General features: G+C 73.7%; 141 protein-coding genes and 2 pseudogenes (1 of these 143 cut by a window edge). 79 read left to right on the top strand and 64 right to left on the bottom strand.

Going from position 1 to position 164,208, the window contains the following annotated elements; genetic code table 11:
* Positions 1 to 814 precede the first annotated feature (814 nt).
* Entirely contained in the window at positions 815 to 1,594 is a 780-nt protein-coding gene (locus tag AC0666_RS20725; RefSeq protein WP_478708093.1) for a DeoR/GlpR family DNA-binding transcription regulator, read from the bottom strand.
* 178 nt (positions 1,595 to 1,772) lie between these two features.
* On the opposite strand from AC0666_RS20725, the gene AC0666_RS20720 reads away from it, so the two are divergent.
* From AC0666_RS20720 to AC0666_RS20700, 5 genes are all read left to right on the top strand, one after another.
* On the top strand, positions 1,773 to 2,675 hold the full coding sequence (locus AC0666_RS20720; RefSeq protein ID WP_468964591.1) for an SIS domain-containing protein: 903 nt from the start codon (positions 1,773 to 1,775) through the stop codon (positions 2,673 to 2,675).
* The gene (locus AC0666_RS20715) at positions 2,672 to 3,508 is read left to right on the top strand and encodes a class II fructose-bisphosphate aldolase (RefSeq protein WP_468964593.1); all 837 of its coding nucleotides are present in this window, start codon (positions 2,672 to 2,674) and stop codon (positions 3,506 to 3,508) included. The genes AC0666_RS20720 and AC0666_RS20715 overlap by 4 nt, the downstream gene beginning before the upstream one ends.
* Before the next feature lie 183 nt (positions 3,509 to 3,691).
* Positions 3,692 to 4,882: an acyl-CoA dehydrogenase family protein gene (locus AC0666_RS20710; RefSeq protein ID WP_468965405.1), complete on the top strand. Its 1,191-nt coding sequence runs from the start codon at positions 3,692 to 3,694 to the stop codon at positions 4,880 to 4,882.
* Positions 4,883 to 5,127: 245 nt separating this feature from the next.
* Complete coding sequence (locus AC0666_RS20705; RefSeq protein ID WP_468964595.1) at positions 5,128 to 6,312, top strand: acyltransferase family protein; 1,185 nt, start codon at positions 5,128 to 5,130, stop codon at positions 6,310 to 6,312.
* Between the two features lie 108 nt (positions 6,313 to 6,420).
* The gene (locus AC0666_RS20700) at positions 6,421 to 6,558 is read left to right on the top strand and encodes a hypothetical protein (protein WP_468964596.1); all 138 of its coding nucleotides are present in this window, start codon (positions 6,421 to 6,423) and stop codon (positions 6,556 to 6,558) included.
* A 13-nt stretch (positions 6,559 to 6,571) separates the two neighbouring features.
* Here the strand turns inward: AC0666_RS20700 and AC0666_RS20695 are convergent, their stop codons facing one another.
* Positions 6,572 to 7,036 (bottom strand): Crp/Fnr family transcriptional regulator, encoded by a 465-nt coding sequence (locus AC0666_RS20695; protein ID WP_468964598.1) that lies wholly within the window; start codon positions 7,034 to 7,036, stop codon positions 6,572 to 6,574.
* 159 nt (positions 7,037 to 7,195) lie between these two features.
* On the opposite strand from AC0666_RS20695, the gene AC0666_RS20690 reads away from it, so the two are divergent.
* The 3 genes from AC0666_RS20690 to AC0666_RS20680 are packed head-to-tail and all read left to right on the top strand — an operon-like array spanning position 7,196 to position 11,961.
* On the top strand, positions 7,196 to 8,113 hold the full coding sequence (locus AC0666_RS20690; RefSeq protein WP_478708092.1) for an oxygenase MpaB family protein: 918 nt from the start codon (positions 7,196 to 7,198) through the stop codon (positions 8,111 to 8,113).
* 33 nt (positions 8,114 to 8,146) lie between these two features.
* Complete coding sequence (locus tag AC0666_RS20685) at positions 8,147 to 10,270, top strand: serine/threonine-protein kinase (protein ID WP_478708091.1); 2,124 nt, start codon at positions 8,147 to 8,149, stop codon at positions 10,268 to 10,270.
* Positions 10,267 to 11,961: a phytoene desaturase family protein gene (locus AC0666_RS20680; protein ID WP_478708090.1), complete on the top strand. Its 1,695-nt coding sequence runs from the start codon at positions 10,267 to 10,269 to the stop codon at positions 11,959 to 11,961. Before AC0666_RS20685 ends, AC0666_RS20680 begins: the two co-directional genes overlap by 4 nt.
* 37 nt (positions 11,962 to 11,998) lie before the next feature.
* Here the strand turns inward: AC0666_RS20680 and AC0666_RS20675 are convergent, their stop codons facing one another.
* The gene (locus tag AC0666_RS20675; protein ID WP_468964604.1) at positions 11,999 to 12,445 is read right to left on the bottom strand and encodes a nitroreductase family deazaflavin-dependent oxidoreductase; all 447 of its coding nucleotides are present in this window, start codon (positions 12,443 to 12,445) and stop codon (positions 11,999 to 12,001) included.
* Between the two features lie 127 nt (positions 12,446 to 12,572).
* Between AC0666_RS20675 and AC0666_RS20670 the strand changes: the two genes are divergently transcribed.
* On the top strand, positions 12,573 to 12,950 hold the full coding sequence (locus AC0666_RS20670; RefSeq protein ID WP_468964607.1) for a VOC family protein: 378 nt from the start codon (positions 12,573 to 12,575) through the stop codon (positions 12,948 to 12,950).
* Positions 12,951 to 13,059: 109 nt separating this feature from the next.
* On the opposite strand, the gene AC0666_RS20665 is transcribed toward AC0666_RS20670, so the two are convergent.
* Positions 13,060 to 14,787, bottom strand: coding sequence for a serine hydrolase domain-containing protein (locus AC0666_RS20665; protein WP_468964608.1), 1,728 nt, complete (start codon positions 14,785 to 14,787; stop codon positions 13,060 to 13,062).
* A 937-nt stretch (positions 14,788 to 15,724) separates the two neighbouring features.
* On the opposite strand from AC0666_RS20665, the gene AC0666_RS20660 reads away from it, so the two are divergent.
* The 3 genes from AC0666_RS20660 to AC0666_RS20650 all read left to right on the top strand — a co-directional run bounded on the left by AC0666_RS20660 (position 15,725) and on the right by AC0666_RS20650 (position 19,640).
* Positions 15,725 to 16,831 (top strand): NAD(P)H-dependent flavin oxidoreductase, encoded by a 1,107-nt coding sequence (locus AC0666_RS20660; protein ID WP_478708089.1) that lies wholly within the window; start codon positions 15,725 to 15,727, stop codon positions 16,829 to 16,831.
* 11 nt (positions 16,832 to 16,842) lie between these two features.
* A complete protein-coding gene (locus tag AC0666_RS20655) occupies positions 16,843 to 18,417 on the top strand; it encodes an acyl-CoA synthetase (RefSeq protein WP_478708088.1) in 1,575 nt (524 codons plus the stop codon).
* Positions 18,418 to 18,533: 116 nt separating this feature from the next.
* Positions 18,534 to 19,640 (top strand): calcium:cation antiporter, encoded by a 1,107-nt coding sequence (locus AC0666_RS20650; RefSeq protein ID WP_468964614.1) that lies wholly within the window; start codon positions 18,534 to 18,536, stop codon positions 19,638 to 19,640.
* 95 nt (positions 19,641 to 19,735) lie between these two features.
* Here the strand turns inward: AC0666_RS20650 and AC0666_RS20645 are convergent, their stop codons facing one another.
* The 3 genes from AC0666_RS20645 to paaK form a co-directional block, all read right to left on the bottom strand.
* Positions 19,736 to 22,186 (bottom strand): penicillin acylase family protein, encoded by a 2,451-nt coding sequence (locus AC0666_RS20645; protein WP_478708087.1) that lies wholly within the window; start codon positions 22,184 to 22,186, stop codon positions 19,736 to 19,738.
* Positions 22,187 to 22,524: 338 nt separating this feature from the next.
* Positions 22,525 to 23,343 (bottom strand): YhjD/YihY/BrkB family envelope integrity protein, encoded by an 819-nt coding sequence (locus tag AC0666_RS20640; protein WP_468965407.1) that lies wholly within the window; start codon positions 23,341 to 23,343, stop codon positions 22,525 to 22,527.
* Between the two features lie 113 nt (positions 23,344 to 23,456).
* On the bottom strand, positions 23,457 to 24,758 hold the full coding sequence (gene paaK, locus AC0666_RS20635) for a phenylacetate--CoA ligase PaaK (protein WP_468964618.1): 1,302 nt from the start codon (positions 24,756 to 24,758) through the stop codon (positions 23,457 to 23,459).
* Between the two features lie 115 nt (positions 24,759 to 24,873).
* Between paaK and AC0666_RS20630 the strand changes: the two genes are divergently transcribed.
* Entirely contained in the window at positions 24,874 to 25,722 is an 849-nt protein-coding gene (locus tag AC0666_RS20630) for an alpha/beta fold hydrolase (RefSeq protein WP_468964620.1), read from the top strand.
* 123 nt (positions 25,723 to 25,845) lie between these two features.
* Positions 25,846 to 26,061 (top strand): hypothetical protein, encoded by a 216-nt coding sequence (locus AC0666_RS20625; protein WP_356851849.1) that lies wholly within the window; start codon positions 25,846 to 25,848, stop codon positions 26,059 to 26,061.
* 13 nt (positions 26,062 to 26,074) lie between these two features.
* Here AC0666_RS20625 and AC0666_RS20620 read toward each other — a convergent pair whose 3' ends face one another.
* Complete coding sequence (locus AC0666_RS20620) at positions 26,075 to 27,730, bottom strand: acyl-CoA synthetase (RefSeq protein ID WP_478708086.1); 1,656 nt, start codon at positions 27,728 to 27,730, stop codon at positions 26,075 to 26,077.
* 188 nt (positions 27,731 to 27,918) lie between these two features.
* Between AC0666_RS20620 and AC0666_RS20615 the strand changes: the two genes are divergently transcribed.
* The 9 genes from AC0666_RS20615 (at position 27,919) to AC0666_RS20575 (ending at position 37,944) form a co-directional block, all read left to right on the top strand.
* Positions 27,919 to 28,719, top strand: a complete 801-nt coding sequence (locus tag AC0666_RS20615; protein ID WP_468964624.1) for a crotonase/enoyl-CoA hydratase family protein — start codon at positions 27,919 to 27,921, stop codon at positions 28,717 to 28,719.
* Positions 28,720 to 28,829: 110 nt separating this feature from the next.
* Complete coding sequence (locus tag AC0666_RS20610; protein WP_478708085.1) at positions 28,830 to 29,792, top strand: Zn-ribbon domain-containing OB-fold protein; 963 nt, start codon at positions 28,830 to 28,832, stop codon at positions 29,790 to 29,792.
* Positions 29,792 to 30,874 (top strand): thiolase domain-containing protein, encoded by a 1,083-nt coding sequence (locus tag AC0666_RS20605; RefSeq protein WP_468964628.1) that lies wholly within the window; start codon positions 29,792 to 29,794, stop codon positions 30,872 to 30,874. The genes AC0666_RS20610 and AC0666_RS20605 overlap by 1 nt, the downstream gene beginning before the upstream one ends.
* The gene (locus AC0666_RS20600) at positions 30,871 to 32,046 is read left to right on the top strand and encodes a thiolase domain-containing protein (RefSeq protein ID WP_468964630.1); all 1,176 of its coding nucleotides are present in this window, start codon (positions 30,871 to 30,873) and stop codon (positions 32,044 to 32,046) included. The genes AC0666_RS20605 and AC0666_RS20600 overlap by 4 nt, the downstream gene beginning before the upstream one ends.
* Before the next feature lie 144 nt (positions 32,047 to 32,190).
* Positions 32,191 to 32,418: a DUF397 domain-containing protein gene (locus AC0666_RS20595; protein WP_468580420.1), complete on the top strand. Its 228-nt coding sequence runs from the start codon at positions 32,191 to 32,193 to the stop codon at positions 32,416 to 32,418.
* A gap of 169 nt (positions 32,419 to 32,587) precedes the next feature.
* A complete protein-coding gene (locus AC0666_RS20590; RefSeq protein ID WP_478708084.1) occupies positions 32,588 to 35,308 on the top strand; it encodes an ATP-binding protein in 2,721 nt (906 codons plus the stop codon).
* A complete protein-coding gene (locus AC0666_RS20585; protein WP_478708083.1) occupies positions 35,305 to 36,417 on the top strand; it encodes an ABC transporter substrate-binding protein in 1,113 nt (370 codons plus the stop codon). Before AC0666_RS20590 ends, AC0666_RS20585 begins: the two co-directional genes overlap by 4 nt.
* A 98-nt stretch (positions 36,418 to 36,515) precedes the next feature.
* Positions 36,516 to 37,334: a maleylpyruvate isomerase family mycothiol-dependent enzyme gene (locus tag AC0666_RS20580; RefSeq protein ID WP_478708082.1), complete on the top strand. Its 819-nt coding sequence runs from the start codon at positions 36,516 to 36,518 to the stop codon at positions 37,332 to 37,334.
* Between the two features lie 109 nt (positions 37,335 to 37,443).
* Complete coding sequence (locus AC0666_RS20575) at positions 37,444 to 37,944, top strand: hypothetical protein (RefSeq protein ID WP_478708081.1); 501 nt, start codon at positions 37,444 to 37,446, stop codon at positions 37,942 to 37,944.
* Between the two features lie 24 nt (positions 37,945 to 37,968).
* Here the strand turns inward: AC0666_RS20575 and kstD are convergent, their stop codons facing one another.
* Complete coding sequence (gene kstD, locus AC0666_RS20570) at positions 37,969 to 39,675, bottom strand: 3-oxosteroid 1-dehydrogenase (protein ID WP_478708103.1); 1,707 nt, start codon at positions 39,673 to 39,675, stop codon at positions 37,969 to 37,971.
* A gap of 335 nt (positions 39,676 to 40,010) precedes the next feature.
* The gene (locus AC0666_RS20565; RefSeq protein ID WP_468964637.1) at positions 40,011 to 41,135 is read right to left on the bottom strand and encodes an aminoglycoside phosphotransferase family protein; all 1,125 of its coding nucleotides are present in this window, start codon (positions 41,133 to 41,135) and stop codon (positions 40,011 to 40,013) included.
* Positions 41,136 to 41,363: 228 nt separating this feature from the next.
* Here AC0666_RS20565 and AC0666_RS20560 point away from each other — a divergent pair, with 228 nt between their 5' ends.
* The gene (locus AC0666_RS20560; protein ID WP_478708080.1) at positions 41,364 to 42,842 is read left to right on the top strand and encodes a DNA-binding protein NsdB; all 1,479 of its coding nucleotides are present in this window, start codon (positions 41,364 to 41,366) and stop codon (positions 42,840 to 42,842) included.
* A 201-nt stretch (positions 42,843 to 43,043) separates the two neighbouring features.
* Here AC0666_RS20560 and AC0666_RS20555 read toward each other — a convergent pair whose 3' ends face one another.
* Together AC0666_RS20555 and AC0666_RS20550 are read right to left on the bottom strand one after the other, a co-directional pair.
* Complete coding sequence (locus tag AC0666_RS20555; protein ID WP_468579822.1) at positions 43,044 to 44,471, bottom strand: PP2C family protein-serine/threonine phosphatase; 1,428 nt, start codon at positions 44,469 to 44,471, stop codon at positions 43,044 to 43,046.
* Between the two features lie 185 nt (positions 44,472 to 44,656).
* Positions 44,657 to 44,905: an SCO4226 family nickel-binding protein gene (locus AC0666_RS20550; protein WP_468579824.1), complete on the bottom strand. Its 249-nt coding sequence runs from the start codon at positions 44,903 to 44,905 to the stop codon at positions 44,657 to 44,659.
* Positions 44,906 to 45,224: 319 nt separating this feature from the next.
* Between AC0666_RS20550 and AC0666_RS20545 the strand changes: the two genes are divergently transcribed.
* Complete coding sequence (locus tag AC0666_RS20545) at positions 45,225 to 47,435, top strand: xanthine dehydrogenase family protein molybdopterin-binding subunit (protein WP_478708079.1); 2,211 nt, start codon at positions 45,225 to 45,227, stop codon at positions 47,433 to 47,435.
* A gap of 21 nt (positions 47,436 to 47,456) precedes the next feature.
* Positions 47,457 to 47,912, top strand: coding sequence for a (2Fe-2S)-binding protein (locus AC0666_RS20540; protein WP_468964646.1), 456 nt, complete (start codon positions 47,457 to 47,459; stop codon positions 47,910 to 47,912).
* 640 nt (positions 47,913 to 48,552) lie between these two features.
* Here the strand turns inward: AC0666_RS20540 and AC0666_RS20535 are convergent.
* Positions 48,553 to 49,794 carry a helix-turn-helix domain-containing protein gene (locus tag AC0666_RS20535; RefSeq protein ID WP_468964648.1) on the bottom strand — a complete coding sequence of 414 codons (1,242 nt, stop codon included), beginning with the start codon at positions 49,792 to 49,794 and terminating at the stop codon, positions 48,553 to 48,555.
* 151 nt (positions 49,795 to 49,945) lie between these two features.
* Here AC0666_RS20535 and AC0666_RS20530 point away from each other — a divergent pair, with 151 nt between their 5' ends.
* Positions 49,946 to 50,509 (top strand): TetR/AcrR family transcriptional regulator, encoded by a 564-nt coding sequence (locus AC0666_RS20530; RefSeq protein WP_468964650.1) that lies wholly within the window; start codon positions 49,946 to 49,948, stop codon positions 50,507 to 50,509.
* A gap of 46 nt (positions 50,510 to 50,555) precedes the next feature.
* Positions 50,556 to 51,200, top strand: coding sequence for a DUF6461 domain-containing protein (locus AC0666_RS20525; protein ID WP_478708078.1), 645 nt, complete (start codon positions 50,556 to 50,558; stop codon positions 51,198 to 51,200).
* 24 nt (positions 51,201 to 51,224) lie between these two features.
* Here the strand turns inward: AC0666_RS20525 and AC0666_RS20520 are convergent, their stop codons facing one another.
* Positions 51,225 to 52,526, bottom strand: a complete 1,302-nt coding sequence (locus tag AC0666_RS20520; RefSeq protein ID WP_468964652.1) for a M48 family metallopeptidase — start codon at positions 52,524 to 52,526, stop codon at positions 51,225 to 51,227.
* Between the two features lie 256 nt (positions 52,527 to 52,782).
* Here AC0666_RS20520 and AC0666_RS20515 point away from each other — a divergent pair, with 256 nt between their 5' ends.
* The 6 genes from AC0666_RS20515 to AC0666_RS20490 all read left to right on the top strand — a co-directional run bounded on the left by AC0666_RS20515 (position 52,783) and on the right by AC0666_RS20490 (position 59,308).
* Positions 52,783 to 53,184 (top strand): hypothetical protein, encoded by a 402-nt coding sequence (locus AC0666_RS20515; RefSeq protein ID WP_468579831.1) that lies wholly within the window; start codon positions 52,783 to 52,785, stop codon positions 53,182 to 53,184.
* Positions 53,181 to 53,975, top strand: a complete 795-nt coding sequence (locus AC0666_RS20510) for a transcriptional regulator (RefSeq protein ID WP_468579832.1) — start codon at positions 53,181 to 53,183, stop codon at positions 53,973 to 53,975. Before AC0666_RS20515 ends, AC0666_RS20510 begins: the two co-directional genes overlap by 4 nt.
* 80 nt (positions 53,976 to 54,055) lie before the next feature.
* Positions 54,056 to 54,478, top strand: coding sequence for a roadblock/LC7 domain-containing protein (locus tag AC0666_RS20505; RefSeq protein WP_468964656.1), 423 nt, complete (start codon positions 54,056 to 54,058; stop codon positions 54,476 to 54,478).
* An 80-nt stretch (positions 54,479 to 54,558) separates the two neighbouring features.
* The gene (locus AC0666_RS20500; protein WP_468964658.1) at positions 54,559 to 54,930 is read left to right on the top strand and encodes a hypothetical protein; all 372 of its coding nucleotides are present in this window, start codon (positions 54,559 to 54,561) and stop codon (positions 54,928 to 54,930) included.
* Between the two features lie 179 nt (positions 54,931 to 55,109).
* Positions 55,110 to 58,688: a bifunctional glycosyltransferase/CDP-glycerol:glycerophosphate glycerophosphotransferase gene (locus AC0666_RS20495; protein WP_468964660.1), complete on the top strand. Its 3,579-nt coding sequence runs from the start codon at positions 55,110 to 55,112 to the stop codon at positions 58,686 to 58,688.
* Positions 58,689 to 58,825: 137 nt separating this feature from the next.
* Positions 58,826 to 59,308: a VOC family protein gene (locus tag AC0666_RS20490; RefSeq protein ID WP_361719410.1), complete on the top strand. Its 483-nt coding sequence runs from the start codon at positions 58,826 to 58,828 to the stop codon at positions 59,306 to 59,308.
* Positions 59,309 to 59,348: 40 nt separating this feature from the next.
* Here AC0666_RS20490 and AC0666_RS20485 read toward each other — a convergent pair whose 3' ends face one another.
* Together AC0666_RS20485 and AC0666_RS20480 are read right to left on the bottom strand one after the other, a co-directional pair.
* Positions 59,349 to 60,077, bottom strand: a complete 729-nt coding sequence (locus tag AC0666_RS20485; RefSeq protein WP_478708077.1) for an SIR2 family NAD-dependent protein deacylase — start codon at positions 60,075 to 60,077, stop codon at positions 59,349 to 59,351.
* Positions 60,078 to 60,145: 68 nt separating this feature from the next.
* Positions 60,146 to 61,243 carry an alpha/beta hydrolase gene (locus AC0666_RS20480; RefSeq protein WP_468964664.1) on the bottom strand — a complete coding sequence of 366 codons (1,098 nt, stop codon included), beginning with the start codon at positions 61,241 to 61,243 and terminating at the stop codon, positions 60,146 to 60,148.
* Between the two features lie 207 nt (positions 61,244 to 61,450).
* Between AC0666_RS20480 and AC0666_RS20475 the strand changes: the two genes are divergently transcribed.
* Together AC0666_RS20475 and AC0666_RS20470 are read left to right on the top strand one after the other, a co-directional pair.
* The gene (locus AC0666_RS20475; RefSeq protein WP_468964666.1) at positions 61,451 to 61,915 is read left to right on the top strand and encodes a hypothetical protein; all 465 of its coding nucleotides are present in this window, start codon (positions 61,451 to 61,453) and stop codon (positions 61,913 to 61,915) included.
* Positions 61,916 to 62,040: 125 nt separating this feature from the next.
* Positions 62,041 to 62,907, top strand: a complete 867-nt coding sequence (locus AC0666_RS20470) for a GNAT family N-acetyltransferase (RefSeq protein WP_478708076.1) — start codon at positions 62,041 to 62,043, stop codon at positions 62,905 to 62,907.
* A gap of 111 nt (positions 62,908 to 63,018) precedes the next feature.
* Here AC0666_RS20470 and AC0666_RS20465 read toward each other — a convergent pair whose 3' ends face one another.
* The 3 genes from AC0666_RS20465 to AC0666_RS20455 form a co-directional block, all read right to left on the bottom strand.
* On the bottom strand, positions 63,019 to 63,462 hold the full coding sequence (locus tag AC0666_RS20465; RefSeq protein ID WP_468579843.1) for a subtilase-type protease inhibitor: 444 nt from the start codon (positions 63,460 to 63,462) through the stop codon (positions 63,019 to 63,021).
* 206 nt (positions 63,463 to 63,668) lie between these two features.
* A complete protein-coding gene (locus tag AC0666_RS20460; RefSeq protein WP_468579844.1) occupies positions 63,669 to 64,133 on the bottom strand; it encodes a Crp/Fnr family transcriptional regulator in 465 nt (154 codons plus the stop codon).
* 160 nt (positions 64,134 to 64,293) lie between these two features.
* A complete protein-coding gene (locus AC0666_RS20455; protein WP_361719389.1) occupies positions 64,294 to 64,596 on the bottom strand; it encodes a hypothetical protein in 303 nt (100 codons plus the stop codon).
* Between the two features lie 271 nt (positions 64,597 to 64,867).
* On the opposite strand from AC0666_RS20455, the gene AC0666_RS20450 reads away from it, so the two are divergent.
* Entirely contained in the window at positions 64,868 to 67,609 is a 2,742-nt protein-coding gene (locus AC0666_RS20450; RefSeq protein WP_478708075.1) for a DNRLRE domain-containing protein, read from the top strand.
* 66 nt (positions 67,610 to 67,675) lie between these two features.
* On the opposite strand, the gene AC0666_RS20445 is transcribed toward AC0666_RS20450, so the two are convergent.
* On the bottom strand, positions 67,676 to 68,128 hold the full coding sequence (locus AC0666_RS20445; RefSeq protein ID WP_478708074.1) for a DUF3224 domain-containing protein: 453 nt from the start codon (positions 68,126 to 68,128) through the stop codon (positions 67,676 to 67,678).
* A 105-nt stretch (positions 68,129 to 68,233) separates the two neighbouring features.
* Between AC0666_RS20445 and AC0666_RS20440 the strand changes: the two genes are divergently transcribed.
* Positions 68,234 to 69,295, top strand: coding sequence for a helix-turn-helix transcriptional regulator (locus AC0666_RS20440; protein ID WP_468964674.1), 1,062 nt, complete (start codon positions 68,234 to 68,236; stop codon positions 69,293 to 69,295).
* Positions 69,296 to 70,871: 1,576 nt separating this feature from the next.
* Here AC0666_RS20440 and AC0666_RS20435 read toward each other — a convergent pair.
* Together AC0666_RS20435 and AC0666_RS20430 are read right to left on the bottom strand one after the other, a co-directional pair.
* Positions 70,872 to 71,354, bottom strand: a complete 483-nt coding sequence (locus tag AC0666_RS20435; protein ID WP_478708102.1) for a GNAT family N-acetyltransferase — start codon at positions 71,352 to 71,354, stop codon at positions 70,872 to 70,874.
* A 427-nt stretch (positions 71,355 to 71,781) separates the two neighbouring features.
* Positions 71,782 to 72,240 (bottom strand): hypothetical protein, encoded by a 459-nt coding sequence (locus AC0666_RS20430; protein ID WP_468964679.1) that lies wholly within the window; start codon positions 72,238 to 72,240, stop codon positions 71,782 to 71,784.
* Positions 72,241 to 72,361: 121 nt separating this feature from the next.
* On the opposite strand from AC0666_RS20430, the gene AC0666_RS20425 reads away from it, so the two are divergent.
* On the top strand, positions 72,362 to 72,664 hold the full coding sequence (locus AC0666_RS20425) for a hypothetical protein (RefSeq protein WP_478708073.1): 303 nt from the start codon (positions 72,362 to 72,364) through the stop codon (positions 72,662 to 72,664).
* Between the two features lie 24 nt (positions 72,665 to 72,688).
* Here AC0666_RS20425 and AC0666_RS20420 read toward each other — a convergent pair whose 3' ends face one another.
* Positions 72,689 to 73,210: a hypothetical protein gene (locus AC0666_RS20420; protein ID WP_468964683.1), complete on the bottom strand. Its 522-nt coding sequence runs from the start codon at positions 73,208 to 73,210 to the stop codon at positions 72,689 to 72,691.
* A gap of 219 nt (positions 73,211 to 73,429) precedes the next feature.
* Between AC0666_RS20420 and AC0666_RS20415 the strand changes: the two genes are divergently transcribed.
* The 4 genes from AC0666_RS20415 to AC0666_RS20400 all read left to right on the top strand — a co-directional run bounded on the left by AC0666_RS20415 (position 73,430) and on the right by AC0666_RS20400 (position 77,943).
* Entirely contained in the window at positions 73,430 to 74,647 is a 1,218-nt protein-coding gene (locus AC0666_RS20415) for an MFS transporter (protein ID WP_478708072.1), read from the top strand.
* Positions 74,648 to 74,884: 237 nt separating this feature from the next.
* Positions 74,885 to 75,637, top strand: coding sequence for a peptidoglycan-binding domain-containing protein (locus AC0666_RS20410; protein WP_478708071.1), 753 nt, complete (start codon positions 74,885 to 74,887; stop codon positions 75,635 to 75,637).
* A 149-nt stretch (positions 75,638 to 75,786) separates the two neighbouring features.
* Positions 75,787 to 76,863 carry an RNA ligase (ATP) gene (locus AC0666_RS20405; protein WP_468964689.1) on the top strand — a complete coding sequence of 359 codons (1,077 nt, stop codon included), beginning with the start codon at positions 75,787 to 75,789 and terminating at the stop codon, positions 76,861 to 76,863.
* 162 nt (positions 76,864 to 77,025) lie between these two features.
* Positions 77,026 to 77,943 carry an NADP-dependent oxidoreductase gene (locus tag AC0666_RS20400; RefSeq protein WP_478708101.1) on the top strand — a complete coding sequence of 306 codons (918 nt, stop codon included), beginning with the start codon at positions 77,026 to 77,028 and terminating at the stop codon, positions 77,941 to 77,943.
* Between the two features lie 110 nt (positions 77,944 to 78,053).
* Here AC0666_RS20400 and AC0666_RS20395 read toward each other — a convergent pair whose 3' ends face one another.
* From AC0666_RS20395 to AC0666_RS20380, 4 genes are all read right to left on the bottom strand, one after another.
* Positions 78,054 to 80,951 (bottom strand): poly(A) polymerase, encoded by a 2,898-nt coding sequence (locus AC0666_RS20395; protein WP_478708070.1) that lies wholly within the window; start codon positions 80,949 to 80,951, stop codon positions 78,054 to 78,056.
* The gene (locus AC0666_RS20390; RefSeq protein WP_478708069.1) at positions 80,951 to 82,735 is read right to left on the bottom strand and encodes an RNA ligase family protein; all 1,785 of its coding nucleotides are present in this window, start codon (positions 82,733 to 82,735) and stop codon (positions 80,951 to 80,953) included. The genes AC0666_RS20395 and AC0666_RS20390 overlap by 1 nt, the downstream gene beginning before the upstream one ends.
* A 145-nt stretch (positions 82,736 to 82,880) precedes the next feature.
* Positions 82,881 to 83,534: an NAD(P)-dependent oxidoreductase gene (locus AC0666_RS20385; RefSeq protein WP_468965413.1), complete on the bottom strand. Its 654-nt coding sequence runs from the start codon at positions 83,532 to 83,534 to the stop codon at positions 82,881 to 82,883.
* A gap of 138 nt (positions 83,535 to 83,672) precedes the next feature.
* A complete protein-coding gene (locus AC0666_RS20380) occupies positions 83,673 to 84,119 on the bottom strand; it encodes a hypothetical protein (protein ID WP_468964694.1) in 447 nt (148 codons plus the stop codon).
* A 126-nt stretch (positions 84,120 to 84,245) separates the two neighbouring features.
* Here AC0666_RS20380 and AC0666_RS20375 point away from each other — a divergent pair, with 126 nt between their 5' ends.
* The 4 genes from AC0666_RS20375 (at position 84,246) to AC0666_RS20360 (ending at position 87,225) form a co-directional block, all read left to right on the top strand.
* On the top strand, positions 84,246 to 84,758 hold the full coding sequence (locus AC0666_RS20375) for an SRPBCC family protein (protein ID WP_468964696.1): 513 nt from the start codon (positions 84,246 to 84,248) through the stop codon (positions 84,756 to 84,758).
* Positions 84,759 to 84,877: 119 nt separating this feature from the next.
* Entirely contained in the window at positions 84,878 to 85,546 is a 669-nt protein-coding gene (locus AC0666_RS20370) for a GNAT family protein (protein WP_478708068.1), read from the top strand.
* A gap of 48 nt (positions 85,547 to 85,594) precedes the next feature.
* Positions 85,595 to 86,173 carry a hypothetical protein gene (locus AC0666_RS20365; RefSeq protein WP_478708067.1) on the top strand — a complete coding sequence of 193 codons (579 nt, stop codon included), beginning with the start codon at positions 85,595 to 85,597 and terminating at the stop codon, positions 86,171 to 86,173.
* Positions 86,174 to 86,277: 104 nt separating this feature from the next.
* Positions 86,278 to 87,225, top strand: coding sequence for a class I SAM-dependent methyltransferase (locus tag AC0666_RS20360; protein WP_468964699.1), 948 nt, complete (start codon positions 86,278 to 86,280; stop codon positions 87,223 to 87,225).
* Between the two features lie 137 nt (positions 87,226 to 87,362).
* Here AC0666_RS20360 and AC0666_RS20355 read toward each other — a convergent pair whose 3' ends face one another.
* Positions 87,363 to 88,862, bottom strand: a complete 1,500-nt coding sequence (locus AC0666_RS20355) for a DEAD/DEAH box helicase (protein WP_478708066.1) — start codon at positions 88,860 to 88,862, stop codon at positions 87,363 to 87,365.
* 55 nt (positions 88,863 to 88,917) lie between these two features.
* Complete coding sequence (locus AC0666_RS20350; RefSeq protein WP_468579866.1) at positions 88,918 to 89,412, bottom strand: MarR family winged helix-turn-helix transcriptional regulator; 495 nt, start codon at positions 89,410 to 89,412, stop codon at positions 88,918 to 88,920.
* A gap of 109 nt (positions 89,413 to 89,521) precedes the next feature.
* On the opposite strand from AC0666_RS20350, the gene AC0666_RS20345 reads away from it, so the two are divergent.
* Together AC0666_RS20345 and AC0666_RS20340 are read left to right on the top strand one after the other, a co-directional pair.
* Positions 89,522 to 89,890: an HGxxPAAW family protein gene (locus AC0666_RS20345; RefSeq protein WP_468964703.1), complete on the top strand. Its 369-nt coding sequence runs from the start codon at positions 89,522 to 89,524 to the stop codon at positions 89,888 to 89,890.
* A 117-nt stretch (positions 89,891 to 90,007) separates the two neighbouring features.
* A complete protein-coding gene (locus AC0666_RS20340; RefSeq protein ID WP_361719785.1) occupies positions 90,008 to 90,214 on the top strand; it encodes a cold-shock protein in 207 nt (68 codons plus the stop codon).
* Positions 90,215 to 90,268: 54 nt separating this feature from the next.
* Here the strand turns inward: AC0666_RS20340 and AC0666_RS20335 are convergent, their stop codons facing one another.
* From AC0666_RS20335 to AC0666_RS20315, 5 genes are all read right to left on the bottom strand, one after another.
* The gene (locus AC0666_RS20335) at positions 90,269 to 90,850 is read right to left on the bottom strand and encodes a TetR family transcriptional regulator (protein WP_478708065.1); all 582 of its coding nucleotides are present in this window, start codon (positions 90,848 to 90,850) and stop codon (positions 90,269 to 90,271) included.
* Positions 90,847 to 91,200 (bottom strand): DUF1304 domain-containing protein, encoded by a 354-nt coding sequence (locus AC0666_RS20330; protein WP_468964707.1) that lies wholly within the window; start codon positions 91,198 to 91,200, stop codon positions 90,847 to 90,849. Before AC0666_RS20330 ends, AC0666_RS20335 begins: the two co-directional genes overlap by 4 nt.
* A 103-nt stretch (positions 91,201 to 91,303) precedes the next feature.
* Positions 91,304 to 91,525, bottom strand: a complete 222-nt coding sequence (locus AC0666_RS20325; RefSeq protein WP_468964709.1) for a ferredoxin — start codon at positions 91,523 to 91,525, stop codon at positions 91,304 to 91,306.
* Positions 91,526 to 91,529: 4 nt separating this feature from the next.
* Positions 91,530 to 92,717 (bottom strand): cytochrome P450, encoded by a 1,188-nt coding sequence (locus tag AC0666_RS20320; RefSeq protein WP_478708064.1) that lies wholly within the window; start codon positions 92,715 to 92,717, stop codon positions 91,530 to 91,532.
* A gap of 128 nt (positions 92,718 to 92,845) precedes the next feature.
* The gene (locus AC0666_RS20315; RefSeq protein WP_468964713.1) at positions 92,846 to 93,184 is read right to left on the bottom strand and encodes a thioredoxin family protein; all 339 of its coding nucleotides are present in this window, start codon (positions 93,182 to 93,184) and stop codon (positions 92,846 to 92,848) included.
* Between the two features lie 104 nt (positions 93,185 to 93,288).
* On the opposite strand from AC0666_RS20315, the gene AC0666_RS20310 reads away from it, so the two are divergent.
* Positions 93,289 to 93,558 carry a hypothetical protein gene (locus tag AC0666_RS20310; protein ID WP_468964714.1) on the top strand — a complete coding sequence of 90 codons (270 nt, stop codon included), beginning with the start codon at positions 93,289 to 93,291 and terminating at the stop codon, positions 93,556 to 93,558.
* Positions 93,559 to 93,620: 62 nt separating this feature from the next.
* Here AC0666_RS20310 and AC0666_RS20305 read toward each other — a convergent pair whose 3' ends face one another.
* Positions 93,621 to 94,001 carry a DoxX family protein gene (locus AC0666_RS20305; RefSeq protein ID WP_478708063.1) on the bottom strand — a complete coding sequence of 127 codons (381 nt, stop codon included), beginning with the start codon at positions 93,999 to 94,001 and terminating at the stop codon, positions 93,621 to 93,623.
* A 258-nt stretch (positions 94,002 to 94,259) separates the two neighbouring features.
* On the opposite strand from AC0666_RS20305, the gene AC0666_RS20300 reads away from it, so the two are divergent.
* Together AC0666_RS20300 and AC0666_RS20295 are read left to right on the top strand one after the other, a co-directional pair.
* Positions 94,260 to 94,619, top strand: coding sequence for a YciI family protein (locus tag AC0666_RS20300; protein ID WP_468964716.1), 360 nt, complete (start codon positions 94,260 to 94,262; stop codon positions 94,617 to 94,619).
* 101 nt (positions 94,620 to 94,720) lie between these two features.
* Positions 94,721 to 95,986 (top strand): RNA polymerase sigma factor, encoded by a 1,266-nt coding sequence (locus tag AC0666_RS20295; RefSeq protein WP_478708062.1) that lies wholly within the window; start codon positions 94,721 to 94,723, stop codon positions 95,984 to 95,986.
* A 63-nt stretch (positions 95,987 to 96,049) separates the two neighbouring features.
* Here AC0666_RS20295 and AC0666_RS20290 read toward each other — a convergent pair whose 3' ends face one another.
* Complete coding sequence (locus tag AC0666_RS20290; protein WP_468964720.1) at positions 96,050 to 97,531, bottom strand: condensation domain-containing protein; 1,482 nt, start codon at positions 97,529 to 97,531, stop codon at positions 96,050 to 96,052.
* A gap of 239 nt (positions 97,532 to 97,770) precedes the next feature.
* Complete coding sequence (locus AC0666_RS20285; protein ID WP_478708061.1) at positions 97,771 to 98,655, bottom strand: LysR family transcriptional regulator; 885 nt, start codon at positions 98,653 to 98,655, stop codon at positions 97,771 to 97,773.
* A gap of 71 nt (positions 98,656 to 98,726) precedes the next feature.
* Between AC0666_RS20285 and AC0666_RS20280 the strand changes: the two genes are divergently transcribed.
* Positions 98,727 to 99,587, top strand: coding sequence for an NAD-dependent epimerase/dehydratase family protein (locus tag AC0666_RS20280; protein ID WP_468964723.1), 861 nt, complete (start codon positions 98,727 to 98,729; stop codon positions 99,585 to 99,587).
* A gap of 197 nt (positions 99,588 to 99,784) precedes the next feature.
* The gene (locus tag AC0666_RS20275; protein WP_478708060.1) at positions 99,785 to 101,548 is read left to right on the top strand and encodes an immunity 49 family protein; all 1,764 of its coding nucleotides are present in this window, start codon (positions 99,785 to 99,787) and stop codon (positions 101,546 to 101,548) included.
* Positions 101,549 to 101,584: 36 nt separating this feature from the next.
* Here AC0666_RS20275 and AC0666_RS20270 read toward each other — a convergent pair whose 3' ends face one another.
* Positions 101,585 to 102,064, bottom strand: a complete 480-nt coding sequence (locus AC0666_RS20270) for a hypothetical protein (protein ID WP_468964727.1) — start codon at positions 102,062 to 102,064, stop codon at positions 101,585 to 101,587.
* Between the two features lie 120 nt (positions 102,065 to 102,184).
* Here AC0666_RS20270 and AC0666_RS20265 point away from each other — a divergent pair, with 120 nt between their 5' ends.
* The gene (locus AC0666_RS20265) at positions 102,185 to 103,255 is read left to right on the top strand and encodes a DUF2330 domain-containing protein (protein ID WP_468964729.1); all 1,071 of its coding nucleotides are present in this window, start codon (positions 102,185 to 102,187) and stop codon (positions 103,253 to 103,255) included.
* Positions 103,256 to 103,291: 36 nt separating this feature from the next.
* Here the strand turns inward: AC0666_RS20265 and AC0666_RS20260 are convergent, their stop codons facing one another.
* A complete protein-coding gene (locus AC0666_RS20260; protein ID WP_468964731.1) occupies positions 103,292 to 104,008 on the bottom strand; it encodes a carboxylesterase family protein in 717 nt (238 codons plus the stop codon).
* On the opposite strand from AC0666_RS20260, the gene AC0666_RS20255 reads away from it, so the two are divergent.
* The 3 genes from AC0666_RS20255 (at position 103,978) to AC0666_RS20245 (ending at position 105,553) form a co-directional block, all read left to right on the top strand.
* The gene (locus tag AC0666_RS20255) at positions 103,978 to 104,364 is read left to right on the top strand and encodes a fumarylacetoacetate hydrolase family protein (RefSeq protein ID WP_468965415.1); all 387 of its coding nucleotides are present in this window, start codon (positions 103,978 to 103,980) and stop codon (positions 104,362 to 104,364) included. The two genes, AC0666_RS20260 and AC0666_RS20255, sit on opposite strands and share 31 nt — an antisense overlap.
* A gap of 90 nt (positions 104,365 to 104,454) precedes the next feature.
* On the top strand, positions 104,455 to 105,180 hold the full coding sequence (locus AC0666_RS20250) for a maleate cis-trans isomerase family protein (protein WP_478708100.1): 726 nt from the start codon (positions 104,455 to 104,457) through the stop codon (positions 105,178 to 105,180).
* A 64-nt stretch (positions 105,181 to 105,244) separates the two neighbouring features.
* Positions 105,245 to 105,553: a PaaX family transcriptional regulator C-terminal domain-containing protein gene (locus tag AC0666_RS20245; RefSeq protein WP_478708059.1), complete on the top strand. Its 309-nt coding sequence runs from the start codon at positions 105,245 to 105,247 to the stop codon at positions 105,551 to 105,553.
* 45 nt (positions 105,554 to 105,598) lie between these two features.
* On the opposite strand, the gene AC0666_RS20240 is transcribed toward AC0666_RS20245, so the two are convergent.
* From AC0666_RS20240 to AC0666_RS20210, 7 genes are all read right to left on the bottom strand, one after another.
* On the bottom strand, positions 105,599 to 106,054 hold the full coding sequence (locus AC0666_RS20240; RefSeq protein WP_468964735.1) for a hypothetical protein: 456 nt from the start codon (positions 106,052 to 106,054) through the stop codon (positions 105,599 to 105,601).
* Between the two features lie 106 nt (positions 106,055 to 106,160).
* Entirely contained in the window at positions 106,161 to 107,015 is an 855-nt protein-coding gene (locus AC0666_RS20235; RefSeq protein ID WP_478708058.1) for a DMT family transporter, read from the bottom strand.
* Positions 107,016 to 107,093: 78 nt separating this feature from the next.
* Positions 107,094 to 107,903 (bottom strand): ATP-grasp domain-containing protein, encoded by an 810-nt coding sequence (locus tag AC0666_RS20230; RefSeq protein ID WP_478708057.1) that lies wholly within the window; start codon positions 107,901 to 107,903, stop codon positions 107,094 to 107,096.
* Positions 107,900 to 108,805: an ATP-grasp domain-containing protein gene (locus AC0666_RS20225; protein ID WP_468964740.1), complete on the bottom strand. Its 906-nt coding sequence runs from the start codon at positions 108,803 to 108,805 to the stop codon at positions 107,900 to 107,902. Before AC0666_RS20225 ends, AC0666_RS20230 begins: the two co-directional genes overlap by 4 nt.
* 425 nt (positions 108,806 to 109,230) lie before the next feature.
* Positions 109,231 to 109,971, bottom strand: a complete 741-nt coding sequence (locus AC0666_RS20220; RefSeq protein ID WP_468964742.1) for an anti-sigma factor — start codon at positions 109,969 to 109,971, stop codon at positions 109,231 to 109,233.
* The gene (locus AC0666_RS20215) at positions 109,968 to 110,579 is read right to left on the bottom strand and encodes a sigma-70 family RNA polymerase sigma factor (protein WP_468579894.1); all 612 of its coding nucleotides are present in this window, start codon (positions 110,577 to 110,579) and stop codon (positions 109,968 to 109,970) included. Before AC0666_RS20215 ends, AC0666_RS20220 begins: the two co-directional genes overlap by 4 nt.
* Before the next feature lie 99 nt (positions 110,580 to 110,678).
* Entirely contained in the window at positions 110,679 to 111,674 is a 996-nt protein-coding gene (locus tag AC0666_RS20210; protein ID WP_468964744.1) for a DUF1996 domain-containing protein, read from the bottom strand.
* 215 nt (positions 111,675 to 111,889) lie between these two features.
* Here AC0666_RS20210 and AC0666_RS20205 point away from each other — a divergent pair, with 215 nt between their 5' ends.
* From AC0666_RS20205 to AC0666_RS20195, 3 genes are all read left to right on the top strand, one after another.
* Positions 111,890 to 112,636: a DUF1838 family protein gene (locus AC0666_RS20205; RefSeq protein ID WP_468964746.1), complete on the top strand. Its 747-nt coding sequence runs from the start codon at positions 111,890 to 111,892 to the stop codon at positions 112,634 to 112,636.
* 405 nt (positions 112,637 to 113,041) lie between these two features.
* Positions 113,042 to 114,814: a S8 family peptidase gene (locus tag AC0666_RS20200; protein ID WP_468965420.1), complete on the top strand. Its 1,773-nt coding sequence runs from the start codon at positions 113,042 to 113,044 to the stop codon at positions 114,812 to 114,814.
* Between the two features lie 202 nt (positions 114,815 to 115,016).
* Entirely contained in the window at positions 115,017 to 117,785 is a 2,769-nt protein-coding gene (locus AC0666_RS20195; RefSeq protein ID WP_468964748.1) for a helix-turn-helix transcriptional regulator, read from the top strand.
* 23 nt (positions 117,786 to 117,808) lie between these two features.
* Here the strand turns inward: AC0666_RS20195 and AC0666_RS20190 are convergent, their stop codons facing one another.
* The 3 genes from AC0666_RS20190 to AC0666_RS20180 form a co-directional block, all read right to left on the bottom strand.
* Positions 117,809 to 118,726 carry a glycoside hydrolase family 19 protein gene (locus AC0666_RS20190; protein ID WP_468964750.1) on the bottom strand — a complete coding sequence of 306 codons (918 nt, stop codon included), beginning with the start codon at positions 118,724 to 118,726 and terminating at the stop codon, positions 117,809 to 117,811.
* Between the two features lie 189 nt (positions 118,727 to 118,915).
* Positions 118,916 to 119,329: a rodlin gene (locus AC0666_RS20185; protein WP_468964752.1), complete on the bottom strand. Its 414-nt coding sequence runs from the start codon at positions 119,327 to 119,329 to the stop codon at positions 118,916 to 118,918.
* Positions 119,330 to 119,536: 207 nt separating this feature from the next.
* Positions 119,537 to 119,725 carry a DUF5302 domain-containing protein gene (locus tag AC0666_RS20180; protein ID WP_356853550.1) on the bottom strand — a complete coding sequence of 63 codons (189 nt, stop codon included), beginning with the start codon at positions 119,723 to 119,725 and terminating at the stop codon, positions 119,537 to 119,539.
* Between the two features lie 108 nt (positions 119,726 to 119,833).
* Here AC0666_RS20180 and AC0666_RS20175 point away from each other — a divergent pair.
* Positions 119,834 to 120,771: pseudogene (locus tag AC0666_RS20175) on the top strand (helix-turn-helix domain-containing protein).
* A gap of 184 nt (positions 120,772 to 120,955) precedes the next feature.
* Here AC0666_RS20175 and AC0666_RS20170 read toward each other — a convergent pair.
* Positions 120,956 to 121,753, bottom strand: coding sequence for a caspase family protein (locus AC0666_RS20170; protein ID WP_468964754.1), 798 nt, complete (start codon positions 121,751 to 121,753; stop codon positions 120,956 to 120,958).
* Positions 121,754 to 121,950: 197 nt separating this feature from the next.
* Between AC0666_RS20170 and AC0666_RS20165 the strand changes: the two genes are divergently transcribed.
* Genes AC0666_RS20165 through AC0666_RS20155 form a run of 3 tightly spaced genes read left to right on the top strand, consistent with a single transcriptional unit; the run spans position 121,951 to position 128,185 of the window.
* Positions 121,951 to 125,952, top strand: coding sequence for an AAA family ATPase (locus AC0666_RS20165; protein WP_478708056.1), 4,002 nt, complete (start codon positions 121,951 to 121,953; stop codon positions 125,950 to 125,952).
* Positions 125,953 to 125,958: 6 nt separating this feature from the next.
* On the top strand, positions 125,959 to 127,122 hold the full coding sequence (locus tag AC0666_RS20160) for a trypsin-like peptidase domain-containing protein (RefSeq protein ID WP_478708055.1): 1,164 nt from the start codon (positions 125,959 to 125,961) through the stop codon (positions 127,120 to 127,122).
* Position 127,123: 1 nt separating this feature from the next.
* Positions 127,124 to 128,185: a trypsin-like serine peptidase gene (locus AC0666_RS20155; RefSeq protein WP_478708054.1), complete on the top strand. Its 1,062-nt coding sequence runs from the start codon at positions 127,124 to 127,126 to the stop codon at positions 128,183 to 128,185.
* Between the two features lie 9 nt (positions 128,186 to 128,194).
* Here the strand turns inward: AC0666_RS20155 and AC0666_RS20150 are convergent, their stop codons facing one another.
* Positions 128,195 to 128,566, bottom strand: a complete 372-nt coding sequence (locus tag AC0666_RS20150; RefSeq protein ID WP_468579912.1) for a hypothetical protein — start codon at positions 128,564 to 128,566, stop codon at positions 128,195 to 128,197.
* Between the two features lie 337 nt (positions 128,567 to 128,903).
* The gene (locus AC0666_RS20145) at positions 128,904 to 129,824 is read right to left on the bottom strand and encodes a MurR/RpiR family transcriptional regulator (RefSeq protein WP_468964759.1); all 921 of its coding nucleotides are present in this window, start codon (positions 129,822 to 129,824) and stop codon (positions 128,904 to 128,906) included.
* A 228-nt stretch (positions 129,825 to 130,052) separates the two neighbouring features.
* Between AC0666_RS20145 and AC0666_RS20140 the strand changes: the two genes are divergently transcribed.
* The 3 genes from AC0666_RS20140 (at position 130,053) to AC0666_RS20130 (ending at position 135,124) form a co-directional block, all read left to right on the top strand.
* The gene (locus AC0666_RS20140) at positions 130,053 to 130,898 is read left to right on the top strand and encodes a PP2C family protein-serine/threonine phosphatase (protein ID WP_468964761.1); all 846 of its coding nucleotides are present in this window, start codon (positions 130,053 to 130,055) and stop codon (positions 130,896 to 130,898) included.
* 138 nt (positions 130,899 to 131,036) lie between these two features.
* Positions 131,037 to 132,014, top strand: a complete 978-nt coding sequence (locus AC0666_RS20135) for an MASE1 domain-containing protein (RefSeq protein ID WP_478708099.1) — start codon at positions 131,037 to 131,039, stop codon at positions 132,012 to 132,014.
* Positions 132,015 to 132,424: 410 nt separating this feature from the next.
* Positions 132,425 to 135,124, top strand: coding sequence for a DUF6493 family protein (locus tag AC0666_RS20130; RefSeq protein ID WP_478708053.1), 2,700 nt, complete (start codon positions 132,425 to 132,427; stop codon positions 135,122 to 135,124).
* 72 nt (positions 135,125 to 135,196) lie between these two features.
* On the opposite strand, the gene AC0666_RS20125 is transcribed toward AC0666_RS20130, so the two are convergent.
* Genes AC0666_RS20125 through AC0666_RS20110 form a run of 4 tightly spaced genes read right to left on the bottom strand, consistent with a single transcriptional unit; the run spans position 135,197 to position 138,891 of the window.
* The gene (locus AC0666_RS20125; protein ID WP_468579919.1) at positions 135,197 to 135,847 is read right to left on the bottom strand and encodes an RDD family protein; all 651 of its coding nucleotides are present in this window, start codon (positions 135,845 to 135,847) and stop codon (positions 135,197 to 135,199) included.
* A complete protein-coding gene (locus AC0666_RS20120) occupies positions 135,844 to 136,671 on the bottom strand; it encodes a LamG-like jellyroll fold domain-containing protein (protein WP_478708052.1) in 828 nt (275 codons plus the stop codon). Before AC0666_RS20120 ends, AC0666_RS20125 begins: the two co-directional genes overlap by 4 nt.
* The gene (locus AC0666_RS20115; RefSeq protein WP_478708051.1) at positions 136,668 to 138,362 is read right to left on the bottom strand and encodes an FG-GAP repeat domain-containing protein; all 1,695 of its coding nucleotides are present in this window, start codon (positions 138,360 to 138,362) and stop codon (positions 136,668 to 136,670) included. The genes AC0666_RS20120 and AC0666_RS20115 overlap by 4 nt, the downstream gene beginning before the upstream one ends.
* 28 nt (positions 138,363 to 138,390) lie before the next feature.
* Positions 138,391 to 138,891 (bottom strand): hypothetical protein, encoded by a 501-nt coding sequence (locus tag AC0666_RS20110; protein ID WP_468964766.1) that lies wholly within the window; start codon positions 138,889 to 138,891, stop codon positions 138,391 to 138,393.
* A 325-nt stretch (positions 138,892 to 139,216) separates the two neighbouring features.
* Here AC0666_RS20110 and AC0666_RS20105 point away from each other — a divergent pair, with 325 nt between their 5' ends.
* Entirely contained in the window at positions 139,217 to 139,465 is a 249-nt protein-coding gene (locus AC0666_RS20105) for a hypothetical protein (RefSeq protein WP_468579923.1), read from the top strand.
* An 84-nt stretch (positions 139,466 to 139,549) separates the two neighbouring features.
* Positions 139,550 to 140,242: an RraA family protein gene (locus tag AC0666_RS20100; protein WP_468964768.1), complete on the top strand. Its 693-nt coding sequence runs from the start codon at positions 139,550 to 139,552 to the stop codon at positions 140,240 to 140,242.
* 31 nt (positions 140,243 to 140,273) lie between these two features.
* On the opposite strand, the gene AC0666_RS20095 is transcribed toward AC0666_RS20100, so the two are convergent.
* The gene (locus AC0666_RS20095; RefSeq protein ID WP_468964770.1) at positions 140,274 to 141,800 is read right to left on the bottom strand and encodes an alpha/beta hydrolase; all 1,527 of its coding nucleotides are present in this window, start codon (positions 141,798 to 141,800) and stop codon (positions 140,274 to 140,276) included.
* A gap of 217 nt (positions 141,801 to 142,017) precedes the next feature.
* Here AC0666_RS20095 and AC0666_RS20090 point away from each other — a divergent pair, with 217 nt between their 5' ends.
* The 3 genes from AC0666_RS20090 (at position 142,018) to AC0666_RS20080 (ending at position 146,306) form a co-directional block, all read left to right on the top strand.
* Entirely contained in the window at positions 142,018 to 143,838 is a 1,821-nt protein-coding gene (locus AC0666_RS20090; RefSeq protein WP_468964772.1) for a hypothetical protein, read from the top strand.
* Between the two features lie 32 nt (positions 143,839 to 143,870).
* Positions 143,871 to 145,580: an AMP-binding protein gene (locus tag AC0666_RS20085; protein WP_468964774.1), complete on the top strand. Its 1,710-nt coding sequence runs from the start codon at positions 143,871 to 143,873 to the stop codon at positions 145,578 to 145,580.
* A gap of 228 nt (positions 145,581 to 145,808) precedes the next feature.
* On the top strand, positions 145,809 to 146,306 hold the full coding sequence (locus AC0666_RS20080; protein ID WP_468964776.1) for a DUF4232 domain-containing protein: 498 nt from the start codon (positions 145,809 to 145,811) through the stop codon (positions 146,304 to 146,306).
* A 75-nt stretch (positions 146,307 to 146,381) separates the two neighbouring features.
* Here the strand turns inward: AC0666_RS20080 and AC0666_RS20075 are convergent, their stop codons facing one another.
* Positions 146,382 to 146,708 carry a putative quinol monooxygenase gene (locus tag AC0666_RS20075; protein ID WP_468964777.1) on the bottom strand — a complete coding sequence of 109 codons (327 nt, stop codon included), beginning with the start codon at positions 146,706 to 146,708 and terminating at the stop codon, positions 146,382 to 146,384.
* A gap of 121 nt (positions 146,709 to 146,829) precedes the next feature.
* Between AC0666_RS20075 and AC0666_RS20070 the strand changes: the two genes are divergently transcribed.
* On the top strand, positions 146,830 to 147,738 hold the full coding sequence (locus tag AC0666_RS20070; protein ID WP_478708050.1) for an aldo/keto reductase: 909 nt from the start codon (positions 146,830 to 146,832) through the stop codon (positions 147,736 to 147,738).
* A 589-nt stretch (positions 147,739 to 148,327) separates the two neighbouring features.
* Here the strand turns inward: AC0666_RS20070 and AC0666_RS20065 are convergent.
* Positions 148,328 to 148,954 carry a hypothetical protein gene (locus AC0666_RS20065; RefSeq protein ID WP_468964781.1) on the bottom strand — a complete coding sequence of 209 codons (627 nt, stop codon included), beginning with the start codon at positions 148,952 to 148,954 and terminating at the stop codon, positions 148,328 to 148,330.
* A 135-nt stretch (positions 148,955 to 149,089) separates the two neighbouring features.
* Here AC0666_RS20065 and AC0666_RS20060 point away from each other — a divergent pair, with 135 nt between their 5' ends.
* From AC0666_RS20060 to AC0666_RS20050, 3 genes are all read left to right on the top strand, one after another.
* Positions 149,090 to 149,767 (top strand): response regulator transcription factor, encoded by a 678-nt coding sequence (locus AC0666_RS20060; RefSeq protein ID WP_478708049.1) that lies wholly within the window; start codon positions 149,090 to 149,092, stop codon positions 149,765 to 149,767.
* A 127-nt stretch (positions 149,768 to 149,894) separates the two neighbouring features.
* A complete protein-coding gene (locus tag AC0666_RS20055; protein ID WP_478708098.1) occupies positions 149,895 to 151,244 on the top strand; it encodes a sensor histidine kinase in 1,350 nt (449 codons plus the stop codon).
* Between the two features lie 270 nt (positions 151,245 to 151,514).
* The gene (locus AC0666_RS20050) at positions 151,515 to 152,237 is read left to right on the top strand and encodes a transcriptional regulator (protein WP_478708048.1); all 723 of its coding nucleotides are present in this window, start codon (positions 151,515 to 151,517) and stop codon (positions 152,235 to 152,237) included.
* Between the two features lie 117 nt (positions 152,238 to 152,354).
* Here AC0666_RS20050 and AC0666_RS20045 read toward each other — a convergent pair whose 3' ends face one another.
* The 5 genes and pseudogenes from AC0666_RS20045 to AC0666_RS20025 all read right to left on the bottom strand — a co-directional run bounded on the left by AC0666_RS20045 (position 152,355) and on the right by AC0666_RS20025 (position 160,835).
* On the bottom strand, positions 152,355 to 153,746 hold the full coding sequence (locus AC0666_RS20045; RefSeq protein ID WP_468964785.1) for a nucleobase:cation symporter-2 family protein: 1,392 nt from the start codon (positions 153,744 to 153,746) through the stop codon (positions 152,355 to 152,357).
* Between the two features lie 309 nt (positions 153,747 to 154,055).
* Positions 154,056 to 155,297, bottom strand: a complete 1,242-nt coding sequence (locus tag AC0666_RS20040; protein ID WP_468964787.1) for a serine hydrolase domain-containing protein — start codon at positions 155,295 to 155,297, stop codon at positions 154,056 to 154,058.
* A gap of 46 nt (positions 155,298 to 155,343) precedes the next feature.
* The gene (locus AC0666_RS20035) at positions 155,344 to 156,204 is read right to left on the bottom strand and encodes an NlpC/P60 family protein (protein WP_478708047.1); all 861 of its coding nucleotides are present in this window, start codon (positions 156,202 to 156,204) and stop codon (positions 155,344 to 155,346) included.
* Positions 156,205 to 156,408: 204 nt separating this feature from the next.
* Positions 156,409 to 160,161, bottom strand: a pseudogene (locus AC0666_RS20030) (nSTAND1 domain-containing NTPase); the annotation flags it as partial.
* A gap of 308 nt (positions 160,162 to 160,469) precedes the next feature.
* Positions 160,470 to 160,835 carry a hypothetical protein gene (locus tag AC0666_RS20025; protein ID WP_468579938.1) on the bottom strand — a complete coding sequence of 122 codons (366 nt, stop codon included), beginning with the start codon at positions 160,833 to 160,835 and terminating at the stop codon, positions 160,470 to 160,472.
* Between the two features lie 295 nt (positions 160,836 to 161,130).
* On the opposite strand from AC0666_RS20025, the gene AC0666_RS20020 reads away from it, so the two are divergent.
* Complete coding sequence (locus AC0666_RS20020) at positions 161,131 to 163,218, top strand: SpoIIE family protein phosphatase (RefSeq protein WP_478708046.1); 2,088 nt, start codon at positions 161,131 to 161,133, stop codon at positions 163,216 to 163,218.
* A 115-nt stretch (positions 163,219 to 163,333) separates the two neighbouring features.
* Positions 163,334 to 164,208 carry the 5' portion of an endonuclease/exonuclease/phosphatase family protein gene (locus tag AC0666_RS20015; RefSeq protein WP_468964792.1) on the top strand. The gene runs 91 nt beyond the window's last position, so only the first 875 of its 966 coding nucleotides appear in the window; the start codon lies at positions 163,334 to 163,336; the stop codon falls past the right edge of the window.

The raw sequence follows: 164,208 nt of genomic DNA, 5'->3' as shown, positions 1-164,208 counted from the left end.
CGTGGGCATCTGGAGGGCCGAAAGGGCTCAGAAGGAGCCGGATGCCAGGCTTTTCGTCATCACGCGCGCAGTCAAGGGCCCATCCATCGACCAACCGGCCGCCAAAACGGGACAAACAGGCCGCAGAGGCATGACTGGCGTCATGACCGCGTCGATGGTGCCCATTCCCAGCTCCAGACGGCGGCCGGACGCCAAACCGCGCCCCGCTGTGTAGCGATCTAAGGCGCCTCCCCCGGACGGCCGTCGGGCGCCAACGGAGACAAGCCCTATGCGATCTATGGCGGCCTATGAGCGACCCCAGACGGGCCGCGGACGCTATGCCGAGACGGGCTGTGTAGCGATCTGACGCGATGGTGGGCGGATGGCCGCCGATGCCCATCTCGTTGGCGTCGTCTGCGGCTTGACCCGGGCTGCGCTCGGATGGGGGGATCTATCGGCCCCGGATGGGGACATGGCAGCCGGGATCGGCCCGTGCATCGCTGACCTCCCCGCTCCTGGACTCTCACCTCCCGGCCATCCTTCGGGGGCTTCCCGGCAGTCTGTTGTCTTTCCGGGGCGGGCCGGGCAGTCAAGGGTGGCCGAAGGCCATCGCGAAGCGACGCGACGACGAGGAACGAGGAGGAGCGCCCTTGACGGCCCGGACCGGCACGGAAGGACAGTGGACTGACGGGACGCCCTCGGACCTCCCCTGATGCCGGGTGCGGGCATCCCGCCCCCGACGCCCCCGCCCGGCCTTCCGGCCACGCGTGCGGGCGCCGCCGACCCCGATCCCGCCCCGCCTTCCAACCCCGCCCCCCCCGGAGCTCCCACCCCCTCACACCCGCACCACCTCCACCCCCGCCGCCTCGAACGACGCCGCCACCGGGTCCGGGAGGCCCGTGTCCGTTACCAGGGTGTGGACCGATCGGGTGGGGCAGATGCGGGCGAAGGCGCGGACTCCGAGTTTGCTTGAGTCCGCCGCGATGACGACCCTGCGGGCCCGTTCGCACAGCAGGCGGTTCATCGCGGCCTCGTCCTCGTGGCGGGTTGCCGCGCCGTCGGCCGGGTCGAAGGCGTCCACGCCGACGACCGCGGTGTCCACCGTCAGCTGGCCCAGCACCTGCTGGGCCAGCGGTCCCGTGAGCTCGTATGACTGGGGGCGGGCGACACCGCCCGTCAGGACGATCTTGAACTGCGGTCTGATGACGAGCTCCCCCGCGATGTTGAGGGCGTTGGTCACCACGGTCAGTGCGGGCGAGCCCGTCGACAGGTCCGGCCGGCCGGCCAGCGCGCGGGCCACCTCCGTCGTCGTGGTGCCGCCCGTCAGGCCGATCACCTCCCCGGGCGCGATCAGCGCCGCGACCGCCTCGCTGATGCGGTGCTTCTCGGCGGCGCGCCGGGACGTGCGGTAGCGCAGCGGGAGTTCGTACGAGACCCCGTGCAGCACCGCCCCGCCGCGGGTGCGGACCAGCAGCTGCTGTTCGGCCAGTTGGTCGAGGTCGCGGCGGATGGTCGCGGCGGACACGCCGAGGGTTTCCGCCGCCGGCTCGACCTCCAGCTCACCGCGTTCCACCAGCAGATCCAGCAGCGACTGCCAGCGTTCCTTCCGGGTCATGGACCCCACGGCGTTCAACCCCCTCGGGTGCTCTCGCTTGTCCCGCTCGGCCTACCCGTCGACATTAACTGAGGGGATCGAGGCCGAAATGCTTGAAGTTGCGTGAAACTGCTCGATACTTTGCAGGAAAACGCAGCAAGCCGCACCAACACGCCCCCCGCGGGGCCAGGGAGCCGCCATGAGCCACGTCGCGCACGAGTTGGGCACGCAACCCGAGTGCTGGGAGCGGGCCGCCGAACTGGCCCCGGCGCAGCGGGCGGTGCTGCCGCAGCCGGGGGAGCGTGCCGCCTTCGTCGGGTGCGGGACCTCGTACTACATGGCCCAGGCAGCCGCGGTTCTGCGCGAGGAGGCCGGGCAGGGGGAGACGGACGCCTTCCCCGCCTCGGAGTTCCCCCGGCACCGCCGCTACGACAGGGTCGTCGCGCTGACGCGCTCCGGCACCACCACGGAGGTACTGGACCTGCTGGCCGGGCTCCGCGACTCCGGCGTGCCCACCACGGCCGTCATCGGTGACCCGGCCACCCCGGTGATGGGCCTCGCCGACGAGCTGGTCGTCCTCGACTTCGCCGACGAGCAGTCCGTCGTGCAGACGCGCTTCGCGACCACCGCCCTGACCCTGCTGCGCGCCCACCTCGGCCTGCACACGGCGGCCGTGGTGGCCGACGCCCGGACCGCACTGGCCGAGCCGCTGCCCGAACAGGCTGCGAGCTGCGGCCAGTTCACCTTCCTCGGCCGCGGCTGGAGCGTCGGGCTCGCGCACGAGGCCGCGCTGAAGATGCGGGAGGCCTCCCTGTCCTGGGCGGAGTCGTACCCGGCGATGGAGTACCGGCACGGGCCGATCAGCATCACCGGGCCGGGCACCCTCACCTGGTCGCTCGGCGAGGCCCCCGACGGGCTCGCCGAGCAGGTCCGGGCCACCGGCGGCCGCTGGGTCGCGGGCCGGCTCGACCCCCTGGCCGAACTGGTACGAGCGCAGCGGCTGGCCCTCGCGGTCGCCGCGCACCAAGAGCTGGATCCGGACCAGCCGCGCAACCTGACCCGCTCGGTGATCCTCACCGCCGGCGAGGAGGCGGTCCGATGAGCATCGTGTCCGCCGGAGCGCTCGTCGAGCGGGCGGCCGCCGACGGCCGCGCCGTCGCGGCGTTCAACATCATCACCTTGGAGCACGCCGAGGCCGTCGTGGCGGGGGCGGAACAGGCGGGCCTGCCGGTCATCCTGCAGCTGAGCGAGAACGCGGTGAAGTTCCGCGGCGGGCGGCTGCTGCCGATCTCGCGCGCCGCGGCCGCGTGCGCGGAGGCCGCCGCCGTTCCGGTCGGTCTGCACCTGGACCACGTCAAGAGCCCCGACCTGCTCCGTCAGGCTGCGGACGCCGGCTTCAGCTCGGTGATGTACGACGCCGCGCAGCTGCCGTACGCGCAGAACCTGGAGGCCACCCGCTCCGCCGCCGACTGGGCGCACGCCAACGGGCTGTGGGTGGAGGCCGAGTTGGGCGAGGTGGGCGGGAAGAACGGCGCGGCCCCGCTGGACCCGCACGCGCCGGGGGCCCGTACCGACCCCGACGAGGCGCGGCGCTTCGTCGCCGACTCCGGCGTCGACGCGCTGGCGGTGGCGATCGGCAGCAGCCACGCCATGACCAGCCGTACCGCCTCCCTCGACCACGTGCTGCTGACGCGGCTGGCCAAGGCCGTGGACGTGCCGCTGGTGCTGCACGGTTCCTCGGGGCTGCCGGACGCCGAACTGGCGGCGGCCGTGGCCGGCGGCATCCGCAAGGTCAACATCGGCACGGCGCTGAACGTGGCGATGACCGAGGCCATCCGCACGCACCTGACCCCGGCGGACCCCCGCCCGTACCTGACGGCTGCCCGTACGGCGATGGCGGCGACGGCTGCGGCGATGATCGCCGCGCTGACCTGAGCGAGCCGCTGCCGCTGCGCTGCGCTGCGCAGCGCCGGGTCGGCGGAGGACGAACCGCGCCGCCCTGTTCCGCGCGTGCGTGTCGAAACGCCGACCCGACCGGCCCTTCCCCCTTCTTGTAACAGGTTCTACTCTGTGCGCCGCTACAGCGACCGGCTGGACCGCCAGACACCCGGAGGGGCCGTGCACCTCGAATACACGCCTGAGCAGCAGCAGTTGCGCACCGAGCTGCGCGCGTACTTCGCCGACCTGGTCCCCGAGGACGTCTACGCCCGCTACGAGGACCCGGCGGCCCAGAAGCGCTTCTACCGGGAGACCATCCGCCGGCTCGGGGCGGACGGATGGCTCGGCGTCGGCTGGCCCGAGGAGTACGGCGGCCGCGGGATGTCGCCCATGGACCAGTTCATCTTCTTCGACGAGGCGGCGCAGGCCGTCGTACCGCTGCCGCTGATGGCGCTCAACACCGTCGGACCGACCATCATGCAGTTCGGCACCGACGAGCAGAAGGCGTACTTCCTTCCCCGCATCCTCGCCGGCGAGATCGACTTCGCCATCGGCTACAGCGAGCCCGACGCGGGGACGGACCTGGCCGCGCTCAGGTGCAGGGCCGTGCGCGAGGGCGACGAGGAGACCGGCACGTACGTCGTCAACGGACAGAAGATCTGGACCACCAACGGCGACACCGCCGACTGGGTCTGGCTCGCCGTCCGCACCGACCCGGACGCCCCGGCACACAAGGGCATCACCATGCTCCTGGTACCGACCTCCGACCCGGGCTACTCCTGCACCCTCATCAACACCCTCGCCTCCCACGACACCACCGCCAGCTACTACGAGAACATCCGCGTCCCCGCGAGCCGCCGCGTCGGCCGGGAGAACAGGGGCTGGCGGCTGATCACCAACCAGCTCAACCACGAGCGCGTCACCCTCGCCGCCCACGGCACCATGGCCATACGGGCCCTGCACGACGTCCAGCGCTGGGCCGCCGAGACCAAGCTGGCCGACGGCCGCCGGGTCATCGACCTGTCGTGGGTCCGCGGCCGCCTGGCCCGCACCCACGCCCGTCTCGACGCGATGAAGCTGCTCAACTGGCAGATGGTGAACGCCGTCCAGGACGGCACCCTCACCCCGCAGGACGCCTCCGCCGTCAAGGTGTACGGCTCCGAGGCGCGCCGGGACGCGTACGCCTGGCTGATGGAGGTGGTCGGCGCGGCGGGCCCCCTCAAGGACGGCTCGGCCGGCGCGGTCCTGCACGGCGAACTCGAACGCGGCTACCGCAGCGCCGTCATCTTCACCTTCGGCGGCGGCAACAACGAGATCCAGCGCGAGATCATCTCCTGGATCGGCCTGGGCATGCCCCGCGTACGCCGCTGACCGGCTGCGACGGCCGACGTGTGGGCCGGCGTTGCGTCCGTCCGGCCAGGCGTCGTGAGGTGGGGGTGGGTCGGGCGGTCCCGCGCCGTGGAAAGCGGAACGGACGGCTCGACAGGTCCGGTCGAACGGGCCGTCTGCCGGGCGCACCCGGGTGCCTGTGTGTGCAGACGGCACCGATACGATCGCAGGGCTCCATACCCCCGAAACGTAGCGGTGTCGCGGACACCCCGACTTCCAGAGGTGTCATGTCCGACAGGCTCGTCCTCGCCGGGGACCACGTCCCTGCGCCCGCCGAGGCTCCGCAGGCAGTCCCCGACGCCGTCCGGCGCCGCCGGACGGCCTGGTCGAGGGGCGGCGGAGCCGCTGGTGGGGCCACGTCTGCGCGGGCGCCGCGCATAGCCGTGCTGGACGGCCTGCGCCTGCTCGCGGCGCTGTCGGTGGTCCTGTTCCACTACCTGGCCGGCTCGGGGACGATCCCCTGGCAGCGGACCGCCATCGAGCTGTTTCCCGTGCTGCACCGGGTCGCCGGGTTCGGCTGGCTGGGTGTGGTCTTCTTCTTCATGATCAGCGGCTTCGTCATCTGCATGTCCGGCTGGGGCAAGTCGCTCCAGCAGTTCTGGCAGGGCCGGATCCTGCGCCTGTTCCCGCTCTACTGGGCGGCGGTCGTGCTCGCCTCGGCGGCCGCCCGCCTGGGTCCGCGGATCCCGGGCGAGCAGCGGGTCACCGTCGGCCAGATGTTCACCAACCTCACGATGCTGCACGAACCCCTGGGCGTGTACGGCGTGGACAACGTCTATTGGACGCTCTGGGTCGAGCTGCGCTTCTACCTGATCTTCTCGCTGGTCGTCCTGCTGGGTACCAGCCACCGCCGGGTCGCGAACTTCTGCTGGCTGTGGGCGCTGGGCTCGGTCCTGGCGCCGCGTTCGGGCATCCCGCTGCTCGACCAGCTCCTGGTCCCCTCGTGGGCACCCTTCTTCATCGCCGGGATCGCCTTCTACCTGATCCGCCGTGCGGGCCGGATCGAGGGGGAGACCCTGGGCATCCTGGCGCTGTCCTGGCTGCTGATGCAGCACCGCCTCCCGGCGATCATGGAGGGCGAGGGGCACGGCATCAACTGGAAGGTCTGCCTGGCCGCGATCACCGCCATGTACGTGGTGATGGGTCTGATCGCGCTCGGGAAGCTGGACGGGATCCAGTGGCGCTGGCTGCCGGTCGCGGGCGCGATCTCGTACCCGCTCTATCTCGTGCACCAGTCGCTGGGCGTGCGGGTGATCTGGCGGTGGAACGAGCAGTGGGGCGCATGGCCGACCCTGCTCGGGGTGGTCGCGGGCGCGGTGCTGATCGCGTGGCTGCTGCACCGCCTGGTGGAACGGCCGCTCGTCCCGCTGCTGCGCCGACTGATGGCCCCGGCCGCGCCGCCGTCCCCCTGATCCTCTGGCCTGGCCGGCGCCGGCGTGGAGGAGCCGCTCCGGGCCCCGGTTTTCCGAGGGGCGTCCGGCATGCGGGCGGGGGCACGGGCGCCCGCGGACGGTCCGCCGGTGCCCGGGGCGACGGGACCGGCCGTGCCCGTCCACGGGGACCTGCCCGCCGCGCTGTCGGCCCACCACCGGGGCGAGGGCGCGGGCCGGCAGTGGCACACCGACGACTGGCCCGGCTCCCTCACGACCCCCGCCTGACCCGGCCGCCGGCTCACCGGCCGCTACCGCTGCCGTACGGGGCGTACAGGTCGAGCAGTCGCTCCCGGGCCGCTTGCAGCCTGTGGGCGAGGACCTGCCCCACCCAGGTGGCGACCGCCGCCCTGAAGGCGGGGTCGCCGTCCATCAGCTCCCGTACGGCCTCCGCGTCGAATTCGTGGGTGCGCAGCGGGGTCGTCGCCTCCGCGCCCAAGTGCCACTGGTGCGGCCGGAACATCCACGACCAGCCGACCAGCTCACCCGGGCCGAGGTTCTCGATCACCGCCGGCTGCTTCCCGGGAACGTGCAGGTCCAGGGTGACCACGCCCGAGCGGACGATCCAGAAGCGGTCGGCCCGGCCGCCCTCGTTGAAGAGCCGGGTGCCCTCGGGGAAATTCACCTCGCTGGCGTGCTCCATCAGCCGTCCGCGGTATTCGGTGGGCAGTGCCTGGCCGATCCGGGTGGGCATCGGGTTGCGCATGGCGGCCTCCCTTCCTCGCCCTTCCAGTCTCCGTCCGGCCCGCCACCCCTGCGCCCCGCCACTGGCGCCGTCCGGGAACCGGTGGGACGCTGGCACGCGTTCCACCGAAACACGCGTTCCACCGATATCCGCGCAGTGCGGGAGGGAAGGGGCGATGCGATGACCGAAGCGGCGGGCGAAGCGAAGGGTGGGGCGAAGGGCGGAGCCGACCCCGGTCTGTACGGGCCCGGGTCCGTCGCCTGGCAGTGCCACGGCGACCCGGTCATGTGGATCGCGGGTGTCCGGGCGCTGTACCTCCAGGCGCTGCATCCGCGCGCGGTCCGCGGTGTCATGGAGAATTCGGACTTCCGCAACGACGCCTGGGGGCGGCTCCTGCGGACGGCCGATTTCGTCGGGACCATCACCTACGGGACCACCGAGGAAGCCGAGCGCGCCGGTGCCCGCGTCCGCCGGATCCACAGCACGCTGTCCGCGACCGACCCGGCCACCGGTGAGCGGTTTCCCGTCGATGATCCCGAGCTGCTGCTCTGGGTGCACTGCGCCCAGATCGACAGCTTCCTGCACGTCCTGCGCCGCTCTGGCGTGGCCCTCACGGCCGCCCAGGCCGACCGCTACGTCGACGAGAACCGGGTCAACGCCCGCCTCGTCGGCCTCGACCCCGCGCAGGTACCGGCGGACACGGCGGCCCTCGCCGCGTACTTCGACACGGTCCGGCCCGTGCTCGCCGCGGGTCCCGACGCCCGCGCCGTGGACGAGTTCCTGCGCAGTCCGCCCGTCCACCCCGCCCTTCTCGCTGGCCGAAACCTGCTGTGGCGCCCCGTCGCCGCCCTCGCGTACGGCTCCCTCCCCGCGCACGCGCACCGGCTGTACGGCAGACCCGCACCGCCCCCGGACACCGTCACCAGGAACCTGCGCCTTACCGGTACCCTGCTGCGCAGCATTCCCGCTGGTCTGCGCTGGCAGCTGCCCCCAGGTCACATCTTGAAGGCGATGCAGCGCATGGGTCCCGGGAGCCGCCCCTCGCCGTACACACTGCATACACCAGCGGCCATACTGGACCGGCCGGGGAGGGCGTAGGACGTAGCACGACAACGGGGGCGGCTTTAAGACATGGCGGAGTCCAGACTGATCCAGGGCCGGTACCGGTCGCTCGATCTGATCGGTCGCGGCGGCATGGGCGAAGTGTGGCGTGCCCGGGACGAGTCGCTCGGCCGGCAGGTCGCCGTCAAATGCCTCAAGCCGCTCGGCTCCGAGCAGGACAACCACTTCACCCAGGTCCTGCGCGAACGGTTCCGCCGTGAGGCGCGCGTCGCCGCGTCCCTCCAGCACCGGGGTGTCACCGTCGTCCACGACTTCGGCGACGACAGCGCCGCGGGCGGCCCGCTGTACCTGGTCATGGAGCTCCTGGACGGCCGCAACCTCAGCCAGCTCCTGGAGGACAACGAGGCCCGACCGCTCCCCGTGGACGTGGTCGTCGACATCGCGGAGCAGCTGGCCGCCGCCCTCGGCTACACCCACGACCAGGGCGTGGTCCACCGCGACCTCAAGCCCGCCAACATCATGCGGCTCACCGACGGCACGGTGAAGATCTGCGACTTCGGCATCGCCCGCCTCGCCCACGACATCGGCTTCACCGCCAAGCTGACCGGCGGCGGCATGGCCATGGGCACCCCGCACTACATGTCGCCCGAGCAGATCGCGGGCGGCGAGGTCGACCACCGCAGCGACCTGTACTCCCTCGGCTGTGTGCTGTACGAGATCGCCACCGGCGCCCCGCCCTTCGACCTCGGCGACTCCTGGTCGGTGCTCGTCGGACACCGCGACACCGCGCCGGTGCCGCTCCGCGAGCACCGCCCCGAGCTGCCCGAGTACGTCGAGCAGGTCGTCCTGGAGCTGCTGGCCAAGCGCCCCGAGGACCGCCCCGGCGACGCCCGCCACCTGCACCGGCGCCTGGTCGAGGCGCGGCTCGGTCCCGGCGGGCCGCTCGGGGCGCAGCCTGCCCTGCCCGCGTGGGCCCGGGGGATGACCGCGGGCCGCAAGGCCGGGATCGACGCCCGCCCCGCCAGCGGCGAATGGGCCGTCCTCACCGGCTCCTGGACCGCCGCGCGGCCCAGCGGGTCCCACCGGATCGTGCGGCCCGCCGCCGCCGAGGACCCGCGGCTGACCGCGCCGTACGGCATCGCCCGTACGCCCGGCCCCGGCGGCCCGGGCGGCGCAGGCTCCCGCGAAGGCGCGGAAGGCGCCGCGGCCCCGGCAGCCGGGGCGGGTGCCCGCCCCGAGGAGCTCACCGCAGGGCACACCCGTGCCTTCGCCCTGAGCCGGGCCGGCCGCCCCGACGAGGCGCTGGCCGCGTACGAAGCGGTCGCCGCGGGCCGCACCCGCCTGCTCGGCGCCGACCACCCCGACACCCTGGCCGCGCGCCAGGAGGCGGCGTACGAACTGGGGCGGCTCGGTCGGCACCAGGAGGCCCACGAGGTCTACCGGGCGGTGCTCGTCGCCCGCGAGCGGAGCATGGGCCCGCTGCACCCCGACACGCTGCGCTGCCGGCACAACCTGGCCTGCGCGCTCGGCGCCCTCGGCCGGTTCGAGGAGGCCCACCGCACCGCCGCCGGGGTCGCCGCCGACCGGGCGGCCGTGCTGGGCGACGAGCACCCGGACACGCTGCTGACCCGCTACGAGGCGGCGTACGCGCTGGGCCGCCTGGAGCGCTGGGAAGAGGCCCTGGAGGGATTCGCCGAGGTCGCCGCCGTCCGCGAACGGGTTCTCGGCCGCGACCATCCCGACACCCTCGCCGCCCGCTACGAGGTGGGCATCGCGCTCGGCCGCACCGGCCGCGCCGCCCAGGCCCTGGACCTGTTCCGGGGCCTGGTCCGCGACCGCACCCGCGCGTACGGGGCGCACGACCCCGAGACGCTTCGCGCCCGGCACGTCCTCGGCGTCAACCTGGGCCGCCTGGAGCGCTGGGAGGAAGCGGTGCAGGAGGCCCGGGAGGTGGGCGCGGCCCGGGCCGGCGTGCTCGGCGCCGAACACCCCGACACCCTCGTCAGCCGCCGCGAACTCGCCGCCGGGCTCGGCCGGCTGGGCCGGTGGGACGAGGCCCTGCCCGTGTACCGGGAGCTCGCCGGGATCCGGGAGCGGTCCCTCGGCGACGAGCACCCCGACACCGTCGCCGCCCACGCCGACGAGGTGTACTGCCTGGAGCGGCTCGGCCAGGTGTGCTACCAAGAGCCATGACGACCTCGCGGGGACTCGGGCAGGCCACGGTGCGGGACGATGCGGTACGCGGCCAAGGCGCCGCGCAGGACGACACCGCGTACGAGGGCGCCGCGTACGACGACGCGGTGTACGACGACGCCGTCTACGACGACGTGATCGTGGGCGGAGGACACAACGGCCTGGTGGCCGCCGCGTACCTGGCCCGGGCGGGCCGCTCGGTACTGATCCTGGAGCGGCTGGCCACCACCGGCGGCGCCGCGGTCTCCACCCGCCCCTTCGTCGGGGTGGACGCCCGGCTCTCGCGGTACTCCTACCTGGTCTCCCTGCTGCCCGCGAAGATCGTGCGCGACCTGGGCCTGCGGTTCGCGGTCCGGCGGCGCACCGTCTCCTCCTACACCCCCGTCCAACGCGGCGGCCGGCCCGGCGGGCTGCTCGTCGGCGGCGACGAGGCACGGACCCGGGAATCCTTCGCGCGGCTCACCGGCTCGGACCGTGAGTACGACAGCTGGCGCGCCTTCTACGGGGTGACGGGCCGCGTCGCCGAAAAGGTGTTCCCGACCCTGACCGAGCCACTGCCCACGCGGGACGGGCTCCGCGCCCGGATCGACGACGACGCCGCCTGGCGGATGCTGTTCGAGGAACCCCTCGGGCAGGCGGTCGAGAAGTACTTCGCCGACGACCTGGTGCGGGGCGTGGTGCTCACGGACGGGCTGATCGGCACCTTCGCGGATGCGCACGACCCCTCCCTCGTGCAGAACCGCTGCTTCCTCTACCACGTCATCGGCGGCGGCACCGGCGACTGGAACGTCCCCGTCGGCGGGATGGGCGCCCTCACCGACGCGCTGGCGGCCGCCGCGCGGCAGGCCGGGGCGCGGATCGCCACCGGGCACGAGGTGCTCCGGATCGACACCGACGGCAGGGCGCCGGCCGAGGTCACCTTCCGTACGGCGACCGGCGAGGGGCGGGTCGTCGCGCGGACCGTGCTGGTCAACGCCTCACCCCGGGCGTTGGCCGAACTCCTCGGCGAGGGGGGGCCGGTACCCGCCTCTGAGCGGCCCGAGGGGTCGCAGCTGAAGGTCAACATGCTGCTGCGCAGGCTGCCTCGGCTGCGGGACACCTCCGTGGACCCGCGCGAGGCCTTCGGCGGCACCTTCCACATCGCCGAGGGCTACGCCGAGTTGGCGCGGGCCTACGCCGAGGCGGCGGCCGGGGAGCTGCCCTCCGTACCGCCCTCGGAGATCTACTGCCACTCGCTGACGGACCCCTCGATCCTCGGGGCGGAGCTGGTGGAGCAGGGCTACCAGACGCTCACCCTCTTCGGCCTGCACACTCCGGCCCGGCTCTTCGAGAAGGGGCACGGCGGCAACACGGTGGCGCGCGAGGTGCTGCTGACCGCCACCCTTGCCCAGCTCGACGCGCACCTGGCCGAGCCGATCACCGACTGCCTGGCCTTCGACGCCGACGGCCGGCCGTGCATCGAAGCCAAGACCCCGCTCGACCTGGAGCGTGAACTGCGCCTGCCCGGCGGCCACATCTTCCACCGGGACCTGTCGTGGCCGTACGCGGGGGAGGAGCCGGGGGCCGGCGGCCGGTGGGGCGTGGAGACCCGCTACGCCAACGTCCTGCTGTGCGGCGCGGGCGCCGTGCGCGGTGGCGGTGTCAGCGGGGTCCCCGGCCACAACGCGGCGATGGCCGTGCTGGGGCACTGACCGATCCGCCTGCCGCCCCGCGCCCGCCCGCGCCCGGTCAGGTGAGGACGGGTTCGATGACGACGAGCGGGATCTCCCGGTCGGTCTTGGCCTGGTACTCGTCGTACGAGGGCCAGTGCCGCAGCATCAGCGGCCAGTACCGGGCGCGCTCCTCGGGGGTGGCCGTACGGGCCGTGCCCTGGAGGGTCTTCGGGCCGACCTGGATGCGGACGTCGGGGCGGGCGGTCAGATTGCGGTACCACAGCGGGTGCTCGGGGGCGCCGCCCTTGGACGCGACGAGGAAGTAGCGGCCCTCTTCCTCACCGTAGATGAGCGGGGTGCGCACGGGCTTGCCCGAGACCCGGCCGATGGTGGTGAGCAGCAGGGTCTGGGTTCCCCGCCAGTGGTGGCCCTCCGCTCCGTTGGTACGGGTGTACTGCCGGACGTGGTCCAGCTGCCAGCCGCCCTTGGGGTCGCTCGGGTTGTCCCAGTCGATGTCGGTCATAGGACCTGCCTGCCTTCGTGTTGAACGGTCAACGAAGTCGCCAACGAGTGGCCAACACCGCCGGGCACGCTTTTATGCCGTGGGCTGCCCGTCCGCACGCCTGCCCGGCCCGGCCTAGAATCCCGGCATGATCGCCGACCTGCAGTGCGTGGTACTGGACTGTCCCGATCCGCTGAGACTCGCCGCCTTCTACGAGGCGGTGCTGGGCGGAACCGTCAACCGGCCCGATCCGCGCTGGTCGCTCGACGAGGACTGGGCGACGCTGCACACGCCGTCCGGGCTCGTCCTGGCCTTCCAGCGGGTGGCCGACCACCGGCCGCCGCGCTGGCCGGATCCCGCCCACCCGCAGCAGTTCCACCTGGACTTCGGCGTCCCGGACCTGGACCGGGCGCAGGAGGAGGTGCTGGGCCACGGGGCGACGGTGCTCGACGCGGCCTCGGAGGGCCGCGGCTGGCGGGTCTATGCGGACCCGGCAGGCCACCCCTTCTGCCTGGTCCGCCAGTAGGGGCCGTCGTCGCCCGGCGGGGCGGGGGCGCTGCTCGCAGGCAGCCCGCCGGGGCGGGGCTCCGTCCGGTCCGCGCCGAGGGGCCCGGTGGCGAGGGCGCTGGTTGCGGTCAGTCCGCCGACCTGGTCCAGCCGACGGCCTCGATACGGGCCGCGTCGGCGGGGCGGTCCTCCGCGAAGAGGAGGCGCGCCGGCTCCGACACGCGCACGACGTCCACGTACACGCCGCGGCCCACGTACCGGCCGGTCGCGGTGTGCCGGAAGCGGAGCCGGACCTCCCGGCCCGCCCATGCGGAGAGCGGCGCTTCCAGGCGGTGCCAGATGCGGCCGGACCAGCCGCCCGCGCAGCCCTGGGGCCACTGTTCGGGGGAGCCGCCCGTGGTCCGCCGGGTGCTGAACGGCAGGGGCTGCCAGGTCCGCCCGTCGGCGGAGGCCTCCAGGTGGAAGGCGCCTTCGCCGGGCACGGTGTCCCACCAGACGGCGCAGCGCAGCCGGGCGGCGGCCGTGGCCGGGGTGAGCGGCGGCAGGGTGAGGGTGCCGCAGCCGCCGGTCTCCATGCCGGAGAACCAGGCAGGCCCCCCGTGCCTCGTCCGGACCGGGACGGCGCGGGCGAAGCGGTTGCCGACGGCGACGCGCGGTGCGCTGCCGGCCCGCCAGGTGCGCACGGGGTGGACGGAGTTGCCGAGCAGGATCAGGAAGGAGTCGGTGGACGGGTCCAGGACCAGGGAGGTGCCGGTGAAACCGGTGTGGCCGGCGGAGTGCGGGGTGGCCATGGCGCCCATGTACCAGTGCTGGTAGAGCTCGAATCCGAGGCCGTGGTCGTCGCCGGGGAAGGCGGTGTTGTAGTCGGTGAAGAGCAGCTCGACGGAGGCGGGGCGCAGGATGCGCTTGCCGGCGTAGACGCCGCCGTCGAGGAGGGTGCGGGCCAGGATGGCCAGGTCCCAGGCCGTGCCGAAGATGCCGGCGTGGCCGGCGACGCCGCCGAGGGCGTACGCGTTCTCGTCGTGGACCTCGCCCCACACCAGCCCGCGGTCCAGGCCGGACCAGGGCGGCCGTTGCACCTCGGTGGCGGCGGTGACCCGGCGCCAGGAGAGCGGCGGGTTGTAGCGAGTGCGGTGCATCCCGAGTGGAGCGGTGATCTCGTCGTGGAGCAGGGCATCCAGAGGGTGACTGGTGATCCGTTCCACGAGCAGTTGCAACGCGATGAGGTTGAGGTCGGAGTAGCGGTACACCGTCCCGGGGGTGTCCTGCGGGCGCACGGACCACAGCAGCCGCAACCGTTCCTCGCGCGTGGGCTGCTGGTAGAAGGGAGCCCAGGAGCGCAGGCCCGAGGTGTGCGTGAGCAGCTGCCGAGCCGTGATCAGCTCCTTCCCGCCGCCGGTGAACTCCGGCAGGTACCGCTCGACCGGAGCCTCCAGTTCCAGCTGTCCGCGCTCCATCAGCTGCACGGCGAGCAGCGAGGTGAACAGTTTGGTGAGGGAGGCCAGGTCGAAGACGGTGTCCTCGGCCATGGCGATCCGCTCCGCCGCGGGGAACTCGCGCACCCGGTCGGTGCGTCCGTCGTAGTCCGCGTACCGGACGGCCTCTCCCACGGCGCGGTGCAGGGCGACGGTGCGGCCCCGGCCGGCCAGGACCACGGCCCCCGCGTAGTAGGGGTGTTCGGGGGAGGGGCCGAGGAAGCGGCGGGCCTCGTCGACGACGCCGTCCAGGTGCTTCTCCAGCAGCCCGGCCTGCCGGGCGGAGCCGTACCGCAGCCGCAGCCCTTGCAAGGCGCGCCGCTCAGCGGGGTTCCCGGCGGCTCCGGCGCCCCCGGGCACGGCGGCCTGCAACAGCAGCACCCCGCCCAACGCCAACACCCCGACCCCCAGCCTCCGCCTACTCACCCCGCCCCCGGTGTCGGTCCCGCTCTCGGCCCCAGCCCCAGCCGCGGTCCCGGTGCCATTCGCGTTCCCGGCCCGGGTCCAGTTCCCGGCCCCGTTCCCGCTGCTGCCGCTGGCGCCCGGCTCGTCGGCGCTGCTTGTGGCGTGGTGGTGCACTCGGCGCTCGACCCCGCCCACCGGCCCCGCCGCGACCCCGCCCGCGGGAGATGGGTGTTCGGCGTGGCCCTTCCGTCCTGCCGTGCCGCTGCCGCGGCCGTCGCCGCCTGACCGGCGGTCCTGCTCTGCATGCGTACGCGGTGTGGTGCGGGCGGGAGCGGGGTGGTCGGTGCCCGCGTCCGCTCCCGGCGCATCGCCGCCCGCCCGGTGTTCGGCGTGGGCCTTCCCTGCCGGTGTGGCGGTTTCGGGGCCGTCGCCGCCTGACCGGCGGTCCTGCTCTGCATGCGTGCGCGGTGTGGTGCGGCCGGGAGCGGGGTGGTCGGTGCCCGCGTCCGCTCCCGGCGCATCGCCGCCCGCCCGGTGTTCGGCGTGGGCCTTCCCTCCCGGTGTGGCGGTTTCGGGGCCGTCGCCGCCTGACCGGCGGTCCTGGTCCGCGGGCGGGCGTGGTGCGGCCGTGCCGGCGGTGGGGTGTTCCGTGCCGCCGTTCCCGGGCGCAGCCTCCGGTGCGGCCGAGGCCGGGGTGGAGGGGGCCTTGCGCCGGCCCGGTCGCGCCTTCGGCGCCTGCGCGCCGCCGTCCCCCGAGTGCTCCTCCATCGCCGGCCTCCTGTCCGCCGTATCGGCCTCTCGAAGTATCTGCCCGGCCGGGCGGCGCGCTCCGCACCGACGGGCCCGTAAAGAATCTGACGCAGCATCAGAAAATCTCTTCCCTCGGCCGCCGCCCTGCGGCATGCTGCCGCCCATGGAGACGGAGCTGAGCAAGAAACTCGGGGTCGAGCACGCCATCTTCGGCTTCACGCCCTTCCCGGCGGTCGCGGCGGCCATCACCCGCGCGGGCGGATTCGGCGTGCTCGGCGCGGTCCGCTACACCGCCCCCGACGACCTGCGGCGCGACCTCGACTGGATGCAGGACAACACGGACGGCAAGCCCTACGGCCTCGATGTCGTCATGCCGGCCAAGAAGGCCGTGGACGGCATCGGCGAAGCCGACATCGAGGCGATGATCCCGGCCGGCCACCGCGCTTTCGTCCGCGACACCCTCGCCAAGCACCACGTCCCCGAGCTCGCCGAGGGGGAGGCCTCCGGCTGGCGGATCACCGGCTGGATGGAGCAGGTCGCCCGCAACCAGCTCGACGTCGCCTTCGACTACCCCGTCAAACTCCTGGCGAACGCCCTCGGTTCCCCGCCCGCCGACGTCATCGCGCGCGCCCACGGCCACGGGGTCCTCGTCGCCGCCCTCGCCGGAAGCGCCAAGCACGCCCGCCGCCACGCCGAGGCCGGCATCGACATCGTCGTCGCCCAGGGCTACGAGGCCGGCGGCCACACCGGCGACATCGCCACCATGGTCCTCGTGCCCGAGATCGCCGAGGCCGTCGCCCCGCTCCCCGTCCTCGCCGCCGGAGGCATCGGCAGCGGCGAGCAGATCGCCGCCGGGCTCGCCCTCGGCGCCCAGGGCGTCTGGCTCGGTTCCCTCTGGCTCACCACCACCGAGGCCGACCTGCACTCCCGCGCCCTCACCGAGAAGCTGCTCGCGGCCGGTTCCGGCGACACCGTCCGCTCCCGCGCCCTCACCGGCAAGCCCGCACGCCAGCTCCGCACCGAATGGACCGACGCCTGGGACGACCCGGCCGGCCCCGGCGCCCTCCCCATGCCGCTGCAGGGCCTGCTGGTCGCCGAGGCCGTCTCACGCATCCAGAAGTACGAGGTCACGCCGCTGCTGGGTACGCCCGTCGGCCAGGTCGTCGGCCGGATGAACACCGAACGCAGCGTCCAGGCCGTCTTCGACGACCTCACCCGCGGCTTCGAGCGCGCCATCGACCGCATCAACCGCATCGCCGGCCGAGCCTGAGGAGCGTGCAGATGAGCATGCAGACGAGCGAGCAGACGACGGGCCGCCCCAACGGATTCTGGGCCCAGGCCACCGCCGACCCCGAACGCACCGTACTCCTCACCCCGGAGGGTGAGGAATGGAGCGCCGGCCGCCTCCACGCGGCCGTCAACCAGCTCGTCCACGGCCTGCGCGCCGCGGGCCTGGAGCGGGGCGACGCCTTCGCCGTCGTCCTGCCCAACGGCGTCGAGTTCTTCACCGCCTACCTGGCCGCCTCCCAGGCCGGCTTCTACCTCGTACCGGTCAACCACCACCTCGTCGGCCCGGAGATCGCCTGGATCGTCTCCGACTCCGGGGCCAAGGTCCTCATCGCCCACGAGCGGTTCGCCGGCGCGGCGGCCGCAGCCGCCGACGAGGCGCGCCTGCCCGCGAGCCACCGGTACGCGGTCGGGGCGGTGGCCGGTTTCCGCCCGTACGCGGAACTGCTCGACGGGCAGCCCGCCGCGCCCCCGGAACACCGCACCCTCGGCTGGGTCATGAACTACACCTCGGGCACCACGGGCCGCCCCCGCGGAATCCGCCGCCCGCTGCCCGGCAAGCTGCCGGAAGAGACGTACCTCGGCGGTTTCCTCGGGATCTTCGGCATCCGGCCCTTCGACGGGAACGTCCACCTCGTGTGCTCGCCGCTCTACCACACCGCGGTCCTCCAATTCGCGGGCGCCGCCCTGCACATCGGGCACCCGCTCGTCGTGATGGACCGGTGGACCCCGCAGGAGATGCTGCGGCTCATCGACACCCGCGCCTGCACGCACACGCACATGGTCCCGACCCAGTTCCACCGGCTGCTCGCGCTCCCGCAGGAGACGAAGGACGCGTACGACGTCTCCTCCATGCGCCACGCGATCCACGGGGCCGCGCCCTGCCCCGAACACGTCAAGCGGGCGATGATCGACTGGTGGGGCACCTGCGTCGAGGAGTACTACGCGGCCAGCGAGGGCGGCGGCGCGTTCGCCACCGCGGAGGACTGGCTGAAGAAGCCCGGTACGGTCGGCAAGGCCTGGCCGATCAGCGAACTGGCGGTCTTCGACGACGACGGCAACCGGCTGCCGCCCGGCGAACTCGGCACCGTCTACCTGAAGATGAACACCGGCGGCTTCAGCTACCACAAGGACGAGGACAAGACGCGGAAGAACCGCATCGGCGACTTCTTCACCGTGGGAGACCTGGGTCTGCTGGACGAAGAGGGTTACCTCTTCCTCCGCGACCGCAAGATCGACATGATCATCTCGGGCGGCGTGAACATCTACCCCGCCGAGATCGAATCCGCTCTGCTCACCCACCCGGCGGTCGCCGACGCCGCCGCCTTCGGGATACCGCACGCCGACTGGGGCGAGGAGGTCAAGGCCGTCATCGAACCGGCCGAGGGCTTCGAGGCGGGGGACGCGCTCGCAGCCGAGATCCTGCACCACTGTGAGCGGCAATTGGCCGGGTTCAAACGCCCGAAATCGGTCGACTTCATCGAGACGATGCCCCGCGATCCCAACGGGAAGCTGTACAAGCGTCGACTGCGCGACCCGTACTGGGAGGGACGCGAACGCGCGATGTGAGCGCAGGGCGCAGCCGCACAGGGCCGCGGGCCGCCCGGGAGCCGTGAGAAGGGCCGCAGCAGTGCGTCGGGGGCCCTGCGCCGCACCGGGGGGACGAATCTGGCAAGTTGGCCGATATGAGTACGGCTACCCGCAGATTCCCCTTGTCCGACTGGACCGTGGCGGTCCCCGTGCTGGCGCTGGTCGCCCTCGTCCTCAGCTGGGGACGCGAGCTGCCCGGGCCCGCGGTGGCGCTCGTCGCGCTGTGCCTGGCGGGGGCCGTCCTGGCGGCCGTCCACCATGCCGAGGTCGTCGCCCACCGGGTGGGCGAGCCCTTCGGCTCCCTCGTCCTCGCCGTGGCCGTCACCGTCATCGAAGTGGCCCTCATCGTCACCCTGATGGCGGACGGCGGAGGCAAGACCGCCTCCCTCGCCCGGGACACGGTCTTCGCCGCCGTCATGATCACCTGCAACGGCATCGTCGGCCTGTCCCTGCTCGTGGGCGCGCTGCGCAACCGGGTCGCCGTCTTCAACGCCGAGGGCTCCGGTGCGGCCCTGGCGACCGTTGCGACCCTGGCCGTCCTCAGCCTCGTCCTGCCGACCTTCACCACCACCAAGCCCGGCCCCGAGTTCTCGCCGGCCCAGCTGACCTTCGCCGCCGTCGCCTCGCTCGCCCTGTACGGCCTGTTCGTCGCCGTCCAGACGGTCCGGCACCGGGACTACTTCCTGCCGGTGGGCAGCGAGGTGTCCGCCGCCTCCGGTGACGGTGACCACGCCGATCCGCCCAGCTCCCGCGCCACCCTGGTCAGCCTCGGCCTGCTGCTGGCCGCCCTCGTCGCCGTGGTGGGCAACGCCAAGGCCGTGTCCCCGACCATCGAGGCGGGCGTCGCCCGCGCGGGCCTGCCCCAGGCCGTCGTCGGTGTGATCATCGCCCTGCTCGTGCTGGCCCCGGAGACCCTGGCCGCCGTCCGGGCGGCCCGCCGGGACCGGGTCCAGACCAGCCTCAACCTGGCCTACGGCTCTTCCATCGCGAGCATCGGCCTGACCATCCCGGCCATCGCACTGGCCTCGGTCTGGCTCTCCGGGCCGCTGCTGCTCGGCCTCGGGCCGATCCACACGGTGCTGCTCGCGCTGACCGTCGTGGTCAGCGCGCTCACCATCGTCCCGGGCCGGGCCACCCTCCTCCAGGGCGGCGTCCACCTCGTCCTGCTGTCCGCGTACCTGTTCCTCGCCGTCAGCCCGTGAGTCCGTGAGTCCGTGAGTCCGCGAGTCGCCCCGCCGGTGCGGTGCCGGTTCGGTCCCGGCGCGGTCCTGTACGAGGGGACCGCGCCGGCCCCGGTTCAGCGACGCTCGCGCGGCCACACCACCTTCAGCTGCGGTGAGGCGAGGACGTCCCGCTCGCAGAACCGCGAGGTCACCCACCGCTCCCCGGACAGCAGCCGGGTCTGATCGGCGGAGTGGGGCGAGAGGGGGTTCGAGGACTGGCCGTACGTCAGCAACGTGCGCGCCACCGGGCAGTGGCCGCCGTCCCAGCCGACCGCCTGGATGTGGCTGGAGCCGTGCACGACCTCCGGGTAGCCTCCGGCGGCCGCGTCCCACGGCGCCTCGATCTTGTTCCAGACGCCCAGCGCCTCGGTGCCGCCCGACACCGGCAGCCGCTGCCCGCCGCGCACCACGAACTGGTGCGCGCCCAGCGGGGCGTCCAGTGCGATGCCCGCCGCCGCCAGTTCGGAGACCGTGTCCGCGAGGGCCCGGCCGATCCCGGGCGCGGCCGGGTTGAGCGCACGCGGCGTGCGGACGGGGTCGGCGGCCGAGAACGGCACCAGCCACAGGTCCTTGGCTGCCGTGCCCGCCGTGACCCTGCGCCAGAAGCGGTCGAAGAGGAGCGCGCCCCGGCTGCCGGTGTCGGCCGTGCGGTCCCAGCCGGCCAGCACGGCGCAGGCCGCCGTGACGTCCACCGTCCTGCCGTCGCTCGCCGTCGCCGTGCCGCCGGGCAGCGCGGCGCAGGCCTTGGCCGCGTCGGGCGCCGCCAGGTCACCGGCCGGGACGCGGTTGGCGAACTGCTGCGCCTGCAGGTCGGCGACGGTCAGCCGGCCCCGCGCGGCCATCGCCGCCACGTCCTCGACCGCTCCGCGCGTGCGCAGCGACCGCGGTGTGCCGAGGGTGCCCCAGATCCGCTCGTAGCCGGTCAGCGGCCGGTCCGCGTTGGCCAGCCAGGCGCTGTCGTTGGAGTTCTCGGCGTACGGGGCGTCGCGCAGGGTCGGTGCCTTCCCGGGGCCGAAGACGCCCGGCTGCACCGCGTCGGGGTCCGAGCCGATCGCGCAGTCGCCGCGCGCGCCGTCGAGGACGGCGAGCCCCGACGCCGGGTACGTGGCCCGTCCGAGCGGGGTGGAGCAGCGGGCGGCGAGCTCGTCGGTGATCCGGGGGAGCACCTGGGACTGGGTGAACAGGGTGGCGCCCGCGGAGTCCGCGGCGATCGTGTTGACCCAGGGCAGGCCCTGGGTACGCCTGAGGGCGTCCTGGATCCCGGCGACCGAACGGGCCTTGCCCAGGGCGAGGGCGGTGTCGAAGCCGCGCAGGTTCGCCGCGTTCGGGTCGTTCAGGGCGTAGGCGGTGGCCGTGCTCCAGGGCAGCGGCAGACCGGGGCCGAGGCCGGTGATGACCGGGCCGTAGCGGGTCCACCACTGGGTGCGGGTGACGCGCCGGCCGCCCGCCACCTGGACGGTGACCTGCCGTTCGGCCATCCGTTCCGGCTTCCCGTCGACCAGGTAGGTGGTCGGGTCGGTCGGGTCCAGGGTGAGCTGGTGCAGGTTGACGGGCGTGCCGGTGGCGACCGTGTGGCTCCAGGCGACCTTCTCGTTGAAGCCGATGTTCACCACGGCGGTGCCGAGCAGGGAGCCGCCCGAGACGTTCAGCTCGCCGGGTATCGTCTGCTGCGACTGCCAGAACCGGCGACCGCCCTGCCAGGGGTAGTGCGGGTTCCCGAGGAGCAGGCCGCGGCCGCTCGCGGTGGTGGACCCGGCGAAGGCCACCGCGTTGGAGCCCATGTCGTAGCGGCCGGTGTCGAAGAAGGCCCGCGCGGCCTCGGCGGCGGCCGCCGGATCGATCCCCGCCGCGTCGGGCGCTGTCGCCGTCGTACGGGCTCCGGTGCCGGGCGGCTGCGCTGCGGTTATCCCGTCGATGCCGCGGCCCTGGCCGCCGAGCACCGAGATCGCGAAGCCGCGGGAGGCCACGTCGAGGGCGGTGACGGGGCGGACCCAGGCGGCGCCCTTGCAGGCGGGATCGGTGATCTTGTTCTGGGCGAGCCAGGCGTTGTATCCGGCTGCCCAGCCGCGCATCAGCTCCTTCAGGTCCGTGCCGGGGCCGGCCGGGGCGGGGGTGGCGAGCAGCTTCTCGACGGTGCCGGACTGGCGGACGCCCGTGAAGTACAGGTCGCTGGAGAGGTTCTTGGCGGCGGAGGAGAGGGACCCGTCGGGCACCGCGTCGGCGCCGAACCAGCGCGAGCGCTCACCGGCGACGGTGACGAACCCGTCGGCCAGGACGCACACCTGGTCGGCGGCCTGGGCCCAGCCGGTGCCGAAGCCGAGGTTCGCGTAGTCCTTGGCCACTATGTGGGGTATGCCGTACTCGGTGTAGCGGATCACGGCGGACAGGCCGCCGCGGGACGGCCCGCGGTCCCCGGCGCCGGCGGCGTCGGCCGCGGCGGCCTGCGGTACGGCGGCCGCGGCGGCGAGCAGGGCGGCGCCGGTGAGGGCGGCGCGGCGGAGGAGCGGGCGGGTGCGGAATGGCAAGGTTGCCTCCCAAGTGGCGTGGCACGCGGGCGGGTTGCTCCTGGAGCAGCTGGTGCGTGCGTGCCCCCACACTCATGCAGGCGCGTTGACGGTCTGTCAACATCTCGTTTGGTATCCGAGCCGCGGTCTCGACCCCGCCACAAGCAGCCTCCGGCGGGTGTCGGCCCGCCCGCGTGCACGGCTGCCCGCGGGCATGACCGGCCTTCGCTCCGGACGGCTGGACGGCTGGACGGGTGGACGGGTGGACGGGTGGGCCGCCCTGAGGCGTGCTGCCGGGTGCCACCGGGCGACACCGTGCCGTCCATCGGCCTGCGGCTGGTCTGGCGGTCCGCCCCGGCTCAGTCCCGGTCGGAGAGGAGGCCGGTGTGGCGCAGGCGACGCACGGTGAGGTGTTCGTGGATCAGGCGGCCGACGAGCGCGCCGCCGTACACCACGAAGCCGACGCCGACCAGCCAGGACTGGACGACCAGCAGGGTTCCGAACGGGCCGTACGTGACCGCGTTCGAGGCGATCAGCGGGGAGAACACCAGCTGGGAGAAGACCCGCAGCCCGAGCAGGCCGATGCTGGTGGCCACCGCCCCCGGTACCAGCGCACGCCAGCGGACCCGGCCGCCGAGCAGCAGGCGCTGGGAGCCCCAGAAGAAGAGGCAGGTGCCGAGCAGGTCGCCCGTGGTGCCGAGGGCGGTGCCGACGGCGTCGTCGGAGGGTGCGGGGATCTCGACGAGCAGCGCGAGGTAGCAGACCAGCAGGGCGAGCCACACGACGTGCCGCCACATGGTGTGCCACCGGGCGGTCGGCAGGTCCCAGACCTTCTCGTAGCCGGTCTGGACGGCCGAGCCGAAGGTGAGGCCGAAGACGGCGAGAGCGGCGAGACCGAAGGCGGTGGTCCGCTCCAGCGCCAGGTCGGCGGCGCCGAACAGCATCTCGACCCGGGCGGCCGAGGCCTCGCTCACGCCGAGGGCCTGGCCGAGCCAGCGGCCGAAGCCGGAGCCGCTGCCCGGTGCGGCGGCGGCCACGACCACCAGCAGCGGCACCAGGGTCAGGAACCCGAGCGCCGCGAATCCCATGGCCCGGTGCATCAGCTCCATCTCGCGCCCCCGGCTCCAGGCCAGCCCGGCCGAGGAGGCCTGGAGCCGGGCTTGGATCCGGCGCAGCATCGAGGTCACGGAACTGGCCTACCCGGCGGCATGCGGCGAACCGCGGCGCCACCCGGGAAATGGGCCCGAAAGGGTGGTTTCGCGGGTCCGCCCGGAAGGTGTCCCGCTGTCCGCTACTGTGCCGTCCGCAGATCCACCAGCCGCTTGATCTTGCCCACCGAGCGCTCCAGCGTCTCCGGGTCGACGACCTCGACGGCGACCGAGACGCCGATGCCCTCCTTGACCGCCCGCACCACCTCGGCGGCCGCGGCCCGCCTGCGCCCGGCATCCGCATCCCGGCGCGCTTCCACCCGTACGGTCAGGGCGTCCATCCGGCCCTCGCGGGACAGCCGCAGCTGGAAGTGGGGTGCCAGGCCGGCCGTCCGCAGCAGGATCTCCTCGATCTGCGTCGGGTAGAGGTTCACCCCGCGCACGATGATCATGTCGTCGCTGCGGCCGGTCACCTTCTCCATGCGCCGGAAGGCCGGCCGGGCGGTACCCGGCAGCAGCCGGGTCAGGTCCCGGGTGCGGTAGCGGACGACCGGCATGGCCTCCTTGGTGAGCGAGGTGAACACCAGCTCCCCCGGCTCGCCTTCCGGCAGTACCTCGCCGGTGACCGGATCGACCACCTCCGGGTAGAAGTGGTCCTCCCAGATGTGCAGGCCGTCCTTGGTCTCGACGCATTCCTGCGCCACGCCCGGGCCCATCACCTCGGACAGCCCGTAGATGTCCACCGCGTCGATGCCGAGCCGCTCCTCGATCTCCCGGCGCATCTCCTCCGTCCACGGCTCCGCACCGAATATCCCCGTCCGCAGGGAGGTGGTCCGCGGGTCCATGCCCTGGCGCTCCATCTCGTCCAGCAGGGTGAGCATGTAGGAGGGCGTCACCATGATGACCTCCGGCCGGAAGTCCTGGATCAGCCTGACCTGGCGGTCCGTCATCCCGCCCGAGGCGGGGACGACCGTGCAGCCGAGGCGCTCCGCCCCGTAGTGCGCGCCGAGGCCGCCGGTGAAGAGGCCGTACCCGTACGCGACGTGGACGATCTGGCCGGGTCTGCCGCCGGCCGCCCGGATGGACCGGGCGACCACATCGGCCCAGGTGGCCAGATCCCCGTCGGTGTACCCGACGACGGTGGGGCGGCCGGTGGTGCCGCTGGAGGCGTGGATGCGGCGCACCTCGGAGCGGGGGACGGCGAACATGCCGAAGGGGTACTGGTCGCGCAGGTCGGTCTTCGTCGTGAAGGGGAACAGCGCGAGATCGGCGAGGGACCGGCAGTCGTCGGGGTGCACCCCCGCCTCGTCGAAGGCCCGGCGGTGGAAGGGGACCCGCTCGTAGGCGCGGTGCAGCGTCTCGCGCAGCCGCTTCAGCTGGAGGGCGGCCAGCTCGTCGCGGCCCAGCCGCTCGCTGTCGTCGTGGAAACCTGCGTACGCCGTCATGCCGTCACCTCATCGTGAGCGAGCCCCGCCAACCGACCGATCATTCGGTAGATTGCCGGACCCCGGCGCCGAAATCAATGACTCGAACCAGTGATCGCATGATGGGATCGGGCCCATGCCTCTGTTCACCACGTACGACGGAACCCGACTCGCCTACCACGTCCGGGGGGAGGGCGAACCGCTCCTGTGCCTGCCCGGCGGGGCCATGCGCGCCTCCGCCTACCTGGGCGACCTCGGCGGCCTGGCCGACCGGCGCCGGCTCGTCCTGCTCGACCTGCGCGGCACCGGCGGCTCCGCGGTCCCCGCGGACGAAAGGACCTACCGGGTCGACCACCAGGTCGCCGACGTCGAGGCGCTCCGCCTCCACCTGGGTCTGGAGCGCATGGACCTGCTGGCCCACTCGGCCGGCGCCAACCTCGTCCAGCTGTACGCCGCCCGGCACCCCGAGCGGCTGCGCCGGGTGGTCCTGGTCACCCCGACCGCCTGGGCCGTGGACCTGTCGTCCACGCCCGGGCAGAAGCTGGCCGCGGCCCGGCTGCGGGCGGGCAGCGAGCCGTACGACACTGCCATCGCGGCCTACGAGCGGATCCTGGCGGGCGGGGACGCCGACGCCGACTGGGACCGGGCCGCTCCCGTCTTCTACGGGCGGTGGGACGAGCGGGCCCGGGCGAACTACGCGGCCGGCGAGCAGCAGCAAAACCAGAAGGCGGCCCTGGCCTTCGCGGGCCCCGGAGCCTTCGACCCGCCCGCCACCCGCCAGGCACTGCGGCGGCTCACGGCCGAGGTGCTGGTGCTGGCCGGAGAGCTGGACGGCAACCCGCCCCCGGCCCTGGCCGCGCAGCTCGCGGAGCTCTTCCCGCGGGGTGCGGTCGACGTGCAGCCGGGCGCGGCGCACTTCCCGTTCCTGGACGACCCGGAGTGGTTCGCGGCCCGCGTCGAGCGGTTCCTGTCCCAAGGCGCCTGAGCGCCCGGGCCTGGCCGGGCGGCCCCGGCCGGGGCCGGCCCCCCGTACACCGACGGGCGCGCGGCCGCCCGCGCGTCGGCGTACGGTCGAAGCAGATGCCCCTCGCGAAGGGAGGCGGCGGCGATGTCCGTCATCGACCCCGCGGTGTCGGTACGCCTGAGTGCCGCCGGCGCCCGGCGCCTCTACGCGCTGCTGGCGGAGACGGCCCACCTGCTGGAGCACCCCGGCCCCGTACAGCTGACCGACGAGCAGGTCGGCGCACTGGGCGGGGGCGCGGACCGTGACGAGCTCGCCACCTGGGCCCGCGCCCTCGCGGCCGACCTGCGCTCCCAGCTCTAGGGGAGTGTCCTGTCTAGGCAGTGTCCTGCCGATCAGGCCGGCCGGCCGCGTCCGCCTCCGTGGCCACCGACTTCGCCCAGCGGTAGTCCGCCTTGCCGCTGGGAGAGCGCTCGATCGCGGGCGTGACGACCAGCTGGCGGGGGATCTTGTAGCCCGCCAGCCGGCTGCGGCAGTGGGTCTGGATCTCGTCCAGCGTCGGCTCCGGCGCGCCGTCCCGGATCTGGACCACCGCCGCGACGTGGTTGCCCCAGCGCGCGTCCGGCACCCCGGCGACCAGGGCGTCGTACACGTCCGGATGGGACTTCAGCGCCTGCTCGACCTCCTCCGGGTAGACCTTCTCGCCGCCCGTGTTGATGCACTGCGAGCCGCGCCCCAGCACGGTGACGATGCCCTGTTCGTCGACGGTCGCCATGTCGCCGAGCAGCACCCACCGCTCGTCGCCCTTCCGGAAGAAGGTCTCGGCGGTCTTCACCGGGTCGTTGTAGTAGCCGAGCGGGACGTGGCCGCGCTGCGCCAGACGGCCCGGTACGCCCACCGGTACGGGCTCGTGGGTCACCGGGTCCACCACCTGGGTCCGGTCGTTGACCGCGAGGCGGAAGCCCTTCTCCGGGCCCGCGTCGTCGGTCGCCCGCCCGTTCGATCCGGACTCCGAGGAGCCGAAGTTGTTCAGCAGCATCACATGCGGCACGAGCCGCTGGAACTCGGCCCGCACCGTCTCCGACATGATCGCCCCCGATGAGGAGACGCTGAACAGCGAGGACAGGTCCGTCCCCTTCAGCGGCCCGTTCAGGGCGTCGATGAGCGGCCGCAACATCGCGTCCCCCACGAGCGACACGCTCGACACCTTCTCCTTCTCGATCGTCCGGAGGACTTCCTCGGGCGCGTACTTGCGGTGGATCACCACCCGCTGTCCGTAGTTGAAGGCGATGAACGAGGTCAGCGTCGAGGTGCCGTGCATCAGTGGGGGAGCGGGGAAGAAGGTCAGCCCGGCGCCGCGCGCCGCGACCCGCTCGGCCAGCTCCTCGGGCCGCTTCACCGGCTCGCCCGAGGGCTCGCCGCCGAACAGCCCCGCGAAGAACAGGTCCTCGGCCCGCCACATGACGCCCTTGGGCATGCCGGTCGTGCCGCCGGTGTAGATGATGAAGAGGTCGTCGGGGGAGCGGGGCGGGAAGCCGCGTTCGGGGGAGCCCGCCGCTTCGGCGGCCGCGTACGCGACCGGCGCGATCGAGGGCTCCGGTGCGCCCTCGGGGGCCGCTCCGACCCGGATCAGGTGCCGCAGCCCCGGCGTCTGCGGCAGGGCGGCCGCCACCCGCGCGGTGAACTCGCCTTCGAAGACGAGCGCGGAGAGGTCGGCGTCGTTGTAGAGGTAGACCAGCTCCTCCTCCACGTACCGGTAGTTGACGTTCACCGGGACGAGGCGGGCCTTCAGGCAGGCCAGGACGGTCTGCAGGTACTCGATCCCGTTGTAGAGGTGCAGGCCCAGGTGCTCGCCGGCCTTCAGTCCGCTGTCCAGCAGGTGGTGGGCGATGCGGTTCGCCGCCGCGTCCAGCTGCGCGTAGGTCAGACGGCGCTCGGCGCCGGTCCCGGGGTGGTCCACGTACACCAGGGCCTCGCGGTCCGGGACCACGTCGACGACCGACTCGAACAGGTCGGCAAGGTTGTACTCCACCGTTCCTCCTCACCCCCGAAAGTCCCCCGTGGCGCAGCCGCCACCGGGCCGCTCGGCGGCCATTAGAGCGCCGCCCACCCGAACTGGGAAGGGCGCAGCCCAAGAAATCTGACTGAGTGTCAGAAAACCCTTGAAGTGCACACGGCCCTCCTGCAACCTGTTCTAGGTCTTGAGACGGGAGGACGGCAATGGGTGGGACGGAACACCTGACCGTGGAGCGCCGCGGCGCCACGCTGGTGCTCACCATGAACAGGCCCGAGGCGAAGAACGCGCTCTCGCTGCCGCTGCTGGTGGGGCTCTACGACGGCTGGCTGGAGGCGGACGCCGACGACACCGTCCGCTCGGTCGTCCTGACCGGCGCGGGCGGGGACTTCTGCGCGGGGATGGACCTGAAGGCGCTGGCCGGGAAGGGCATGGCGGGCGAGCAGTACCGGGACCGCCTGAAAGCCGACCCCGACCTGCACTGGAAGGCCATGCTCCGCCACCACCGCCCGCGCAAGCCGGTGATCGCGGCGGTCGAGGGCTACTGCGTGGCCGGCGGCACCGAGATCCTCCAGGGCACGGACATCCGGGTCGCGGGTGCGGGCGCCACCTTCGGACTGTTCGAGGTCAAGCGCGGCCTCTTCCCCATCGGCGGCTCCACGGTGCGGCTGCCGCGCCAGATTCCGCTCACGCATGCGCTGGAGATGCTGTTGACCGGCCGGCCCTACTCCGCCGAGGAGGCGGCCCGGATCGGCCTGGTCGGCCAGGTCGTCCCCGACGGGACGGCGCTGGCCAAGGCCCTGGAGATCGCCGAGCAGGTCAACGCCTGCGGACCGCTGGCCGTCGAGGCGGTCAAGGCCTCCGTCTACGAGACCGCCGAGATGACCGAGACGGACGGACTGGCCGCCGAACTGGTGCGCGGATGGCCGGTCTTCGACACGGCGGACGCCAAGGAGGGCGCCCGCGCCTTCGCCGAAAAACGCCCCGCGGTCTACCGCCGGGCGTAACCGCTTCCCCCGCGGCCCCCGCGCCCCGCGGCCCCGCGCCCCGCCATCCCGCGCCCCCGTCACCCCGCCGAACCGCCCCCGAGTCCGCCCCGGAGAATCGGAGAGCCCTCATGACAGCAGCCGCGTCCCCACCAGAGGTGCTGCGCGCGCCACTCGTCGTCGAGTTTCCCTTCACCCGGTCCCTCGGGCCCGTGCAGAGCGCCTTCCTGACCGGGCTGCGCGAACGCGTCGTCCTCGGCGTCAAGGCCACCGACGGCACGGTGATGGTCCCACCCGTCGAATACGACCCCCGCACCGCCGAGGAGATCCGCGAGCTCGTCGAGGTCGCCCCCACCGGCACCGTCACCACCTGGGCGTGGAACGGCCGGCCCCGCCCCCACCAGCCCCTCGACACCCCCTTCGCCTGGGCCCTCGTACGCCTGGACGGCGCCGACACCGCGATCCTGCACGCCCTCGACGCGGCCGGACCCGAAGCCGTGTACACCGGGATGCGGGTACGGGTGCGCTGGGCCGAGGAGCGGGTCGGGGCGATCACCGACATCGCCTGCTTCGAACCGTACGAGGGCCCCGCCGAGCGCGAACCGGCCCCGCACGACGGCGTCTTCGCCGACGCCGTCACCGGGATCACCGCACCGGCGCGCCTCGACTACACCTACAGCCCCGGCCGCGCCCAGACCGCGTACATCAACGCCCTCGCCGAGCAGAAGACCGTCGGCGAACGCTGCCCCTCCTGCCACAAGGTGTACGTGCCGCCGCGCGGCGCCTGCCCCACCTGCGGGGTCGCCACCACCGACCGGGTCGAGGTCGGCCCCGCCGGCACCGTCACCACCTTCTGCATCGTGAACATCAAGGCGCGCAACCTCGACATCGAAGTCCCCTACGTCTACGCCCACATCGCCCTCGACGGCGCCGACCTGGCCTTCCACGGCCGGATCGGCGGCATCCCGTACGACCAGGTCCGCATGGGCCTGCGGGTGGAACCCGTGTGGACCGAAGGCGGGCGCTACCCCGACCACTACCGCCCCACCGGCGAGCCGGACGCGGACTACGACGCGTACAAGGAGCTCATCTGATGCCCCGACCGACGGCCCGATCGACGGCCCGGTACGCCCGCGAGGTCGCCGTCGTCGCCTTCGCGCAGAGCGACCACCTGCGGCGCACCGACGAGCTCAGCGAAGTCGAGATGGTGATGCCGGTCCTGCACCAGGTGCTGGAGCAGACCGGCCTGAAGGCCGGTGAGATCGGCTTCACCTGCTCCGGCTCCAGCGACTACCTCGCCGGCCGGGCCTTCTCCTTCACCATGACCCTGGACGGGGTGGGCGCCTGGCCGCCGATCTCCGAATCGCACGTCGAGATGGACGGCGCGTGGGCCCTGTACGAGGCCTGGGTCAAGATCCAGACCGGCGAGGCCGACACCGCGCTCGTGTACGCGTACGGGAAGACCTCGCCCGGATCCGTACGCGACGTCCTGACCCGGCAGCTCGACCCCTACTACGTGGCGCCGCTGTGGCCCGACGCGGTGGCCCTCGCCGCCCTCCAGGCCCAGGCGCTGATTGACGCCGGGCAGAGCGACGAGGACGCCCTCGCCGCCATCGGAGCCCGCAGCCGGGCCGCCGCCGGGGAGAACCCGCACGCCCAGCTCCGGGGCGCCGTCCCGCAGGGCGACTACCAGGTGCGGCCGCTGCGCACCGGCGACTGCCCGCCCATCGGCGACGGTGCGGCCGCGGTCGTCCTCGCCGCGGGGGACACGGCGCGGCGGCTGTGCGCGCGGCCCGCCTGGATCACCGGCATCGACCACCGGATCGAAGCGCACGGCCTGGGCCTGCGCGACCTCACCGACTCCCCGTCGACCCGGACGGCCGCAGAACACGCGGGCGTGTTCGACGCCCCGGTGGACACGGCCGAACTGCACGCGCCGTTCTCCTCCCAGGAGGTCGTGCTCCGCAAGGCGCTCGGGCTCGGCGAGGCCGTCACCGTCAACCCCTCCGGCGGGGCGCTGGCCGCCAACCCGGTCATGGCCGCCGGCCTGATCCGGATCGGCGAGGCCGCCGCCCGGATCCACCGCGGCGCGTCCGACCGGGCCGTCGCCCACGCCACCTCCGGCCCCTGCCTCCAGCAGAACCTGGTCGCCGTCCTGGAAGGGGACCCCGTATGAGCACGTCGGGCAAGGAACCGGTGGCCGTCGTCGGCATCGGCCAGACCAAGCACGTCGCCGCCCGCCACGACGTCTCCATCGCCGGCCTGGTCCGCGAGGCGGCCGCCCGCGCGCTCGCCGACGCCGAGCTGACCTGGGCGGACATCGACGCGGTCGTCATCGGCAAGGCCCCCGACTTCTTCGAGGGCGTGATGATGCCGGAGCTGTACCTGGCCGACGCCCTCGGCGCGGTCGGCAAGCCCATGCTGCGCGTCCACACCGCCGGCTCGGTGGGCGGCTCCACCGCACTCGTCGCCTCGAACCTGGTCGCGGCCCGCGTCCACCGCACGGTGCTCACCCTCGCCTTCGAGAAGCAGTCGGAATCCAACGCCATGTGGGGCCTGTCGCTGCCCGTCCCCTTCCAGCAGCCCCTGCTGGCGGGCGCGGGCGGCTTCTTCGCCCCGCACGTCCGGGCGTACATGCGGCGCACCGGCGCGCCCGACACGGTCGGCTCGCTGGTCGCGTACAAGGACCGCCGCAACGCGCTGAAGAACCCGTACGCCCATCTGCACGAGCACGACATCACCCTGGAGAAGGTCCAGGCCTCGCCGATGCTGTGGGACCCGGTCCGGTACTCGGAGACCTGCCCCTCCTCCGACGGGGCCTGCGCCATGGTCCTCACCGACCGGGCGGGCGCGGCCCGTTCCCCGCGGCCGCCGGCCTGGGTGCACGGCGGGGCCATGCGCAGCGAACCCACGCTGTTCGCGGGCAAGGACTTCGTCTCGCCGCAGGCGGGCAAGGACTGCGCCGCCGACGTGTACCGGCAGGCCGGGATCACCGACCCGCGCCGGGAGATCGACGCGGTGGAGATGTACGTGCCGTTCTCCTGGTACGAGCCCATGTGGCTGGAGAACCTGGGCTTCGCGCAGGAGGGCGAGGGCTGGAAGCTCACGGAAGCCGGGGTCACCGAGCTGGACGGCGACCTCCCCGTGAACCCCTCCGGCGGAGTCCTGTCCACCAATCCGATCGGCGCCTCCGGCATGATCCGCTTCGCGGAGGCGGCGCTCCAGGTCCGCGGCCAGGCGGGGGAACACCAGGTTCCCGGAGCCCGGCGCGCGCTGGGACACGCGTACGGAGGCGGCGCGCAGTTCTTCGCGATGTGGCTGGTGGGGGCGCAAGCGCCCGCCTCCTGAGGAGGGTTGACGTCCGTGCGACTCCCGGGGGGCGGGTGCCCGACCGGCCGCGGGTGACGCACCGTGGTCTGTGCGACACCCGCCGCGATGGTTAACCTGGCCCCCGGACGACGTACCGGGAGGAGCACGCACGTGGCCGAGAGCATGACTTCGCAGCCCCTGGCCGGCTGGGGCAAGCCGGACCTCGATCTCAGCGGGGCGGACTGGCAGTCCAGCAGCCGGGGGGCGGGCGACGTCCAGATCGCCTTCGTCGAGGGATTCATCGCGATGCGCAACAGCGAGCGCCCCGAGAGCCCGTCGCTGATCTTCGCGCCGGACGAGTGGCGCAGGTTCGTCCTGGACGCGCGGGGCGGAGAGTTCGACCTGACGTAGCTCCGGGCCGCAGGCGGCGTACCACCGGGCGCGGCCGCCGCTCCGGTGGCGCCGCCTCCGGGCCCGGGAGGCGTGGAGGAACCCGGTCGCGATCTTTCCCGGCAGACGGCCTCGCGCGGGCGCGCGCGGGCGTACGCTGATCGCCGAACCGGCCTGGGGGGTACCAGCCATGACGGATCGCCGGACCCGCATACGGCGCACGATGTTCGAACGCGAGGCAGAGCTCGCCACGGTGGACGAGGCCTTGGACCAGCTCACCGACGCCGGCACCGGCACCGCTTCCGGCACGGGCGGCGCGCTGCTCGCCTTCTCCGGCCCGGCCGGTCTCGGCAAGACCACCCTCCTCGCCGAAGTGCGCCGGCGCGCCCGCGCCCGCTCCTGCACCCTCCTCGCCGCCCGCGGCGGCGAACAGGAGCAGAGCCAGCCCTTCCACGTCGCCCGCCAGCTCATCCAGCCCCAGCTGGCCGGCCGCTCCGAGGAGGAACTGCGCGCCGCCCTCGGCAGCTGGTACGCCATCATCGGCCCCGCCCTCGGCCTCTGCGCCCCCGACCAGGGCGCCCCACCCGACCCCCAGGGCCTGCGGGACGGCCTCGACTGGGTCCTCACCCACCTCGCCGTGCAGCGCGCCCCCGTCGTCCTCGTCCTCGACGACGCGCACTGGGCCGACCCCGAATCCCTCTCCTGGCTCGCCGCCTTCGCCCCGCGCGCCGAACACCTCCCCCTGCTCCTCGTCGTCGCGTACCGCCCCGACGAACTGCCTCCGCACGCCGATTCCTTCCGCACGCTGCCCGGCCGTGCCGGACAGCGCCCGCTCGCACTGGCACCGCTCACGGCGGGCGCCGTCTCCACCCTCCTCCGCGAAACACTCGGCGACCACGCCGACGACGCGTTCTGCCGGGAGGCCTGGACCGTCACCACCGGCAACCCCTTCGATGCCGTCGAGCTCACCGCCAAGGTCCGCGACGAGGGCCTGGCCCCCGTCGAGGCCAGCGCACCGCTGCTGCGCGACCTCGCCGCCGCTCAGCGGGGCAGTGGCCTCGTCGCCCGCCTGCGCAGCCTCGGCCCCTCCACGGTGCGCTTCGCCTGGGCCTGCGCCGTGCTCGGCACCGCCATCCCGCAGGACCTCGCCGCGCGCGTCGCCGGACTCGGTTCCGAGGAGGCCGCCGACGCGACCGGGCGGCTCCGCGGCGCCCGCATCCTGTCCGGGCCCGCCGAGGACCCCGACGCCGGTCTGGAGTTCGTCCACCCGCTGATCGCCACCGCCCTCTACCGCGCCATCCCGGACGCACTCCGGGTCGCCCTCCACGGCCAGGCCGCCGCCGCCGTCGTCGACGCAGGGCGGGGCCCCTCCGCCGCCGCCCGCCACCTGCTGGAGACCCACCCGGAGAACGACCCCTGGGTGGTGCGCACGCTGCGCGAGGCCGCCGCCGAGAACCTGCGGGCCGGCGCCCCCGAAGCTGCCCGCCGCCAGCTCGCCCGCGCCCTGCGCGAGCCCCCCGACTTCGACCAGCGGGCCGCCGTCCTGTACGAGCTCGGCTGCGCCTCCCTGCTCACCGAACCCGCGAACACCGTCAACCACCTGCGCGCCGCGCTCGCCGAACCCTCCGACGACCCCGGGCTGCGCCAGGGCATCGTCATCCGGCTCGCCCAGGTCCTCGCCCACAGCGACCGCCTCGCCGACGCCTCGGAGTGCCTGGCGCGGGAGATCCCGAAGACCCCGGACGTACGGGCCCGCCTGCGACTGCAGTCCGAACAGTTCATGTGGGACGCCTTCAACGCCGCCGAGACCGACTCCCCGGCCCGCTCGCGGCGCCTGGCCCGACTCGCCGACCGGCTGACCGGACGCGACCTCACCGAGCGGTACGTCATCGGCCTGCGCGCCTGGGACGCCTGCCTGCGCGGAGAGCCCTTGGACGTCGTCCTGCACCACGCCGACCGCGCCCTGGACGGCGGGTTCAGCTGGGCGCACGAGGACCGGGGCTTCGAGGTGCCCGTGCTCGCCGCCCTGGTCCACATGTACGCCGACCGGCCCTGGCGGGCGGAGGAGCTGTTCGACGCGGGCACCGCCGAGTTCGAGCGGCAGGGCTGGCGCGGGGCGCACCTCTCCTTCGCGTACAGCCTGCGCGCCTACATCCGCTACCGGCGGGGGCGGCTCGCCGAGGCCGAGGAACTCGTCCGGGCCGGGCTGCGGCTCGCCGAACGCGTGGGCCGGCGCACCCCCGTCCACTGGTACGCCATAGCGATCCTCGTCGCGACCCTGCTCGCGCGGGGGCGGGTCGAGGAGGCCTGGGAGCTGGCCCGGGAGCACGACTACGGACGGCCCTTCCCGGCCGCCGTCGTCTTCCCCGACTCCCAGACCGTCTACGCCGAACTGCTCCTGGCCCGCGGGGAGCGCAAGGCCGCCGCCGTCGAGCTGGAAGAGGTGGACCGGCGGCTGACCCCGCGCGGCATCCAGAACCCGGCCTGGTGCCCCTGGCAGCTGCACCTGGCCCGCGCCGTGGCCGCGGAGGACCCGGGCCGCGCGCGGGCCCTGGCCGGCGACGCCGTCCGGCGGGCCCGGGCCTTCGGCGCGGGCTCCGCCATCGGGCAGGCCCTGAGGGTGGCGGCGGAGGTCGCGGAGCCGGAGGACCGGGAAGGACTCCTGCGGGAGGCCGTGGCCCTGCTGTCGGCATCCCCCGCCGGATACGAACTGGCCTGCGCCCTGGCGGCCTTGGGTACGGCCCTGCGGGACCGGGACCTGCTCGTTCGGGCCGTGGCGGCGGCGCGGGAGTGCGGCGCGGACGGACTGGCGGCCGAAGCGGCCGCCGCCCTGCCGGGATACGGCGCCTTGCCGCGCTGCGATCCGGGCACCCTGCAACCGAATCGCCACACGGGGGACAACCGCGTATGAACACGCCACCATCGGCCCCTGGAGCGCAGCGCACCGCCGGATCACCGGTCCGGATCGGCGCTCTCGTTCCGCTGACTCGCCCCGGCTGGGTCGAGGCAGGCCGACACCTGCTCGCCGGACTCGAACTCGCCGTGAGCGAAGTCAACGACGCCGGCGGGATCGGCGGAAGACCACTGGAGCTGGTGGTCCGGGACACCGCGGCCGATCCCCAGAGGGCCGCGGCGGCCGTGGACGAACTGGCCGGCCTGGGCGTCGCCGCCTTGGCGGGGGAGTACCACAGCGTCGTCGCTCGCGCCGCTGCCGCCAGGGCCGACGCCCTCGGCCTGCTGTTCCTCTGCTCGTCGGCGGTGCTCGACGCGCTCACCGAACAGCCGACGGAATGGGTCGCGCGCCTCGCCCCGGCGCAGTCCCGCGGCTGGCAGATCTACGCGGACTTCCTCCTCGGCGCGGGCCACCGCCGCATCGCCGTGGCAGCCGAACCGAGCGTCTACTGGGCGTCCGGCACCCGCATCCTGCGGGACCACCTCGCTCCACGCGGCGGCACCGTCATCGAACTCGACATGCGCGCGCTCGCTCCCACGGCCGTGTGCGACGCACTCGTCGACCAGCGCGCGACAGCCCTCCTGCTCCTGGTCGGGCACCCCGAACCGGCCGTGTCGATCGTCAAGTCCGTCCGTCGCGACCAGCGCCTCGCCGGCCTCTTGACGGGTGCTCCGGCAGGGCAACCGGAGTTCGCCGAGTGGGTGACGTTGCTGGGTGACGACGGCGCCGCGATCCCGTTCCTGCGCTACCTGCCCGAGCGCCTCGGCCCACTGGGCGCACGGGTCGAGACGGCCCTTCGGGAGCGGCTGGCCGAAGCGCCCTCCTTCGTCGCCTTCGAGGGCTATGACACGGTCACCGTCCTCGCCGAAGTGCTGCGCCCTCACGGCGCGGACCGGGCGCGCACGGCCGCAGCCTGGCCGCGCGTCGCAGTCGAAGGCACCCGCGGACCGATCCGGTTCTCCCGTACGCCGGGCATCAGCGTGTGGCAATGGGCGTGGACGCCGATCCAAGTCGTCGACCGGGATCCGGCGGACCCCGACCGCTTTCGGATCCTCCACGCCGGCTGAGAGACACGGTGGGCCTTCACCGTACGGGCTGCGCCGAAGGCGTTCGCCCGTAGCTCAAGACGGGAGAGCCGGCCGCAGCGGGGGGCAGTGTGGTCCCCATGGACCATGCCTCCAGGATCTCCCTTCTCCAGAATGAGGCCGCGGCCTTCGAGAAGGCCGTGCGCACCGCCCTCGACCCCGGCGGTCCGGCGCCGCTGGTGCCCTCGTGTCCCGGATGGTCGGTCTCCGACCTCGTCGGACACCTCGGGGGAGTGCACCGCTACCTCATCCGCATCCTGCGGGAACGCCTCACGCAGGCCCCGGACCCGTCCGACCTCTCCCTGTACGGCCTCCCCTCCGACCCGGCGGAACTGGCCGCCTGGCCGCTGCCCGACCGGGCGCCGAGCCTGGGGCCCGCGCCGCAGGGGCTGACGGACTGGTTCGCCGAGGGCGCGCGGGGGCTCGCGGACCTGTTCCGGGAGCTCGGGCCGGACGTGCCGGTCTGGACCTGGGCGCCGGAGCGGACCTCGGGCTTCTGGCTGCGGATGCAGACGATCGAGCTGGCCCTGCACCGCTGGGACGCCCAGTCCGTGGCCGGAGCGCCGGCCCCGCTGGACCCCGCCCTGGCCGCGGACGCCGTCGCGCAGACCTTCGAGGTGATGGCCCCGGCTCGCCGGGGCTGGCGGACGGCCCCGCCGGGCAGCGGCGAGCGGTACCGCTTCCGGCTCGTGGACGGCCCGGGTTCCTGGACGGTCGTCTTCGCCGGGGACGCGGTACGGCTGGAGCCCGACTCCACCGAGCCGGTTGACGTGGAGGCCACCGGTTCGGCCTCGGACCTGGCCCTCTTCCTCTGGGGCCGGCTCCCCGACACGGTCCTGCAGGTCACCGGCGACCCCACCCGGCTCCAGCACTACTTCACACTGGTCCCGCCCGTCTGAGGAGCGGTCCGCCCACCGGCCCCGGCGCGGCCCGGGCGGCTCGGGCGGGGCACCGCCGGGGCGGGGGCCCCGCGGCCGGAAAACCCGTCCGGCCACGTACCATGGCGGCATGTCCTTCCTCCGCCGCAACCGCGCCGCCACACCCGCCGGCCCGGACTTCGACGTCCTGGCCATGGACCCGGGGGACTGGCCGGGCAATCTCGGGGCCGGGCTGCTCCCCGCACCCGACGGCAGCTGCCAGGGCGTCTTCCTCCGCTACGACCTCTTCGGCGGACGCGGCCCCGCAATGATCATCGGCAACCTCCCCGAGGGCTCCCCGGCCCGGGACCTCGCCGAGGGCCAGGTGCCCTTCGAGGTGGCCCAGCTCCTCGACGCCCTGGAGAACGACGAGGACGTCGCGGTCACCGGCGTCGAGGACTGCCCGGTGATGCAGGGCGACAACCTCCTCATCGTCCGGAAGATCAAGCTGTCCGAGGGCCGGATCAGCTGCGTGCAGTTCGACCGCAGCGACAATGTGCTGGTCACCATCGCCAGCTGGGACCGGCCCATCACCGATGACCTGTACGCCCTCCTGAAGCCGCTCCCCGCCGAGCTCTTCCAGCAGGGCTAGCGGGCCCGCAGCCCCCCGCACGGCCTACGCGTCCGCGATGTCGTTCGCCGCCACATGGCCGAACGTCATCGCGGGGCCGATCGTCGACCCCGCCCCCGCATAGCTGTGCCCCATCACCGCCGCGCTCGCGTTGCCCGCGGCCCACAGGCCGCGGATCACCGAGCCGTCGGGCCGCAGCGCCCGCGCCCGCGCGTCCGTGACGATGCCGCCCTTGGTCCCCAGATCACCCGGCACGATTTTGAAGGCGTAGAACGGCGGGGCCCAGATCGGGGCCAGGCACGAGTTCGGCCGGACCCCCGGGTCCGTGTAGTAGTGGTCGTACGCCGTGTCCCCCCGGTGGAAATCGGGGTCGGCGCCCGCCCACGCCTGCGCGTTGAACCGGTTGAGCGTCGCCCGCAGGGCTCCGGCCGGTACGCCGATCTGGCCCGCCAGCGCGTCCCAGGTCCACGCCATTTTCGCCGCGCCCGCCTCGTACCACGCGTCGGGGAAGACGAGGGTGGGCAGGACGTCCTTGAACAGGTACTTGTTGCGGTAGTTCTGATCGACGATCAGCCAGGCGGGGATGTGCGAGCCGGGTACGCCCCGGTCCTTCTCGTACATCACGTGCACCACGTCGCTGTACGGCGCCGCCTCGTTCACGAACCGCGCCCCCGCCGCGTTCACGATCAGCCCGCCCGGCAGGGTCCGTTCGGCGAGGCAGAAGTACGGTTCGCCCGGCAGCGGGATCGACGGGCCCCACCACGCGTCCTCCATCAGGGCCAGGGCCGCCCCCGCCCGCTGCCCCGCCCGGATACCGTCGCCGGTGTTCTCCTTCGCGCCCACCGACCACTGCGTGCCGATGGGCTGCTGCTGGTACTGCGCCCGCATCTGCGCGTTGTGCTCGAAGCCGCCCGAGCCGATGACCACGCCGCGCCGGGCCCGTACGACGCCCCGTACGCCCTCCTTCTCCACCACCACCCCGGTGACCGCCCCGCCCTCCTGGACCAGGTCCACCAGCGGGCTGTTCAACCACAACGGAACGCCCGCCTGGAGCAGCCCGGCCCGCAGGCCGGCCGCCAGCGCCTGGCCCATCGTCAGCGGCTTCTGCCCGCACAGCGCGGCCTTCGTACCGCGCGCCAGGCATTCCGTGGACACGGCGAGCCCCTTGGCGTTCACCGCTGCCAGGTTCAGCCACTTGTAGTCCTGGCTGAAGACCACCATCCCGGCCGGGACGGGCATGTACGCCGGGTTCAGGCGGGCGAGTTCGGCCCCGAGCAGGTTGCCGTCGAACTGGTCGGGCTCGATGGACCGGCCGTTCGCCAGCCCGCCCGGCAGGTTCGGGTAGTAGTCGCTGTACCCGTCCATGTACCGGAAGCGCAGCGGACTGGCGGCCATGACGAAATCCAGCATCCGCGGCCCGTTCGCGAGGAACGCCGCCTGCCGGTCGGCCGGTACGTCCGGGCCGACCACCGCCGCGAGGTACGCCGCCGCCTTCTGCGGGGTGTCGGGCACCCCCGCGTTCAGGATCACCGAGTTGTTCGGCAGCCAGATCCCGGCCCCCGAGCGCGCCGCCGAACCGCCGAAGGTCGGCGCCTTCTCGACCACCAGCACGCTCAACCCCCGCTTGGCGGCGGTGAGCGCCGCGGTCATCCCGGCCGCCCCCGACCCGACCACGACCACGTCGTACTCGCCGAGCGGGGCTGCGCCGGAGGCCCGCGCGGCGGCGGAGGGCAGGACCGTCGCGGCCAGCATCCCGGCCCCCGTACCGGCGAGGACCGTCCGTCGGGAGGGCAGGCCGGCGGCGGGCGGGGCGGCGGACGGCGGGCCGGCGGACGGGTCGGAAGCAGACGGCACGGCGGAAGCAGGGCTCGCGCTCATGGGCGGTCTCCAGCGGAGTGGGAGGAGGGGACGGCGGCTCCGGCGCAACTGATGCCGGGTCAGAAAAGGTGTTAGGGGGATCATGTGATGTCAAGGCATGCGCAGGGGTGACGAGACGGCCCGGAACGCACGAAATCCCGTGGTACGCACAGCAGGTGCGTACACCACGGGATTTCCGTACGGGAGGAGCGGGCAGCGGTCCGCCGGGATCAGCGGGTTCCCACCACCGCCCGTACCGCCCTGCGGGCCATGCCGCAGTCGTCGTGCAGGCGTCGCAGCAGCAGCCGCTGCTCCTCACCGGAGGACAGGGCGCCCGCCGGCAGGGGCTGGGTCGGGGCGGCCGCCAGCATGGAGCGCTGGACCGCCGTCTCGGACATCCGGATCTCCCTGGTCAGCACCAGCATCAGGTTGACCAGGAACGCGTCCCGGGCAGCCGGGCCGGCCGCCTGGGCCAGCCGGCTGATCTGGCTGCGCGCGGCCGGCGCGTCGCCCAGCACCGTCCACAGGGTGGCGAGGTCGTAGCCGGGCAGGTACCACCCCGCGTGCTCCCAGTCGAGCAGCACCGGCCCGGCCGGGGACAGCAGAAGGTTCGACAGCAGCGCGTCGCCGTGGTTGAACTGCCGCTGCACGCCCGCCAGTTTCAGCCCGCGCAGCAGATTCTGCAGATCACCGAGATCCCGGTCGGTGAGCAGCCCCAGTTCGTGGTACCGCGCGATCCGCTGCGGGTAGTTCAGCGGATCCCCGAACAGATCGGTCGGCGGACGCCACTGGTTCACCCGGCACACCGCGCCCAGGGCCGCCCGTACGTCGGCCCGCGGCGGGGCCTCCACGGGGTGCCGCTGCAATGCCGCGACCCGGCCCGCCATCCGCTCGACCACCAGCGTGCAGTTCTCGGGATCGGCGGCGATCAGCCGCGGCACCCGGACCGGCGGGCGGTGTCGGACGAACGCCCGGTACGTCGCTATTTCGTGCCGGTACCGCTCGCGCCACTCCGGCGAGTGGTCCAGTAAAACCTTCGCGACGGCGGTCGTCCGCCCGGTCGTCCCCACGAGGAGGACCGACCGGCCGCTGCGGCGCAGCACCTGCACCGGCGCGAACTCCGGACAGATCCGCTGCACCGAGGCGAGCGCCGTGCGCAGCTGCGCACCCTGCGGCCCCGAGAGGTCGATTCTGCCACTGAGCGGCTGGGGGCCGGTCCCCGGCATCCGCCGCGCCCGTACGGCGCCCTGCACCGGTGCCGCGGGGCGGCCGGGATCGAGGTAGGGGCCGCTGCCCGCCTGGAGCGTGCGGTGCGGCCGGACCGGGGCGGACACGGAGGACGTTGATGCGTACATGGAGTTACGGATCCCTTCGTGCGCCGACGAGTTCGAACGCCGCCCCGCCCGTCCCGTACTTCACCCTGGGGAGTTCCGCCGGTGACCGGGTCGGGGAGGCGCATTCCTACCTGACACCCGGCCGTGGGTGGCGGACCATCTTGCGTGCCCTGGCGAAGCCTGGCGAATAGTCGCTGGGCATCTGACGGCGGGCTACTGTCAAGTCAGCCGAGAACCTGGGGGCTTGACGTGAGCAGAGGACCAAACACCCGCCTGAGCGACCTGTTCGGCCTGGCCGGCTGGTCGAAGGGCGAGCTGGCGAGGATGGTCAACCGGCAGGCGGCCGCCATGGGCCACCACCAGCTGGCCACCGACACCTCGCGGGTGAGGCGCTGGATCGACATGGGGGAGACCCCGCGCGAGCCGGTTCCCACCGTACTGGCAGCCCTGTTCACCGAGCGGCTCGGTCGTGTCGTGACCATCGAGGACCTCGGGTTCGTACGGCAGCGGCGCACCACCAAACGGCAGCCGGACGGGGTGAAGGAGAACCCCGACGGAATGCCCTGGGCGCCCGAACGCACAGCCGCGGTCCTCACCGAATTCACGGGAATGGACCTCATGCTCAACCGTCGCGGTCTGATGGGCGCGGGAGTCGCGCTCACTGCCGGCTCCGCCCTCAGCAAAGCCATGTACGACTGGCTGCACACCGACCCCCGCACCGCACAGGACCCAGGCTTCGGCGAATCCTTCCAGGCCGACCAGGCGAGCTACGACCGCTACGAGGCCGCCCCCATCGGCTCCGAGGAGATCGAGGCCCTGGAGCGGTCCGTCGATGTCTTCCGCGCCTGGGACGCCTCCAGGGGCGGAGGACTGCAGCGCAAGGCCGTGGTCGGCCAGCTCAACGAGGTCGGGGGCATGCTCGCGTACCGCCACCCCGACCACCTGCAGCGGCGGTTGTGGGGGGTGGCGGCCAACCTGGCGGTGCTGGCGGGCTGGATGTCCCACGACGTCGGCCTCGAACCCACCGCGCAGAAGTACTTCGTGATCGCCGCGCACGCGGCGCGGGAGGGCGGGGACCGGCCGCGCGCCGGCGAGGCGCTGTCCCGCGCCGCACGTCAGATGGTCCACCTGGGAAAGCCGAACGAGGCCCTGGACCTGATGAAGCTGGCGCAGTCCGGGTCGGGCGAGCAGACGCTGCCCCGCACCCGGGCCATGCTGCACACCATCGAGGCCTGGGCGCAGGCCGCGATGGGGAAGGGGCAGGCCATGCGCCGCACCCTGGGCGAGGCCGAGGAGCTGTTCGTGTCGGACAAGGGCGATGTGCCGCCGCCCTCATGGATGCAGCACTTCGACGAGGCCGACCTGCACGGCATGCAGGCGCTGGCCTTCCGTACGCTCGCCGACCACGACCCGACCGCCGCCCCGATCGCGCAGCGGCACGCCAGGGAGGCGCTGCGGCTGCGCTCCGGCGGCCACCAGCGCTCGCAGATCTTCGACTACATCTCCATGGCCTCGGCCTGCTTCCTCGCGGACGACCCGGAGCAGGCCGACCGCTACGCCCGCCTCGCGCTGGTGTCGATGAACGAGACCTCCTCGCACCGGACCTGGGACCGGCTGCGCGAGATGTACCGGCTCACCGGCCAGTACGCCGGGTACGGGCGCATCGAGGACCTGCGCACGGAGATCAAGCTGGCCCTGCCCAACAGCCCGGCGCCGCACAGCGTTTAGCGAAGAGGTGAAGGGACGCGGCGGCGCAGGGTCCGGTCGAGGACGGCCGAGCCGGGCGGCGCGGCCTCGTGACGGCGTTCCCGGAGCCGAAGCGGATCTCGTGGCCGAAGCGCATCTCGTGGCGGAAGCGCGTCTCGGCGTCGAGGCCGGTGCGGGAGCGGAGCCGCTCCGGCGGGCGGGGAGCGCCTCACCCGCGGCGGATCAGCCGCCGATCCGGGCCACCAGCACGCAGGCGTCGTCCTCGCGCTCGCTCTCGCCGAACTCCTCGACCACCATCCGTACGCAGTCCTGTGCCGAGCCCGCCGCCGCGAACCGCGGTGCGAGGGCGAGGAGCCGCTCGGTGCCGTCCGCCCGGCTGAACTCGATGCTGCGCGGGGTCAGCCCGTCCGTGTGCAGGACGACCACGTCGCCCGGCTCCAGCTGCTCTTCGGCCTGCTCGTACGCCGCTCCGGAGGTCGCTCCCAGCAGGACGCCCTCGGGCGGCTGCAGGGCACGGCCCGAGCCGGCGCGGAACAGCAGCGGCGCGGGGTGGCCGGCCTGAGCCCAGGACAGGACGCGGCGGGCGGGGTCGTAGCGGCAGCAGACGGCCGAGCCGAGGGCCGGCTGGACCGAGGTTTCGAGGAGTTGGTTGAGCCATCCCATCAGCGGGCCCGGTTCGATCCCGGCCATGGCCATGCCCCGCAGGGCGCCGAGCATCATGGCCATCCCGGAGGTGGCCGTCACGCCGTGGCCGGTCAGGTCGCCGACGGTCAACAGGGAGCGGCCGTCGGGGAGTTCGAGGGCGTCGTACCAGTCGCCGCCGATCAGGGCGCTGGTCGCGGAGGGGAGGTAGTGCGCCGCGACGTCGAGCGAGCCCGCGGTGCGGTGCGGGAACCGGAGGGAGCCGCGCCACGGGGGGAGCACGGCTTCCTGCAGCTCGACCGCGAGCCGGCGCTCGGTCTGGGCGATCTCCCGCCGGCGCTGGAGCGAGTCACGGGTTTCGCGTACGGCGCGCTGGCTGCGGCGCAGCTCGCTGACGTCCCGCAGGACGGCCCACATGGAAGCCGTGCAGCCGTCGGAGTCGAGCACCGGTTCGCCGCGCATGTGCAGGGTCCGGACCCGGCCGTCGGCCCGGACGATGCGGAACTCGCCGTCTATGGGCTTGCCGTCGACCAGACAGGCCGTCACCATCGCGGTCAATAACGGCTGGTCCTCGGAGAAGAGGGTGGAGCCGAGTTCGTCGAGGGGGAGCGGGCCCGCCTCGGGGGACCGGCCGAAGATCTGGAACAGCTCGTCGGACCAGGTGACTTCGTCGGTCAGCAGGTTCCACTCGGCGCTGCCGACGCGGGTTTCGTGGGCCTCGCCGCCGGTCTCGGCGGGCGGTTCCTGCGGGAGCTCGACCTGCTCGGGGGCGGGCGGCAGGCCCTCCTTGAGCTGGCCGAGGTGGGCGCCGAGGTCGTCCAGGTGGTGGACGGCGAGGTCGCACAGTGCGCGCTGCCAGCGGCCCTGGGCGTCGTCGTCGTCGACGACGGTGTCGCGGCGCACGGCGTCCACCTCGCCGCGTAGCCGCCGGGTCTGCGAGATCAGTGCGTCCACCGACCCGGGCTCGGGCGGCTGCGCGGGACGGTCCGCGAACAGGTGGGACGGCATGAGAACTCCGATACAGGCGCGGCACGGCCAAGTCTGAAAGAAGGACCGGTTACGACTGTTGCACAGCCGGCCACGGCCTGTAAGGCGTTTGGCAACATCCGTAACGGCCTTGCTTCAGGCATATGCCAAGGGCCTTCGTGCCCTCCCTCACCTGTGCGAATGTTTCCGGTCAGCCGTCCCGGCCGCTAGACCGTGATCGGCACGGCGTGGATCTCGTTCGCCGGGTGCCCCGTGCGCTCGTGGATCCTCATCACCGCGTCGGCCGAGGGCGCCTCGGACAGGCAGTAGACCGTTCCCGACTCCGGGTCGGCCCAGGCCCGCTCGAAGTGCACCTTCTCCTCGCCTTCTATGGCCAGGTCCGCGTTGTGGGCGGCCAACAGCTGGGCCTCGGTAATGCCCTTCATGCCGTGGTGGACATCCATGTACTTCGTCACCGCCGCACACCTCCTCTTTCACGGTCTTCGCGCGGACAGGTGTCCCTTCCATCGTCCGCCCGCGGCCGGAAATGCGCTGCCTCACGGGAGGATCATCGAGCGCACGGCCGAAATCCGTGCCTCAGCAGGGAGCCGGGGCCCGAACATCCCCTGCGTCGGAGTACCCCCCGAACGGAGGACCCCGTGACGGCGCGGCTGACGCCGCGGGCGCGAGTCCGGCGTCCGAGCGCTTCCCCCCACCCGTCCCGGTCGCTACGCTACGTGCCGGTAACGAGCCGGAGCCTGCCGGGCGGGCGCACGCAGGGCGGGGACACGAGACATGACCGGGCCGAGCCGCCGCACCTTCCTCACCCACCTCGTCGCCGCGCCCACGCTCGCCCTGCTCACCCGGGCCGGGGCCGACCTGCTCGCCCCGCAGAGCGCCCGGGCCGTCGTCCCGAGCCTGCCCGCGCCGGCCGATCTGGTCGATCTGGGCGACCTGTTCATCCTGGCCGGCGCCCCCACCTCCGCCCTGCTCGCGCTCGCCGTGGAGGCGGACGGCACCATCCGCTTCCGGCTGCCGCGCGAGGAGGTCGGCCAGGGCCTCACCACCGCCGTCGCCATGCTCGTCGCCGAGGAGCTCGACGCGCCGCTGGCCGCCGTCCGCGTGGAACTCGACGACGCCCGGCCCGAGCTGCTGTTCAACCAGCTCACCGGCAGCTCCAACTCCATCCGCTCGCTCTACCGGCCCGTCCGCCAGACCGCCGCCACCGCCCGGGCCCGCCTCGTCGCCGCCGCAGCCCGCCGCTGGAACCTGCCCGCCTCCTCCCTCACCACTGCCAACGGCGCCGTACGGGCCCCCGACGGACGCACCGCCGGCTACGGCGGCCTCTCCGCCGCTGCGGCCGACCCCGCCCTCGTCGTGGCCGGCGCGGTGCCCAAGAAGGCGGGGCAGCACACGCTCGTCGGCAGGCCCACCGGCCGGATCGACGCCCGCGCCATGGTCACCGGGGCCCAGCAGTACACCCTCGACCTCGACGTGCCCGGCGCGAAGCCCTGCGTGGTGCGCCGCCCGCCCTCCTTCGGCGCCGCCGTCCAGGGCGTGTCCAACCTCGCCGCCGTCCGGGCCATGCCCGGAGTGCTGCACGTCGTCACCATCCCCACCGGCGTCGCCGTCGTCGCCGAGACCTTCGGCCAGGCCCTCGAAGCCAAGGCCGCGCTCCAGGTCAGCTGGGGCCCCGGCCCCGCCGACCAGCTCTCGGACGCCCAGATCCGCACGAAGCTGCGCGCCGCCACCCCGCCGCTGCTGGTGCCGCCGCTGCTCACCCCGTACGTGGACGCCGAGTTCGACTTCGCCTTCGTCAGCCATGCACCGATGGAGACCAACTCCGCCGTGGCCGACGTACGGGAGGACCGCGCCGAGATCTGGTCCGGGCTCAAGTCCCCGATCGTGGCCCGCGAGACCATAGCCGCCGACCTCGGCCTGCCGCTCGACAAGGTCACCGTCCACGTGGTCCAGGCCGGCGGTTCCTTCGGACGCCGGCTCTTCTTCGACGCAGCCCTGGAGGCGGCGCGCGTCTCCCGGGCCTGCCGCCGCCCCGTCCGGCTGATGTGGACCCGCGTCGACGACACCCGGCACGGCCGGATGCGCCCCGCCACCCACCACAAGATCCGCGCCACCTACGCCCTCGGCGAGGTACTGACCTTCGAGCACCGGGTGGCCGCGGCCGAGACCGACTTCCGGCACGGGCTCGGCGAGATCATCACCGCCACCGCCGCGAGCCTGCCGCCCGGCATCGGCAACGCGACGCTCGCCCAGACCCTCTTCCTCACCACCGTCAAGTCCCCGTACCACTTCGGGCTGACCACCCAGGCACTCACCGAGGTGCCCACCGGCATCCCGACCGGTTCCTGGCGCTCGGTGTACTCGGCCAACACCCGGGGCGCCGAGGAGATCGTCGTCGACGAACTCGCGGCTCGGACCGGCAAGGACCCGTACCGCTTCCGGCGCACCTTCCTGAAGACGGACGCCCAGCGCGCCGTGCTCGACAAGGCGGCGACCGAGGGGGAGTGGGGGCGACCCATGCCCCCGGGCTGCGCCCAGGGCATCGCCTTCCACGAGGAGTACAAGTCCCGTACCGCCTGCCTCGTCGAGATCGACACCCGGGACCCGGACCACGTCCGGGTCACCAAGGCGGTCATCGCCGTCGACGCCGGCCTCCCCGTCAACCCGCGCGGACTGGAGGCCCAGATGATCGGCGGCCTCACCGACGCGATCTCCACCACCCTGAAGGCGGGACTGCACCTGGACAAGGGGCTGCCCCTGGAGGGCAGTTACAGCCAGTTCCACTGGGCCCGGCAGCGCGACACCCCGCGCGAGCTGCGCGTCTTCGTGCTGCCCGCCACCGGTGAGGAACCGGGGGGCGCCGGAGAGCTCGGCGTACCGGCCGCGGTCGGTGCGATCGCCAACGCCTGGGCCCGGGCCACCGGGAACAAGCCGCGCAGCTTCCCGCTCGACTTCGACGTCGACTTCACCCCCTACCCGCGATAGCCCCGGATCCAGGAGTACGCCGTGCCCTCGCACACCTTCACCGTCAACGGGCAGAGCGTCATGGTGGACGCCCCCGACGACCTGCCCCTGCTGTGGGTGCTCCGCGACCTACTCGGGATCCGCGGCCCCAAGTACGGCTGCGGAGTCGACGTGTGCAAGGCCTGCACCAGCCATCTCGACGGTGCGGACGTCCGCCCGTGCGTGGTGCCCGTCTCCGCCTGCGCCGGCCGGAGCGTCACCACGATCGAGGGGCTGGCCGACGGCGACGACCTGCACCCCGTGCAGGAGGCCTGGCTCGAACAGGACGTCTCCCAGTGCGGTTTCTGCCAGCCGGGTCAGATCATGGCGGCCGTCGCCCTGCTCCGGCGGACCCGTACGCCCACGGACGCGGACATCGACGCCATCGCCAACATCTGCCGCTGCGGCACCTACTTCCGCATCCGGGAGGCCATCCGCAGCGCGGCAGCCCGGATGTGACCAGCCCGGCGGGACACGAGCGAGGAGGGGCCCCGGCGACTCCCCCGTCGGTCCCGGGGCCGACCGCTCATCGCCGAACCCCATGCCCGCGACGCCCGGTTCGCGGGATCCGGCCTGCCCGGTGACCTCACGAGACGGGTATCACAGCGCACAGTGAACGGGGGGGTGAATGCGGCGGCGCCACGGACGAAGGGACCCCCACATTCCGTGCTCTCCCGCCGGACCGCACATCGCGGACCGGTCGAAGTCCCGGCCCGAGGACGTCCTCACCGTGCACCGGCTCGCCCGGTCCGGCGGCTCGGCGGCGCTGCTGCACTGGCTCACCGCCCGCCTCGGACACCGCGGCACCCGCCGGTCCCGAACTCGCCGTCCGGCGCGGCCGAGCTGAGCAGCCGCGGCGTGCGGTCGGCCGTCCTGCACGGCGAGGGCCGAGCGGCCCTGCTGTTCACGCTGGACGAGCGGCGCGCCCTGGCCCCCGTACTGGACCAGCCGCACCTCCCACCCGCGTGGAGGCGCTGCTGGAGCGGTCTCTGCTCCGGTCGCCCAGCGCGCACCACGACCTGTGGCTGGCCCAGCGGGCCGAGGAGCTGGCATGACGGCACCCCGACGGCACGGCGCCGGCAGCCCGGCGCGGCGCCGTTCACGCCGGGCGTCGTGGTGACCGGCGTCCCCTACCCGCCGCGACCGCCGCGGCCGAGCTGGCCGGGGGCCGGTCCGCGGCCTGCTGGACCACCGCCGCGTGCGCCAGCGCCAGCTCCACCACCTGCGAAGGATCGGACAGCGAGCGGCCGGTGAGCTGCTCCAGGCGGCGCAGCCGGTTGGAGACGGTGTTGCGGTGGCAGTACAGCCGCTGCGCGGCCTGCGTCGTCGAGCCCCCGCAGCGCAGCCAGGTGCCCAGGGTGTCCAGCAGCACCCGGCCGTCCGCCGCGGGCAGCGCCAGCACCGGTCCCAGCACCACCGTCCGCAGCCGGCCCGCCAGTTCGGCCTGGGAGGCGACCAGCGCCGCGGGCAGCCCTTCGTCCAGCAGGGCCGTGCGCGGACCGCCGGAGACGGGGGCCGTGCGCAGCGCCAGTGCGGCCAGCCAGCGCGCCCGGGCCAGCTCGCCGGGGGACTCGACCACCGGGCTCACCCCGGCCCGGGACCCGAGCGGGGCGAGCACGTCCCGTACGGAGTCCAGCGGATGGTGGCCGAGTTCCACCAGGCCGGTCTCCCCGTCGGCCCGGATCCGCCACAGCACCCGCGGGCCGGGGGCGGCCGGGTCGTGCCCCGTACGGCCACCGGTGCCGCCGCCGGCGCCCAGGACGACCACCGCGTACCGGCCGCGTTCCGCCAGCCCCAGCTGGGCCGCGGCCTCCGAGGCCGCGGGGCCGCCCGCCGCGGCGGCCCCGTCCAGCAGGACGTCCAGGAGGGCGGCGCGTCGCTCCCGGTCACGCTCGCAGCGCGCGGCCTCCGTACGGCGGTAGGCCTCGGCCACCGCGTCCGTCATCTGGTCCAGTACGTCCCACAGCGCGGCCGCGGCGGGCAGCAGCCGGGGCAGCGCCGCCGGGTCGTGCACCGTGACGGCCTCGGTCAGGGTCTGCCACAGCAGCCGCCCGCCGCGCCGGTAGGTGCGGAGCAAGGAGTCCAGCGGAAGGCCCTGTTCGGCGCGCAGCGTGCCGGTGGCCCGGGCGTCGGCGAGCTCCACCGGCAGACCCCGGTAGCTGCGCAGCAGGCCGTCGACGGACTGCCGCAGGTTGTGGTGGATCCGCTCGCGCAGCTCGGCCCGGCCGAGCAGGGCGGCGTACGCGGGGTCCTCGGCCAGCGTCCGGTCGGCCAGCCGGTCCGCCGTGACGGCGATCCGGCGGGACAGGTCCTCGCCCAGCTCCTCGATGATCCGCTCCATGACGGGCAGGGTGGCACGAGTGAGGGGGCGGTGGGGAGGGCCGGGACGGAGCGGGACCCGCCGGTTCGGCTAGCGTGGGGCGGAGCACTGCACTTGCAGTGCTCCCGCGGGACGAAGAAGAACGACCGCCCCATCCACCCCAGGGAACCGCATGCGCCAGAACCCGCAGCGCCGCGCCGCACTGCTCGACGCCGCCATCGAAGTGCTGGCCCGCGAGGGCTCGCGGGGTCTGACCCTGCGGGCCGTGGACGCGGAGGCGGGCGTACCGACGGGGACCGCGTCGAACTACTTCGCCAACCGGGCCCAGCTGCTGGTGCAGATCCTGCACCGCACCCGGGAGCGGCTGACTCCCGACCCGGCCGACCTGGCAGGGCCGCTGGACACCAAGGTGCTGCTGGGACAGCTGGTGGCCCGGATGCGCCGCGAGCGCAGCGTGCACATCGCGATGCTGGAACTGCGGCTGGAGGCCACCCGCCGCCCCGACCTCCAGGCCGAGCTCGCCGGCTTCCAGGCAGAGGAGCTGGAGGCGAACGTCTCCTGGCACCTGGAGGCGGGACTGCCCGGCGACCGGCAGGGCGTGGTGCTGCTGTACCTCGCGATGCTGGGGCTGATCGTGGACGATCTGACCGCGCCGGCGCTGCTGGAGCCGTACCCCGTGGAGGGGCTCATCGAGACGATGGTCGAGCGCCTCCTCCCGGAGCGCCCCACCCCATGACTATCGTTCCGGTGGCACAGGACCGGCACGATACGCGGGAGGGGCCGTGGAGCACGCGGACACCGGGAGCGGGACGAGGACCGGGAGCGGCGACGGCGGTATCCGGTGGCTGGCGGACTGGGACGGTTGGTACGTCGGCCTGACCTTCGCCCGCGGCATCGGCCCCGAGGAACTCGCCGTGCGGCTCGGGGCGGTCCCGGGCGTCCGTCCGGGCCCGCTCGCCGCGGGCGACGCCTGGACCATGGTCACCGAGACGACGGACGGGGACGGCGTGGCCCGGGTCGGCAGCTGGGGCGGCTGGTCCTTCGCGGTCGAACACGGCGTGCCGGCGGGCGCGGAGCGCCTCACGGAGGTGTCCCGCTCCGGCGCCGAGGCCGTCCACCTCGACCCGCAGCCCGACCGTCCGCCCAAGCAGTTCGCGTACGCCCGCGACGGTGAGCTGGTGTGCTGCTTCGGCCTCGGCGAGGAGGGCTGGCGCGGCGGTCACCGGCCCGACTTCCTGCTCCCGGAGCTGGTCCGCGCCGGGATCCTCGCCCCGGACGGCAGCTACGCGGAACCGGAGGCGGAGGAGGAGGAAGACGCCGACCGTGACCGCCGCACCCTCGCCGTCCTGGAACGCCGCTTCGGCCTGTCCCTGCCCCGCCACCTGATCGAGGACACCCCGCTCCCGGCGTTCGTGACCTGCACCTGAGGGGGCGGAGCCGGCGCAGGGGAGTCAGCCGGCGAAGTCCCGGATGACCCGGCGGGCCAGTGCGGCGCGCGCGGGGGCCAGTTCGGCCGCCACCCCCGCCGCACGTGCGTCGTCGTACACGACCTGCGCCGGGTGCGGTCCGCCCGTGGCCGCGCAGTGGCGGCGCAGATGGGTCGGCGGGTGCGTGGTGTCCACGCTGTGCCCGCGCCGCGCCCCCACCCGGCGCAGCCGCTCGTACTCGTGCTCCGGTACGGCCGCCATGTGCGCGGCGAGCCGCTCCCACAGCCCCTGCTCCGCACGGTCGCGGGCCTCGCGCCCGGCCCGGCCGCCTCCCATCTGGGCCGCCACCGACTCGCGCCGCAGCTCCGGGCCGACCGAGCCGCTGATCAGGAGCCGGTCCATCAGGCCGACCGCTGCCTCGGTCGACCCGGCCCGGGCGGCGCTCGCGTCGGCCAGGTACTCGCCCCGCTGCGACTCCCGCAGCGTCAGGTGGTCCAGCAGCACGAGCAGCCCGAACACCGCCCACCTGGGCAGGAAGGTCGCGGCGTTCACGAAGTGGTCCAGCAGGCGGTACGGCCGGACCGGCGCGAGCGCGTAGAACCAGGTGTGCAGCGCCTGCAGCGCTCCGGCCGTCACGAACCCGCGCCGGACGTCCCCGTGGGCGAAGTGCCCCAGCTCATGACCCAGCAGGGCGACCCGCTCCTGCGGCGAGAGGATCTCCCACAGGCCCAGACCCAGGTACATCACCCGCCGCTGCCGCAGGCCGTACGTGGTCACGGCCGCGTTGGCCACCGGCTCCACCACCACCGCCTCCACCCCGGCCGTGCCGACGACGCCCGCCACCTCGTCGATCAGCCCGAACAGCCGCGGCGCGTCGGCCCGGTGCAGCACCGGGGCGTCCTTCGGCAGCCGCCCGGCCCGCGGCCTCAGCACCACCGCCACCAGCAGCAGCACCGCACCGACCGCCGGCTGCACCCCGGTGGTCCAGCCCAGCACGATCAGCAGCAGTCCCGTCACCACGAGCGCCAGGGTCACCCCGTGCACCAGCAGGGCGAGCGCGACGGCCAGTACCGAGGACACGTCCCGCCGGGCGGAGCCGCTCTCGCCCCCGCCGTTCTCCATCTCGGCCGCCAGCTGCTGCCCGTACGCCTGGGAGAGTCGCCGCTGCACGGCCGCGATCCGGCCCGGGGCCGGGTCGGGCGCGCCCGGGTCCACGTTCCAGTCGCATGCCGCGCACCAGCCGACGTACCGCTCGGACACGGTGATGGCCGCCCCGCACTCGGGGCACTGGCGCCCGGTCGCCGGCGTACTGCTGGTGATGTCCATGGATTCCCCCCTCGGCCGCGGAAGAGGAAAGATCCGCAGCCGGGGAAGGATAGAGGGCGGCGGCCGGAGGCCGGGACTCCGTGATCACCATTCGTGATCAAAAGGCGAAGGGTTCCGGCCAAGGTGTCGCGCGGTTCCGTGCATGTTCCCGCGGAAAATGCCAGAAGGCCCTTCCACAGTGTGGAAGTTGAGTAAGTTCCTCCTGTCGCGCCGAACGACCGTGCACCTCGCACGTCTGACCGGGAGGGGAGCCCGCGTGCCCGGGATCGACGAATGTCTGCTCGAAGCCATGGCCCTGCCCGGGGCGCGGGGGGCCTCGCTGGTCGACTGGAGCAGCGGGCTGGCCCTCGGTACCGCCGGGGACTCGCCCGTCGGGGACCACGAGACGACCGCCGCCGAAACCGCGGAGCTGGCCCGGGCCGCCGCCGAATACGAGTCCTTCGCCCCGCAGGCCGCCGACACCGCGGGCGAGCCCCCCGGACAGCCGGTCGAGGACCTCATCCTCACCACCCGCAGCGGCTACCACGTGCTGCGCTTCGTCGAGACCAGCTTCGACAGCAGCGTCTTCCTCCACCTGTGGCTCGACCGCACCGACGGCAACCTCGCCCTCGCCCGGCACAGACTCCGCGTCCTGGCCGAGGGGCTGGTGCTCAGATGACCACGGCCCACCCGGGCGGGCCGGCCTCTGCTGCCGTCTCCCCGCTGCTCACCCGGCTCGCCGCCGAGCGGGCCACCGGCGCCCTGCTCCGTGACCGCGGCACCCTCTTCCTGGAGGACGGGCGCATCGTGCACGCGGAGAGCCCCGCCACACCGGGTCTCGACGTCCTGCTCACCGCGGGTGGCGGCCTGGCCCCCGAGCGGTGGCGCGAGGCGGTCGACCGGGCCGGTGCCCGGCGCCAGGTCGCCCGCTTCCTCGTGGACAGCGGCGGTCTCGCCGGAGGGGAGCTGGAGATCTGCCACCTCGCCGCCATCTTCGACGCCGCCTTCTTCGCGCTGTCCCCGGGCAGCGGCCCCTCGCGCTTCCGCCGCGGCGCCACCCACTGGATCGGCTCGGTCCGCTCCGTCCCGGCCGCCGCCGTCGAACGCGAGACCCGGCGCCGCCGGGAGCTCCTCGACGCCGTCTGGCCCTACCCGCTGCTGGACACCGCCCCCGTGGTGCCCCGGGCCGCCGCCCCGGGCCAGACCGCCACCGCCCGCCAGCGGCTCCTGCTGGCCCAGGCCGACGGCGTACGGACCCCCGCGGACCTCGCATGGGTGCTGGGCCGGCCGGCGTTCCACACGCTGCTCGACGTACGGCGCCTCGCGGCGGCCGGACTGGTCGAGACCCCGCACGCGCCGGCTCTGACGCCGGCTCCCGCACCACCCCTGCCCGACTGGATGACCCAGACCCAATCCCCGGACGTGGCGCTGCTCCGCCGGTTACGTGACGCACTGGAGGCAAGCCTGTGAGGCTCCCGCTGCGACCGGCTCTGCGCTCCGAGCGCGCCGACCGCCCTGAGCGAAGGCAGCCCGAAAGGAGAAAGGCCGACATGAGCACGGCGATGGTGCCCGAGGCCGAAGCCGAGATACTGGCCGAGCTCCGCCGGCTGCGGGCCCGGGTCCCCCAGCTCACCGGCGCCCTCGCCGGCAGCGCCGACGGCCTGGTGCTGGCCCAGGACAGCGCGGCCACCGAGGCCGAGGCCGTCGCTGCCCTCACCGCGGCCGCCCTCGGAGTGGCCCAGCGGCTCAGCGACAGCACCGGCCAGGGCGGGTTCCGCGAGCTGCTGGTCCGCGGCGAACACGGGTACGTCGCCACGTACGCCGCCGGGGACGCGGCCGTCCTCACCCTCATAGCGGAGCCGCGCGTCAACGTCGGCCGCCTCCACCTGGAAGCCCGCCGCTCCAGCCTGCGCATAGCCGAACTCATCGACCACACCCTCGGGCGCCGGGGCCCCACCGCTCCGACGGCCTGAGCCCCTGCCCCGTACCCCGGCGCGGATCCGCACCGGGACTCCCACAAGAGCAACAAGAGCACAAGAGAGAGGAAACCCTCATGGACAACGTGGAGCTCGCGCTCAAGGAAGCCACCACGATCGACGGCGCGATCGGCGCCGCCCTGGTGGACTACGGAAGCGGAATGGCCCTCGGCACCGTCGGCGGCGGTAAGGACCTCGATCTCGCGGTGGCGGCCGCGGGCAACACCGATGTGGTGCGCGCCAAGGTCCGCACGATGGAGATGCTGGGCCTGAAGGACGACATCGAGGACATCCTGATTACCCTCGGCGGCCAGTACCACCTGATCCGGCTGCTGAAGGGACGCGAGAGCAAGGGCTTCTTCCTCTACCTCGCGCTCGACCGCAACCGGGCCAACCTGGCGATGGCCCGGCACCAGCTCAAGAAGATCGAAGCCGCGCTCGAAGTCTGAGCCCGCATTCGAGCGGTTACCGGCGCCGAGGTGGCGGGCGGCTGAATTCTTTGCCGTCCGCCCCGGTCCGGAGGGGGCATATGTCCAGGATGGGGCGACTTTATCAGCCCGTTACCGAGTAGGATGCTGTCATCAACTGATCATCGAAAAAGCTTAAAACGCTGGAGAACCCGCCACCCATGCCCCCGCGCCTGAGCATCGTCGTCCCCGTCTACAACGTCGAGCTCTATCTCGACGAGTGCCTGGAGTCCATAGCCGCCCAGACGTTCGCCGACTTCGAGTGCATCCTCGTCGACGACGGCTCCACGGACACCAGCGCCGTCATCGCCAAAGCCTTCGCGGCGCGGGACAAGCGCTTCCGGGTCGTCATGCAGGAGAACGCCGGTCTCGGCGCCGCCCGCAACGTCGGCGCCCGGCACGCCTCCAAGGACAGCGAGTACCTGGCGTTCGTCGACAGTGACGACACCATGCCGCCCTACGCCTACGAGCGTCTGATCGCCGCCCTCGACGAGACCGGCTCGGACTTCGCCGGCGGCAACGTGAAGCGCTTCCGCTCCGTCGGCATGCAGCAGTCCTGGGGCCACCGGGCCGCCTTCGCCCGGACCCAGCTGAAGACCCACATCTCCAAGTTCCCGGCGCTGGTCACCGACCGCACCGCGTGGAACAAGGTCTACCGGCGCAGCTTCTGGGACGAGCACGGCTTCCAGTACCCGGAGGGCATCCTCTACGAGGACGCCCCCGTCAGCATCCCCGCGCACTACTTCGCCTCCAGCGTCGACATCCTCAGCGACTGCGTCTACCACTGGCGCGTCCGCGAGACCGGTGAGCGCTCCATCACCCAGCGCTCCACCGACCCGGTCTCCCTCATCGACCGCGTGACCTCCGTCCGGCTGGTCCGCGAGGCCCTCAAGGCCAAGCAGGGCGCCAAGTACGTCCGGTACCTGCGCGACTACGACTACAACGTGCTGAGCGAGGAGCTCCCGCTCATATACAAGTACGTCGGGGAGGGCGGCGCCGACTTCCGCGCCGCGTTCGTCAAGGAGGTCGGCGGGCTCATCCGGGAGATCGGCACCGGACCCTGGAACGACCTGACCGTCGCCGACCGCCTCAAGGCCTTCCTGGCCCGCGAAGGCCGCGTCGAGGACTTCATCGCCCTCCAGCACCACCAGCGCGACTACGCCTACAGCGTGCCCGTCAAGGGACTGGCCCGCCCGCAGGCCGACTACCCCTTCCTGCACGGCCGCCCGCCGGTCCCCGCCAAGATCCTCACCCTCGGCCCGCGCGAGCGCCGCGTCGTCAGCCGCCTGGAGCAGGCCGTCTGGAGCGACGGCAAGCTGCTGCTGCGCGGCTACGCCCTGCCCGGCCACCTCGGCGCGGAGAGCCGCCTGGGCTCGCGCAAGATGCTCGTCTTCCGCGAAGGCGGCAAGCGACGCCGCACCGTCGTGAGCACCCGTACGGTCGCCTCCCCGATGGCCACCGTGAACTCCCCGCACCTGGCCGTGCGCCACGCCGACTGGGCCGGCTTCACCGCCGTCGTCGACCCCGCCGTCTTCCAGTCGGGCGGCAAGTGGAACGACGGCACGTGGACCACCTCCGTCGCCGTCACCGGTGCGGGCGGCCTGCACCGCGCCCGCCTCAAGGGCGGCGAGTCCGACACCGGGCAGAACCCGCCCGCCCACTGGGTCGCCCCCGACGTCCGCATCATCCCGAACGCCAGCGGCGCCCTGACCATCCAGGTCGAGGTCGTCCGCGCCCGCGCCCTGGACGTCCGCCCGGCCGGGGACGACGCCGTCGAGCTGGTCGGCGAGCTCGCCGCCGGGATCGCCGCCGGTGCGAGCCTGCGCGCGGAGCACGTCTCCACCGGCACCGTCCTGACCTTCCCGCTGGAGACCGGCGCGCCCGTCGCCGGCCGCACCCCCTTCACCGCGCGGGTCACGCTGGCCGACCTGGCCGCCGTACCGGACGCCGAGTGCGAGCCCGGCGGATGGGCGCCCGAGCCGTGGAGCCTGTCCGTCACCGCCGCCGACGGCACCGACCACCGGCTGGCGCACGACGAGCGCGGCGGCTTCGCCGGCCTGGTCGTGCCGCTGCCCGGCGGGACCGCCGGCCGCGCCCTGTTCGCCAAGCGCGGCAACACCGGACACCTGACGCTTTCGGTGCAGCCGTCGCCGCCGCTGATCGACACCGTCGCCACCCAGGACGGCCGGGTCACCCTGACCGGCCGGTTCGTCGCCCCCACCGACGAGCCGTACGAGCTGGTCCTGCACGACGCCCACGGCACCGAGTTCAGCTACCCCGTCACCCGCGACGGCGACCGCTTCGAGGCCTCCTTCGAGCCCGTGCTCCCCGAGGCGTACGCCGGCCGCACCACGCTGCCCAAGGGCCGCTGGTGGCCCACCCTGCGGCCGGTCGCCCAGGGCGGCACCACCGCCGGCCTGCTCGGGGTCGACCGCGGCGCCCCCGTCCAGTTCGCGCCCACCGCACTGCACAAGGGGCCGCACGCCTTCACCACGGAGGGCCGCCGGATGCGCGTCGAGGCGCGCTTCTACGACCGGATGGTGCTGGTCGCCGACCCGCTGCTCAGCCCGCACGACCGCTCCCGCTACACCCAGCGCCGCACCCGCTTCGAGACCTACCCGAAGCAGCGCACCCTGCCGGTCAAGGACATGGTGGTCTACGACACCTTCCAGGGGAACGGCGCCGGCGACTCGCCCCGGGCCATCCACGAGGAGCTGGTGCGCCGCGGCGAGAAGCTGGACCACGTCTGGCTGGTGCGCGACGGCCGCGCCGAGGTGCCCCCGACCGCCCGCGCCGTGCAGCACGACAGCGTGGAGGCCTGGGACGCCCTCGCCCGCGCCCGCTACTACGTCGTGAACGACAGCGTGCCGCTGCACTTCCAGCGCCGCGCCGGCCAGGTCGTCGTACAGACCTGGCACGGCACGCCGATCAAGGAGATCGGCCACGACTTCATCCACGACTACTACACGAGCCCCGAGGTCCTGGAGGCGCTGGAGCACGACAGCGCCCAGTGGTCGCTGCTCGCCTCCCCGAGCTCGTACGCCACCCCCCTCCTCAAGCGCGCCCTCGGCTACCAGGGCGAGGTCATCGAGGCCGGCAGTCCGCGCGCGGACGCGCTCGTACGGCCCGACGCCGAGCGGATCGCTGAGGTCAGGCGGCGGCTCGGCCTGCCCGAGGGCAAGAAGGTCGTCCTCTACATGCCGACCTGGCGGGAGAACCGCGAGTCCTGGACGGGCGGCTACAAGCTCGACCTCCAGATCGACCTCGACGCCGCGCGGCGCGAGCTCGGCGAGGACCACGTCCTGCTCGTCCGCGGCCACCACCACGTGACCGAGCAGGTCCGCGACTCCGTCCGCGACGGATTCGTGGTCGACGTCTCGCGCTGGCCCGACGCCGCGGACCTGCTGCTCGTCGCCGACGTCCTGATCTCGGACTACTCGTCCGCGATCTTCGACTTCGCGCTCACCGACCGGCCGATCCTGCTCTTCACCTACGACCTGGAGCACTACCGGACCACGCTGCGCGGCTTCAACTTCGACCTGGAGGAGAAGGCCCCCGGTCCGCTGCTGGCGGACTCGGCGAGCCTGATCGAGGCCGTCCGCAACGCGGATGCCGTCGGAGCGGAGTACAAGGAGGCCCGGGCCGCCTTCCGCGCCGAGTTCTGCGACCTCGACGACGGCCGCGCCAGCGAGCGGGTCGTCGACCGGATGCTGGAGCTGGGTGCCGGGCCCGCGGTGTAGGCCGTAGGAGTGCATTCAGGCGGACATGCGGACCGGCCCCGGGCCCACCGATGAATTTCGGGCCCGGGGCCGGTCTGTATGGGTGCGGGAACGGTGCCCCACCTTCCCGCCCGCCCAGCACCCGCCCGGAGGCAGTCATGACCAGCAACGGTTTCACCACGTGCCTGTGGTTCGACGGCAACGCGGAAGCCGCCGCCGACTACTACCTGTCGGTGTTCAAGGACGGCAAGCCCGGCCGGACCGCCCGCTACCCCGAGAACGGCCCGGGCCAGGCCGGTTCGGTGATGGTCGTCGAGTTCGAGATCAACGGCCAGAAGTTCGTCGGCCTCAACGGCGGCCCCCAGTTCACCTTCAGCGAGGCGATCTCCTTCCAGATCCACTGCGAGGACGAGGCCGAGGCCGACTACTACTACGACGCACTGACCCGGGACGGCGGCGAGGAGTCCGCCTGCGGCTGGGTCAAGGACAAGTTCGGGCTGAGCTGGCAGGTCATCCCGCCGGGAGCCATCGAGCTGATCAGCGACCCCGACCCGGAGCGCGCGGCCCGGGCCTTCCGGGCCATGATGCAGATGAAGAAGCTGGACGTCGCGGAGCTCCGCCGCGCGGCGGACGCCGCCTGACGCCAGGCCCGTTCGGCCCCCGCGGCTCCAGGTTTCCGGCCTACCGGCCGGCGATCCGGGCCAGGAGGGCCGGGAGGGCGGTGCCGATGGGCTCGCGGATCAGCTCGTCGGCCAGCAGGTCGTACGGCGTCTCCTCCGCGTTCACGATGATCAGCCGGGCCCCGGCCTCGGCGGCCATCCCGGCCAGCGAGGCCGCCGGCTGCACCTGCAGGGTCGTCCCGACGGCGATGAAGACGTGCGCGTTCTTGGCCACCGCCACGGCCTGGGCCAGCACCTCCGGGTCGAGCCGCTCACCGAACATCACCGTCGCCGACTTGAGGATCCCGCCGCAGGCCAGACAGGCGGGGTCCGGCTCCCCGGCGGCGACCCGGGCCAGCGCCTCGTCCATCGCCGACCGGGCGTGACAGGCCGTGCAGACCACCGAACGGGCGGATCCGTGCAGCTCGAACACCTTGCGGGCGGGCATCCCGGCGAGCTGGTGCAGCCCGTCCACGTTCTGTGTGATCACCCGCACCGGCGTGCCCCCGCGCTCCAGCTCGGCCACGGCCAGATGCGCCGCATTCGGCCGCGCCGCGAGGGCTCCGACCTCGATGCGCATCTGCCAGGACCGGCGCCGGATCTCCGGATCGGCCATGTAGTACGCGTACGTCACGAGCTTCTCGGCATCCGGGGCGCGCCGCCACAGCCCCTGCGGCCCCCGGTAATCCGGAATCCCGGAATCGGTGGACATCCCGGCCCCACTGAACACGGCGACAAGCGGCTTCCCCATGGAGCGACCCTACGTACGGCCGTTCCCCGCGCGCGACCGCATTATCGCGGCCGCACCGTGTCAGGGCCCTATTCGGCGCCGAGGCGTCCGCTGAGCCACTCCAGCGCCGGGGGGATCTCCCTGTTCCACGTGTTGAAGCTGTGGCCGCCGTGGTCGAGCGTGATCGAGGAGACGCGGGCGGGGTCCTTGACCTTTTTGATGAACTGCTGGGTCGCCTTGTAGTTCGGCTCGCCCTGGAGCGAGCTCGTGACCAGGAACGAGGTCGGGCCCTGCGGCCGGTTGTCCAGGTGCCACAGCAGGTCGGACCGCTTCTCCTCGTCCTTGTTCCCCTGGAAGAGGTCGCCGGACTGCCCGTCGATCTCCGGCTTGTAGTCCGCCGACAGGCCCACGCCGGCCGCGTACGTCTCCGGATGCTGGAGCGCCATCTTCAAGGCGCAGTAGCCGCCTGTCGAATCGCCGATGATCCCCCAGCCGCGGGACGAGCCGCCGACGCGGTAGGTGCCGGCCATCGCCTTCGTGACGTCCGCCCCGAAGAAGGCCTCGCTCTGCGGGCCCCCGGGCACGTCGATGCACTGCGTGTTGGCCCCCGAGATGGCGGGCCGCATCATCACGAGGATCATCGGCTGCATCTTCTTCTCCCGGGCGAGGGTCCACGCCGACCTCGGGTACCGCAGCTTCTTCAACAGGTTCTCGGCCATGCCGGGGTACCCCGTCAGGACGACGGCCGCGGGGAACCTGCGCTGCTCGTTGCCCTTGTGGAAGTACTCCGGCGGCAGGTAGACGTACGCGTCGGCCGCGGCCCGGGAGCGCTCGCCGTACAGGGTGATCTTCTCGACGACTCCGGCGGTGCGCGGACTGCCGCCACCGGGCACGTCGGGGGTCTGCCGTCCGAGGACCCGCACGGCCGCCCCGCCCGGCGCCGCCACCTCCTGGCGCTTCGTACCGGCCAGGTCCGCCCAGGAGTCGTAGAGGAGGAAGCTGCGATTGGCCGTGAGCGCCACCGACGAGAAGAACAAGACCTGGACGAGGGCGAGCAGTCCGACCCGCCCCAGCACCGCCCCCCAGCCGCGCCGCGCCAGCCGCGGCCACAGCCATACCGTGGCGGCGAACGCCAGCGCCGTGCAGAGCACGACGCACGCCAGGAACAGTCCACTCGTCAAACCCATGGCCGGGTGATTCCCCCTGCAGTCTCGGCTGGACGCACGGTCCAGAGCGCCGCCGGTCGGTGCGTACCTGGCTAGAGAGCCACACGGGTAAAACCGTTCCACCGATCACGTCGAAGGGTCGTTTCTGCGGTGAATCCCGCCCTCCACCGGAGTGAGATACGCCCTCCACCCCTGCCCGTCCCCGGCCCCGGTGGTTACACATCCCGCATGAAAATCACCCCGTACAGCCTGGGGGCCCTGCTGCTGGCCCCCCTGGCGCTGCTGGCCCCCTCATCCGCCCCCGCCCACGCCGACCCCGCCCCGGCCGCCGCCCATGCCGACCCCGCCCCGGCCGCCGCCCACCACCGGCACCGACACGGCGCGGCCGAGATCAGTACCTTCCTCACCGCCTTCTACGGGGCGCACGGACCCTCCCCGCGCGACCGCGAGCAGCGGGTCTCGCAGCAGCTCAAGGAGAAGCAGGCGCACATCCCGTACGTCGACGTCCTGCTGTGCGCCCAGAACGAGCCGCAGCACATCGCGATCGGACCGGTCACCGTCGCCCAGACGGCCGGCGTCGGCTGGGCCACCGTCACCACCCTCTGGGACGAGGGCGTCACGGACACGTTCACCGCGTACGTACGCCTGGACTCCCACCCGATCGTGCTGGACGACGTGATCTGCGCGGGCTGACCTCCCGGAACGGGAACCCCGGGGAAGAGCGCCGGGTCGACGCCCGCACGCGGCGGAGGCCCGGCAACTGCACTCTTCGGCAGCACCCGGTACGCCCCCGGACCCCCTCTGGTACAACACGGGACATGACGGGATTCGAGATCACCGGCGCGAGCGCCGCCGACATGGAACTGTTCCGCGTCTGGGCCGAGGAGGAGGGCTGGAACCCGGGGGAGTCCGACCGGTTCGCCTTCGCGGTGGCCGATCCGGCGGGCTTCCTCGTCGGCCGGATCGACGGGGAACCGGTGGCCTCCCTCTCGGCCGTGCGCTACGGGGCCGGCTTCGGGTTCATCGGCTTCTACATCGTCCGGCCCGCCCTGCGCGGCCAGGGCTACGGGATGCGGCTGTGGCACGCCGGGATGAACCGGCTGGAGGGGCGGCTGGTCGGCCTGGACGGGGTCGTCGACCAGCAGGCCAACTACCGCGCGTCCGGCTTCCGCCGGGCCTGGAACAACGTCCGCCACGAGGGCGTGCCGGGGGCGGCTGCCGGTGGTGCCGAGGAGGCGGCGCTCCTGGGCGGGGCCGAGCTGGTGGACGCGGCCCGGCTGCCCTTCGAACTGCTCGCCGCCTACGACCGCCGGTTCTTCCCGGAGGCCCGGGACGCCTTCCTGTCCGCCTGGACCGGTCTGCCCGGCCGGACCGCCGTAGCCGTCGTCCGCGACGGCCGGATCGAGGGCTTCGGGGTGATCCGACCGTGCAGCGGTGCCGCCAGGATCGGACCGCTGTACGCGGCGACGCCGGGCATCGCCGCCGCCCTGCTGCACCGCCTCGCGCGGCACGCGCCCGACGGCGTGGTCGCGGTGGACGTGCCCGACGCCAATGCGGCGGCCACGGCCCTGATGGCCGGACTGGGGCTGGTCCCCGTCTTCGAGGCCGCCCGCATGTACACGGGCCCCGCCCCGGACCTCGACCTGGCCGGGCTGTACGGGGTGACCAGCCTGGAGCTGGGCTGAGGGGCCCGGTGGCCGGGCGGCGGTCGCACGGCGCCGCCCGGCCGGTGGTGCCCTCGTGACCCGCTGCCGCTGCGCGGTTGCCGGGCGGCCGGGCCGTCAGGTGGCAGGCCGTCAGAACCTGAACAGCGCGCTGTCGGCGTGCCGCATGCCGCACGGGTTGCCGTAGGTGTACGCGTAGTTGATCCGGTGACCCTGCCAGACGCCGTCGGCCGTCACCGTCATCGGGTTCCACTCCTTCGTACAGTCCACGTTCCCCTGCGGAGCCGCGAGCGCGTCCAGTTCGGAGGCGTTCGCCCGCAGTTCGGCGCACGCGGCCTTCGGCGACGGGTGGGTTCCGCCCGGCTTCGGCGCGCACACCAGCGTCACCGCGCGCAGTACGGTGCCGGTCGCGGCGTCCTCCCCGTTGGCGACGCTGAGGACGAGGGCGGACGGCGCGTACAGGCTCTCCGTACCGGACGGCGCGGCGTCGGCAGCTCCGGGCCAGGCCAGTGCCGTGAGCGCGGTGAGCGCCATGGCGGCGGAACCGAGGCCGAGACCCTTTGCGATGGACCGCATTTCGAACTCCTTGGTTGGGTTGTGTCGGATAGCGGACAGGAGTCTTGCCCACCCCGGCCGCGAACGCCCGTTCGCACCCCTATTTCTCGTCACTGATCGTAAGCGCATGAGCGCAGACCGCAGCGGTGCCAGGCCGCTGACCAGTGGCGCAGCGTCCCGCCGAAACGGCCGAACACACGCGCTGAAACCTTTACGGAACCCCGTTTTTACAGGGCGGATGCGGCGCGCGGGAGGTAGAGGTCGAGCAGCCGCGTGCGAGTTTGTTGCAGCCGCAGGGCGAGCACCCGCCCGACCCAGTGCCCGATGGCCGAGCCGAAGGCGGGGTCGGCGTCCATGAGCATCCGCACGCTGCCCGCGTCGAACTCGTAGGCGCGCACCGGGGTCATCGCCTCGGCGCTCAGCTGCCACACGTACGGCGGGAACAGCCACGACCAGCCCACCAGCTCACCCGGGCCGAGGTTCTCGACGGGGGCGGGCCGGCGGGCGCCCGGTACGGGGACCTGGAGGGTCACCGTGCCGGAGCGCACGATCCAGAAGGATTCCGCCGGGCCGCCCTCCTCGAAGATCCGCGCGTTCTCGGCGAAGTTGACCTCGCGGGCCTGGGACATGAGCCGTCCGCGGTGCTCGGCGGAGAGGACGGCGGCGATGCGGATGGGGGAAGGTGTGCTCACGACGGCCTCCGATCAGGGCCCCCCGCTACCCCCAGTGTCGCCGAAGCCCGCGTGATCGCAGCTGTGCTCCGGTGGACCGCCGATACGGTGGCCCGCACGCGCCGACCGGTGCGCAGGGAGCCCCGGCGGATCACGGCGCGCCCCGGCCGGCCGGGCGCCCCTACTCCTCGGCATTGGCCTCCAGGCAGGCCAGCTCCATGGCGTCGAGCACCGCCTCGTGGCTGCGCCGGCTGAGCTCGGCGACGTTCTCGATCTGCGCCGTCGCCCAGGCGGCCAGCGTCATGACCAGCACCCGCAGCCCGTCGGTGCCGTGCTCGGCCAGGATCTCGTCCGCGACGACCATCGCGTTCTCGGGCACCTGCTCCGGGGGCTCCAGCCCGGCGAGCCCGCGCAGCATGGTGAGGGTGCGGCGGGAGATCTCCGGGGTCATCCCCGCCAGCCGCATGTCCTCTTCTTCGTCCATTGCCCCACCCTCCGAGTGCCGTCCCCCTCAGGGCACGGTAGAGCGGCGCGGCCCCCGCGCGGGCGCTTTCGCCAGGATCCTCCGGGGGCGGTGGCGGCCCGAGCCCCGCCGGGCCGCCCCGCGGGCGCCGCGGAGCAATCGTGCATCCGATGTGCCAAGTGCGGTGAACGGGGCGGTGATTCGTCCTAGGGTGCGGCCGTACGCACGGTCGGGGACGGCGGTACGCCCGTTGTCGGCCCTCACCGCACAGTGACACCGAACTGGGGGGTTCATGCGCAGAACCAGCAGGACCAGAGGTCTGGCCGCCGCCCTCACCCTCTCCCTGGCCGCGACCGGCGCGGGCCTCGGCCTCGGCCTGGCCCCGCAGGCGGCGGCCGTCACCCCGCCCGTGGCCTTCACCGCGGACCCGCTGCCCACCTGGCAGCCGAACGGCGTCGTCTGGGCCCTCGCCGAGGCGGACGGGACCGTCTTCGCCGGGGGTACCTTCTCCGCCGTACGTCCCCCCGAAGGGGCTGGCGGCGCCGAGCGGCCGGCGGTGAACTTCGCCGCCTTCGATGCCGCGACCGGCGCCCCGACCTCCTGCACGCTGTCCTTCACCGTCGGCTCGGGGACCGCCACCGTCCGCGCCCTGGCCCTGTCGCCGGACAAGAAGACCCTCTACGCGGGTGGCTACTTCGGCGCCGTGAACGGCACCCCCGTCTCCAGCCTCGCCGCCGTCGACGTCGCGAGCTGCACCGTGAAGCCCTCGTTCCGCCCGGCCTTCCCGGCCACCGTCCGCGCCCTCGCCGTCACCGGCGACACCGTCTACGCGGGCGGCGACTTCCTGACGGCGGCCGGCCAACAGCGCGAGCGCTTCGCCGCCGTGGACGCGGGCGACGGCGCCCTGCGGCCCTTCAGGGCCGACGCGGACGAGCCGGGCCGTGCCGTCGAGGTCACCCCGGACGGCAGCCGGGTCGTCCTCGGCGGCGACTTCTTCACCGTCAACGGGACGAACACGCACGCACTGGCGGTCGTCGACGCCGCCAGCGGCGCACTCGCCAAGGCCTATCCCGGCTTCATCGAGACCAACTCCGTCGTCAAGGACATCGCGACCGACGCGACCGGCTTCTACACCGCCAACGAGGGCACGGGCGGCGGCGTCTTCGACGGCCGGATCGCGCTCGACCTCGCAGGCTTCAACCAGCGCTGGCGCGACACCTGCCTCGGCGCCACCCAGGCCGTCCTCCCGTACCGGAACGTCCTCTACAGTGCCTCGCACGCGCACGACTGCTCCAGCGTCGGAGAGTTCCCCGACGGACAGCGCCACCACCTGCTCGCCCAGCCGACCGGCGGCACCGGCAAGCTGGGCTGGGCTCCCGACACCAACGACGGCATCGGCGAGGGCATCGGCCCGCGGGTGATGACGGTGGGGTCCCGCGGCGGGGACCCGTACCTCTGGGTCGGCGGCGAGTTCACCACCGTCAACGGCGCGGCGCAGCAGAGCCTGACCCGGTTCTCCTCCACCGGCGACACGGGCGCGCCCACCGTCCCGGTGGCGAGCGCCGTCAGCTTCAAGCCCGGCGAGGTGCAGGTGCGCTGGCGTACCAGCCTCGACCTCGACGACAGCGCGCTGACCTACCGCATCTACCGGGGCGGCGCGGCCACCCCGATCGCCACCGTGACGGCGGACTCGCTGTTCTTCCGGCGCCCGCAGGCCTCCTGGACCGACACCACCGTCACGGCGGGCCAGACCTACACCTACCGGGTGACCGCCGGCGACGCGGCCGGGAACACCAGCGCCCTGTCGGGGACCGCGAGCGTGACGGTGCCGGCCTCGGTCGACGCCTACCCGAACCGGGTGCGCACCGACGGCGCGCAGCTGTTCTGGCGCTACGACGAGTCGGCGCTGCCCTTCGCCGCCGACTCGTCGGACGGTGGCAACCAGAGCGGCGTGCACCTGAACGCACCGGCCCTGCGCCAGAGCCCCGGCGCGGTCTCCGGAGCGAGCACGGCGATCGGCTTCAACGGCAGTGACACGCAGGTCTACGGGGAGAAGCGGCAGACGGTGGGCAGCAGCTACACCCTGGAGACCTGGTTCAGGACGAACACCACCCGCGGCGGCAAGCTCTTCGGCTTCGGCAGCAACCAGACCCGCGGCAGCAATCAGTACGACAAGCACATCTACATGACAAATGACGGGCGGCTCGTCTACGGGGTCTACACCGGCGCCACCCGCACGATCACCACCAGCGCCGGCTACAACGACGACAGGTGGCACCACGTCGTCGCCACCCAGGGACCCGGCGGCATGGTCCTCTACGTGGACGGCGCCCAGAAGGGCACCCTGGCTGTCACCACGCACGAGAACTTCTCCGGGTACTGGCACGCCGGCGGCGACAGCCTCGGCGGCTGGCCCGACCGCCCGACCAGCGACTACTGGGCGGGCCGGCTGGACGAGACCGCCGTCTACCCGAGCGTCCTGAGCGCGGCGCAGGTGCAGAACCACTACACCCTGGCGTCCGCCCCGGCGGACTCCGTCGTCCGGGTGACGGCGGCCGAGGACACCTACGCCAACGCGGGCGCCCCGGACGCCACCTACGGCACGTCGAGCTCGCTCGCCGTCCGCGGCAGCTCCTTCTACGCCTCCTACCTGCGCTTCGACCTGCCCGCCGCCCCCGCGGGCACGGTACTCAAGTCGGCCGTGCTCAGCGTGAAGACCAGCACCATGAGCGGAGCCGGTACGGCCGACACCGTCTCCGTGGTCCCGGTCACCGGCGCCTGGTCCGAGGCCGGGACGACCTACACCAACCGCCCGGCGCTGGGCGCTCCCGCGCTCGGCAGCTTCCCGGGGGTTCCCGACGGCTCGGCGGTGCACACCGCCGCGCTGAGCACGGGCAGCGTCGCGGGCGCCCTGGGCACCGCCTACGGCCTGGCGCTGACCAGCACCGGCACGGACGCCCTGTGGCTGTGGTCCTCCGAGGCCCAGGCGAACGAGGGGACGCCGCAGCTGACCCTGACCTTCGGCGCCCCGTGACGGCGCGCCGACCACCGGGGAGGGGCGCGGACCGGCCGGTCCGCGGCCCCTCTTCACGTACGCGGGTCAGCGGACTGCGGCACCGTCCAGGGCGTAGGTGAAGGTGTACGCGACCGAGGCCTCTCCGTGCCGGGACGTGAAGGAGCCGGAGCCGGACAGTCCGGCCAGCTCACCCGTCGCGGAGCCGGGCACCACCTCGAACGTGCACTGCGTACCGGTGGCGTCGAAGGTGCCGCGCTGCTCCAGTACGAACGCCCCCTCGATGCCGTCGACCGCGCCCGACAGCAGCTCCAGACCCGTGAAGACACCGACGCTCTCCCCGGTGTACGTGAACGTGTAGCCGCAGGTGGTCGCCTCGGCCTCGATCCCGCCGGCGAAGGCGTTCGTGACCGTGGAGCGGGCCAGCCGCGGGGTGGAGTCGGCCGGGCCGACCGGCTGCTCCTCCCAGTCGGCGAAGGTGAAACGGCCGGTGGTCGTGGTGCCGGCGGCGCGCGGGGAGTCGGCGGTGCTCGTGGGCATGGGGGTTCTCCTGGTTCCGGGCCGGGCGGCTGAGGTGCCCGGCGCGATGACCAGCCTGTCCGGGATACCTGACATCCTCTGTCAGGTATCCCTGACAATGGCTGCATGCGCGCCGACCGGCTCCTCTCCCTGCTCCTGCTGCTGCAGAACCGCGGCCGGCTGACCGCGTCCGAACTCGCCGCCGAACTGGAGGTGTCGGTCCGCACCGTCCACCGGGACATCGAGGCGCTCGGCGCTGCCGGCATTCCCGTCCAGGCCGACCGCGGACGCGCCGGCGGCTACCGCCTGATGGGCGGCTACCGCACCCGGCTCACCGGCCTCACCGACGCCCAGGCCGGCTCGCTCTTCCTCGCGGGTGCGCCCGGCCCGGCACGGGAGCTCGGGCTCGGCGCCGATCTGGCCGCCGCGCAGCTCAAGCTCCAGGCCGCCCTGCCCGCCGAACTCGCCGCCCGGGGGCGCCGGCTCCAGGAACGCTTCCACCTGGACGCCCCGGCCTGGTTCCGCGACGCCGACCCCGTACCGCACCTCGCGCAGATCGCCCAAGCGGTCTGGGACCAGCGCGTCCTGCACGCCCGATACCGGCGCTGGAGCGGCGAGGAGCGCCCGGGCCGCGCGCTGCATCCGCTCGGCCTCGTCCTCAAGGGCGGCATCTGGTACCTCGTCGCCCGGGCGTCCGACGAGCGGGTGCGCAGCTACCGCGTGGCCCGCTTCCTCACGGTGGACACCGGCTCGGAGGGCTTCGAACGCCCCGCGGGTTTCGACCTCGCCGCGTACTGGCAGGAGTCCACCCGGCGCCTGGAGGACGCCTTCCACCAGGAGACGGCCCGGCTGCTGCTGTCCCCGCGCGGCCGGCGGCTCCTTCCGATGCAGTTCGGCGCGGCGGGCGTACGCGCCCTCGCCGACGCGGAGCCGGCCGACCCCGCCGACCCGGACGGCTGGGTCCTGGTGCACCTCCCGGTGGAATCCCGGTCCGTCGCCGTCGGCGACCTGCTCCGCCTGGGCACCGAAGCCGAGGTGCTCGGCCCTCCCGAGCTCCGCCGGGCCCTCGCCGACACCGTCGCCGCACTGGCCGAGCGCTACGCGGAAACCGGTTGTGCCGGGGACGGCCGGCCGGGGCACGACCACCGCATGACGATGCGAAAGGGCGTACGGCGCCCGGGGCTGTGAGCCCCCGACAGCCGGTCCACGGACCGGCCGACCCTGTGGACACCTGGATCGACGAAGCGCGCCTTGACCAGGGCGGAGCAGCCTGCCAGGCGGGCCCGCAGCGCGATCTTCACGGCCGTACGCGCGGACCGCGCCGGCCCGGTGGCGCAGCAGCTGCTCGCCCGCACCGCCGATGCGCGGGCCGGCGTACGGCTCCTCGTGCTGCCGCTGCTGTTGCAGCTGACCGGCGAGAACCCCCCGGACCGCCCCGCCTGGCCCGAGGCGGCGAGCGCGGCCGCAGCCCGGCTGCACGACCCGGACGAAGCGGTACGGCGGGCGGCGGCCTGGCTGCTGACGCAGGCCGACCGCCGCCGGGCCACCTGCCTGCTGACCCGCCCCGGAGAGGGACCGGACCCGGTGGTCCGCCTCGCCCTGGCCGAGGCCCTGCTGCTGAGACCCACCGCCGAAGAGCGGCAGACACTCCGGACGCTGCGGACCGACCGCGATCCGGCGATCCGGCTGCGGGCGTCGCGGCGGCCCGACGCGGACGCGGTCCTCGCGGACCTCGACGCCGCCGGGGCCCGGCTCGGCGGACCCGGCGGCCTCATCGGCTGGGGCGCCGGCACGGTGTGGGGGCTGGCGGCCCGGTCCCGCGGCGACGAGGCGACCTGCTACGCCCACGTGGCCCTGCTGGCCGGACGGTCCGCCCCCGTCGCGCAGCGCGCGGCGGTGGACATGGCCGCCGTGGCCCTGCGGGAATGGCGGGCGGCTCCGGTAGCGCTCGCACCGCCGCTGCGGCCGCTGCTGCGCCCGGGGGCGGACCCCCGGGTACGGGCGGCTGCGGCGGCCGTGATGGGCGCTTCGCTGGAGACGGCCCGGCTGTGCGCCGACCAACTCGCGGCTCTGCTCGACGAACTGCCCGAGACGGCCGCCGCGGCTCTCGGCCGGGTCGGCGACGCACGGGCACTGGCGCCGCTGAGCCGGCTCGTCGCCCGGGGCGGCTCCCGCGGGGTGGTCGGCGAAGCGGCCGAGGGCCTCGCCCGGTCCGGCGCCGATACCGGGCCCCTCGTGTCGGCCGCCGCGGGTCTGCTCGACCGTACGGACGACACGGAACAGGTCTGGGCGGCCCTGGGCCTGCTGCGCGCCTGCGGGCCGGCCTCGGCGGCCGCCGTACCGCAGCTCCGGCGCCTGCTGTCCGCGGCCGGTGACAGCCGCCTGCGCACGCAGGCGGTCCTGGCCCTCGGGGAGATCGGGCCGGGCGCGGCCGCCGCCGTACCGCTGCTCGAAGAACTCGGCGACCTCCGCGGCCAACACGCGCAGGGCGGCAGCCGCTTCGTCGACCACGTCCGCATGGCCCTGGTCCGGATCACGGGCGAACGGGCTCGGGCCGAGGCCGAGTTCGCCCGGCTGGACGAGCGGCCCGGCAGCGCGAGGCGGGCGACGTCGCGCCGGCCGCGCCCGCCCTGCGCGCGCTGGTCGAGCGCCGGGTCCGCGTGTCGGTGTACACCGGCGATCAGGACGAGGAACTGCGGGCCGACGAGGTCATCACCGCGGCCGCCCGCGAGGCACTCCGCGCGATCGACCCTTCAGGGGGGCGTTAGGCCGGGCGCTGCCAGCGGATCTCCCCGTCCTCGCGCTCCGGGGTCGGAACGAAGCCGCAGGCGGCGGCGACCGCCGCCGAGGCATGGTGCTCCGGGTGGATGTGCGCGATCAGCCGGCCGACCGGAAGGCCGGACAGCCAGCCGGTGAGCGCCCGGGCCGCCTCGACGGCCAGGCCCCGGCCCTGCCAGGGCGTACCGACCACCCAGGCCACCTCGGCGGTGCCCCGGGCGGGTGTGACCGTGGCCTGGACGGTGCCCACGAGCCGGCCGTCCTCGCGCAGCCGCAGCACCCAGTTGCCCCACACGGCCGACGGGTCGGGCGAGCCGGCCGCCAGCCGGGCGCAGCGGGCCCGGAGGGCCTCGGGCGGCAGCGGGGCACCGCCGGTGAAGGCGTGCAGCGCCGGGTCGGCCAGGGCGACGGCCAGCTCGTCGGCGTGGTCGGTCCGCAGCGGGAGCAGGTCGAGGCGGGCGGTGGCCAGCGGTACGGGACGGACCGCCGGCGGGCGGCTGCGGCGGACCTTCGCGGCAGCGCCCGGGCGGGGCACGTCCGCCACGGCCAGGCAGATGCCGAACACCCGATCGTGGCCGGTCCAGCCGTTGACACGACCCCGGTTGTTGCTGATCTGCACCCGGCGGCGCGGCCCGTCCACCGCCGATACCAGGTGCAGGTACACGGTGCCCGCGACGCGGGCCAGGACGATGTCACCGGCCTCGACCAGCGCCGGGTCGGCCGGAGCGACCCGGACCCGCTGCCTGCTGTGGATGAGCGGGACCATCGAGGTGCCGGTCGGCCGGAACTCCACGGTCTCGCCCCGGCCGACGCGGTCCGCCAGTACGTCGAGCATGCTCATCGGGCGAGTGTGCCGGGTGGTCGCACCCCGCGGTACCGGTTTTCCGCGCAGGCGGTCAGCGCGGCGGCTCCACCTCCAGGAAGCGGCGCCCGCGCGGGCCGCGGTACAGCAGGCACACCCACCCGAGCGGTTCGAGCACCGCCGCGCAGGCCGCCAGCCGGTCCTGTTCCTCCCCGGCCGCACCGCTGCCCGGCGGACCGAGCCAGCTCACCACGGCCCGCTCCTCCCCGGCCGGTCCGGGGGCGACCCGGTAGCCGGTCCGCGTACGCCGCCCCTGTGCGTCCACCGCCGAGGGCACCAGGTCCGCCGCCTCCAGCACCAGCGCCACCGCGCGGGGCAGCTGCCGCACCTCCCACGGGGCGGGAACGGCGGTGCCCGCCCGGCCGTTCACCATGCGGCGGATCTGCAGCAGCCCCTCGTACGCCGTGCGGACCTCGGCCGCCCGGGCCGCCGTGGCGGGCGGCTGCGGCCCGTCCCCGGTCGCCGGCTCGAAGCCCTGCGCGGATCCGTTCATCCCCACCGCCCTCCCGGTCGTCGTCCGTACGTCACGTGAGTACGCAGCTGAGTACCTCACGCTCGGGGAACTGAGTATCCGCCCCGATCCGCCGCCGAGCCGCAGCCGGTCGAATGAGGGCATGACCTCCGACGCCCCGCACCGCGCACCCGGCCCGCGCATGCAGCACGTGACCACCGCCGGCGCCGCCCTGGCCGTGGCCCTGCTCCCGCTCGTCGTCGGCGTCCTCGTGGCCAAGGGAATGGCCGCGGACCCGCACGCCCCGGTCAACGCCCTGATCACCGGCGGCGGTCAGCGGGCCGGCCTGCCCCGGGCCGAGTGGCGCCGCCGCGGCCACAACACCCTGCACCGCTTGCGCCGCGCCCGCCGCACCTGTGCCTCCGCCTGCGGCCGCAGCCGCCCCCCGGTCTCCCGGCCCTCCTGACCTTCCCGGCCTCTGACGGCGCGGTCAGCGGCCGTACTGGCGCATGCACAGGTCCACGACCGACGGCGGAACCGTGCCCTCGGCGGCCGCGCACAGGTCGTCCATGCCCCAGGCCGTGTCGGCCAGGTCCGGGGCCGGGGCGGAGTGGTGCCCGGTGCGGTGGGGGTCCGGCTTCGGCGAGTGCCCGCGCCGGGGCGCCGACGGGGGCTTCACGCCGCGGGCGGCCTGCGGGCGGAGCGCCCTGCCCGGGAGCCGGTCCGGGTGCCGGGCCTCGTCCGGGCCCGGCGCCCCGTCCTGGCGCGGTTCCCCGTCCTGGTCCCGCGCCCCGTACCGGTCCGGTTCCCCGGCCGGTTCCGGATCCGGCAGCCTGCCCAGGGGGAGGGCCCGGGACTGCGCCGGAGGCGCGGGGGGAGCCGCCTCGCGGGCGCCCGCCGGCGGTACGGGACCGCGCGCCGGAACCGCGGGCACGCCCGGGCCGACCGAGACGCAGCCCGCCCCGGCCAGCAGGGCGACGAAGGACAGGGGGACGGCCCGGCGCAACTGCATGCGACCACCATGCCGCACCGGGGCCCCGGCCCGGCCCGTCCGCTCACGCGGACGGGTGACGCGGGACGGATGCCTTGACGATTGCCCCGGCCGGGATGTTCCGTACGCTGCCAGGGACGGGAACGACCGTACGAGCGGCGACGGGGGAGGCGCGACCCCCGACGCCCGCTCCGACCGGCCCCGCCGCCCGCCCCGACGGACCGTACGGAGTACCGCTTCATGAGCACCGCTGACGCGCCCGGCACCCCCGCGCCGAACCCCGAGCCGGCACCGCCGCACTGGAAGAGCTGGGCGGCCGTCTTCGCCGTCGCCCTCGGGATCTTCTGCCTGATCACTTCCGAACTGCTCCCGGTCGGACTGCTCACCCCCGTGGGCACCGCGTTCGGCGTCTCCGACGGGACCGCCGGTCTCATGGTCACCGTCCCCGGGCTCGTCGCCGGCTTCTGCGCGCCGCTGGTCACCGTCGGCTCCGGCCGGCTCGACCGGCGGCCCGTGCTGTGCGGGCTGATCGCCCTGATGGCAGCCGCCAACCTCGCCGCCGCCCTCGCCCCCGGTTTCGCCGTCGTCCTGGCCGCCCGGCTCCTCGTCGGGATCAGTGTCGGCGGCTTCTGGGCCGTCGCGGGCGGGATCACCGTCCGGCTCGTCCCCGACCGGCACGTCCCCCGGGCCACCGCGCTCGTCTTCGCCGGTGTGCCCACCGCCTCCGTGCTCGGCGTGCCGGCGGGGACCCTCCTCGGTGAACTCGGCGGCTGGCGCGCCGCCTTCGGAGCCGTCGGCGTGCTCGGCGTCCTCGCGCTGACCGCGCTCCTCCTGCTGCTGCCCCCGCTGCCGCCCGCCCGGAACACCGCCTTCCGCGAACTGCCCGCCCTGCTGCGGGAGAACCCCGCGGTCCGGGCCGGGGTGATCGTCACCTTCTTCGTGGTCACCGGGCAGTTCGCCGCGTACACCTTCGTGCGGCCCGTCCTCCAGGACGTCTCCGGCATCGCCGCCGGCCAGGTCAGCGTCCTGCTCCTCGGCTACGGGGCGGCCGGTGTCGCGGGCAACTTCCTGGCCGGGGCGCGCGATGCGTACCGCACGCTGCTCGCGGTCAGCGCGGCTCTCGCCGTGATCCTCAGCCTGATCGCCACCCTGCCGGGAGCGGCCGCCGGCACCGCACTGCTGCTGGCCTGGGGGCTGGCGTACGGCGGGGTGTCGGCCAGCCTCCAGCGCTGGATGCTGCACGCCGCCCCGGCCACGGCGGAGGCCGCCACCTCGCTCATGGTGGCCGTGTTCAACCTGGCCATCGCGGCCGGGGCGTTGACCGGCGGCCTGGCCGTCGACGGGCTCGGGGCGCCCGCCGCGCCGCTGACCGGGGCGGCCCTGATGCTCCTGTCCGCCGTCACGATCGCCGTCACCGTCACCGTCCGGAGCGCGGCGGCTCCCGCGACCGACCAGTAGCCCGGATGGATGGGGCAGATCGGACAGCGGGCTTGACCGGGGCCGTCCCGGGCGGCAAGAGTGCGCCGGTCAAGCACCGGGAACCACCCCATGAGCTGTACTTCGGAGATGCCTTACATGTCCAGACCGGCCTGCTCCCCGCTCGCCCCCGCCATGGTTCCGGCCGCCCGGCGGCGCAGGGCCTGACCGGCCGGTGGGGCCGGCACCGCACCGCCGCGCCGGCCCCTGCCCCTGCCGGTGACCACCGTGTCCCACGCCTCCGATGAGAGCGGGCCCGCACCCGACGGCCCCGACGACCGCCTGCTCGTCCGCCCGTACGTCACCCCCTCGGGTGTGCCGTCCCGCTCGACGGGGCCCGCCTGGCCGCGGTCGGGGCCCGCAGCCGCTCCCGACCGTGCTCCCGTTCCGCCGCAGACCGCTCCGCCGGTGTCCGGCGCCGCGCAGCCGGTCGCGGGCGGGCGGCCACGGCGCGGGCGCAGCCGCCGCCCGATGCTCGTCCTCGTCGCGCTCGCCCTCGGCGCCGCCTGCGGCCTGGCGTGGCTGCTGAGCACCCCCGATCCCGAGCCCGGGCGGACCGCGGCGCCGCCCGCCCTGCCGGTTCCCGTGCTGCCCCAGCGCAACCCGGGCGCGGGCGAGCCCGAATCGGCTCCGGGGCCCGGCGCCTCCACGGGTCCCGCCGCGTCGGCGGGTACGCCGTCGGCCTCGCAGCCGGTGAGCGGGGGCCCGAGCACGCCGCCCCCGCCGAGTCCCTCCGCGAGCCGCACACCGAAGGCACGGACGTCCGGCACGCTGCGCCGCGGGGACACCGGGCCCGAGGTACGCGCCCTGCAGGAGCGGCTCTACGGGCAGGGGTTCACGTACGTCTCCGTCACCGGCGTCTACGACGACCAGACCTGGCGCGGTGTCACCCAGCTCCAGCGCGACCGCGGCATCAAGGGCGACCCGCAGGGCGTCTACGGCCCGGCCACCCGGGCGGCCTTCGAGGGCTGACGCCCCGCCGCCCGACCGCGCCGCGTCCCGGGCGCCACCCCTGCGGAGCCGGGCAGGCTACCACCGGGATATCGGGTGGACCAGCGCAAATGGCGCGGCCGAGAGTGGGATTCGTCCCCACGGAACCGCACCGTCAAAGGAGTTGCGCCATGTCTACCCTGCGCGTCACCGTCGAAGAGCTGACCGTCCACGAGCATCCGAACGCCGATGCGCTGGAGCTGGCCCAGGTGGGCCTCTACCGCGCCGTCGTGGCCAAGGGCGCCTACCGGACCGGCGAGTTCGCCCTCTACATCCCCGAGCAGTCCGTTCTGCCCGCGGGGCTGATCGAGGAGCTGGGCCTCACCGGCCGCCTCGCCGGAGGCTCCGCCGACCGGGTCAAGGCGGTCCGGCTGCGCGGTGAACTGTCGCAGGGCCTGGTGTGCCGGCCCCGGGCGCTGGCCGGTGTGGACCTGGCGCAGGCCGCCGAGGCGGGCACCGACTTCGCCGAGGTGCTCGGCATCACCAAATGGGCGCCGCCCGTCCCCACGACGATGAACGGCGAGGTTGAGGCAGCCCCCGAACTGCTGCCCTGGGTGGACATCGAGAACCTCCAGCGCTACCCGCACGTCTTCGAGCCCGGCGAGCGCGTCGTCCTCACCGAGAAGCTGCACGGCACGGCCTGCCTGGTGACGTACCTGGCGCAGGACGACCGCGTGCTGGTCTCCTCCAAGGGGTTCGGTGCCAGGCGACTGGCGCTGAAGGAGGACGACCGCAATCTGTACTGGCGCGCCGTACGGGGCCACGGGGTCCCCGAGGTCGCCGCGAAGCTCGCCGCCCGGCTGGGGGCGAGCCGGGTCGGCCTCTTCGGCGAGGTGTACGGGGCGGGCGTCCAGGACCTGGCGTACGGGACCGATGTCCGCGCGGGCAGCGCCGCCCCGGGCTACGCCCTCTTCGACGTGTCCGCGGAGATCGAGGGCCAGGTGCGCTGGCTGGACCCGGCGGAGCTCTTCCCGAATGGCGAACTTCCGCTCGTACCCAGGCTGTTCGAGGGACCGTACGACCTCGATGTGGTGCTGGAGCTGGCCGGCGGCAGGGAGACCGTGTCCGGCCGCGGCCTGCACCTGCGCGAGGGAGTGGTCATCCGTCCGGCAACGGAGCGCCACAGCCCGGTGCTCGGCGGCCGCGCCATCGCCAAGGCGGTCAGCCCCGCCTACCTCACCCGAAAGGGCGGCACCGAGTACGAGTGACCACCGCCCCCGCCCCGGCGGCCGGGAGCGTCCTGTCCGCGGCGCGCCCGGGCCGCCTCGCTTCCCGTGGTGGGCACGGGCTCTCGTGGTGGGATGGGCGGCTGACGGTTCAGGTTCACTGCTCACGGTTCACGGAGAGGTCGGTAGATGTCCGAGGACACCATGCGGGCGATGGCGTACGAGACGTACGGCGGGACGGAGGTGCTCTCCGAGACCCGGTTGCCGATGCCGAAGGTCGCCCCCGGTGAGGTGCTCGTCCGCGTCAAGTGCGCAGGCGTCAACCCCGTCGACTGGAAGATCATGGGAGGCGGCCTCGACGGCCTGATGGACGTCATGTACCCGGTGGTCCCCGGCTGGGACGTCGCCGGCACGGTGGAGCGGATCGGGATCGACGTGCCCGAGTTCGCCGTCGGCGACGAGGTGATCGCGTACGCCCGCAAGGACTACGTGCACGGCGGGACGTTCGCCGAGTACGTCAGCGTGCCGGTGCGCGCCCTCGCGCCCAAGCCGGTGTCGCTCAGCTGGCAGGAGGCGGCCGGGCTGCCGCTGGCCGGGCTCACCGCGTACCAGCTGCTCACCCGGCTCGCCACCGGCAAGGACGACATCGTCCTCGTCCACGGCGCCGCGGGCGGCGTGGGCTCCTTCGGGGTGCAGATCGCCCGGGCGCTGGGCGCCCGCGTCATCGGCACCGCCTCGCCGCGCAACCACGACCGGCTGCGCGCCTTCGGGGCGGAGCCCGTGGAGTACGGGGAGGGCCTGATCGACCGGATCCGCGCGATCGCCCCCGACGGGGTCACCGTCGCGGCGGATTTCGTCGGCGGGGTCCTCGACGTGACCCAGGCTGTCCTCTCGGAGGGCGGCCGGCACGCGTCGATCGCGGACCACTCCGTCCTGGGCGCGGGCGGCCAGTGGATGTGGGTCCGCCCGGTCGGCAGCGATCTGGCCGAGCTCGGCCGACTCGTCGACAGCGGCCAACTGACCGTCACCGTCGCCAAGACGTTCCCGCTGTCGGAACTGGCGGCCGCGTTCACCCTCAACCAGGAGGGGCACACGGCGGGCAAGATCGTCATCGAGGTCTGACGCCCGACCCTCCGGCGACCGCCCTCTGGCCACCCCGCCCTCCCACACCGGGCCCCGGCTCCCCGCCCCGGCCCTCCCCGCCCCGGCCGGTACGCGTCCCGCGCGGCCGGTCAGCGCAGGGTGGGGAGCGCCCCGCATTCCGACCAGGTGACCTCGACCCCCGGGAGCTCCGCCGACCAGCGGTTCGCGAGGGCGGCCAGCCGGGCCGGATCGGGCGGGGCGGCGCCCAGGCCGACCGCGTAGCGGGCCGAGACGGGGGAGCGGGCGAAGGGGCGCGGCCACGCGTGGGCGTCCTCGACGCCGGCCTCCGCCAGCGCCCCCAGGAGCGCACGCATGCGGCCGCGCATCCGGCCGAGGGACTCCTCGAACTCACCCGGCCCGTCGGCCCGTACGCAGACCACCGCCCAGGCGGCGTGCCGACGGTGCGGCGGTGGGGCGACCGGGAGTGCGGAAGATCCCGCCGGCAAGGCCTCCAGGTGTTCCCATGCCGCGTACAGCTCCCGTACGAGCAGATCGCGCAGCCCCGCGCCCACCTGGGCCGTGCAGCTGCGGACCGGGGCGGAGGGGGTCAGCACGGTCACGGGGCCGAACGCGGCGGAGGACTCCCCGGGCGCCGGCTCCAGGGCGACCGGGTCGCGCCAGTCCCAGGCGGCCCAGGTCCCGAAGAACTCCCGGAGCAGGGCACCGGGGGAGAGGTCCGCGGCTTCCCGGACCGTCCGCGCGGCCAGTACCGCCCAGGCCAGGCCCGGCAGTCCACCGAACGGCGCCGAGTCCAGGCCGCGGGCCCCGGCCCACGCCTTGACCTCCCGCGTCAGGCGGGCGAAGGCGGTGGCCCGCTCCGGCCCTGCCTCACCGGTGAACGCGCGTACCGCTTCGGCGTCGCTCACGGCGCTCAGCGCGATGGCGGCGGCCTCGCCGAGCTCCGCCCGCCGTGCCACCGCCCGGGCCGGGTCCACCGCTCCGGTGGCGACCACCACCAGGTCCACCTCCAGCCGGGACACGCACAGCCGCAGCCCCGGCACCCGGGCGCCCGTGACCTCCCGCAGCCGCTCGGCCCCGGGAAGCGCGACCGCGATCCGTTCCCGAACCTCCCCGATGGAGACCGTACCGGGCAGTGCCGCGACCAGGTCCAGGTCCGCGCCGGGCAGCGCGCAGCCCATCCGCCGCGAGCCGACCAGGTGCACCACCCCCTCGCCGAGCGCCTGCGCGATCCGCGCGGCGACCGTGTCCGCGGGGAGCGCCGGCTCGGCGGGGAGCGCCGGCTTGCCGGTGAGCTCGGCAGGGCGGGCCGCCTCGGACGCCGCCGCAGGGGGCGGCTCCGGCATCCACCGCACCTCGCCGGTCCCCAGCTCCACCGTCGCCCGCACCTGCATCGGCTCGTCCCCGCGCCGCGACAGCACGGCCAACTCGCCGACCCGCGCCGAGGTCCCGTCCCCGAGCCGCGCGGCGAACTCCGCCACCGCCCGCTGCGGATCGCGGCTGCGCCCCAGCGTCAGGTGCGGGGTGAAGCCGTCCTCGCGCCCCCGGCAGCCGGGGAACCGCTCCGCCAGCGCCCGCCGCAGCTGCTGCCAGGGCGCGTCACCGGCCGCCGCCGGGTCCAGCCAGACCGTGGCCTCCTCCCGCTGCCCGAAGCTGTGCACCCCGGCCATCCGGGCCGTGAACACCGGTGTCGCCGCGGCCACTTCGGCCACCAGCGGCAGCGCCTCCTCGAAGGAGGACTCCGGAACGAAGCCGAACAGCAGGTTCACGTGCGCGGGCCAGCGGCCGCTCCCCGGGTCGTGCTCCCGGCGCAGGTCCGCGACCGCCGGATCGTGCGGCGGCAGCCAGGCCACCGCCGTCCGCGGGGTCGCCCGTACGTCGAGCACCGGGTGCCCGTCGCCGCGCACCCCGAAGTCGAGCATCGCCTCCACCCCGAAGTGGTCCGAGACGAACAGCCCGTCCGCGGCGGGCGCGGTTCCGCGCAGGGCGCTCCCCAGGACCCGGGCGCCCGCCGACCGCAGCAGGATCCGGTCCAGCCGGGCCGCCCGGCCCGTCAGCGAGCCCACCGCGGCCAGCGGATTGGCCGCCGGATCGAAGGTCGGCGTCGCGTCCTGCGTCCCGTGCACCTCGCTCCACGCGTCCCGCATGCCCAGCACCGCGGCCGGCCCCTCGGCCCCGGCCCGGCCGTCGTTGAAGTCGCCGAGCAGCGCCACATCGGCCTCGATGCCGCTCAACCCCTCGGCGAGCCGGGCCAGTTCCGCCTCGCGACGCTCCGCCCCGCTCTCGCTGTGGTCGCTGGACAGGTGCACCGCGGCGACGACGAGCGGGCCGGATCCGGTATCCACCGTCACGGCGGCGACCGCCTTGTGCGGCCCCAGCAGATGCTGCCCCGCCTCCCGCACCGGGAGCCTGCTCAGCACCAGCAGCCCGCTCGCGGCGACGTCCGTGCCGCGCGGGTCGGCGGCCACCGTGTACCCGGCCCGCACCCACGGCTCGGCCAGCAGCATGCCGAGCAGCTCGGGCTCGACCTCCTGAAGGGCGATGACATCGGCATCGGCCGCCGCCAGGTCGGCCAGCAGCATCGGCCTGCGCCGGGCGGTGTCGATGAGTGGGGCGTCGTACCGGTCCCACAGCGTGTTCCAGGTCAGCAGCCGCACGGTCCGGGGGCCTGCACCGCGTGCATCGGAGCCGCCCTCGGCGGGCTGCCAGGCGCCGCCGCTCCCGCTGTCCACCCAGGTGTAGGGGGTCCGGGCGGTGAAGAACGGAGCCCGCAGCAGCCGCGGGTCGCGGACGCGGCCCGCCTGCGTGGAGTCGAGCCGGTCCACGCCGGTGGCCCGGTCCCACACGAGCTCGCCGTCCGCCTCGACGAACAGCACCCGGTGCCAGGGGATCTCACCCCCGGGGACGAAGGAGGGCAGCGGGATCCGCTTCGGCGCCGCCCCGCGCTGGAGCAGTCCGAGGACGAACCGCGCCGGATCGAACCGGGGGTCCCAGCGGACCTGGTGGTAGAGCTGCTCGCTGGTACGCATCAGCCGGCCTCGCTCCCCGCGGCTCCCGCGGCGCGGGCACCGGTGCACGCGTCCGGGCCGGTGTCCGTGTCCTCGACGGTCCCGCTCGCGCCGATGTACCAGGTGCGGTGGGCGCCTTCCTGCCCGGGGTACGGCGGGCTGAACCGGTGCAGCTGGGTCGTCAGCACCTGCGGCGGTACGGGGTCGGCGCGTACCGCGTTGCGCCGCCGCAGCTCCACCTCCTCGACCAGCACCACGGCGTGGGTGAGCAGGGCCTCCCGCCGCCGGGCGACCGCGCCGGCCAGGCCGCGCTGCTGCGGGGTGAGGGAGGTCGCGTCCCACACCACCGTTCCCCCGGTGTGCGCGGCCGAGGCGAGAGCGGCATCCAGCCGGGCCAAGCCCTCGCGCAGCACCTCCCCATTGGCCCGCTGGTCGGCTCGGGAGCCGCGGGCGGCGCGCAGGTCGTCGAGACTGACGTACGCCTCCACTCCCGGCAGGCTCCGGGCGAACGTGCTCTTGCCGCTGCCCGAGGGCCCGCACAACTGCACCAGCCGTGGGAACGCCCCGGCGCGCAGGCGCCAGGTCGCGGCCACCGCCTCCTCGGCGGTCGAGATCCCGCCCCGGGCGAACGCCTCGCGGGCCTCGGCCCAGCACCGGTCGGCCACCTCGTCGGACAGCCCGCCCAGTGCTCCGCGCAGCCCGGCGCGCAGGGGCCCCAGCGGGTCCGGGCCGAGCAGCCCCGCCTCTTCGGCGTACAGCGCGGACCACTCGGCGTACTCCCGCTCCTCGGGATCCCGCGTCGCCCCGGCCAGCGCGTGCAGGACGCCGAGGTCGGCCGCGGCGGCCATCCGGACCAGGCCGGCCCGGCGCTCCGCGTCCGGATACGGCAGCCGCAGGAGCGGGTGGAGCCCGACCAGGTCGGCGACCCGCCGGGCGAGCGGCATCCCGAGCGGTCCCGCGGCCAGCCGCGCCGCGGTCCAGGCGCGCGGCGCACGGTGCAGCAGGGCGGCCAGTACGCCGCACAGCCGGGCCTCCCCGGTCCGGCCGAGCGCGTCGAGCCGGCCCGTCACCTCCGCGAGGACCGGTTCGGCCGCGGCGGCGCCGGGCACGGAGTCCAGGCCGAGGGCGAGCGAGAGCCCGGCCGGGTCGGGCTCGGAGCCCGAGCGGACGGCCCACAGGGCGGCGGCCGGGCCGAGCCCGTTCGCCACCACCGGTGCGTACATCCAGTGCGTGTCGGTCTGCTGCACGTGGCCGCTGCGCACCCACTTGGCCACGCACCGCGCGAAGTCCTCCCGCGCGAATCCCGCCGTGGTGCGGACGACGTACCCCTCCTGCCGCGCGGTGTCGAGCCGCAGTCTGCGCAGGGCGCGCTCGTCGAAGGTGCCGCGCCACAGGACGCGCGGGGTGGGTATGCCGAGCCCGTGCAGGAACCGTACGGTCCGGTCCCAGTCCAGGCACTGGTCGCCGTCCCACACCGAGAACCCGTAGAACCAGCTGTCGAGGTCCTCGTAGGGGAGCGAGTGACGGGCGTACAGGTTCTCCCCGCACACTCGCCAATCCGCGGGTATCCCGGCGCCGATCCGGCCCTGGAGGCCCTTGACCCAGGCCCTTGAGGGGTGGTGCGCGGAGTCGAGCGAGCGGGCGTGCAGGCCGTCCGCGTAGAGGGTGGTGTTCTCCCCGTCGAGCTTCTCGGTCACCACCACCTCCCGCCCGACCAGCCCCGCAACCCCGCCGGCCCGTACGTCGTCGGCAGCCGACCCCGGCGACCAGGGCAGATGCGGGGTCCTGGGGTAGTGCGTGCGCATGGGGGCTCCTGCCGGGCGGGCGGTACCTGATCACTCTAGGTATCGGAGGTCCGCCGCCTCCACCCAATATCCGCCTCCGGCGGCCGGAGCGGCCGGAGTCCCGGCGGTGACCGGTGACCGGTGACCGGCGACCGGCGACGGCGGCTCAGGCGCCGACGGTGAAGCGGCGGCCCGCGTGGGCGTCCCGGTCGATCTCGTCGAGCAGCGCGACCGCGTAGTCCTCCGTCGAGATGCGGCTGCGGCCCTCCTCGTCCACGACCGGATCGTCCAGGGCCAGCCGGTACGTGCCCGTGCGTTCGCCGGGTTCGATCAGCGCGGCCGGGCTCAGGCAGGTCCAGCGCACCTCCTCCACGGGAACGGTCAGCAGGAAGTCCAGGGCGTCGGCGTGGGCGTGCATCACCGCCCTCTCGGCCTCCGGGACGCCCGGCGCCTGCCAGAGCGGCGAACCGTCGGGCGCGCGCAGCGACCCGGACCCGCCCACCGTGACCAGGCGGGGGCGGGCCGTGCCGGGGCCCAGCGTGCAGATGCCGCCGATCAGGGACTTCACGGCGTTCACGAGCACGTCCGGATCACCGGTCCCGGGGCCGATCGCGCTGACCACCACGTCCTGGCCGGCGGCCGCCTCGGCCACGGACACCGGATCGAGGACGTCGCCCTGCACCACCGCGGCAGCCGAGCGGACCGCACAGCGCGCGGGGTCGCGGACGACCGCCGTGACCCGGTGACCGCGCCCGAGTGCTTCGTGCAGCACCCTGGCGCCGATGGTGCCGGTTGCGCCGTACAGGGTGATCTTCGCCATGGCGACTCCCTGGAGGGTGGGGGATCCGAGGTCGTACGTACGGAGCCGGTCGGGCTCCGCACCCTCCATCCAAGCGAACCCGCCCGCCGCCGCCCGGCAGCCTGGCCGGGCCACTCGGATGACAGTGCGTCCGGTGGTTCAGTAGGGGCACAGGGCGACGATCGACGGAGCCAGCGTGCCCTTGGCCGCCTCGCACAGGGCGCCCATGTCGTAGGCGCGGGGCGGTGCGGGGCCCGGCTTCTTCGCCGCGGGCGGCCGCTTGCGGGCCTTCGGCGCCGGGGCGGGTCCGGGGCGCGCCACGCGGACGGGGCGGCGCTGCGGCCCGTCGTGGCGGGGCCGCGCGGCGCCGGGCGCACGCTCCGCGGGCGCGGGCTCGGCCACCGGCTCCGCGGCGGCGTCCGGCGGCGGGGCAGCCACCGCCGGCAGGGGGCTCAACGGCCGGGCCTCGGCCGCCGGTTCCGGAGCCGCCGCCGGGATCCGGGGCGGATCTGCGGGCCCGGTCGGCCGCACGGTCACGCACCCGGCGGTCAGCGCCGCCGCGGCAAGGATCAGGGGCAGGGACAGGGCTGCCCGGCTCGACTGCATCCGTCCAGCCTGCCGTACGGGAGGCGGCGGGACCTACGCGCCGTCACGCGTACGAGTGAGCGGCGGAGCGTCGCCGCAGGAGGGGAAATCCGGCCCGTCGGGGGTCCGGTCCCGCAGCATGGGCTCATGAGCGACAGTGCGATCACCTACACCCTCTACGTCCAAGCCGATCCCGCCCGCGTCTGGCAGGCCCTGACCGAGCCCGCCTTCACCCGCCGGTACTGGGGGCCGGTCTTCGAGACCGACTGGGCCGTCGGCTCGACGATGGACTGGGTGGAGCGCGGGGCCCGGACCAACGACCCCGAGCAGGTCGTCCTGGACTGCGTTCCGCACCGCCTGCTCTCCTACACCTGGCACACCTTCAGCCCGCAGTGGGCGGCCTCCGCCGGGATCACCGAGGAGCTGCGGGCCGAGCTGGCCCGGGAGCGGCGCACGAAGGTGACGTACGAGATCGAACCGGTCGGCGACACGCTGGCGCGGCTGACCATCCTGCACGAGGGCTTCCAACCCGGCGGCACCCTCATGGGCATGTGCAGCCGCGCCTGGCCCATGATCGCGTCCAGTCTCAAGACCCTGCTGGAGACCGGCGCCCCGCTCCCCGAGCCGGAAGGCGAAGGCCCGGAGCACGCCGGAACCTGAGTCGCAGCCCGCAGCCCGCAGCCCGCAGCCCGCAGCCCGGGGACCAAACCTCCGGCCGCCCGAACTGCCGTACGGCGCACCTGAGATCATGGGCAGAAACCACGAACAGGAGCGCCGGAATGACACGTGACGCCACCCTGGGCGCGATACTGGCCGCGGCCGCGGCCGGCCGGTTCCCGCCGCCCGACGGCGACACGACCGTCGTGCCGCAGCCGAGCCCGCGCGACGCGGGCGTCATCGCCTTCACCGCGCACTCCGTGGTGTTCACCGACGAGGACCCCGACTGGGTGCGGTCCACGCTCGCCGCCGTCGACTGCGATGCCCTCGCCGCCACCATGCACCCGCGTTTCCTCGGCGCCCTGCTCGACCGCACCGGCCGCGCCACCGACACCGTCGACCTGCTCACCGTCGCCGATCCGCTCCCCGGCGGGCCCGCGCTGGAGCTGCGGGAGATCGCCGACCCCGACCACCCCCGGGTGCGCCGGGCCCGGCGCCGCCGGTCCGACGTCCGGGTCTGGGCGGCCGACGGGGGAGTGCTGGTCCTCGGCCGCGGCGTCGCGGACCGCTGGGAGGTGGCGGTCGAGGTGGACGAGGCCGTCCGCCACCGCGGCCTGGGGCGGGACCTGGCCCGCGCCGCCCGCCATCTGGTCCCCGACGGGGAACCGGTCTGGTCCCAGCAGGCCGCGGGCAATGCGCGCAGCATCCGTGCCTTCCAGGCCGCCGGCTTCCGGCCGGTCGGCTCCGAGGCCCTCCTGCTGGCGCCGCACCCCGAGCCCGCGGTGGTGTGACGGACCCTGGGCGCCGGGCGCGCACGGAGGTCGTGTGGAATGGTGCGCATGGGGAGCAGTGAGAACCGGATACGCGCGGGGGGCATCCCGGCGCCCCGGACCGAGGACACGGCGACGCCGGAGCGCTGGCGGTACGCGCGGCACCTCGACGCCCTCGCGGCGTCGGCCGCGGCCGGGGCGGCGGGGGCGGCCGGGGCGCAGGAGCAGGCCGATACCGCGTGGGCAGCCGATACCGCATACGCCGCCGAGGCCGCCGCGGTCGGCGCGGTCCTCGGGGACCCCGATCCGGTCATGGCCGAGAGTGCCGTGGTCACCCACCTCGACCGCCGCGCCGCACACCTGCCGGCCGGCGCGCGCTTCGCCGCCTGGGCCCGGGCCATGGCCACGGTCCTCGACGACCGTGCCTTCCCGGCCCGGCGGCTGCGCGAGTGGACCCTGCTCAAGGCGATCGCCCAGGGCGATCCGTGGACGGCTGCCGAACTCACCGCCGCCTCCGACTGGTGCCAGCGGACCGCCGCCCAGGCGCTGACCTCGTACGAGGCCCTCAGCCTGCTCGCCGGCGCCGCCCGCACCCACCGCGTCCGCAACACGGCCGCCCAGCGTCTGCGCCGGGCGGCGGCAGCCTGAGGAAAACGTGTGGCTGGTCACACAGCCGTTCGGGGGTTTATGGTCTGCCTACCTGGCCGGGTATCAGCGTTGATCCGATGCCGCTCCACTGGAGGCTGCTCTCCGTGTCGCACGTTTCGCAAGCTCCCGTCACCACCCCCGACGGTGAGCCGGCCACGCCCGTCCCCACCGAATTCGGTCAGGTCGACGGCTGGTTCTCGGGCTATGACCAGGCCCTTTTCGACTGGTTCCTGACCCGCCAGAACGCAGAGGAAGGGACCAGGGGCGACCTCCTCGAACTCGGCGCCTTCATGGGGAAGAGCGCCATCTTCCTCGGCGGGTACCTCCGCGAGGGCGAGGAGTTCACGGTCTGCGACCTCTTCGACTCACCGGCGCCCGACGAGTCCAACCTCGCGGAGACGCAGGACTCGTACCCCACGCTGACCCGGCGCGGGTTCGAGACGAACTACCTCGCGTTCCACGAGGCGCTGCCGACGGTCATCCAGGCGCCGACCTCCGTGGTCGCCGACCGGGTGCGTCCGGCGAGCTGCCGGTTCGTCCACATCGACGCCTCGCACCTCTACGAGCACGTCGTCCAGGACATCGCCTCCTCGCGCGTCGTGGCGGCCCCGGGAGCGGTGGTCGTCTTCGACGACTACCGCTCCGAGCACTGCCCCGGCGTCGCGGCGGCCGTCTGGGCCGCGGTGGCCACCGGCGAGCTGCACCTGATCTGCGTCTCGGCTTCGAAGCTCTACGCGACCTGGGACGACGCGGCGCCCCACCAGGCCGCGCTCCTCGCGTGGCTGGAGGGCCGTACGGACCTGTGGCACGGCGTGGACTCGGTGGCCGGCCAGTCGCTGGTCCGCATCGGGGACCAGGGGGTGGTCCCGCCCCGGCCGCCGCAGCCGCTACGGGCCGCAGCCGAACCGGAGCCCGCTCCGGCCCAACCGGCGGAACGGGCCGCCCACCAGCCGGGTCCCCGGCCCGGGGCCGCCTGGCGCAAGCTGGCCAAGGACCTGCTTCCGCCGGTCATCACCCGTGCCATCGTGGCCCGGCGGCGCCGCCGGCGCTGAGCCGGCCGCCCGCGCGCATACGGCGCCGGCCCCCGCAGCGGCGGGGGCCGGCGCCGGCACGACGTGGCCCGACCCACGGCTGCCCCGGGCCCACCGCCCGGGTGGCCGGCTCCCGGAGGCGGGCGGCGCCGGACAGGCTAGCCGCCCCGGCGCACCCGGGCGGCGCGGCGCGCCTCGGCGATCTGCCGGGCCTCGGCCGTCTTGCGGGACTCCTTGCCCTTGCCCGGACGGCCGGGGCGGGTGCCGATCCCGCGGAAACCGAGGTCCGAGCCGGAGGGCCTGCCCTTGGCGTCGGTCGGTGCGGCGCCCGCCAGCGGAACGCCGGAGGGAGCCTGGGCGCCGGTGATCCGGCTCAGCGTGGCCTCGCCGGAGCGCACCTGGGTGGTGGTCGGCCGGATCCGTGCCTCGGACATCAGCCGGACCATGTCCCTGCGCTGGTTCGGGGTGACCAGGGTGACGACCTTGCCGGACTCGCCCGCGCGGGCGGTACGGCCGCCGCGGTGCAGGTAGTCCTTGTGGTCGGCGGGCGGGTCCACGTTCACGACGAGGTCCAGGTCGTCGATGTGGATGCCGCGCGCCGCGACGTTGGTGGCGACGAGGACCGTGATCTCCCCGCTCTTGAACTGCGCCAGCGTCCGGGTGCGCTGCGGCTGCGACTTCCCGCTGTGCAGACCCTGCGCCCGTACGCCCATGGCCCGCAGGTGCTTCACGAACTGGTCCACGCCGTGCTTGGTGTCCAGGAACATCAGCACCCGGCCCTCGCGGGCCGCGATCTCGGTCGCCGTCGAGTACTTGTCGGCCGCGTGGATGTGCAGGACGTGGTGGTCCATCGTCGACACCGAGGCCGCCGAGGGGTCGACGGAGTGTGAGACCGGGTCCTTCAGATAGCTCCGCACGAGCTGGTCGACATTGCGGTCGAGCGTGGCCGAGAACAGCATCCGCTGCCCGGCGTGGTGCACCTGGTCCAGGATCTCCGTCACCTGCGGCATGAAGCCCAGATCGCACATCTGATCCGCCTCGTCGAGCACGGTGATCCGCACCCGCTCCAGGTGGACGTCACGCCGTCCGACCAGGTCGCTGAGCCGCCCGGGGGTGGCCACGACCACCTCGGCGCCCCGGCGCAGCGCGCTGACCTGCTTGCCGATCGACAGGCCGCCGACCACGGCCGCCATGCGCAGGTTCAGGGCCTGGGCGTACGGGGTGAGCGCCTCGGTCACCTGCTGGGCCAGTTCGCGCGTCGGTACGAGGACCAGTGCCAGCGGCCGCTTCGGGTCCGCGGTGCGCCCGGCCGTACGGGCCAGGAGGGCCAGGCCGAAAGCGAGGGTCTTGCCGGAGCCGGTCCGGCCGCGGCCGAGGATGTCCCGGCCCGCCAGGGAGTTGGGCAGCGTGGCCGCCTGGATCGGGAACGGCTCGGTCACCCCCAGCTCCGTCATCGTCTCCAGCAGCTCACGGGGCAGGTCGAGCTCGGCGAACGACTCCACGGGCGCCAGCGCCGGGGTGACCGTCTCGGGCATCGCGAACTCGCCCTGCAGGGCGGCGGCCCGGGGGGCCTTGCCGAGGGCCTTCGCACCGCCCTTGGGGCCTGCCTTGACACCGGGCTTGATGCCGAAACGCCCATGAGCTGACGGGTTCTTCATGCAGAACCTTCCGTGAGACGCGAAAAGGGAGATTTTACCATCGGGCGCCACGGCGCTACGGAGCCACCGGCCGCAGCTCGCCGGCCCGCACCTGGGCCAGATGCGCGCGCATCTCCTCCGTCGCGCGCCCGAACCAGTCCGCGATCACGGCGACCTCGTCGGGGGTGTATTCGGCGAACACCGAGCCGAGCCGCGCGTAGAAGGGTTCGTACACCGCGACGATCCGTGCGGCGGCGGCCGGGTCGGCCACCACCCGGACCCGGCGGCGGTCGGCCGGATCGGGTCGGCGCCGGGCGTACCCGGCCCGTTCCAGACGGTTGAGCACCCCGGTGACGGCGCCGGTGGTGAGGTGGGTCAGCTCGGCGAGGTCGCCGGCCGACAGGGGGCTCTCCCCGGCGCCCAGGATGTGGCCCAGGCAGGTCAGGTCGGTGACGTTCAGCCCCAGCAGCTGCGCCACCTCCTGCTGGCCGATCAGGCCCAGCGCGACGTACTGGTCCATGCGCGAGATCGCCTCCCCGGCCGTGGCCGCGGGGCGGGGCTTGCCCTGCACCCGAATACTCCTTAGTGTCTAAGTTACTTAGTTCGCGAGATATTTATCTTGCGAGGTAAATCTTTGCTCTGCGTCGAGCCTACTGCCGACCCGTCCCACCAGGAGAATCATGAGCGCGCACGGAGACGTCGACCTTGGCCACACCGTTGCCGGCTGGACCGGCACGGCCCTCGCCGTCCTGGGCTCCGCCCTCGCGGGCCTCGCCGTCTGCACGGCCTGGATCCCGGGTGTCTGGTTCGGCCTCGGCCTCGTCGCGGTGGCGGCGCTCGCCACTTGGCTCCTGCACCTGGCCGGCTGGGGCAAGCCCGGCGGGCCGCGGCCGGCGGCCGAGCGGGACTGGCGCCGCCGGGACACCGTGGCCCGTACCGGTCACGCCCAGTGCCTGGGCTGCCGGATGAGCGGACCGCGGCGAGCCGCGGCAGCCGCCCCCCGGCCTCGGTCCGCCGCGCTGTCGCCGGCCGGGGACGGTAGTGCATGAGTGCGAAAGGTCCCCGGTTGGCCGCGTTGCGGGTGTGGTCTGCGGGGCGGATGGGAAGGATCGAGACGGCTGCACCGCACGTGCGGCCCGCGTGGAACGTTGTGAAGGATCTGCACGATGGCAACAGGCACTGTGAAGTGGTTCAACTCGGAGAAGGGGTTCGGCTTCATCCAGCAGGACGACGGTGGGCCCGACGTGTTCGTGCACTACTCGGCCATCCAGTCCAGCGGCTACAAGTCCCTGGATGAGGGTCAGAAGGTCGAGTACTCGGTCACGCAGGGCCCCAAGGGCCCCCAGGCGGAGAACGTGACGCCGGCCTACTAGCGTCGCTTCACGTGTCGAGAACCCGGTGAGCCCCGCCGATCCGCCCGGCGGGGCTCACGGCTGTCGCCGGTGCGTGCCGTGCAGGGCCAGGAGCAGCGGCCAGAGGAGGTCCGCCAATCCGGCCGGGTCGCCCGGTACGAGCCCGTGCAGCCAGTCCGCGAGGACGCCGGCGAAGGTGGCGGCCACCGCGGAGGCCACCAGATCGGCGTGCGGGGCGCCCACCGCGGTGCGCTCGGCGTGGGCGTGGGCGCGGGCGCGCAGCTCGCGGTGGAGCCGGTCGCCGAGCGGACCGCCGCCGCCCGGCAGGAGCAGGGTGCGGTAGAGCGCTCCGTGCGCGGCGGCGTCGGCGAGGAATGCGGCCAGGGCGGCCGGGGGACGGGCCGGGGCCTGCGCCCCCGGGCCCGTCTGCCAGGCGTGCAGGGCGTCGACCGCGGCGTGTACGACGTCGGCGCAGGCGTCCAGGGCGAGCGCGGTGAGGTCCTCGTAGTGCAGGTAGAAGGTGGCCCGGCCGACACCGGCCCGGCGGACCACGGCCGAGACGCTGACCTCGCCGAGCGGGCGGTGCGCACACTCGGCGAGCAGGCTCTCGCGGAGTCGGGCCCTGGTGCGCGCGGTCCGCGGATCCTCGGCGCTCACGCGGCCGAGAGTGCCGCGCCGAGGGCGAGGGCGGCGGGCAGGGCCTGGGCGACGAGGATCCGCCGGTTGGCGGTCGCGGCCCCGTAGATGCCGGCGACGATCACGCAGACGAGGAAGAAGACCTGCGTGGCGAGGGAGCCGGTGACGAGCGACCAGACGAGTCCCGCGGCGAGGAAGCCGTTGTAGAGCCCCTGGTTGGCGGCGAGGGTGGCGGTGAGCCGCGCGGTTTCCGCGTCGAACCCGGACAGGGCCCGACCGGGGGGCCGCTGCCACAGGAACATCTCCAGGACCAGGAAATAGGCGTGCAGCGCGGCGACGACGCCGATGAGCGCCTGGGCAACGATCTGCACGACGACCTCCACGGGTCCCGACCCCAGCCCGGAACACCGGGCGACTTCCTGGACAACTGTACAGGAAGTCGCCCGGTGTTCCGGGCTGGTCGGGCGCAGCCTCCTAGGGCGTGCGCACGGTGATGGCCGAGACCGGGCAGGCGCGGGCCGCCTCGTGGAGGAGCGGGCTGCCGTTGCCGTCCTCCCGGCCCGGGATGACCTGGCTGTAGCCGTCGTCGTCCTGGGTGAACACGTCGGGGGCGGTCAGCGCGCACTGGCCCGCACCGATGCAGACGGTGGTGTCGATGTCGATGTCGATCCGCGGACGCGGTGAGGCTGATGACATGTGATCACCATGCCACGGGGAGTTCGACCATGCCCTGAATGGTGTCCCCGGGTTTGAAGGGAATCCGGTCGGGGTCCTCCGCAAGGCGGAGTCCGGGCAACCGCTCGAACAGCGTGCCCAGGGCGATCTCCATCTCGGCCCGGGCCAGGTTCTGCCCCAGGCACTGGTGCACGCCGAAGCCGAAGCCCAGGTGGTGCCGGTCCGGGCGGTGCCAGTCGAGTACGTCGGGCTCGGTGAAGACCGCCTCGTCCCGGTTGATGACGGAAGTGGAGAAGACGATCCCGTCGTCCGCCCGGATCCGCACCCCGCCGATCTCGATGTCCTCGGTGGCCACCCGCAGCATCCCGTCCGCGATCGACAGGAACCGCATCAGCTCCTCCACCGCCGCCGACATCAGCGACGGGTCCGCGCGCAGCTCGGCGAGCTGCTCCGGGTGCCGCAGCAGGGTGAACGTACCGAGCGAGATCATGTTCGCCGTGGTCTCGTGCCCCGCGATGAGCAGGATCGCCGCCAGGGACACCAGCTCCTCGACATCGGTCTCGCCGGTCTCCAGACGCCGGGCGACGAGCTCGTCCAGCAGCCCGTCCCCCCGCTCCGTCCGCTTCCGCTCGATCAGGTCGGCCAGATAGCCGTTCAGCTCCTCCCGGGCCGCCTCGACATCCGAGGGCTCCGGCCCGCGCAGCAGCCGCCGTGACTGCGCCTCGAAGAACTCGTGGTCGGCGTACGGGACTCCGAGCAGGGCGCAGATCACCATCGACGGCACCGGGAGGGCGAAGGCGCTCACCAGTTCCGCCCGCGGACCGCCGGCCACCATCGCGTCGATCAGCCGGTCGACCGTCTCCTGGATCCGGGGCCGCAGCGCCGCGGTCCGCTTGAGCGTGAAGCTCGGGATCAGCATCCGGCGCTGGGTGTTGTGGACGGGGTCGTCGACGCCGAGCAGGGCCGTGCGCCGGTTCTGCAGCCCCTTGAACCGCCGGGTGGGGGTGGGGAAGTGTGCGTTCTGCCGGTCGGCGGACAGCCGCCCGTCGCCGAGTAGGGCGCGCGCCTCGGCGTGACCGGTGACCACCCATACGGAGCGGCCGTCGAAGAGGGTGACCCGGGAGAGCGGCCGGCTCTCGCGCAGGGGTGCGTAGGCGGTGGGCGGGTGGTAGGGGCAGGTCCGGTCCTGGGGGAAGGCAACGGTTTCTGACATGCGACACCTCATAGGCATGGATGGCGTGGTTCCGTCTCGCCGGAGTCCATTACATGCCCTAGGCACCTATCTGATCCATGCCAGTTTCGGCCAGACAGCCCCTTTTCGCCCGCACGGGGAAACGGGGGTCAGAGGTGGGCGTCCAGGAACTCCCGGAGCTCCGCCCGGGTCAGTACTCCGCTCCGACTGGCCGTGGCCGCACCGTCCTTGACGATGACGACGGTGGGCGCCCCGGTCACCCCGTAACGCCTGGTCGGCTCGGGGCAGCGGGTCATGTCGGTGCGTACGGCGGTCAGGCGCGGGCCGTACTCCTCGGCCGCTTCCGCCACGAGGGGGTCCATGGCGCGGCACCCCTCCAGCGCCTTGGGCCAGGTCCCGATGAAGTAGGCGAGAACCGGTCCCCCGGCCATCCCGAGGATGAAGTCGAACTCCTCGTTCTCCAGTGGATGGTGTACCCGACGTGCCATGGGTGGAGCTCCTCCTGCGTGGATCCGGAACGTGCGCTGCCCCCTCATCATCGCCGCCGGGGCGGGCCGGCCCGTTGTCAGTGCCGTCTGTGAAGCTGGGCGGTATGGACGACAGGATGCTGCGGCGCCGGGTCTACGGCGCCGACCACGACGACCCCGACCCGGGCGCCCGCCCCGGGCACGTCTACGGCGAACTCGTGGGCGGCCCCCTCGACGGGCTCCTCCTCGACATCACGGGGTGGAGTGCGGAGCAGCGCGCCGAGGAGGCCAGGCTCCCCACGGAAATAGGGCGGTACGGAGCCGGTGGCCGCGCCCACTACCGGCGCCGGGCGAGCGATCCGGACCGCTGGGACTGGACGGGTGACAGCCCGTGAGCCCGGGCCGGACGGGCCGGGCCCGGGCGGCCGGGGCCCGGCCCGGGCGGCGCGGCGGGGGGTCAGCTCGCGGCGGCGGCGCCCCGGCTCACCTTGCGGGCCCACAGGACCAGCGGGACCTGCAGCGGCAGCCGGCCGACCGCGACGGCCTGGACGGCGGTGGAGCGGCGGCGCGCGTCGACGGCCATCTTGACGTTGGCGGGGAACACGCCGACGAAGAACGCCGCCGCGGCCAGCGCCGCCACCCGGCGGGTCCGCGGATGGGCGATGCCCGCGGCGAGCGCCAGCTCGGCCGCGCCGCTCGCGTACGTCCACTGGCGCGGGGTGCCGGGCAGGGAGCGGGGCACGATCGCATCGAACTGCTGCGGCTTGACGGCGTGTGCCACACCCGCCGTGGCCAGGAGGCCGGCGAGCAGCAGGGGGGACGAAGGAGTGCGCGGCATGGGGTTTCCTCTCGGAAGGACGGCCGGGGGCCGTGATCCTACTCGCGGGTAGCGGCAGCCGGGCCGACGCGGCCCGGCCTACCGCGCCGGTTGCGCGTGCCGCCGGGCCGGACCGGGCCCGGGGCTGCGCGGACCTGCGGTCGCCGTCCCGGAAACTTCTCCGAAGAATTTCCCGGGAGCTGTCGATCCCGGCGCCGCCCGTTCGACACAAGGGTGAGCCGCGGGGAAAGGCCCCGCCCGCACGACCGAGGAGTCACCATGCCGCGCTTCCTTTCCCTGATCCGTATCGACGAGCAGAGCCTGCCCGCCGACACCGCTTTCCCCGAGGACTTCCAGCAGCGCATGGGCGCACTCCTGGAGGAGATCACCAAGGCCGGGGTCATGCTGGACACCGCAGGGCTGCTGCCCACCTCCGAGGGCACCCGGGTGACCTGGTCCGGGGGAAAGCTGAGCTACACCGACGGCCCGTTCACCGAGACCAAGGAGGTCGTCGGCGGCTACGCCATCCTCCAGGCCAAGGACAAGGCCGAGGCGCTGGAGTGGACGAAGCGGTTCCTGGAGATCCACCCCGAGCACTGGACGGTCGGCGCCGAGCTGCGCCAGATCGACGAAGGCTGATCGCGGCGAGCCGGTCGCGGGGACCGGCACCGGCGCCGGTCGCACGACCGGTCCGCCGGGCTGTTTGCCCGGATCCGTCACGGCTGGTCTGATGGGTGGCCGTGACGGAAGAACGTACGGCGCAGGCGGTCGAAGCGGTGTTCCGGATCGAGTCGGCGCAGATCATCGCCGCCGTCACGCGCATCGTGCGAGACGTCGGCATCGCCGAGGAGATCGCCCAGGACGCCCTGGTCGCCGCGTTGGAACAGTGGCCCCAGTCGGGTGTCCCGGAGAAACCGGGTGCGTGGCTCACGGCCACCGCGAAGCACCGCGCCATCGACCTCGTCCGCCGCAAGGAGACCTACGCGCGCAAGCTCGCCGAGGTGGGCCGGACCCTTGAGGACGTGCCGCCGCCCGCCGAGCCCACGGCCCCCGACGACATCGACGACGACCTGCTGCGGCTGGTCTTCACCGCCTGCCATCCCGTGCTGGCCACGGACGCCCGGATCGCGCTCACCCTGCGCCTGATGGGCGGTCTGACCACACAGGAGATCGCCCGCGCCTTCCTCACCTCCGAACCGACCGTCGCCCAGCGCATCGTCCGGGCGAAGCGGGCCCTGGCCAAGGCCGGGGTGCCGTTCGAGGTCCCGTACGGCGCCGACCGCGAGGAGCGGCTCGCCTCCGTCCTGGAGGTGATCTACCTGGTCTTCAACGAGGGGTACGCGGCCACCGCGGGCGACGACCTCGTGCGACCCGCCCTCTGCGAGGACGCGCTCAGACTGGCCCGGCTCCTGGCCGCGCTGATGCCCGAGGAGCCCGAGGTGCACGGGCTCGCGGCGCTGCTGGAGTTCCAGGCCTCCCGGATCGCCGCCCGCACCGGCCCGGACGGCGCGCCGGTGCTGCTCGCCGACCAGAACCGGACCCGGTGGAACCGGATGCTCATCCGCCGCGGAGTCGAGGCCCTGGCCCGCGCGGGCAGCGGTCCGTACTCCGTCCAGGCCGCGATCGCCGGCTGCCACGCGGCGGCCGTGCGCTACGAGGACACCGACTGGGCGGCGATCGCCACGCTCTACGGCCGGCTGGTCAGCCTGCTGCCCTCGCCGGTGGTCGAGCTCAACCGGGCGGTCGCCGTCTCGATGGCCGAGGGGCCCGCGGCGGCGCTCCCGCTCGTCGATGCCCTGGCCGACGAGCCGGCCCTGCGCTCCTACCACCTGCTGCCGAGCGTACGGGGCGACCTGCTGGAGCGGTTGGGCCGCCCGGAGGAGGCCCGTGCCGAGTTCGAACGAGCCGCCTCGCTCACCCGTAATGCGCAGGAGCAGGCGCTGCTGGTGCGGCGCGCGGCCCGGCTCCGCACCGGGGCGGAGGCCCCGGACTCCGGTCCGGAGTGACGGCCCGGACCGTGCGCCAACGCTTTCCCCCTGTTCCCGCCTGTTCCCGCCTGCTCGCGCTGCTCAGCGGAGGCCGGCGGAAGCGGCCGCGTCCAGCGGGCCGCGCACCGGCCGCCTCGGTGCCGTGAGCGCGACCGGCCGGCGGAAGGAACCGTGCCGGGCGATCTCCCGGACCGTCTCCCGCAGCGCCTCCTGGAAGCCGTCCATGGTGCGGCGGGCCGCGGCGGTGTCCACGTAGATGGAGTTCATGTGCAGCCCGTCCGCGTCCCGCTGGAACCAGGAGCAGGCCCCGTTGGCGCGCGCCGACCACACGTGGGAGGTGGGCCGCCAGTCCTCGTGCCGCTCGGCGCCCGGACTCTTGCGCATGTCGATGTACGAGAAGAAGTTCACCGGGTACGGCCAGGAACGGGCGGCGAACTCCCGCGGGGCCAGCAGCTCCCAGGCCCGGACGAAGGGCACGTCGAGATGGCCGATCATCTCCCCGAACCCCTCCCGTACGCCGGCCATGACCTGGCCGAAGTCACGGCCCGGCGAGGCGTCGAACTCGATCGGCATGGTGTTGACGAACCAGCCCACCGAGTTCGCCCAGCCGGCCCGGCCGCGCTCGCTGACCGGCATGAACCCCCGGTACACGCCGGGGCCCCCGGCCTCGCGCAGACACACGGCGACCGCCGCGAGCACACCCATGAACGGCTTGCCGCCGGCCACGGAACACGCCTTCTCGAACACCTCGGCCTCGCCGGCGTCCAGCAGCAGGGAGGCCTCGTTGACGATCGGGTACATCCGGTCCGGCTCCACCCCGAGTTCGAGCGGGAACCGGGGGAAGAACTCGCCGTTGCGGGCGATGAACGCCTTCCAGTAGTCCAGCCGCCGGTCGGAGGCGTCGATGGAGAGGTAGCGCCGGCGCTGCTCGTCGGCGAAGTCGAGGTAGCTCGGCGCGGGGGGCAGGGCCGGGTCCTCACCCCGGCACAAGGCCTCGTACGCGCTCTGCACCTCGTGGACCACGATCGGCATCGACATGCCGTCGCAGACGATGTGGTCGAAGGCCAGGTACACGGTGGCGGAGTCCTCGCGCAGCACGGCGCCCATGGTGAACAGCGGCCAGGACAGGGTGTCGATGCTGCGCCGGAACCGCTCGACGAGGAAGCCGCGCAGCGCCTGCGAGGAGTCGAAGGCCGCCACCTCCGACGCCTCCAACAGCAGTTCGTCGGCCGCGATGGGCTCGCACGCCAACTCACCGGCGAGCCGCCGGAACTCGCACCGCAGCACCTCGTGCCGTCGTACGAAGGCCAGCAGGGCCCGGTTCAAGGCCTGCTCGTCCAGAGCCCCCGCGACCTCGAAGGTGACCGCGATCCAGGAGGCGACGGGGTCGTCGGCGCCGCGGCTCTCCTCGGCGACGGTGAAGTGCTTGTCCTGGTTGAAGGAGGCCGCCCTCCGGCCCTCCCCGTCCCCCTCCGCCGACGCAGGCGCCGCCGTGGACCGCAGGCGCCACTCGACGACCCTGCCGGGTGCCATGTGGTGCATCTCCAGAGGAAACTGCCGCATTCCGTCATCCCTTCGCCCCCAGAGTCAACCCCGAGCGCCTAACGACACCCGACCGCCGGAGGTGACGCGCCGAATCAGTTCTCCATCACCGGGACCGGCAGCGCCGGTTCGGCGGCAGCCGCCTCCGCCCAGGGGGTCGGCGCCGGCGAGCAGACGTACGAGCACCTCGCCGCCGGCATCCGCACGGCCGCCTGTCGGCACGCCGGGCCGGACACCCCCTGGGCCGGCCAGGGGTGTCGTCAGGGCCGTACCGCCTGGGCCAAGGCCTCGGTGAGTGCCGCGGCGTACGGCTGGGGGCGGCGACGGCGGGGAGCGGCCACCCCGATGTGCCGGGCGGGGCGCGCGGGTTCGATCCGGACGACCGCGCAGGACTGCGGCGCGGCCAGGGCCACGTGCGGGATCAGCGAGACGCCGACGCCCGCCCCGACCAGGGTCTGGGCGAAGAAGTAGTCGGTGGTCGAGGCCGCCACCCGCAGGTCGAAGCCGGCGAGCTCCGCATACCGGCGCAGGAAGGCCTCCGTCTTCAGGCAGCCCAACACCCAGCGCTCGGCGCCCAGTTCGGTGAGCGCGAGCGAGGGGCGGTCCGCCAGCCGGTGGTCGTGCGGCAGGACCAGCCACAGCGGATCCTCCATCAGCGGCGTCCAGTCGAGCCCGCTGCGCCGAGGCGGCGGCCCGTCGAAGTGGTAGGCGAGGGCGAGGTCCGCCGCCCCGCTGCGCACCATCGGCACGGCCGCCTCCGGTTCGGCCTCCACCACCGTCAGTTCGACCTCGGGACATGCGGCCACGAACCGGGACAACGCCTGCGGCAGCAGATGCCGGCCGCCGCTCGTGAAGGTCGCGACCGTCAGCCGGGGGCGTGCCGCGGTGAGCCGGTCGATGGCGCTGCGGACCTGGTCCAGTTCGGCCGCGATCGTCTCCGCCGCCTCCACCAGCAGCCGCCCCGGCTCGGTGAGCGTGACGCCGCGCGTGCTGCGCACCGCCACCGGGTGGCCGAGGCTCCGTTCCAGCGCGGCGATGTGCTGGGAGACGGCGGACGGAGTCAGCAGCAGCGCCCCGGCCGCCTTGTTGAAGCTGCCGTGCTCGGCGACGGCCCGCAGCACCCGCAGCCGCTGCACATCGATCATCAGTGTTCCTTCATACCGGTTCAGCAAGTGATCAGTTCTGCTGAGGACGATAGCGCGGCAGAGTCGACCCCATGCGAAGCGTCCTCGTCATCGGCGGAAGCCGGTACTTCGGAAAACACCTGGTCACCCTGGAGCGCGAAGCCGGCAGCGCGGTCACCGTCCTCAACCGCGGCTCGGCGGACCCGCCCCGCGGTGTCGCCCGCCTCGTCGCCGACCGCGACGACGAGGCTCAACTGCTCGCCGCGCTGGGCCCGCGCACCTTCGACACCGTCATCGACCAGGTCTGCTACACGCCGGCCCAGGCCGCCGTCGCGCGCCGCGTCTTCGCGGGGCGGACCGGACGGTACGTGATGACCTCCACGATGGAGGTGTACGACCCCGCGCCGCCGACCGCCGAGGCCCGCGCGTACGCCGAGGGCAAGCGGCAGGCCGAGGCCGTCCTGCTGGGCGATCCCGCCTTCCCCGGTGTCGCCGTGCGGACGGCGCACGTGCTGGGCGGCGGCCGGGCGGAGTTCACCGGGCGCCTCGCGCACTACGTCGAGCGGATCGGCGCGGGCGACCCGGTCGAGGTCCACGAGACGCCCTACGCCACCTCCTTCATCCACCACCGGGAGATCGCGCGCTTCCTGCAGTGGACGGCCGGACAGACCTTCACCGGTGCGGTGGACGCGGCCTCCCACGGCTCGCTGGACGTACGGGGCCTGTGCGAGCTGGTCGGCGGGCAGCTCGGGCGACGGCCGCGCTACCGGGTCGTCGCGAACGGAGCCGTGGCTTCGCCGTTCTCCTTCGACCGCGCCTACGCCATGGACAACTCCCGGGCCGCGGACCTCGGTTTCGGCTTCGGCCGTACCGCGGACTGGCTGCCGCACGCCATCGCCGAGGCCGCTGCCGCCGCGGCTGCCGCCACGGGCACGAGCGCGTGCGCGGGGTAGGCCCCGCCCGGCCGCTCAGCCCTCCCCGAGTCGCCGTTCCGGCGGCGCGGTCACCACGGGGCTGCTCAGGCCGGGGGACGGGCTACGACGCGCGCGCCGGTTCGATGCGGGCCAGGACTCCCGGCCAGCCGTGGCACCCGCCTTGTCGGACCCCGCGCCTAGGCTGTCCGCAAGGCCCGTGATCAAGGAGCAGTGCAGTGCGGATAGAGCGTCACCAGGTAGGCCAGGCAGTCCTTTCAGCGGCGCGCGAGGACTTCGCGAACCGGATCGGGGGACAGGTCCGGTCCCTGTCGAAGGCCGGCCGGATGGCCACCTACGAGTGGCAGTCGATAGCCGAGGAGTTCCTCGACTACCTGGGCGCCCTCTCCGTCGAGACGCCCGGCCTCGACACCCCGGAGGCCAAGGCGGCCCTCAAGGACGCCACCGAGGCCGCGGCCGGCGCCGTCGCCTTCGCGGCGTACCACCCGCACTGCACCTTCCAGGTCTTCCTCGACTACGTGAACTTCGGGATCAGCTACGACCCCCGCGACGAGGACGACGCCGAGGAAAGCGTCACCCCGGGCGAGTGGATCGACGCGTTCTGCCTCGCGATCCTCACGGACAAGACCGAATGGCACGGTGAGGCCTTCCACTTCGCCCGCCGCAAGTTCGAGGAGGAGGCGCAAGGCAGCCCCGCCGGCGAGCTCGCCACCGGGTTCACGGCGCAGGTCCTCGGCGACACGGGCGACGAGGACCAGGACTACCCGCCGAGCGCGCAGGCGAAGCTCGCCGCCATCGACGCCGCGCTGGCCCGCATCCGCCGCCGGGAGGAGGAGACCGGCGAAAGCCTCCTCGACCGGCCGGACAGCGTGGCGCTGAAGGCCCTCCGCGCGCTGGCCGCCCAGGACCGGGAGGCCTTCGACTCCGCACTGACCGGCCTCCTCCTCCGGTACACCGCCCTGCACGGCCCCGACGCCCCGCCCAGCAGCCTCCTCCCGCTCCTGCCGCTCGGCCTGGCCGCGCTCGCGTACCGGAGCCTGGGCTGGACATCGGCGCTGCGCACCGACTACCTCCCGCACGCCCTCGTCACCGGCTTCGAGACCCGGGGCCCGAGGGTCGGCGGCTTCGGCCGCGACCGGCGTCCGGACGCGGTCGCCGCGCTGGCCGCCGGCCCGCTGGTGGTCGAGCGCCCGGTACTCGACCGGAACGTGAACCCCGAGAGCGAGGCCCTGTTCGACCGATACACCCGGGAGGCCCTCACCCCGGCGGACGGAAAGCCCCTCGCCGCCTGGCGGCTCGGGAGAGCCCTGCGCTACCAGGAGCTCCTCTTCAAGTGGCACGCCGGAAACTCCGCCGACGCCACGGACGCCCAGCTCGCCCACCTGCGGCTCGCCTCCCAGCTCGGCGCGGCCCTGTTCCGCATCGCCCTCGCCGAGCCGGGCACCGAGGCCGAGGTGACCATCGACGGCCGGACCCTCCGCTACCCGGCTGCCCGGGACGAGGAGGCGGGCGCCGGCGCCTGGGAGAACGCCACCGCCTTCGCCCTGATCACCGGGGTACGCGAGGACCTCGCCCCCCTGGTCCTCACCGGCCCCGGGTGGACCGGCAAGGACGGCTCCGCCTTCGCCGCGTACCGGGAGGCCCTGCACGCCTACCTGAGGGGCGTCGACCCCGGGCCGGCGGCGGAGCGGGCGCTGCAGGAGGTCGGGAGGGCCAAGGACTGGGGCTTCTTCCCGCCGCCCGCGGTCCTCCTGTCGCAGCTCGTGGAGGGGGACGAGGAGAGCTTCAACCTGGCCCTGGCCGACGCCCTCGAAGCCCACCGCGACCACTACCAGGTGGCCGACCGCGCCGGCGACGCCGACGCCGCGATCGACCTCAACGTCCTCGCCCTGGCCTGCCACGCCCGTCGGCGGGGCTGGAACATCCGGGTCGAGTCCCCCTACCTGCCCCGGCGGCTGCTCCTGGCCGCGGAACCCTTCTGAGGAGGACCCGGCGGCTCCGCGGCCCGGCCGGCGTCCTCAGGCGGCCGGGCCCAGGAGGCTTTCGATGCCGTCCACGTAGGCGGCCGTGGCCGAGCCCGGGCGGGCAGCCCGCTCCCTGCGCAGCAGGGGCAGGCCCACGCGGACGAACGCCGCGCACTGCCCGTACAGCCCGGCCTCGTGCGAGCTGCCGTCGTCCTCCGACCCGAGGAGGGACACCAGGGTCCACAGCAGGGCCTCCCGGGTCGCCTGCCGGGGCGGACCCGCCGACCACACGGCCATCAGCACCCCGCAGACCGCGGGCGCGGGCGGCCGCAGGACGCCCGACTGGAAGGCATGCCCTTCCAGCGCGTGGAAGGCCGCCGGATGGCCCTCGGCCGCATCCCACAGCGTGTCCACCAGATGCCCCGCGGAGCGCCGGCAGCCGCACTCGACGGAATCCCAGTCGTGCCGCGCGATCTCCGCCGCGACGGTGTCGGGCACCATCGGGCTGGAGCGCACCTTGTCCTTCCCTCTCATGGGAGAAGTATGGGATCAGGCCAACACGGCGGACCAGAGCCCCCCTCCCTGCCGCGACGGTGGCCGGAACCAGATCACCGGAACCGGATCATCCGGGCCGTCGTCTGTGATCCCGTGTGGATGAAACGAAGAATCCTGGCCCTGCTGCTGGCCCTGCTCGCGACCCAGATCGGCTCCCTGGTCAGCCCGGCCTACGCCTGCGGCTGCGGGGCGATGATCCCTGACGGCACCTCCCGCATCGGGGTGGAGCGGGAGACCTCCGTCGTGCGCTGGGACGGGCACACGGAACAGATCGTCATGCGGTTCACCGTACGCGGCGACGCCAAGCGGGCGGCCTGGATCATGCCGGTGCCCGGGCGGGCGACCGTGGAGCGGTCCGACGGCGCCCTCTTCACCCAGCTGGACGCACTGACCAGCCCCGCGCAGAGGACCCGTACGTACTTCTGGCCGCGCGACAAGGACTGGCCCTTCTCCTCGGCCTCCGGCGACACGGCCGCAGCCCCGCTGCCGGGCGACGCCGCGCCGGTCGGCGTCGTCGGCCGCGAGCAGCTCGGCGACTTCGACGTGGCACGCCTCACCGCCACCGACCCCGACGCGCTGCGCAACTGGCTGGAGGACAACGGGTTCAAGCTGCCCGACGGCCTCGCCACCGAACTGAAGCCGTACGTCGACCAGAAATGGGAGTACGTCGCCGTACGCCTCGCCCCCCGTGAGAAGGGCAGGCCCCTGCTGGGCAGCCTCGACCCGCTGCTGATCCGCTTCGACAGCGACCGCCTGGTCTACCCCATGCGGCTCTCCCGGCTCGCCAAGACGCCTCAGGCTCTGGGCCTCTACATCCTCGCCGACCACCGGATGGAGCCGGCCTCCCGCATCGGCGGCGCGGCGCCCGAGGTCACCTTCGCGGGGACCGTCGCCCCCGACGGCGCCCTCGCCGCGCTCACCGGCGGCAAGCAGACCTACCTCACCGCGATCGACCAGCGGTTCCCCCAACCGGCGCTGATCGACGGCGACCACGTCCTGCGCGCGACCGCCGCCGACACCCCCTACCGCCGCTACGTCTACCGGTACGAACTGAGCACCGTCGGCGGTGTCCCGACCTGGATCCTGACGGTCGCCGGCGTCCTCCTCGTCCTCCTGGCCGCGCTCGGCGCCCTGCTGCTGCGCGCCCGGGGCAGGCGGGCGCGCAGCTGAGGCGGTGGCGGGGTCAGCGCGGCGCCTCCGGCGGACTCAGACCGGCCGCGGCGGCTGCGTCCGCCAGACCGCGCACTGGTGGTCGGCCGAGAACGTGCTGCTCGTGCGCGTGGCCCCGGGATGCAGGGTGAGGACCGTGCCGCCGGCCGGGCCGCCCCCGGTCGCCGGCCAGGCCGCCTGCCCCGGCACCGCCGGGGCGCCGCGGCGCGCGAAGGCGCCCCAGTACCGCTTCATCCGGGTCGCGAGCGCCTCCTGCACGGGGGTCAGGGGACGCCCACCCATCGTGAAGTCGTGCAGGTAGGCCAGTTCGGCGCTGTGCGCGTTGGACTCGTCCAGGCCGGGCACCTGAGCCCCGGCCAGGGTCGGCGAGTCCGGGTCGTCGAACTCGTAGGCGTAGGTGGGGACCTGTGCTGCGAACAACTGCGCCGTCCACGCCGTCTGGCAGGCGAAGGTCGAGTCGGTCAGGACCGCCGACAGCGCCAGGTACGCGGACCCGTAAGCCGACACCGGATACCGGGCCAGTACCTCGGGCGCCGCCGCCCCGTACCCCGCCAGCACCTGCGCGGCGTACTGCTCCGGCGTCAGGTACGGCTGCGTCAGCGCGAGGAAGAACCGCGACTCGGAGCGGGTGCTGCCGATCAGCACCGGCACCTTGTTCCAGGCGCCGCGCCCGACGGCGGCCGCCGGGTCCACCGGCAGCAGCCCGTCGCCGGAGGCGGGCCCTGAGGTGGGCAGCGTACGGGCCGCCTCCACCAGCGCCCGGCCAGTGGTTCTTCTCCAAGGGACAGGACTCGTACGCGCCCTTCGGACCGGTCGTCGTCACGGCGGACGCCATCCCCGACCCCATGGACCTGGACCTCTCGCTGCGTGTCAACGGGGTCACCAAGCAGAAGTCGAACACCCGGCACATGCTCTTCCCCATCGCCCGGCTCATCGCCGACATCAGCTCCGGCATGACCCTGGAGCCCGGCGACGTCATCGCGACGGGATCACCCTCCGGAGTGGGCGCCGGCATGGTGCCGCCGCAGTTCCTGCTCCCCGGTGACACGGTCGAGGCGACCGTCGAGGGGATCGGCACCCTCGCCAACCCCGTCGTCGACGCCCGCTGAACCCCATCCGCCGCCCCGCCCTTCCCAGGAGTGCCCGTGCCGCCCAGCACCTACCGCATCGGCCAGATCGTGCCGAGTTCCAACGTCACCATGGAGACGGAGATCCCCGCCATCCTGCGCGCCCGTCAGGCCCTCGTACCCGACGAGCGGTTCACCTTCCACTCCAGCCGGATGCGCATGACGCACGTGACCCCCGAGCAGCTCAAGGCCATGGACGCCGACTCCGACCGCTGCGCGCAGGAGCTGTCCGACGCCCGGGTCGACGTACTCGGCTACGCCTGCCTCGTCGCCATCATGAGCATGGGCCTCGGCTACCACCGCGTCTCCCAGGAGCGGCTGCACGCCCGTACGGCGGAGAACGGCGCACCGGCCCCCGTGGTGACCAGCGCGGGGGCCCTGGTGCACGGACTGCACACCATCGGTGCCCGGAAGATCGTCCTGCTCGCCCCGTACATGCGGCCCCTGACCCGGACCGTCGTGGACTACCTCACCCACGAGGGCATCGAGGTCCTCGACTACGAAGCCCTGGAGATCCCGGACAACCTGGACGTGGCCGCGCACGACCCGGCCCGGCTGCCCGGCCTCGCCCGGGCCCTGGACCACGCGGAAGCCGACGCGGTCGTGCTCTCCGCGTGCGTGCAGATGCCCTCGCTCGGCGCCATCGAGGAAGCCGAGCAGCTCCTGGGCAAGCCCGTGGTGTCCGCGGCCGTCTGCACCGCCCACCAGATGCTGCGGGCCCTTGGCCTGCCGGCCGTCGCGCCGGGGGCGGGACGCCTGCTCTCCGGCGCCTACGCCGAGGCACCCCTGCCGTCATAGGGGCCGGAAGCGAACGCACCTGTTCGCCGCCGAGTACGCCGCCTTCAGCGACCTGCCGGAGACGGTGGGTTCCTGGTGGGACTTCCCCGCCATCCAGACGCGTTACGCCGCCTTCGCCGACACCTACGCGCCGGTGGCCGCGCGCCTGGCGGCCGAGGGGGAGCCGGCCGCGGCCGAGGCGTTCCGCCACTACGTGCCGCTGCTCACCCAGTGGCGCCGTCTGCCCTACCTCGACCCGGGACTGCCGAGCGAGCTCCTGCCGGCCGACTGGAACGCGGTGGCGGCCCGCCGGCTCTTCCAGGAGCTCCATGCGGTCCTGCTCGGCCGGAGCCTGCGCCACGTCCGCGAGGTCACGGGCCTGCCGGAGGCATGACCGGCAGCCCGGGGCCTGACCCGGCACCCCGGGCCGGCACCGGGGTCAGGGGAGCGGCGGCACCGTGTAGGTGGGGATCGAAGGGTCGTTCAGGTCCGGCTTCCAGGGCGTCCAGTTCGGCGTCGGGGTGTGCGGCGGCGCCGGGGGCGGGTTGGGGCCGTGGTAGGGGTTCTGGGGGATCGCCGTGCGGGGCGCGGTGGACGTTTTCGGCCGCGCACCCGGAGTGGCCCCCGGGGCCGGTGTCTCGTCCGGCTCGGACGGGGGAGCGGTCGTTCCCGCCGTGGTGGTCGTCGCTGAAGGGGACGCTGCCGGGCTGGTGCTCGCCGGCGCGCTCGGGCTCGCGCTCGGCGTCGGCGACCCCGGCTTGTCCGCGGTCGGGGCCTTGCCCCCGGAACACCCGGCGAGCAGCAGAGCGCCCGCGAGCACCCCGCCCACCAGCACACCGCGTATGCACAGCGCGGCCACGGACACCGGCACTCTGCCGTGAGGGCTGACGCCCACCGGCCACCTCCTGGAAAGTCATCTGATCAGTGCGCGGTGATCGTAGCCCAGGCACGGACGGCCGCCTCAGGGCAGGCCGTCCACGGCCCCCGGCCGCCGCCGGATGTCAGGGCGCGCCCTCGCCGGCCCGGGCCAGGGCGATGACTCCCGCGCAGATCAGCGCGATCCCCAGCACCTGCAGGAGCACCCACCACCCGGAACGCAGGTGCTCCTCGTACAGCACCACCCCCAGCATCACGCTGACGCTCGCGTCGCCCAGCGTCAGCGCGGGCTGGGAGGCCACCAGCGGCCCGCCCTGCATGGCGTGTTCGAGCAGCAGCAGGGCGCAGATCCCCGTCGCGCCGAAGGCGTACGTCTGCCAGGCGGTCAGGAACGCGCCGACACCGCCCTCGCCGAGCAGGGGCACGGAGTCCTTCATCAGGGCGGCCGTCAGGGCATAGCAGATGGCGGTCGCGCCGCCCAGGCAGCCGGCCCGGGCCCGTCCCGGCGGTCGCCGCAGTCCGGCCGCCGCCAGGGCCACCGCCGCGCCCGCGCACGCCCCGAGGGCCGGGAACCACCGGTCGAGCGGTACGTGCGTGCGGTTCCCGTCGGGCGAGGCCGCCACCAGCGCCACCCCCAGCCCGACGACCACCGCCGTGACGGACAGCCACAGTGCGCCCCGCAGCCGCTGCCGCGCCGCGAGCGAGGCGATCATCAGCGCGAGCGGCAATTCCAGTACGAACAGCGGCTGTACGAGGACCAGCGCGCCCGTGGCCAAGGCGGCGGCCTGGCCCACTCCGGCGGCGATCACGGCCAGGATCCCGAAGAGCCACACGGGCCGTTTCAGCAGGTCGAGGACCAGCCCGGGGCGGAAGCCCTTGCTCTGCGGCACGGTGAGCGCGGCCCGGCGCTGGAGCACGGTGGCCAGCGCGTTGCTGAAGGCCGCGAACAGCGCGCAGAGGACCGGCAGGACGAAGCCCATCCGCCGATCCTCACCGGGCCCGCCGCCGTCCCGCCCCGCCGACACGCTCCCGCAGTGCCGATTCTCCCTGTCCGGGCCTCACGCGCCGGTGCCGACGCCGGCCCGGTCCAGTGCGAGGGAGGCCAGCGCCTGTGGCGCGCCGGCCTGCCCCCGGATCCCGGGAAAGGCGTTGATGTCCACGATCAGCGGGGTGCCGCCGCCCGAGTCGATGATGTCGACCCCGTAGACGTCCAGCGCGAACACCTCCCCGGCCCGGCGCACCAGCTCCGTCCAGCCGTCCGGCAGTTCGGCCACGGCGAGCGGCCGGGCCGGGTCCCGGTTTGAGCCGGGCGCGAGTTCGGAGAGGCGCAGGGCGGCGAAGAGCCGGTCCCCGATCGCCCACAGCTTGTGGTCCCAGCCGCTGTTCGGGGCGAACTCCTGGACCACCACCGGTTCCTCGGGCCACGCGGCCGCCAGCTCCCGCAGCCGCACCGGGTCGCCGACCCGGGCCACCAGGTCGTGGCGGCGGCTGTAGCGGCTCTTGACGACCACGGGGGAGCGCAGCGGCCCGCCGGATGCCCAGGCCGTAAGGGTGTCGTACGTACGGGTCCCCGCGAACGGCAGTCCGGCGCGCGCCGCCAGCTCCGCCATCGCCGTGCGGTCCTGGCAGAGCGTGGTCGCCGCGGCGGAGTTGACCACGGGCACCCCGCGCCCCTCCAGCTCCCGGGCCAGGGCCAGCCCCTGCGGGGTCTTCGACTTGAGCAGGTACACGTCGGCCAGGTCATCGGACGGAGGGCCGGCCGCCGCCGGGTCCAGCGACTCCACCCCGTGTCCGGCGGCGCGCAGCAACGCGGCCGCAGCGGCCAGCAGCGGGTGGTCCGGGTCCGGGGTGATCAGGCAGATCCTCACCGGACCTCGCCCACCCGCGAGACGGTCGCCTGGGCCGGGATCGACACCGGAAGCTCCCGCGGCGGCGACGGCGCCGGACGGACCGCCGCCCCGCCGGCCGCCGCCAGCCCGAGCACCGCACGCGCCACCCGGGCCGCCGCATCGGGGACCTGGCGGAAGCTCGGGAAGTCGTTCACGTCCACGACCACCGGCCCGTGCGGGCCCAGCAGCACGTCCACTCCGTACAGATCGAGCCCGTACACCTGCCCGACCTGCGCGGCGATCGCGGCGACCTCCGCCGACAGCGGCACCCGCCGCTCCCGTACCGAGGGATCCGGGTGCAGCGGGGAGCAGCGCTCGGTGGCGTACAGCTCGCCGCCGACCGCGTACACCTTGATGTCGGTGCCGCAGTTGGGCACGTACGGCTGGGCGATGAGCAGGCGTTCGCCCGCCAGCTCCGGCAGCAGGGCCTCCAGCTGCTCCGGCGAGGACACCAGGTGCACCGCCCGCCCCGAGCTGCCGTCCGCGGGCTTGACGACGAGCGGGTACTCGGCGCCCGGTATCTCCCGCAGCAGCTCCGGCCGCGCCACGGCGTACGTCGCCGGCACCGGCAGGTTCCCGGTGCGCCCGATGGCGGCGGCCAGTGCCTTGTCCCGGACTCCTCGGATCGACCGGGCGTCGTTGACCGTGGTCATCCCGGCGGCGGCTGCCGCTTCGAGCAGCGTCAGCCCCGGCCCGCCGGACACCGTCTTCAGCACCCAGGCGTCGTGCGTGCCGGCCGCCACCACCTCGCTCATCCGCAGCAGCGATCCGCCGGGCCGCACCACGTCCACCCGGTGGCCCCACGCGACCAGTTGCCGGATCACCTCGTTCGGCATGCCGTCGTGGCGGTAGTGCTCCTCCACCAGGAAGCAGAGCCTCATGGACCTTCCCCATATGTTCCGGACGTCCGCCGATCCCGTCCGGCGAGTTGTGACGTCACAGGATGTCATGGAGCGCTATGCGATGATCGGCCCATATGGTCGGTGAACATCCCGGGACATCCCCCGGTCCGTCACCCCCGGTCCCACAGACGCCCGGCCCCGCCCTCCCGGTTCCCCACCCGGCCCCTCACTCCCGGTGCGTCATGACCTCCCGGGCGGCGTCCCGCACGCAGACGGTCCGCGTACGGGAGCGGATCGAGGGAGGCGAGCAGGTGTGCGGCAGTCCGTGACATGGGGTCAGCGTGCCCGCGGGGGCCGGGCGCCGGGAAACGTGTTTCGGCCGGGGCCGGATGCTCCGGTGCAGGTCCGGGCGGCCGTTGCGGCCGCCCGGACTTTCCCGGGTCCCGGACTTCCCGGCGGGACGGTCAGGCGCGCACCGGCACCGACACGAAGGGCTTGCCCGCCTCGTTCTCGACGAGGACCTCCTTGACCGCGGCGGGGTCCACCGCCGCCGAGCCGTCCAGGGCCGCGCCCTTGCCCTCGCCGTTGTCCTGGCTGCCCACGACCCAGCCGCCCGCGGTGGTCCGCGTACCGTCCTTGGCCACCACGACCAGTCGGCAGCGCTCCCCCGGGGGCACCCCGGTCACCGCCGCGTGCACCCGTACCCACTTGGCGGCGGGGGTGACCTGAACGGTCATCCGTGCGCCGGTGCGGGCGTCGGTGGCGGACGCCACCCTCGTGCCGGGCACCGGAACCGGCACCGTCGGGGACGCGGGAGCCGAGACCGCCGGGGACGGCGGCGGAACCTGTGCGACCGTCTCGCCGCCCCCGCCCGACTGCGTCCCGGCCCAGAACACGGCCGCCAGCGAGGCCGCGGCGGCAAGCCCCGCGAGACCGAACCGGCGCCGCCGCGCGCCCGCCACCTCGCCCCGCATCTGCCGCAGCGTGCGCTGCAGCAGCAGATCGCCGCCCTGGGGCGGGCCGTCGAGGAAGGCCTCCGCAGGCACCTCGCCCAATGCAGCCTCCATCTGCCGCAACGCGGCCACCTCCTCCCGGCACTCCACGCAGCCGCTCATGTGCTCTTCGACCCGGCGCACGTCCTGCGCGTCCAGGACACCGAGGACGTACGGGCCGAGCTGTTCCTCCTCGTGCCGCTGCCGGTTCATGCCACCACCTCCTGCAGTCCGGCGGGCTGCTGGGGCGGCCTGCCCATTCGTCTGCCCTGCCGGGCGTTCCTCTCGCGGGAGCTGTTCTCCCGGAAGACCTCGCGCAGGGCCTTGAGCGCGTAGTGCGAGCGCGATTTGACCGTGCCCGCCGGGATGCCGAGCCTGTCGGCGGCCTCCGCGACACTGAGCTGGCGGTAGTACAACTCCTTCAACACGTCCCGGTGTTCCGGGGAGAGCTGGTCCAGGGCCCCCATGACGGTCATGGTGTCCACGACCGCGTCGGCGTGGTCCGCCTCCACCGGGGGAGCGGCCGCCGCGCCTGAGACCTCCGCCGGGCGGGCCGCCTTGGCCCGGTAGCGGTCGGTGATGATGTTGCGGGCCACCGTCAGCAGCCAGCCGCGGACCGATCCCTTTCCGTTGACCAGGACCTCGGAGTGGCGCCAGGCCCGGATCAGCGTCTCCTGGACGACGTCCTCGGCGGCGGCCCGGTCCCCGGTCAGCCGGGTGGCGTAGGCGAGCAGGGCGTGGCCGTGCTCCTCGTACACCGACCTGATCAGTGCCTCATCGGTCGAGCCCCGCCGTGTACGGGGCCACAGTGGTCCGGCCATCTCACCCTCTCCGTCTTCCTCGCCCAGTGGTGCGGTCAGAACACGGGCCCCGGCCGGGACCGGTTCATGTGACGCGCATCACTCAGGTGCGGCTATCACTCAGGTGCGACAGAGGCGGCCCTCGTTGAGGCAGTCGACGAGAGCGGCCATCTGTCCGTCCGTCATGGCGTTCACGAACATCGCGTGGTCCGTCCGCGGGCTGTGCCGCTGCTCCGGGAAGGAGTCGACGGCGACCGGCGCGCCGGGCGGCACCTCGTACGCGAGCGAGATGCGCAGCTGCGGTACGGGGAAGGTGCCCTGCGGGCAGGCGCCGCCCGCCGCGGGGAAGACGAGGTGCGCGCGGTGGTCCGGGCTCGCGGTGTCCAGGCCGTTCCAGCAGCTCGGGAAGACGAGCGTACGGGTGAGGCGGTCGCCCGCGGGGCAGCGCGGATAGCTGGTGGTGTACCGGTCGGGTGAGCCGGAGCAGCCCCAGCGGGCGCGAACCCCCGCCGAACTGCCCGCGGTGTACGCCACCGCGTCGCCGGTCACCGCCCGCAGGAAGCGCGGCATCGCCACGACCTTGCTGACCGGGCTGCCGCGGAACTCCACGGACACCGCCGACTCGGGCACGATCCGGCCCGAGTTGCCGTGCCCCGCGGCATGCTCGTGGGGGCCGGCGCCCGGCTGGTCCGGGTGGCGCAGGACCGGCCAGTAGTACGTGGAGCGGTCGCCGCCGCGGCAGCTGGTCGCGGCGGTGGCCAAGGAGGCGTCCGTCGACGACGCGTCCGTCGACAGGTTCCCCACGTAGCCGTGGGTGTGGTGGGCGCCGGAGCGCAGCCCGGGGGAGACCACCAGGTTGTCCTCGTTGTAGTGGCCCTCCTCGTTGCGTCCGCAGTCCACCGTCACGCGGCCGGCCGAGGCGTCGGCGCCGCTCGGCCGGGGATCGCCGGGGCCGGGCGGTACGTCCCTTATGTCCACGAAGTCCTCGGCGTGGACGCCGGAACGGGGGGATCCGACCCCGCCCGGCGCCCGCGAGGCCCCGAGGGCGGCGGCAGTCAGCCCGGTGCCCAGGACCAGGCAGACGAGCAGGGTGAGCAGGCGGCGTTCATTCCCCATGCGGGTCACGGTCGCCGGTGCCCGTCGCAGCGTCAACCTGGCGTCCCCCATGTCGGCCGGGGCCGCGCCGGCCCGGGCGGCGGCCCCTCGCCGGCGCCCTGCCCGGAGCGTGCCGGGGCCGTGCCCAGGCCGTGCCGGACCGCGGTGTTTCGGCCATGCCGGGGCGTGCCGTGCCTCCTTGCCCGGCCGGAGGGCGCTCGCGCACAGTACCCGGCATGACACCCGCCGAGCTCCTGTACGCCCTCGCCCGCACCCGAGCCTCGCTCGACGGCGCCGAGGTGACCTTCTGGTGGACCGGGGACATCCACGCCTGGGCCCCGGAGCGGCCCTACGAAAGGATCCTGGGCTTCGAAGGCCTCAACGTGGCCCGCCTGACCGAGGACGAGCAGACCGGCGGCTTCCGTCTCCTGACCCGCGAAGCCGCCTTCTACCTGGACCCGCACACCCGGGAGATCCTGGACACCTGGCAGGACAAGCCGGTGGTCCACGTCTGGAACGACCCGGCCAACCAGAGGCTGCGGCCCTTCCCCGTCCCCCTGACCGAGCTCGGTGACCAGGTCTGCTTCAGCCTGGAGATCCCGCTCGCGTACCCCTCACCGCTCCCGGTCGCCGACTACCCGCTGAACTCCGCCGACGACACCTACCGGGCCCTGGAGCTGTTCCAGTTCTTCGCGCCGCGTACGGTGCTGACCACCGACGCGCCCAGCGTCCCCTGCACCATGTCGTGGACGCGGATGTCCCCGTGGCTGCCCTGGATGGAGCAGGGCGCACGGCCGGGCGGCCTCACCTTCCACTGCCGCGGCCGCAAGCTCGGCTCCTACGCCGAGGTCCCCGAGCGCACCCGCGCCCGCATCGCGGCGCACCACCCCGAGTTCGCGCACGCACCGCAGGAGTGGACGGAGCCGAACGAGACCACCTGGACGTACTTCCGCAGCCTCCACCCCCGCCCGCAGGGCCGCTGAAGAGGCCAGTTAGGGTCGGCACCAGCAGGTGTAAGGGGGAGGTAAGAGGGGCGCGAGGGGGGCGACAAGGGTTTTCCCCGTATCGGGTTCATCCCCGCGTTGCCTACTGTCTGCCCACCGGCGATCTTTCCGCCCCGAACGGCCCCCGCCCCAACCCCACATGGTGCGAAGCCGTCAGGCCGGGGGGAGCGCCTGCACCGCCGTTGTCCCTGCCCCGCCGAAGCGGCCGGGACGACGCGGCGAGCGGCGGCGGCCGGGACGGGTTTGACCACCCCGTCCCCGGCCTCCGTAGCCGCCGGTCACCTCCCACACAGCTCCAACCGGCCGTGTCGGCCTGCCCGGACCCGGCCCGCGAAAGGGAACACAGTGCACGCATCGAGACGCAGGCTCATATCCGTGGTGGCGATGTCCGTCACCCTGCTGGCCGGCTCCGCCACCGCCGCCGTCGCCGTCAGCGCCGCCGAGCCCGCCCCCGCCGCCGCTTCGGCCCTCCCGGCCCCGGCCGCGCCCACCGCGCCCGCTCCGGTCGAGAAGCTGATCGTCGGATACAAGTCCTCCGCCGCCGAGGCCAGCTCCAACACGGCCGCCGCCGACGACGCCGCCGCCAAGGGCAAGAAGGCCGGCAAGAACGCGAAGTTCGACCGCCGTCTCGGCACCGGTGCCGCACTGGTCAACCTCGGCGGCGCCGCCGCTCCGGCCGACGCGGCCAAGGTGATGGACCAGTTCCGTGCCGACCCGGACGTCGCCTACGTCGAGCCGGACTCCCGCGCGTACGCCATGGCCACCCCCGACGACACCGAGTACGCCAAGCAGTGGGACCTCTTCGAGCCCACCGCCGGCATGAACGTTCCGGCAGCCTGGGACAAGAGCACCGGCTCCGGCGTCACCGTCGCCGTCATCGACACCGGCTACGTGACCCACTCCGACGTGGCCCCGAACATCGTGGCCGGCTACGACTTCATCTCGGACTCCACCGCCGCCCGTGACGGCAACGGCCGCGACAGCAACCCCGCCGACCAGGGTGACTGGAGCGGTGCGGGCGAGTGCGGCACCGGCTCCACGGCCAGCGGCTCCTCCTGGCACGGCACCCACGTCGCGGGCACCATCGCCGCGGCCACGGGCAACGCCAAGGGTGTCGCGGGCATCGCGTACAACGCGAAGATCCAGCCCGTCCGCGTCCTCGGCAAGTGCGGCGGCGCCACCTCGGACATCGTCGACGCCATCACCTGGGCCTCCGGCGGCTCCGTCGCGGGCATCCCGGCGAACGCCACCCCCGCCAAGGTGATCAACATGAGCCTGGGCGGCTCGGGCACCTGCTCCAGCAGCTACCAGAACGCGATCAACGCCGCCGTCGGCCGCGGTACGACCGTCGTCGTCGCCGCCGGCAACAGCAACGCGGACGCGGCCGGCTTCACCCCCGCGAGCTGCAACAACGTGATCACCGTGGCCGCGACCAACCGCACCGGCGACCGCTCGTTCTACTCGAACTACGGCACCAAGGTCGACGTCGCCGCCCCGGGCGGTGAGACCCGCCGCGCCACCGACACGCCCGGCACCGTCACCACCCCCGAGAACGGCATCCTCTCCACGCTGAACTCCGGCACCACCACCCCGGGCTCGGAGATCTACAAGCCCTACCAGGGCACCAGCATGGCCGCCCCGCACATCGCGGGCCTCGCCGCGCTGCTGAAGTCCGCGAACTCCTCGCTGACCCCGGCCCAGATCGAGTCCGCGATCAAGGCCAACGCCCGCACCCTGGCCGGCACCTGCACCGGTGGCTGCGGCGCCGGTCTCGCCGACGCGGCCGCGACCGTGAACGCGGTGACCTCCACCCCCTCCACGGGCTTCGAGAACACCACGAACGTGTCCATCCTCGACAACACGACCGTGGAGAGCCAGATCACCGTCAGCGGAGTGGCCGGCAACGCCCCGGCCGCCCTCGCGGTCAACGTGAACATCGTGCACACCTACATCGGTGACCTGAAGGTCGACCTGGTGGCCCCGGACGGCTCCGTCTACACCCTGCACAACCGGGCCGGCGGCAGCACCGACAACATCAACCAGCAGTACACCGTGAACGCCTCCTCGGAGGTCGCCAACGGCACCTGGAAGCTCCGCGTCAACGACAACGCCGGCGGCGACACCGGCTTCATCGACTCCTGGAGCCTCGGCTTCTGAGTTTCTTCCGAGGGGCCGATAGTACGGACCTTTCGAACCCTGCGGACCTGCTGATACACCGCGTATCGGCAGGTCCGCAGCGCTTTCCCGACAGCTGACTGAATTCTGCGTCACAATCCGGTTCCACCCGGCATCCGACCTCGTATTGTCGCCTCTCACAGGTAGGGCACAGACGTGGGGACCGAGAGGCTGGTGGCTGTGCGTGGTGGCGGCGACGGGGCACGCTGACACGACCGTCGGACACGGTGAACTGATCAAGGCGGTCGACCGGGCATTGACCGCGCACGGCCGTGCGCTGCTCACCGGTCCCGCCGGCGCGGGCAAGACGGAGGTGGTCCGCGCCGTCGCGGCCGCGGCCGAAAACCGCCACGAGACGGTGCTCCGCCTCGCCCCCGAGGCCGCGGACCAGTGGATACCCGAGGCCTCCGCCGCAGCCCTCCTCGCCTCCGTCCCCTGCGCCGTACTGGAACACCTCTCCGGGCCCCAGCGCACGGCGATCGCCCTCCTGCGCCGCGAGACCGACGCCCCCCGGGCCGGCCGCGACCACGTGGCGCTGCGCCTCGCCGTCGTCGAGGTGCTGCGCGCCCTCGCCGCCCGCCGCCCCGTCCTGCTCGTCCTCGACAACGCCCAGTGGCTCGACGCGGAAAGCGCCGATCTGCTCCGGTTCGCCCTCCGGTTGACCCCGCCCGGCGTCCGGGTCCTCGTGGCGGAATGCGTCCAGGGCGGCGCCCCGGTCGCCGAACCCCTCTGCGGCCCCGGCACCCCGGCGATACGCGTGCCCCCGCTCGGCGCCGACGAAGTGGCCGAACTGCTCGTCCGCCACGGCCTGCCGGCCCGCATCGCCGGCCGCATCCACCAGGCCAGCGGCGGAAACCCCCGGCTCGCCCTCGCCCTCGGCCACTCCCTCGCCGAAGCCGCCGGGGCCCGCGAGGGCAGCGCGCACCACGCGGACACCCTGCCGCTGTCCGGGCAGGCCCGCGAGGTGGCCCGCCGGCTGCTGGCCGAAGCCCCCGCCCAGGCCCGCCGCACCCTGTTGCTCGCCGCCCTCGCCGCGCGCCCGACCACCGCCCTGCTGCGCCGGGCCGGGCGTCCCGACGCCGAGGCCGAGCTCGCCCAGGCGGAGCGGGCCGCGCTCGTCACCGTGGGGGAGGACGGAGCGGTCTCCTTCACCGCGGGTGCCCTGCCCATGGCCCTGGCCGCCGACGCGGGCTGGCCCGAACGCGCCGCCGGGCACGCCGCGCTGGCCGACGCCGTCGACGACCCCGTCCAGGCCGTACGCCACCGCGCACTGGCCGTCGACACCCCCGACGAATGGCTCGCCGCCGAGATCACCGAGGCCGCCGCGGCCTGCAGGAGACGCGGTCAGCGGGCGTTGGCCGCCGAACTCGGCCTGCTCGCGGCCGAACGCACCCCCTCCGACCGGGCCGGAGAGGAACTGGCCCGGCTCGTCGCCGCCGCCGAGGACGCCGGCTGGGCCGGCCGGGCCGACCTCGCCCGCCGGGCCACCCGGGCCGTACTGGCCCGCGACGCCTCGCCGGCCGACCGCGTACGGGCCCGGCTCGCCGTGATCGACGCCGCAGGCCAGGCGCTCGCCGCCCTTGACGAGACCTTCGCGTACGCCATGGCCGACGCGGAGGGCGACCCCGCCCTCCAGGCGGCCGTACAGCTGCGGATCGCCACCAAGTACAACCTCAGCGACGGCGACCCCGTCCGCTCCCGCGACGCCGCGGCCGAGGCCGGCGAGCTCGCCGCCCGGGGCGGCGACCAGGTCGCCGAGGCCATGGCGCTGACCGTACGGGCCCGCATGGGCCGTATCCTCGGGGACCCGGACGCCGAGGACATCCTCGCCGAGGCCCTGGCCCTGCCCGCACCCGAAGTGCCGCTCGGCATGCGCAACGCGCCGCAGTACCTCGCCGTCCGGCACGCCCTCTTCGACGACCGCCTCGCCGCCGCCCGCCGCGAGCTGATGGTGCTGCTGCCCGCCGTCCGGCGCACCGGCTCCGCAGAGGACGTCTTCGAGGTGCTGCGCAGCCTCACCGAGGTCGAACTGCGCAGAGGCCGGTGCACCGCCGCGTCCGCGCACGCCCGCAGCGCCCTGGAGCTCACCATCGAGGCGGGTCTCTCACCCGGCCCCGCCTGGTACGTCGCCGCCATGGCCGAGTCCGCCGGCGGCAGCTTCGCGCGGGCCGCCGGATACGCCCGGCGCGGGATCCAGGCCTCCGAGGAGGAGCACGACCAGGTGTTCCTCTCGCGCAGCCTGTACGCGCTCGGCCTGGTCGAACTGGCCACGGGAGAGGCCGCCAAGGCGGTGGCCACCCTGCGCCGGGTCGCCGAACTGGAGGAGGCCCAGCAGGTCGTCGACCCCTCCATCCTGCGCTGGCACGGGGAGCTGGCCGAGGCGCTGGTCGCCGCCGACGCCCCTGACGAGGCCGCCGCCCTGCTCGGCGAGGTCCACCGGGTCGCCGTGGACCTCGGGCGCACCTCCGTGGTGGCCGCCCTCGACCGGGCGCGCGGCCTGTGCCTGTCCGCCCACGGGGCCGCCGACGAGGCCGTGGTCCTGCTGGAGGACACCGCGCAGCGGTTCGCCGCCCTCGAACTTCCCCTGGAACGCGGTCGTACGCTGCTCGCCCTCGCCCGGGTCGAGCGCCGCAGGCGCCGCCGCGCACCCGCCCGCGCGGCCCTCCTGGCGGCGGCCGCCACCTTCGCCGATGCCGGTGCCAGACCGTGGGCCGAACTCGCGGGCGAGGGGAGGGAGCAGGCGTCAGAGCCGGGCGCAGCCGTCGCCCTGACCGCCTTGACGGACGCGGAGCGGCGCCTGGCGCTCCTGGTCGCCCAGGGGGCGAGCAACCAGGAGGCGGCCGCCAAACTGTTCGTCAGCGTCAAGACCGTCGAGGCCCGACTGACCCGGATCTACCAGAAGCTCGAAGTGCGCTCCCGGGCGCAGCTGGCCACTGTGCTGCGCGGGCGGTGACGGCGGGTCAGCAGCTCAGCGGCTCAGCAGCCCAGCCGGTCGCCCGGGGTCACGCCCAGCAGCTGCGTGAAGCTCTGGTAGGCGTTGATCCGGCTCTGGACCTGGGCGGGGTTGCCGCCGTTGCACTCCAGGGAGCCGTTGATGGAGCGGATCGTCTCGCCGAAGCCGGCCCCGCTGACCATGGCGGTGTGGGCCGTCATCGTGCCGGGGCCGTTCTGCGTGTTCCAGTACCAGAGCGCGGTCTTCATCGCGACGGCCGGGTCCTGCTCCACCAGGTACGGGTTGGCGAGCAGGTTGATTCCGAGGGCGTCGCCGGCCGCCTTGTAGTTGAAGTTCCAGCTGAGCTGGATCGGGCCGCGGCCGTAGTAGGCGGCCTGTCCCGCAGGGCAGCCGTACGGCCGGCTCGCATCGCAGTAGTGCGGGTAGTTGGCCGTGTTCTGCTCCACGATGTACACGAGCCCGCCCGTCTCGTGCGAGACGTTCGCCAGGAAGGCCGCGGCCTCCCGCCGCTTCACCGTGTCATCGCCGGTCGTGGCGAAGGCCGGGTACGCCGAGAGGGCCGCGACCAGGCCGTTGTAGGTGTAGAAGGGGTTGCGGTTCGGGAACATCTGGTTGAACTGGGTCTCGGAGACCACGAATCCGGAGGGGTTGCCGGTGCCCGGATCGGGGTCCTGGCCGCCGCCGCAGACGCCGAGGTCGGACCAGACACCCCACTGACCGGTGGTGCCGGGCGTCTCGCCCTGGGTCCACCACTTCGCCTGCCAGTTGTGGCCGCTGTACGAGGCGCTCATGCCGTTGGTGTAGACGGCGGATGCGGCCCACGGGCCGGCGCAGGCCGCTGCCGCGGCGGCGGGGGAGGTGGGGAGAGCGATGGCGAGGCCGAGGGTGGTGACGGCTGCTGCTGCCAGGGCGAGGGCGCGGCGACGGAATGCACGTATCACGGAACTGCTCCTTCAGCGGGGGGAGTTGCCGTGGTGGGGTGTGGGGGACGGCAACCACGGCCACTGAAGCGAAGATGGTCTGGACCTGTCAAGGTCTAGACCATGAGGATTTCCGGTACGGGCAACGGGCAGGGCCCGCGCATGCACCTGCACGCGCGGGCCCTGACACTACTGCGGGCTGTCGGGTGATCAGCTGTTGGCGGAGAGGTTGCCCGACAGGATCGGGATGTTGTCGGCGATGTGCGAGAGGGACTCGTCGCCCTTGGCCTGCGTGGAGTTCTCGGCGCACTGCTGGTTCTGCGGGTTCGAGAGGGCGTTGACGTCCTGGAGGCCGATGTTGGCGAGGACCGCGACCAGCGACTGCACGTTGGCCTTCACCGGCAGGGCGACGCAGGGCTTGTTGAGCGCGCCCTGGACCAGGCTCAGCTGCGGGCTCATCGCGCCCTTGGTCTGCTGGTTGCCGTAGATCTGCGCGGAACCGTTGCCGTTGACGGTGTTGACGCCGTTGTCGTTGCCGATCGCCATCGCCGGGGAGGCTACCGCGGCACCGATGCCCAGGACGGAGGCGGTGACCGCGGTGGTGGCCATGAACTTCTTGAACATGTGGAGATCCTTCGCTTCGCGATGACGCTGGTGGCTGCCCCCGGCGGGACGTGCTGATCAACTGCCGGCGAGGCGGGTGGTTATCCGGTGTCACCCGACCGGCCCAGTGGGCCACCGCGAAAGCCGGGCGCCCCCCGAGGGCCGGACACGCCCTGAGGGGAGCACCTGACCCGGGCACCGGGCCCGCGCCCGGGCCCGGCGCGCTGCTCAGCCGGTCTTGCGCCGGGTCTTCTTGTTCTTGCCGCCCGCGCCGCCGCTGGTGCCCTGGATCTTGGCGCGGCTCTGGTGTGCCTGCTGGGACTGCGCGGTGCGCGCGTTGCGCTCCAGTGCCTCCCGGAACTTGCGCTTGGCCGCATCGGCCGCCGACTCTTCCTGCGGGGGCTGTGCATCCGTCATGGGTCCTCCTGAGGTGATCATCCGAAGCTGCCCCAGTCTGTCAGCAGGAACAGCGGATTCCCAGACGGGCTTGAGTCTCCCGTCAGGGGAGACGGCAAGGTGGGGGACATGAACGGCGACACGCTCCACCCGATCGGCGAGCTCGCCCGGCGCACCGGGCTGACGGTGAAGACCATCCGGTTCTACTCCGACGCCGGGATCGTGCCGCCGACCGGCCGCAGTGCCGCCGGCTACCGGCTCTACGACCTCGACGCCCTCGCCCGCCTCGACCTCGCCCGCATCCTGCGCGACCTCGGTCTCGACCTGGCGGCCGTACGCGCCGTGCTGGACCGGGAGACCTCCCTTCCGGAGGTCGCGGCAGCCCACGCCGACGCCCTGGACGTGCAGATACGCACCCTGCGGCTGCGGCGGGCGGTGCTGCGGACCGTGGCCAGGCGCGGCGCCTCACCCCAGGAGACGCACCTCATGCACCGACTCGCCCGGCTTTCCGTGGCCGAACGGCACCGACTCGTCCACGAGTTCATCGACGACACCTTCGCAGGCTTCGACGCCAATCCGGAGTTCGCTGGCATGCTGCGCTCGGCCATGCCCGACCTCCCCGACGACCCCACCACCGAGCAGGTCGAGGCGTGGGTGGAACTCGCCGAGCTCTGCCAGGATCCCGCATTCCGCACCGCCGTACGGACGGCGGCCGCGTACCAGGCGGCGGAGCGGGCCGACGGCGACGCCACCGGGCTGCAGCGCGAGCTCACCGAGGCGGTGTGCGCGCGGATCGAGGAGGCCAGGGCGGCGGGCATCCTGGCCACCTCGGCCGGGGCCGTGTCCGTCACCGACGCCCTGACCGCCTTGTACGCCCACGCCTTCGAGCGCGCGGACGGCGGTGACCTGCGGCGGTGGCTGCTGGCCCGGCTGCAGGCCGCCGCCGATCCGCGCGCCGCACACTACTGGGCGCTCCTGGCGGCCATCAAGGCTGGCGGCCCTCACCCCGTCTCGCCCCGGTCTTCACCTGGCTCACCACCGCGCTCCAGACCAGGGAGGCCGCCTGACCACGGCACCGACGTGCGAAAGTCCCGGCCCCCGTGTGGGAGGGCCGGGACCTCTGGTGCACTTCGCTTGACCGCCCGGTACAACGACGCGCGGCGGCCGAGGTCACTGCCTGCCGCCGGTCCTTTCCGCAAGCCGCCGACGGCGACCGATCCGAACCCGAACCGGTGATCTGCCGTGGGGGCGTCAGATGGTGAAGGGCTTCTGTCCCAGGAAGTCGGCGCCCGGATCGCCCGTCGTGTAGAGGTTCGGGACCTGGGTGGCCGGCATGTGCTTCTTGATGTCGCGGTGGAAGTCCGCGTAACCGCCGCTGAACGCCCCCTCGTCCCAGACGCGCAGCAGCTTCTCGGTGAACAGGCCGTTGATCCTGCCGTCGGAGGCCACCTGGTCGTCCTGGCAGGCCGCGATGAGCACGGCGGGCACCGCGCCGTCCGCCTTCGTCCCCCGCAACTCGCTCTGCAGCTCCCGGAAGAACTGCTTGTTGCGCTCGTAGTCCTGCTGCTGTTCGACCACCGGCATCAGCCGGACGGCGGCCTGCGCGTCGGCCGCCTCCACCGCCTCGATGGCGCTTCCGCTGTGACAGCAGTCGAGCAGCGAGACGACACGGACGCCGTCGTCGAGCCGTGCGAACTCCCGGTGGAGCTCGTCGTCGAGGAACTGGCGGTCGAAGAACACCAGCGTCTCGTCGAGCTCGTCCGGCTCGTCACCCTCGGTGTCGGGCATCTGGCCCCCGTGGCCCGAGTAGGTGAACAGCAGGATGTCCCCGCTGCTCAGTTTTCCGGCGGCCGTGCGCAGGGCGGCCGTGATGTTGTCCGCGGTGGCGTCCTTGGTCAGGATCACCGTGTCGTCGAAACCGGCTGCGCGGGCCAGGGCCGCCATATCGCGCGCGTCGTTCTCACAGGCCACGAGCTGGCCGTCCCAGCCGCCGTACCTGCGGGGGTCGACACGGTTGAGGCCTACGTGGATGGACAGTCCTGCGGGCATGGATCCTCCTGGGGGCGGGTTGGTGCTGCCTCGCAGATGCTTCCGCGGCACGGGGGCCGCGCAACCGCGCGCCGTGCAGCGCCCCCCGATCGGCCCGCCCCCTTTCGCCGCCTTGCCGCCCCCCACCCCGGGTGAAACCATGACAGGGAGCAATCGGTCCGTCTGCTGCCCCTTGGGGGCGGCCGGGTAGGTGCGGTATGCCGCTCACCGAAACGGAATGGTGCCTGGTCACGACCTGGGTGCGGGACTACTTCCTCGACACTCTCGATCCCCGCGACCTGCTCGCCCAGTCCGGCTTTTCCCGGGAGTTCATCGGAGAGCTCCCGCTGACCAACAAGAGCGCACCGAACGCCGTCGCGCTCGTCCGCGCCGTGCGCCGAGACATCCCCAAGCAGCGCCTCCTCCTCGACGCGCTGGCCAACCTCGATGAACTCCGCTCCCTGCCCGCGGGGACGGAAGCGGCGGCCTTCGCCGCCCGGCTGCGGGAGGACGAGCAGGCGCATGCCTCGGACCAGGACCACTTGCTCGCCGGCGTCCTCAGGAACGGCACCGAGGTCTTCATCGACCGCGACGAGCTGCGCAAGAGCCTGCGCGAGTTCCTCGCCGACCCGGAGAAGACGGTGCTCGTGGTCGACGGGGAGCCGGACAGCGGCCGCTCGTACACCTACAGCCTGATCCGCCACCTCGGTCAGCACCGCGGATTCCGCCCGGTGCGCGTGACGCTGTCGCGCACCTCGACCGCCAAACAGGTGGTCCGGCGACTGGCGGAGTTCGTCGAGGACCCCCGCGCGCCGATCTTTCCGTTGAATCCGGCACAGTTGAACGATCCACTGCCCGCGCTCGAAGACGAGGTCTACCGGCTCGTCAGCCGCGCGACCGCCGCGGACGAGCAGTTCTGGTTCGTACTCGACGAGTGCGACAAGCTCGACATGACCTCCGACGTCTGGGACTGCATCAGCCAGCTGGCCCGGGCCGTCTTCGACTTCACCCCGGTACGGGAGGAGACGGTGCCCCGGCTGGTGCTGCTCGGCTTCGGGCCGACCAGGGGCCACCTGCCGCACGAAATCAAGAACACGTGCCACGACACGGCACGGATCGTCGACCGCGAGGACCTGCACGCCTTCTTCCGTCGGTTCTTCACCGACTCGTTGCCGCCCCCGGCCGCCCCCGACACCGTCGCACACCTGGCCGACACGGCCGCCGCCGCGGTCCTGCGGGCGGCCCGGGGTCCGGGCGAGGACAGTTACATGCGCAAGCTCTGCACGGCCGCCGAGCGGGCGGTCCACGCCTACCGCAACCTGGCGGACGGCGAGGACTTCGCCGCCCGGCTGCGTCAGGAACTGTCGGCCGACGCGGAGGCGCGCCCACCCGCCGTGGCCGACACCCGCCGCGCCTACCGGGAGGCCGCCTGCCTGCTCAGCGGGTTCGACCCGACCGGGCTGCGGCTGCCCGGCGAGCAGGAGAGCAGCGGCCGGGCCGCCCTGGAACTCGTCCGGGACTGCACCACCCTGAGCGCGGCTCCGCGCCCCACCTGGGCCCTGCGGCAGGAGGTCCGCGAGGCCGCGCTGGACGGCCTCGCCGGCCCCGAGGCGGCCCGGCGCGTCCTGGAGGCCAATCCCGAGCAGTTCCCCGAGAGGGCGGGGCCCGAGCGCACGGCCCTCGCGTACCTCTCCGGCCGGCCGCCGGCCCTGGACCGGCTGAACGCCGACGAACTCGCCGACACCCTCCAGGCCGTGCTCTGGCTCTCCCGGATTCCGCACACCACCGGCATCCCCGATCCCGAGCACGTCCAGCGGCTGCTGGAACGCGTGCGGCTGCTGCAACCGCTCCGACGGCTGGTGGAGGGCACTTTCTGCGGGCGCGCCGGGGAACTGGAACAGCTGCGCGCATACGCGGGCGTGCCCGTGCCGAACCCGCAGACCGCCGACCGGCAGCCCCCGCTGCTGATCCACGGGATGGGCGGCATCGGCAAGAGCACTCTGATCGCTAAGTTCCTCCTCGACAGCCTCGCCGAGGCCCCGGCCTCCTTCCCCTTCGCCTACGTCGACTTCGAACGGCCCACCCTCTCGGTCCACGAGCCGGCCACCCTCATCGCCGACATCGCCCGGCAGCTCGGCATCCAGTACCCCGGCCATCGCGACGCCTTCGACGAGCTGGCCCGTGCCTGCGAGGAGACCGTGCGGATCCAGCGCGAGGAGCAGAACACGATCGACGAGCTGTACGAGGTCTCCACCACGCGCTCGGAAGCAGGGCGCAGCGCCGCCGAGCGCTTCCACACCCTGGCGCGCGCACGCGAGGCCGATCTCGCCCGCCGGGTCGCCGAACAGGCCGAACGGGCGGTGGCCGACACCGCGGGCGCCGCCGAGCTGCCGCTGGTGATCGCGTTGGACTCGTTCGAGGAGGCCCAGTACCGCTCCAACCCCGTGCTCGGCCGGATGTGGGCCGTGTGGGCGGCCCTTCAGGAGGCCTACCCCCGGCTGCGGTTCATCGTCGCCGGACGCGCCACCGTGCACCATCCGGCGCGGACCGCCGAACCCCTCTCCATCGCCCTCGAAGACCTCCGGCCGGACGACGCGGTCGACCTCCTGGTGTCCTGCGGGGTCGAGGACGAATCCGTGGCCAGGGACCTGGCCGACCGCATCGGCGGCCACCCCCTCAGCCTGAAACTCGCCGCGGAGGCGGCCGTACTCGCGGGAGAGGACGCCGAATCGCTGGCGGAGCTGGTCCAGAGCCTGCCCGCCCGGCGCCGGTTCTTCTACCGCAAGGTCGACCAGATGCTGGTCCAGGGCATCCTGTACGACCGCATCCTCAAGCGCATCGCCGACCGAGAGCTCCGCGCCCTGGCCCAGGCGGCCCTCGCCCTGCGGACCATCACCCCCGAACTGGTCAGGGACGTCCTCGCCGAGCCGTGCGCCCTGCGCGTGGACTCCATTGAGGAAGCGGGCCGCCTCTTCGGCCGGCTGGCCCGCCTCGACCTGGTGGAGCCGGCCGGACCGGGAGCCGTCCGCCACCGGCCCGACCTGCGCGCGATCATGCTGCACCTGTCGGACACCGCCCGCACGGACCTCATGCGCAGCGTCGGAGAGCGTGCGGTGGCGTACTACGCGGTCCGCACCGGCCCGGAGGCGCGCGCCGAGGAGATCTACCACCGGCTGCGCCTGAACGAGAACCCCCGGGCGGTGGAGGAACGTTGGGAGCCCGGGGTCGAGCGCTACCTCCACCACGCCGACCAGGACATGAGCCCCCGTTCGGCGGCCTTCCTCACCGGCCGCCTCGGCGGGCACGCATCCGACCGGACGATGCACGGCGCCGACCAGGAGGACTGGGAGCGGATGGTGGCAGAGGAGGTGGAGAACCTGCTCGCCCAGGGCTACACCGACGAGGCCTCCGCCCGGCTCGCCGAACGCCGCCCCTGGCTCCCGGGCAGCCGGCTGTACCCCCTGCTCGTCGAGACGCTCTCCCGCAGCGGACGGCGCGCGGAGGCCAGGGAGGCCGCCCAGGACGCCGTGGACCGGGCACAGGAGGTCGGCAACGTCGACGCCCAGCTGGAGTTGCTGCTCCAGTCCGCACGCCTCGCGCAGGAGGACGGGGAGGTGCAGGCCGCGACACGCGACCTCGTCGAGGCGGAGGACCTCGCGACCGGCCTCGGCCGGCACTTCGACGCCATGGGCGCCATGCTGGCCCGGGTCCGGCTGACCGCCTCACCCGGAGGCGACCCCGAGCTCGACCGGCGCCTCGCCCGGCACCTGCGGGAGCTGCCCGACGAGGCACTGGCCGAGCAGCCGGTCCTCGTACGCGCGGTGGCCGCCGAGGTGTCCCGGCGCGACCCGGCCGTGCTCGACCACACCCTGAAGGTCGTGGGCCTGCCGGAAGCCGACGACGGGGTCCTCGACGCGCTCGCGCAGTCCATCAGCCGGGTGCTGTCCCGCCAGCCCGCGCTGCGCCACACCGTCGGGAAGATCCTGGGGAACGCCGCCGACGGCGACCAGCCGGTGCACCAGCCGGAGCCGGCGCACGCCCTGCGCGAGGCGCGCAGTCGCGGCAGCCTCGACCGGATCGCCCGGCGGCTGCTCGTCCTGCGCGACCAGAGCGGGGAACTCCTCTCGGGCGTGGCCACCGCCATGGACTCGGGCTATCCGGCCCAGCCCACGACGGCACCACCCCCGTCGGCCGAAAGGAACGGCCCGCGAGCGGCCTGACCGACCATGAGCGAACACGCCTACCTCCCCGTCGAGGACATCGTCGACCTGACCGACGCCGCCCTGGAGGCCGGACTGGCCGACCCCTCGGTCCGGCCGCTGCTGCTCGACGGCATCCTGCCCCGGTACCGGGGCACGCTGCCGCTCGTGGCGGCTCCCGGCAGGCAGGTGCGCTCGGACCTGAACGAGATGAACCACGTGGAGCGGCTGGTCGACGGCTCGGTGCCGCTGGACGTCTGGCTGCGCAACGCGATCTCCCAGACCGCCGAGGCGGGACCGCTCGCCCGCTTCCAGCAGGCGCTGGACAAGGTGGCGCGGGAGGCGGCCGGAGAGCCCGACGTACCGGCCGGGCCGCCCGCGGGGGAGACGAAGGAAGAGATCATCAACTGGGACGACACGGTCCCCTTCGAGTTCCTGCGCGGCGGTGACCACGCGGGCACCTCGGTCGCCCGGATCAAGGTCCTCCCGTACCGGGCGGGCGCCCCGCTGCAGCCCAACGGCTTCCCCCACGCGGGGACCGGCTGGCTCATCGCCCCGGACCTGCTCGTCACCAACCACCACGTGGTCAACGCCCGCACCCGCAGCGCCACCGAGCGCGGCATCGTGGACCCGGCGGACCTCCTGCTGCAGGCGCAGAACTCCCGTTCCCGCTTCGACTACGGGGCCGACGGGACGGAGACCGAGGAGGTGGCCGCCAGCGACCTGGTCGCCTGGGACGAACGGCTCGACTACGCAGTCCTGCGGCTCACCGCCTCCCAGCCCCCGCGCCCGGCGCTGCGGGTCGCGACCGAGCCGCTGACCGTGAACCGGGACCAGCCGGTGGCCGTCAACATCATCCAGCACCCCGGCGGTCAGCCCAAGCGGGTGGCCCTGCGCAACAACCTGGTCTACGAGGCCGACGAGCAGGACATCCGCTATTTCACCGACACCCGCGGCGGTTCCTCCGGCTCGCCCGTCTTCACCGACGACTGGCAGGTGGTGGCGCTGCACCGCGGGGCGCGGCGCGTCGAGGACGTCAACTTCCAGGGCAAGACCACCGCGTTCGTCAATGTCGGCACCCAGATGAGCAGCGTCCTGCGCCACCTCGCCGAACACAGCCCCGGGGTCTGCGCCGAGATCGCGGCGGCGCAGTCGGCGCTCACGGAGCAGAACGGTGGGGAGGAGGCCTGAGATGCGCGGCAGCCGATCACCCGTGGCGACGGGACCGGAGCAGCTCTTCGGGGACCTGCGCGAGGTCGCCGAACGGGTCCGCGAGGGCCTGGACGCGGAGATCCCCGAATCGGCCGAGGACCTGCCCGCCGACCGGGCGCCGGCCGGGCAGATCGGTCGCTTCGCCCAGCAGGAGCGGTCCAGGGTGCTGAGCGCCGGGGTCAGGGGACTGGAGAAGCTGGCGGCGGGGCGCGAGGACGAGATCGACGAGGACGAGTACTTCGGGGTGGAGGCGATCGTCCTCCTCGAAGGCCGCCCCGCCCTCCTCGTCCAGGGCCGGGACTTCCCCTCCCAGCAGGGGGACTGGGCGGTGCTCGACGGCCACCGGGAGGGGATCTGCCAGTCCATCGCCCGCGTGGGCCGCGTCGAGGTCACGGGCCATCCCAGCCTGGACTGGGTGGGCACCGCCTTCCTCGTCGGCCCCGACGTCGTCATGACCAACCGCCATGTGGCGGCGGAGTTCAGCCGCGGCGACGGCGCGGGCTGGACCTTCCGGCAGGGCATGAGCGCCCGCCTGGACCTGGCCGAGGAGTTCGCCGCCGTACCCGGCGACGGCTCCCTGGAGTACGCCGTCACCGAAGTCGTCGGCATCCACCCCGAGGTGGACATGGCCCTGCTGCGCGTGGACACCGCCCGGGGCGGGTTCGAGCCGGCGAGCCCGGTCGCGGTGGCGGCCGATCCGCCGGCGGACGTGCCGGGCCACCCGGTCTACGTGATCGGCTACCCGGCGGAGGACGGCCGCCGCAACGAACCGGAGGCCATGCGCCGGATCTTCATGGACGTCTACAACGTGAAGCGCCTGCAGCCCGGCACGACGACCGGGCTGGTCCCCGGGGAGCTGACCGTCAAGCACGACTGCTCCACCCTCGGCGGCAACAGCGGCTCCCCGGTCTTCGACCTGCTCGACCACCGAGTCCTCGGCCTGCACTACGGGGGCCGGTACGGCTTCGGCAACTACGCGGTCCCGCTGTGGGAGCTCGTGGACGATCCGCTGCTGGAGCGCGCGCAGGTCAACTGGGTGTGATCCGCAGGGTCAACTCGGGGTGACCCGCAGCGCGTCGCCGACCAGGCGGACGGCGCGGGCGAGCCGGCCGAGCTGCTGGAGCTCGACGGCGTACATCCTGATCGAGTTCTCGATGACGACGTCCGCCACGCCCATGGCGGGCAGTTCGGCCCGACTGGTCTCCAGGGCCACGCGCACGGCGCGCATCTCGTGCTGGAGCTGCAGCTGCGCGTGCCGGGTCAGGAGGACGGGGCTGCGGGTCAGGGTGGAGTAGCTGCCGTAGCGGGCCGGCAGCAGGTCCCGCAGCCAGCGCATGGCCGTGCGCTCCCAGTCGTGGGTACCGGGGGCCTTGACCTGGCAAGGCCAGTCCGGGCTGAGGGTGGTGGAGGCCGTCTGGCGCATTCTCGTCGCTTCCGAGTGGTGTCGAACTCTGATCGAGACGTGTGGTGCGGCGGCCCGGGCCAGGGGTTGACCGGGGCCGCCGCGAGCGCTCTGGTGGATCCGACAGCCGGGGCCGGACACCCGGGCGGGACGTGAGGAGGAGCATCCCGTCCGGGTATCCGTCCGGAAGAGCGTGGGGTCGCTCTCCTTGGCATCGGGTGGATCCGGCGCGCTGCTCAGTAAACATATATACCGTCGAGTAAACAAGAGAATGAAAAATTACATACGCTCACACGGTGTGAAAGCGGATCGGCTCATTCCGGGGTGAAACGGGACGGAGCGGGCGCGGTGTCCGCTCTCAGAGGAAGAATCCGTGCTGGTCGGCGACCTGCTCGTACCCCTCCAGCCGGGCCTGGGTCCGCTCGGGATCGGCGTCGGCCATCGCCTGCAACAGGGCCGCGGAAAGCATCCCCGGCGCCGCGTACGAGTCGAACACCAGCCGCGCCCCGGTCCCGGCGCTCAACGCCACGTCGGCCTCGTCCACCAGGGGCCCCAGGGTGGTGTCGGTGATCAGTGCGACCTTCAGGCCGGCGCTGCGGGCCGCACGCAGGGCCGCAAGGGTCTCCTTGGCGTGCCGCGGCATCGCGAAGGCCAGCGTCCAGGTGCCGCCGGCCTCCCGGGACTGCAGCAGGGCGTCGTACGCGACGCTGCCGCCGCGCGTCACCAGCCGGACATCGGGGTGGATGCGCCGGGCCGCGTAGGCGAAGTACTCGGCGAGCGACACCGAGATCCGCAGGCCGAGGACGGTGAGCGGCACGGAGCGGGCCAGTTCGCGGCCGATGTCCAGCACCTGGTCGGTGTCGGCCAGCAGCCGGCGTACGTTCTCCAGGTTCTCGATCTCCGCGTCCACGGCCGCCTGGAGCTCGTTGCGGCGGAACTGCTCACGGGCCTCGGGAGAGCCCGCGACGGCGCTCAGCGCCATCGGCTGCAGGGCGTCGCGCAGGGCGGGATAGCCGCTGAAGCCGAGCGCGGTCGCGAAGCGCGTCACCGACGGCTGGCTGACGCCGACCCGCTCGGCGAGCTCCGTGATCGACAGGAAGGCGGCCTCGGTGAGGTGGTCGATCAGGTACTGGGCGATCCGCCGCTGCCCGGGGGACAGCCGGTGCCCGTCGAACAGGGACTGGACCCGGTCGGCAGGGGCACGCTCGTGATCGGGCGCCAGACCCCCGCTCGGCGTGATCGCAGCCGCCTGTGCGCGTGCCTGCTGCCCCGATGACACCGGTGGGCCTCCCTCTCATGTCACTCGTCTTCCAACATAGCTCACGCCCTGTGGTCGGCCGACCGGGACCGCGGGCCCTCACCCGGCAGCCGCCGCCCGCGCACGGCGATCTGTAGCGGCCGCCGAACGGCGGAAATATGATGAGCCGGGTCCACGGCGCTCCGAGAGCCGAGAGCAGCCGAGAGCAGGCGAGAGCAGAGACCACATGGAAGTACGCCGGAGCGGTCGATGACCCCGCGTCGTGCTCCACGCCGGACCCCGCGGTCCGCCAGCGCCGACGACCTGCTGAGCACGCTGGGCCGGCTCACCGCCCAGGCCCGGGCCGGAGCGGAACTCCAGCAGGCCCGGGTGGAACTGGCCGAGGCGCTGCAGCGCGAGATGCTGCCGTGCTCGCTGCCCGCCCTGCCCGGCCTGCGGACCGCGGCCCGCTACGTGCCCGCCCGGCACGGCTTGGACATCGGCGGCGACTGGTACGACGGCTTCCGGCTGCCCGAAGGGGCCCTCGCCTTCTCCATCGGCGACGTCCAGGGCCACGACGTCGAGGCCGCCGCCTTCATGGGGCAGGTCAGGGTCGGCCTGCGGGCGGTCGCCGGGGTCGTCGTCGACCCCGGCGAGGTGCTCAGCCGGGCCAACGAGGTCCTGCTCTCCATGGAACGCGAACTCTTCGCCACCTGCAGCCTGCTCCGCTTCGACCCGGAGACCTGGGAGCTCGAAAGCGCCCGGGCCGGCCACGTGCCCACGGTATGGGCCACCGTCGACGGCCGGTACGGGATCGCCGAGGACGACGGCGGCCTGCCGCTGGGCATGATGCCCGGAGCCGGATACGCGGTGACCCGGCGCCGACTGGACCGGGCGGGCTCCATCGTCCTGCTCACCGACGGGGTGGTCGAGGGGCCGGCGTTCCCGATCGAGGTGGGGCTGGAGCGCGTGGCCCGGGTGGTCCGCGAGGGCGCCGGCGCCGATCCCGACGAACTCGCCGCCGAGGTGATGAAGGTGGCCGATTCCACCGGCCACACGGACGACGCCGCGGTCCTCGTCCTCAGCCACGACGCGGCGGCCCCCGACTCCCTCTAGGGGTGTGCGGGAGTACTCCCGGGCGGCACACCCGGGGGCCCGCCGGCCCCCGGATCCTCGCGCGCGGCCGGGCCGGCACGGCACGGCATCCCCTGCGCGTGTCACACGCTCCGGGGACGGCGGCTGTTGTCTGATGCTGTGGTGCGCACCGTGGAATGGCGACGGCTGTCCGGGGACCTCCTGTGGATCCTCGCCGTCGCCGTCGCCTACTACGCCACGGGACGGGTCGGCCTCCTGCTCCGCGTGGTCGTCGAGGGCGCGGTGGTCACCCCCCTGTGGCTGCCCTCGGGCATCGCCCTCGCCTGCCTGCTGTGGCTGGGACTGCGGGTATGGCCCGGGATCGCGCTCGGGACGTACCTCTCCATCCAGCAGATCAGCACCTTCCAGCCCGTCGACATCGGCATCGTCGCAGGCAACACCCTCGCCCCGGTGTGCGCGTACCTGATGCTCCGCCGGATCGGCTTCCGGACCGAACTGGACCGGCTGCGCGACGGGCTGGCCCTGGTCTTCCTCGGCGGACTGCTGCCCATGCTGATCAGCGCGAGCATCGGCACCGGGATGCTGGTGGCCACCGGCGACCTGCCGCCCGACGGGTTCTGGCCGGTGTGGTCGGCCTGGTGGGCCGGTGACGCGATGGGCGTGCTGGTGGTCACGCCGGTGCTGCTCGTCCTGCACCGGATCCCGCTCCGCGCCGACCCGTTCCGCGCCGACCCGTACCGCACCGCCGAGGCGGTGGCCCTGCTGCTCGCCGCCGGCCTCGTCACCCTCGTGGCCACCCGGAGCTCCCTCTCCCTCCTCTTCCTGGTGTTCCCGCTGCTCATTTGGGCGGCCGTGCGCTTCCAGCTCGTGGGCAGCGCGCCGTGCGCCCTGATCGTGTCGGTCCTCGCGATCTCGGCGGCGACGGACCACGCCGGTCCCTTCGCCCACCACACCCTCTTCGAGGTGATGGTGAACCTCCAAGCCCTCAACGGGTCGGCGGCCCTGACGGCGCTGCTGCTGTCCGCGCTCGCCACCGAGCAGAACAACTTTTGCGTGAAGATCCAGCAGGTGTGCGAGGAGCTCGCGGACGTGGTCGAGCGCCTTGCCCCCGCCAAGCGGGACGGGCCTCCGATGTGACGGCCCGTCGCCTGCGCGAGCGGACGACGCGAACCGGCCGGAGTGCCGACAGCGGTACGCGGGCTGCGGCGCCGCGGCCCGGCTCCCCGACCTCCCCGGCGGATGCGCCGTCCGTGCAGGCAGCAGCCCCGGCGCCGGTCCGACGACGCCGACATGACGAACTGTGGGGCGGTCCGTCCACGGGGTCGAGTCTTGGCCAGAAGCCCCGCTGAGGCGGCCCCGCAGGCAACGGCGTTGTCCGATCACCGCTCTAGCGTTTCGTCCGAGGCCGTCGCCCGACCGCACAGCCGCACCTGCCGGTGCCGACCCGACTACGGTGTCCGGCGCGGCCGTGCTCCCAGGGCACCGGCCGTCCGCACGGCGAAGGGTGCCGCACTCACCACCGCCTTACCCATCACCGGAGGGGCCCGATGAACACGATCCTCGACACGGTCCGCGAAGGCCGCACCGACCTCCTCCCCGGTCTGGTCAAACCACTGACACCGCCCGAGCGCAGGGCCCTGCTGGCCGAACTCACCGCCCTGCGCCGAGAAGTCCGTGCGTGGGACTGGGACCGGTGGCAGGAACGCGACCGGATACGCGCCGGCCTCCTCGTCGCGGGCGCCGGCTGCCACTGCGACACGGCCGGCACGGCCTCCTGGATCGGGGCGGACGAGCTGCGCGACGGGAAGCCGCTGCCCGTGGGCCTGCTGCTCGACGTGCTGGCCGCCCGCGATCCCCACTGGCTCGGCGAACTCGCCCACCGCCTCGCGGACCGCGCCGCCACCGCCGAGGCCGACTACCCGCTGATCAGGGAACTGGTGCAGCTCGCCGGCTGCCCGGTGCCCACCACCGACGCGTTCGTACACGGCTGGATCGACTCGATCTTCACGGTGGACCGGGCCCGCACCACGCACCATCCGCTGTCGGTCGCGCTGCGCCGGGATCCACACGCCCGGGACCTCGTACCGCTGCTGTTCGAGACGGAGGAACCCCCCGAGGCGCTGCACTGGTGCAGTGACCCGCAGGCCCCGAACCACTGGCCCTCCGAGCTGGCCGGGCTTGCCGAGGAGGGTATCGTCGAGCGCCGGGTCCTGGTCGACGGATCCGTGGCACGGCTGCTGCGCGGCGGAAAGCAGAACCAGCTGAAGTTCTTCCTCGTCATGCTCCAGCGGCTCGCCCTCACTCCCGCCGAGGAGCGGGAGCGGATCCCCGACTGGATCGCCATGGCGGCCGACGCGCCCTCGCCGCTCGCCGGACACGCCCAAGAGGTGCTCGCCCGGCTCGCGGAGGCGGGAGACCTGCCCGTGCAGCGGCTCAGGCAGATGTCCGAAGCGGTGCTCTGGCGCCCGGAGAAGAAGCTGGTACGGGCCCAACTCGCGCTGCTCACCAAGACCTTGCGCAGCGACCGGGCGACCCGGCACGCACTGCTGCCCGCCGTCGCCGGTGTCTTCGGGCACGAGGACACCGCCCTGCAGGAGCGCGCGCTCAAGCTCGTCGCGACGTACCTCTGCCCGGACGACGACGCCCTGCGCAGCGAACTCGTCCTTGCCGCCGAGGCGTTGAGCCCGGCATACCGGCGTACGGCTGCGGAGCTGCTCGGCTCCGCCGCCTGCCCGCAGGCTGCCGCCGGTGCGGAAGCGGACGGGGCGGGCGACTCCGGCCGGCGGTCCGCGTACGTGGAGACCCTGCCCCCGGTTCCCGTACGACGCCGCATCGGCACCGCGCCGCGGCCGCTCGCCGAGACCGCCGAGCTGGTCGCCGCCGTGGGCGAGTCCCCCGACCCGGCGGTGGCCGACTGGGAGTCGGCCCTCGACGGCCTCGTCCGGCATGCGCACCAGGACCGGGCCGCCCTGGTGGCGGCCCTGCGCCCGGCGCTGGCCGGCCGCCGGTGGTACGCGCCGGACCGGCGCGTGCGCGCGGACCGGCTGCTGTCCGGAGTGGACCTGGTGGCGGCGGCCGTGCTCGGCCAGGTGCGTGCGGAGGACCTGCTGCCGCAGCGCCGCCCCCACGGCGGCGAGATGCCCCAGGACTGCGTCCACGCCGCCGCGGCCGCCGTGACCACCGCCCGGCTGGTCGAAGCCGCGCACCGGGTGCTCACGGCCCCCGTGCCGTTCCTGCTGGCCACACCCACCTGGGAGACGGGCTCCCTGGAGTCCGACGACCTCCTCGTACGCCTCGCCGCGTACCGGGACCTGCGAGTGGACCCGGCCCCGGCCGACTTCGCCCAGGCGCTGCTGCGGGTACGGCGCGATCCCGGGGCGGCGCCCCGGGCCGCCGCGCTCGGCACCGCCGAGGGGGAGCGGCTCGCGGCCTGGCTCACCACGGCCGGTGATCCGGCCGCGCTGGTGCGGCGGGTGCAGGGACCGGGCCCGCGGGCCCACCACCACTGGAGCGGCCGGGACCGGGTCGCGGAGGGCACGCGGCTGCTCGTGCTGGAGGGCGGCGAACGGCCCGTGGTGGAGCGCGAGTTCCCTGCCGAGTTCCATCCGCTGGGCGGGGTGCACCACCAGGACGGACCCTGCTGCCCGCCCGGCGAGGCGCAGGCGTTCCCCCAGCGGGGCGTCCTGCCCGAGGACCGCGAGACGCAGGCGGCATGGCTGCTGCCCGCGCTGACCGCGGGCGCGGTGGCCTCCGAGCGCGGTGCCGGTGCGCTGCTGCCGGGGCTGGCCCTGCTGGGCGGCCCGGCGGGTCCGGCGCTGCACCTGGCGGTGGCCACCGGGCTCGGGGCGCTCGATGCCGCCGACCGGCACGCGGCGGTGGACGCACTGCTGGTGCTGGCGGCGACGGGCGACCTCGACGCCCCGCGGCTGGGACGGGACCTGGCCGAACTCCTCGACCTGGGTGCGGTCAAGGCCACCCGGCTCGCCGAGGCGATGCGTACGGCCGCTGCCACGGGGGCGTACGCCACGACCTGGGCGGTGCTCGCCGAGGCACTGCCGGCCCTGCTCGCGGGCGGCGCCCCGCGGGGCACGGGGGAGCTGCTGGCCGTGGCCGCGGACTGCGTGGAGCGCTCCGGTGCGGACGGGCCGGCCCCGGCAGGGCTGGCCGGGACCGCCTCGCGGGCCGGCTCCTCGCAACTGGCCACCCAGGCCCGGCGGCTGCGCGCGGCCCTGACGGCAGCCGCGTAGCCGCCGGGCCGCCGCCGGGTCACCGCCCGTGGCGGCGGGACGGCTCCTCCTCCTGGTCCGGCCGGTGCGGACTCAGCCCTTGGGGACCTGGATGACGACGGTGCTGCACACCTTGTCGGCGAAGGTCTGCTTCTTCTCGTCCCACAGCGGCCACAGCCAGCCGACGTAGCAGGGCAGGCCGTCCAGGATGTGGGCGAGCTTGCGGACGAACGCCATGCCGAAGCCGAGCATGCTGCCGTCGGCCTCGCGGCGCAGGCTGATGCCGAGCACCTTCTTGCCGATGGTCTGACCGGTGGTGCCCTCCTTGTAGAGCTGGAAGAGGCCCATGCCGATGGCGTACAGCACGCCGATGGTGAAGAAGATGCCCGGATCGGCCTTGGCGGGGTCACTGCTGCTGGCGAGGTCGATGAACCCGAGCGCGTACATCGGGCCCGCGATGATCAGGGCGTCGAGCAGGTACGCGCCGACGCGCTGGCCCCAGTTGGCGAGCGGCGGCATACCGGCACCCGGCATGCCGGGCGTCCCGGGCGGCGGGTACGCGCCGTAGGGCGGCGGGGTCTGCTGCGGGTAGCCGTACTGCTGCGGCACCCCCTGGGGAGCCTGCTGCGGGTATCCGTACTGCGGGGGCACGCCCTGCGGCGCCTGCGGCGGGTAGCCGGGCTGGCCCTGCGGGGGCTGCTGGGGCTGCTGGCCGTACGGGTTGTTGGGATCGCCGAAGCTCATGGCGGAATCTCTCCGGGGTCGGAAACGGGGACGAGGCGGATCGCCGGAGGGAATATCGCCATGTGAGCGGTTTTGCCCCCCTGAGCTGCCGCGATGTTGCGCCGACATCGTGGTGGCTGGATCGACCACTTGTCCAATCCGAAAAGGGCCGTCCCCGGCGGTGCGGCCGGGACGGCCCTTCTCATGCGGCCGGCCGTCGGCCGGCGCGGCGTGCTACCGGCGCGGATCTCGAACTTCTGGGCTTCACCGCCGTTGACGGTGTTGCAGTCCCAGGCCTGGATCCTGTTCCCGTCCGTGGTGCGGCCGTTGTCGTTGTCCAGGCAGTGGCTCGGCTTGGCCGACAGGGACATGGGGCTGACGGCGCCGGGCGCGGTGAGCGGAGCGACGTACGGGTAGACGGCGAGGTTGCTGACGTCGCCGGTGAAGCCCCCGAAGTAGTCAGGTCCTCCGTCGACCTTGTACCGGCCGAGCACGAGCGCGCCACTGGGGGCCGGGCTGAGGGAGGCCGAGTGGTGCCCCGTCGAGGCGAGGGTGCCGTTGACGTAGAGGCTCATGAGGGTCGTGTCGGCGTTGTAGACCGCGGTCAGCTGGGTCCACGCGTCCGGGACGAACCGGGCCGCTTCGTTGGCGCCCGCCTCCGACCAGTCGTACTGCCAGCCGTCGACGTCACCCCTGGCCATGGCGAAGCGCCAGTTCTTGGTGGACGGATCGGCGTAGAGCGTGAAGGCGCTGTTGCGGGTGTTGTCCTGGCTGAGGACCAGCGCACCGGTGCCGGAGACCTTCGCCCACGTGCTGATGGTGAAGCTCTTGCGGGTGTCGATCATCGGCTTGCCGGTGGTGACGGTCGCCTGACCGCCGCTGAACGCCGCGTACGCGGTGTTGCGTCCGCCGTGGTCGCGGTGGGCCAGGTCATCCCGCTCGGGGTCGCCGGGTAGTCGCCGACCGCGCTCGGGACGGTGCCACCGGTCTGACCGGTGAGCTTCCAGTGCGCGGTGGGGGCGGAGAGGTTGCCGAGGAACGCGGGCGTCTGGCTGATGCCGGTGACGTTCAGGGGCTGCGTGGTGCCGGTCCCCGCGAAGGTGGCGAGCTGCCCGTTGCTGCTGACCGCCCACAGGTCGGCGAGCCGGTCGCCGGTGACGTCGCCCGAGGTGCCGATGGTGGGGAAGGCCGCCTGCTCCAGTCCGGAGGCGATCTTGACGCGTCCGGCGGCGTTGCCCCACGTCGTGGGGTCCACGTTGCCGTCGGCGCCCTTGTCGCCGTAGGTGCGCAGCAGGTCACCGGTGGCGTTGTCGCGCAGCCAGAGGTCGTGGACGCCGTCGCCGTTGAGGTCGCCGGGGGCCGCGACGGTGAACTTGTCCCAGTCGCCGTTGCCGACGAGTACGGGCTCCCCGTTGCTGTCGAGCGTGCCGAAGACGCTCGTGTAGTACGCCCAGAGCTGCTTGCCCTGCTTCACGAGGAGGTCCGGGACGGCGTCGCCGTTGAGGTCGCCCGGGGCGATGATCTGCTCGGCGTTGTACCAGTGGTCGTCGCCGTTCCAGTCGTTGCCGTAGTCACAGCCGACGGCCGCGTCCTTGACCGGGCAGGCGACCGTCAGCTCGACGGGGTTGCTGACCGCGGTTCCCTGGCCGTTGTTGGAGTACGCCCACAGCTTCTTGCGGGGCGTGCCGCTGGGCTGCTGCAGCGCGACGAGGTCGTTGTAGCCGTCGCCGTCCCAGTCGCCGAAGGCGTCGATCTGCGCCCCCGCCAGGGTCATGCCCCCGTCGGCCGCCGGGGAGAACTTGCCGTTCCCCTGGCCTGCGTACGTGAGGAGCGCGCCCCGGGAGTCGACGGTCCAGATGTCTCGGTTGCCGTCACCGTTGAGGTCCTTGGGACCGTCCACCGTCTGCGACCGGGCGGCGTAGTACAAGTAGGCGGTGGTGTCGGAACGGTTTCCGGCCGCGTCCACGGTGTACGCGTAGACGTAGTGCGGACCCGAGCCGGACGGGGTGATGGTCACGCTGCCGCTCGCGGGAACGGGCCGGCTCCACGGCTCGAAGTCCGTGGAGTAGATGATCTCCTTGGCGTCGGTGACGCCGTTGGCGTTGAAGGTGAACGTGCCGGGCGTGCGGGCCTTGCCCGTGGTGGCGGGCCAGCCGCCCCGGCCGTCCGGGAACTGCACGGAGCCGACCACCGGGGGCTTGCTCGGCCGGTTCCGGTCGACGGAGAACTTGCACGCCTGGGACCAGGCGGACGTGGCGTTGTCCTGGTCCTTGGCCCGAACCTGCCAGGTGTAGTCGCCCCCGGGAAGCTTGTCGTCCGGGACGGTCCAGGTGGTGACCTTGCCGTTGTTGGCCGGGAGCGTCTGCGTGGCGACCGGAGTGCTCTGGCCGGCCTTGAAGACCTGGATGGATTTCGCGTGCGAGGGATTTGCGTGGTGCTGCCGACCTCTCTGGCGCCGCAGGTCTGCCGACCCGGCCGGCAGGTCCGGGCGTTTGCGGAAAGGGCGGGACGGGCCGCCGCTGCCCCGCGGCCGCATGGAGGCGTCAGCCGCGGGGCGACCCGGCTCAGTGGAAGAGCATCGAGGCGTCGCCGGCCGCCGTGGTGACGGAGGAGGGACAGAGGAAGCTGCCCGAGGTCTTGGTGGCGGTGAATGCCTGGTTGACGTACTTGCGGGTGGAGGCGTCGCGGTTCCAGGTGATGTTCGTGGCCTTGTAGCGGCACGAGATGAAGCTCTGCTTCCCCGTGATGTCGATGGCGTCCGTCTTCGCCGTGCCTGCGGTGTCGTCGAACGTGAACGCGGGGTTGTTGTTGAGGGTGGCGGTGATGCCGCCGTTGCAGCTCAGGTTGCCGCCGGGCGGGTTGATGGTGGTGCGGTCCACGGTCAGCGCGCTCGGGGGGTTCGCGCTGGTGCGGGCTCCGGTCCAGGTGCAGGTGTTGCCGGCGACGACGATGACGCCGTCCAGACGCTGGTCGGCCGTCGGGCCCAGGGCCAGGGCCGATGTCGCGCCGCTGATCACCAGGGCGGCGGCCAGTGCGGCCGTGCCCGGCCATGTCGAGATCTTCATCCTGTCGCTCCTTCGCCACGTCCTCGTGGGGGTGTGAAGCGGGGCCCGGGGAGGCCCGCGCCGGCGTGCGCCCGGTCGGCGGGAGGCGGTGTCCGCGGGCCGGCCGGGGGAGACGCCTGGAAGGTGACACAGGGACCTTGAAATGTCAGGACCATGCCAATGTTTTGGCCGGACGCCGTCGGCTCGGCCGGTTCTCGTCCTCACGCCGCCCGGCCGGCCGGGAAGGCCGCACACTCGGGCGATCGGGGCCCTGCCCGACGGCTCCACGGACGTCTGCGCAGGTCTTCGGGATGCGGCCGCAGCCGTCCCGGCGGAGGCTGGGCCCATGCACCATGCGCCGATCGTCGTCCACCACATCGCCCCGGCCGGCGGCCGCCGGGTCTCCCTGCGCACCGACGGGCGGGACACCGTCCTCGGCCTGGCGCGCAACGACGCCGACGTGATCGAGTTCCTGAGGCGGGCCGGCGTACCCGACCCCGACGAGGTGGTCCTCGGCGACACCGAGCTCATCACCTGGCAGGGCGAGGAGCCGCACATGTACGAGGCGGAGCCCTCGGACACCGACATCCCGTGAGACGGCAGGGCACCATGGGGGCGGGGCTGATCGAAGCCGTTCGCCCACGAGAGCCGTTCACTCACGAGAAAGGGGGGAGAGGGCATGCAGAAGGCCTTCGCCGACCTGTCCACGCCGCTCATGGCCGATGCCTGCGTGCGCACCGGGGTGCCGCTGCGCGTGGCGCCGCCCGGCATCGGTGCCGTCGTGCAGGGCCACCGGATCGCCGGCCGCGCCCTGCCGGTACGCCACTACGGCAGCGTCGACGTGTTCCTGGAGGCGTACGGCGGCGCCGAGGAAGGCGACGTCCTGGTCATCGACAACGGCGGCCGTTCGGACGAGGCCTGCGTGGGCGACCTGGCCGTACTGGAGGCCGCGGCGTCCGGAGTGGCGGGCCTGGCGGTGTGGGGGCTGCACCGCGACACCCCGGAGCTCGCGGAGATCGGCCTGCCGGTCTTCAGCTACGGCAGCCACCCGGCCGGCCCGGTCCGGGTGGACGACCGCGAGCCCGAGGCACTGGTGACCGCCCGTTTCGGGCCGCATCTGGTGAGCGGTCGGGACTTCGTCTTCGGCGACGCGGACGGCGTGCTGTTCGTCGCGGCCGAGCACGTCGAGGACGTGCTGGCCGCGGCGTACCGGATCCGGGAGACGGAGCGCGAGCAGGCCCGCCGGATCCGCGCGGGCGAAACCCTGCGCAGCCAGACGGCCTTCGAGGACTACCTCGTCCTGCGCGAAGCCGACCCGGCCTACACCTTCCGCCGCCACCTGCGCCGGATCGGCGGCGCCATCGAGGAGTGACGGCGCCGCCGCGCGTGGACCCGCCGGCCGCTCAGGGGGCCGACGGGGCCGCGGCCGGGCAGGTGGTGTCGCGCTCCGGGAGGGTGCCGTCCAGCAGGTAGACCTCGACCAGGGCGTCGACGCAGGCGTTGTGGTTCTGGAACTGGCCGTGGTCGCCGCCCTCCACGGTGATCAGGCGTGACCCGGCCAGTCCGCGGTGCGCACGCACCGCTGCCTCGTAGTACGTCGCCGGGTCCGTCTTCGAGTTGAGCATCAGCACGGGCGGCAGGCCCTGCCCGGTGACCTTGAACCGCGGGGCTCCGGTGCCCGGCCAGTTCGCGCAGACGGCCGCGAACGTCAACTCCCGTGCCCCGGCCAGCGGATGGGTGCGGGTCGCCTCGGCGCTGCGCTCCACCCAGTACCGGCGGTCGCGGTTCCATGCGGTGTCGCCACAGGTCACGGCGAAGTAGTCGGCGACGAAGCCGGCGTCCATGAGGTGCCGCAGCTGTGCGGCGACGGCCTGGCGCGTCTGCTCCGGTGCCTGGTCCGGGTGCTGGAGGAGGCCCAGGAGGGAGGCGAGGTCCGCGAACCGGTCCGTGTCGTAGATCGCGTCCGTCGCGGCCGCGTCCAGGTGGTTGGGGGTGATCACCGTCCCCTCCAGGTCCACGGGGTGCTCGCGCAGGGCGGCTCGCAGCCGCTCGTACGCGGCCCCGGTTTCGGCGGGCGTGCGGCCCTGGTGGTAGGTGGCGTCGTTGTCCGCCAGCCACGGCAGGAAGTCCTTCTCGAAGCGGCGCTGGAAACTCATCGGCTGGCCCGTCAGGAACGACTGCCAGGATCCGGTGACGTCGATGTTGCTGTCGAGGACGACCCGTTCCACCCGGCGCGGGAACCCGGAGGCGTAGTACGCCCCGAGGAGGGTGGCGTAGGACGGTCCGAAGTAGGAGATCTTCTCCGTTCCGAGCAGCTGCCGGTAGAGGTCCATGTCGTGCACGGCCTGATCGGTCGTGATGTACGGCAGCAGCCCGCCCGAGTGGGTCCGGCAGTCCCGTACGAAGTCACGCGCCCGCTCGAAGGTCTGCCGGACCGCGGCCTGCGAGCGGTCGCGCAGATCGCCGCCGCCGAAGAGGACGTCGACCTTGTCCTGGTCCGAGCAGACCACCCTCGTGCTCGCGCCCACCCCCCGCTGGTCGAAGCCGACGATGTCGTACGCGGCGGCCAGCTTGGGGCTGTAGGAGGCGAGGCGGGCCGGCCGGGCGAGCCCCGACGCGCCGGGGCCGCCCGCCGCCATCATGAGCACGCCCCTGCGCTTCGCCGGATCCGCGGCGCGCAGCCGCGAGACCGCAATGCCCAGGCCCGGTCCTGCGTCCGGGTGGTACCAGTCGCGCGGCACGGACATGGTGGCGCACTCCAGCGGCCCGGTCGCGCAGGGCTGCCAGTCGAGCCGCTGGTGCACGTACCGGTCGGGGACCGGCGGGGCCTGCGCGGCCGTCGTGGCGCTCGCCGTGGCGGTGGGCAGGGCCGCTGCGGTGAGCAGGGTGCAGGCGGCTGCCGCCAGCCATCGGGACGCGTTCTTGAGCATGTGGATGTACTCCCCCGGTCGGGTCGGTCGGTGCTCCGATCGTCGTCCGGCGGCCGTGCGCGTTCGATATCCCTGGCACCCCGATCGCTGGTGGGGCCAGTGCCACCAGGCGCCCGTGCGCTGTAGCAGAACCGATACTGCGCGGCCCTGTGACGCGTATCACCGACGGCGCTACATTGCTGGGCGCCACGCAGCCGCGGGCCGGAGGGGGACGGCGATGAGCTCTGGATTCCTTGCGAGACTGGGCAGTGCGATCGGTACGAAGACGGGCGCCGCAGTGGCGGCCGGAACATTGGCGGTGACGGCCGTGGCCGGGGCCGGCGTGTGGTGGGCCGGCCACGGCCCCGAGGTGACGGTCGTCCAGCGCAGCGTGTCCGCCACGGTCGCGGCCGGCGGCGAACAGAGCGCGGTCGCCTCCTGCATGCCCCACGAAACCGCGCTCAGCGGCGGATACGCGGTCACCGGCAGCGGGTTCGCCACCCACAGCATGTTCATCGGCAGCGCCTGGCTGGCGAGTGCGTACAACCCCGGTGACAGTCCTGCCACGCTCACCTCGTACGCGCTGTGCGTCAACGCCGAACCGCAGTTCCTGTCGGGCGTCGACTGGTCCGAGCAGGCATACGCTTTCCAGGACCGGGCGAACAAGGTGACGGCCGAGGGAGGCGGCGGCATCATCCACGACCTGGCGACCGACGGGCCGTTCGCGGCCGTGGTGCACCGCACGAGCGCCACACCGGGCTGCCCCGGCGATTTCACCGCCGTGGGCACCGAGTTCCGCGCAGGACGAGCCGTGACGGGCCGCGCGGTCGCCCCGGTTCCGCTGGACCGGCTCACACCGGAAGCCGCGATGCCCTCGCCCGCGCGGCCGGGGCCCTGGGTGGCCACGCTCAACCCGGGCACGCAGCTGAGCCCGCGCCCGTTCCCGCTCCACGGCTCCGCCGACATCGCACGCAAGACCCGGATCGAGGACCCGCAACCACCGCAGGCGAACTACGCCGTCGGGGTCCGGCCGATCTGCGTGCGGCTGAAGAACGTGTCCGTGGCCACCACGCAGGTGGCAGTGGCGGCCGGCGGCACTGCGACCGCCACCGTGGCCTGCCCGAAGGGCAAGCTGGTGGTCGGCGGAGGCTTCCTGTTCACCGCCCCCAACGAGTCGGGCGCCCCCGAGGCGCCTCAGCGCTACTTGGGCGACGGCTGGCTGTACGCACCGGCCGACGCCCCGGCGGCCGGCGAGCCCTCGGGCCGGAAGGTGAAGGCCTGGCACGTCACCGGAACGAACCAGCAGAAAGCCGGCACCGACTACCACAACGCGGTCTGGATCGAGCACAGCGACCGCGAGACCCTGACCGGCAACGGCTACTTCGACACCCACGGGCGCGGCCCCGACGACCAGGTGCTGCGGGCCGCACCCGTGCCCGCCGACCAGCCCCTGATCGCCAGTGCGATCTGCGCCAGGATCGACGCCAAGCCCACCGAGCCGCCGAAGGCGCCCTCGCCGGCCGTCGTCGCCCGGCCCGACCTGCCGCACGCGCTCGACCCGGCACCGGGCGCGTCGGGATCCGCGGCGCCTCCCGCCACGAGCCCCGGCGTCTCGCCCACTCCGAGCCCGACCGGCCCGCCGAGTACGTCGTCCACCCCCCGTACTCCGAACTCCCCCGGAGTCCCGGGAGCTTCACCAACCCGGCCCGGCTCCCCTTCGCAGAGCAGCTCGCCGACCCGGCAGCAGCCGCAGTCCCCGGTGGTGACCATCCAGCAGCCCACCGGCGGCGGACAACTGCGGCGCGGCTGCGAGGAGTCGTTCGCCGGCACGGCCCGCACCCGTCCGGGCGACCAGGCGCTGACCGACCCGCAGTACACGAGCTGGCGGATCAACGGTCCCCACGGCCCGGTGACCCTGGGCGCGGGTGCCTCCGGCCGGTTCCTCGTCCCGCTGCTGCCCGACGGGACGTACACGCTCGTGTTCACCGCCACCGACCCGGCCGCCGGACTCACCGGCAGCGTGCAGATCCCGGTCCGGATCGTGGGCTGCCTGCGCTGAGTCCGCGACCAGGGGCTTCACGGGTCCGACCGATGGGTAGCGACCGGGAGGATCACGAGGGAGGCGCCGACCCGCCCGGCCGCCCCCGCCACCCAGTCCAGGAGGTACGTGTGTCTGCCGCGTCGAGCTATGCGTCCGGGGTCTTCGAAGTGCCGCTGCTGGGCGAGACGATCGGCGAGAACCTGGACCGCACCGTGCGCAGGTTCCCCGGCCGTGACGCCCTCGTCGACGTCGCCGCCGGGCGCCGGTGGACGTACGAGGAGCTGGCCGCCGACGTCGACGCCCTCGCGCTCGGCCTGCTGGACCTCGGTATCGCCACAGGGGACCGGGTCGGCATCTGGGCCCCCAACCGCGCCGAGTGGACCCTGGTGCAGTACGCCACCGCCAAGATCGGGGCGATCCTCGTCACCGTGAACCCCGCATACCGCTCACACGAGTTGGAGTACGTGCTGCGCCAGTCCGGGATCCGGCTGCTGGTCGCGGCGGAGCGGTTCAAGACCTCCGACTACGCCGCCATGATCGAAGAGGTCCGGCCGCACTGCCCGGACCTGGAGTTCACCGTCCTGCTGGAGGGCACGCAGTGGAGCCGGCTGCTGGAGCGGGGCCGGCAGGGCGATCCGGCCGACCTGGTCCGCGCGGCAGCCGGGCTCAGCCCGGACGACCCCGTGAACATCCAGTACACCTCCGGGACCACCGGCTTTCCCAAGGGAGCGACGCTCTCCCACCACAACATCCTCAACAACGGTTTCTTCGTCGGGGAGTTGTGCCACTACACCGAGCAGGACCGGGTCTGCATCCCGGTCCCCTTCTACCACTGCTTCGGCATGGTGATGGGCAACCTCGCCTGCACCAGCCACGGCGCGGCGATGGTGATCCCCGCACCGTCGTTCGATCCGCGGGCCACGCTGGCCGCGGTGCAGGCGGAGCGGTGCACCTCGCTGTACGGGGTCCCCACCATGTTCATCGCGGAGCTGGCCGACCCCTCCTTCGACACTTACGACCTGTCCAGCCTGCGCACCGGCATCATGGCGGGCTCGCCCTGCCCGGTCGAGGTCATGAAGGAGGTCATCGAGCGGATGGGCATGACCGAGGTGTCCATCTGCTACGGGATGACGGAGACCTCTCCGGTGTCCACACAGACCCGGGCCGACGACTCGGTCGACCGCCGGGTGTCCACCGTCGGCCGCGTGGGCCCCCACCTGGAGGTCAAGGTGGTCGATCCGCAGTCCGGCCGGACCGTCCCGCGGGGTGAGCCGGGGGAGCTGTGCACCCGCGGCTACTCGGTCATGCTCGGCTACTGGGGCGAGCCGGAGCGCACCGCCGAGGCGGTCGACGCGGCGCGCTGGATGCACACCGGCGACCTGGCCGTCATGGACGAGGACGGCTACGTGAGCATCACCGGCCGCATCAAGGACATGGTGATCCGCGGCGGGGAGAACATCTACCCGCGGGAGATCGAGGAGTTCCTGCACGCGCACCCGGACGTGCTGGACGTCCAGGTCATCGGCGTGCCCGACGTGAAGTACGGGGAGGAGCTGATGGCGTGGGTGCGGATGCGGGAGGGCGCCGAGCCGCTGACCGCGGAAGCGGTCCGTGCCTACTGCCAGGGACGGCTGGCCCACTTCAAGATCCCGCGGTACGTCCGCGTGGTGGAGGAGTTCCCGATGACGGTGACGGGGAAGATCCGCAAGGTCGAGATGCGCGAGGCGGCGGCCCGCCTGCTGGGCCTGACCGGAGGGTGACCGCCGCCGAAAGGTCGCGCGGGGCGCGGGCCGCTAGAATGGTGCCATCAGGGCCCGCACCCTTCCGTCGCAGGAGTGCACCGCCCCGTCGGGCATCCGCGAGAGTACGAACGACTCTTGCGTGGACGGCACACGCCGAGCCGGACAACCGGCTCCCCCGCTCTCGCCGCTTGGATCCCGTCGCGCCGGATGCGGCCAATTCCTCACGCTGGCACAGGAGTCGGCACCATGATCAACGTCCTGACCCGGGCGGCGACCATCGCTTCCGCAGCCCTCCTCGCAACCACCGGCGCCTCGGTCGGCGCCACGCAGGCATCGGCCCTGCCGAAGAGCCCGACCTGCCGTGTGGCCGACCTGAACCTGGCCGTCGGGGAGCCGGACGGCGCCGCGGGGTCGCTCTACTACCCGATCCGGTTCACCAACACCTCGACCCGCAGCTGCGCCTTGCGCGGATACCCGGGCGTCAGCGTCGTGGATGTCCGCCACCGCCAGATCGGCACCTCTGCGGCGCGCACCGGCGAACCGGTGGACACCGTCTCCGTCCAGCCGGGCGATACGGTGACCGCCACGCTGCGCACCAACAGCCGGGGCGTCGTGCCGAGCTGTAGGCAGACGTCGACCTACGTCAAGGTCTACCCGCCGGCCAGCTTCCAGGCCGTGCAGATCCCGTACCACCTGCGGGTGTGCGGAGCCTTCGAGATCAGCCCCGTGGTGGCTGCGGAATGAGAATCGCACGGGGCGGTGCGCCGTCGGCCCACCGCCCCGGGCAGGATCAGTGAGAAATGAGGGGGTGTCGGCGGGTCAGGGGCGCGGGGACAGCTCGGCCATGGCGCTCCAGCCCTGGCCGGGCACCTCGACGTGGATGATCTCCGGGGTGGTGGCGATGGCGCCGGCGAGGGTCTCCATGCCGGCCTTGAAGTGCTCCGACGCGACGTGGGCGGCGCCCGCCTCGGCATCGGTGAAGGCTTCCAGCAGCGTGTACTTGTTCGGGTCGTCGACGCTGCGCGACCAGTCGTAGAAGAGGTTGCCCGGCTCGTTGCGGGTGGCGCGGGTGAAGTCGTCGACGAGCGTGAGCCAGTTGTCGCTGAACTCGGGGCGGACGTCGAACCTGACGGCGATGAAAATCATGGGGCCCAGCCTGACAGCCCCCTGCCCGAGCCGCACCCCACAGGGCCGGTTTCCGGCGGTGTCGAGATCCCGGGGCAGGAACGCGCTGGTCCGGAGCTCCCACATCGGTGATCATGCAGTCATGACCACGACCTCACAGACCATCACCGCCGCGGCAGCGGGCACCTGGACCCTCGGGGACCTGGAAGTCAACCGGATCGGCTTCGGTGCGATGCGGCTGACCCAGGAGGGGCCGGCACTCGACCCGCAAGCGAAGTCGAGCGACCGGGGACGCGCGCTCGACGTACTGCGTCGGGCGGTCGAGCTCGGCGTGAACCACATCGACACCGCGGCCTTCTACTTCTCACCGCTGCGTTCGGCGAACGAGCTGATCAACCGGGCGCTGGCCCCCTACCCCGACGACCTGGTCATCGTCACCAAGGTCGGGCCGGCCCGCCTGCCCTCGGGGGAGTGGACCACCCACGCGGCAACGCCGCAGGAGCTGCGCGGCCAGGTCGAGGAGAACCTGCGCCAGCTCGGCCGCGACCACCTCGACGTGGTGAACCTGCGGATCAGCGGCACCGGTTCGCTCGCCGAGCGGTTCGGCGCCCTCGCCGAGCTGCGCGAGGCGGGGCTCATCCGCCACCTCGGCATCTCGAACGTCCGGCTGGACCACCTCGCCGAGGCGCAGGCCATCGCGCCGGTGGTGTGCGTGCAGAACCCGTACGGGATCGGCGCCCCGCCCGAGCAGGAGGAGGTCCTGCGTGCGTGCGGGGAACAGGGCATCGCCTTCGTGCCGTTCTACGCGATCGCCGGCGCCGGCCGCGAGAAGGGCGCCGCCGGCGGCGACAGCGAGGCGGTGCTGGCCGTCGCCCGCGCCCACGGGGTGAGCCCGGCGCAGGTACGGCTCGCCTGGACGCTGCATCGCGGGCCGCACCTCCTGGCCATCCCCGGAACCGGCAACCCGGACCACCTCGAAGCCAATGTCGCTGCCGGGGCGCTGCGGCTGACGGCGGAAGAACTGGCCTTGCTGGACGGCTCGTCCGGCTGACCATGCGAGCGGGTCGGGGCGCCGGCAGCCTGCCCGGACCGGCCCCGGTAGCGGGGTGCGGTCGGTCGGGGGGAGGAACCTGCGAGGAGAGGGGGCCCGCACGCCGGTGCCGGTCCGTGCATGGTCGCTCCCTTCCAACGCTCCCCGCGGGCCCCTCTTCTCGCAGGTCCCCACACCGTCCAGCGTCCGCTCAGGGGGCCGGTCCGGCTGGGGTGTTCCCGTGCGCGCCGCTTCGTTTCCATCACGGAGCCGGACAGTGGGCGGGTCCCCTCTTCTCGCAGGTCCCCGCCCCCGTCCAGCCTGCTTCCGCTCACGGGGCCGGTCCGGGCCGGGGCGTTCCCGTGCGCGCCGCTTCGTTTCCATCACGGAGCCGGACAGTGGGCGGGTCCCCTCTTCTCGCAGGTCCCCGCCCCCGTCCAGCATGCTCCCGCTCACGGGGCCGGTCCGGGCCGTGCGGTGGTACGAGCCCCGCGCAGGATTCCCCCGCCGTCCGCCGTCCGCCGTCCGCCGTCCGCCGTGCGCCTGGGGCCGCCGGACGCAGCGGAAGGCGGCAGGTGCGACTGCCGCCTTCCGCAGGGGGACGCGTAATTCAGCGGGGGCTGCGCGGGCCCTTCCCGTTGACCGGCGTGTTGCCGGTGACCGTGCCGTCCTCGCCGGACAGGGTGACGGCGTGGCGGACTCCGTCGGGGCCCAGGACCACGGCGTGCCAGGCGCTGCCGCCGCCCTCCTGGGGGATGACCCGCAGGGCTTCGACCTTGCCGCCCGACACCGCGGCGGCCGCCTTCTCCAGGGCCTGTGCCCCCGGAAGCGCGGGCAGCGCCGGCGGGGCCTTCGGGGCACCGCCCGCGCGGGATCCCGCGCCCGGCCGGGCCTGGTCCGGCCAACCCGGGACCCCGGCGCCCGGCTTGCCGTCCTTGAACTGCTTCGGCCCCGTCCGGCCGTCGAACGGCAGCTGCCCGCGGTGGTGGCCCCGGCCCTCGGCGGCGAGACCGGCCCGGGCGTGCTCCCGGTGGCCGTGGCCGTGCTCGGCCGCCGCCACGGCGACCGCGCCGCCGCCGACCAGCGCCACCAGCCCGAGGGCCACCCACCGGGTGCGCCCCTCGCGGGCCAGCCGGACGAGCCGGCCGCCGCGGTCCACCGCGTCGGCGTTCGCCCCGGCCTTCGCGTCGTCCGGGCCCACGGCAGGCTCGGAGGGCTGCGGACTGGACTGAGTCATCTGGCTGCTCCTCGTGTTTCTCCCGGGACCTGCGCCCGGCTCGCACGAGTGTGCGCGCGCCGAGCTGAAGCCCCGCTGAAGCGACCTGAAGACCTCTTCAGCAAGGCGGCGGCGCGACCTGAGAACCTTGTCCCCATGCGCGTACTGGTGGTCGAGGACGAGCGGCGGCTGGCCGCGGCCCTGCAGCGGGGTCTGCGGGCCGAGGGCTTCACGGTGGACGTCGCCCACGACGGACCGCAGGGGCTGTGGCTGGCCGGTGAGCACGCCTACGACGCCATCGTGCTCGACATCATGCTGCCCGGCCTCAACGGCTACCGGGTCTGCGCCCGACTGCGCGCCGCCGGCTGCGAGTCGGGCATCCTGATGCTCACCGCCAAGGACGGCGAGTACGACGAGGCGGAGGCCCTCGACACCGGCGCCGACGACTTCCTCTCCAAGCCCTTCTCCTACGTCGTCCTGGTCGCCCGGCTGCGCGCCCTGATCCGGCGCACCGGCCGCCGCAGCCCGCAGATCATGGAGTTCGGCGACCTGGTGATCGATCCGGCCCGCCGCCGCTGCACCCGCGGCGACACCGAGGCCCGGCTGACCTCGCGCGAGTTCGACGTCCTCGTCCACCTGGCCCGCCGGGCCGGAGAAGTCGTATCCAAGCGGGAGATACTGGACAGCGTCTGGGACGCTGCCTACGAGGGCGACCCCAATGTCGTCGAGGTCCACGTCAGCGCCCTGCGCCGGAAGATCGACGCGCCGTTCGGCCGCGCCGCGGTCGAGACCGTCCGCGGCGCGGGCTACCGGCTGGCGGCCGACGGTGGCTGAACCGTACGCGGACCCTCCGGCCCCCGCGGACCACGTCGGCGCCGACGGCCTCGGCGACCGGCCGGGCGCGGCCCCGCTCCGGAGCCTGCACCGGGCACGCCCCCGGCTTCGCGCGCTGGCCGGGCGGCTGCGCCCCAGGTCCGTCCGCGCCCGGGCCACCCTCGGAGCCACCACCGTCGTCGCCCTCGCCCTCGGCGCCGCCTCCTTCGCCCTGCTCGGCATGCTCGACGGCAACCTGATGCGCAACGCCCAGGGCGAAGCCGAACGCCAGGCCCTCGCCACCGCCGGCCTCGCGGCCGCCGGACGGCTCGACGCCGTGCTGCCACCGGCGCGCGGTACGGACTTCCTCCAGGTCGTCGACGCCAAGGGCCGGGTCCTCGCGGCCAGTCCGAACCTCGCCGGACTCCCCGCCCTCTCCCCGGAGCGACCGGGCCGCCCCGGGACGCTCCGCGGCACCTGGAAGGGCAACCCCGCGCGGGGGGACCACCGCCACCGCGTCGTGATGGTCACCACCGTCACCGGACAGGGTCTGGTCACCGTCTACGCGGGGACCTCCCTGCGGGAGGCCGACGCCGCGGACGAGATCATCACCGCGGCGCTGGCCGTCGTCGTGCCGCTGCTCGTCCTCACCGTCGCCGTGGTCACCTGGCGGGTGACGGGCTGGGCCCTGCGCCCCGTCGAGGCGATCCGCGCCGAGGTCGCGGAGATCAGCGAACGCGATCTGCACCGGCGGGTGCCCGTACCGCCCAGCCAGGACGAGATCGCCCGGCTCGCCGTCACGGTGAACGCCACCCTGGACCGGCTGGAGGCCGCCGGGATCCGCCAGCGCCAGTTCATCGCCGACGCCTCGCACGAACTGCGCAGCCCGATCACCGTGCTCCGCACCCAGTTGGAGGTCGCCCAGGCCCATCCCGACCCGGCGCTCTGGGGCGAACTGGTCAGTGGCGCGCTGGAGGACACCGTACGGCTCCAGGGCCTCGCCGCCGACCTGCTCCTGCTGGCCCGCCTCGACACCGCGGAGCCGGCGCCGGACGTCCCCGTCGCCCTGGCGGACCTCGCGCGGGAAGCGGCGCGGGCCCGGCGGGGGGACCGGGTCCCCGTGGACGTGGACATCGCCGCGGAGGCCACGGTCCGCGGCAGCACCCTCTGGCTCTCCCGGCTCGTCACCAACCTGCTGGACAACGCCCAGCGCCACGCCGACCGGCAGGTCCGCCTCACCCTCCGCCTCGACGAGGCGGGGAGCGCGGCCGTGTTGGAGGTCCGCGACGACGGGCCGGGCATCCCGGCCGCCAACCGGGAGCGGGTCTTCGAGCGGTTCACCCGCCTCGATGACGCCCGCAGCCGCGACCAGGGAGGCTCCGGCCTGGGTCTGGCCATAGCCCGCGACATCGCCACCCGCCTGGGCGGCTCCCTCACCGCCGAGGAACAACCCCGCGGCGCCCGCCTCGTGGCCCGGCTCCCCCTGGACGCCGCCTGAGCGAGGCGGTGGTGCCGGAGCCGGCCCGTCGTCCCACGGGGCGCGCCCGCTGCTCGGCCCCCCTGCAGTGCCGACCCCTCGTCTGAGCCCTCGCGACTCCTGGTCGCCATCCGATCCCTCTCTGAGAGGTCATCAAACCTTCGGATCGAAGGGGCATGGATGATTGCACCAATGGAACGTCTGTTACTGTGCCCGCTCCCGGATGTTCATCCACCCATCCATCTCCCTTCGAGCGCCCGGCGTTCGAGGGTGTTGCGAGGTGTTTTGTACGTGTACAGCACTCCGTTCTCCCCCGCAGAGGCCAAGTCCGCGCGCCACCGCATGGGCCTGACGACGGCCCAGGTGGCCCAGTCCATGGCCGCATGCGGCACGGCCGTCCACCCCGACCTGGTCGCCGCCTGGGAGCAGGGCTATCAAGTCCCCACGGACCAGGAGCTCTTCGCCCTCGCCGCCGTCCTGTGGTGCGACCCGGCGACGCTGATGGGCATCGAGCCGCGCACCCTGGCCGAACACCGCATCGCCTGCGGGCTCACGGTGGAGCGGCTCGCCTACCGCATAGGCATGGGCCCGGCCGAGTACCGGGCCGCGGAGGAGGCCCGGCACTGGCAGGGGGACACCTGGCAGACCAGGGCGCTCGTGGAGGCCCTGGGCCTGTCCCTGCGCAAGCTGATCGGGATCATGGGCAGGGTCGACGAACTGGCCGCCCACCTGCGGTCGGCCATCGACGGACGCTGGAAGGCGCACGTCGAACCGGTGGCGGAGATCGTGGTGGTCGACATGACGAGCGTGGGCGATGCGCTGCGCACGATGCACGCCGAATTCGCGGAGTTCTCCGAGCGGTACATGGGGCACCTGGTCGCCCGCAACGACGACGCCCGCCTCAAGGAGATCGCGGCGGAGCGGGCCGCCTACCTGCGCCGACTCGTCGACCACTTCTGGGAGTTGATCGGTGAGGCGGGCGAAGCGGCTCCGTTCGCCCCGGGAGGCCCGTGACCCCGCCTCCAGGGGAGACCGGTGGCGCGGCGACGCGGGTACGCCGACCGGGGCCGGGAAGGACGAGGCGTCCTCCCCGGCCCGGCCCGGCCCGGCCCGCACCGGGGCCGCCGCCGCTCAGCCGGTGGCGGCCTCGATCTCGTCCCAGTCGATCTCCATCGCCCTGCGGCTGGTGAACACGTTGAAGAGCAGGTTCAGCGTGATGGCCGTCAGGGCGCCGAGCGTGATGCCGCTGTCGAGCACGGCCCGCACACCGTCGGGCATCCGGTCGAAGAACGGCGCGACCGTCGTCGGCAGCAGGGCCGCACCCAGACTGACGCCCAGGATCAGGGCGTTGCGCTCCTCGCGCAGGTCGACCTTGCCGAGGATCTGGATGCCGACCGCCGCGACCATGCCGAACATCGACAGGGCCGCCCCGCCGAGGACCGGGTGCGGGATGGACGCGACCAGGCTGCCGGCCTTGGGCAGCAGCCCCAGCAGCACCATGAACACGCCGGCCGCGACGACCACGTAGCGGCTCATCACCTTGGACATCCGCACCAGGCCGATGTTCTCCGCGAACGCCACGTACGGGAACGAGTTGAGGATCCCGCCGAGGACGGTCGCCGCGCCGTCGGCGCGCAGCGCCCTCGCGACCGTGTCGGTGTCGACGCGCTTCCCGGTGATCTCGCCGATGGCGTACACGTCGCCGGTGGTCTCCACCATCGTGATCAGCATGACGACGAGCATGGCCAGGACGGGGAGGAGCTCGAACTTCGGCATGCCGAAGTGGAACGGGGTGGTGACCCCGAACCAGTCGGTGTCGCCCACCGCCGTGAAATCGGCGTCGCCGAGGATCCAGGCCACCGTCGTGCCGCCGACGAGCCCCAGCAGGACCGACAGGCTGCTGAGGAAGGGCTTGCCGATCCTGGCCACCGCCAGGATGAAGAGCAGCGTGCCGAGCGCGTACGCGAGGTTCTCCGGGTCGCCGTACGAGGCCCCGCCGATCAGTGAGGCGCCGCCGGCCGCGTCCTGCAGGGCGACCGGGATGAGGGTGATGCCGATGATCGTCAGGATGGTGCCGATGACGACCGGTGGGAAGTAGGTGACCAGCTTGCTGAACACGGGGGCGAAGAGGAAGGTCGCTATGCCGGCGGTGATCACCGCTCCGTAGACGACGAGCAGGCCGGCGGTGCCGCCGCCCGCCCCCGTGCCGATCGCGATCATGGGGGAGACCGCGGTGAAGGTGACGCCTTGTACGAGGGGCAGCCGGGCCCCGACCTTCCAGACCCCGAGGGCCTGGATGATCGAGGCGATGCCGCAGGTCAGTAGGTCCGCGTTGATCAGGTGGACCAGTTCCTGACGGGGAAGCCCCAGGGCGTTCCCGAGGAGGACCGGGACGATGACCGCCGCCGCGTAGAACGCGAGGACGTGCTGGAAGCCGTACAGGGCGAGCCGGGGGAGCGGGAGGAGCTCGTCGACCGGGTGCGCGGAACCCTGCGGGGTGGACTGTCGGGGGACTCGTGCCATCTCTGCCTTGCCTTCGCGAGGTAGGTGAATGAGAAGACCGCCGCCCTCGGGCCCTGGATGCAGGACGGGGGCAGGTCGGCTCGTACCGAGCCGACGCCGGGCGGTGTTGCCGACACCACGTCGCTCTGCACTGCAATTGGCTCCTGGAGTGGCAGGGCGCCCTTCGATCGATGCGCTGGAGGCATGCTCCTTCTTGGATCCGAAGGAAGCCTCGACCGAGGGCGCTCACCATAGCCAAAGGCGGTGTTTCCTCGCGAGTAACCGGGCAGCCCGAGCGACCGGGCAGCCCGAGCGACCGGGCAGCCGGGCTCAGCCGCGTTCGGGCACGTCCGCCTCGGCCCAGGGCACCGCGAACCCGCGCGCGGCGGGTCCGGCCGCGGCCTTCTTCCCGCAGAACCCGGCTTCGAGGGTGGCGCCCAGGGCCGTGTTCGCCTCCCCCTTGTTCGAGGTGTTCGCCACGGCGGCCAGCGAGCGGCGCCCGTCGCGGGTGGCGAAGGCGTAGGTGTAGAAGCCCTGCACCGTGCCCGTGTGCCCGAACACGGACGTGCCGCAGGAGAGGTCGTAGCGGCGCAGGCCCAGCCCGTAGAAGCGGGTGTTCGTGGTGTCGGTCGGGGTCATGGTGAGCATGGCGTCCACCAGGCGCGCGGGCAGCAGCCGGCCGGCGAGCAGTGCGGACATGAAGGTGTTCAGATCGGCCGCGTTGGAGATCATCGCACCCGCGGACTGGGCCCAGGACGCCGTCTGCTCGGTGGAGTCGACCAGCGCACCCCCCGGCTCGTCCGGGTGGAGGTAGCCGTGCAGGTGCGGCCCCTTGACGGCCGTGTCGGGGTGCACGTAGGAGGTGTTCTTCAGCCGCAGGGGCTTGATGATGCGGCGCTCGTACTCCTTGGCCACCCCGTGTCCCGCGGCCTTCTCGATGAGCATGCCGACGACCACGAAGTTGGTGTTCGAGTACCGGTACGCGACGCCCGGTTCGGTCGTCCGCGGCTCGCGCAGCGAGAGGGCGACGAGTTCCTGGTACGTGAAGACCTTGTTGCGGACGGCTTCGAAGCCGGGCAGGGTGTGCTCGAACATGGCGTCCGTGTAGTCCGCGAGCCCGCTGCGGTGGGTGAGCAGATGGCGCACCGTGATCCGGTCGTCGGGCAGCAGACCCGGCAGGTACCGGTTGACCGGTGCGTCGAGGCTCAGCTTCCCCTCACCCACCAGCTGCAGCAGGACGACGCTGGAGAAGGTCTTGGTGACGCTGCCGATCCGGAAGCGGGACTGCAGGTCCATCGCCGCGCCCGTGGCCCGGTCCTGGACGCCCACCGCGCTCGTCAGGGGCCTGCCCGAGCCGGTGAGGCGGACCATGGCACCCGGTGCGCCCACCGCGGTGGTGTTCTGCAACGCCCGGGTCAGGGCTTCGAGATCCGGCGTGGTCCCGGCTGCTGCGGTCTGCGCGGCCTCCGCGGGGAGGGCGGCCGTCGCGGCGTGGGCGGCGGTGGCCGGCGCCGCACCGGCCACCAGGGTGAGCAGCACGGCTCCGACGGCCAGGCGTCGGGCAGGGGTCATGCGCACGTTTCTCCTCAACAGGTGCGAAATCAGGGCGGGTTGGGGATCAGAAGGTACAGGTGGGGACGTCGTCGAGCCAGGCGGGCCCCTGGATGTAGATGTTGGTCACCCAGGCCCGGTAGTCCGGCAGGTACGACCAGGCGTCGTTGGTGTAGCCGTCCGAGGTGACCTCCTCGGCATGCTTCTGGCAGGTGACACGGACCGTCGTCGGACCCGGGAAGGCGTAGACGCGCGCGGCGGACGTGGCCGGCTGCTCCTTGGTCCACACACCGGAACCCCAGGTCCGCACGGTGTGCCCGGTGACCGGGCCGGGGTCGATCCGGACCGCCCCGTAGTAGTCGCCGCCCTGGCGCACGTCACTGACCATCAGCTTCGTGCCGGACTGGCGGGCCTCCACCATCTTTCCCGCCCCCAGGTACAGGGCGATGTGGTGCAGGTCCTGCGAGGTGCCCCAGACCAGCAGGTCACCGGGGAGCAGCGGTCCGAGGCCCTGCGCGGCCGTGAACCGCGAGGCCGCACGGTGCGTGTAGTACTGCGCGGCGGCCACCCCGTCGAGGAGGTCCGACCCCGTGGCCTCGGCGTAGGCATGGCGGACGAGGCCCGAACAGTCGAAGCCCTTCCGCTCGGGGTCGTGCTCGCTGGCCGGATCGGTAGGGTCCACCTGACCGTACGTCGGACCGGGCTGCGGGCCGTGACCACCTCCCCACGTGTACCAGACACCGGCTGCCACCTGCGCGCAGGCCGCGGTGACGGCCCGTTCGGCCGCGGCGGAAGCCCCGGAGGCCAGTACCCCGCACGGACCGGCGGCAGCGGAGGCGGGCGCTGCCCGCGACGCCGGAGCGGGCGTCCACACCAGACAGGCCAGGAGGGCGAGAAGGGTGGCGAGCAGACCGGATCGGCGCAGCATGGGGGACCCCGTTTCATAGCGGAAGTGAAGCGACCTGAGGCGGTGGGCCGTTGGGAGGGACGCGACGGCCTCCCGGGCCCGGGCACGGCACGAGCCTGCGGCAGGCGGCGCCGCCGCGTCGAGGACCCGGCGGCGCCCCAATCGGACGGGCAACGGGAAACCCCCGGGAAACCCCTTCCGAGCAGGGCGGGGAGCCGTGCGCCGTCACGGCATCCGCGCCAACCGCGCGCGCACGTCCGGATCCCACAGCCGCACCGTGCCGTCGTTGCTGCTGGAGGCGAGCGTCCGCCCGTCGGGGGAGAAGACCACGCCCCCCACCGCGTTCGCATGACCACTCAGGGCGGCCCACAGCCGGCGCCCGGGCACGTCCCACAGCCGGACCGTACGGTCGGAGCCGCTGCTGGCCAGCGTGCGTCCGTCGGGGGAGAAGGCGATGCCGCGGACGGAACCGGCGTGGCCGGACAGCACCGCGACGGTGGCGTGCCGTCCGGCGTCCCACAGGCGTACGGTGCCGTCGTTGCCGCTGCTCGCCACCGTGCGCCCGTCCGGGCTGAACGCGACGGCGCGCACCGCTCCGGCGTGACCGGTGAGCGTGGCCAGCGGGCGGCGGCCCGCAACGTCCCACAGCCGTACGGTCAGATCGTCACCCGCGCTGGCCAGGGTGCGCCCGTCCGGACCGAACGCCACGTCGTTCGCGAAGTCCGTATGCCCCGTCAGGACGGCGAGCGGGGCGCGCGCCGCGACGTCCCACAGCCGTACCGTCCGGTCCGAGCCGGCCGATGCCAGCGTCCGCCCGTCCGGGGAGAACGCCACCGAGAACACGATGCCGCCGTGACCGGCCAGCGTGGCGAGCGCGCGGCGGGAGCCGACGTCCCACAGCCGCACCGTGCCGTCGGAACCGGCCGAGGCCAGGGTCCGCCCGTCGGGCGCGAACGCCACCGCGTACACGCTCCCGGTGTGGCCGGTGAACGCCGCCACCGGCCGGCGGGCGGCCACGTCCCACACCAGCACGGTGTGGTCGGCGTCCGCGGTGGCCAGCAGCCTGCCGTCCGGACCGTAGGCGGCGTGCCACACCTCCGTGAACGGACGGGGGGTCAGCACCGGCCCGCGCAGGTCCCACAGCACCACGGACTGGTCGAAGGCGGCGGTGGCCAGCGTCGCACCGTCACCGGTCACCGCGACGGCGAGCACGTAGTCGCCGTGCCCGGAGAGCGTCGCGGTCGTCCGGCCGCCCTGCACGTCCCACAGCCGGGTGGTGCCGTCGCCGCTCGCGCTGACGAGCGTGCTGCCGTCCGGGGTGTAGGTGACGGCGTTGATGTCGTCGTTGTGTCCGGTGAGCGTGGCCGTCGTCCGGAGTCCGGCGACGTCCCACAGGCGTACGGTCCGGTCGACGCCCCCACTGGCCACCGTCCGCCCGTCGGGCGAGTAGGCCACCCCCAACACCTCCCCGGCATGCCCTTCCAGCACGCCGAGCGCCGCGCCCCGCACCACGTCCCACAGCCGTACGGTCTGGTCGGCTCCGGCCGAGACCAGCGTGCGGCCGTCGGGAGCGAAGGCCAGCGAGTCGACCCTGCCGGTGTGGCCGACGAGAGCGGTGTCCGGCTGCGGGCCGCCCGCGGGATCCCGCAGCCGGACCGTCCCGTCGGCTCCCGCCACGGCGACGGCCCGCCCGTCCGGGGCGAAGGCCACGGCCCGGGCGTCCGCGGTGTCGGGGGAGAGCACCGCGACCGGGCGCCCTTCCGCGGAGAACAGCCGTACCGGGCCGTCCGTGGAGGTCGCCGCGAGCAGCCGCCCGTCCGGGCTGAACGCGACCGAGCGCACCCGGCCCGGCACGGTGAGGGCCGCCGCGGTGCTCCGGTCCGCCACCCGGCGCAGCAGCACCTTCCCGTCCGAACCGCCGGACGCCAGCAACCGGCCGCCCGGCGCGAAGGCCACCGCGTTGACCGGGCCGCTGTGCCCGTCGAGCCGGGCCAGGAACGGCTGGGACTGGGTGCTCAGCAGCGCGCCGCGGGCCTCGGGCGTCGCCTGGGTGCGGTACGCCTCCTCGGCGAGCCGCATCGACGCCTCGGGCCGGCCGGCCGCCAGGGCGGCGGACTGCGCGGCCAGCGCCTGCGAGCGGGCGACGCGCTCGTGGGCGAGCGCACGCGCACGCTGCTGGAACGCCAGCCCGCCCGCGGTCAGCGCGAGCACCAGCAGCACGACCAGCATGGCCAGCATCCGCTGCTGCAACCGGACCTGACGCCGCGCCGCCGTACGCCGCGCCTCCTCCGCGGCCAGGCTCGCCCGTAGAAAGGCCTCCTCGCGCGGTCCGGGCACCCCCGCGCCGCCCTGCTCCTCCGCCCAGGACCGGGCGGCCTCCAGCCGGGCGCCCCGGTACAGCGCCGAAGGATCGCGGCCCTCACGCTCCCACGCGTCGGCGGCGTCCGCCAGCTCGCGGTGGACCAGCAGTCCGTCCCGGTCGGCGTCGATCCAGCCGCGCAGCCGCGGCCAGGCGTACAACAGGGCCTCATGGGTGATCTCGACGGTGTCGCTGTCCAAGGTGATCAGCCGGGCCCGGACGAACGCGTCGAGGGCCTCCGCGGCCCGGTCGGCGCCCGCCAGCTGCTGCAGGAGCGCGGTCCGGCTCGTCCGGCGCCGGGTCGCGCCCGCCCCGTCGGCCACATGGACGAGCGCCACCAGGATGCGGCGGATGGTCTTCTGCCCGGCCGGGTACAGGCCGGCGAACACACCCTCCGCCGTCTGCGCGATCGCCCCCCGGATCCCCCCGGTGTGCTCGTAGCCCGCCACCGTCAGGGCGGCTCCCTCGCGCCGCTGCCAGGTGGCCATCAGCGCGTGGGACACCAGCGGCAGCGCCCCCGACGGGGTGTCACCGGGCCCCGCCTCCGGGCCGGACGCCGCGCGGGGTGCCGGGTCGCGGTCCTCGCGCAGCCCCGCGTCGCGCAGCAGCAGCTGGACCAGGCCGGGTTCGAGGGTGAGTCCGGCGAGCTCCGCGGGGCGGGTGATGGCCTCGCGCAGCTCGGCCACCGACATCGGGGGCAGTACGAACAGCCCGTCGGTGAACACCGTGGCCAGTTCGGGCAGGTCCAGGCAGTTGCCGGAGAAGTCGGCCCGCACACCGAGCACCACGACGGCCGGATCCTGCCCGGCCGGCTGCGCGCCCGCGGCGGCCAGGGCGCACAGCACGCGGACGAAGCCGCGCCGCTCGTCCTCGTCGCAGCAGTGCGTGAACAGTTCCTCGAACTGGTCGACGAGCAGCACCGGCCGCCCGCCCGGACGGCCGTCCCCGGAGCGGGCGCGGACGGCTTCGAGGAGCCGCTCCGGGCGCTCGCGCAGCTCGCGTACGGAGATGCCGAGCTCGCCTCCCAGCACCTTCGCGGTGCAGTCCAGCAGCTCCTGTAGCGGATGCGCGGTGGGCGTGAACCGTACGACGGGCCAGCTGCCGGCGCCGGGCATCGGGAAGCCGCCGCTGCGCCGCAGAGCCGGTACGAGACCGGCGCTGAGGAGGGAGGACTTGCCGGCGCCGGAGCGGCCGACGACCACCAGGGGTCCGCTGCCGATCCGTTCGAAGACCCGCTCGACGAGGGCGGCCGTCACCCGGTCACGGCCGAAGAACCAGGCGGCGTCCTGCGGGGTGAACGCCGACAGGCCGCGGTACGGGCACGCACGGTCCGACTGCCGGACGACATGGGAACCGGCCCGGTCACCGGCCGGGGCCGCTGCCCCGTCCGCACCGGATCCCGGCCGGGGCGCCGGCGGTTCGGCCTCCCGGGCCAGCCGCAGGAGCGCGCCGCCGGCCTCCAGCACCTGGTCGCAGCGGCGCGCGACATCGAGGGTGACCCGCTTCGCACCGGTCTCGATCTTGCTGAGGTAGCCCTTGCTGTAGTGCGTACGCCGCGCCAGGTCGGCGAGCGACAGGCCGCGGTGCATCCGCAGCCGTCTCAGCTGCGTGGGGAAGGAGTCCGCGGCGTCGTCGGCCGGAGCAGGCGACGGAGCCGCCGTCGGAGCAGGCGACGGAGCTGACGTCGAAGCGGGTGTGGAAGCAGATAACGCGTCCTGACGACGGGTGTCCGGTCCGCGGTCCGGGTCCCCCACGGCATCCCCCATGGCACAGCGAGCCCAGGTTGTGAGACGGAAGTCCCCAGGCTACAGCGGGGGTTGCACGGCGGAACCCGCCTTCCGCCCGGCGTGGCGGAAAACGGCGCAGAACAGCGGCTTTCCGGACCCGGTGGCGGCGGATCCGGAAAGCCGTCCGAACGGTGAAGCGGCTACGGCCGGTTGAGGGTGATCGAGTTGATCGGCCCGAGGTCCGCGTAGACGCCCGTCCCCTCGGCGATGCGGCCGCCGCAGCCCACGCCGTTGTAGCCGGTGCACAGGCTCGCGGTGGCGCCGCCGTACTGGTTGTTGAGCACCCAGTGGTTGCCGAACTGGTTGCTCAGGTTGTGGGCTCCGTAGCTGTAGAAGATCTGGCTCGGCTTGACGGCCGGGTTCTGGTTCTGCGGGTAGATGCAGACCGCCCCGTACGGACAACCGGCCCAGTCGTCGGCGGGCTTGGCGTCGGCCGCTCCGCTCAGGGCCAGGGTGGCGGCGGCCGCGGTGGCGAGCGCGGCGGCGCCGCGGATCATCTTGCGCATGGTGTCCCCCAGTGGGTCAGTGGCTCGTGCTTCGAGCTGACGGCTCCAGCTTTTCTCGCCGCATCCGGGGGGTCGACGGGTTTCCCGTTGCCCGTCCGTCCGCCGACCGGGAAACTGCCCGTGACCAGCCCGGTCCCCCGGCCGAGGGCGACGCGCCCGTCCGCGGCCCCGCCCGTGCGGCAGAACCCTGCGGCCGGGTGGGATGACGGGCAGAATTGAAGGCGCACCCTGCGCCCGCCGGCCGCGGACGCGGGACAGCCGCCGGCGCGAGCCCTGCGCGAAAGGGGTCCATCGGATGCCACCGGACCGGCTGGGGGGCGAGGCGGAGCCCGGCCCGATCCGGTCGGAGCCGGGGTCCCTGCTGGAGCACGTGGTGGTGGCCGTCTTCGGCATCGACGACGAGAACCGGGTCTGCTACTGGGGTCCCGGCGCGCAGAGCCTCTTCGGCCACCCGGCCGAGGCGGTGCTGGGCCGCCCCGCGGCCCTCCTCTTCCCCCGCGCGGAGCCGGATGCGGCCGGGGCCGGCGGCGCGGCGGCCCGGCTCGGGGAACGGGCCCGTACGCTCGGCTACTGGCGGGTACGACTGTCCGCCCTGCACCGGGACGGCACCGTCTTCGACTGCGGGTTCCGGGTCTTCCCGGTGCAGGGGAGCTCCGGCGCCTCCGTGGTCATGGGCCTGGCGAGCCGGGGCGACGAGCTCGACCGGGTGAAGACCAACCTCGTCTTCCTCGACGCGCTCTTCGAGACCTGCCCGATCGGCCTCGTCATGGTCGACGAGGAACTGCGCTACGTCCACCTCAACCAGGCGTTGGCCGACATGGACGGGGTCCCCCTCGCGCAGCACCTCGGCCGCCCCATGTCCGAGATCATGATCACCTCCGACGGCGGCGAGTACCAGCGCATGCTGCGCGCCGTCGTGGAGGAGGGCCGCACCGTCGTCGGCGCGCTCGTCGGGCTGCGCACCCCGGGCCACCCCGACCGCGACCAGGTGCGCTCGGTGAGCTTCTTCCCGCTGAGCGGCGCCGGGGACACCCGGCGCGGGGCGGGCGGGCTGCTCGTGGACGTGACCGACCGCGAGCAGGCCATCCTGGAGGCCACGGCCGCCCGGCAGCGGCTCGCCCTGCTGGACCGGGCCGCCGCCCGCATCGGCACCACCCTGGACCTGGGCCTCACCGCCCAGGAGCTGGTCGACGCGGTGCTGCCGGACTTCTGCGACGGCTGCGTCGTGGAGCTCGTGGAGTGGATGGACGAGACCGCGGCCTTCGACCCCGCCCTCCCGCTCGTCACCCGCCGGATCGCCTCCGGCACGACACTCTCCGCGGCCGCCGTCGAACTCGTCAGCGGCCTGGACGAGGTGACGTACCCGCCGGGATCCAGCATCCACCAGATGCTGGCGACGAACCGCCCGCTGTGCGTGCCGGTGGACGAGGACTTCATGACCCGGACGGTCATCCACCAGCAGCGGGCGCAGCTCCTGGTCGACAGCGGTCTGACCTCCATCCTCATCGCCCCGCTCATCGCCCGCGGCACCGTCCAGGGCATCACCATGTTCGGCCGCGCGGCCGGCCGGCCGCCCTTCGCCGAGGAGGACCTCAGCCTCGCGGGGGAACTGGCCTCCCGCGCCGCCCTGTGCCTGGACAACGCACGGCTCTACAACCGCGTCCAGGACATCGCGCTCACCCTCCAGCGCGCCCTGCTGCCCAGCGCCCCCGCGGCAGGCCCGAACGTGGACATCGCGCACCGCTACCTGCCGGGAAGCCGGGTCACCGAGGTCGGCGGCGACTGGTACGACGCGATCACCCTGCCCGGCGGGCGGGTGGCCCTCGTCGTCGGCGACGTGATGGGCCACGGAGTCCTTGCCGCGGCGGCGATGGGCCGGCTCCGGATCACCGCGAAGACGCTGGCCCGGCACACCCCCGACCCCGAGGTGGTCCTCGCCGAGCTCGACGCCTGCGCCCAGGAGGCCGGCATCGAGTGGGCGACCTGCCTCTACCTCGTCTACGACCCGGCCACGGGCCGCGCCCGCATCGGCAACGCGGGCCACCCCCCGCCCCTGGTACGCCACCCCGACGGCACGGTCCGGACCGTCGACGAGGTGCTCGGCGTCCCGCTCGGGGTGGGCGGCGTACCGTTTCGCTCCATCGAGGTCGACCTGCCGGACGGTGCCACGGTGGCCCTCTACACCGACGGCCTCGTCGAAGCCCGCGGCGCGGACATCGACACCGGCATGGGCGCCCTGCGCGATCAGCTCGGCACGGCCCTCGGGTCACTGGAGGAGGCGGCCGACCGGATCCTCGCCAACCTGCTGCCCGACACCGCGACCGATGACACCGTCCTCGTCCTCGCCCGCTGCCGGCGGAGCCCGCGGCCCGGCCCGGGATGAGCCGCGCCGGAACCGGACCCGGGTGCCGTGCGTCCTCGTAGCACGCGACACCGCGCAGGCGGGGGACGGTGCGCGGACGCGCAATTCACCGAACGGGCGGAGCGGGGGGCGGACGATGGACCGGAGGGACAGGGCCACTGCGCCCGGGCGGAGACGGCCCCGCGCCGGGCGGGGACGGATCCTCGCCGCGCTGGCCGGGCTGGTGGCCTGCCTGCTGCTCTTCCACGGCCTGGTGCCCAACCCGGCCGGCCGGCCGGGCAGCCTGGTGGAAACGTTCCTGCCCTGGCTGGGCCTGGCCGTCCCCGTCCTCCTCGGCTCAGCCCTGCTGCGCCGCTCGGCCGCGGCGGCGTACGCGACCCTGCTGCCCGCCGGCGTCTGGCTCGGCCTCTTCGGCGGCTTCCTGCTGCCGGGCGGGGACCGGGCGCCCGACCTCCTCGCGCTCCAGCACAACGTCAGCGACGAGAATCCGGATCCGGCGGGCACCGCGCGGGCCCTGGACGCGACCGGGGCCGACCTCATCGCCTTGGAGGAACTGACCCCTTCCGCCGTCCCTTCCTACACGGCGGCCCTGGCGGCGCACTACCCGTACCACGCCGTGGAAGGAACGGTCGGGCTCTGGTCCAAGCACCCCTTGGAGCAGGTACGTCCGGTCGACATCAGGCCGCAGGGCGTGGGCGAGGGCTGGAACCGCGGCCTGCGCGCGACCGCCCGGACCCCGCACGGGGACACGGCCGTGTACGTGGCCCACCTGCCCTCGGTGCGCCTCGGCCCGGCGCACGGCTTCCGCTCGGAGCGGCGGGACGAGAGCGCCGCCCTGCTCGGGGCCGCGATCGCCGCCGAACCGGTGGACCGGGTGATCCTGCTCGGGGACCTCAACAGCACCGTGGACGACCGGGGGCTGGACCCGGTCATGTCGCGGATGACGGCGCCCGCTCCGGACTTCGCTTTCAGCTGGCCGGCGGCCCTGCCGGTGGCGCGGATCGACCAGGT

Source organism: Streptomyces sp. NPDC043680, from assembly GCF_056436685.1.
Note: the sequence above shows the minus strand (reverse complement) of the source record. Positions and strands in the feature narration are given on the sequence as shown.

Excerpts from the sequence above, each read along its gene's own strand:
- AC0666_RS20465 (WP_468579843.1), bottom strand. The coding sequence starts at position 63,462 with ATGCGGTCCATCGCAAAGGGTCTCGGCCTCGGTTCCGCCGCCATGGCG.
- AC0666_RS20035 (WP_478708047.1), bottom strand. The coding sequence starts at position 156,204 with ATGCTGCGCCGATCCGGTCTGCTCGCCACCCTTCTCGCCCTCCTGGCC.
- AC0666_RS20270 (WP_468964727.1), bottom strand. The coding sequence starts at position 102,064 with ATGAGAGGGAAGGACAAGGTGCGCTCCAGCCCGATGGTGCCCGACACC.
- AC0666_RS20310 (WP_468964714.1), top strand. The coding sequence starts at position 93,289 with ATGGACGACAGGATGCTGCGGCGCCGGGTCTACGGCGCCGACCACGAC.
- AC0666_RS20425 (WP_478708073.1), top strand. The coding sequence starts at position 72,362 with ATGACCTCCGACGCCCCGCACCGCGCACCCGGCCCGCGCATGCAGCAC.
- AC0666_RS20075 (WP_468964777.1), bottom strand. The coding sequence starts at position 146,708 with ATGATTTTCATCGCCGTCAGGTTCGACGTCCGCCCCGAGTTCAGCGAC.
- AC0666_RS20345 (WP_468964703.1), top strand. The coding sequence starts at position 89,522 with ATGAGCGCGCACGGAGACGTCGACCTTGGCCACACCGTTGCCGGCTGG.
- AC0666_RS20565 (WP_468964637.1), bottom strand. The coding sequence starts at position 41,135 with ATGTACGCATCAACGTCCTCCGTGTCCGCCCCGGTCCGGCCGCACCGC.
- AC0666_RS20160 (WP_478708055.1), top strand. The coding sequence starts at position 125,959 with ATGAGCGAACACGCCTACCTCCCCGTCGAGGACATCGTCGACCTGACC.
- AC0666_RS20150 (WP_468579912.1), bottom strand. The coding sequence starts at position 128,566 with ATGCGCCAGACGGCCTCCACCACCCTCAGCCCGGACTGGCCTTGCCAG.
- AC0666_RS20445 (WP_478708074.1), bottom strand. The coding sequence starts at position 68,128 with ATGCCCACGAGCACCGCCGACTCCCCGCGCGCCGCCGGCACCACGACC.
- AC0666_RS20125 (WP_468579919.1), bottom strand. The coding sequence starts at position 135,847 with ATGAGCTTCGGCGATCCCAACAACCCGTACGGCCAGCAGCCCCAGCAG.
- AC0666_RS20685 (WP_478708091.1), top strand. The coding sequence starts at position 8,147 with ATGGCGGAGTCCAGACTGATCCAGGGCCGGTACCGGTCGCTCGATCTG.
- AC0666_RS20200 (WP_468965420.1), top strand. The coding sequence starts at position 113,042 with ATGTCCGTCACCCTGCTGGCCGGCTCCGCCACCGCCGCCGTCGCCGTC.
- AC0666_RS20340 (WP_361719785.1), top strand. The coding sequence starts at position 90,008 with ATGGCAACAGGCACTGTGAAGTGGTTCAACTCGGAGAAGGGGTTCGGC.
- AC0666_RS20510 (WP_468579832.1), top strand. The coding sequence starts at position 53,181 with ATGACCACGGCCCACCCGGGCGGGCCGGCCTCTGCTGCCGTCTCCCCG.
- AC0666_RS20705 (WP_468964595.1), top strand. The coding sequence starts at position 5,128 with ATGTCCGACAGGCTCGTCCTCGCCGGGGACCACGTCCCTGCGCCCGCC.
- AC0666_RS20100 (WP_468964768.1), top strand. The coding sequence starts at position 139,550 with ATGCAGAAGGCCTTCGCCGACCTGTCCACGCCGCTCATGGCCGATGCC.
- AC0666_RS20630 (WP_468964620.1), top strand. The coding sequence starts at position 24,874 with ATGCCTCTGTTCACCACGTACGACGGAACCCGACTCGCCTACCACGTC.
- AC0666_RS20065 (WP_468964781.1), bottom strand. The coding sequence starts at position 148,954 with ATGACTCAGTCCAGTCCGCAGCCCTCCGAGCCTGCCGTGGGCCCGGAC.
- AC0666_RS20215 (WP_468579894.1), bottom strand. The coding sequence starts at position 110,579 with ATGGCCGGACCACTGTGGCCCCGTACACGGCGGGGCTCGACCGATGAG.
- AC0666_RS20320 (WP_478708064.1), bottom strand. The coding sequence starts at position 92,717 with ATGTCAGAAACCGTTGCCTTCCCCCAGGACCGGACCTGCCCCTACCAC.
- kstD (WP_478708103.1), bottom strand. The coding sequence starts at position 39,675 with ATGCTGGCCGCGACGGTCCTGCCCTCCGCCGCCGCGCGGGCCTCCGGC.
- AC0666_RS20045 (WP_468964785.1), bottom strand. The coding sequence starts at position 153,746 with ATGGCACGAGTCCCCCGACAGTCCACCCCGCAGGGTTCCGCGCACCCG.
- AC0666_RS20180 (WP_356853550.1), bottom strand. The coding sequence starts at position 119,725 with ATGACGGATGCACAGCCCCCGCAGGAAGAGTCGGCGGCCGATGCGGCC.
- AC0666_RS20110 (WP_468964766.1), bottom strand. The coding sequence starts at position 138,891 with ATGAAGATCTCGACATGGCCGGGCACGGCCGCACTGGCCGCCGCCCTG.
- AC0666_RS20300 (WP_468964716.1), top strand. The coding sequence starts at position 94,260 with ATGCCGCGCTTCCTTTCCCTGATCCGTATCGACGAGCAGAGCCTGCCC.
- AC0666_RS20725 (WP_478708093.1), bottom strand. The coding sequence starts at position 1,594 with ATGACCCGGAAGGAACGCTGGCAGTCGCTGCTGGATCTGCTGGTGGAA.
- AC0666_RS20520 (WP_468964652.1), bottom strand. The coding sequence starts at position 52,526 with ATGGACATCACCAGCAGTACGCCGGCGACCGGGCGCCAGTGCCCCGAG.
- AC0666_RS20120 (WP_478708052.1), bottom strand. The coding sequence starts at position 136,671 with ATGATCGACACCCGCAAGAGCTTCACCATCAGCACGTGGGCGAAGGTC.
- AC0666_RS20615 (WP_468964624.1), top strand. The coding sequence starts at position 27,919 with ATGGGTGGGACGGAACACCTGACCGTGGAGCGCCGCGGCGCCACGCTG.
- AC0666_RS20485 (WP_478708077.1), bottom strand. The coding sequence starts at position 60,077 with ATGGGGAAGCCGCTTGTCGCCGTGTTCAGTGGGGCCGGGATGTCCACC.
- AC0666_RS20605 (WP_468964628.1), top strand. The coding sequence starts at position 29,792 with ATGCCCCGACCGACGGCCCGATCGACGGCCCGGTACGCCCGCGAGGTC.
- AC0666_RS20455 (WP_361719389.1), bottom strand. The coding sequence starts at position 64,596 with ATGGACGAAGAAGAGGACATGCGGCTGGCGGGGATGACCCCGGAGATC.
- AC0666_RS20385 (WP_468965413.1), bottom strand. The coding sequence starts at position 83,534 with ATGGCGAAGATCACCCTGTACGGCGCAACCGGCACCATCGGCGCCAGG.
- AC0666_RS20020 (WP_478708046.1), top strand. The coding sequence starts at position 161,131 with ATGCCACCGGACCGGCTGGGGGGCGAGGCGGAGCCCGGCCCGATCCGG.
- AC0666_RS20500 (WP_468964658.1), top strand. The coding sequence starts at position 54,559 with ATGGACAACGTGGAGCTCGCGCTCAAGGAAGCCACCACGATCGACGGC.
- AC0666_RS20225 (WP_468964740.1), bottom strand. The coding sequence starts at position 108,805 with ATGAGGCTCTGCTTCCTGGTGGAGGAGCACTACCGCCACGACGGCATG.
- AC0666_RS20590 (WP_478708084.1), top strand. The coding sequence starts at position 32,588 with ATGACGGATCGCCGGACCCGCATACGGCGCACGATGTTCGAACGCGAG.
- AC0666_RS20535 (WP_468964648.1), bottom strand. The coding sequence starts at position 49,794 with ATGGAGCGGATCATCGAGGAGCTGGGCGAGGACCTGTCCCGCCGGATC.
- AC0666_RS20395 (WP_478708070.1), bottom strand. The coding sequence starts at position 80,951 with ATGCGTACCAGCGAGCAGCTCTACCACCAGGTCCGCTGGGACCCCCGG.
- AC0666_RS20440 (WP_468964674.1), top strand. The coding sequence starts at position 68,234 with ATGCGCGCCGACCGGCTCCTCTCCCTGCTCCTGCTGCTGCAGAACCGC.
- AC0666_RS20290 (WP_468964720.1), bottom strand. The coding sequence starts at position 97,531 with ATGCGGCAGTTTCCTCTGGAGATGCACCACATGGCACCCGGCAGGGTC.
- AC0666_RS20325 (WP_468964709.1), bottom strand. The coding sequence starts at position 91,525 with ATGTCATCAGCCTCACCGCGTCCGCGGATCGACATCGACATCGACACC.
- AC0666_RS20170 (WP_468964754.1), bottom strand. The coding sequence starts at position 121,753 with ATGCCCGCAGGACTGTCCATCCACGTAGGCCTCAACCGTGTCGACCCC.
- AC0666_RS20095 (WP_468964770.1), bottom strand. The coding sequence starts at position 141,800 with ATGCTCAAGAACGCGTCCCGATGGCTGGCGGCAGCCGCCTGCACCCTG.
- AC0666_RS20640 (WP_468965407.1), bottom strand. The coding sequence starts at position 23,343 with ATGCTGCGCCGGATCCAAGCCCGGCTCCAGGCCTCCTCGGCCGGGCTG.
- AC0666_RS20625 (WP_356851849.1), top strand. The coding sequence starts at position 25,846 with ATGTCCGTCATCGACCCCGCGGTGTCGGTACGCCTGAGTGCCGCCGGC.
- AC0666_RS20655 (WP_478708088.1), top strand. The coding sequence starts at position 16,843 with ATGAGCATGCAGACGAGCGAGCAGACGACGGGCCGCCCCAACGGATTC.
- AC0666_RS20715 (WP_468964593.1), top strand. The coding sequence starts at position 2,672 with ATGAGCATCGTGTCCGCCGGAGCGCTCGTCGAGCGGGCGGCCGCCGAC.
- AC0666_RS20610 (WP_478708085.1), top strand. The coding sequence starts at position 28,830 with ATGACAGCAGCCGCGTCCCCACCAGAGGTGCTGCGCGCGCCACTCGTC.
- AC0666_RS20080 (WP_468964776.1), top strand. The coding sequence starts at position 145,809 with ATGATCAACGTCCTGACCCGGGCGGCGACCATCGCTTCCGCAGCCCTC.
- AC0666_RS20660 (WP_478708089.1), top strand. The coding sequence starts at position 15,725 with ATGGAGACGGAGCTGAGCAAGAAACTCGGGGTCGAGCACGCCATCTTC.
- AC0666_RS20495 (WP_468964660.1), top strand. The coding sequence starts at position 55,110 with ATGCCCCCGCGCCTGAGCATCGTCGTCCCCGTCTACAACGTCGAGCTC.
- AC0666_RS20400 (WP_478708101.1), top strand. The coding sequence starts at position 77,026 with ATGCGGGCGATGGCGTACGAGACGTACGGCGGGACGGAGGTGCTCTCC.
- AC0666_RS20530 (WP_468964650.1), top strand. The coding sequence starts at position 49,946 with ATGCGCCAGAACCCGCAGCGCCGCGCCGCACTGCTCGACGCCGCCATC.
- AC0666_RS20265 (WP_468964729.1), top strand. The coding sequence starts at position 102,185 with ATGAAACGAAGAATCCTGGCCCTGCTGCTGGCCCTGCTCGCGACCCAG.
- AC0666_RS20375 (WP_468964696.1), top strand. The coding sequence starts at position 84,246 with ATGAGCGACAGTGCGATCACCTACACCCTCTACGTCCAAGCCGATCCC.
- AC0666_RS20085 (WP_468964774.1), top strand. The coding sequence starts at position 143,871 with ATGGGTAGCGACCGGGAGGATCACGAGGGAGGCGCCGACCCGCCCGGC.
- AC0666_RS20695 (WP_468964598.1), bottom strand. The coding sequence starts at position 7,036 with ATGCGCAACCCGATGCCCACCCGGATCGGCCAGGCACTGCCCACCGAA.
- AC0666_RS20470 (WP_478708076.1), top strand. The coding sequence starts at position 62,041 with ATGACGGGATTCGAGATCACCGGCGCGAGCGCCGCCGACATGGAACTG.
- AC0666_RS20090 (WP_468964772.1), top strand. The coding sequence starts at position 142,018 with ATGAGCTCTGGATTCCTTGCGAGACTGGGCAGTGCGATCGGTACGAAG.
- AC0666_RS20490 (WP_361719410.1), top strand. The coding sequence starts at position 58,826 with ATGACCAGCAACGGTTTCACCACGTGCCTGTGGTTCGACGGCAACGCG.
- AC0666_RS20185 (WP_468964752.1), bottom strand. The coding sequence starts at position 119,329 with ATGTTCAAGAAGTTCATGGCCACCACCGCGGTCACCGCCTCCGTCCTG.
- AC0666_RS20070 (WP_478708050.1), top strand. The coding sequence starts at position 146,830 with ATGACCACGACCTCACAGACCATCACCGCCGCGGCAGCGGGCACCTGG.
- AC0666_RS20105 (WP_468579923.1), top strand. The coding sequence starts at position 139,217 with ATGCACCATGCGCCGATCGTCGTCCACCACATCGCCCCGGCCGGCGGC.
- AC0666_RS20155 (WP_478708054.1), top strand. The coding sequence starts at position 127,124 with ATGCGCGGCAGCCGATCACCCGTGGCGACGGGACCGGAGCAGCTCTTC.
- AC0666_RS20505 (WP_468964656.1), top strand. The coding sequence starts at position 54,056 with ATGAGCACGGCGATGGTGCCCGAGGCCGAAGCCGAGATACTGGCCGAG.
- AC0666_RS20545 (WP_478708079.1), top strand. The coding sequence starts at position 45,225 with ATGACCGGGCCGAGCCGCCGCACCTTCCTCACCCACCTCGTCGCCGCG.
- AC0666_RS20650 (WP_468964614.1), top strand. The coding sequence starts at position 18,534 with ATGAGTACGGCTACCCGCAGATTCCCCTTGTCCGACTGGACCGTGGCG.
- AC0666_RS20130 (WP_478708053.1), top strand. The coding sequence starts at position 132,425 with ATGAACACGATCCTCGACACGGTCCGCGAAGGCCGCACCGACCTCCTC.
- AC0666_RS20720 (WP_468964591.1), top strand. The coding sequence starts at position 1,773 with ATGAGCCACGTCGCGCACGAGTTGGGCACGCAACCCGAGTGCTGGGAG.
- AC0666_RS20450 (WP_478708075.1), top strand. The coding sequence starts at position 64,868 with ATGCGCAGAACCAGCAGGACCAGAGGTCTGGCCGCCGCCCTCACCCTC.
- AC0666_RS20165 (WP_478708056.1), top strand. The coding sequence starts at position 121,951 with ATGCCGCTCACCGAAACGGAATGGTGCCTGGTCACGACCTGGGTGCGG.
- AC0666_RS20690 (WP_478708092.1), top strand. The coding sequence starts at position 7,196 with ATGACCGAAGCGGCGGGCGAAGCGAAGGGTGGGGCGAAGGGCGGAGCC.
- AC0666_RS20390 (WP_478708069.1), bottom strand. The coding sequence starts at position 82,735 with ATGCGCACGCACTACCCCAGGACCCCGCATCTGCCCTGGTCGCCGGGG.
- AC0666_RS20365 (WP_478708067.1), top strand. The coding sequence starts at position 85,595 with ATGGGGAGCAGTGAGAACCGGATACGCGCGGGGGGCATCCCGGCGCCC.
- AC0666_RS20140 (WP_468964761.1), top strand. The coding sequence starts at position 130,053 with ATGACCCCGCGTCGTGCTCCACGCCGGACCCCGCGGTCCGCCAGCGCC.
- AC0666_RS20285 (WP_478708061.1), bottom strand. The coding sequence starts at position 98,655 with ATGATCGATGTGCAGCGGCTGCGGGTGCTGCGGGCCGTCGCCGAGCAC.
- AC0666_RS20280 (WP_468964723.1), top strand. The coding sequence starts at position 98,727 with ATGCGAAGCGTCCTCGTCATCGGCGGAAGCCGGTACTTCGGAAAACAC.
- AC0666_RS20480 (WP_468964664.1), bottom strand. The coding sequence starts at position 61,243 with ATGGGTTTGACGAGTGGACTGTTCCTGGCGTGCGTCGTGCTCTGCACG.
- paaK (WP_468964618.1), bottom strand. The coding sequence starts at position 24,758 with ATGACGGCGTACGCAGGTTTCCACGACGACAGCGAGCGGCTGGGCCGC.
- AC0666_RS20305 (WP_478708063.1), bottom strand. The coding sequence starts at position 94,001 with ATGCCGCGCACTCCTTCGTCCCCCCTGCTGCTCGCCGGCCTCCTGGCC.
- AC0666_RS20670 (WP_468964607.1), top strand. The coding sequence starts at position 12,573 with ATGATCGCCGACCTGCAGTGCGTGGTACTGGACTGTCCCGATCCGCTG.
- AC0666_RS20430 (WP_468964679.1), bottom strand. The coding sequence starts at position 72,240 with ATGAACGGATCCGCGCAGGGCTTCGAGCCGGCGACCGGGGACGGGCCG.
- AC0666_RS20210 (WP_468964744.1), bottom strand. The coding sequence starts at position 111,674 with ATGGGGAATGAACGCCGCCTGCTCACCCTGCTCGTCTGCCTGGTCCTG.
- AC0666_RS20220 (WP_468964742.1), bottom strand. The coding sequence starts at position 109,971 with ATGAACCGGCAGCGGCACGAGGAGGAACAGCTCGGCCCGTACGTCCTC.
- AC0666_RS20115 (WP_478708051.1), bottom strand. The coding sequence starts at position 138,362 with ATGCGGCCGCGGGGCAGCGGCGGCCCGTCCCGCCCTTTCCGCAAACGC.
- AC0666_RS20675 (WP_468964604.1), bottom strand. The coding sequence starts at position 12,445 with ATGACCGACATCGACTGGGACAACCCGAGCGACCCCAAGGGCGGCTGG.
- AC0666_RS20415 (WP_478708072.1), top strand. The coding sequence starts at position 73,430 with ATGAGCACCGCTGACGCGCCCGGCACCCCCGCGCCGAACCCCGAGCCG.
- AC0666_RS20315 (WP_468964713.1), bottom strand. The coding sequence starts at position 93,184 with ATGGCACGTCGGGTACACCATCCACTGGAGAACGAGGAGTTCGACTTC.
- AC0666_RS20575 (WP_478708081.1), top strand. The coding sequence starts at position 37,444 with ATGTCCTTCCTCCGCCGCAACCGCGCCGCCACACCCGCCGGCCCGGAC.
- AC0666_RS20040 (WP_468964787.1), bottom strand. The coding sequence starts at position 155,297 with ATGACCCCTGCCCGACGCCTGGCCGTCGGAGCCGTGCTGCTCACCCTG.
- AC0666_RS20475 (WP_468964666.1), top strand. The coding sequence starts at position 61,451 with ATGAAAATCACCCCGTACAGCCTGGGGGCCCTGCTGCTGGCCCCCCTG.
- AC0666_RS20380 (WP_468964694.1), bottom strand. The coding sequence starts at position 84,119 with ATGCAGTCGAGCCGGGCAGCCCTGTCCCTGCCCCTGATCCTTGCCGCG.
- AC0666_RS20355 (WP_478708066.1), bottom strand. The coding sequence starts at position 88,862 with ATGAAGAACCCGTCAGCTCATGGGCGTTTCGGCATCAAGCCCGGTGTC.
- AC0666_RS20555 (WP_468579822.1), bottom strand. The coding sequence starts at position 44,471 with ATGCCGTCCCACCTGTTCGCGGACCGTCCCGCGCAGCCGCCCGAGCCC.
- AC0666_RS20595 (WP_468580420.1), top strand. The coding sequence starts at position 32,191 with ATGACTTCGCAGCCCCTGGCCGGCTGGGGCAAGCCGGACCTCGATCTC.
- AC0666_RS20235 (WP_478708058.1), bottom strand. The coding sequence starts at position 107,015 with ATGGGCTTCGTCCTGCCGGTCCTCTGCGCGCTGTTCGCGGCCTTCAGC.
- AC0666_RS20420 (WP_468964683.1), bottom strand. The coding sequence starts at position 73,210 with ATGCAGTTGCGCCGGGCCGTCCCCCTGTCCTTCGTCGCCCTGCTGGCC.
- AC0666_RS20580 (WP_478708082.1), top strand. The coding sequence starts at position 36,516 with ATGGACCATGCCTCCAGGATCTCCCTTCTCCAGAATGAGGCCGCGGCC.
- AC0666_RS20405 (WP_468964689.1), top strand. The coding sequence starts at position 75,787 with ATGTCTACCCTGCGCGTCACCGTCGAAGAGCTGACCGTCCACGAGCAT.
- AC0666_RS20370 (WP_478708068.1), top strand. The coding sequence starts at position 84,878 with ATGACACGTGACGCCACCCTGGGCGCGATACTGGCCGCGGCCGCGGCC.
- AC0666_RS20680 (WP_478708090.1), top strand. The coding sequence starts at position 10,267 with ATGACGACCTCGCGGGGACTCGGGCAGGCCACGGTGCGGGACGATGCG.
- AC0666_RS20025 (WP_468579938.1), bottom strand. The coding sequence starts at position 160,835 with ATGCGCAAGATGATCCGCGGCGCCGCCGCGCTCGCCACCGCGGCCGCC.
- AC0666_RS20250 (WP_478708100.1), top strand. The coding sequence starts at position 104,455 with ATGGAGACGGAGATCCCCGCCATCCTGCGCGCCCGTCAGGCCCTCGTA.
- AC0666_RS20060 (WP_478708049.1), top strand. The coding sequence starts at position 149,090 with ATGCGCGTACTGGTGGTCGAGGACGAGCGGCGGCTGGCCGCGGCCCTG.
- AC0666_RS20600 (WP_468964630.1), top strand. The coding sequence starts at position 30,871 with ATGAGCACGTCGGGCAAGGAACCGGTGGCCGTCGTCGGCATCGGCCAG.
- AC0666_RS20585 (WP_478708083.1), top strand. The coding sequence starts at position 35,305 with ATGAACACGCCACCATCGGCCCCTGGAGCGCAGCGCACCGCCGGATCA.
- AC0666_RS20205 (WP_468964746.1), top strand. The coding sequence starts at position 111,890 with ATGACACCCGCCGAGCTCCTGTACGCCCTCGCCCGCACCCGAGCCTCG.